We start from the raw sequence: 225,522 nt of genomic DNA, 5'->3' as shown, positions 1-225,522 counted from the left end.
GCCTCGAACACGCAGGCGATGCTGACGGTGCGGGCCGAGGCAAAGGACCAGCCAGCGCTCGATGCGCTGCTGGCCGAGGTAGATGCGCACCTGTCGGCAAGCGGTGTAACGCGACGCTAACCGCGAAAATTGCACCACCCTGGCGAAGGCCGGGGCCCAATTGGAAAGGTGGATATAACGGCGCGCTGTCTTCCGTTAGCAACCTCCCCCAATTGGGCCCCGGCCTCCCCGGGGTGGTGCAGGTCGAGAGGGCGCTCGCAGACTTAGACGAGCATCTCGCGCAGAGCAGTGCAGTGCCCCCCTCCCCCGTCATTCCCGCGGAGGCGGGAACCCAGACTGGCTGGCCCCGCAAGAGAATCGCAACCGTCCGGAGGATATGGATCCCCGCCCTCGCGGCGACGACGACGTGGCGAGTGGCGGCAGTATCCGGACGACAGCCACACATGATTGACTCACCACCACCCTCGCCTACGTTCCCGCCACCACCCCAAGGAGTCCCCCCGTGGAGCGCCCAGTCGACGAATTCCGCTCCAGCACGCGCCGCTGGCTGCTCGGCAGCTTTGCCGGTTGGGGCACACTCCTCACCTGTCTCGCCGGCGTGGGCTTCGTCATCATCGGCGTCCGCTGGCTCAAGAACCGCAGCGCCAGCTACGAAATCACCGACCAGCGCCTCATCATCAAGCGCGGCATCCTGTTCAAGACGATCGACGAGATCGAGCTCTACCGGATCAAGGACGTCCGCCTCGGCTACTCCCTGCTCAACCAGATGACCGACATCGGCACGATCATCCTCACCTCCAGCGACCGCACCACCAGCGGCGGCGAGTTCACGCTCCGCGATATCCCGATGGCACGCGACCGTCGCGAAGGCCTGCGCAAGCTGGTCGACCGCGCCCGTCAGCGCCGCGGCGTCCGCGAACTCGACGTGGATGACGCATACGCGCTGGATTAAGCGCGCTTTTGTCCCCACATGGCGGGCATGGCGCCCCCCTACCCCAAGCCCAAACCCCAACCGCAAATGATCCGGGTCGTCGACCTCGAGACCACCGGCTCGGCCCCGCCCGCGCACGGCGTCTGCGAAATCGGCTGGCAGGACGTCGCGCTCGGCGAGGATGGTCGCTGGGAGATCTACGGCGAAGGCGGCAGTCTGCTCGTCAATCCAGGCCGGCTGATCCCGCCGGTGACTCAGGCGATCCACCACATCCTCGACGAGCATGTCGCCGACGCACCGTACTGGCATGACTGTGCGCGACAGGTGCTCGATCCGTGGCCGCGTCGCTTGGCGCTCGCCGCGCACCGCGCCGATTTCGAGCAGAAATTCTGCACCCCGGCCCTGACCCGCGACGCCGAGTGGATCTGCACGTGGAAATGCGCGCTGCGGCTCTGGCCCGACTCGCCGAGCTTTTCGAACCAGGTGCTGCGCTATTGGCGCAAACCGCACGGCATGGAGCACGAGCGCGGCCTGCCCGCACACCGCGCGTTCCCCGACGCCTACGTCACCGCTTTCCACCTCCGCGACATGCTGAACGAGGCGAGCCTTGCGCAGCTGCTCGAATGGTCGCGTGATCCGGGGCTCATCCCCCGTGTCCGCTACGGCCCCGATCGCGGCAAGGAATGGTCCGAGCTCGATCACGAGACGCTGATGGCGTTCATGACCGATCGCGATCCCGACATCCGCTTCACCGCCAACCACGAGATGGACCGGCGCAGCGGCGGCGGTCGCGTGGGCAAGGCCAGCGCGCAGGACCTGCTGCTCTAGATCAATATGCTTAGGCTCGCGGACGCGTCAGTATCGCTGGCGTAACGACCTCCGCCCGCCTACACCCCAGCCCCTATGGTTCGCGTACGCTTGAAATTACCGTCGTCGGAGGGGCGGGTCGCACGGTGGCTGGTCGCGTTCATGACGCTCGGCTTCATCGCGCTGGCCGCCGCGGCGATCGCGATCGGTTGGATCACCGTCCGAAACCGCACCTATACCGCCGAGATCCTCCATACGCAGGACGTCCGCCAGGCGGTCGCGACCGTCCAGATCCTTATGGAGCAGTCGGAAACCGCACGGCGCGGTTATGTGCTCGTGGGCACACCGCTGTTCGCCACCGCCTATGCGCGAACCGCGGGCAACCTCGTGCCGTCGATCCGCAAGCTGCGCCACCTGACGCGTGACAACCCCAACCAGATCGCGCGCCTCGCGCTGATCGAGCCGCGCTTCGTCCAGTTGCGCGCGCTCCGGACGCAGTCGATGACCTTGGTCGCCTCGGGTCGGATCGCCGAGGCGCGGCGTCGGTTCGCGGTCGATGCCAGCGTGCCGTTGATGCGCGGCATCCGCTACCGCACCCAGGCGATGGCCGCCGACGAAGTCCGCCTGCTCGCGATCCGCACCGAACGGCAGCAACGCACCAGCGCACTGTTCCTCTCGGTCGCCGGGCTCGCCGCGGCGCTGCTGCTGATCGTCGCGATCCTCGCGGTCCTGCTGATCCGCCGCTACACCGCCGACCTCGCCACCTCGCGCGACAGCCTGCGCACCCTCAACGAGACGTTGGAAGAGCAGGTCACGGAACGCACCGCCGACCTCAGCCGCGCGAACGAGGAAATCCAGCGCTTCGCCTATATCGTCAGCCACGATCTGCGCTCGCCGCTGGTCAACGTGATGGGCTTCACCGCCGAACTCGCGACCGCCGCGGGGCCGCTCGCCGAACTCGTCGACCGTGCCGAAGCCGAGGCACCGCACATCCTGACGGAAGACGCGCGGCTTGCCGCGCGCGAGGACCTGCCCGAGGCGATCGGCTTCATCCGCACCTCGACGCAGAAGATGGATCGGCTGATCAACGCCATCCTGAAACTCGCGCGCGAGGGTCGCCGGACGATCGCCCCCGAGCATATCGACCCGGCGCAACTGGTCGACACGATCGTCGGCGCGATGCAGCACATCGTCGACGATCGCGGCGCAGTGGTGCGCGTCGAGCGGCCGATGCCGGCCATCGTCACCGATCGCCTCGCGCTCGAGCAGATCCTGTCGAACCTGATCGAGAACGCGACCAAATATTTGAAGCCCGGCCGCCCCGGCGAGATCGTCGTGAAGGGCCATACCGAACGCGGCCGCGTCATCCTGTCGGTGGTCGACAATGGCCGCGGCATCGATCCACGCGATCACCAGCGCGTGTTCGACTTGTTCCGCCGCTCGGGCGCGCAGGACCAGCCGGGCGAAGGCATCGGACTCGCGCATGTCCGCGCACTCGCCTATCGTCTGGGCGGCACGATCGACGTACAGTCGACGCTCGGCGACGGCGCGACCTTCCGGCTCAACCTGCCGACCCACATGACTATCCAGGACGCAGCATGAACGATCACAAGACCGTCGGTATCGTGATGATCGAGGATGACGAGGGTCATGCCCGCCTCATCGAGAAGAACATCCGCCGCGCCGGAATCCTGAACGATATCCGTCACTTCACCGACGGCACCACCGCGCTCGACTTCCTGTTCAACGCCGCCGATGGCCCCGCGAAAAGCGGCCCGGCGATGATCCTGCTCGACTTGAACCTGCCCGACATGAGCGGCACCGACATCCTCGCGCGAATCAAGGCCGAGGGCAGCCCGCTCAAGCGCACGCCGGTCGTCGTGCTCACCACCACCGACGACAAGGTCGAGATCGAGCGCTGCTACGATCTCGGCTGCAACGTCTACATCACCAAGCCCGTCAACTATGAGAGTTTCGCGCAGGCGATCCGCCAACTCGGGCTGTTCCTGTCGGTGATCCAGGTCCCCGAAGCCGAGTGAGCGAAACGCGCGTCCTCTACATCGACGACGACGCCGGGATCCGGCGGCTGGCGGCGCGTGCGCTCGAACGCCGCGGCTACCGGATGACGGTCGCCGAAACCGGGGCGGAAGGCGTCGTGAAGGCGGCTGCCCAGCGCTTCGACCTGATCGCGGTCGACCATTACATGCCCGGAATGGACGGCCTCGAAACATTGGAAGCGCTCCGCCGCCTGCCCGACCCGCCCCCCGTGGTGTACGTCACCGGCTCCGAGGAAGGCCGCATCGCGGTCGCCGCGCTGAAGGCGGGTGCCGCCGATTACGTCGTGAAGACCGTCGGCGACGATTTCTTCGACCTGCTCGCCGCGTCGTTCGAGCAGGTCCGCGCCCGCGCCCTGCTGGAACAGGAAAAGGCCGCCGCCGAGGCAGATCTCCGCGCCAGCAATGCGCGGCTCGAGGCGCTACTCGGCGAGGTTAACCACCGCGTCGCCAACTCGCTGCAACTCGTCTCGGCGATGGTCCGACTCCAGGCGACCGCGCTGACCGACCCGTCCGCGCGCGAGGCATTGGAAGATACGCAGCGCCGCATCCAGGCGATCGCACAGGTCCACCGCCGGCTCTACACCAGCAACGACGTCGAGAGCGTCGACATGCAGGAATATCTCGGCGCGCTGGTCGACGAACTCGCCGAGACCTGGTCGACCGAAGCGCTCCCCCGCGCCTTGAGCCTCGCCGCCGAACCGATCCGCCTACCCACCGACCGCGCGGTGTCTCTCGGCGTGATCGTCACCGAACTCGTCACCAACGCGTGCAAATATGCCTACCCCACCGGCGGCGGCGAAGTCCGCGTCGCGCTGCGCCGGATCGACGACGACATCTTCCTGCTCGCGGTGGAGGACGATGGTTGCGGCATCCCCGAAGACGCTATCCCGCGCGGCACCGGGCTCGGCACGAAGCTGATCCGCGCGATGGCGCAGAGCCTCCAGTCGATCGTCGAATACGACCCGACCCACACCGGCGTCCGCGCCACCCTCCGCGCGGCGGTGCGCTAAATCGATCCTCCCCCTTGCTGGGAGGATTTCAAAGCGCGCGCACCGCCGCCAGGATCATCCGCCCCGTCAACCGCGCGGTCTGGTCTTCCGACAAACGCGGTCGCGACAACGTACGATGACCCAGCCCGAACATGAACGCGAGGATCAGCTCCTCCGCACCCTCCAGTTCGTTCTCCTGCAACTCCGGGTTGGCGACGCAGGCGAGTTCGCGGATCATCCGCCGAAAATCGCGGCACAGGTCGGCGATCGTCTCGGCGACATCGGCGTTGCGGTGCGCCTCGGCCATGATCTCGAACGACAGCGCCTCGTCGCCTTTCGACAGCGCGCGGCGTGCGAGTTCGACGAACCCCTCCTCGATCGACAATCCCTCGGACTTCACCGAGTCGTTCATCGTCTGCAACTCGGCCATCTTGGCCGCCGCGTCTTCCATCACGATGGCCTGGATCACGGCATTCTTGCCGGTGAACAGGCGATAGATCTGACCGACGGAAACGCCCGCGGCCACCGCCAGTTCGGACATCGGAGTCTGGTGAAACCCTTGAGTCGCAAACAGATGACGGGCTGCGGCGACGATACGCTCCCGACTTCCCTTTTCATGCTGCACTGCACTCAAAATCATATTCCCGACGCGTTTTTTGGTTGACCGGCCGCTCGCACAATCCTAGCGGGCAAGCAAGCGGAATGAACGTTCATTCCGCATGAACTCATCTGCACGGACGTCGGGATGCTCAACATGCAGCGATTGAACCTCAAGGGATCTGTGGCACTGGCCGCACTTGTCCTGCTGTCGGCTTGCGGCAAGGAGCAGGCACCACCGCCGCCGCCGACACCGACCGTCGGCGTCGTGACCGTCGGCGAGGAATCGGTCGTGCTCACTTCCGAGCTTCCCGGTCGTATCGCCGCGGCCGAGACGTCCGAAGTGCGTCCGCAGGTCAGCGGCGTGGTTCGCGATCGCCTGTTCACCGAGGGCGCGATGGTCAGCAAGGGCCAGGTGCTCTACGCGATCGAGGACGCCCCCTACCGCGCGGCGCTCGCCAGTGCGCAGGGCCAGCTCGGCGCCGCCCAGTCGCAGATCAACGCGACCCGTCTCCAGGCGCAGCGCTACGGCCAGCTCGTGCAGCTGAACGCGGTCAGCAAGCAGGAGGCGGACAACGCAACCGCTTCCGCACAGCAGGCTCGCGCCAATGTTGCAGCGCAGCAAGCAGCGGTCCAGTCGGCCCGCGTCAACCTCGGCTTCACGCGCATCAAGGCACCGATTTCTGGCCGCATCGGGCGGTCGCTGGTGACCGTAGGCGCGCTGGTCCAGACCGGCCAGACCGATCCGCTCGCGACGATCCAGCGCACCAACACGGTGTATGTCGACGTCGTCCAGTCGGCGGCGCAGCTGCTCGACCTCAAGCAGGCGATGGCGACCGGCGGCGTGACGCGCGGTGACGGCAGCGCGCGCGTTCAGCTGATCCTTCCGAACGGCAGCACCTATCCGATCGAGGGTCGCCTGCAATTCTCCGAGGTCACGGTCGACCAGACCACCGGTGCGGTGACGCTGCGCGCGACCTTCCCCAATCCCAACGGCCTGTTGTTGCCGGGCATGTACGTCCGCGCGAAGCTGGTCGAGGGCACGCGCGCGCAGGCGATCATGGCGCCGACCGCGGGCATCACGCGCGATCCGCGCGGCGGTGCGACCGCGCTGGTCGTCAACGCGCAGAACAAGGTCGAGCAGCGTACTGTCACCACCGACCGGGTGATCGGCGACAAGTGGATCGTCACCAGCGGCCTGAAGCCCGGCGACAAGCTGATCGTCGAGGGCCTGCTCAACCTGCGCCCCGGCTCGACCGTCAAGCCCGCTGCCCCGCAGCAGGTCGCCAAGCCCGCGGGCGGTTCGCCTGGAGGCGGCGACCCCGCTGCCGGCAACAATTCCGCGCAGGCCAATTCCGCCGCGCAGGGGAAGTAACCGCCCATGTCACGCTATTTCATCGATCGACCCATCTTCGCATGGGTCATCGCCATCATCCTGATGCTGGCCGGTATCCTCGCGATCCGGTCGCTGCCGATCGCCCAGTTCCCTGAGATCGCCGCCCCCAAGGTAACGGTCGCGACGTCCTATCCGGGCGCCGACGCACAGACGCTCGAGAACACGACGACGCAGATCATCGAGCAGCAGATGAAGGGGATCGACAACCTTCGCTACTTCGCCTCGACGTCCGACGGCTCGGGCAACCTCGCGATCACGCTCACCTTCGAGCAGGGCACCGACCCCGACATCGCGCAGGTCCAGGTGCAGAACAAGCTGCAACAGGCGACGCCGCTTCTGCCGCAGGAAGTGCAGCAGGCCGGTCTTCGCGTCACCAAGGCGACCGCCAACTTCCTGCTCGTGATCGCCGCGTATTCGGAGAATGGCGCGCACGACCAGGTCGATCTCGGCGACATGATCGCCTCGAAGCTTCAGGATCCGCTCAGCCGCATCAAGGGCGTCGGCGACACGCAGGTGTTCGGCGCGCAATATTCGATGCGCATCTGGGTCGATCCCTTCAAGATGTCGAACCTCGGCGTCACCGTCACCGACATCACGTCGGCACTGACCGCGCAGAACGCGCAGGTCTCGGCCGGCCAGGTCGGCAGTCTCCCGGCGGTGAAGGGCCAGTCGCTCAACGCCACCGTGACCGCGCAGACGCGTCTCCAGACGCCGGAACAGTTCCGGGCGATCATCGTCCGCTCGGCGACCAGCGGCGCGACCGTGCGCCTGTCGGACGTCGCGCGCGTCGAGATGGGCTCCGAGAACTACAGCTTCCAGGCCCGCTATAACGGCAAGCAGGCCGCAGGCTTCGGCGTGAAGCTGGCGCCGGGCGCCAACGCGCTCGATACCGTCAAGCTGGTAAAAGCCGAGGTCGCGCGGATCTCGAAGCAGTTCCCGCCCGACGTCAAGGTCGCCTTCCCGATCGACAATTCGACGTTCGTGCGGCTGTCGGTCGAGCAGGTCATCCACACGCTGATCGAGGCGATCGTCCTGGTCTTCCTCGTGATGTTCCTGTTCCTCCAGAATTTCCGCGCCACGCTGATCCCGACGATCGCGGTCCCGGTCGTGCTGCTCGGCTCGCTCGCCGTGCTCCAGGTCGCGGGGTTCACGATCAACACGCTGACCTTGTTCGGCATGGTGCTGGCGATCGGCCTGCTCGTCGATGACGCGATCGTCGTCGTCGAGAACGTCGAGCGCCTGATCCAGGAGGAAGGGCTCAGCCCGAAGGAAGCCGCCAAGAAGTCGATGGACGAGATCAGCGGCGCGCTGGTCGGCATTGGTCTCGTTCTGTCTGCCGTGTTCCTGCCTATGGCGTTCTTCAGCGGCTCGACCGGCGTGATCTTCCGCCAGTTCTCCATCACCATCGTGTCGTCGATGGCGCTGTCGGTGCTGGTCGCGTTGATCCTGACGCCCGCGCTCTGCGCGACGATCCTGAAGCCTGCCAAGGAAGGTCATAGCGAGAAGAAGGGCTTCTTCGGCTGGTTCAACCGCACCTTCGACAAGGGCGTTGGCAAGTACGGCAACGGCCTGCGCCGCGTCGAGAAGGGCTGGGTCCGCACGATGCTGGTCTATGCCGTGATCGTCGTTGCGATGGCCTTCATCTTCATCCGCCTGCCGTCGGGCTTCCTCCCCGAGGAAGATCAGGGCGTGATGTTCGCACAGGTCTCGATGCCGTCGGGTACGCCGATGGAAGAGACCGCACGGACGATGGACAAGGTCCGCGATCACTTCCTGATCGACGAGAAGGCCAACACCTCGGGTATCTTCACGATCAGCGGCTTCGGCTTTGTCGGCCAGGGCCAGAATGTCGGCATCGCCTTCATCCAGCTGAAGCCGTGGGAAGATCGCAAGGGCGCGGAGAACACCGTGGCCGCGGTCGCTGCACGCGCCAACCAGGCGCTGGCCGGGGTCCGTGCCGGCATGGTGATCGGCTTCGTGCCGCCGGCCGTGCAGGAACTCGGCAACGCCAACGGCTTCGACTTCATGCTGAAGGACAATGCCGGCGTCGGTCACGAGAAGCTGCTCGAGGCGCGCAACATGCTGCTCGGCATGGCCAGCCAGGACAAGCGCCTGATGCAGGTCCGTCCGAACGGCCTGGAGGATGCGCCACAGCTGAAACTGAACGTCGACCAGGCACAGGCAGGGGCACTCGGTCTCAGCCAGGCGGACATCAACACCACCGTCAGCACCGCGTTCGGTGGCGCCTACATCAACGACTTCATCGACCGCGGTCGCGTGAAGAAGGTGTTCGTGCAGGCCGACGCACCGTTCCGCACGACGCCTGCCGATCTCGGCAACTTCTACGTCCGCGGCACGACCAGCAATGCGATGGCGCCGTTCTCGTCCTTCTCGACGACGAGCTGGAGCTACGGTCCGTCACGACTCGAACGCTATAACGGCGTGGCCTCGTTCGAGATCATGGGCTCGCCGGCGCCGGGCGTCAGCAGCGGCACCGCGATCAAGGCGATGGAGGAGATGGCGGCCAAGCTGCCCCCCGGCATCGGCTATGAGTGGACCGGCCTCAGCTACGAGGAAAACCTGTCGGGCGGCCAGTCGACCACGGTCTACGCATTGTCGCTGCTGATCGTGTTCCTCTGCCTCGCGGCACTGTACGAGAGCTGGTCGATCCCGATCGCCGTCCTGCTGGTGGTGCCGCTCGGCGTCCTCGGCGCGGTCGGCGCGGCGATGATCTTCGGGCTGAACAACGACATCTACCTTCAGGTCGGGCTGATCACGACGATCGGCGTGGCGGCGAAGAACGCGATCCTGATCGTGGAGTTCGCCGAGGAGAAGATGGGCGACGGGATGAGCGCGGCCGATGCCGCGGTCGAGGCGGCGAAGCTTCGCCTTCGCCCGATCTTGATGACATCGTTCGCCTTCATCTTCGGCGTGTTGCCGCTCGCTCTGTCGACCGGCGCCGGCGCCGGTGGCCAGAACGCGATCGGCTGGGCGGTGGTCGGCGGCATGCTGTCCGCGACCGTCCTCGCGATCTTCTTCGTGCCGCTGTTCTTCCTGCTCGTGAAGCGCGTCTTCAAGCAGGACAAGGCCGGCGCGGGGAACGCCCACGATCACAATCATCATGACGACGATAACCGTGACGGCGGCCATGACGACAATCGTCATCCGCCCCACGACCAGCGGCCGCAGGAGGCCTGATCCAGATGTTCTCGCCCAAAATCTCCAGCCGCACCGCGCTGACGTTCGCCGCCGGGCTCACGCTCGCCGGGTGCAACCTCGCCCCGAAATACGTCCGGCCCGAATTGTCGGTGCCGGCGGCGACGCCCACGGGTCCTGCCTACGCGGCGACCGATGCGGCGGGCGCGATCATGCCTGCGGACACCTCGTGGGAGACCTTCTTCACCGACGACCGCCTGCGCCGGGTGATCCGTACCGCATTGGAGAACAACCGAGACCTCCGCGTCTCGGTCGCCAATGTCGCGCAGGCCCGGGCGCAATACCGCGTCCAGCGCGCGGACCTGTTCCCGACGATCGCCGCTAGCGGTAGTGCCACGTATTCGAAGTCGCCGTTCGGTTCCGTCAGCGGTGGTACGACGAGTACGGGGACTGGCACAGGTACGGGGACTGGCGCCGGAACGGTGACCACGGGTAGCGGCCGTACCGACATCTACTCGGCGAACGTCGGCATCTCGTCTTGGGAGATCGACCTGTTCGGGCGCGTCCGCAATCTCACGCAGTCGCAGCAGGAACAGTATTTCGCCGCGGAGGAAAACCGCAACGCAGCACAGGTTTCGCTGGTCGCGGAGATCGCGACTCAGTGGCTGACGATGGCCGCCGACCAGGATCGGCTGAAAATCGCGCGCGATACGGAAAAGGCGTACGGCCAGACCGTCAAGCTGACGCAGGACCGTTTCCGGATCGGCATCGCGTCCGAGCTCGAAGTGCGCCAGGCCAGTACCAGCTACGATCAGGCCCGCTCGGACATCGCCGAAGCGACCACGTTGATCGCGCAGGACCAGAACGCGCTGAATCTTCTGGCAGGCACGACACTGCCCGCGGACATGCTGCCGGCGCGGCTCGAAGAGACCAGCCCGACGCTCGAGAACCTGCCCTCGAACCTGCCGTCGGAGGTGCTGTTGCGCCGTCCCGATATCGCCTCGGCCGAGCATCAGCTGATTGCCGCCAATGCCAATATCGGCGCGGCGCGCGCCGCGTTCTTCCCGAACATCTCGCTGACGGCCGCGTTCGGGACGATTAGCCTCGGCCTGTCGAACCTGTTCGGCAGCGGTTCGCAAAACTGGTCGGTGGCGCCTTCGGTCAGCCAGACGCTGTTCGATTTCGGCAAGAACAAGGGCAATCTGCGCTATGCCCAGGCGACGCGCGATGCCGCCGTCGCGACCTACGAGAAGAGCATCCAGACCGGCTTCCGCGAAGTCGCCGATGCCCTGGCGCGGCGTGGGACCATCGGCGCCCAGCTACAGGCGCAGACCTCGCTTCGCGACAATGCGGCGGGTGCGTTCAAGCTGTCGGACCTGCGTTTCCGCGCGGGCATCGACACGTTCCTCAACACGCTCGATTCGCAACGCTCGCTCTATACCGCGCAACAGAGCCTGCTCGCCGCCCGTCTGACGCGCGACAGCAACTCGGTCGAACTCTACCGCGCGTTGGGAGGCGGCGTCACGACGGCTTCGACCGCGGACTCGCGCCCGAAAAACTGACTCCGCAGTCCCTCCCCCGCCGGGGGGAGGTAGCTCGCGCTTGCCAGTCGGAGAGGGGGGAAGGCGGAACCGCTGTTCCGCGTCCCCCCCGCTACAACCTTCCCACGCGGGGGGATTGCAACAGCCTAGTTCGCCGGCTCAGACAACGGCGCAAACCGCGCGACCTGGCGCCCGACGAGGCGCAGCTGCTCGATGACGGCGGGATCGTTCGCGCCCCCCTCGTCGTCGAACTTCGTCACCTGCGTATTGATCGCCGCGGCAAATGGCGTCGGCCACCCGCGCAATGCATGAACGATCGACCGCAGCGCGGCGATCGTGCTTCCCGTCGCCTGCCAGCCGTAAGCCGTGGCAATCAGCCCGACCGGCATGTCCGCCAGATACGGCCGTTCGGGATCGCGCGCGGTTTCCTCCAACAGGTCCAGCGCGTTCTTCACCGCGCCGGAAATGCTGCCGTGATAGCCGGGGCTCGCGATGATCACCGCCGACGCCTCGCGCACCGCCGCGACGAACGCCTGTTCGTCGGGCGTCCGCGTCGTTGCCTTCGGATCGTACAGCGGCAGCCGCGCCATGTCCGCGCCACCGAACATCTGCGTGCGATAGCCCTGCTTCTCGACCGCATCGAGTGCGATTCGCAGCGCGCGTTCGGTCGACGAGACGCCGCCGATCGTGCCGCCGATGCCGACCACCAGCGGCAGAACGGCGGGAATAGTTTCGGAAGCAGTCACGATATCACCCTGTTCGAACGTCATCGCCCTGCTCTTCCCCGTTTCGCCGCGCGATGACAACAGGGCTTCGACCGGTTCTCGCCCCGCGGGCACTGCAAGTGCTGTCGCTAAGCCCCCGTACACGTTAGGCATGCGCATAGACTTGCCCGAGCTGTCATAGAACGATAACACACTAAAAGTCCGCCCGTTGGCCGACCTGGAACGATCCGATGCGCCCCGATCCCTTTGACCCCGACCGTTCCAGCTCCAGCGGCGATCGCGAGCCCTATGCCTATGAACGCGAGCGGCTGATCACCGAGCGCGAACGCCTGCGTCAGAAATACGAAGCCGAGCGGGACGGCGCAGACCGGGAACCCTATGATCGCGACTTCGGCGCGGCCTACGCCACCCCCAGCGCGCCGAGGCGAAAGCGCCCGATCGGCCGATGGATCCTGCGCGGCTTCGGCATCGGCATCGTCCTGCTGGTGATCGCGATCATCTGGCTGGCGATTACCGCGCCGCTGTCGAAATCGCTCCAGCCGCCGACGCCGCCCTCGATCACGCTCACCGCCGACGACGGTACACCGATCGCGCGGCGCGGTGCGATCATCGGCAAGTCGGTCGATGCCTCGAAGCTCCCGCCGCACGTCACGCAGGCGTTCCTCGCGATCGAGGACCGGCGCTTCTATTCGCACTGGGGCGTCGATCCCCGCGGCATCGCGCGTGCGGCCTGGGCGAACATGGGCTCGGGCGGCGTGCGCCAGGGCGGCAGCACGATCACGCAACAGCTCGCGAAGAACGCCTTCCTCGATTCGGACCGCACCGCGACGCGCAAAATCCGCGAGGCGATGATCGCCTTCTGGCTCGAGGCATGGCTGTCGAAGAACGAGATCCTCTCGCGCTATCTCTCGAACGTCTATTTCGGCGACAACACCTACGGGATCAGCGCGGCCGCGAAGCATTATTTCGGTCGGACCCCCGACAAGCTCAACGTCGGCCAGGCGGCGATGCTCGCCGGGCTGGTCAAGGCACCCTCACGCCTCGCCCCTACGTCGAACCTCGAAGGCGCCCGCAAGCGCGAAGCCGTCGTCGTCGGCGCGATGGTCGACGCGGGCTTCCTCACCAAGGCGGAGGGCGACGCGGTCCAGCCGCAGCGCGTGCTCGGCAGCCGCCCGTCGCAGCTTCCCAACGGCACCTATTTCGCCGACTGGATCCTCCCCGAAGCGCGCGACCAGGCCGGCGAGATCAAGACGGAAGCGACCGTGCAGACGACGCTCGATCCGCGGTTACAGCGCGCGGCGGAGCGCACCGTAGCCCGCGCGGGTCTGCGGCAGGCGCAGGTCGCGCTGGTAGCGATGCGTCCCGATGGTCGCGTCGTCGCGATGATCGGCGGCAAGGATTACCGCAAGAGCCCGTTCAACCGCGCGACGCAGGCGCGGCGCCAGCCCGGTTCGACCTTCAAGCTGTTCGTCTACCTCGCCGCGATGCGCCAGGGCCTCACCCCCGACTCGACGATCGAGGACCGCCCGGTGACGATCGGCGACTGGACGCCGAAGAACAGCGACGGCCGCTATCAGGGCACGATCACGCTGCGCCAGGCGTTCGCGCGCTCGTCCAACGTCGCCGCCGCCCGGCTGACGCAACAGGTCGGCGTCAAGGCGGTGATCAAGGCCGCCCGCGATCTCGGCATCTCGACGCCGATCCCCAGCGAGGCGACGATCGGCCTTGGCACCTCGACCGTGTCGCTGCTCGAACTGACCGCCGCCTATGCCGCGATCGCGCGCGAGCAATACCCGGTCCAGCCGCGCGGCCTCGCCGACGTCCGCGAGAAGGGCTGGTACCAGTCGCTCACAGGTGGCGCGACCGAGATGCCGAGCAAGATCCACGACGAAATGCTCGACCTGCTGGCGGCCTCGATCCGCACCGGTACCGGCCGCGGCGCGAACCTGACGGTCGACGCGTTCGGCAAGACCGGCACGACGTCGGACAACAAGGACGCGCTGTTCGTCGGCTTCGCGCGCGATCTGGTGGTCGGCGTGTGGGTCGGCAACGACGACAATTCGTCGAACCCCGGCCTGTCGGGCGGCGGTATCCCCGCACGGATCTGGCGCGACTTCATGCAGAGCGCGCTGGGGATCGCACCGATCGCGGCGCCGGCTCCGGCGGTTGAGGAAGTCGATCCGGATGCCCTGCCGGCGGACGAGCAGGACAATTCGGTGCTGCCCCTCGGCGGCGAGATCGAGGGCCTCGGCTTCAACCTGAAGATGGGCGAGGACGGCACTATCTCCGTCGGCCCCTCCCGCCGCGACCGCCAGGAAGGCCCGCCCCCCCGCGACGATCGCCGACCGCCGGAGGAAGAACAAGGGCCCGACGAAGGGCAGTAGTTTGCTGATCGACGCCATCCGTAACTCAGCACCACCTCAGCGTTAGGCACCACCCCGGCTATCAGGCACCACCCCGGCGGAGGCCGGGGCCCAATTGGAAAGGTCGCGGTAACGACGCGCAGCCCTTCGCCACCTGCCGCCCCCAATGGGGCCCGGCCTTCGCCGGGGTGGAAGAGCAGCTTTGATCTTCACCTGAGCCGACGCCCCCCGTTGACGCCACCACCGCATCGCAGCATGTCTCACCGATGCGCTTCTTCTCCGACAACGCCGCGACGATCCACCCACAGGTCATGACCGCGATCGCCGCCGCCGACACGCTCGACACCGCCTATGCCGGCGACGCGTGGAGCCAGCAGCTCGACGGCCGCCTCTCCGCGCTGTTCGAAACCGACGTCGCAGTCCTCTGGGTCCCCACCGGCACCGCCGCCAACTGCCTCGCGCTGGCCGCACTCTGCCCCCCGCACGGCGGCATCGTCTGTCACCGCGATGCGCACATCCAGAACGACGAGGGCGGCGCGCCCGAATTCTACACGCACGGCGCCAAGCTGTTCCTCGCCGACGGCGACGGCGCCAAGATGACGCCGGACACGATCCGCGCCGTGATCGACGCGATCCCCGACGACGTCCACCGCGTCCAGCCGCACGCGATCTCGATCACCAACGCCACAGAATATGGCCGCGTCTACCAGCCACACGAGGTCGCGGAGATCGGCGCGCTAGCGAAGGAGCGCGGGCTCGGCTTCCACATGGACGGCGCGCGGTTCGCCAACGCGATGGCACGCGTCGGCTGCTCGCCCGCCGAGATGACGTGGCGCGCGGGCGTGGACGCGCTGAGCTTCGGCTTCGTCAAGAACGGCGCGATGAGCGCGGAGGCGCTGGTCTTCTTTAAACCCGACCTCGCCGCCGTCACGCAATATCGCCGCAAGCGCGCAGGCCTGCTGCTGTCGAAGGGGCGGTATCTCGCCGCGCAGATCCTCGCGATGCTCGACGACGACCTCTGGCTCTCCAACGCCAAGGCCGCCAACGACGGCGCGACGAAGCTCGCCGCCGCTGCCGGTGACCGCCTCGTCCACCCGGTCGAGGCGAACGAAGTGTTCCTCCGCGCCACGCCGGAAGAAGCCGCAGCCTTGAGAGCGAAGGGCTTCGACTTCTACGACTGGGCCGCCGGCGAGATCCGCCTCGTCACCGCATGGGACAGCCCGGCGGACGCGGTTGGCCTGCTCGCCGATGCGATCCGGGAGTTATGACCCCCGGCCCCACCGACCCACCACAGTCGACCCGCGCTGCGGTCCTGATCCCGTTCGGCACCGTCACGGTGATCTGGGGCTCGACCTGGCTCGTCATCCGCGACCAGATCGCGGTCGTGCCACCAAGCTGGTCGATCAGCTACCGCTTCCTCGTCGCCGGCATCGCAATGGCGATCTACGCAGGCATCAAGCGCGAGAGCTTCAAATTCGACGCCCGCGGCTACGGTTTCGCGGCGATCATCGGCATCGCGCTGTTCACGCTAAACTTCAACTTCGTCTACCGCGCAGAGCATTACGTCACCTCCGGGCTCGTCGCGGTGGTGTTCGCGCTCCTGCTCGTCCCCAACGCGATCTTCGGCCGCATCTTCCTCAAGCAACGCCTCGGACGACAGCTCATGGTCGGTTGCGCGGTCGCGATGGCCGGCGTCGCGTTGCTGTTCGTCAACGAGGCGCGGGTCGATCCGCACGGGCCGCGCTCGGCGACGATCGGCATCGTCCTGACGCTGTGCGGCGTGATGGCCGCGTCGGTCGCCAACGTCATCCAGGGCAGCGCGTTCGCCAAACGCTATCCGATGGCGCCGACGCTGGCGATCGCGATGCTGATCGGCGCATGCCTAGATGCCGCGTTCGCGTGGATCACGACCGGGCCGCCGGTGTTCGAGCCGCGCTTCGGCTATGTCGCGGGCATCCTCTATCTCGGCGTGTTCGCGTCCGCGCTCGCCTTCCCGCTCTATTTCAACGTCATCCGCGCGATCGGCCCGGCCAAGGCGGCCTATTCGGGCGTCATCGTGCCGGTCATCGCGATGCTGCTATCGACGATCTTCGAGCGCTATCACTGGTCGACCTTGGCCGTCGCCGGCGCAATATTGTCAGGAATCGGCCTCGTCATCGCGCTCAGCGCACGCAGACCGGCGCGGTAGTCGGGCCAGACGGGCGTCCAGCCGAGTACCCGCTTGGCCTTCCCGTTAGCCACCCGCCGGTTCTCGTTGTAAAACCCGCGCCCCATCGCCGAGAGCTCCTCGAGCGTTACGAACGGCGGCGTGGGCATCCCGAGCAGCATCGCCGCGAACGCCACCACGTCGTTCTGCGACGCAGGCACGTCGTCCGCGAGATTATACCCCCCCGCCGGCGCGTCGAACCCGGCGATGACGCCCGAGACGATGTCGTCGACATGCGCGCGGCTGAATACCTGGCCGGGCTGCTCGATCCGATGCGCCTTGCCCTGCCGCACCCGGTCGAGCGGCGAGCGGCCGGGGCCATAGATTCCCGGCAACCGAAACGTCCGCGCACCGATGGCCAGCCAGTCCGCATCCGCCGCCGCCCGGGCGCTCCTCCTGCCACCACCAATCGGCGCCGTCTCGTCCACCCACGCGCCCTGCGCATCGCCGTACACGCCCGTCGACGACAGATACCCGATCCAAGCACGCGTCCGCAGCAACAGCGAACCATAGCGACCGAGCACGGGGTCTGCCTCATGCTCGGGCGGCACCGACGACAGGATATGCGTCGCCGCCGCGATCTCCGCCGTCACCGCGTCCACGTCGTCGAACCGGAGCGTACCACCCCGCCCGTCCCTCGTCGTGCCGACGACATGCCAGCCATCCGCCGCGAGCCGCTCGGCAAGCCGCGACGCGGTGTAGCCGAGACCAAAGACCAGCAGCCGGCTCATGGCGCCACCGCCGCGCCAGCCATCGGCCCCTTGTACAGCGTCCCGAAATAATCGCCGGCATTCCACACCGGCCGCTGCGCCCCGTCGGCGATCTCGCGCGCGATCCGGTAGTTCGCATCGACGAACCGCACGCCCTGATCCCACAGGATCGGCTGCGTCAGGTCGTCCGACGGCTTGTGATAATTATTCGCCATGAAATACGCGACCGCCGCCTTGCCCGGCCCCTTCTGACCAGGCCACAGGAACACCGACGGGATCCCCTTCTGGACGAAGCGGAAATGATCCGAGCGGACGAAGATGCCTTCCTCCGGCATCGGGTCGGGCGACAGGCCGACGCCGATCGCCGCGACCGCCTTCTGCACGATCGGGCCGATCGTCGAACGCTCGGCACCGAACACCACCATGTCCTCGAACTTGTAGGTCAGGATCGGCATGTCGAGGTTCACGTCCGCGACGATCGAGCTCAGCGGCACGGTCGGGTGATTGGTGAAGTAATCGCTGCCGACCAGCCCCTTCTCCTCGCCGGTGACGGCCAGGAACATGATGGTGCGCTTGGGCGCCTGCCCACTGGCCGTGAAGCGCCTGGCCTCCTCGATCAGGCTGGCGATGCCGATCGCGTTGTCGAGCGCACCGTTGTTGAGCGCGTCGCCCTTCACCGGCTTGGTGATGCCGATGTGATCGAGATGCGCGGAGAGCACGACGACCTCCTTGCCGACCACCGGATCGCTGCCCGGGATCACGCCGACGACGTTGCTGCTCGCGGCGGGCACGAAGCTCGTCTTGGTCGCGACGGTCAGCGTACCGACCAGCGGCACCGCCTTGAACTTCGCGTTGTCGCCGTTCGCCTGCTTGACGACCTTGCTCCAAGGCGTCTTCGAGCCAGCGAACAGCTTAGTCGCGCCGACCATGCTGACCGTCCCGAGCGACGGCGCGCGCGGCGCATCGACCTTCCCCGTGCCGTCGGGGTTCGCCCACGTCATCCGCGGCGTCGCGTAAAACTCCGCCATCTTACCGAACGTCCGCACCTTGGCCGAGCGCGGGCTCTCCAGCGTGATCACGCCGACCGCGCCCTTGGCCTGCGCGATCGCCGCCTTGGTCCCGCCCGACCCGAAGAACGCGCGCTCCTCGCCACCGAACCGCGCGGGCGAGCCGCCGAAATAGGCGACGATCTTGCCGCGCACGTCGACGCCCTGGTAATCGTCCTGGCCATATTGCGGCGCGTCGATCCCGTAACCGACGAACACGACGGGCGCCGAAACGCTCGTCTCCGCCTTCGCGCCGTTCGCGGCGGGCACATAATCCTCTCCGAAAACGAGCGGCTGCGCAGGCCCACGGCCGGTCCAGACGAAATCGCCCTTGCTCGCCGCCTTGTACGACACGAGCGGCACGGTCTGGAGATACCCGCCCTGATCGCCACCCGGCCGCAGACCCGCGGCATAGAATTGCGCGGCGACATATTGCGCAGCGATGTCGAACTCGGGGCTGCCGGCCTCGCGACCCTTCATCGCATCCGACGCGAGAAACAGCACATGCGCCTTCATCGACGCCTGATCCGCCGGCAGCGGCGCGGCGAGCTTGGCGTTCAACTCGGCAGTATTCGGGGCGGTCACCGGAGCCGGCACGGGAGCAGCTTGGGGCGCAGTCTGAGCAAGGGCAGAGGTAGAAAGCGCGAGCACCGCGAGCGCGCCGATAGGACGATACATCCGGAAATCCTTGCAAAGGGAACGTGTTGCAGCGGCGTAGCATCCACCGTCACCCGCGCAAGCTTTGGCTGGCGATAGGCGGCCACGGCCCTATATTCGCAAACATATGCTCGATATCCAGAACAGTCTCGCCCATCCGCTCGTCATTCGCCGCGAGGACTATACCCCGCCCGAGTGGCTGGTCCCCGAGACGAAACTGGCGTTCGACCTCGATCCGTCGACCACCCGCGTAACGGCTACATTGTCGGTGACGCGCAACGGCGATCACGCCGCACCGCTGCGGCTCGACGGCGCGGGCCAGAAGCCGCTCTCGGTCACGGTCGACGGCGTGACGATCAACGACTGGCGGATCGACGGCGAACAGTTCGTCATCCCGCTCACCGGCACCGCGCACGTCGTCGAGACGCAGGTCGAGATCGCCCCCGATCGCAACACGCAGTTGATGGGACTCTACGCCTCGGGCGGCAATCTCTGCACCCAGTGCGAGGCCGAAGGCTTCCGTCGCATCACCTATTTCCCCGACCGCCCCGACGTGCTCAGCGTCTATTCGGTCCAGATGACCGCCGACAGGAAGCACTTCCCCGTGCTGCTCGCGAACGGCGATCCCGTCGCGCAGGGCGATCTCGACGACGGCCGCCACTGGGCGACCTGGCACGATCCGTTCCCCAAGCCGTCGTACCTGTTCGCACTGGTCGCCGGCGACCTCGCGGTGAACCGCAGCAGCTTCACGACGATGTCCGGCCGCGAGGTGTCGCTCGGCATCTGGGTGCGCGAGGCCGACCTGCCCAAGACCGACCACGCGTTGAAGGCGCTCGAGCTCGCGATGGCGTGGGACGAGACGACCTATGGCCGCGAGTATGACCTCGACGTGTTCAACATCGTTGCGGTCGACGATTTCAACTTCGGCGCGATGGAGAACAAGGGCCTCAACATCTTCAACTCGCGCTACATCCTCGCCGACCCGGATACCGCGACCGACTACGACTATGACGCGATCGCTGCGGTCGTCGCGCACGAATATTTCCACAACTGGTCGGGCAACCGGATCACCTGCCGCGACTGGTTCCAGCTGTCGCTGAAGGAAGGCTTCACGGTCTATCGCGACCAGGGCTTCTCCGCCGACCAGGGTTCGCGCGCGGTCAAGCGGATCGAGGACGTCCGCGGCCTGCGCGCGTCGCAGTTCCCCGAAGATTCGGGCCCGCTCGCGCACCCCGTGCGCCCTGAATCCTACCAGGAGATCTCCAACTTCTACACCGCGACCATCTACAACAAGGGCGCCGAACTGATCCGGATGATGGCCGCGATCCTCGGCCCGCAGGGCTTCCGCGCCGGCACCGACCTGTATTTCGACCGGTACGACGGGACGGCGGCGACCTGCGAGGATTTCGTCACCTCTATGGAGGAGGGCGGCAACGTCGACCTCACCCAGTTCCGCCTCTGGTATTCGCAGGCGGGCACCCCGCGCGTCTCGGCGAGCCTCTCGCACGACGGAGACCGCGCGACGCTGCGGCTCGCACAGCAGGTACCCGCGACGCCCGGCCAGCCGGTTAAGTCGCCAATGGTCCTGCCGTTGCGTGTGAAGCTGTTCGGTGCCGAATCGGGTGCGCCGCTGACCGACGAGCGCCTCGTCCTGTTCGACGACACGCTCGACACGATCGAATTCGAAGGCCTCGCCGAGCGCCCGGTGCTGTCGATCAACCGCGGCTTCTCCGCCCCCGTGGTGGTCGAGAGCGACCGCACCGCCGCCGATCTCGCCTTCCTCAGTGCGCACGATGACGATCCGTTCGCGCGCTACGAGGCAATGCAGCAGTTGATGCTCGATACGCTGGTCGCCTCGGCCGGCGGGCATGCGGATCACGAGGGCGTCATCGCCGCGGTCGCGAACACGCTCGCCAATACCGATCTCGATCTGGCCTTCGTCGCCGAGGCGGTGTTGCTGCCGTCGGAGAGCTTCATCGGCGACCAGATGGCCGTCGTCGATCCCGACGCGATCTTCCGCGCACGCGCAGCGCTGCGCCGCGATCTCGGCACGCGGCTGGAGGCGCAATGGCGGCAGGCGTATGCGCGGGGTGAGGGTCAGCCCTACGCCTATACGCCGGAGGGCAAGGGCCTGCGTCGCCTGCGAACCGTCGCACTCGGCTATATAGCGGCGAGCGGCGCGGCGGATGCGGCGGACCTCGCCTTCGCGCAGTTCGATTCGGCCGACAACATGACCGACCGGATGGGTGCGCTGACGACGCTGGTCAGCAGCGAGTCCGAGATCCGCACCACCGCGCTCGACATCTTCTACAGTCAATATTGCGACAACCCGCTGGTGCTCGACAAGTGGTTCCAGGCGCAAGCGCAGTCGTCGCGCGACTATACCGGCGCGATCGTCGCGGGGCTGGCCGAGCATGCCGACTTCACGCTGACCAACCCCAACCGCGCGCGATCGCTGATCGGCGCATTCGGCGCGAACCAGCGTGCGTTCAATACCGCCGATGGGAGTGGGTATCGGTTCCTAGCGGATCAGCTCATCGCGCTCGACCGGTTGAACCCACAGACCGCGGCGAAACTCCTGCCGCCGCTCGGCCGCTGGCGCCGATTCGATGCGGCGCGCGCCGGGTTGATGCGCGCGGAACTGGAGCGGATCGTGCGGACGTCGGGGCTGTCGAAGGACCTGTTCGAACAGGCGTCCAAGAGTCTAGAAGGCTGAACCTGATCCTCCCCTGCAAGGGGAGGTGGCAGCGCATTGCGCTGACGGAGGGGTGACGCGCCGTCGATGGAGTGTCACCCCTCCGTCGCTTCGCGCCACCTCCCCTTGCAGGGGAGGATCATGGACAATGCTCTACCTCCGACTAGCAAAGAACTCGCGCAGGATCCCCGCAGCCTCGGTCTCCGCAATTCCCGCATAAACCTCAGGCCGATGATGACACGTCGGCTGCCCGAAAAACCGCGGTCCATGCTCCACCGCACCGCCCTTAACATCCGCCGCCCCATAATAGAGCCGCGCGATCCGGGCATGCGCGATCGCCCCAGCACACATCGCGCATGGCTCCAGCGTCACCCAGAGATCGCACCCCTCGAGCCGGTCGCTGCCCAGAACCAAAGCAGCAGCGCGAATCGCCTGGATCTCTGCATGCGCAGTCGGATCGCACAACGACCGCGGCGCATTGGCCCCCGTCGCGATAATCACGCCGTCCCTAACGACAACGGCGCCAACCGGGACTTCCCCAGCCAGCGCCGCATCGCGTGCCGCGTCGAGCGCGCGGCGCATGGGTTCGGGGACGGGAAACATGGCCTCAGGCCCTGCCCCGCCGCCCGCCCCGCGTAAAGATCAGTTCGGTGCCTGGCTGTTCGCCGGCTTCTCGACGTTGATCGTCGGCACCGCGACGGTCTTGTTCTCCGTACCGAGCGTGACCTTGGCGACGTCGGCCTGAAACTTCGGCGCCTGGACCACCCCGGGGCGAGTCTGATCGATGTTGATGATCCCGAAATACATCAGGCCGACCACGACGAGCACCGCGATCGCGACGAGTGACAAGAGCGTACGCATGAGACATCCCCTTTTATTGAACAGTTCGATAGCGTAACAACGTCGCCGAGCGCTGCCGGTTGCACAACGCGTTTTACGTGAATCGGTTGACGAAAGCCGGCGTGCCAGCTATCCGCGCGCCTTTCCGGGGTTCCTCCCGACACTTGAATAGGTAATCACATGTCGCGCATTTGCGAACTGACCGGCAAGGGCCGGATGGTCGGGAACAACGTCTCCCACGCCAACAACAAGACCAAGCGCACGTTCCTGCCGAACCTGCAGAACGTCACGCTTCTCTCCGATTCGCTCGAGAAGGGCGTCAAGCTGCGCGTCTCGACGCATGGCCTGCGCACCGTCGAGCATAACGGTGGCCTCGACAACTGGCTGGTGAAGACCTCGGACGACAAGCTGTCGCTCCGCGTTCGCCGCCTCAAGCGCGAAGTCGTCAAGAAGATCGCATCGTCGGCAGTCGCCGCCTAACAGCGACGATTGAGGTCCCCGCTGCATAGCGGCGGGCAAGACGATCACCGCGGCCCGCCCTGCACCACGCAGGGCGGGCCGTCGGCGTTTGTGGGCTAGCGATCCAGCATGAACTTCAGCAGCAGAGTCCGCTGGAGAAACATCTGGTTGTCGTCCGACACGATCCACACGATCGTCGCGCCGTTCTCGACCGTCGTGTCGATCCCTTCGAAATTATCGTGGATCAGCGGCGCATCGATCGTCGCGATCAGACGGCCGCGCGCGATTCGCCCCGCCGCCACGTCCCGTGCCGCGACCCGCGATATCCGCGCCGAGAACGTGAACGGCAGTCGGAAACCACGATCGAGCACGAGCAGGTCGCCATTCGGCAACGCGGTGACGTCCGACGGGTCATATCGCCCGAACGGCTCATACGCGAATCGCTCAGGCACCCCCGCTCCGGCCGGATCGCCCGCGAAGATCAGCGCCTCCCGCGTATGCAGCCGCTCGCCTTCCGACCCGGACCAGTCTTGCCGACGGACATGTGCCTCCTCGCTGATGACGACGAAACGCCCATCGGGCAGCTGCGCCATCGATTCGGGACCGCCGTTCGACGGCCATTTCCGCATCGCCTCCGGCATCACCCGCGCCTCGTACCGCGCAAATCCCGCAGCATAGCGCCAGATCGAATTACCATTCTCGAAGCCGACCCAGATTTTCCCCGTAACCGGATCGATCGCCATCGATTCGCTGTCGCGGTCGCGCTTTTCCCAGCCGATGCCAGGCCCCGCAGGCAGGTTCTCGAACGCGACCCGGTGCGGGAGCCAGTCGGCCCCCATGTCGAACTGGACGATATTGCCGCCGTCGCTCAGCATCGTGAAGCGATTGCCGTTCGCCGCCGGCGCAACGTCGAGCGACGAGAATCCCCCAAACGCCGGATCGCGACTGTCGAGCGCCACCCCGCCAAGATAGGTGAGCCCGCCGACCCGCACATGCCGCGGTCTGGTGCGATCGAGCATCACGCGCGTCGCGGTCAACTGCGCACGCTTGCCGAGCAGGTCGAGCCGCGCTTCGCCCGACCAGGTCGGCACGATCGCGCAGACGCTCACGACGACGAACAGGACAGAGATCAAGCGCCGCATCGCATCCCTCATAGGGTGTCCGGCGATCCGCGGAAGCATGAACAGCGGATAACGGAGGCATTCAGGCTTAGCTCAATGCGAATCACCCATAAGCGTCTCATCGAGGATAGAAGCACGGCCCTCGCCGCCGCCGAAATCCCCAACGGGAGACGCACGATGTTCAAGACTTTTACACTCGCCGCCAGTGCCCTCGCATTGGGTGCGACCGCCCTCGTGCCCGCCGCCGCCGATGCGCAGCGCTGGGGCTCGCGCTACGAGCGTGGCTACGATGGCTACCAGGGTGGCGGCTACCGCGATGGTGGCTACGACCGTGGCTATCGCGGCGACTACCGCGAGTATCGCGGCAACGACCGCCGCTACAACGCGCGCAGCCGTCGCGGCTGCGACAACACCGGCGGCACGATCATCGGCGCGCTCGCCGGCGGTCTGCTCGGCCACACCATCGCCGGTCGTGGTGACCGGACGCTAGGCGCAGTCCTCGGTGCAGCCGGTGGCGGCCTCGCCGGCAATGCAATCGATAAGTCGGATAATCCGGGGTACTGCCGGCGGTAAGCCCGGCAAAGCCCGGGCCGGTGCTAGCGAAAGCGAGCAACCGCCGGCACGGACGGCGGGCAGGCTCAGCCTGACCCGACCGACGACGGCTTTGCCGACGTCCCGCCCGTTCGAGCCCAACCAGTTTCCCAGTTCCCTCGCGTAGCGTATCGAGGGCGAGGGCCGGCTTCCCATACGGGAGCCGGCCCTTTGTTCGTCTATCGTTTTCCTGCGAACGCAGGGATCCAGGGTTACTCAGCCCAGACCGCGCAACTCTGGCCTCCTGCATTCGCAGAAGAACAAGACATTACGCAATCCGCTCAGGCACTTCCGCCGCATCCTCGGCAATCGCCGCAGCCGGCGCCACCGCCTCCCAGGGAAACACGAACCAGTCCTTCGTCACAGCCCGGTCGATCGTCCGCGCACAATACTCGATCCGCTCGGCCGAACTGACGTTGTCGATCAGCATCGCAAACCGCACCGCCCCCTCGACCGCACCTGCCGCCGCCAGCGCGCCGCGCAGATGCGTGATCGTCCGCCCCGAATCATTGATGTCGTCGAGAAACAACAGCCGCTCACCCTCGCGCGTGCGCGCGGCAAGCTTGACCAGCGGTTCGTCGGCAAAGTCCTTCACCTGGCTCGAATAATCGACCGACAGCGTCGGCAATCCGATCGCATGGCTGAGGAACACCGCCGGCACGAGCCCACCGCGACCGATCCCGATGATATAATCGGGTTTCCACGCGGTATCCTCGACCAGCTTGGCGGCGAGGATGTGGATTGCAGCGACGAACTCGTGCTGCGGGATGGGGGTAAAGATCGGCATTGGCAGCATGCTAGCGGGTCAAGGCGAAGACTTCACCCAAAACCCGCCCGCCTTGCGCCACTTGTGTAACGCCCACTCCTTGTTTCCCCGCAAAGGCGGGGACCCAGTCTGGGCTCCCGCCGTCAGGGCCCCTTCAAAGTATTACTTTGAAGGGAGACCCTTCGCGGGAGAACAAAAATCGGGAGTTGTCTAAGCAGCTCAGATCGTGTCCAACGCCTGCTCGAAATCGGCGATCAGATCGTCCGGATCCTCCACCCCGATCGAGATCCGGACGAGGTTGTCCGTGATCCCCAGCGCCTGCTTGCGCGCATCCGGCACCGACAGATGCGTCATCCCCGCAGGATGGCTAGCCAGTGTCTCGGTCCCACCCAGCGACACCGCCAGCTTGGCGATCTTCAGCGCATCGAGGAACGCGAAGCTCTCGCGCTCGCCGCCCTTGAGATACAGCGAGAAGGTCGAACCGCCGCCCGTGCAATGGCGACGATAGATGTCCGCTTGCCGCTCCATACCCGGCTCGTCCTCGAGGAAGCCCAGATACGCGACCCGCTCCACCTTCGGATGGTGACGGAGAAAAGCGCAGACCTTCGCCGCGTTCTCTCCTGCACGGCTCATCCGCAGTTCGAGAGTCTCCAGCGATCGCAACAGCATCCACGCGGTGTTCGGATCGGTGATCGTCCCGATCGTGTTCCGCATCGTCCGGATCGTGTTGATGTGCTCCTTCGACCCCAGCACGCCGCCCGCGACCAGATCCGAATGCCCGCCGACATACTTGGTCAGCGAGTACACGACGATATCCGCACCATGCTTGAGCGGCTGGAACCACAGCGGTCCGAGGAAGGTGTTGTCGATCGCGATCGGCGGCTTCTCACCCTTGAAGATCGCGTCACGGCTGGCCGCGACCGCCTCGACGTCGACCAGCGCGTTGGTCGGGTTCGCCGGGCTTTCGAGATAGATAAGCGCGACGTTACCGGTCGCCGCCTCGGTCATCACCGCGTCGATCTCCTCGCGCGTCGCACCAGCCGGGAAGTCGAGCCACTTGACCCCGAACTTGCCGAGCACGCGCCCGATCAGCGTCTCGGTCGCCGCGTACAACGGCCCCGAATGGACGATCGTGTCGCCCGGCTTGACCATCGCCAGGAACAGCGTGGCGATCGCCGACATGCCCGACGAGAAGGCGAGCGCGTCCTCCGCCTCTTCCCAGACGCCAAGACGATCCTCGAGGATTTCCTGGTTCGGCCCGTTGAAGCGCGAATAGACGAGCCCCTCGGCACCGCCCGGACGCTTGCCGGTAACGCCTTCGAAGTGACGCTTGCCCGCCGCCGCATTGGGAAACACGAACGTCGAGGTGAGGAAGATCGGCGGCTTCAGCGAGCCTTCCGACAGCGCGGGGTCGTAGCCGTGGCCCATCATCAGCGTCGACGGCTTCAGTTTCCGCCCGCCGATCTTCTCGATCTCGGGCTTCGGCGCGACGCGTGCCGCTACGCCGGTCAGGTCCGCTTCGGTTTCGGCGGGGACGGCGCCGGCGTTTTCGGGGGTATCGGACATCAATATGCTCCTGCGTGGCCCGTCTTATGCGAGCCGATGTGCGGAGCCTAAACGACCGGCGCAGGCTTTGGGAACCGTTACGGCCTTCCGTTACAGCCCGATTATGCTGATCTGGCGCCCATAGGAGGGCTCGCCGCGATGGGTCGCGCGCCGATAGCTGAAGAAGCGATCGTCATCGGTGTACGTGTCGAGCCCGAGCGCCTCGATCCGGCCGATCCCGGCGACCGCGAGACGGCTGACGACATAGGCCTCCAGGTCGAACTGGTAATGATCGCCCCTGTTCTCGACGGCGCGACCGTCCGCGAAGAAGCGCTCGTTCTCCGGATCCGCCTCGCAGAACCGGCGGATGAAGCCGTCGTCGACCTCATAGCTGGCGCGCGCGATGCACGGCCCGACCGCGGCGACGATCCGGTCGCGGTGCGCACCGATCGCCTCCATCGCGAGGATCGTCGCATCGGTGACGCCGCCGAGCGCGCCTTTCCAGCCGGCATGGGCTGCCGCAACGACGCCGGCGTGCGCGTCGGCGAACAAGACGGGCGCGCAGTCCGCGGTGAGGATGCCGAGCGCGAGGCCGGGCCGGTCAGTGACCAGCGCATCGGCATGCGGACGGATCGCGTCGTCGAACGGCTCGATCACGGTGACCGCGTCGGCGGAATGGACTTGATAGAGACCGACGAGTCTCGCACCGGGCAGCACCGCCTCGGTAGCGCGACGGCGGTTCTCGGCGATGTGGGCGGGATCATCATGGGAGCCGATGCCGACGTTGAGGCTGGCATACGCCCCGGTCGAGACACCGCCACGCCGGCCGAGAAAGCCATGCGGGATGTCGCCAAGCGCCTTCGCGCGGATGAGGTCGATGGTCATAGCGACCGCCCCTCAGATAGCTCCACCCCGGCGAAGGCCGGGGCCCAATTGGGGGACGTTGCTGACAGGGGACTGCGCATCGTTACTGCAACCTTTCCAATTGGGCCCCGGCCTCCGCCGGGGTGGTACCGTTCCGCGCGATGCTGGTAGCGCCGACGATCACAGCACAAGCCGCATGATCCGGTCATCATCAGGCTGCTCCCCGACCATGAACACATACCGCCCGATCTCGACGAAGCCGTATCGCTGATAGAACCGATGCGCCCGGTGGTTGTCCACATACACGCTAAGGATAACTTCCGTCCGGCCATCGGCCCGTGCGACATCGATCACCCAGTCCATCAACGCCGGGCCGACACCCGCACCATGCTGGTCGCTGCGCACGTAAAGCTGGTGAAGTTCGATCGCCGTCGCCTGCCAGTCGCCGGGAAACGCCACCGGGCCGATCTTCGCAAACCCGACGATCTCACCCGCCTCGTCCACCGCGACCCGCACCGTGAAGGCAGGGTCGGACAGTTGCGCCGGAAGCCCGTTCTCGCCAAACGTCTGCTCCAGGAACGCGGCGAGGTCTTCAGGCCGGTACAGCGTACCGAACGTATCGGTGAAAGACTGCTTCGCCATCGAACCGAGTTCTGCACCGTCGGCGGGCACCGCATTGCGATAGGCGATCATGCGAATGCCGCCGGTGTCGGCCAGTTCGGCGCGGTGATCGCCAGCGCTTTGAAGAGCGTACCCATATCGTCCATCAACCTCCTCCGATCCGCCGCCAGTGCTTCCGCCCGCGCAGGCGACGCCTTGGCGAGCGCCGACGTCCGCGAATCGATCCCGAGCGCGCCGAGCAGGTCGCGCTGCGTCACCGGCCCCCATGCGACCGCGCCCTCCGTTTGGGCGGCCGCAGCGAGCGTGGTGAAGTCGACATGCGCGGTCAGGTCGTGCTCGCCGGGCGCCTCGAACGGATTGGCGAACGCATGCCCGCGCACCGCCTGCAACGTGTCGCCGAGCGCCGGCCCCTCATAGCCATAGTCGATCGCGATCAGCGCACCGCCCTGCGCGGCGATCCGCTTGGCGAGACCACGGATGATGGTCACGGCGGCAGGCGAGGTTTCCAGGATCGAGCCTGCGGGCGCGTCGCGGAACGGCTCGGGGATGACGGCATCCGGGAGCGGCTTCCCGGCGATCGGCAGGAACAGCAGGTCCTGCGCCGCGACGAGCCGTTCATGCCACTGCTCGCGCTTCACCAACTGCCGGATCGGCAGCGCGTCGAAGAACTCGTTGGCGACGACGATCAGCGGGCGATCGGTGGGCAACGTGTCGACCGCGTCGTGCCACGTCGCAGCGGGCACGCGCTCGGCCTGCGCGGCACGCAGCGCGGGGCTGGTCTCGACGAAATGTACCGGCGGCTCCAGCCCGGCCTTCGCCATCGCCCGCGCGGCATCGGCGGCCAGCGTCCCGCGACCCGGCCCGAGCTCGACCCACGCCACCTCGGGCCGCCCAGCGCGGTCCCAAAGATCAGCACACCACAAACCGACAAGCTCGCCGAACATCTGGCTGATCTCGGGCGCAGTGGTGAAGTCGCCCGCCGCCCCCAACGGGTCGCGCGTCGCATAATAATGCGCGTTCGCCGCCGCCATATACTGCGCAACGGGAATCGGACCCGCGAGCGCAATCGCTCGGGCGAGACGTTCCGGGAGGGCGGTGTCTATCCCCCTTCCGCTTGCGGGAGGGGTTAGGGGAGGGGCTGGATTATCGTTGGCCATGACATTTGCGGCCATGCCCTCCCCCAACCCCTCCCGCAAGCGGGAGGGGCGTTAAGCGACGCTCGCCGTCCCCGCGATCGACTCGACCCGCACGCGCCGCTTGGCCGACGTCGCCACCAGATACGCGCCACCGACGATCATCGGCACGCACAGCCACTGCCCCATGTGCAGCCCGGTATGCTCGGCAAACGCCCGCAGCTGCGAATCCGGCTCGCGGAAGAACTCGACGGTAAACCGCGCGATCCCGTACCCCAGCACGAACAACCCGACGAGCTTGCCCGGGTCATACCGCGCCTTGGTCTTCCAGAACGCGAACCACAGCAGCGCGAACAGGACGATACCCTCCAGCCCCGCCTCGTACAGCTGGCTCGGGTGCCGCGCCGGCTCGACCATCCCGAACGGCACCGTGCGCTCGAAGATGATCCCCCACGCAACATCGGTCGGCTTGCCCCACAGTTCGCCATTCACGAAGTTCGCCAGCCGCCCGAAGAACAGTCCGAAGGGCACGCAGCACGCGATATAATCGTGCACGCGCAACCAGTTGAGCTGGTGCTTCCGCGCGAACAGGATCAGCCCGATCGACGTGCCGATGACGCCGCCATGAAACGACATGCCGCCATCCCAGAGCCGGAAGATACGCAGCGGATGCAGGAACATCTCCGGCGCGTAGAAGATCACATAGCCGAGCCGCCCGCCGAGGATGATGCCGAGCGTCGCGTAGAACACCAGGTCGTCGGCATGCCGCCGCGCCATCGGTGCGCCGGGCTGGGCGAGCAGCTTCAGCAGATACCACCAGCCGAGCAGGATCCCGCCGATATAGGCAAGGCTGTACCAACGCAGCGTAAAGAAGCCGATCGAGAAGACGTCGGGGTGGAGCCCCAGATCCTCGAAGCGGATGTGACTGCCGACGGCAGCTGAAATGGTCGACAGGATCAAAGGCTTTTCCCCACGCGTTCGCCCCTGCATAAAGACCGATAACGATAAGACCAAGTAGGAGAGCGATATGCGGACCGAGCTCGATACAGCTATGGATTCGACGATGGCCGCGCTGACCGCGCCCGACGGCATGCTCGCGCTCGGATCGGTCGAGCGGTTCGGGGTCACGCTGCCGACGATCGCCGCCGCCCCGCCCGCGCTCAGCTATTATTTCGCGCACTACGCCAACGAGCACCGCGACGCCGTCTTCCTCGTCTCGGGCGCCGAACGGCTGACCTTCGGCGAGGTCTACGCCGCCGCCGAGCGCACCGCCCGCGCCCTGATCGGCAGGTACGGGATCACCAAAGGCGACCGAGTCGGCATCGCGATGCGCAATTCGCCGTCTTGGATTGTGCTGTACATGGGCATCATCATGGCCGGCGGCGTCGCGACCCTGCTCAACGGCTGGTGGCAGTCGGAGGAACTGGAGACCGCGATCGGCGAGGTCGATTGCGCACTCGTGTTCGCCGATCCGCCACGGGTAAGGCGCTTGGCCCAGATCGCGGGCCTACGCACGCCAGTGGTCGAGATCGACGATTCGCGACCGCTAGCCGAAGCGCTCGAAGCCGTGTTCGCAAAGGACGATCACACCGCCGACCTCCCGCTGCTCGGGCCCGAGGACCACGCGACGATCCTGTTCACGTCGGGCTCGACCGGCCAGTCGAAGGGCGCGCTCTCCGAGCATCGCGCAATCGTGCAGGGCATCTTCAATTATCTCGGCCAGGCGATGATGATGGTCGGCATCGCCACCGCGCAAGGCAATCCACCGGTCGGCCAGCCGGTTACGCTGCTGACGATCCCGCTGTTCCACATCACCGGGGAGGTACCCGTGTTCCTCCAAAGCTTCGCGATGGGGCGCAAACTCGTGCTGATGCCGAAATGGGATGCAGGCGAGGCGATGCGGCTGATCGAGGCGGAGCGCGTCACCTATTTCGTCGGCGTGCCCTTGATGAGCTTCGAGATCCTCAACCACCCCGACCGCGCGAAGTACGACCTGTCGACCGTCACCGATTTCGCCGCGGGCGGTGCACCCCGCCCGGTCGATCACGTCCGCCGCATCGACGAGGAAATGGGCGGAAGCGCGCCGCTGATCGGTTACGGCCTGACCGAGACCAACGCGGTCGGCACCGGCAACTGGCGCGGCAACTACCTCGCCAAGCCCAATTCCGCGGGACGCCCCAGCGCACCGTTGGTCGACCTCGCGATCCTCGACGATGCCGGACACCCGGTCGACCAGGGCCAGCGCGGCGAGGTCTGCATCCGCACGATCTGCAACTTCAAGGAATACTGGAACCGCCCCGACGCCACTGCCGGAGCGTTCACGTCGGACGGCTATTTCCGGACCGGCGACATCGGTTACCTCGACGAGGACGGCTACCTGTTCATCGTCGATCGCAAGAAGGACATCATCATCCGCGGCGGCGAGAACATCTCGTGCCAGGAGGTAGAGGCGGCGTTGTACGAGCATTCAGCGGTCGCGGAAGCCGCCGTGTTCGGCCTCGCAGACGAGCGCTTCGGCGAGGTCCCCGGTGCGGTGGTAGTGCCACAGGACGGCGAGACGCTGACCCCGGACGACCTGACCGCATTCCTCCACCAGCACATCGCCGCGTTCAAGATACCGCAGCGAATCTGGATTTCGGAAGAGCCGCTGCCGAGACTGGGGACGGAGAAGATCGACAAGGTGACGCTGAAAGCCACTTACCGAGCGCTAGCCTAAATTCCCTCGCCCCTACGGGGAGAGGGAGGGAGGAGCCACTTGGCGACGGAAGGGAGAGGGGCAGTGAGACTCCCGGCAAAGTCCCGGAGACCCACTCCCCCTCATCCGACGCTTCGCGCCACCTTCTCCCCGTGGGGGAGAAGGATTAGAGCCACCTCATGATTAGCAGGCGTGAGATTTTAGTCGGCGGCGGCGCGGGGATCGGGCTCGTCGTCGCCTGGGGTCTCTGGCCACGAACCTACGCCCCAAACCTCGTCGCCAACCCCGGCGAAACGCCATTCGGCGCGTGGCTCAAGATCGGCACCGACGGCCACGTCACCATCGCCGTCCCGCAAGTCGAACACGGCCAGGGCGTCTACACCACCCTCCCCCAGATCGTCGCGGACGAGCTCGGCGCGGACTGGCGCACGATCGGCGTCGAGCCCGCCCCCCTCAACCCGCTCTACGCCAACCCAATCGGCACGCACGACCTGTTCGAAAGCCTGTTCGACCGCCTCCCGCAAGGCACCCCGCAACCACCGATGCTCACCGGCGGATCCAGCTCGATCCGGATGTTCGAGCAAGCCTGCCGAGAGGCCGGCGCAGGCGCCCGCGCGCTGCTCTGCATGGCGGCGGCCAAGCGCTGGGACGCCGACTGGACCCAGGTCAACGTCGACGCCGGCTTCTGCACCTACCAAACCAAGCGCATCCGCTTCGCCGAACTCGCCGAGGAGGCCGCGAAGTTTACCCTCCCCGATCCCCTACCGCTCGGCATCCAGGGCGCCGGCAAGTTGGTCGGCAAATCCGTCCCCCGCCTCGACACCCCGTCGAAAGTCGACGGCTCGGCCAATTTCGCGGGCGACGTCCGCCTCGCCGACATGGTCCACGCCGCAATCCGCCAAGGCCCGGTCGGCAGTCGCCTGACTAGGGTCGACCGCGCCGCCGCCGATCGCATCCGCGGCGTGCTGTCGGTGGTCGAGAACCCGCGCTGGGTCGCGGCCGTCGCGACGACAGGGTGGGCCGCACAAAAGGCGCTCGACGCCCTCGCCCCGCGATTCGAGAACGACGCCCCCCTCCCCGATACCAAGTCGATCGACGCAACACTCGACGCCGCGCTAGCCCGTCCCGGCAAGCAGATGGCCTCGGCAGGCGACGTTGCCGCGACCTTCCAGGGCGCCAAGCTCCTCACCGCCGCCTACCGCGCAAGCCTGGGCCTGCACGCAGCGATCGAGACCCGCAGCGCGACCGCCTCCTTCTCGAACGGCCGCCTCGAACTCTGGCTGGCAACGCAAGCGCCGGGGCTCGCACGATCGGCAGCGGCACGCGCGGCGGACCTCAGCGAGGATGCCGTCGTCGTCCATCCGATGCTGATCGGCGGATCGTTCGGCGCCGCGCTCGAACACGATGTCGCCGAACAAGCGGCGGTGCTCGCGGTCAAACTCCGCCGCCCAGTCAGCCTCGTCTGGTCGCGCGGCGAGGATTCGCTTCACGATCACTACCGCCCACCCGCCGTCGCGAAAATGGCCGCGCGGCTCGCCCCCAACGGCGCGATCATGGGCTGGTCGGCCAACATCGCAGCCCCCTCCACCGGCGCCGAGATGGCACGCCGGATGATGCCGGGCCTCGCAACCGAAGCGGCGCTGATCGGCGTCAAAGGCGACCGCTATGCCGTCGCGGGCGCGGCGCCGGTCTATCGCATCCCCGCCTATACGGTCGAGCACCACCCCGCCGAGATCGGCATCCCGACCGGCTACCTCCGCGGTGGCGCGCATGGCTACACCGCGTTCTTCACCGAATGCTTCCTCGACGAACTCGCGCGCACCGCGCAGTCCGAACCGATGTCGTTCCGCATCGCCATGCTTGGCGGCGAACCGCGACTCGCGCGCTGTCTGTCGACCGCAGCGGCGCTCGGCGGCTGGGACGGCGGCGTCGCCGGCAGCGGCCAGGGCATCGCAGCCTACGCGTTCCGCGGCAGCTACATCGCCGTCATGGCAGAGGCGCACATCGGGGCGGACCAGCGCCCGGTGGTCGACCGCCTCGTCGCCGCGGTCGATTGCGGTGCGCAGATCAACCCCGACATCGTTCGCCAACAGATCGAGGGCGGGCTGATCTTCGGCATGGCCGCCGCACTCGGCGCATCGACCGGTTTCACCCGCGGCCTCGCCGACGCACGCGGGTTCGACACGATCGGCCTGCCCCGCCTCGCCGACACGCCCGATATCACGGTAGAGGTCATCCGTAGCGACGAAGCCCCCGGCGGCGTCGGCGAACTCGGCGTCCCCGCGGTCGCGCCCGCGATCGCCAACGCACTCTATGCGTCAACGGGCTTCCGCATCCGCAATTTGCCTTTAAGACCAGCGCCATGACCCTGCCCCCCGATCATCCCCCGATTCCGAAACCCAAGATCGGCGTGTTGCTGATGAACCTCGGCACGCCCGATGGCCCCGATGCGAAATCGGTGAAGCGCTATCTCGGCGAGTTCCTGTCCGATTCGCGCGTCGTCGAGATCCCGCAGATCGCGTGGCAGCCGATCCTGCGCGGCATCATCCTCAACACGCGCCCGAAAAAGTCCGCGCACGCCTATTCGCAGGTCTGGCGCGAGGATGGCTCGCCGCTGGCCGCGATCACGCGGTTGCAGGCGACAGCGCTGAAGGACGCATTCGGGCCAAAAGTGCTGGTCGACTGGGCGATGCGCTACGGCAATCCGTCGATCTCGGACCGGCTGACCGCGATGAAGGCAGCGGGCTGCGAACGCATCCTGCTCGCGCCGCTCTACCCGCAATATTGCGCAGCAACGACCGCGACCGCGAACGACAAGGCGTTCAAGCATCTAGCGGGGCTTCGGTGGCAGCCGGCAATCCGCACGCTCCCGCCTTACTATGACGACATGCTCTATGTCGACGCGCTAAAGGACTCGCTCGAAGAGGGGCTCTCCGCGCTTGATTTCACGCCCGACGCGATCGTGGCCAGCTTCCACGGGATGCCGAAGCGCACCTTGCAGCAGGGCGATCCGTATCACTGCCACTGCCAGAAGACCGCGCGGTTGCTCGGCGAGCGGATGGGGCGCGAGCTGACGATCGCGTTCCAGTCGCGGTTCGGGCCGCAGAAGTGGCTGGGGCCGGCGACCGACGAGACGCTCGTCGCGCTCGCCAAGGCGGGCAAGACCAAGGTCGCGATCTTCGCGCCGGGCTTTTCCGCCGATTGCCTGGAGACGCTGGAGGAACTGTCGATCCGCGGGCGCGAGAGCTTCGAAGAGGCTGGCGGGACGCACTTCGCTTACCTCCCCTGCCTCAACGACAGCCCGGTCGGCGTGGAAATGTTGCGCAGCATTTTGGCGGGCGAGCTTGAAGGATGGGTGCGGGCTGGCTAGCCTTCGGCAAAACACTGAGGAGAGAGACTGATGGCACGCGTCGCAATTGTAACCGGTGGTACGCGCGGAATCGGCGAAGCGATCAGTCTCGCATTGCAGGACATGGGCCTGACCGTCGCAGCGACCTATGCCGGCAACGACGACCGCGCGCGCGAGTTCACCGAGCGCACCGGGATCAAGGCGTACAAGTGGGACGTCGCCGACTATGACGCGTGTCAGGCCGGCTGCGCGCAGGTCGCCGCCGATCTGGGCGATGTCGATATCGTCGTGAACAACGCCGGCATCACCCGCGACGGCACGATCCTGAAGATGACGTACCAGGATTGGAAAGAGGTGATGGACACCAACCTTGGCGGGTGTTTCAACATGGCCAAGGCGGTGTTCCCAGGCATGCGCACGCGCAAATGGGGGCGGATCGTCAACATCGGCTCGATCAACGGTCAGGCCGGTCAGTATGGCCAGGTGAACTATGCTGCGGCCAAGTCCGGCATCCACGGCTTCACGAAAGCCCTGGCGCAGGAAGGCGCGCGTGCGGGCGTGACGGTCAACGCAATCGCGCCTGGGTATATCGATACGGACATGGTGGCGGCAGTGCCGGCCGACGTGCTGGAGAAGATCGTCGCGAAGATCCCGGTCGGGCGCCTTGGCCAAGCTACCGAGATCGCCCGCGGGGTCGCGTTCTTGTGTTCGGAGGAGGGCGGGTTCGTTACTGGGTCTACACTGAGCATCAATGGTGGGCAGCACATGTACTGACGGACGCAGGCAGCGCAAAGCGCAGCCGATGCCCGCGAGCAAAAGCGAAGCGGGCAGCGCCCGGCACGGCCGGCGGGTCGGCTAGCCGAACCCGTCCGACGGCGGCTTTGCCGGCGGCGCTGAGTGACTGTCTACCGGATTACAGAGGACGGTCTTGCTTGACCCTGGGCCTCCGCCTTCGCGGGGGAACTAGGAAGGGTAGCGCTGCCTAGACCGAACCCCACAGCGTCCGCAGCCAACAAGGAAGCCACCGCAAACGCCTGGCGACCTACTCCCTCTCCCCTTCGGGGAGAGGGTCGGGGTGAGGGGCAGTTCCAAATGCTGTCGCCCGTGGCGCCCCTCACCCAACTCTCTCCCCGAAGGGGAGAGGGCTAGCCCCCGTTCAACCTACGCACCCGCCAAAATCACCCGTCGCTAGCACGCTCGATATCCGCACCAACCGCGCTCAGCTTCTCCTCCAACCGCTCATACCCACGATCCAGGTGATAAACCCGCCCAACCGACGTCTCGCCATCCGCCGCAAGCCCGGCCAAAATCAAGCTCATCGAAGCCCGGAGATCGGTCGCCATCACCTGCGCCCCGACCAGCTTGTCCACCCCACGAACCACTGCAGTACGTCCGCGCACCTGGATATCCGCCCCCATCCGCGCCAGTTCCGGCACGTGCATGTAGCGGTTCTCGAAGATCGTCTCGGTCAGCACGCTGGCGCCGTCCGCCTTGCACAACATCGCCATGAACTGCGCCTGCATGTCGGTCGCGAAACCCGGATAAGGCGCGGTCGACAGCGTCAGCGGCTTCAGCACGCCGTCCGACGCGACCCGCACGCCGTCCTTGGTCGGCGTCACCGACACGCCCGCCTCGACCAGCGCATCGATCGTCGCGCCCATGTCCGGGATCGCCACGCCGACCAGCTCCAGGTCGCCGCCGGTGATCGCCGCCGCGCACGCATAGCTGCCCGCCTCGATCCGGTCGGGCATCACCGCATAGGTCGCGCCGTGCAGCCGATCGCGACCTTCGATCGTCAGCGTCTCGGTGCCGATCCCATCGATCGACGCACCCATAGCGACAAGGCAGTTGCACAGGTCGACGATCTCGGGCTCGCGCGCGGCGTTCTCGATCACGCTCGTCCCCTTGGCGAGCACCGCCGCCATCACGACATTCTCGGTCGCGCCCACAGACACGATCGGGAAGCGGAAGCGTCCGCCCGGCAGGCGCCCGCCCGGCGCGATCGCCTTCACATAGCCCGCCGCCATCTCCAGCTCGGCGCCGATCGCCTCCAGAGCACGCAGGTGAAGATCGATCGGGCGATTGCCGATGGCACAGCCCCCAGGCAGCGACACCGTCGCCTCGCCGCCACGCCCGAGCAGCGGCCCGAGCACCAGGATCGACGCGCGCATCTTGCGTACGATGTCGTACGGCGCTTCGGTCGAGGTGAGGTTCCCCGCACGGATCGTCATCACCCGGCCGAAATCTTCCGGCCGCGTCCCCTGGATCGCGGTCGACGCGCCAAGCTGGTTGAGCAGGTGACCAAAGCCGTCGACGTCCGCCAGCCGCGGCAGGTTGCGCAGCGTCAGCGGCTCTTCGGTCAGCAACGCACACGGCATCAGCGTGAGCGCGGCGTTCTTCGCCCCGGAGATGGGCAAGCGCCCGGACAGGCGATTGCCGCCGCGAATGAGAATACGGTCCATCCCGGGTGTCTATCGCGGCTGGCGTTCTGCGCAAGGGCCGCGCATCGATCGGGCGACAGGCGGACGCTGCCCCAGGGCCAAGTCCCGCGCTGGGACCTGCCCCGCGCCCTCCGCGGCGCTAACGCCCCGCGCTTGATCGACTTTAATGCGCGGAAATCCTAGCTTTGCTCTGTGGTTCTCGAACATTGGGGACCATTACAGAGTGCCGGACAGCTGCTTCGCCGACCGCGTCGGCGATCTCATCGACCTGTCGATGAACGAGAAGGCTGCGTTAGCGCGGTTGGAGGAGCGCCCGCGGGACTTGCGTCGCGGTGCCGTCCTCGTGCGCGAGAATGATCCGCAGGCCGAACTCTTCATCCTGCAACGCGGCATGGCGATGAGCTATGTGCTGCTTGACGACGGCAGCCGCCAGATTCTGCGCTTTCTTTATGCCGGCGACATGCTGGCGGTCTCGGCGCTCGTCTATCGCGATTCGCCCGAGACGGTGGTCGCGCTGACCGATTGCACGGTCTGTTCGTTCGATCGCTCGGCGATGACCGGGCTCGTCATTGATCACCCGCGGCTATCGGCGCTCATCATGGTGATGAACCAGATGGAGAAGGTCGCGCTCACCGACCGCCTCGCCGCACTCGGTCGCACCTCGGCCAAGGCGCGGATCGCCGCGCTGCTGATTGAGATGCGCAACCGGTTGCGGATGCGCGACCGCGCGATGGGCAACAGCTTTACGCTCGGCCTGACACAGGAGGAGATCGGCGACGCTACCGGACTCACCGCGGTCCACGTCAACCGCATGCTGCGACAACTCGAGGAAGACGGCCTGATCCGCCGCGAAATGGGCCGGGTCACGCTGCTCAAAGAGGTGCAACTGGCGCAGGCGGCGAACTATATCGACCGGTTCGAAGGGCTCGACCTGCGCTGGTTGCCACCCGCGCGGTAAACTCTTCCTTCAATCCTCCCCCTGGCGGGGGAGAATTAGCTCAAACCGGCAGTCTCAGGCCTTCTCCAGCGTGCACTGCAACGGATGCTGGTTCTGCTTGGCGAAATCCATCACCTGCGACACCTTGGTCTCCGCGACCTCGTAGCTGAACGTCCCGCAGACCCCGACGCCCTTCTGGTGGACGTGCAGCATCACGCGAGTCGCGGCTTCCATGTCCATCCGGAAGAAGCGCTGGAGGCACAGTACGACGAACTCCATCGGCGTATAGTCGTCGTTGAGCATCAGCACGCGGTACGGCGTCGGCTGTTTGGTCTTCGCGCGCGTCTTGGTCGCGATACCGGCGCCGGTGCCACCCCCGGTGCCATCATGGCCGTCCTCGCCATTATCGTCGCGGCGCTCGGCCATCTGCTCGCCCGTCCGCTGGGGAGTCGTCATTTCAGGGGTCAAAAGCATGCTGCCAAAATATGGCATGTCGGGGGGCAAGGGCAAGGGGGCGCCGGCACACGTCGCGCGAAAACCGCAAACGCAAAAGGGGCGACCGTCGCACGACGGCCGCCCCTCTCGTAACGCACTGCCCGAAGGCCGCGCGCCGTCGACTTACGCCGAGATCTTCATCTTGTCGGTCGCGACCGCAACGCGGTTCGAGATCGGCTGCGCGAACTCGCCGAACATCTTGAGCATCCGCTCGGTCGAGCGCGAGCCCTCGGCGATCATCGTATCGAACGCGGTGCGCGCATAATCGCCCTGGAGCTTCATGAACTCGGTCGGCGACTTGGCGGCGGCGAGCGTCTTGGCGGCTTCGGTCGCGCTCTCGAACGAGGTCTTGGCGTACTCGGCAGCTTCCTGGCCGAGCGCTTCGACGTTCTTCGCGGCGATCTTCGACGACTCGACGAGCGCCTCGATGTTGCCCTTGCCGAAAGCGACGAAATCTTCCGCCATCTTGGCCGACTTCTCCATCGCGCCCTTGGCCTGCTCGGTGAACTCGGCAGTGTTCGAGCCGCTGAAGAGGGCCTTGGTCTTCTCGGTGATGCTCTGGATCGTATCCATCATGGCGTCCTTTGTTTCGCTAGCTGGGATCCCCAATGGCACGGCGGCCTGAATCGGGGCGGGAATGTCCGTGTGCGGCGATACAAAAGCTGCCGCGAGAGGTTGAGGTGCCGGCGTCTTGGCGATCGGCTCGAATGCCGGTTTCGCCGGCTTGGCGACGGTCCGAGGAGCCTTCGCGATGGCGGCAGGCTTCGAACCGGCTTTAGCCGTCCGTTTCACGATATCCACCATCCACGCACCTCTCTTCGGAGTTATGTCGCGGTCTTCATACACGAATTTTCGCAGCGCACAATTTAATTGTGCAGCGCACCATGACGTTTACGTAAGGTAGCGCTATCGGCTCTTCACATACTCGCCGGGCGCCTCGCCAAGCGCCTTCAGAGCCCCCTCGCCCGGCAGCCGCGCACCGTCCGCGGCCACCGTCTCGGCACCAAGCGCGCGCAACCATTCGACCCAATCCGGCCACCAACTGCCCTTCGTCTCCGTCGCACCGGCAACGAAGTCGCCGAGAGTCGTGTGCGCCCCCGAATTGGTCCAGTATTGATACTTCCCCGCAGCCGGCGGATTGACCACGCCCGCGATATGCCCCGACCCCGCCAGCACGAACTTCAGCGGCCCGGCAAATAATTGCGTGAGTTTCCAGACGCTTTCGGCCGGCGCGATATGATCCTCGCGCCCCGCCTGGACATAGCTCGGCGTCGAGACCTTGGTCAGATCGATCGGCGTACCGTCCACCGTCATCGTGCCCGTCACCAGCAAATTGTCGCGGTACAGGTCGGTCAGATAGCTCAGATGCCATTTCGCAGGCAGGTTGGTCGTATCGCCGTTCCAGTGGAGCAGGTCGAACGGCACGTAATCCTGCCCCAGCAGGTAATTCTGCGTGACGTAGTTCCAGATCAGGTCGCGCCCGCGTAACAGGTTGAAGGTCGTCGCCATGTAGCGCCCGTCGAGGAACCCCTCGGGCGACAACGACGCGACCATCTTCAACTGCTCGTCGTCGATGAAATGCTGCAGCTCGCCAGCCTGCGCGAAATCGACCTGCGCGGTGAAGAACGTCGCGCTAGCCACCTTCGCGGCCTCGCCACGCGCGGCCAGCAACGCCAGCGTAGCGGCCAGCGTCGTCCCCGCCACGCAATAGCCGATCGTATGCACAGCCGGCACGTCGAGCGCGGCGCGAACCGTATCGATCGCCTCGACCTGCGCACCGACATAGTCGTCCCAAACCACGTCCTTCATGCTCGAATCGGCCGACTTCCACGACACCATGAACACGGTGATGCCCTGCTCGACCGCCCAGCGGATGAAGCTCTTTTCCGGCGTCAGGTCGAGGATGTAGAACCGGTTGATCCACGGCGGAAAGATGACGAGCGGCGCCGCCAGCACGCTCTCGGTGGTCGGGCTATACTGGATCAGCTCGTAGAGCGGCGTGCGTTTCACCACCTTGCCCGGCGTCATCGCCAGGTTGCGCCCGAGTTCGAATGCGCCGTCCGGCGTATGCGTCACCTGCCCGCGGGCAAGATCCGCCATCATGTTCTGCAGGCCTTTGAGCAGATTCTCGCCGCGCGTCTCGATCGTCTTCTCGATCACCTGCGGGTTGGTCAGCGCGAAATTGGTCGGGCTCATCGCATCGACGAACCCCTTGGTCGCGAACCGCAACTGCTCCTTCTGCTTCGGGTCGAGCCCGTCGACCGCCTCGACACCGCGCAGCATGTGGTCGCCGATCAGCTCATAACTCTGCCGGATCAGGTCGAACACCGGCTCGCGCCATTGCGGCGCCTTGAAGCGCTTGTCGGTGACGGGGGCGGAGTCGGGCGCCTTGGCCGGATCGAGAAACCGCTGCCACAACGTAAGGCTCTCGGCCCAGAAATCGCGCGCACGCTCCAGCGTCGCGGGGTCGGTGAAGCCGGGAATGGCCGGGATTCCCTCGGGCTTGGCCTGCATCGCCGCGAGCCCCTGCTCCATCATCATCTGCTGCGCACGCCCCATCACCCACGTCCAATGCTGGAGATCGGGGAGGGTCGGCGTCGAGGCGTCGGGAGGAGTATCGGCCATGGCATCCTCTGCTTTTTCGGGAGCTTAACGCAGACGCCGGCTCGGCGGAAGCATGGTCACATCGACGATTGTTGGTCGCAGGAAACTCCACGATCCTCCCCCGCCAGGGGGAGGTGGCTGGCCCTTGCCAGACGGAGGGGGAGGACACGGAGCCGAGGTTGCGCCTGCCTCCCCCTCCGTCACCTTCGGTGCCACCTCCCCCTTGCGGGGGAGGATTGACTGAATACCCCAGCTTTCGCCCCCGCGACGAATGAGGCGGATGACGCCCCCGCTCACCTGCGGTACAGCACCCGCTCCTCCAGCTAGAGGCTGATCATGTCCGAAGACTTCTACCGCATCAAACGCTTGCCCCCCTATGTCATCGCCGAAGTGAACGCGATGCGGGCGGCGGCGCGCGCGGGCGGGGAGGACATCATCGATCTCGGCATGGGCAATCCCGACCTGCCGCCCCCCGAGCACGTCATCGAGAAGCTCGTCGAAGTCGCGCGCAAACCCAGCGCGCACGGCTATTCGCAGTCGAAGGGCATCCCCGGGCTCCGGAAAGCCCAGGCGAATTACTACGGCCGCCGCTTCGGTGTCGACGTCGATCCCGAGACCGAGGTCGTCGTGACGATGGGCTCAAAGGAGGGCCTCGCGAGTCTGGCCACCGCGATCACCGCGCCCGGCGACGTCGTGCTCGCGCCCAACCCGTCCTATCCGATCCACACCTTCGGCTTCATCATCGCCGGCGCGACGATCCGCGCGGTGCCGACGACGCCGGACGAGGCGTATTTCGAGAGCCTCGAGCGGGCGATGGCGTTCACCGTGCCCGCGCCGTCGGTGCTGGTGATGGGCTATCCGTCGAACCCGACCGCCGAGGTCGTCGACCTCGCCTTCTACGAGCGCGTCGTCGCCTTCGCGAAGAAGCACAAGCTGTGGGTGATCTCCGACCTCGCCTATTCGGAGCTGTATTTCGACGGCAAGCCGACCCCCTCGATCCTCCAGGTGCCGGGCGCGAAGGACGTCGCGATCGAGTTCACCTCGCTCAGCAAGACCTATTCGATGGCCGGTTGGCGGATGGGCTTCGGGGTCGGCAACAAGACGCTGATCGCGGCGATGACGCGCGTGAAGTCGTACCTCGACTACGGCGCGTTCACGCCGATCCAGGCCGCAGCGTGCGCCGCGCTCAACGGCCCGCAGGACATCGTCGAGCGCAACCGCCAGCTCTACCACAAGCGCCGCGACGTGCTGGTCGAGAGCTTCGGCCGCGCTGGGTGGGACATCCCGAGCCCCCGCGCGAGCATGTTCGCCTGGGCCCCGCTCCCGCCCGCGCTCGCGCACTTAGGTAGCCTTGAGTTCACCAAACAATTGCTGACTCACGCGCACGTCGCGGTGGCTCCAGGGGTGGGCTACGGCGAAAACGGCGAGGGCTATGTGAGGATCGCGATGGTCGAGAACGAACAGCGGCTCCGCCAGGCGGCGCGCAACGTGAAGAAATATCTCCAGTCGATGGGCGTCAACACGCCCGCGCGTGGCGCCGGCTAACCCGCCAGCGTGGATATCAATCCGTTATATTCGGTGGCCGGCGTGCTCGTCGGCCTCATCGTCGGGCTGACGGGTGTCGGCGGCGGATCGCTGATGACACCGCTGCTGGTGCTCGTCTTCGGCTTCCACCCCGCCACCGCGGTCGGCACCGACCTGCTCTACGCGTCGGCGACCAAGACGGTCGGGACGACGGTGCATGGCTGGCGCGGCACGGTCGACTGGCAGGTCGTCCGCCGGCTCGCCACCGGCAGCGTCCCCGCGGCGATCGCCACGCTGCTCGTGCTCAACCACCTCGGCGAGAAATCGTCCGACACCGGCCACGCGATCACCGTCGTGCTCGGCGTCACGCTGATACTGTCGGCGGTCGCGACGTTCTTCCGCGGCAGGATCGTCGCGTGGCTGACCCCGCGCATCGGCACTGTAGGCGGTGAACGCCAGGCGATGCTGACGATTCTGCTCGGCGCAGTTCTCGGCGTGCTCGTCTCGCTGACCTCGGTCGGCGCCGGCGCGCTGGGCATGACCGCGCTGTTGATCCTGTACCCCACCCTCCCGATCAACCGGCTGGTCGGCTCGGACATCGCCCATGCCGTGCCGCTGACGCTGCTCGGCGGGATCGGCCACTGGATTCTCGGCTCGGTCGACGTCGACCTGCTCGTGTCGCTGCTGATCGGCTCGATTCCCGGCATCATCGTCGGCAGCCTGATCGCGACGCGCGTCTCCGACCGCGTGCTGGTCCCCGTCCTCGCGACCGTGCTGGCACTGGTCGGCGTGAAGCTGATCTTCTGACATGAGGCCGGGGTTCACCTTCTCGACCAGGTTCCGCGTGCGCTATGCCGAGATCGACGGCCAGCGTATCGTCTTCAACTCGCGCTATCTCGAATATGCCGACGTCGCGGTCACCGAGTTCTGGGAATGGACCGGGATCGCGGAGGCTCTGCCGGACGTCTGGCCGACCACCGAATTCAACGTCCGCCGGACCGAGATCGACTACCTCAAGCCGTTCCGCCTCGGTGACACGATCGAGGCCTTCGTCCGGATCGAGAAGCTCGGTACGACGAGCCTGACGAAGCGGTTCGAGCTCGCGCATGCAGAGACGGGGGAATTGCACACGGTGATCACGATGGTCAGCGTGCACGTCTATCTCGAAACAGGCCGCCCGGTCGCGCTGCCGGATGCGATCCGCACGGTGCTGGAAGCGCTACCGACACGCTGACGCAACAGTCCCCCCCTCCCTGGAAGGGAGGGGTAGGGGGTGGGTCGGCTCATTGGCGAACGCCGGCACTAGCCCCGAGCCGACCCACCCCCAGCCCCTCCCTTCCAGGGAGGGGAGCAGAAGGGGGATTACTCCGCCGCCTCAGCCTCCACCCCATCCCCCGCAACCTCCCCAGGCAGCGCCCAGATAAGATCCCCCTTCCCCAGCACCCGCCCATCATGCGACCGCACCGACACCGGTTGCAACGGCCGCCGATCGCGCTCGTCGACCAGGATCGGGAACGCCGGCACGCACGTCTCCCACCGCTCGCCCCACTGCCGCAGCGCGATCATCGTCGGCAGCAGCGCGAAACCCTTGTCGGTCAGGCCGTAGGCGATCTTCCGCCGGTCCTCCGGAATAGGCTGCCGCTCCAGAATCCCATGCTCGACCAGCCGCGCCAGCCGGTTCGCCAGGATATTGCGCGCGATCCCCAGTTCCGACTGGAACTCCTCGAAATGATGCAGGCCATTGAACGACGCGCGCAGGATCAGGAACGACCAGCGCTCGCCCATCGCCTCCAGCGCGGCAGGCAGGCTGCATTCGAGCAGGGGTTCGCGCAATTTTCCCACGGCGTCTTCCTTATTGGACAGCAACGGTACCGCATAAAAGGCCGAAGCGAAATGCCGGAGCGGAATGGCGGTCAGTTTTCAGTTGCAACTGAAAACGTATCCAGATAAGTAGCAATTAGAAACCTTTTAGGAGTCGACCGATGTCTCGCATCACTCGCGCCCTTCTGACCGCCGTACCCGCTCTGGCGACGGGGTTCGCCGCGCTGGTCGCGACACCGGCATCGGCCCAGACCCCGATCAATTATTATGTTGCCGTCCCCGCCGCGGCGCCCGCCTCGACGCGGCTGATCACCAACGGCACGCCGTGGCGCTGGGAGAATGCGGCGTTCGTCGCCAGCAAGGCGCCACAACGCGACGTTATCCTCTGTGCCGCGGTCGCCAAGCGCGCCGGGCCGCTCGCCAGTTTCACGGTCGCGGGCAAGGCCTATGACGCCGAAGCGCTCGCCGCGTGCAACAACCACGCGAGATAACAAGGATTTTGTTGCAAAAGGGCGCAGCCCGGCCCCATCTACGGTCCGTGCTGCGCCAATATGAACTGGTCGATCGCGTCCTCGACTACGATCCCGACGCCGACGAGGCGATGCTGAACCGCGCCTATGTCTTCTCGATGCAGGCGCATGGGTCGCAGAAGCGCGCGAGCGGCGATCCGTATTTCAGCCACCCGATCGAGGTGGCCGGGATCCTGACCGACCTCCATCTCGATGCCGAGACGATCGCCACCGCGATCCTCCACGACACGATCGAGGATACGGTCGCCACGCCCGAGGAGATCGAGCGGCTGTTCGGCGCCTCCGTCGCGCGGCTGGTCGATGGCGTGACAAAGCTCAGCAAGATCGAGGCGCAGACCGAGAACGAACGCGCCGCGGAGAACCTACGCAAATTCCTCCTCGCGATGTCCGACGACATCCGCGTACTGCTGGTGAAGCTCGCCGACCGTCTGCACAACATGCGGACGCTGCATCACATCGCCAAGCCCGAGAAGCGCCGTCGCATCGCCAAGGAGACGATGGACATCTACGCGCCGCTCGCCGAGCGGATCGGCATGTACGAGTTCATGCGCGAGATGCAGTCGCTCGCGTTCGAACAGCTCGAGCCCGAAGCGTCCGAATCGATCAACCGCCGCCTCGAACAGCTCAAGCAGGGCGACGGCGATCGCATCGCAAAGATCGCCTCCGGCCTGAAGCTGGTGCTGTCGCGCGCCGGCGTCGATGCGGAGATCTCGGGACGCGAAAAACACCCCTATTCGATCTTCCGCAAAATGTCCGAACGCCACATCAGCTTCGAACAACTCTCCGATGTAATGGCCTTCCGCGCGATCGTCCCGACCGAGGAGGATTGCTACCGGGTGCTCGGGATCATCCACCAGCGCTGGCCGATGGTGCCGGGCCGGTTCAAGGACTACATTTCGACGCCCAAGCGCAACGGCTATCGCTCGCTGCACACCTCGGTGATCCACGCCGACAGCGCGCGGATCGAGATCCAGATCCGCACCGCCGACATGCACGCCCAGGCCGAGTTCGGGCTGGCGGCGCACTGGGCCTACAAGCAGCAGATCAACGGCAGCGACCGGCAGGTCAGCTGGATCCGCGACCTCGTCGAGATCCTCGATACCGCCGAGAGCCCGGAAGAGCTGCTCGAACACACGCGTATGGCGATGTACACCGATCGCATCTTCGCGTTCACGCCGAAGGGCGAGCTGATCCAGTTGCCCAAGGGCGCGACCTCGATCGACTTCGCCTACGCGGTGCACACCGATCTCGGCGATCAGGCGGTCGGCGCGAAGGTCAACGGCCGCGTCGTGCCGCTGTCGACGGTGATCGAGAACGGTGACCAGGTCCAAATCCTGCGCTCGAAGGGCCAGTCGCCGCAGCCGCAATGGCTCAACGTCGCGACCACCGGCAAGGCGCTGGCCGCGATCCGCCGCCACCTCCGCCAGAAGGAGCGCGTCGAGCAGGTCGCACTTGGCCAGACCCTGTACGAGGATATCGTCACCCGCCTGCCCGCGCAGATCGGCGCCGATGCACTGAGCCACGCGCTGAAGCGCCTGAAGCTGCCCGATGATTCGTCGCTGATGGTCGCGATCGCGCGGCGGACGCTGTCCGATGCCGCGGTGATGGAGGCGCTGATGCCGGGCTCGGCGGGCGCGGACGTGACGCATGCGCTCGCGCCGCAATCAAGCGCGATCTCGATCAAGGGGCTGACCCCCGGTGTCGCCTATGACCTTGCGACGTGCTGTCATCCGGTACCGGGCGACCGGATCGTCGGGTTGCGTCGGCCGGATGCGGGGATCGAGGTTCACGCGATCGACTGCCGCGTGCTGGGCGAACTCGCCGAGCGCTCCGAGAACGAGACCGACTGGGTCGACGTCGCCTGGGGCGACGAGACCGAAGGCGCCGTTGCGCGGATATCGGTGATGGTGAAGAACGAGCCGGGCTCGCTCGGCATCGTCTCGTCGATCATCGGCGGGCACAAGGCGAACATCATCAACCTGCGGCTCGATACGCGCGACAAGAGCTTCCACACCAACGAGATCGACGTCGAGGTGCACGACGTGCAGCAGCTGATGCGGCTGATGGCGGGCTTGCGCGCGGCGGATGCGGTTCACACCGTGGAGCGGGTGTAGAAACATCCGACGATGACGGCGGGCGCGACGGACGCTAGACGGGGCAGATGAACCGTCCGTCCCTTTCGATCGTCGTCCCCTGCTATAACGAGGCGGCGTGCCTCGACATTCTGCACGCGCGTATTTCCGGCGCGGCGAAGGTCGCGGTCGGCGACGATTACGAGATCGTCCTGATCAACGACGGCTCGCGCGACGACAGCTGGCCGGTGATGCAGCGCCTCGCCGCCGCCGACCCGCGGCTGGTCGCGATCAACCTTTCGCGCAACCACGGGCACCAGCTCGCGCTGACCGCCGGCCTAGACCTTTGCGCGGGCGAGCAGATCCTGATCATCGATGCCGATCTCCAGGACCCGCCCGAACTGCTGTCCGACATGCGCGCGGCGATGGCGGCAAGCCAGGCCGACGTGGTGTACGCGGTGCGCCGCCAGCGCGCGGGCGAAACCGTCTTCAAGAAAGCCACCGCCGCCGCCTTCTACCGGCTGCTGACCCGGATGACCGAAACGCCGATCCCGCTCGACACCGGCGACTTCCGCCTGATGAGCCGGCGTGCGCTCGACGCGTTCCTGTCGCTCCCCGAGCAGGCGCGCTTCATCCGCGGCATGGTCGCCTGGATCGGCTTCAAGCAGGTCCCGTTCCCCTACGATCGCGCCGAGCGGCTCGCGGGCGAAACGAGCTACCCTCTGGCGAAGATGATCCGCCTCGCGTTCGACGCCGTCACCGGCTTCTCGACCGCGCCGTTGCGCTTCGCCAGCCACGCCGGGCTCGCGCTGACCGGCGTGTCGCTGCTCCTGTTCGTCTACATCGCGATCGGCTGGCTCTCGGGCAGCGCGGTGCAGGGCTGGACCTCGACGATGCTGGTCACCGTGTTCCTGGGTGCGGTACAGATGTTCGTGCTGGGGATGATCGGCGAATATCTGGGGCGGCTGTATGTCGAGTCGAAACGACGGCCGCTATATATCGTCGCGGACGTCGCGGGCCCGATCCAGGGGAAAGCGACGCTAGGGTTCCGCGCGGAGCCGGTGGACGTAGTACGGTTGCCTGACACGTCCCTACCAATCCGCGTAGACTGACGAACACCGCCTACCCCGATCCTCACACCACCCCGGCGAAGGCCGGGGCCCAATTGGAAAGGTCGCAGTAACGGAGCGCGGACCTCAGTTGGCCACGTCCCCCAATTGGGCCCCGGCCTTCGCCGGGGTGGTGCTTCCCTAAGAAATTCAGCGCGGGTGTCCTTCACCCCCGCCGCACCGAATTTGCTGCCAATCCTCCCCTGCAAGGGGAGGTGGCAGCGCATAGCGCTGACGGAGGGGTGACGCGCTCTCGATAGGGAGACACCCCTCCGTCGCTACGCGACACCTCCCCTGCCAGGGGAGGATCGAGGCAGCCCTACCGCGGCACCGCCAGCGTCACGATAGAAACCCCCGGCGTCATCGGCACGCGCCCGACCAGATGGCGCTCCAGCCGAAAGATCTTCTCGAACAGCGCATTCACCAGCTTCGGCGGCGGCGAATCGTCGCTGTCGTCGCGCCCGGTCATCCGCCCGGCGATCCGCGCCGCCGCCGCCAGCGGGAACAGCAGCGAATTGAAATAGCCCAGCTTCTCCGGCTTCAGCCCGGCGGTCTCGATCGCTGCCTGCAACGTCGCCTTCGAATAGCGCCGATGGTGGTGGTTCACCACGTCGTGCGCGCTCCACAGCCACGCATGCGCCGGCACCGCGATCAGGATCTTGCCACCCGGCGCAAGGCAATCCGCCATCGCCTTCAACGCCGCGACATCGTCCTCGATATGCTCGACCACATCCAGCACCGCGATCAGGTCATAGTGCGCGCGGGGGACGCCCGGGAGTTCGGGCAACGGCGCAGCGCCCACCGGCTTGCCCAGCCGCTCGCTGGCGATCTCGCGCGCCGCCGGATCGATCTCGATCGCGTCGATCTCGCCGAACTCTGCCAGCATCGGCAGGTTATGCCCGGTGCCGCAACCGATCTCGAGGATCTTCGCATCCTTCGGCAATGCGCCGTAGCGGGTCAGGTAATCCGCCAGGATGTCGCGGCGGGCGCGGTACCACCAGTGGGTGGAGTCGTGCGCGGCCATCCGGTCGTAGACGATGCGGTCCATTAAGTGTCGGCCCTGCGGTTGAAATTCATGTCAGTTGAAAACCCAGAAACGGTTGAGCACGAACGTCACGATCGCGGCAAGGAAGACGGCCGGTATCAGCGGGATCCACGGATGCAGGTGCAGCAGCGCCGTACCGATCCAGGTGATGACCGCATTGAGCGCGAGCCCCGAGCCCTGGACGATGACGAACTTCACGTGGCGCCCCGCGCCGGGCTCCTTTGCGTGCCCCTTGAAGCTCCAGCGGCTGTGGAGGAAGAACCCGACCACGACCGCGACGGCAAACGCGAACGGCACCGCCGCCACCGCCTGGCGTGGCGGGAACACGTACGCGGTCAGCGGCAGGTAGACGAGCGAGTACACGACGCTGGAAATCCCGCCGGCGATCCCGAAGCGCACGAGCTGGCCGAGCACGCCGCTCGCCCGCATCTGCTCCATTTGTCGCCAAATCGCCTGCATGCCCGCCTTGTTCTTTACCAACACCGCGATAGAGCGACGCTTGAGATATGCCCGCGCATCTAGAGTGCGTGCGGGCTGGAGGAAAGCGTTTTGGATCAGGCACCAACTCAGCGGCGGACGCTGCTCGACGCACTCGATCGGCATTGGATCGCGCTGACGCTCGTTGCCTGGGTTGCGGTGGCGGCGTGGTCGATCTTCGATCGCTGGGGCCAGATCCGCTGGCTGTCGCTCGGCGACACCGACGACAACATGCGCCTGATGCAGGTCCGCGCGCTGCTCGACGGGCAGGGCTGGTACGATCTGCGCAACTACAGGCTGAACCCGCCGGTCGGCTTCGACATCCACTGGAGCCGTATCGTCGACCTGCCGATCGCAGCACTGATCCTGTTCTTCCGCCTCTTCACCACCAACAGCTGGGCCGAGCGGCTCGCCTGCGGCATCGCACCGCTGCTGCCGTTATCGATCGCGATGCTGGGTATCGGCGCGACCGTGCGGCGTTTGATCAGCCCGTATGCGTGGCCGTTGGCGATCGTCTTCCTCGTCGGTGCCGTCGGCACGATGTTGATGTTCATGCCCGAGCGGATCGATCATCACGGCTGGCAGCTGGCGATGTTGAGCCTCACGGTCGCGGGGCTGTGCGATACGAACGGCCGTCGCGGTGGCGCGATGGTCGGTATCGCGAGCGCGGTGTCGCTGTCGATCGGGCTCGAACTCCTGCCCTATGCGGCAATGGCAGGGGCTATCATCGCACTGCGCTGGGTGTGGGACCGGTCGGAAGCCGAGCGCCTGTCGATCTACGCGTTGACGCTCGGCGGCGGCAGCACGCTCGGGTTCGCGCTGTTCGCGTCGAACGCCAACCAGGCGATGCGCTGCGATGCGCTGACGCCCGTGTGGTTGAGCGTGATGATCGCGGCGGGGATGCTGCTGTTCCTGCTCGCACGGTTCGGGCCGGCATCGCGCGGCACCCGGCTGGCGCTGGCGGTGGCCGCGGGGGCTGTGATCGTCGCCGGCTTTGTACTGGTGTTCCCGCAATGCCTGGGCCGACCAGAGGGTATCTCGCCCGAGCTGCAACGCAACTGGTTGGACAACGTCCGCGAGGCCAAGCCGATCTACAAGCACAGTTTCCGCGTCGGGTTCTCGATGGCGACGTTGCCGATCATCGGTCTGATCGGCGCGATCTTCGCGGCATGGCAGGCACGACGCGATCGAACGGCCATAGGCTGGGCGGCGGTCGCGCTGTTCACCGCGTTCGCCTGCGCGATGCTGTTGTGGCAGGTCCGCGCGGGGCCGGCGGCACAGCTGCTCGCGGTTCCGGGCGCGACGGCGCTCGGCTGGCTGATCCTGCCGCGCTTGCTTGGCAATCGGTCGATCGCGGTGCGCGTGCTGGGCACGGCCGGCGCGTTCCTGATCGTGTCCGGACTGTTCGCCGGCATGGTGATCAAATACCTGCCGATCGACCGGCCGAAGCCGTATGAGAAGCGCGTCAACATGGCGACGGGCGATTGCCTGCGCACGACCGTGCTGCTCGCGCTGAACAAATACCCCGCGCAAACGATCTTTACCTTCGTCGACATGGGCCCGCGACTGATCACGATCACGCATCACGACGCGATCGCGGGTCCGTATCACCGCAACGGCGATGCGATCCTCGATGTCCAGCATGCGTTCGGGCGGTCTGCGGAAGAGGCCCATGCGATCATCAAGCGCCATGGCGCGACGATGCTGCTGCTATGCCCGAACGCGGCGGAATCGACCAACTACAAGGCGCGTAGCCCGAAGGGGTTCTATGCCGAGTTGGCGAAGAACGAGGTGCCGGCGTGGCTGACCCCGCTGCCGCTGCCGGCGAAGTCGCCGCTGCGATTGTTCAAGGTGGACTGAACCGCACGGCCGTCATCCTCGCGAAGGCGGGGCCCCATTCTGGCTGTCTGCGAGCTCTGTCGGTGAAATCACAGGATATGGGTCCCCGGCTTCGCGGGGGATGACGGCTAGAGTTACGGGGTTAGCGCAGCACCACAGACAAGCCGTCGAGCACGAACTGCACCGCCAGCGCGGCGAGCAGCACGCCAAGCAACCGGGTGATCACCGCCTCGATCTTCGCGCCGAGGATCCGCATGATCGGTCCCGCCGCGAGCAGCGCGACCAGCGTCAGCAGCAGGATCGTCACCATTGCAGCCAGCACCACGGCCGAGCGCTCGATCCCGCTGTTGCGGCTCATCAACAGCATCACCGACGCGATCGAGCCGGGGCCCGCGATCATCGGCATCGCCATCGGGAAGATCGAGACATCCTCGACCTCGGGATCGCTCGCCACCTTGGCGGCGCGATCCTCGCGGCGCTCGGTGCGCTTCTCGAACACCATCTCGAGCGCGATCAGGAACAGCATGATGCCGCCGGCAATACGGAAGCTCGCCAGGCTGATCCCCAACCCCTTCAGCAATGCCTCGCCGAACAGCGCGAACACGAACAGGATCGCCGCGGCGACGCCGACCGCACGCATCGCCATCGCGCGCTTCTGCACGGTCGATGCGCCAGCCGACAGGCCGGCATAGATCGGCGCGCAGCCCGGCGGATCGATGACCACGAAGAAAGTGATCAGCGACGAGATGTACAGTTCGATCACAGCGCGGCCTCGTCGATAGCAATGCCTTCGCGACGGCCCGCCGAGACCAGCGTGTTGCGGAGCAGGCACGCGATCGTCATCGGCCCGACGCCGCCTGGCACCGGCGTGATCGCACCCGCGACCTCGACCGCGCCGGCGAAATCGACGTCGCCGACGAGGCCGGCATCGGTGCGGTTGATGCCCACGTCGATGACGGTCGCGCCCGGCTTCAGCCAGTCGCCCTTGATCATCTCCGGGATACCGACCGCCGCGACGACGATATCGGCGCGGCGGATATGCGCGGGGACGTCCTGCGTGCGGCTATGCACGACGGTGACGGTGCAGCTCTCGCGGAGCAGCAGTTGCGCCATCGGCTTCCCGACGATGTTCGAGCGACCGACGACGACCGCCTCGAGCCCGCTGAGGGTCGGCAGCACGCTTTTCAACAGCATGACGCAGCCGAGCGGCGTGCACGGTACGAACCCGGGCAAGCCCGTCGCGAGGCGGCCTGCGTTGATCGGGTGGAAGCCGTCGACGTCCTTGTCCGGGTCGATCGCGGCAATGACCGCCTGCTCGTCGATGTGCTTCGGCAGGGGCAACTGGACCAGAATGCCGTCGATCGTCGCATCGGCGTTGAGCGTCGCGACCAGCGCGAGCAGATCCTCGGCCGGCACGTCGGCGGGCAGCCGGTGCTCGATGCTCTCCATCCCGGCTTCGCGCGTCGCCTTGCCCTTCGAGCGGACATAGACGTTGGAGGCGGGATCCTCGCCGACCAGCACCACGGCGAGGCCGGGCGCGCGGCCCGCCTCGGCCCGAAAGGCGGTGACGCCGTTTGCGATACGGGCCCGGAGGCCGGCGGCGAAGGCCTTGCCGTCAATGATGGTCGCGCTCATGCCCGCGGCCCATAGAGCGCGGAGGCGATTTCCGCCAGCGTAGCGGTGTCGCCCGCGATGTGCAGGCGCTTCAGGCGGGCGGTATCGCCTGAGATGATCGAGACGGCACGCTTGGGTACGCCGAAGGTCTTGGCGACGAGCGCGACGAGCCCGGCGTTCGCGGCGCCATCGACGGGCGCCGCCGCCAGCCTCGCCGCGAAATGCTCCGCGGTTCCGGCCGCCAGCGCATCGCGACCGCCACGCGGGGTCACCCGGACGGCGATCGCCAGGCCGTCATCGACCGCGCGCCAGGCTGCCGGCCCGATCAATAGGCTGCGACGAGGTAGTTCTGCGCGATGTTCGGGATGACGATGTTGGTCAGGATGTAGAGGATCAACAGCACGACCAGCGGTGACAGATCGAGCGCACCGAAATCGGGCAGGATGCGGCGGATCGGGCGATACAGCGGCTCGGTGATCTTCTGCAGCGCGTTCCAGACCGTGCGGACGAAATCGCTGTGCGTGTTGATGACGTTGAACGCTATCAGCCACGACAGGATCGCCTGGATGACTATGACCCACCAGACGAGGTTGAGCAGCAACTGGACGATCTGAAGAAGGGCGATCAAGGCAAGGGTCTCCGCTGGTGTGGTCCGGATATAAGGGGGCGGGGGGAGAACGAGAAGGCCTGTGGTGTTGAGAGGGTGTCAGCCCGATCACGCGGTGACTTGAGCCTTTACGCACTAGCCTTAATCCTCCTCCGCCAGGGGGGGTGGCGCCGCAGGTGACGGAGGGGGAGGACACGCAACGCCGGTCATCCCCTACCTCCCCCTCCGCCAGGCTGACGCCTGCCACCTCCCCCTTGCGGGGGAGGATTGTGGGATTGGGCCCCTACCGCGAGCGCCCGTTGGCGCTCACCAGCGTACCCGCGCCCTGCTTGGTGAAGATCTCCAGCAGCATCGCGTGGGGCACGCGGCCGTCGATGATGACTGCGGCATCGACGCCTGATTCTACCGCCGCGACGCAGGTGTCGAGCTTCGGGATCATGCCACCGGTCACGGTGCCGTCGGCGCGCAGTTCGGCGATCCGCGCGGGATCGAGGTCGGTGAGCAGCTCTCCCTCCTTGTCTAGCACGCCGACGATATCGGTCAGCAGGAAGAAGCGCGCCGCCCCCATAGCAGCGGCGATCGCGCCCGCCATCGTGTCCGCGTTGATGTTGTAGGTGTGGCCGTCGGCGCCGATGCCGATCGGTGCAATCACCGGGATGATGTCGGCGGCGATCAGCGTGTCGAGGATCGTCCGGTCAACCGCGATCGGCTCACCGACGAAGCCCAGGTCGACATGCCGCTCGATCCCCTGGAGTTTGTCCGGCTCGCGGCCATGGCCAACTTTCTGCGCGAGGACGAGGCCGGCGTCCTTGCCCGAGATGCCGACTGCGCGACCGCCGGCCTGGCCGATCCAGCCGACGATTTCCTTGTTGATCGAGCCCGCCAGGACCATCTCGGCGATCTGCGCGGTCTCCGCATCGGTGACCCGCAGGCCATCGACGAAACGCGATTCGACGCCGAGGCGCTTGAGCATTGCGCCAATCTGCGGCCCGCCGCCGTGGACGACGACCGGGTTGATGCCGACCGCCTTGAGCAGCACCATGTCTTCGGCGAAATCGCGCTGGAGCTCCGGGTCGCCCATCGCGTGGCCGCCGTATTTCACGACGAACGTCTTGCCGGCGTAACGCTGCAGATACGGCAGCGCCTCGGTGAGCGTTTCCGCCTTGGCGAGCAGGGCGGGATCGGGCGTGTGATCGGTCATGCCGATCCCTTAGCCAGTTGGGGGGGGTAGTGAAAGACGCGGACGTCGCTCCTGCCCCCTTGTTTCCCCGCGAAGGCGGGGACCCAGACTGGGCTCCCGCCTTCGCGGGAGAACAACGAGGTCAGACGCGGTCCAGCCGCCGCCCGAGCTTCACGAAGAACGTGATCATGAAGGGCACCAGCACGATCGACAGCACGACCTTGGTCAGCATCTGCCCTTCCATCAATGCGACGATCGGCCGTTCGCCGAGGAACGAGATGGTGATGAACAGGATCGTGTCGATGATCTGCGAGATGATGCTCGCGATCATGCCGCGCAGCCACACCAGCTTGCCATCTCCGCTGCCGACCTGCCCCGACAGCTTTGAGAAGATTAGCACGTTGAGCGTCTGCGAGATCCCGTACGAGATCAGCCCCGCGATCATCATTCGCGAGCTCTGCCCGACCACGACCGGGAACGCGTCGACCGCGGGTGGGTACATCCCCGGATCATGCGGCAAGGCCAGCACCAAGTGGATCAGCGCCGCAGACACCAGTAGCGGGATGAAGCCGAGGCGTACCAGGAACGTCGCGGTCTTCTGGCCGTGCAGTTCGGCGATCGCACTGCTCAGCACCACCAGCAGCAGGAAGCCGAAGATCCCCGCCTCGACCGCGAGCGGGCCGAGCGCGACCTGTTTCACCCCCAGCACGCCGGCGATGCACACCATGCCGCCGTACAGGACCGAAAAAACGAAGAGCGAACGCGGGAACGCGGCTGGGGAACTGGGGGGCAACTTATCCATCCCCGGGGACGCTAGCGAAAACCGCCGCGCCGTCAAATGACTAGCAACCCTGATCCGACCAGCGATGGGATATGACTAGCGATGGGCGCGGCGGCGTGTCATGTCGGTCGCTTGCGTGGCCGGGGGGCCGCGTGTGTGATCCGAGAAAAGCGCAGGGCGTCCATGGAAAGACTATTCATCGGCCTTGCAGGCATCGCCGTCATCCTCGGCATTGCCGTGCTGCTGTCGGCCGACCGCCGTGCGATCCGCCTGCGCATCGTCGGTGCGGCCTTCGCGCTCCAGGTCGGGATCGCCGTCCTCGTACTGTATTCCAGCATCGGCAAGGTCGTGTTGGGCGGCATGTCCGGCGGCGTCGCCAACCTGCTCGGCTATTCGCAAAGGGGCACCGAGTTCCTGTTCGGCAAGATGGCAACCCCCGAGATCGGCGGACAGAGCTTCGCGATCGCCGCGCTGCCCGTCATCATCTTCTTCGCCAGCCTCGTCTCGATCCTCTATTACCTCGGCATCATGCAGTTCGTGGTGCGCTGGGTCGGCGGCGGGATCGAGAAGGTCATCGGCGTCTCGAAGGTCGAATCGCTGTGCGCGGCGGCGAACATCTTCGTCGGCCAGAGCGAATCGCCGCTCGTCATCCGGCCGTATCTGGCCGGCCTCACCCCTGCGCAATTGTTCACCGTGATGACCAGCGGCATGGCTGGCGTCGCGGGCACGATCCTCGCCGCCTACGCGTCAATGGGGATCCGGATCGATTATCTGCTGGCGGCGAGCTTCATGGCGGCGCCGGGCGGTATCCTGATGGCGAAGATCATCATGCCCGACCGCGTGATGCCACCCGAGGGCGAACTGGCGCTCGGCGACCAGCCGGGTGAATCTGGCGCGGGCGAACCCATGCCGCAGGCGACGCACGACGAGGAAAAGCCCGCCAACCTGATCATGGCCGCAGCCCAAGGTGCGCAGACCGGCGTGCGCCTGGCCGTCGCGGTCGGCGCGATGGTGCTGGCGTTCGTGGCGCTGGTAGCGCTGGCGAACGGGCTGCTCGGCGGGCTCGGCAACATGATCGGCCTGCCGGGGCTGAGCTTCCAAGGGCTGCTCGGTTATGTCTTCGCACCAATCATGTTCTTGCTGAACGTGCCGTGGAGCGAAGCGGGGATCGCCGGCGGCCTGTTCGGCCAGAAGATCGTGCTGAACGAGTTCGTCGCGTACATCTCGCTCGGTACGCAACAGGGACTCAGCGCGCGGACGATCGCGGTGATCACCTTCTCGCTGTGCGGGTTTGCGAACTTCTCGTCGATCGCGATCCAGATGGCGGTGACCGGCAGCCTCGCGCCGAACCAGCGTCCGATGATCGCCAAGCTTGGCCTGCGCGCGCTCGCCGCGGGGAGTCTCGCAAACCTGATGTCGGCTGCGCTAGCGGGCCTCTTGATCGGCTGAATCACACCGTCATCCCGACGAAAGTCAGGATGACGGAGGGCGCAAAACGCAATCGGGCCCGCCACCTTTCGGCGACGGGCCCGACGAAACTGCCTCGCGGGGGAATCGAGGCAGCTATCTCGCGGAATCGCCGATTACGGCAGCATCACCGTGTCGATGACGTGGATCACGCCGTTCGACTGCATGACGTTGGCGATCGTGATCCGGCCCTTGTGGCCCTTGCCATCCATGATGCCCCAGCCGCTGCCGACCTTCTTGAACATCAGCGGTTCGCCCTGCACGGTGGTGTAGGTCGCGGTACCGCCGTTCGCCTTCGCCTTGGCGGCGATGTCGGCGGCGGTGATCGTGCCAGGGACGACATGATAGGTCAGGACGCTGGCGAGCTGCGCCTTGTTCTCGGGCTTGAGCAGCGTGTCGACGGTGCCGGCCGGCAGCTTCTTGAACGCGGCATTGGTCGGCGCGAACACGGTGAACGGACCCGGGCCCGACAGCGTCTCAACGAGACCGGCGGCCTTGACCGCGGCGACCAGCGTCGTGTGATCCTTCGAATTGACGGCGTTCTCGACGATCGTCTTGGTCGGATACATCGCGGCGCCGCCGACCATCGGGTTGGTCTGCGCTGCGACGATGGCGCTGCCGCTGACGGCAACGGCGGCGGCGACGATCGCGGTACGAATGAAGTGGTTCATGGCTTCTCTCCTGCGTGCGGAGCCGGTGTGCGGCGCCACTGCGGGGAGATACGGGCGCGCCGGGAGAAGGACGCAGCCGGTGTTCAGATCGTCGCGAGAAGCCCCGCCCAGGCCGCGATCTCATCGTCATGCCGCCGCGTGACGACCAGGTCGCTCGCGGTCGCCGTGTCGAGATCGACCTCGATCGTGCCCGTCCATTCGAACGTCGCGTTGCCCGACAGCGTCACCATCGCCGTCTCGCTCGCCTCGGCACGGACCAGCCCGCCCTTGTTGAAGACGGTGGTCGGCGTGTCGTACGCGATCCGCCCGGTCAGGCACGCGGCATAGGTCGACGCCGCCATCGCGCTGCCGCAACTGTCGGTCAGCCCGACCCCGCGCTCGAACGTCCGTACGAACAGGTCGCGGCCACGCACCTCGACGAAGCTGACGTTCGCGCGATTGGGTAGCCAGTCGGGTGCCGCTTCGCATGCTTCGCCGATGCGGACGAGTTCGGCTTCGTCGATGGCATCCACAAACGTCACGAGATGCGGGTTCGGCATCGCCACCGCGGTAAAGGCGCGGTCCGTCGGCAAGGGCGCGATCGGCGTATCGACGATGCGATCGATCCCGACATGCATAGGCCAAGCCTCGACGTCCAAAGAGGCGGGGCCAGCAATCTCGCGCACGGTGAACACGCCCTCGCCGATATCCACGTCGCGCTTCACGGCCGCGTCGCTCGTCTTCAGCAGCGCCATAGCAGTCTCGGAGCCCGTCGCCGAGAACCCAGCACGCGCGACGCAGCGCAGGCCGTTGAGGCACGTCTCCGACTCGCTACCGTCCGAATTGAACATCCGCATCCCGAACGCGTGGGTCTCGTCGCCGGCCGTCAGCAGCAGGAGCCCGTCGCCCCCCACCGGCCCATCGCGATCCGCCAGCGCGCGCGCGACGGCAGCCCAAGCTACATCGCCAAGCGTCGACGCGCGCGCGTCGATCAGCGGAAAGTCGTTACCGGAGCCGTGGCATTTGATGAGGTCGAAGTGCATGCCTGCCATTTAGTGCGAGGTTGCCGGCAAAGCGAGTGCGGCCCGGGTCGGGATGCAGCCCGATTTGGAAACTCGGGTCTTTTCACCCACGACACCGCTCGCCGGATCGGCGACCTCCCGATCCTCCTGCGCAAGGGGGAGGATCGTCACGTCGCTACCCCCATATCGTCCACGAAGTTCAGGGGACGCCCGCCTGACCGATCCCAAAATGCGCCGCCAACCGATCAAGCGCGAGCGTCAGCACGACTCGCCCCGCCCGCGCCGGCCACTGCAACGCCTTCTCCGCCACGGGCAACCCCTCCCCCGCGCAAACCACGCGCCAAAGAATATCCGCCAGCCCCGGCCCCGCTGTCGCCAGCGCCGCATCGAACCGGCGCTTCGCCGCGATCTGCGCCGACGTCGGATCGAGCCCGTCGTCACCACCGCCATCGACTCGCTCGACCCAGCGCATCGTCACGCTCGGCGCAATCGACGCGCGTTCATAATCCGCGCGCAACCGCTCCCCCGCCTCGAACTGCCTCACGTCGATCAACGCGCGCGACCGCAACCACCCGAGCGGCGACTCGGCGAGGTTCACGGTAACCGTCCGACCGCGACGCACGCCGGCCGGCTGTGGAACACCTTCCGAATCGATCGACCGCTCTACCAGTTCGCGCATCCGCCATCTCCCGTTACGCTTGGCGGTTGCCATATCCGCGTGCTTGTAGGACAGCAGAATAACCTATCTGGTTTGGAGCCGTTCGATGATCACCGCCATTCGCGAAGTCCGGCGTGCCAAGGGATTGACGCTGGAGGACGTCGCCCGACGTTGCGCTCCACCGACGACCGCACAGACGATCGGGCGTCTCGAGACCGGCACGCGCACCGTGTCGATCGGCTGGCTCAACCGGATCGCCGCAGCGCTGGGCGTCGAGGCGAGCGATCTCGTGACATTACCGGACCGAACCGACCTGCCCGTCGCCGCGATCCTCGACAGCCGCGGCGCCCACGCCCCGCGTCGACGCACGACGGCACCACCACCCCAGGCCGCGCCGGGCCAGATCGCGATCACCGTCGCGAACGGCACAGGCGACTACCGCGCGGGCGACGTGATCTGGGCAACCATGCTGGCCCCCGACGATTTCGCAACCGCACTCAACCGCGACATCCTCGTCCCGCAACCGGCAGGGCGATTCGCATTCGGACGGCTCACTGGATGCGAGGGCGGCGTTACCCTCCTGCCGCCGGGTGCAGGCACGCAGGCGCTGACCATCGCGGATCCAGCATGGATCGCGGTGACCAAGCGGCTCGTTCGCGAACTGTAGGGATTGTGGGCGATGACCGGCTCGAACCGCCGACGTTCTCGGTGTAAACGAGACGCTCTACCAACTGAGCTAATCGCCCCCTCTCGGGTGGACGTGCGATGCCAAAGCCCGGCCGCCGGGGCAAGCTAAAAGGGTAGGCGATCACGGAATCCGCAGGTCGGCGCCCCTGGTAGCCACGATATACCCGCGCATCGCTTCGCTTGCGCGATCGGAGAGCACCATGAATGCGCGACGTCGGTCGAGCAGGTCGGGGCGGCGTTCGAACAACCCCGTGTCGGTCATTCGCGCGATCCACCGCAGCGCAGTGGTGGGCGCGACCGCCGCGGCGATACACAGGCTCGACACCGACACGCGTCCCCGCTCCAATTCGGCGGCATAGAGATCGAGCAGCATGTCCCAGCCGGGATCCTCGAACAGCATCGCCCCGAAGAACTGATCGCGCAATCGCCGCGCGCGGATTGCCCGACGGACATCCGCCGCACTCGGCTCGGTCAGGGCGGGCGGCGCGCCGTAGCGGCTGGTTCGATCGCCGACGATCGGCGCGGCGGGTACGTCGCTCTCGATCTCCGCCCGCGTCAACCGGGCGAGCGCCTCGGCGATACGCGCAACCTCGGTATTGAGCCGCTCGAGCCGCGTGCCGTCGGTCTCTCGGTGGACATCGAACACGCCCGTGGGAATGCGTGCAGCTTCGGCGGCCACCACGATCGCCGCGACGCAATCGCCGACCGTGGGATCGACCAGCAACCGTGTGCTGCCGCCCAGCGTAGCCGCGGCAACGACATCGATCTCGTCGACGCCAAGGGCGACTACCAGCCCCGCCCGCAATTTAGCCGCCTGCTCGACGATTTCGGGCAGGCGTTCGGCGAGCATCGCGGGATCGACTCCGCCGGCCTCGACCGCGATCACGTGCGGCGTCGCGTGATCGTCGAACCCCGCCCGCCAATCGCGCCGGCCGACGATCCGGCCCTGCAGCGCAGTCAGGGCAACGGTAAGCCGGTCCGGTGCACCCGGCGCGGCGATGAGGATCGTATCGATCCCCGTGTCGTAATTCGCCGCGCTAGGCGGGCCGTCCGGTCGGTTCATCGAGGTCTCCGCGATCATGCGGAGACTAACCTGCGTCAGGGCAGGAGTTACACCCGAACTGGATCGAGTTCCGTTGCAGTTGGGAACCTTCTGCGCAAACTCAGTCGAGCGCCTTGACGATATCCTCGACCATCTTCTTCGCGTCGGCCAGCAGCATCATCGTATTGTCGCGGTAGAACAGTTCGTTATCGACGCCGGCATAGCCGACGCCGCCCATCGAACGCTTGATGAACAGCACCGTCTTGGCCTTTTCGACGTCGAGCACGGGCATGCCGTAGATCGGCGAGGACTTGTCGGTCTTGGCGGCGGGGTTGGTGACGTCGTTGGCACCGATCACGAACGCGACGTCGGTCTGTGCGAACTCGCTGTTGATGTCTTCCAGCTCGAACACGTCGTCATACGGCACGTTAGCCTCCGCCAGCAGCACGTTCATGTGCCCCGGCATGCGGCCCGCGACGGGATGGATCGCGTATTTCACGCGCACCCCCTCGGCCTTCAGCTTGTCGCCCATTTCGCGAAGCACGTGCTGCGCCTGCGCGACCGCCATGCCGTAGCCGGGGACGATGATGACCTGTTCGGCCTGGCTCATCAGGAACGCGGCATCCTCTGCCGAGCCGCGCTTCCACGGTCGATCGCTCGCGACCGCGCCGCCACCGGTGTCCGCGACCGCGCCGAAGCCGCCCGCGATCACGCTGATGAAGCTGCGATTCATCGCGCGGCACATGATGTAGCTCAGGATCGCGCCCGAGCTGCCGACCAGCGCGCCGGTGATGATCATCGCGCTGTTGTGCAGCGTGAAGCCCATCGCGGCGGCTGCCCAGCCCGAATAGGAATTGAGCATGCTGACCACCACCGGCATGTCCGCGCCGCCAATCGGGACGATCAGCAGGAAGCCGATGACGAAGCTCAGGACCGTGATGGTCCAGAAGATCCACGGCGCCTGGTCGGTGACGAAATACGCGATCAGGCCGAGGATGGCGGCGAGCAGCGCGAGGTTGATGACGTGCCGGCCGGGCAGCATGATGGGCTTGCCGCCCATGTTGCCGTTGAGCTTCAGGAACGCGATGACCGAGCCCGAGAAGGTGATCGCACCGATCGCGACGCCGAGGCCGAGTTCGATCCGGCTTACCGGGTGGATGACGGCGAAGGGCTGGCCGATCAGCGGGATGACGAGGTCGGATATTCCGAACGCCTGCGGGTTGAGGTACGCCGCGACCCCCACCAGCACCGCGGCGAGGCCGACAAGACTGTGGAATGCGGCGACGAGCTGGGGCATCGCCGTCATTGCGATGCGGCGTGCGGTGACTAGGCCGATCGCTGCGCCGACACCGATCGCAGCGAGGATTTCGAAGACTGTGGTCCAATCGACCATGAGGTCGTGCGGATTACCGGGGGGCCATGCTTCCGAGCGCATCGGCACATGCGTCACCAGCGTCGTCACGACCGCGATCGTCATGCCGATGATACCGAAGCGATTGCCGCGCTGGCTCGATGCGGGGCTCGACAGCCCGCGCAGAGCGAGGATGAAGCACACCCCCGCGACGAGATAGGCGAGCGATGCCCAGGGGCTAACCGTCATTTCATGCATCGCGTTCGTCCCCACTTACCCACTTCGTCATGCCAGCGAAGGCTGGCATCTTCTGGTTGCTCGCGCGGCACCGCAATCGCACGAGGTCCCAGCGTTCGCCGAGATGACGGCCGCTACTTCGCGACCGGCCGTTCCTTCTTCTTGTACATCGCCAGCATCCGCGCGGTGACCGCGAAGCCTCCGAAGATGTTGATGCTCGCCAGGACCACGGCGAGCAACCCGAGCGCCTTGGCCACGCCCGACCCGGCGCCGATGCCAGCGGCGGCCGCGGCAATCAGCGCGCCGACGATGATCACCGAGGAGATCGCATTGGTCACCGCCATCAACGGCGTGTGCAGCGCAGGTGTCACCGCCCACACCACGAAATACCCGACGAAACACGCCAGCACGAAAATCGACAGGATCGCGATAAAGTCCATGCTATTCCTCCTGTGCGGCGAGCCGCTCGACGGCAAGCGCCACGATACCTCGAACCATCGCGTCGCAATCGTGGAAAATCTCCACCGCTGGAATACGCAGGACCGCGACATTACGTATCTGGAACCAGCGATCGCGCGCGGCATCGCGTGCTGGCCGATCGCCAAAGTCATGCGCTTGCCCATCGACTTCAACGATCAGCCGCGCGGCATCGCAGTAGAAGTCCGCAACGTACGGACCCGAAGGATGCTGTTTTCGAAATTTGAAACCAGCGGGTCGCTCCCGCAACGCAAGCCACAATGCGATCTCGGGCGGAGACATCGTCGCGCGAAGCTGCTTCGCCAGGGCTCCAGTCGCCCCCGTCCCCTGCAACATCTTTAGATCCTCCCCTTGCAGGGGAGGTGGCAGGCGCTTGCCTGACGGAGGGGTGTCGCCCGTAGTGATACTGCACACCATAACGAGCGGCGATACCCCTCCGTCGCGCGAAGGCGCGCCACCTCCCCTTGCAGGGGAGGATCAATTATCACGACAACAGCCTTGGGTTCACGATCTTGCCACCCTGGGTCAGTCGGATCGCGTCGCCGATCTCCGCGTCGAGCACGGGTCGCCCTGCCTCCTTGTCCCAGAAGGCATTGAGAAAGTTGAACAGGTTGCGCGAGAACAAGGCGCTGGCGTCTGCCGCCAACCGAGACGGCACGTTACGGTGGCCGACGATCTTCACGCCGTTCACCACAACCACTTCACCCGCGACCGAGCCCTCGACGTTGCCGCCCTGTTCGACCGCGAGATCGACGATCACCGAGCCCGGCTTCATGCTCGCGACCTGCGCTGCCGAAATCAGCCGCGGTGCGGCCCGCCCCGGGATGAGCGCGGTGGTGATGACGATATCCTGCTTGGCGATATGCCCCGAGACAAGCTCGGCCTGTGCCGCCTGGTACTCGGGCGACATCTCGCCGGCGTACCCGCCCGTCCCCTCGCCTTCGATCCCCGCGACGTTCTCGACGAATATCGGTTTCGCGCCCAACGACTGGATCTGCTCGCGGGTCGCGGCGCGCACATCGGTCGCCGACACCTGAGCGCCGAGCCGTCGCGCCGTCGCGATCGCCTGCAAGCCCGCCACGCCGACGCCCATCACGAACGCCTTCGCTGCCGAGATCGTCCCCGCCGCGGTCATCATCATCGGAAACGCGCGACCATATTCGGCCGCCGCATCGAGCACTGCCTTGTACCCCGACAAATTCGACTGCGACGACAGGATGTCCATCGACTGCGCCCGCGTGATGCGCGGCATGAATTCCATCGCCAGCGCTTCGTATCCCGCCGCGGCATACGCCTCGACTCGCGCACGCTCTGCAAAGGGATTGAGGCTGGCGACGATCCACGCCCCCGACGCCGCGCCGCCCAGCGAAGCAGGATCAGGTCCCTGCACGCCGAGCACGATATCCGCCCCCGCCAACGTCGCCGCACGGTCGCCCACGGACGCGCCCGCATCCGAATACGCGGTATCGGCGATCGAAGCGGTATCCCCCGCCCCCGCTTCCACGCCGAGGGTCGCACCCAGCGCGATGAACTTCTTCACCGTTTCCGGCGTCGCGGCTACCCGCCGCTCGCCGTCCGCTTGCTCTTTCAGGACGGCGATCTTCATGGCGTTACGAAATCAGCCAGATGACGAGCGCAACGACCAGCGCGCACCCGACCGCACCCCATTTCATCATCCCCGTCACGCTCGAATAGGTCGCGACGTGCGCCTTCATGTCTCCGTTGCCGGCCATGGTTCGTGCCCCAATCCTGTCAGTGCCATCCTCTATGGCCAAGACCTTATCGCGCGCATCCGAGATCGCCAAGCAGGACATTTAAGTCGGCCTTTACTTGCGCTAGCTATTGCACGTGCCGGAACGGGACAGGATTCGCCATGACGCGCAATGGCCAGCGCCTAGTATTGCTGATCGACGACGAGCCCGTGCAACGGCGGCTGGTGGCGGCGCTTGCCGCGCGCGGCGGCTGGCGCGCAGTGTTCGCGACCGACGCGGAGATGGCGATCGCCACGCTCGGCACGCAGGACGGCATGCAGCTCGACGCGATCCTGCTCGATCACTCGGCCCCCGATGACGACGCGACCGCGCTGATCGCCGAGTTGCGTGAACGTCGCCCTGCGCTGCCGATCCTGATGCTCGCGGCCAACGGCTCGGTCGCAAACGCGGTCGCCGCGATGCGCGCCGGTGCCACCGATTTCCTGGTCAAGCCGCTCGCTTCAGACCGCGTGCTCGCCGCGCTCGAGGCTGCGGTCGCCGGCACCGCCGCAGGGGAACTTCGTCCCCTTACGGAGAAAATTCCGGCGCTGCTGGCGTTCGACGAGATCGTTGGCTCCTCCCCCGATTTCCGCGCCGCGCTTGCGATCGCGGCAAAGGCGGCGCGTGCTCGCGTGGCTGTATTGGTGGAGGGCGAGAGCGGGGTCGGCAAGGCGGTCGTCGCCGAGGCGATCCACGCAGCCTCACCGCGCGCCAAGAAGCCGATGATCACCGTCAATTGCGCGGCAATGCCCGCCAATCTGATAGAATCGGAGCTGTTCGGGCACGAGAAGGGTGCATTTACCGGTGCGTTCGAGCGCAAGGTCGGCCGGTTCCACGACGCCGATGGCGGCACGCTGTTCCTCGACGAGATCGGCGAGATGCCGTTGGAGGCACAGGCCAAGCTGCTGCATCTGCTTCATACCGGCGAAGTCCAGCCGATCGGTGCGCGCCATGCGCGCGACGTCGACGTCCGGGTGATCGCCGCGACCAACCAGCGACTGCTCGACGAGGTCGAAGCGGGGCGGTTTCGCGAGGACCTGTACTATCGTCTGAACGCGGTTCAGGTGACGATCCCACCGCTGCGCGAGCGCACCGGCGACATCCCGGCGCTCGCCCGCCACCTGCTCTCGCGGATCGCCGAGCAACCCGGCCTACGGCCACTCGGGATCACCGATGCTGCGCTGAAGCTGCTCGTCCACTACGACTGGCCCGGCAACGTTCGCCAGTTGCAGAACGCACTCTTCCGCGCCGCCGTGCTGTGTGAGGGTGCCGCGCTCACCGAAGAGGATTTTCCACAGATCGCCGCGCTCGGCAATCGCCAACGCGGACCGGCAACCGTGGCCGCGGGCGGCGGTGGCGTCACGCTGTTCCGCCCCGACGGAAACCTTCGCGCACTGGAGGAGATCGAGGCCGACGTTATTCGCCTCGCGATCGGCCACTATCGCGGCCGCATGACCGAGGTCGCCCGCCGTCTCGGCATCGGCCGCTCCACACTGTACCGCAAGCTCAGCGACCTCGGGATCGACAACGCCGCGTAAGCGGGAAGCGTGATCATCGCCGCGCCGTCATAAAGTATTCGGCGCGAACTTCGGCAGCCGGATTTGTAGGGTTTACCTTTTGGACCGTGCGGACCGAACCGGAGACGGGGCGCTAGCTGATTTTGGACACATCCTCATCTTTGAGAGCGGCTTCGTACAACGGTTGCGACGTCGGTGGGCGCGGCAGGCTATATTACCACAACACACCCTTTTCTGGCTGCAACGGCTCGGGCGCGGGATCGCCGATTGCCTGGAGCAGGTCGATCTCGATCGTCCGGCACATCGCGTTCAGCGGCACGTCGTGGATCGTGTCCGCGAACGGATCGACCAGATCGTCGCCGATCTGCAGCACGGCGAGGAACATCAGTCCGGCGATAGTCGAACCGACCGGCGTCGCATAGCCGAGCGTCTCGACCAGACCGATAGGCAGCAGCACGCAGAAAAGCCGCGTGAACAGGCTCGGGAAGAAGCGGTACTGGTTGGGCAACGGCGTGTTCTTGATCCGCTCCATGCCGCCCTGCGCGTTGGCGATGTCGACCAGGATCGCCTCGAACTGCGTCTGCTGGATGGTGTCGATCCAGCCATTGCGGCGCGCGATGTCGATCCGGCGGCCGGTGCCATCGAGCAGACCGTTGGCGATATTGGTCCGTTCGAGCGCGAACGACGCCTCCTCCTTCGACAGGAAGCGCAGCACTTCAGGGGGTGCGGGCTGTTTGCGCAACTGACAGCGCAGGGCGTTCACATACGCGATCTGGCGGAGCACGATGGTCCGCTTCATGTCGTGGCCCTCGGGCTCGGGCAGCATGTTGCGCGCCATACGCGCGAGGTTGCGCGACGCGTTGATCATCAGGCCCCACAAGCCGCGGCTTTCCCACCAGCGCTGATACGCCGAATTGTCGCGGAAGCCGAGGAACAGCGCGAGCGCGGTACCGAACAGCGTCAGGGGCAGCGCGGGCGCGTGGAACGGCAGGACGTAATATGTGATCGTGACGATCACGTCCCAGACGAAAAGGCCGAGCAGCGGACGCCAGACCTCGCTCAGGATTTGGCTGAAGCGCGGTGTTGCAGTGACGATCAAACGAAAAGCTCCCTAGTTCACGCGGCTTTAATGCGCGAAGAGGCGTTTCGCTGCAATGCAGCGACGATCAGCCGCCCCGCTTAGCCGCCAACGAGCGACTGATCGCGCAGACCGCGCCATATCTTCACCGCCTGCACCGTCTCGGCGACGTCGTGGACGCGGAGGACCTGAACGCCGGCCTCAGCACCCTTCAGTGCCAGCGCGAGCGAACCAGCAAGGCGTCGGTCGACAGGTGCTTCGTTCGAGAGCGCGCCGATGAGGCGCTTGCGGCTGGCGCCGAGCATGATCGGGCAGCCGAGACCGTGGAAGATCGCAAGGCCGTTTAGGAGCGCGAGGTTCTCGGCGAGCGTCTTGCCAAAACCGATGCCGGGATCGACCATGATCCGCGTGGCGTCGACGCCGCCTGCGATGACCGCCGCGATGCGCGTTTCGAGCCAGTCGAACACGTCGGTCAGGACGTTGCCGTAACCGCCTTGACCATGACCGCCTTTTTTCGGGTCGGGCGAATGCATCAGGACGACCGGGCAGCCGCTTTTTGCGACGACATCGAGCGCACGGTCGTCCCAGAGGAGCGCGGCGACGTCGTTGACGATGTGCGCGCCAGCGGCGAGGGTCGCTTCCATGACGCCGGCCTTGCGCGTGTCGACCGAGACGATCGCACCGGCACGGACGAGGCGTTCGACGACGGGGACGAGGCGCTCGATCTCGTCGCCTTCCCAGACCGCGGGGGCGCCGGGGCGGGTCGACTCGCCGCCGACGTCGATCATCGCCGCACCGGCGGCGGCCATGTCGATCCCGGCGGCCGCGGCGGCAGCGGGGTCGTCGACATGCTTACCTCCGTCGGAGAAGCTGTCGGGGGTGACGTTGAGGATGCCGGCGACGATCGGCTGGTCGAAACGGAGCGTGCGTTCGCCGAGTTGAAGGGGCGCGCGGGGGCTGGTGATGGCGGCGTGGAGGTGCGCGGCGCGCTCGCCCAGCGTGGCGACGTCGGCGACGGGGATCGTCCGGCGGGGGCGGCCTTCGATCACTTCGTAGGCGGCGAACCACTGCAGGCCGCCCGCCAGGCGCGCGACGCTGTTGTCTGCGTGGCCGATCGGGGTGTCGACGAACTGGACGGGGCGGAGGTGGATGATCGGTCTCCTGCTTTCCTCCGTGGAATAGAGGGGGCGGCTGGTTGGTTTACGTATTGCCCGCCAAGCAGCCAACCCACCCCCAGCCCCTCCCTTTCAGGGAGGGGGGCAAGAAGGTCAGACCGTGGTTGCGAGCAGATACGTCTGGCGGAGGTCGTCGATCGGCTTCAGGCCCTTGTCGCTTTCGTAGTGCCAGAAGCTCCAGCCGTTGCAGGCGGGGGCGTTCTGGAGCGTCGAGCCGAGCTTGTGGATCGAGCCGATCGTGCCGCAGTCGCTGAGCAGCGAGCCATCCGCGCGGATGGTCGCACGCCACCGCCGCTTCGAGTCGGTCAGCACCGCGCCGGGGGCGAGGTACGCGTTCTCGACCAGCACGCCGAACGCGACCTTGGGCTGCGTGCGGGGGCTCATCATCGTGGCGAGCGCGGATTCGTCGAGCGGCAGTGCGGCCTCGATCCGCTCCTGCGCGGCCTCGATATAATCGCCTTCGCGGTCGATGCCGATCCAGCTGCGACCGAGGCGCTTGGCGACCGCGCCGGTCGTGCCGGTGCCGAAGAACGGATCGAGTACCACGTCGCCGGGCTTCGTGCAGGCGAGCAGGATGCGGTAGAGCAGCGCCTCGGGCTTCTGCGTCGGATGCACCTTCGTGCCGTTCTTCTTGAGCCGCTCGGCGCCGCCGCAGGTCGGGAATTCCCAGTCGCTGCGCATCTGGAGCTCGTCGTTGAGCGTCTTCATCGCGCGGTAGTTGAAGTGGTATTTCGCCTTCTCGCCCTTCGATGCCCAGATCAGCGTCTCGTGCGCGTTGGTGAAGCGGGTGCCGCGGAAGTTCGGCATCGGGTTGGTCTTGCGCCAGACGATGTCGTTGAGGATCCAGTAGCCGAGATCCTGCACCGCCGCGCCGACGCGGAAGATGTTGTGGTAGCTGCCGATGACCCAGAGCGCGCCGTCGTCCTTGAGGATCCGGCGTGCTTCCTTGAGCCAGGCGCGGGTGAAGCGGTCGTAGGCGGCGAAGGTGTCGAACTTGTCCCAGTCGTCGGTGACCGCGTCGACGTGGCTGCCGTCGGGGCGATAGAGTTCACCGCCGAGCTGGAGGTTGTAGGGCGGGTCGGCGAAGATCATGTCGATCGAGTTCGACGGGAGCGCCTTCATGTGCTCGATGCAGTCGCCACGCAGGATCTGGTCGAGCGGGAGCACCGGCTGGACCGCCGGCTCCGCTGTCTTCTTCGCACGCGGCCGTGCGATCGTGTCGATCAAACCCATGTTTTCCGCCCCTTGTCGGCGCCCATAGCTGCGGAATTGTCCGACTCCGTCAAGCAAACATTCGTTAACGGCGTTTTCGCGGGATTCCGCCGGTGCGACCAAACGAGTCGGCTTCGTCCAGATGTTGAGTCGTGGGAGACTCGCGGCTCAAGCCCTTGGGGTGTGGCGCGAAAGACTCAGCTCGTCGTTTCCTGTGCGAAAAGTCCCTCTCGTGCCAGATAGGCGGCGGCGACGGGGGCGAAACTGCGGCGGTGAATCGGCGTCGGGCCGTGATCGCGGAGCGCCTTCATGTGATGCGCGCAGCCGTAACCCTTGTTCGAATGCCAGTTATATTCGGGATGGACGTCGGCGGCGGCGATCATGATGAGGTCGCGCGTGTGCTTGGCGACGATCGAGGCGGCGGCGATCGACATCGATTTCGCGTCGCCGCCGACGAGCGGCGTGGCGGGGTAGGTCCAGCGGGGCAAGCGGTTGCCGTCGACCAGGACGTGGCCGGGGGCTTGGCCGAGTTCGATCGCCAGCGCGTCGACCGCGAGCGTCATCGCCTTCATCGTCGCCCAGTAGATGTTGAGCGTATCGATTTCCTCGGGCTCGACGATGCCGATGCCGACGATCGCGCAGCCTTTCAGGCGTGCGCAGAGTCGTTCGCGTTCGGAGGCGGAGAGCTTTTTCGAATCGTCGATGCCGCGGGGGACGCCTTTTGCGGGGAGGATGACGGCGGCGGCCACGACTGGTCCGGCAAGGGGACCGCGGCCCGCTTCGTCGACACCGGCGACGGGGCCGATGCAAAGCTTTTCGTGTTTCATGCCGGGCATTATCGGGTTCTCAACTGGTCGAACGGGCTGACACCCAGTGCGTGCCCCATCGGGCCATGCCCTGCGCCGAGCCCCGGGGGGCTGGCAAGCGCGGCGCGGACGAACGCGATGGCACGCTCGATTGCGGCGTCGAGCGGCAGGCCCTGGGCGAGGCCGGTCGCGATGCCGCTGGCGAGCGTGCAGCCGGTGCCGTGCGCGTGGCGGGTTTCGATGCGGGGGTTGGTCCACAGGGTTTCGCCCGCGTCGGTGACGAGGCGGTCGGTGATGTGGAGGCCTTCGCCGTGGCCGCCCTTTATGAGGACGGCTGGGCCTAGGGCACGGAGTGCCGCTTCCCCGCCGAGGGCTGCGAGTTCGGGAAGGTTGGGGGTTACGAGCGTGGCGATCCGCATGAGGCGGGTGAAGGCGGCAATGGTGTCGCTGTTTGCGAGGACGGAGCCGCTAGTGGCGATCATTACCGGGTCGAAGATGATGGGGAGGCGCACTTGGTAAGGGCGCACTGCCCTTCCTTGTTCTCCCGCGAAGGCGGGAGTCCAGTCTGGGCTCCCGCCTTCGCGGGAGAACAAGGAGGTCAGGTAGTCGGCAACCGCATTGGCGGTTTCGGCTGAGCCGATCATGCCGATCTTTACGGCGTCGATGCCGATGTCCGAGACGACCGAACCTATCTGCGCGAGGACGATGTCGGTCGGGACCGGGTGGACCGCCTGCACGCCGAGCGTGTTCTGCGCGGTCACCGCGGTGACGGCGGTCATCGGGTGGCCGCCGAGCATGGTGACGGTCTTGATATCCGCCTGGATTCCGGCGCCGCCGCCGGAATCCGAACCGGCTATTATGAGGATTCTGGCGGTCATCAGATGGCTGCGAAAAAAGTGAAGTATAAAAAGTGTAGACGCTCGCACGGTTTCGTTCGGGAGCCGTTTTGGGTGGCTGAGCGGGGTTTGGCGCGGTTGGCGGTCATAGAAATCGTTATGCCATAATCGCAGGTCTGTAGGACAGTGGCGCTTGCATGTGCCCGGCATCGCGCGCCAACCGCACCACCCCGGCGGAGGCCGGGGCCCAGTGGGGGGACATTGCTAACTGAGGGTTGCGATCCGTTACCTGGACCTTTCCAACTGGGCCCCGGCCTTCGCCGGGGGTGGTAGAAGGGACTGGATCCAACATCCGTTCGAACACGTACGAGCCCGCATTCGGGCGGCACTACGCCCTTCCTTGTTCTACCGCGAAGGCGGGAGCCCAGTCTGGATCCCCGCCTTCGCGGGGAAACACGTCGTACCTGAGCGGAAGGATCGTCGCGGAAGAGTTAGAGTGGCGCCTACTCTAACCGCGCTAGTGCCGCCGCCCACCCGCCGGCTTTTGCGGTGGCGCCTCGCCGAGCCTCGTCGGGCGGTCGAGCAATTCGCCGCCGCAATTCGGACACCGCTCGTCGAGCGCGTCGGCGCATTCCGCGCAGAAGGTGCATTCGAACGAGCAGATGAACGCGCCCGGTGCATCGGCGGGAAGGTCGGTGGCGCAGCGTTCGCAGGCGGGGCGCATTTCGAGCATCAGGCGGCGGCCTTCCGTACCGCGTCGCAGATGCGGTCGACGACGCGCTCGACCTGGCCGGGGTCGTCGCCTTCGGCCATGACGCGGATCACGGGTTCGGTGCCGGACGGGCGGATCACGAGGCGCCCCTTGCCGGCGAGTTCGGCATCGGCCTGCGCGATCACTGCCTTCACCGACTCGTCGTCGAGCGGCTTGCCGCCAGCGAACCGGACGTTCTTGAGCAACTGCGGCAGGGGTTCGAACCGGTGGAGCACTTCGCCTGCGGGGGCGCCCGAGCGCTTTACCTCCGCGAGGATCTGGAGCGCGGCGACCAGGCCGTCGCCGGTCGTCGCATAGTCCGACAGGATGATGTGGCCCGACTGTTCGCCACCGACATTATAGCCGCTGGAGCGCATCTTCTCGAGCACGTGGCGATCGCCGACCTGCGTGCGGACCAGCCCGAGGCCTTGTGCCGCAAGATGGCGTTCGAGGCCGAGGTTCGACATCACCGTCGCCACCAGACCACCGCCGGCGAGCCGCCCCTGGCGTGCCCAGCTTGCCGCGATCGTCGCCATCAGCTGGTCGCCATCGACGATCGTGCCGGTCTCGTCGACCACGATCAGGCGGTCCGCGTCGCCGTCGAGCGCGATGCCGATGTCCGCGCCGCTCGCGACCACCGTCTCGGCGAGCGTCTGCGGCGCGGTCGAGCCGACGCCGTCGTTGATGTTGGTGCCGTTGGGTGTGACGCCGATCGCGACGACGTCCGCGCCGAGTTCCCACAACGCCGAGGGCGCGACCTTGTACGCGGCGCCGTTCGCGCAATCGATGACGATCCGCATGCCGTCGAGGCGAAGGTTCTCGGGAAAGGTGGACTTGGCGAAATGGATGTAGCGGCCCTGCGCATCGTCGATCCGGCGCGCGCGGCCGATCTGGTCCGAGGGTACGAGCGGCACGTCGCCATCAATAAGTGTTTCGATGGCGGCTTCGGCTTCGTCGGACAGCTTGTAGCCGTCGGGTCCGAACAGCTTGATGCCATTGTCGGCGTAGGGGTTATGGCTGGCGGAGATCATCACGCCGATATCCGCGCGCATCGACTGGGTGAGCATCGCGACCGCGGGCGTCGGCATCGGACCGACCATCACGACGTCCATGCCGACGCTGGTGAAGCCTGCGACCAGCGCGGATTCTAGCATGTAGCCAGACAGGCGCGTATCCTTGCCGATCACGACACGGTGGCGGTGATTGCCGCGCTGGAAATACGCGCCAGCCGCCATGCCAACCTTCATCGCCATCGCCGCGGTCATCGGCGAGACGTTGGTGGCGCCACGAATGCCGTCGGTGCCGAAATATTTTCTTGCCATCGCGCGTGCTTTCCGTCCCGTATCGGTGTCCGATCCGTTTGATAGCGCGGTACATCACGAAGGGCGAGCATGTCGCAGACTACACGGATCCTAGCCGCCCTGATCGGCGGCATCGCGATCGGCATCGCCGCGGCGGCGTGGTCGCCGGCGAACGCGATCGCGGCGACGGCGGTGACGCAGCCGATTGGCTCTGCATGGCTGCACGGGTTGCAGATGGTGATCGTGCCGCTGGTCGTCGGGCTGCTCGTGACCGGGATCGGCGCGACCACCGAGGCCGCGCGCGCCGGGCGGATCACCGTACGCGCAATGGTGATGATCGTCGTCATCCTGTGGAGCACGACGATCATGTCCGCGCTGGTCACGCCGCTGATTCTCGACGCGTTCCCGCTGCCTGCCGGACTCGCCACTGCACTGCGCGCCGCATTGACCGGCGCCGCGCCGGTCGGGCCGGTGCCGGGGATCGGCGCGTTCTTCGACACGATCGTGCCGACCAATATCGTCGCCGCAGCCTCCAGCGATTCGTTCCTGCCACTCACCGTCTTCGCGCTGACGTTCGCGTTTGCCGTGACGAAGCTGCCCGACGATCGTCGCCGCGTGCTGACCGGCTTCTTCCAGGCGGTCGTCGACGCGCTGTTGATCATCATCAAATGGGTGCTGAAGCTGGCGCCGATCGGCATCTTCGCGCTCGCCTACGGGGTCGGTGCGCGCACGGGTACGGCGGCGTTCGGCGCGCTCCTGCACTATATCGTCTGCGTCTCGGCGATCGGGTTCATCGTCCTGCTGTCCGCCTATCCGATTGGGATGATCGGCGGCCGGGTCGGTTTCGGCCGGTTCGCGCGTGCGGTCGCGCCGGCGCAGGCGGTGGCGATCAGCACGCAGTCGTCGCTCGCCTCGCTGCCGGCGATGTTGAAGGCCTCGACCGACCTCGGTGCGTCGCCCGCCACCGCCGGGATCGTCCTGCCGCTGTCGGTCGCGGTGTTCCGCGCGACCAGCCCGGCGATGAACCTGGCCGTCGCGCTGTACGTCGCGCACTGGCTGGGGCTGCCGATCGGGCCGGGGCAGATGGCGGCGGGCGTGGCGACCGCGGCGATCACGACGATGGGATCGATCTCGCTACCGGGCACGATCAGCTTCGTCGCGTCGGTCGCGCCGGTGGCGCTGGCGATGGGCATCCCGCTCGAGGTGCTGGGTCTGCTCATCGCGGTCGAGACCATACCCGACCTGTTTAGGACCGTCGGCAACGTGACGATGGACACCGCCGTTACCATCTCCGTCGCAGCGCGGTCCGATCACGGGAACGGCGCTCAGGAGATTCCGCATGAAGTATCGCACGCTCGGCCCTGATTTCGAGGTTTCCGCGCTGGGTCTCGGCTGCATGCCGATGGCCGGCATCGGCAAGGGCATGTACGGTGAGGCGAACGCCGACGAGAGCATCGCCACGATCCACCGCGCGATCGAGCTTGGCGTGACGCTGTTCGATACCGCCGAGATCTATGGTCCGCTGGTCAACGAGGAACTGCTCGGCAAGGCGATCCGGGGCAAACGCGATGGCGTCGTGATCGCGACGAAGTTCGGGTTTCGCTATGACGAGAACGGGATGACGGGGGTCGATTCTACGCCGGCCAATGTGCGGCGGGCTTGCGAGGGATCGCTGAAGCGGCTGGGCGTCGAGACGATCGATTTGCTGTACCAGCACCGCGTCGATCCGGGGGTGCCGATCGAGGATACGGTCGGGGCGATGGGCGACCTCGTGCGCGAGGGCAAGGTGCGGCATCTCGGGCTGTCGGAGGCTGGGCTCGACACGATCCGGCGAGCTGCGGCGACGCATCCGATCGCGGCGTTGCAGAGTGAGTATTCACTTTGGGAGCGCGATGTCGAGGACGCGATCCTGCCGTTGTGCCGCGAGCTGGGGATTGGGTTCGTGCCGTATTCGCCGCTGGGGCGCGGGTTCCTGACGGGGCAGATTACCGCGCGGTCCGATCTTCCCGAGGGCGATTATCGGCGGAATGACCCGCGTTATTCGGAAGAGAACTTTGCCACGAACATGGCGATGGTCGCGGTGGTGAAGTCGATTGCCGATGCGCATGGGGCTTCGCCGGCGCAGGTCGCGCTCGCGTGGTTGCTGGCGCAGGGGGATGACATCGTGCCGATCCCGGGGTCGAAGCGTCGGGTTACGCTGGAGGATAGCATGAAGGCGGCGGATGTTGCGCTGACCGCGGACGATCTGGCGAAGCTGGATGCAGCGGCGCCTCGAGGCGGGACGGCTGGGCCGCGGTATGGCGAGAAGGCGATGTCGATGACGCGGATCTGACGGCCTCCCCTCCCGCTTGCGGGAGGGGTCGGGGGAGGGGCGTGCCTCGCGGGCCGGACGCCAGTACGTACGTCGCGCCCTCCCCTAACCCCTCCCGCAAGCGGGAGGGGAATTTGGCGTTACTGAACGCCGTGCATCCACTTCTTGATCAGCGGCGAGATCAGCAGCAGCACGACGCCGATCCCGGCGGACACGAGCCCGATGGTCCAGAACACGCCGGCATAGGTATCCAGACTCACCTTCAGATTGGTCACCTGCCCGCCGACCGTCTCGACGCTCGCGACCTGTGCGACGACGCCGGCGACATATTGCGCGACCGAGATCGACAGGAACCACACGCCCATCATCAGCCCGACGACGCGTGCGATCGACAGCTTGGTGATCATGCTGAGGCCGACCGGCGAGATGCAGAGCTCGGCGAACGAGTGGATGAAATACAGCCCGGCGAGCCACCAGATCGCGACCTTGAACGAAGGCCCGACCATGCTTGCGCCCCAGACGAGGAACAAGAAGCCGACGCCGACGCCGATCAGCGCGATGCCGAACTTGACGGGAATCGACGGCTCCAGGCCCTTGGCGGCGAGCTTGGTCCACAGGATCGACATCACCGGCGCCAAGGCGACGATGAAGAACGCGTTGAAGAACTGCGTCTGGCCGGCCGAGATGCTGAACAGCCCGAACACGCTGAGGTCGGTGTTGCGATCCGCGAACAGGGTCAGCGAGGAGCCGGCCTGCTCGAACAGCGTCCAGAACACGACGTTGAACACGATCAGCACCATGGCGGCGAGCATCATCTGGAACTCGCGACGCTCGCCGTTGACGAACGACCAGATCAGGATGCCCGGCACCGCGATCAGGAACGTGCCGAACAGCAATTTGCCCATCAGCGACAGCGAGACGATATAGCCGACGATCCCCGACCCCGGCACCGGTGGCTCGGCGTTCATCAAATTGACGAACAGCAGGTAGAAAATCGGGATGCCGAGCAACGCTGCAGCATAGATGCCGAGCGCGCGATCGGGACCGGTGCGGACCGGGGGCTCGCCATAGCCGTCGAGCTTGCCGCCGTCGAACTGGATCAGCGTCCACGAGGCGAGCATGCCGATCGCGGCGAGGCCGAAGCCCGCCCACCAGCCGACCGCGACCGCGAGGAACGGACAGAGCAGCTGCGAGAACAGCGAGCCGAGGTTGATCCCCATGTAGAAGATCGTGAAACCGGCATCGCGGCGCTTATCGCCCTGTGCGTAGAGCTCGCCGACCATCGTCGAGATGTTGGGCTTGAAGAAGCCGTTGCCTACCGAGATCATGCAGAGCGCGAGCAGCATGATCGTGACGTAGAAGCTGCTGCGTTCGGCGCCCGATTCGAAGCCGCCCTTCTCCACCGTGCGTGCGGTCGAGCCGTCGGGGGCGAGCAGCGAGACGGTGCCGTCGTCGTTACCCTTGATCTTCAGCTTGTTCGCGCCGTCGACGAGATAGCGGACTTCGCTATCGGCCTGGTCAACGACTTCGATCGCATAGCGCTGGTTGGCGATCGTCGCGTACGGCTTGGCGGTCTCGCCGCCGAAGCAGAGCAGCAGATAGCCGAGCGCCATGATGATCGCGCCGAACTTCACCGCGCGCTTCGAGCCGAGATATTGGTCCGCGAGATAGCCGCCGACCAGCGGCGTCAGATACACCAGCGCGGTGTAGCCGCCGTAGAGCCCGGTAGCCTCGCGGTCGCCGAACACGAAATGCTTGGTAAGGTACAGCGTGAGCAGCGCGCGCATGCCGTAATAGCCGAACCGCTCCCACGCTTCGGTGGTGAACAGCCGCGCGAGCTGGCGGGGATGCCCGAACCAGGTTTCGCCGGACGCCGGGTTGATATGGGTGATGTCCGGCTCTCGCAGCGTATCCGCGGTCGGGGTGTCCACCATTCTTACGCTCCCTGATACTCGTCTTGGCCGCCGTCGAACGCGGGGCCGTTATGGCGCGCAACCTAACGGCAAAGCTCGGCCTGTAAATATCACACATCATGGCTTATCTGCCGGGGCATGCTCAACGACCGCTCCACGCCGCTCTCGCTGCTCGCCACCCGCCGCTCGGGAAAGCCGCGCGATTTGATCGCGCCCGGCCCCGATTCCTACCAGCTGGCGACGATCCTCGAGATCGCGGCTCGGACGCCCGACCACGGCAAGCTCGCGCCGTGGCGGTTCGTCGTCGTGGGTGACGAACACCGCGCGGCGCTGTCGACGCTGATCACGGACGCGTATCTGGCGGAACGGCCTTCGGCGTCGCGAACCGAACTCGAGTCGCTTGACCAGTTCGCGCATCAGGCGCCGACGCTAGTGGTCGTGCTGTCGTCGCCGAAGGAGAGCAAGATTCCGGTGTGGGAGCAGGAGCTTTCGGCGGGGGCTGCGTGCATGAACCTGCTTCACGCGGTGCATGCGGAGGGATTTGCGGGCGGCTGGCTGACGGGATGGCCGGCCTATTCGGACTTGGTGCGCGACGCGTTCGGGACGGCGGCCGAGCGGATCGCGGGGTTCATGTTCATCGGCACGCCGTCGCGCGCGCTCGACGAACGGCCTCGCCCGGATATGGCACGGCTGGTATCGCATTGGGGCTCGTGAGGCTCGACTTTGGAGCTAATTGCTGTATTAGAACAGCATGACAGCGCTCAGCAGCGACGACAGCCCCGTATATATCCGCCTCCGCAGCACGATCGCCGCCGGGATTCTTCGTGGCGACTACCGTGCGGGCGACCAATTGCCGTCGGTACGCGCGTTCGCGGCCGAGCAGGGCGCAAATCCGCTGACCGTCGCCAAGGCGTATCAGAGCTTTCAGGACGACGGCTATGTCGAGGTGCGGCGCGGCGTCGGGATGTTCGTGATGCCGGGGGCCGCGGAAGCGCTGCGGGTGGCCGAGCGCGAGAATTTCGTGACGACGCAGTGGCCGCGGATTCTGGGGCATATCGATCTGCTGGGGTTGGATGCGCATGATCTGCTGGAGCGCGAGCGGGCTTAAGTCGCTGCGAGCAATTTCCTTCGCCCCTCTGCCCCTTGCGTTTGTCCTCACCCTCTCTCGTTCGTACTCCCCCTCCCCCGTTCGTCCTGAGTAGTCATTGAGTAGTGGCGAAGCCGCGTATCGAGAGGACGTATCGAAGGACAGGTTGGCGCGTGGAACCCATGCTTCGATACGCGCACTCGATACGCTCCTGACGGAGCTACTCGGTCGCTACTCAGCACGAACGGGCATGGGGGTGTGGGGGTGTGGGGGTGTGAGAAACGGGCTTCAGACTTGGGGCCTGAAACCGAAGTCCGCGGTTCAGAACCAACGCCCGCGCTTCAGAACAATCCCAGCGCCGCGACGTCCTCGACGCTCAGGTCTATTCCGAACAACAGGCTCATGCGGATGCGGTACACGCGCGGGTCGGTGATCTCGCCGACCGTCGTATCCGTCCCCGAGCGCCGGCGATAGTTCCGCCCGATCAGCGAGGCGAAGCCGTTCGGGAGGACGATGCTGGCGATGGGCGTATGCGTGAAGCGGCTCGACGGCGCGGTCGAGGTCCAGTGGTTCGACAGCGCGAGATCGGCGTCGAACACTTGCGCCAGCGTGAAGCTGTATTGCGGCTGGAACCCCTCGCCCGATCCGCGGCCGTCCGTCGTCATCGGATCGCCGTTACGGAGCAGCATCCAGCCTTGCTCGGTCGCCTCGAGGCGGAAGCGTGCGCCGTCGGGGGCGGTCGCCTCGGCGCCATCGGCGAGCGGGAGGACGGGCGTGTAGCTGCCGCCGAAGCCGGTGTCGGCGATCCAGTCCTGGCTGTCGATCGTGACCAGCGCGAAGGTGTGGGTCTGCGGTGGCGGCACGTCGGTCGTCGCGTACCAGACGCGGGCGAGCAGCGGGCGGGCGGTGAAGCCGAGTTCCGCGAGAGCGTCGAGGAAGAGGCGGTTATGTTCGAAGCAATAGCCGCCGCGGCGGGCGGTGACGAGCTTGACGAAGACCGATGTGCTGTCGATCGCGATGCCGCGGCCCAGGACGACGTCGAGATCCTCGAACGGGATGGCGAGGCGGTGCGCGTGTTGCAGGCGGCCGAGGCCGATCGAGTCGAGCGTGGGCCGCGCGGGCATGGCGATGCGGTGGAGATAGGCGTCGAGGTCGAACATCGGTCGGGCTTTCAGAGATTTCTGCCCTCCCTTACCTTTCGTTGCGCAGGGACGTCGAGTGCTGGGCCGCTAGAGGGAGCACCCCCTCCCCCGTTCGCCCTGAGCGAAGTCGAAGCGCCTGCGAGTTGGGCATGCCCTTCGACTACGCTCAGGGCGAACGGGAAAAGGGGCGCCATCCCTGCTTGCTCCGTCACCCCGGGCTTGTTCCGGGGTCCACCGTTCTGCGTTCTCAATGCTCTCGGATCTGCGGAACGGTGGATGCCGGAACGAGCCCGGCATGACGGCGTGGTTTGACGCTGTCGCGACCGAGAGGCGCTGGACATCGATCCTCCCCCGCAAGGGGGAGGTGGCTGGCGCTTGCCAGACGGAGGGGGCGGTAAGGGTTTACCGTCGTCGCGCGTCCTCCCCCTCCGTCACCTTCGGTGCCACCTCCCCCTTGCGGGGGAGGATCGCTAGGGGCCGCCCGGGTGCCACTCCGCGACAGCCTGTACCGCCTTCCCACTAGCTACCACCCCGGCGGAGGCCGGGGCCCAATTGGAACGTCGGATGTAACTGGGCACCGCGCAGATCACGACCGTCCCCCAATTGGGCCCCGGCCTCCGCCGGGGTGGATGCCGACGCCGGGAAAGTGCGCGTGTGCGGACGGTAAGAGCGTCAGTCAGCCTTCGCTCGGACGACGAACGCTCTTCAGGCCTCGCTTATGCCGCGAACAGGTCCGCTTCGATCGAGTACAGCACCGCCGAACTCGCATTCGCCGCTGCGTTGAGGCCCATTGCCTCGGGGACGATCTGGTCGAGGTAGAAGCGCACCGCTGCGGTCTTCATCCGGCCGAAGTCGTCGGTGCCGGCAACGCCGCCCTGCCGCTCCATCAGCCAGCCGCAAGTCGCGACCGACAACATGGTGAGGAAGGGATAGCTCGCCGCCAGCTTGTCGTCGGCGTCCGCGGTGGCGAGCTTGCGTCCGATCGCTTCGCAGGCGTCGACCAGGGCGAGCAGGCGCTCGTCCTTCGCTTCCGCGCGGATGTCGGCGATCAGCGCGGCGAACGCGCCGCCGTTATCCAACCCCAGCTTGCGCCCGACCAGGTCCGCCGCCTGGATGCCGTTGGTGCCCTCGTAGATCGGCGTGATGCGGGCATCGCGGAAATACTGCGCGGCGCCGGTTTCCTCGACATAGCCCATGCCACCGTGGACCTGGATGCCGAGCGACGCGACCTCGTTGCCGAGATCGGTGCCGTGCGCCTTGGCGAGCGGCGTGACGAGTTCGAGCCGGTTGCGCGCGGCGCGGTCGCCGAGGTTGGCGCGGTCGACCTGCCCTGCCGCGTAGTAGACAAGCGCGCGCGCCGCCTGGGTCTGCGCCTTCATCCGCATGAGCATGCGGCGGACGTCGGGATGCTCGACGATCTTGACCGAGTCCTTGCTCGGCGAGCCGGCGCGAGCGGACTGCACGCGGTCAAGCGCGTAGGCGACGGCGCCCTGCGTCGCCCCCTCGGCGACCTGGACGCCCTGGAGGCCAACGTTCAACCGCGCATTGTTCATCATCGTGAACATCGCGCGGATGCCGCCCAACTCCGCGCCGATCAGCTCGCCGATGCAGTCGTCGTTGTCGCCGAAGCTCAGCACGCAGGTGGGCGACGCGTGGAGGCCCATCTTGTGCTCGATCGAGACGACGCGGACGTCGTTGAAGTCGCCCGGCGTGCCGTCGTCCTGAAGGCGGAATTTGGGGACGAGGAACAGCGAGATGCCCTTCGTGCCCGCGGGAGCGCCGGGGGTGCGTGCGAGGACGAGATGGACGATGTTCGGCGCCATGTCGTGATCGCCGAACGAGATGTAGATCTTGGTGCCCTTGATCGACCACTTGCCGTCGCCGAGCGGCGTGGCGGTCGCGCGGAGAGCGCCGACGTCGGAGCCGGCCTGCGGCTCGGTGAGGTTCATCGTGCCGGTCCATTCGCCGGTCGCGAGATGGGGGAGGTAGAGCGCCTGCTGCTCAGGGGACCCGTGATGCTGGAGCGCCTCGATCGCGCCGACGGTCAGCGTCGGGCAGAGCGCGAAGCCCATGTTGGCCGAGCCGAGCGTGTCGAGCACCGCGGTCTGGATCGCGAACGGCAGGCCCTGCCCGCCCCATTCCTCCTCGACGCCGATTCCGCCCCAGCCGCCCTCGACGTAATCCTTGTACGCCTGCGCGAAGCCGTCGGGCATGACGACGCCGTCGGGGGTCCATTTTGCGCCGACGGTGTCGCCGGTGCGGTTGAGCGGGGCCCATTCGCCGGCCGCCAACTGGCCGACGCCTTCGAGGACCGCGTCGACGACGTCGTCGCTGGCGGCGGCATAGCGTTCGGTCTGGGCGATCTCGCCGATCCGGACGACATGGTCGAGCACGAAACGCTGTTCGGTGGTTGCTGGAGTGAAGGCCATCGCATCCTCTTATCGCTACGGTTTGGACCCGCTATACGCCTGTGGAATGACCCGTCCACACCCTCGGATTTTACCCTACGGCACGGCCGCGATCGCCGAAGCCGCCGCGCTGATTCGGGACGGGGGGATCGTCGCGGTGCCGACCGAGACGGTGTATGGGCTGGCGGCGGACGCTACGAATGCGGAGGCGGTGGCGCGGATTTATGCGGCCAAGGGGCGGCCGAGTTTCAATCCGCTGATCGTGCATGTGGCGGATCTGGCGGCGGCGGAGTTGATCGCGGTGTTCGATGCGGATGCGTTGGCGCTGGCGGCGGCGTTCTGGCCGGGGCCGCTGACGTTGGTGCTGCCGGTAAGGGGGGATTCGGGGATCGCTTCGTTGGTGACGGCGGGGTTGGCTACGATCGCCGTGCGGGTGCCGCGGCATCGGGCCATGCAGGGGTTGATCGCGGCGTCGAGGCGGCCTTTGGCGGCGCCGTCGGCCAATGCGAGTGGGGGGATCAGTCCGACCAGCGCTGCGCATGTTGCGGGGAGTCTGGGGGGGAACGTGCCGTTGATCCTCGACGATGGGGCTACCGAGGCGGGGTTGGAGTCGACCATCGTGGCGGGGCGGACGGTGCTTCGGCCGGGGCCGGTTACGGCGGAGGCTATCCGGCAGTACTTAGAGCACCCCCCCGGCGGAGGCCGGGGCCCAATTGGAACGTCGGATGTAACCGGGCACGACCTGCGTCATGACCGTCCCCCAATTGGGCCCCGGCCTTCGCCGGGGGGGATTGGGAGTGGGGTGACGGCACCCGGGCAGCTAGAGAGCCATTATGCGCCGAGCAAGCCGCTCCGGTTGAATGCGACCGAGGCAGGTTCAGACGAGTGGCTAATCGGGTTTGGTGATATGGCTGGCGACGTGTCGCTTTCAGCATCTGGCAACTTGCTCGAGGCAGCCGCGAAACTGTTCGACCTGCTGCATGCAGCGGACGCAAACGATCGTTCAAAGATCGCCATCGCGCCGATCCCATTCGACGGCATCGGCGAAGCGATCAACGACCGTCTTCGCCGTGCTGCGCATCGTTAGAATAAGAGTGGTTCACGCGAAGGCGCAAAGGCGCGAAGAGATTTTGAATCTTTCGATAGGCCGGAACGGGCATATCAGCTTTCATCATCTTTGCGCCTTCGCGCCTTCGCGTGAACCCATTCTGTCTTACGCGTTCACCGCCGCCTTCGACCGCCCCGCGAAGCTCTTGCGCAGCTTCTGCAGCTTCGGCGGGATCACCGCCATGCAATACGGGTTCGAGCGGCCCGAGGTTTCCCAGTAATCCTGGTGATAGCCCTCGGCCTCGTACCACGTGTCCATCGGCTCGATGGTGGTGACGATCGGCTTCGGCGAGTCGGCCTGCGCGCGAGCCAACGCCGCTTCCATCTCGGCCTTCTGCCCGTCGTCCGCGGGGAACATCGCCGAACGGTACTGAGGCCCCACATCATTGCCCTGACGGTTCAGCGTCGTCGCATCGTGCGTCGCGAAGAAGATATCGAGCAGGTCGCCGAGCTTCAGCTGCTCCGGGTCGAAGCCGATGCGGATCGCCTCGGCATGGCCGGTGTCGCCGCCGCAAACCTGCTTGTAGGTCGGGTTGGGCACGTGCCCGCCGATATAGCCGCTCTCGGCGCTCTCGACGCCGATCACATCCTTGAACACAGCCTCGGTGCACCAGAAGCAGCCGCCGGCCAGCGTCACATAATCCGTCATAACGATCTCCTTTCTCCTAATGTAGGAAGTCGCTACCGCTCAACAAAGAGGAGCTACACATGATCGACGGCCCTAAGTTCGACGGCAAGGTTATGGTCACCGGGGGCGCCGGGTATATCGGCAGCCACGCCGTGCTGGCGCTGCTCGACGCGGGATATGCGGTCGTCGTGCTCGACAATCTGGTCACCGGGTTCGACTGGGCGGTCGCCGCCCGCGCCGCGCTGGTCGAGGCGAACGTCGCGGACGATGCGAAGGTCCGCGCGGCGATCCGCGAGCATAATGTGCAGGCGATCATGCATTTCGCGGGCTCGGTCGTGGTCCCCGAGTCGCTCAGCGATCCACTCAAATATTACCGCAACAACACTGCCGCCAGCCGTGCGCTGATCGAGAGCGCGGTCGTCGAGGGCGTCCCGCACTTCATCTTCTCCTCCACCGCCGCGACCTATGGCACGCCCGAGAAGGTGCCCGTCGCGGAAGGCGATCCGACCGTGCCGATCAACCCCTACGGCATGTCGAAGCTGATGACCGAGGCGATGCTGCGCGACGTCGCCGCGGCGCACCCGATGAACTATGCCGCGCTGCGCTACTTCAACGTCGCCGGCGCCGATCCGCAGGGGCGTAGCGGCCAGTCGACGGTCGGCGCGACCCACCTGATCAAGATCGCGGTCGAGGCCGCGACCGGCAAGCGCGACGCGGTAGGCGTCTACGGCACCGACTTCGATACGCCCGATGGCACCGGCGTGCGCGATTACATCCACGTCACCGACCTTGCCGCCGCGCATGTTGCGGCGCTCGAAGTGCTGGTTGCCGAACCCGCCAAGAGTCACACGCTCAACGCGGGCTATGGCAAGGGCTTCTCGGTGCTCGAGGTGCTCGATGCGGTCGACAAGGTTACCAACCGGACGATCGAGCGTCGCCTGGAAGGACGTCGTGCAGGCGATCCGGCGATGCTGATCTCGGACAATCGCGCGATCCTCGAGACGCTCGACTGGACGCCGCGGCATGCCGATCTCGACGGGATCGTCCGCGATGCGCTGGCGTGGGAACGCGCGCTCGCCGAGAAGGGGCGGTGAGACTCCGCTCGCTGCTGTTCGTGCCGGGCGACCGACCCGAGCGGATGGTCAAGGCGCTCGGGCTGGGGGCGGATGCGCTGATCCTCGACCTGGAGGATTCGGTCGCGCCGGGCGCGAAGGACGCGGCTCGCGCGCATGTCGCCGCGTTTCTTGCCGAGCCTCGGACGGTGCCGCTGTTCGTGCGGATCAACCCGCTCGACTCAGGGATGGCGGACGACGATCTCGCGGCGGTGCTACCGGGCAAGCCCGATGGCATCATGCTGCCCAAGGCAGAGGGCGGCGCATCGCTGGCCGCGCTCGATGCCAGGCTGAGCGGCGACATCGTAATCCTGCCGATTGCGACCGAGACACCCGCGGCTATGTTCGTGCTCGGCAGCTATGGTGGCGTGACGCAGCGGCTCGCCGGGCTGACCTGGGGCGCGGAGGACCTGCCCGTCGCGATCGGCGCGGCGACGTCGCGCGAGGTGGATGGATCGTACACTGCGCCGTACCAGCTCGCTCGGTCGCTGACTCTGTTCGGCGCGCATGCCGCGGGCGTAGCGGCGATCGAGACGGTTTATCCCGATTTCAGGGATCTGGACGGGCTGGCCGCCTATGCTGCGCGGGGGCGGCGCGACGGCTTTACGGGGATGATGGCGATCCACCCGAGCCAGGTTGCAGTGATCAACGCGGCCTTCACACCGTCTCCCGAAGAGCGCGCCAAGGCACAGGCGATCGTCGACCTGTTCGCCGCCAATCCGGGTGCGGGTGCGCTGCAGTTGGACGGCAGGATGGTCGATGCGCCGCATCTGAAGGCGGCGAAGGCGCTGCTAGCGCTCGCCGCCGATTGATTCGCGTACGCGGGCGGTCGCCAGCCACCAGGCGAGCGCCCAGAGCGTGCCGAAGCTCCACCCGGCCAGCACGTCGCTGGGCCAGTGGACGCCGAGATACACGCGGCTGGAGCCGATCGCGCCGACCAGCAGGATCGCGACCACCAGCAGATAGCGCCGGGTCGCGCGGTTCTCCGTCACCTGCGAGGCGAGGCCGGCGAGCGTCAGATAGATGATCGCGCTGTTCGCCGAATGCCCGCTCGGGAAGCTCATGTTGGTGACGGTGACGAGGTGCTCGACGATGTCGGGGCGCGGGCGGTTGACCTGCGCCTTGACGAAATCGACGATCAGCCCGCCGGTGATGCTCGCGGCCAGCGTCGCCAGCGCGGTCAGCCATAGCCGCTGGACGATCAGCAGCCCGGCAACCGCCACGACGACGATCGTGAGCACGACGCCGCCGCCGAGCGCGGTGACGTCGATCGCGACGTTCGGCAGCCAGGACGGCCCGTGCCAGGCGCGCAGGCCGAGGATGATCGCGCGATCGAACGCGAACGGCCAATGATCTACCGCGAGACCGACCAGCAGGATGAAGATGATGCCGACGGCCGCGACCGATGCGCCCGCGAGAATCGCCGGGACATGCCGCCGCCTGCTCGGCGCAACGCCCGAGGCATCGATGGTGGGTCCGCCGGGGCTCGAACCCGGGACCTCTCGATTAAAAGTCGCTTGCTCTACCAACTGAGCTACGGACCCCCGCCATCGTGGACCGCGCACCTAATCGCGTGGCCGCTTTCGGTCAACCGATTGCGCCAATTGCCGGATCGTTCGTCCGGTCAGCGGATCGCGCCATTGCGGGATTAACCCTGCGAGGGGGCCGAGGACGAAGCTGCGGGTGCGAAACGCGGCGTGCGGAACGGTGAGCCCGCGTGACGACCAGGCGCCGCCGGACCAGAGGATGATGTCGAGATCGAGCACGCGGCTGCCCCAGCGGCGTCCGGGGCGACGACCGAACGCGCGCTCGATGTGTTTGAGGCGGACGAGCAGCGCGGCGGGGTCCTCCTGCGTTTCGATCAGCGCGACGGCGTTGGCGTAGCGGCGGTTCGAGGGGCCGAGCGGCGCGCTAGCTACGGTCCGCGACCGTGCGACGACAGTGCCGAGGGTTTCCAAAGCGGCGGCGATCTCGTGTTCGGGGCTCCCGTGACGGCCGCGGCGGTTGGAGCCGAGCGCGATCGCGTAGGTGGTTGTGGCCTGCGCGATCGTCAGGTGCGGGGTTGCAGGCGACATTTGGTCCGCCTAGCGCAATCCCATGGATTCCACACCTTACACCAACGAGCTTCCCGAAACCCTCGAAGAGACCGGCGAAGTCGACGTCACGACCGTCTTCGCGCCCGTCTCCGCGCTGCCCGAGACCGAGCCGCCGCATGACTGCCCGCTCTGCCCCCGCCTCGTCGGGGTGCGCGAGCAGTTGCGGACCGAGTTCCCGACCTGGTGGAACGCGCCCGTCCCTGCGTTCGGCGATCCGGCGGCGTGGCTCGGCATCATCGGCCTCGCGCCGGGGAAGCATGGCGCGAACCGCACAGGCCGCGCGTTCACCGGCGATTATGCGGGGCAGTTCCTGTACGAGATGCTCGGGCGGTTCGGGCTGGCCACCGGGACGTATGGCGCGAAGGCCGAGGACGGGCTGGCGCTGGACGGCGCGATCATCCTCAACGCGGTGAAGTGCCTGCCGCCCGAGAACAAGCCGACGCCGGAGGAAATCCGCACCTGTCGGCCGTTCCTCGAGACGCAGGCGGATGCGGTGCCGACCGCGCGGGTGTTCGTGGCACTGGGGCATATCGCGCATCAGTCGGCGGTGAAGATGCTGGGTGGGCGGTTGCCGAAGGCGCGCTTTGCGCATGGCGCGGAGCATGTGATGCCCGATGGCCGCGTGCTGATCGATAGCTTCCATTGCTCGCGGTACAACGTGAATACGGGGGTGCTGACGGCGGAGATGTTCGACGCGGTGTTCAAGCGGGCGCTGGAGTTGCGCGGGGTGGTCTGAGCGGCGGTCTGTGCTCCCCTCCCTGGAAGGGAGGGGTTGGGGGTGGGTCGGTGTCCGGATCGCGGATCGGTTGTGGCTCGAGCAGGCCGCCCCCCCCTGACCCTCCCTTTCAGGGAGGGGAGCTGGACGGTTACTCGATCACCCAGGCCTCGCCGGCTTCTGGCGTGCGGAAGCGGTTTGCGGCGATGTGTTCGCGGATCAGCGCTGCGCGGAGGTGGTCGGGGGGGTCGTTGATACCCTCGGACGTCAGCTCGAACGTGCCCCAATGGACGCCGATCGCATAGGCCGCGCCGAGCTGTTCGAACGCCGTCACCGCCTGATCCGGGCCGATGTGGTTGTCGGTCTCGTGCCCTGCGAAATGATAGGCGCCGATCGGCAGGATCGCGAGGCGGACCGGGCCGGCTGCGCGCGCTTCGGTCGCCCAGCGCATGTCGCCCGGCCCGGTGTCGCCCGCGAAATAGAGGTTCCCGCCGGGCAGCGTTACGGTGAAGCCCGCCCATAACGTCTTGTCGCGGTCGCCGGGGTCGTATTCGCTCCAGTGGTGCGCGCGCTCGACGATCACGTCGATGCCGGGACGCAGCGTCACCCGCCCGCCCCAGTCGCGCGCGACCGAATGCACGCCGCTGCGGGCGAGGATCTGGTCGTTGCCGAGGCCGGTGACGATGAGCGGTTTGTCGCGGTGCCAGAGCCGTCGCATCGCGGTCATGTCGAGGTGGTCGCGATGGTCGTGACTTAAGAGGATCAGGTCGATCTTCGGCAGGTCCGCGATGCGCACGCCGGGCTTGCGGACTCGCTTCACGCCGACGAACTGGACCGGGGACGAGCGTTCGAGCCACATGGGATCGGTCAGGATGTTGAGCCCCTGGGTTTGCACCAGCACGGTCGAATGGCCGATCCAGGTGACGCGCATCGTCTGGCCCTCGACCCGGGCCGGGGGCCGCGTCGGGGTTACGGGGACTTCTGGCCAGCTCCGATAGGGGGGCTTTACCAGATTGCGGAGCAGCGCGACCGGGCCCTGCTTCTGTTCGCCGGTGCTGCCCTGCACGCCGTCGGGGTTGAAGAAGCGCGTTCCGTTGAAGTGATCGCTCGGCGGCATGGTCTTCAAGGACGGCGTCGCGCAGCCGGCGAGGAGCGCGAAAGCGAGCAGTATCGAGCGGGTGCGGATCATGGTGCGCTGACGAATATGTCACCCGATCATCAGGGTCCAGTCACGCGCAGAGGACCAGAGCGGATAGCATGGACGATGATTTCGAGGTGCGCGGGTTGCACGAGCAGCTGTCGGAAGAGCGCGCGGCCGGCGGTGAGGCGTTCGACCAGCGGATCGCGCTGTTCACCGCGATCCTGGCGACGCTGGCGGCGGTGACGAGCTTTCTCGGCGGGCATACGCAGAACGAGGCGTTGCTCCACAAGAATGAGGCGGTGCTGATCAAGGCGCAGGCGTCGGATGCGTGGGGCTATTACCAGGCAGAGGACCTGAAGCGGCATATCGCGCAGATGGAGGTCGACCTCGCCCCGCCCGGGTTCGGTGCGACGCAGATGGCGACGCACCGGGCGGATATCGCGCGGTACAAGGCGCGGGGGACGGCACTGAAGCGGGAGGCGGAGACGCTCGATCGGCGCTCGGCGGCGGCGGATGGAGAGTCGGACGAGGCGCTGCGGCCGCATACGAAGTTGGCGCTGGCGGTGACCGCGATCCAGGTGGCGATCGCGCTGGCGTCGATTACGGCGCTGACCGGGCGGCGGTGGCTGCTTTGGGTTGCGGGGGCGGCTGCGGTGGTGGGGGCGTTGTTGGCTGGGTTGGCTTGGTTCTGAACTGATCCCCCCCCGCCAGGGGGAGGTGGCACCGCAGGTGACGGTGGGGGAGGAACGCGCAACAGCAGTTACCCTTTCCTCCCCCTCCGTCTGGCAAGCGCCAGCCACCTCCCCCTGGCGGGGGAGGATTGAATTGTTAGATGTCCTGGACCAAGCGGCCATACAGGTCCGGGCGGCGGTCGCGGAAGAAGCCGAACGCGGCGCGGTGGCGCTTGACGATGTCGAGGTCGATCGTCGCGGTGATCACGCCTTCGTCGTCGCGGCCTAGCTCCGCCAGGATGTCGCCGCGCTCGTCGGCGATGAAGCTGGTGCCGTAGAAGGTCTGGCCGTGCTCGACACCGACGCGGTTGGCGGCGACGATCGGGACGACGTTCGAGACCGCGTGGCCGACCATGGCGCGGCGCCACAGGCGGGCGGTGTCGAGCGAGGTGTCGTGCGGCTCGCTGCCAATCGCGGTCGGGTAGAACAGGATTTCCGCGCCCATCAGCATCATCGCGCGCGCCGTCTCCGGGTACCATTGGTCCCAGCAGACGCCGACGCCGAGCGTTGTCCGCCCGGCCTCCGACGCGTGGGGCCAAACCTTGAAGCCGGTGTTGCCGGGGCGGAAATAGAACTTCTCCTCGTAGCCCGGGCCGTCGGGGATGTGGCTCTTGCGGTAGACGCCCTGGATGTTGCCGTCGGGGCCGATCATCGCGAGGCTGTTGTAGTGATGCGGGCCATCCGCCTCGAAGAAGCTGGTCGGGATCGTGACCCTGAGCGCTTCGGCGAGCGCCTGCATCGCGAGCACCGCCTTGTGCTCGCCGACCGGGGCGGCGTTGGCGAAGAGGCCCTCGTCCTCGACGCGGCAGAAATACTCGCCTTCGAACAGCTCCGGGGGCAGGATCACCTGCGCGCCCTTCGCGGCAGCCTCGTGGACGAGGCGCGACACGTTGGCGATGTTGCGGTCGATGTTGGGCGTGAAGCCCAGCTGCAGCGCGGCGACGGTGATCTCGGTCATGGCGGCGCATATAAGAGAGCGGTTCGGGTTGTGCGAGCCTTTGGTGATCCGGTTTCCCCGCGGAGGCGGGGGTCCAGGGTTACGGGCGTTGTCCTGCGAGATCCTGGGCCCCCGCCTTCGCGGGGGAACGCGAGGGGGCGATTGACACTCCCCTGCCCTGTCCGACATGCGGCGGGGATGATCGATCATACGCTCCCGCCAAGCTGGCAGGCACTCGCTGCCGAGTTCGAGGCGCCGTACATGCGGGCGCTGGGTGCCTTTCTGGAGAGCGAGCGGGCGGCGGGGGCTCGGGTGTTTCCGGAGGATGCGGACCGATTTCGCGCGTTGGAGCTGACGCCGCTCGATGAGGTGCGGGTCGTGATCCTGGGGCAGGACCCGTACCACGGCGAGGGGCAGGCACACGGGCTCAGCTTCTCGGTACGGGAGGGGGTGCGGACGCCGCCTAGCCTGGTGAATATCTACAAGGAGCTGGAGGCGGATCTCGGGATCCAGCGCGCGTCTCATGGCATGCTCGATCATTGGGCGGCGCAGGGCGTGCTGTTGCTCAACGCGGTGCTGAGTGTCCGGATGGGCGAGGCTGCGTCGCACCAGAAGCGGGGGTGGGAGCGGTTTACCGATGCCGTCATCGCGGCGGTGAACGCGCAGGACAAACCGGTCGTCTTCCTGCTGTGGGGGGCGTATGCGCAGAAGAAGGCGGCTTTCGTCGACGACGTGAGCAAGGGCGGGCGGCATCTGGTGATCCAGTCGGCGCATCCTTCGCCGCTGGCCGCACGGACCGGGTTCTTCGGATCGCGACCGTTCAGCCGGGCCAACGCCTTTCTCGAAACCAACGCGCGCCCTCCGATCGACTGGGCGCTGCCGGAGACCGACCGATGAGTGACGAATATGTCTATGACGAAGCGACCGGCGAGTGGGTTGCGGGCGGTGCGGCGACCGCGGTGGCGGCGGACGACGGCGCGGTCGTGGTGCGGGATTCGGTCGGCAACGTGCTGGCGGACGGCGACCAGGTGACGTTGATCAAGGACCTGACCGTGAAGGGCGCGGGGCAGACCTTGAAGCGGGGCACGCTGATCAAGTCGATCCGGCTGACCGGCGACGCGCAGGAGATCGACTGCCGGTACGAGGGGATCAAGGGGCTGGTGCTGCGCGCGGAGTTCGTGCGGAAGCGGTAAGGATCGGCCGATCCGGGAGCAGTCCGGGGGCCGTCCGAGGGCGGTGCCCGTCCGGCGGCGAGCCGGTGAAAGTTCACGAAGTTCACACTACGTCCCTATCGAAACGTTCTTATCGGAACGTTCTTGTCGGACGGGGCCTCTGCGGAAGAGGCTTGGTCGGAGGAAGGCGCCTGCGATCGGGCCTTGGCCGCCTGCGCCTCGTTCGCGAGGTGCGCATTCCAGCGGGCCGTCATCGCCGCGTCGTGGATAGCGGCGTCGTGCGCCTCCTCCAGCGCGATGCGGGCGGTATCGGCGCGCTCCTGCGCCATGCTCGCCACGCGATCGGACACGAGATCGGTTGCGTACAGCGGCGGGTGAATCGGCCGGGGTGCCCCCGCCTGCTCGGCATCCGCATCGTCCTCGACTCGATTGATCATCTTGGCCAGCGCGATCGCGGCGCCATCGGGATGACGCTGATACCGCATGTCGTCGAGCCACGCGCCGTAGCGTAGCGGATCGCGGTAGCGCAGCAGGAACATCGTCAGCCGCTCGTCGTAATGGCGGCGCTCGCCGATCTGCTCGCCCTTGTAGAAGACGGGCCGCGACACGCCGTTGATCGCGCGCGAGAATGCGCCGTCGGAGAGCCGGCGGATCGCATAGTCGAGCGCGAAGTCCCATGCCTGGCGGAAGCTTTGCGCGTCGACGCGGCGGCGTAGCGCGTAGGCGGACCGAACGGACATGCCGACGCGCTTGCTGGCCTCGTCGACGCACCCGCATTCGCCGAGTGCCTCGATGAACCCGCCCTGGCGCTCGGGCGACCAGCCGTCGTGGCGGGCGCGGGTGTCGACCGGTTCGAATGGGGGCGGCTCGAACGGTGGCGGCACGAACGGGGGCGGCTCGGGCGCGTGATCTTCGGGCGATTTGGATGCGGGGCCACCGCGCTGGCGCTTCTGGGTCATTCGCAAGGTGGATCAGGGCGCGCGCGTGTAGGACAGCGTGTGGCAGCCGTGCTGGACGTTTTGCGGGAAGGGTGTGGCGTTGGGGCACCCATCCGGATTGCACGCTGCTTGCTTTGACGTTGGACAATAAACTGTCCATCTTCAACTTATGCAGACTGTCACCTACTCCGAAGCGCGCGAGAACCTGAAGTCCGTGCTCGACAAGGTTGTCGCCGACCGCGCGCCCGTGATGATCACGCGCCAGCGCGGCGAGAATGTCGTGCTGATCTCGGCGAGCGAATGGGCGGGGATGGAGGAGACGCTGCATTTGTTGGCGTCGCCAGCGAATGCGAAGCGGTTGTTGGACGGGATTGCACGGTTTGATGCTGGCGAAGGCGAAGAGCACGCGCTCATTCAGCCTTGAAGGTCACGTTCGATCAGGAAGGCTGGTCCGAGTATCTTGTCTGGCAACAGGCGGACGCCAAGGTTCTGCAACGGATCAACGTCCTTATCGAGGAATGCAGGCGACACCCGTTCACCGGTACTGGCAGACCTGAACCGCTGTGGCAAAACCTCGCGGGCTGGTGGTCGCGCAGGATCACGGGCGAGCACCGACTGGTGTACCGCGTTCGTGGATCGGGTGAGGTGCAAGCGCTTGAGGTCTTGTCGTGCCGGTATCATTATTGATGTGCTTGTCGCGTACTCGGCAACGGCATAGGATCGAAACATGGCAAAGATCAGCGTATCTCTTCCTTACGAGCTGATGGCTTGGGCCGAGCAGCAAGTCGCCGAAGGTCGCTATGATAGTCTTGACGCCTATGTCGCTGATCTTGTTGCGCGCGACATCGATGATGCTGGGAAACTAGCGGCGTCGCATGCTGCGATCGAGGAAGGTCTTGCTTCGGAACCGACTGACGACTCGATGGCGGACGTGACTGCGCGCCGAGATCGCGACGACGATACGCTTGGTGTCCTGCGCCGGTCCTGGGCTCAGGGTATCGGCAGTGGCCCTCCCGTCGACGGCAATTTCAATGCCGCAGATATAGCACGCCGCGGTGGCCGGTCTGGTGAGGCGGTTCGCAAGCACGGATGAAGATCCGTCGCCTCCCGCAGGCGATACGCGATGTCGACGACATATGGCTGTATATCGCACGGCACGATCCCGATGCGGCAACGCGACTGGTCGAACGACTTGTGTCGAGTGTGGCTCGGTTAGCGGACTATTCCGAAAGTGGTCCGGCTCGGCCTGAGATCGGGGCTGGCGCTAGAAGCGTCACGGTTGGCAACTATCTCGTGCTGTATCGCGTAGAGCGCGACAGCGTGGATATCGTGCGGGTCGTGCATGGCGCTCAAGATTCGCTCGGACTACTCCCATAATAGCCCACATCTACTCAGCATCCCTGATTCAAAACACAACGTATTCGATCGAAATTATTTAATTTGGATTTTCCAACTACACTGCTCGCCGATGCGAATCATGGGTTTTATTAGCCGGATCTCTGCATAATGCATAACATAGGTATGCATACGGCCCCGTAAACACTACCGCGTCGAATAACGCGAGATCGTATCAATTTAATAGCTGATTCAATAGCTTACGAGCACGTGTTCGCAGACGAAGATCAACTTTTCTTTCACTACTAGTTTGCCGTTTCCTTCCAACTGACATGATCTAAGTTGATGGATATTTGTATACGTATAAGGTTAATGTCCTTAACACTTACATATGGTGTAATATCGAATGGGCGCTGGCCATAACGAAGAAAAATTCAAAGCCGCGATTTTACTGCGTAGCGAGTCGAAAATTTGGGCGGAAGCAAAGTCCGAGTGGGAGTTGCATCTTGTCTATGATGACCCATCCGAAAGAGCCTGCGAATGCGGCCATCAGCCTATCATTCAGATATGCGTCATCAGAAATAAGGACAACAGTAACGAGGCCGAAGTAGGTAACGTATGCGTTCATCGTTTTATGAAACTTGCTTCCCAGCGAGTTTTATCAGTTCTAAAAAGAGTCCGATGGGATTTAAAAAAATCTTTGAATCCTGCAGCCCTTGATCTTTTTGCACGTAGAGGCGTCATTTCGACCGAAGAGAAAGAGGATTATCTCGATTATTGGCGAAAACGTACAAATCTAACTGACGAACAAAAAGATCAAAAGAACGACATTAACATGCGTGTCATCAAATACGCGGACGAAGAAGCTGCTCGACTAATCGCCAATTTCGCCAAGCATGGTTTGAAGCCGCGGTTATAATCGCAGCTTCCCCGCCCTCCATTTACTCTGCAGGCAGATATATTTCGCTGCCCTTCTCGCGGAATTTCTCGCTCATGTCGGCCATGCCTTTTTCGGCGTCGGCGTAAGTGCCCTTAGCGAAGATAGCTCGGTTGGTTTGATCGGCGTCGGCGGCTAGGAATGTGTCCGCCGGCGCGTTCTGCTTGGCCGCGAAGTCCCTCACCTCCTGGGTGATCTTCATCGAGCAGAACTTCGGGCCGCACATCGAGCAGAAGTGGGCGGTCTTGGCGCCTTCTGCGGGCAGGGTCTGGTCGTGGTATTGCTCGGCGGTGTCGGGGTCGAGGGAGAGGTTGAACTGGTCTCTCCAGCGGAACTCGAAGCGGGCGCGGGACAGGGCGTCGTCGCGCATCTGGGCGGCGGGGTGGCCTTTGGCGAGGTCGGCGGCGTGGGCGGCTAGTTTGTAGGTTACTACGCCGACCTTCACGTCGTCGCGGTCGGGGAGGCCTAGATGCTCCTTGGGGGTGACGTAGCAGAGCATCGCGGTGCCGTACCAGCCGATCATCGCGGCGCCGATACCACTCGTAATGTGGTCGTAGCCTGGGGCTATGTCCGTGGTGAGTGGCCCTAGCGTGTAGAAGGGGGCTTCGCCGCAGACTTCGAGTTGCTTGTCCATGTTCTCCTTGATCTTGTGCATCGGCACGTGGCCGGGGCCTTCGATCATGACCTGGACGTCGCTCTTCCACGCGCGGTGGGTGAGTTCGCCTAGCGTGTAGAGTTCGCTGAACTGCGCTTCGTCGTTGGCGTCGGCGATGCTGCCGGGGCGCAGGCCGTCGCCTAGGCTGTAGGCGATGTCGTACGCCTTCATGATCTCGGTGATCTCGTCGAAGCGCTCGTAGAGGAAGCTCTCCTTGTGGTGGCTGAGGCACCATTTCGCCATGATCGAGCCGCCGCGCGAGACGATGCCGGTGACGCGTTTCGCGGTCATCGGGATGTAGGCGAGGCGCACGCCGGCGTGGATCGTGAAGTAATCGACGCCCTGCTCGGCCTGCTCGATGAGGGTGTCGCGGAAGATCTCCCAGGTAAGGTCCTCGGCGACGCCGCCGACCTTTTCGAGCGCCTGGTAGATGGGGACGGTGCCGATCGGGACGGGCGAGTTGCGGAGGATCCATTCGCGGGTGTCGTGGATGTTGCGGCCGGTGCTGAGGTCCATCACCGTGTCGGCGCCCCAGCGGATCGACCAGACGAGCTTGTCGACTTCGGCGGCGACGTTGGAGGCGACCGCGGAGTTGCCGATGTTGGCGTTGATCTTGACGAGGAAGTTGCGGCCGATCGCCATCGGTTCGGATTCGGGGTGGTTGACGTTGTTGGGGATGATCGCGCGGCCGCGGGCGATCTCGTCGCGGACGAATTCGGGGGTTACGAAGTCGGGGATGCTCGCGCCGAAGGATTCGCCGTCTCGTTTGTAGTCTATCAGCATCGCGCGGCCGAGGTTTTCGCGGGTGGCGACGTATTCCATTTCTGGGGTGATGATACCTCGGCGGGCGTAGTGCATCTGGCTGACGTTGGCGCCGGCGCGCGCGCGGAGGGGGCGCTTGATGGTGGCGGGGAACTGGGGGACGCCGCCGGAGCGGTCGTGGCCGAGTTGGCCGTTGTCTTCGGGGCGGAGTTCGCGGGCTTCGTAGGATTCGACGTCGCCTCGGGCTTCGATCCAGGCTCGGCGGAGTTGAGGGAGGCCGGCGTTGATGTCGATTGTCGCGCGGGGGTCGGTGTAGGGGCCGCTGGTGTCGTAGACGCGTAACGGGGGTTCGGAGCAGCTTGGGTCGAGGACGATTTCGCGCATGGCTACGCGGACGTCGGGGCTGGTCGGGACCGCGACGTGGATTTTGCGCGAGCCTCGGATCGGGCCGGTGGTGACGCCGATGTCTGCGGTCTTGGATTGCGTATCGATGGCCATGCGCTTGCTCCTACGGGTCTCGGAGCAAGGATTGCGGTTCTGTGGCGACCGCTCCCTCCCTCCGCCGGTATCAACCGGATCAGGTTCAGCGGGTCGAAGGCTCCTGCCTTCCTCTCAAGCGCGGATACAGCGCTCCCCCGGGGTGGGGCGAGCATAGGGGGGTTGGGGTGGGGTGCAATGGGGAATTTAGGGGGCTTGGGTGCCGGGTGTACGAGGGAAGTGCGCCGGGGATTAGGTTGGGCATCCTGCCGATCGAAAGTTCACCACCCCGGCGGAGGCCGGGGCCCAGTTGGGGGACGGCGGTAACGATCGGCGGTCCTCCATTATATCCACCTTTCCAACTGGGCCCCGGCCTTCGCCGGGGTGGTGCTTTTTGAGCGGGGTCGTGATGCTCATGGGGAGCACGTTTTCCGAAACGAGAAAGGCCGCTGCCCGGTTTGGGGCAGCGGCCTTTCATCTAACTCCGCGCGCCGTCAGTCGTAGCAAAGCTACGCCTTGTGGCGTGCTTTGCTACGCTGGCCGGGCTTGGGCGAGTCTTGCGCCGGGTCGGCGCAAGCCGCCCTGCGCTTAGAACCGGAAGCTCACCGTGCCGCGCAGCGAGTGCCAGCGGAACTGGTCGTCGCTGCGGCGGAAGGCCGTGCCGGCGGTGTTGGGCGCCAGGACGAACGGGTTGTTCGCGAGCAGGACCGGGCTGCCCGTGATCGCGCTGCCGGCCGTGACCAGGACGCGGGCGTCGTCGTCCTTGTACTGGTGATAGGTGTATTCCATGCCGATCGAGATGTTCTTGGTCAGCTTCTGCTCGATGCCGCCGCCGCCGACATAGCCCCACTTCTTGTCCGAACCGGTGGCTGCGAACGCGTTGGCGGTGTTGGTGGTGAAGAACAGGTTGTCGATCTTGGCGTAGCCAGCGCCGCCGGTGGCGTAGAACAACGTGTTGCGCGCGGCGAGACCGGCGCGGAGGCGGGCCGAGCCTTCCCACTTCAGCTTGCGCGCCATCGTGTAGCTGGCGGGCGTGGTCGAGAAGGCGGCGACGCTGTCGGTGATCTCGGACTTGCCGAATTCGCCGACGATGCCGACCACGAACGGGCCGCTCTGCACGTCGAAGCCCGCGCGGCCGTAATACGACCAGCCGTCATCGTCGTTGCGGCAGCCATAGGCGGGCACCGCGGTGCGGGCGGAACCGTTGCAGAAGCCCGGCGAGAAGGCGTTGGCGCCGGTGATGGTGTTGACGTTGTCGCTGAAATTGCCGTCGTTGTTGCGATCGAACAGGATCGACGAGCCGACGTCGTTGCCCTGGACGTCATAGCCGCCGGCTGCGCCGATATAGACGCCCGAGAACGGCTTGGCGTCGGTGGTCATGTCCTGCGCGGCGGCCGGAACAGCGAAAATGCCCGCGGTCGCGAGACCGGCGAGCATGGTAAGCTTCGTGAAGTTGGTCATGGTCGTTCCCCAAACGAGGGCCGCGGCGCTCCCATTGCTCGCCGCGACCCAAGGTTTCTGTTTCAGGCAGTGGTCGCGATCACGCGTTGGCGCCGCTCGTCCGCAGTGAATCGAGGCGGTTGTTGGTCCCGTTGGGGAAGAAGCCGCCGCCGATCTTCGCGGTGTTGGTCAGGTAGACGATGTTGTGCACCTGAGCGACCGAGCGACTGTAGGCCAGGCCGTTGGCGTCGGTAGGCACGATGTTGGAAACCGTCGCGTCCGACGTCGTGATGCCCTGATCGTCGTCGCCGATCACGCCGGTCGTCGTGTTGGTGACGGTACCGTCGAGGCTGTCGCGTGCGTCGCTGATCTGGTTGGCGGCAGTGATGAGCGCCGGCGTGCCGTTCGGCGTCTGCAGACCCTTGCGGTACAGGATCGTGCGGATCAGCCCTGCGTGATACGCCTCTGCCGCGAGGATGCCGGCGGCCGCCTCGAGATAGGTCTTGTTGGCGATCAGCGGTGCTGCGCCCTTGTAGGCCGACACACCGACGTCCTCGAAGATGTACGCGCCGAGCAGGAAGCTGTTGTCGTCGGCATAGGGGTTGAACACACCCGTTGCGCCGATGACGCCAGCCGCGCGGGCGGCTGCGGTGAACGCACCCGGAGCGGCAGCCGTGCCGACCGAGATGTCGATCGCAGGCTGGGCAACAGCGGCGCTGCCGAGGGCCGAGCGCAGGAACGCGACGTGTGCGACTTCGTCGATCGCGATTTCACGCGCGTATTCACGGACGACGGTGTCCTGGAACGGCACCTGTGCACCGCCGGTGACCGCACCCTGCGTACCGATGCCGGTCAGCATGTTGGCGTTGAGGCCGACACCGAATGCCGCGAACGCGTAGAACTGCGCTTCGAGATATTCGAGGTTCAGTGCGACGTTGAGCACGTCGGCGTCGTTGAGTGCCGCGACCGGCGCCGGTCCCGGCGTCGGGGTCGGTGCGAGATCGGAATCGTCGCTGCCGCAGGCCGAGAGCAGCGTGGCGCCGCCGATGGCGAGTGCGGAACCACCGGCGAAGCGCAGGAAGTTACGACGTTCGTTGCGACGACTGGCGATCGCGTCGAATAATTCCAGCTTGGTATTGAGATCGGTCATTGGGTTAATCCCCTGAATAGCGAAGAGAGCGTTGGGCGGGTCTGATGGCGATCAGACTGCCGCGGTGCTCGTCTTGATGTTGCCGTTCATGCCGTTCGGGTAGAACCCGCCTGCCGACGCGGCACCGCTGTTGAGATAGACGATGTTCAGCACCTGGCTGGCCGAGCGGCTGTAGGCGACGCCGTTGCTGTCGAGCGGAACGATGTTCGACACGGTCACGGCTGCCTGCGTGGTCGCGAGGTTGATCGGCGTCGCGCTGTACGACGAGATACCCTGATCGATGTCGTTGGTGCCGAAGATCGTCGTGTTGGCGCCACCGCCGTCGAGGCTGTCGCGGGCCTTCGAGATCGCGTCGGCCGAGGTGCGCAGCGACGGCGTCGCGATGCCCTTGCCGTACAGCGTCGTGCGGACGATCGCGGCGTGATACGCCTCGACCGCGAGCAGGCCGGCAGCGGCTTCGAGATAGGCCTTGCTGGTGAGCAACGGAGCGGCGCCCTTGTACGCGGTCACGCCGACGTCCTCGAAGATGAACGCGCCGAGCAGGAACGCTTCGTCCGAGGCATAGGGATCGAACGCAGTGCCGGCGGGGACCAGACCGGCAGCCTGTGCGGCGACCGAGAACGCGCTGGTCGGCGAGACGCTGACGTCGATCACCGGCTGCGCGACGGCGGCTGCTGTGCCGAGCGCGGTGCGGAGGAACTTGACGTGTGCGATCTCGTCCTGCGCGATCTCACGCGCATACTGGCGTACGATCGGATCGGTGAAGTTGACCTGGCGGCCACCGCGGACCGCACCCTGCGTGCCGATGCCGGTGAGCAAGCTGTTGTCGAGACCGGTGCCGTAGGCGGCGTAGGAATAGAACTGCGCCTCGAGATATTCGAGGTTGAGCGCGAAGTTCAGGACGTCCGCATCGGTGATCGTCTGCGCCGACGCCGACGTGGAGAACGACAATGCGGTTGCACCGGCTGCGGTGATCGCAGCGGCGCCCAGCGCGGTCTTGAAGAATTCACGTCGCTCGCTACGCCGTTCCACTCGCGCATCGAGGGCTTCGATAAGGTGCACGCTCTCGGTCATATCAGGGTCCTCCCCCTTGTTGTTGCAGACGTCGGAGTTTTGAAACAATCGAACAGTCTGGACCGATATTAGCCAGACCCTTTCAAAAAGGTCCAGCCCCTAACGCGCTCTATTGCGGGCAAAAATAATGCCGTCCACGCCGAGAAACGTGCGTCACAGGATTATGGACGCACGCTTCAAGGGCGTTGGATGAAATAAATTTCAGGGGGTGTCGCAGACCGTATCATTCGGGTCCGCGAGCGGCATGTTCGCCTGCGAATTGCGGTTTTGTGGCGGAAAGGGATGCCGACCTCACGATCCTCCCCCGCAACAGGGAGGGGGCGCCAAAGGCGACGGAGAGGGCGGGCACGGAACCGAGGTGGCTCTTGCCTCCCCCTCCGTCTGGCAAGTGCCAGCCACCTCCCCCTGGCGGGGGAGGATCGCTGGGTTCGGCGCCTGGCCAGAAGCACCGAAACATCCAGTTTCAAAAGATTCGGCGGCCGGACGCACAACGCCGGAACGCCGCGCCGTCGCAGATCAGCCAGATCAGGCAGATCAGAAGGTGTAGGTCAGTCCGACAGCGCCGACCCACTGATCCGCCGAGCCGACGTCGGCGACGATCGGGCTGTTCTTGTACTTGCCGAGCATGCGGCCATAGACCACGCCCGCGCCGACGCCGAAGCCGTGACGCAAGTCGCCCGACAGGCTCTGAACGACGAACGCCGACGCGTTGATCTGACGGAAGCCGCTGTCGTTGACGTCGTACGTGCGCAGGCCGCTGGCGAGCGTGCCGATCGGCGTCACCGCCGCATAGGTGCGGCCAAAGCCCTTGCCGGCGTAATCCGCCGACGCGCCGATCGCGACGAGCGTGCGGACCGACAGCGGCGTCGTATAGTTCACCTGCGGGGTGATGACGTAGCTGTCATAGGTGCCCGACACGTCGTGGACATAGGCGACGCGCGCGGTGAGCGTGTCGTAATCGCTGGTGATGACGCCGGTCTTGCCGATGCCGAGGAACCCGCCGACTTCATAGGCCGTGTCGATCTTGCCGAGCGCGCGGACCTGGCGGTTGTCGACCTTGCCGGTACGATCGGTACGGATCGCGCCGATCACGCCGACTTCGTAGTTGATGCCGACCTCGCCCGTGTTCGGGATCAAGTTGACGTACAGCTGCGTGCCGCGGGTGAAGAAGTCATGCCCGCGAAAGGTGCCGACGATTGCGCCGGCAGGCGTGAAGGAATTGCTGTCCGCGCCCTGATAGTCGGGCAAAGTCGCGACGCCGACGGCAACCGTGATGCGGTTGTTGTCGGCGGGGTTGGTGATCGGCGGCGAAGGATTGGGGTCCGTCTGAGCGAGCGCCGGCGTGGCGACCGCGAGGACCGCGATTGCGGCAGACGTGAAGAGGGTGAATGCGCGCAAGGAAATGCTCCGGACAAAAAGGTTCCAGCGCAAAACGCCGGACAGTCGTTTTCGGTCCGTTACGACCCGTCAGAAGATGTAACGCATTTTCACCTGTTGCATTTCGGCATCACCGGCAACCATGAACCGTGCCGCCGAAAAGCGCGGCGGGCCGAAGCGGACCGCGGCATTGCGCGAGAAACCATAGCCTTCGCGCGGGATCCCGGCGATCGTGTCGAGCTTCGCGTTGCTGTTCTCGTCGTGGATGACGGCGAGCGCATAGCCGCGCTGCGGCAGGCCGGGGAAGCTGGTGGTGTGGATGCTTGCCGGGATCGAGCGGGTCAGCGCGTTGGCGTCGTCGACGCAGGCCGGGAAATTGTCGGGATCGGCGGTGAGGCAGATCCGGATCATCCCCTTAGACGAGCGCAGATTGTCGACCTCGACGTCAAGCCGCGTGACGGGGGCCGCTGCTGCCAGCATCGCCCACGCCGTCGCCGCCGCGATTACGAGCGGCAGCCTTGGCGTGCGCCCTGGCAAAGTCGCCGAGCCCCTTGTCGGTGCCGCAGAGCCGATCCCAAAAGCGGAAATATAGGCCATAATTGCACCCGTATTGTTCGTGATGGCGCTGATGATGACTCGCCGTGATCAGCCAGCCGCCCAGTGCGCCCCGCCACATGAACCGCGGGAAAACCTCCCACCCCATGTGATTGGTCACCCCCATAACGGTCATGATCGTCAGTACCAGACCCAGCGCGCCGACATTGATCGGAATTAGGAATACCAGTAGCGGAATTATCACAGCGCCCGTGATCGCCTCGATCGGGTGAAACGCCATCGCCGCCCATGCCGTCGGGGGTCGGCTGGCGTGATGCACCGCGTGCGCGAGCTTGAAGGGCTTGGGCCAATGCATCCAGCGATGCGTCCAGTAGAACCAGGTGTCGTGCGCGAACAGGAACGCGAGCACCGACACCGGCACATACCAGAGCGGATACGCATGCACGTCGGTGTAGATTTGCGTCCAGCCGCGGTTCTGCCAGCCCCAGGCGACGATCCCCGCGGGCACGCCGTAGATCGCGGCGGAGGCGATGCTCCACCAGATCTCGCGCCGCATCTGCGCGTCGAGCCCGCGGTATAGGCCGGGATGGCGTGCGCGCGTCGCGGCGGCGAACGCGCCGGAAACGATGAGATAGCGGATTCCGACGATCGCGGTCATCGCGATCGCGGAGAGGAGGATGGCGAGCCACATGAGGCGCTTATAGGCGGTTTTGCAGCAAGACGTAATGGGTGGCGCCGCCGAAATGGGCACGCTAGCCTGATGCATGGCGCGGGCGAGCAAGCTGAAAGTGTACCGGACGGCGGCGGGGTTCCACGACGCCTATGTCGCGGCGCCGAGCCAGAAGGCGGCGCTGGCGGCGTGGGGCAGCGACCATGACCTGTTCGCGCGCGGTATCGCCGAACTGGTGACCGATCCCGCGCTTGCCGCCGAACCGCTGGCGTCCCCCGGCGTGGTGATCAAGCGATCGCGCGGGACCACGGCCGAACAGATCGCGGCCCTGCCGGCGCGTGCCGTGTCGGCGAAGGGGACGGGGGAACCTGGATCCGATGCATCGGACGAGGACCATTATGAAACGCGGCGCTCGCGGGCCGAGGCAGCGCCCGCTCCCCCGAAGCCTAAGCCGAGGCCCAAACCGAAGCCGAAACCAAGCCGGGGCGCGCTGGATACTGTCGAGGAAGCACGCGAGGCGTGCGAGGCGGAGTTTCGTCGTGCGTTACGGGACCTCGCCGCGCGCGAGGCTGCGCTGGTCCGCGAGAGACGCGCGCTCGAACGATCGCGGGACCTGGCGATGGAGAAGGCGCAGGCGGCGGTCGACGCCGAAAAGCGGCGCTATGACGACGCGCTGGCGGACTGGAAGGGCTGACGCACGGGTTCACCCGTCGCTGGGTGGCATATCCTCCACGGCGATGCCGGCTTGGGGGGCCGTTTCTCCATCGTCCCGACACATCCCCCGACGGATCTCCAGGCAGATCCCATGCGATTGCAATAGCCTCTATGCAGTGCGACGAAACCTGATAGCCTCCCCTCCAGAGCAGGACGACCTGCCAATTCGGAGAGAGATGCATGGCAAACCAAGACGCCGCGCGCGGGGATACCGGCACGAATACCACCATGAATGCCGGCCGGGACCATAGGAGCCTGATCTATGTCATCGCCGGCAGCATTCTGGCGCTGGGGCTGGTGCTGATGGCATTCTACGACCGGGCCGGCGATTCGATGCCGATCGCCGCAGCCCAGAAGCCGGTCGTCACCGCGCAGAAATAGCGACGGGCGCGGCTCGGTCGAGGAACGGTATCGCGGCGCCCCCTCCCCCACGCTCCGATCCTACCTCGACGCCGGCAACGCAGGTTGTCTTCGCAGGCGATTGGGTCGCAAAGGTTGTTTTCGAGGCTCTCGCTTTGCGCTAGTCGGAGGCATGGCATCGACGATCTCCTGCGACGTTGCGATCGTTGGCGCGGGTTTGGCCGGCGGGATGATCGCGCTGGCCCTCAAGGCCAGGCACCCGGCGCTCGACGTGCGGCTGATCGATTCCGCGCAGACGGTCGGCGGCAATCATCTCTGGTCGTTCTTCGGGAGCGACGTGGCGCAAGAGGATCGCTGGATCGTCGCGCCGCTCGTGGTGCATGCGTGGCGCGGGTACGATGTGCGCTTCCCGGCGCACGAGCGGACGATCGACGCGACCTATTATTCGATCGAGAGCAGCAAGCTGGACCGCCAGGTTCGCCGCATACTCCCGGCGGAGGCGCTGATGCTGGGGCGGAAGGTTTCGGGGGCGAGCGCGACTGCGGTGGTGCTCGCGGACGGCGACCGGATCGAGGCGACCGGCGTGATCGACGCGCGCGGGCCGGGCGACCTGTCGCTGCTCGATCTCGCATGGCAGAAGTTTCTCGGGCGCGAGCTGGCGCTGAGCGTGCCGCACGAGAGCCCACGGCCGATGGTGATGGACGCCACCATTCCGCAGATCGACGGGTATCGGTTCGTCTACTGCCTGCCGTTCAGTGCGGACCGGATGTTCGTCGAGGACACTTACTATAGCGACACGCCGGATCTCGATATCCCGGTGCTGGGCGCGCGGATCGACGACTATGTCGCGAACCGTGGCTGGTCGGTCGAGAATGTCGTTCGCGAAGAGTCCGGCGTGCTGCCGGTAGCGATGGGGGGCGATTTCGAGGCGTATTGGCGGTCGGGTGGCGCGCGCGTGGCCAAGGCCGGGATGCGCGCGGGGATGTTCCATCCGACCACCGGCTATTCGCTGCCCGATGCGGTGCGGACTGCGGCGATGCTGGCGAACCTCGGCGATTTCTCCGGAGCGATGCTGCACGATGCGACGCATGCGATGGCGCGGGCGACGTGGAAAAGTCGCGGTTTCTACCGGATGCTCGACACGATGTTGTTCCGCGCCGCCGAACCGGAGGAACGCTACCGCATCCTCGAGCGCTTCTACCGCCTCTCCCCATCGCTTATCGGCCGTTTCTATGCCGGCCGCTCGACGCTTTCCGACAAGGCGCGCGTTCTGACCGGCAAGCCCCCCGTCCCCATCGTGCGCGCCGTCCGCGCCATCGCAGGCAGTATGTCATCATGAAGACCGCAATAGTCATCGGCGCAGGTTTCGGCGGGCTGGCGCTCGCGATCCGGCTGCAATCCGCGGGCGTGCAGACGACGATCGTCGAGAGCCGCGACAAGCCGGGTGGCCGCGGATATTTCTGGGAGCGTGATGGGTTCACGTTCGATGCGGGGCCGACGGTGATCACCGATCCGGATTGCCTGCGCGAGCTGTGGGCGCTGACCGGGCGCGACATGAGCGAGGACGTGACGCTCGATCCGGTGCTGCCGTTCTACCGGCTGAACTGGCCCGACGGGACCAATTTCGACTACACCAACGACGACGTACAGATGCGCGCCGAGATCGAGAAGCTGCATCCCGGCGACTGGGCGGGGTATGAGAAGTTCCTGCAATATTCGGCGGGTGTGTTCCACGAGGGCTATGAGAAGCTTGGCCATGTCGCGTTCCTCGACTTCGGGTCGATGATCAAGGCGGCGCCGGCGCTGGCGAAATACCAGGCGTGGCGGTCGGTCTATTCGATCGTGTCGAGCTTCGTGAAGTCGGAGAAGCTCCGCGAGGCACTGTCGTTCCATACGCTGCTGGTCGGCGGCAACCCGATGACGACGAGCGCGATCTATGCGCTGATCCACAAGCTGGAGCGTGACGGCGGGGTGTGGTTCGCACGCGGCGGGACCAATCGGCTGGTGGCGGCGCTGGTCACACAGTTCGAGCGACTGGGCGGCGTGTTGCGGCTCGACGATCCGGTGACGTCGATCGAGACTCTCGGCGATCGCGCGACCGGCGTGACCTGCGCGAGCGGCTGGTCGGGTCAGGCGGATGCGATCGCGGCGAACAGCGATATCATGCACACCTATCGCGAACTGCTGGCGACGTCGCGCAGTGCCAAGCGGAAGACGGGGTCGCTCGAGCGGAAGAAGTACTCGCCGTCGCTGTTCGTGGTGCATTTCGGAATCAAGGGCACGTGGCCGGGCATCCCGCACCACATGATCCTGTTCGGGCCGCGCTATAAGGGGCTGCTCGAGGACATCTACGACCACGGCGTGCTGTCGGAAGATTTCTCGCTGTACCTGCATCATCCGACCGTGACCGATCCTTCGCTGGCGCCGGAGGGGCATTCGACCTTCTATGCACTGGCGCCGGTACCGCATCTGGGGAAATTCCCGGTCGACTGGGACGAGATCGCGCCGATCCTGGAGAAGCGCATCCTCGACGAGATCGGGCGGCGGTTGATCCCGGATATTCACGAGCGGATCGTGACGAAGTTCTCGTACGCGCCGAAGGATTTCGCGCAGGATCTGAATGCGCATCTGGGGTCGGCGTTCTCGCTGGAACCGGTGTTGACGCAGAGTGCGTATTTCCGGGTTCACAACCGCGACGAGCATATTCCGAACCTGTACTTCGTGGGGGCTGGGACTCATCCGGGTGCGGGCATTCCGGGGGTTGTCGGGAGTGCGAAGGCTACCGCTCGGTTGATGTTGGAAGGCGAGAAGTAAGGTTTGTTCACGCGGAGGCGCGGAGACGCGGAGGTGTTGCGCTTGTCGTGTAGCGACCGTGTCTTCAACGATCTGCGCGACTTGCGTGAAGACAGCGCGAGCGCTGTCCCGAACGTGACACCTCCGCGCCTCCGCGTCTCCGCGTGAACCCATTCTTCTCTTGCGGCACCCCGCGCGCTTCCCCTAGCGAGGCGGGATGAAGAGACTTGCTGTGTATTGCGGGTCGGCTACGCCGGCTGATCCCATCTATATCGAAGGCGCTCGGGCGCTCGGACGCGCCTTTGCCGAGCGGGGGATCGGCCTTGTTTATGGCGGCGGGCGGACCGGGCTGATGGGCGCGATCGCGGATGGTGCGCTGGAGGGCGGCGGCGAGGTTATCGGCGTCATTCCACAGGCGCTGGTCGATGCGGAGGTCGCGCATCGCGGGCTGACCGAGTTGCACGTCGTCAGCGGGATGCATCAGCGCAAGCAGATGTTTACCGATCTCTCCGACGGGTTCGTGACGATTCCGGGCGGCACGGGGACGATGGACGAGTTGTGGGAGGCGCTGAGTTGGGCGCAGCTTGGGTATCATGCGGATCCGGTCGGGTTGCTGAATACGGCTGGGTATTACGATCACCTGATCGCGTTCTGGGAGAAGATGGGCGAGGTTGGGTTTTTGCGGCCGCAGCACCGGGATCTGCTGATCGTGGCGGATACGCTGGACGTGCTGCTTGACCGGATGGCCGAGCATGTGCCGACGCAGCCGATCGTGCGGATGAACGCGTCGGATTTGTGAGGTTCGGATCGCACCCCGACACCCTGCTCCACCCCGGCGGAGGCCGGGGCCCAATTGAGGGCCGTGAATTGGTTTGCGTTGCGCGCCGTTACCTCGACTTTTCCAATTGGGCCCCGGCCTTCGCCGGGGTGGTCCTTGGCGGGGTGGCACATGTAACGGTGGTGGCGTGCGAGGTGATGTCGTGAGCCACCCCCTGCCCTCGCGCGATGCGATCGTCGCGACCGCGCATGAATCGATCTCGCGGGGGTCGAAGAGTTTTGCGGCGGCCAGCCTGTTGTTCGACAAGCCTACGCGCGAGCGGGCCTGGTTGTTGTATGCGTGGTGTCGGCGGTGCGACGATATCGCCGATGGCCAGGATCATGGGCACGGGATGACCGTGGTCGACGACGCCCCGGCTCGGCTGGTGCAGTTGTCCGCCATGACCGAGCAGGCGCTGGCGGGCGAGGTCGTCGGCGAGCCTGCGTTCGACGCGCTGCGGATATTCGCGGCCGAAACCCGGCTGCCCAAGCGGTTCGCGCGTGATCTGGTAGCCGGCTTCGCGCTGGACGCGGAAGACTGGCGGCCGCGGTCGGAGAACGACCTCTACAAATATTGCTACCACGTCGCCGGCGTCGTCGGGTGCATGATGGCGATCGCGATGGGCGTCGATCCCGAGGACGAGGATACGCTCGACCGCGCATGTGACCTGGGGATGGCGTTCCAGCTTGCCAATATCGCGCGCGATATCGAGGAGGACGACCGGGTCGGGCGCTGCTACCTGCCCGTCGAATGGCTGGTCGAGATGGACTTCCCGCCGGGCCAGCACATGAAGCCGCCGTTCCGATCGCGACTTGCCGTATTGTCGCGGCGGATGGCCGACCGCGCCGCCGCATTCGAGGCAAGCGCGCGCGAGGGGACGCCGGCGCTGTCGTTCCGCTCGGCCTGGGCGGTGCTGGCGGCGGCGGAGATCTACGGCGCGATCGGGCGGACCGTGGCGGCGCGCGGCGAGCATGCATGGGATCACCGCGTGACGACATCGGGCCTGCAGAAGCTGGGGTTCATCGCGAAAGCGGCACGGCAGGCAGCGTCCCGCAAGACATCGTATCCGCGGACCGAGCGGGACAGCCGACTTTGGACTCGGCCCAAACCCTAAAACGCGGGCGATGCCCGTATTGTCGCGTCCCGCGCCTGCCGCGGAGGATGTTCGACCCAAGAAGAGTCCTGATCTTAACCGCCTGACGAGAAGAACTGGGAACAAATGTTACCGTTTGTTTACCATGTCTGTCGAAGACGACGCGATTTGTACAATTGTGACAGCCTTATCATAGATTTAGGTTGCAAATGATTCTAATCACACACATAAGTTAAGCGAGCCGAGTGGGTTCTCATCGCGACCCCCCGCGACGAGCCCAACTCCAGCCCTTCATACCCTGACCATCCGGGATTCGATGGCTGCGGAAGTCGACACAGATCGATCCGTTGCGATCCGCTAAGGCTTCGTCCTTGCTTCGGGCGCTCTACTTCCTCTTCGAACGGCTCCCGCTGCTGCGGATGGGAGACTCGTGCCTTCCATCCGCGGTGACTTTCGAGGTGTTCATGTACAAGTCGACCCTTTGGGCGGCCGCGCTTGCGGCTGTGAGCCCTGCTGCCTTGCTGATTTCGACGCAATCGGCGCAGGCGCAGGTTCCCGTGGGAGCCGGTGGACAGCTCCAGCAGATCCCGCCCGTACCCCTGAACGAGACGCCCGCGCCCGACTTCGGTTTCGAGCGCAAGACGCCGGTCGTCGTTCCCGCCGCGGGTGGGCCGAAGACGCTCGTCCGCTCGCTGCGCGTGACCGGGGCGACGCTGTTCCCCGAGGCCGATCTGATCGCCGCGTCCGAGTTCACGCCCAACAGCGAGCTCGACCTGTCGGAGTTGAAGACGCTCGCCGCGCGGATCACCGCCTATTACACGAGCCGCGGCTATTTCGTCGCGAACGCCTATCTTCCCGAGCAGGACGTGCAGAGCGGCGCGGTCACGATCGCGGTGATCGAGGGACGCTTCGGCGCGATCGGGCTGAAGAACGAGTCGCGGCTGTCGGACCGTGTCGCGAACGGCATCCTGACAGGGCTCGACGTCGGCGATCCGGTCGCGGTCGCGCCGCTCGAACGTCGCCTGCTGATGCTGTCGGACCTGCCCGGCGTGCGCGTGTCGTCGACGCTGAGCCCCGGCACCGCGGTCGGCACGTCGGACCTGCTGGTCGCGATCACCCCCGGCCAGAGCATCACCGGCAGCGTCGAGGCCGACAATGCCGGCAACCGCTACACCGGCGCCTACCGCGTCGGCGGCGTGGTCAATTGGAACAACCCGACGGGCTCGGGCGACGTGCTGAGCTTGCGCGCGCTGACCTCGTTCTCGGGGCTCGCCTATGGCCGCGCATCGTACCAGGCACCGATCGGCCAGGTCACGCTGGGCGTCGCGTTCGCGCATCTCGAATACTCGCTGGGCAAGGAATTCGACAGCCTCGACGGCAGCGGCAACGCCGACGTCGCGAGCGTCTATGCGAGCTATCCGCTGATCCGCTCGCGCGACAACAACCTGTACGTGACGCTCGGCGGCGACGTGAAGTGGTTCGAGGACAAGATCGGCATCGTCGACGTCACCACGTACCGCCGCGCGCAGGTCGTCACCGCGGGACTTAGCGGCGACGAGCACGACACGCTGCTCGGCGGCGGCTGGAGCGCGTATTCGCTCAGCTATTCGGTCGGCAATCTCGATATCCGCGGCGCCTATGAGCGTTCGGTCGACGCGCTGACCGCACGCACCGACGGCAGCTACGGGAAGGTCCAGTTCAGCTTCGCGCGGTTGCAGACGATCGCCGGGCCGCTGTCGTTCTTCGCTTCGGCTCGCGGGCAGATCGCATTCAGCAACCTCGACATCTCCGAGAAGATGGAGCTGGGCGGCGCCTATGCGGTGCGCGCCTATCCCGAGGGCGAGGCTTACGGCGACCAGGGCTATGTCGCCACCGCCGAGGCGCGGCTGGCCTTGCCGCAGGTCGTGCCGGGTACGCTCCAGCTGTTCGGGTTCGTCGACGTCGGCGAGGTCGATTACGTCAAGCACCCGTATTTCGACGGATCGAACCACGCGAAGCGCAGCGCGTACGGCGCCGGGCTGAGCTGGGCGGGACCGTACGGGATCGCCGCCAAGGCGACCTATGCGCGCAAACTCGGCGACGAGGATGCGACGTCCGCCCCCGACAAGTCGGGCCGCGCCTGGTTCCAGCTCTCCAAGACCTTCTGAGCGCGCCGCCAAACGCTGCTGGCACCCCCAAATTCAGCGGCCATGCGCCGCCACCAAGGATACCGCACATGAACCCCATCCCTTCGTCGATCAGAAATACCAGCCGCCCCGCCCCCACCGTCACGCGTACGCGGCGTGGCGGGCTGTTCGGCACGACCGGCCTCGCGCGGTTCGCCTGGCTGATCGGGATCAGCCTCGCGGGCACGATCGCGACGCGCCCGGTCGAGGCGCAGACGCTGCCGACCGGTAGCGAAGTGGTGGCGGGCCAGGCGAGCATCGCGACCGGCACCAAGTCGCTCACCGTGACGCAGACCAGCGACCGCGCGGCGATCAACTGGCAGTCCTTCTCGATCGGCAAGGGCAAGAGCGTCGTCTTCGAGCAGCCCAGCAGCAGCTCGGTCGCGCTGAACCGCGTGCTCGGGTCGGACCCCTCGGTGATCCTCGGCAATCTGTCGGCGAACGGGAAGGTGTTCCTGGTCAATGCGAACGGCATCCTGTTCGGCCAGACCGCGAACGTGAACGTCGGCGGGCTGGTAGCCTCGACGCTCAACATTTCCGACGCCGATTTCCTCGCGGGCAAGACCAGTTTTGCGGGCACGAGCGGCGCGAGCGTGCAGAACGACGGGACGATCACCGCGAAGAACGGCTATGTCGCGCTGCTCGGCGCGAACGTCGGTAACGGCGGCACGATCAAGGCGCATTTCGGTACGGTCGTGCTGGCGGGCGGCGAGGCGATCACGCTCGACGTCGCGGGCGACGGGCTACTCAACGTCGCGGTCGACAAGGGCGCGGTCGGCGCGCTGGTCCGCAACGGCGGGCTGATCCGGGCCGACGGCGGCAAGGTCGTGATGACCGCGCAAGGCGCCGGCGACCTGCTCCACACCGCGGTCAACAACACCGGCATCGTCGAGGCGCGCACGTTGCAGAACCGCGGCGGCACGATCCTGCTGCTCGGCGACATGAAGACCGGCACGGTCAGCGTCAGCGGCGAACTCGACGCAAGCGCGCCGGTCGGCGGCAATGGCGGCTTCATCGAGACGTCGGCCGCGACCGTCAACGTCGCGGACAGCGCCAAGGTGTCGACCTTCGCGCTCGGTGGCATGACCGGCATGTGGCTTATCGATCCGCAGGATTACGTGATCGGCGCAGGCGGCAACATCTCGGGCGCGACGCTGTCGGCACAGCTCGTCACGACCAGCATCACGATCAGCACGCTCCCCGCGGCAGGCGACACGACCACCGGCAACGGCGACATCTTCGTCAACGACGCGGTCGCGTGGACTGCCTCGGGCGTGCCGACGACGCTGACGATGAACGCGTTTCGCGACGTCAACATCAACGCGCCGATCACCGCGACCAACGGCAACATCGTCGCCTGCTGTGGCCGGGACGTGAACGTCAACGCGGACCTGACCACGACCAATGGCAGCATCCTGCTCAACGCCGGCCGCAACGTGCAGGTGTTCCACGCGATCACCACGACCGACGGCAACATCGCCTTGTGCGCGGGCCATGACGTGATGATCGACGCCGCGGTGACGCTGACCCGCGGCACGACGATCCCGGCGCAGAGCCTGGGCCTGCCGGTCGGCCTGACGCTGATCGCGGGGTCGGACGGCACCGGGCCGGGCGTCAACGGCGGCACGATCGTGTTCTCCGCGCTGTCGCCGCCGACCACGGTCACCGCGGCGCCGGTATCGATCAACTACAACCCCGTCTCGTACGCGACCCCCACCGACTTCTCGACCGAGTTCGTCCTGACCGAGGGCGCGGCAATCACCCAGCGGATGCTGCTGTTCCCGACCGCGCAGAAGGTTGCGGACGGCACCAATGCGGCGGTGCTGAGCGGGTTCAATACCAACGGCACCTCGGGCACGCCGACCGGCGTATCGCTGGTCGCCGGCCCGAATGCGACCGCGACGTTCGACAGCACCGGCGAAGGCACAGGCATCGGCGTGAGCTTCACGGGCTATACACTGACCGGCGCGAACGCGGATCGGTATGCGCTGGCGAGTTCGTGCTGCGTAGCCGGGTTCCGGACGACGGGGACGATTACGGCTGCTCCGGCACCAGCGCCTGCTCCGGCACCTGCGCCCGCTCCTGCACCCGCGCCCGCTCCAGCACCGGCGCCTGCTCCAGCACCGGCGCCTGCTCCAGCACCGGCGCCTGCGCCAGCACCAGCACCTGCGCCCGCTCCGGCACCAGCGCCTGCTCCGGCACCTGCGCCCGCTCCAGCACCTGCGCCTGCTCCAGCACCGGCGCCTGCTCCAGCACCGGCGCCAACGCCAACGCCAACGCCAACACCGACACCGACGCCAACGCCAACACCGACGCCAACGCCGACACCGACGCCGACGCCCGTTCCGGACCTGCCCAACGCGACGCGGCCGTTCCTGGAGGTGCCACCGGTGCCAGTGCGTGTGCCGACGCCGCCGACGATCGAGGTGGTGCATGGTGGCGTGACGTATCCCACCCCCGAACGGCCTGGCACCGTGATCGTCGAAACACCCGAATCGCCGCCGGTCGTGCAACCGGTCGTCGATCGCCCGTTCGTGCAGCCGACGCCGCCCAATACGCCCGCCGTGCCGAACTATCCGCGCAAGCAGGCGCGTCATTGAGATGATCGGCAGGCCGGGGCGCCGCGTCTTGGCGCGGCCCCGCCGGTTTGCGCGCTGGCAGGCGGTGCTCGCCTGGGTGATCGTGGCGAACGGCATCGCGGTGCCCGGCATTGCGGCACCAGTTGGCGCGGCGCCGGTTGGGGCAGCACCAGTTGGGGCAGCGGCGCCCGCGCCGGTGTCGATCGCTGCCGCCGTAGCGCCGGACGATGCCGGCCGGTTCGGCGACGGCGCGACGTCCGACGACGTGCGCGACACGGTCCACTGGGTGTCGGCCTCGCATGACAACCACGCGTTGCCGTTCGTCGTGATCGACAAGGTGAACGCGGTCGTGCTCGCGTTCGACGGCCGCGGCAATCTGCGCGGGCGGGCACCGGCATTGCTCGGGATGGCGCGCGGGGATGCCACCGTGCCGGGCATCGGCCAGCGCAAGCTCGCGACGATCACCCCGGCCGAGCGCACCACGCCGGCGGGACGTTTCGAGGCGTCGCTGGGCCGCGATTTCGAGCAGGATATCCTGTGGATCGACTATGACGCGGCGTTGTCGCTGCACCGCGTGATCAAGGGTCGCCGCGTGGACGACCGCGCCGGACGGCTCGCGTCGCCGACACCGAGCGACAACCGGATCTCGTACGGCTGCGTGAACGTGCCCCCCGGATTCTACGACGGCGTGGTGAAGCCGCTGTTCACCGGGACCGTCGGGATCGTCTACATCCTGCCCGAGACCAAGCCGCTGCGGAGCGTGTTCGCGATCCCGACCAAAGTCACCGGCTGACCCAGGCTGATCCTCCCCCGCCAGGGGGAGGTGGCACCGAAGGTGACGGAGGGGGCGGAACGCGCAACCGATGTTGCCCTTACCTCCCCCTCCGTCCGGCAAGTGCCCGCCACCTCCCCCTGGCGGGGGAGGCTCAGACTTTGCGTCACTGGCACCAGGGCCGTTCGCGATACCATTTCGTCAGGACGTATTTCACGCCCTGCTCGACGGGCATGCCCTGGTGGAGCGACACCGGATTCGGCGCGCCATATTCGTCCATGTTGTTCCAGACCACCAGATTGCCTGCTTTCGGCGCGATCATCACGCCTGCGGTCGGGTAATTCGTCCGGCCGCCGGCCTCGGGTTCGTTGAGGAAGGTCATCGCCGACCAGGTCCGCTGGCCACCCATCGCCATCTGGTCCAGCCAATAGGGCTGCCCGGTATCGAAGAAGTCGTGATGCGGCTTGAACTCCTGCCCCACCGCATAGCGTTGCCCCTGCAGCGCCTCGCCGTAGCGCGGCTCCAGCCCGGTCAGCAGGTCGAGCTTGGTCTCGACCGCGGTGACCGGCGCCGGGCCAGGATAGAGATAACATGTCTCGCTGGTGCGATGCGACGACACCGGGGCATCGCCCACGACCGGCGACGGCACGCGATTGGCCTCGATGAGCGCGATCAACGCAGCACACTCGTCGAGCGTCAGGAAATCGCGGACGATGTAGAGTTCCATGCCATTCGCCGGCATCCGGACCGCACCGGGATAGCACAGGAGCCGATCGCGGACCCGTGCCGCCGCATCCGCCCTGCCTAGCGCCTCGATGTGGCCGTCGCGACGATCGTTCGATGAAGCGCCCGAAACGGTGCCCGGGACATCAAGATTCGCCATAAAGTCCGCACTGCTCACGAGAATCACGATGTAGATTACTGCATTAAATTATAATGCAGATTAAGATTCTTACAACGCGCATCCTTCTGCGATATCTGACGTTTATCTTGTACGACCAACATAGGTTAGGCCGGTTGCGCGACTACATCGCGAACCGCAGCCCTCATGGATGCGCATAAGTCGCACCTACCGAAGAGTTCGGGAACATCCCCCGCTCCGCTGCCGGCGTGAGCCCTGGGTGACGCGATTGAACGACATCGGCGGAGACTTACCATGAACCCGAGACATCTCGTGGGCGCGGGACTGCGGTCCGGCGTGCGCGCACCCTTGGCGGACAGACCGCGCTCGACCGCCGCGTTCCAGCGTGGCGCCACCTGCGCGATGGCAACGGCGATCACCGCAGAAGCGCAGGACCAGCGTGTCTCGCAGCGGATCAAGGACCGGCAGACCGAGCGCTATCGGTAGGCGCTCGCGGGTCGCGCCCTGACCGTCAGGCGCACCGACCGATGCTTTCCACTTCTGCTCTTGCTCGTCCTCGCGCCTCGCGGGGCCAGGATAGTCATGTTCAAAAACATTCTCGCCGGCGCTGCTGCGTCACTGCTCGCGCTGGTTCCCCAGCCCGCCGCTGCCCAGCGTCTCATCCTGCCGGGCGCGCTCTTGCTGGCCGGTTACCGCGCGACTTGCGGGCCGGTGGATACGATGATCAAGCCGATCGACGACATCGCCGCCGCGTATAAAGGCCGCATCATCCTGCACCCCCGCGTGCTCGACCTGCCGCGCGCACAGCAACTTTTCTGGTACACGCACGAATGCGCTCACCAGATCTTTGGTCCAGGCGAAGCCGCTGCGGATTGCTGGGCCGTCGGGCAGGGCAAGCTACAGGGCTGGCTGACGCGCGACGAACTGGGCAGGCTTGGCGCGTCGATGCGCGATTTTCCGGGCGATGCGACACACGACGACGGGCGAGTACGGATGGCGAAGATGGAGCAATGTTTCGCAGCGTGACGCGGTGAGCGCCGTCGCTGTCGGCAGCCCTCAGCCCTGTGGCCGGGACTTGCCGGCCTTGGCCATCTGCTGTCCCTGCGCACGACAGTTCGCGCCGATCATCGGATAGGGGACGTCGGTGTTCTGTGCCAGCTGGTCGGGCAGCGCCGCGCGGCACTGCGCCATAGTTTCGTAGCGTGCGGGAATGACGCGAGCCTCGGTGCAATTCACATTGCCGTCGCCGCAACCCATGATGGCCATGACGTAGAACAGCGGTTCCATTTCACTCTCCGGTTGCGGCACACCGTTGCGGCGCGACGTGTCGATAAAAGCGACGAAGTGGCAGGAATGTTCCCCCAACTGCTTTCGCCGGGACTTGACCGCGCCTACATCGCATCGATCCATGCCCCCTGATACGTACACCTCCACCCGCGCGGACCAGCCCCTGCTGCCGACGCTCCGCCGCTTCCTGCCATTCCTGTGGCCGGCGGGGCAGCCGAAGCTCAAGGCGCGGATCGTCGTCGCGATGCTGCTCGTGATCGCGTCGAAGCTGATCCAGGTTTTCGGCGCGGCGTTCACGCTGAAATACGCGGTCGACCGGATGGCGGGGAACGACCGCACCGCGCTGACTTTGGTCGTGCTGCTGGTAGTCGGATACGCGGCGTCGCGGTTCGGGACGACGCTGTTCGACAATCTGCGCAATGCGGTGTTCGAGCGCGTCGGGCAGGATGCGTCGCGGCGGCTGGCGGCGCAGGTGTTTCGCCATCTGCATGCGCTGAGCCTCGATTTCCATCTGTCGCGCCGCACGGGCGCGGTCACCAAGGTGGTCGAGCGGGGGACCAAGAGCATCGATACGATGCTGTATTTCCTGCTGTTCAACATCGCGCCCACCGTGTTCGAGCTCGTGCTGGTGCTCGGGCTGTTCTGGACCAAGTTCGGCTGGCCGCTGGTCGTCGCGACCGTGGTGATGGTGGTCGGCTATATCCTCTTCACGCGGATGGTGACCGACTGGCGCAATGCCTTGCGCGCGCGGATGAACGACCTCGATACCGGCGCGGTCGCGCATGCGGTGGATTCGCTGCTGAACTTCGAGACGGTGAAGTATTTCGGCGCGGAGGAGCGCGAGGCGCGGCGCTACGATAGCGCGATCACGGCGTATTCCGAGGCGGCGGTGAAGAGCGAGAACTCGCTCGCGTGGCTCAACCTCGGCCAGGCGCTGATCACCAATGTGATGCTGGCGGGCGGCATGGGTTTCGTCGTGTGGCGATGGAGCCGCGGCGAGGCGTCGGCGGGCGACGTGGTGTTCGTGTCGACGCTGCTGGCGCAGCTGTTCCGGCCGCTCGACCTGTTGGGGATGGTGTATCGCACGATCCGGCAGGGTGCGCTCGACATGGCGGCGATGTTCGACCTGATCGATACGCCCGCGACCGTGGTGGATGCGCCGGGTGCGCCTCCGCTGGCGGTGAGCGCGGGGCATGTCCGGTTCGAGGGGGTGTCGTTCGGGTATGATGCCGGGCGGCCAATCCTGCGCGATCTCGAGCTGGACGTGCCGGCGGGATCGACGTTGGCCGTCGTGGGGCCGTCGGGGGCGGGCAAGTCGACGCTCGCGCGGTTGCTGTACCGGTTTTATGACCTGACGGGCGGGCGGATTACCGTGGACGGGCAGGATATTTCGGAGGTGCGGCAGGCGTCTTTGCGCGCCGCGATCGGGATCGTGCCGCAGGATACGGTGCTGTTCAACGACACGATCGGGTACAATATCGCCTATGGCCGCGAGGGGGCCGAGATGCCTGAGGTCGAGGTTGCCGCCAAGGGCGCGGCGATTGCCGGGTTCATCGAGCGGCAGCCGCTTGGGTATGAGACGCGGGTCGGCGAGCGCGGGCTGAAGCTGTCGGGCGGCGAGAAACAGCGCGTGGCGATTGCGAGGACGCTGCTGAAGAACCCGCCGATCTTGATTTTGGACGAGGCGACTTCGGCGCTGGATAGCCGGACCGAGGCTGAGATCCTTGATACGCTCGAGGCGATCGAGCGCGGGCGCACGACGATCGTGATCGCGCATCGACTGTCCACCGTGGTGCACGCGGACCAGATCGTCGTGCTGGAGGCGGGGCAGATCGTCGAGAAGGGTACGCATGCGGACTTGCTGCGGCAGGGCGGCGTGTATGCGGAGATGTGGAACCGGCAGGCGCAGGAGCGGGCTGGGGATGACGATGGGGCGCTGGCGGCGGAGTAACGGCGTCGGGGTAGTCGTGAGGAATGCTCGCCACGCCCTTCGTAACGTCAGATACTTGCGGTCTTTGGCGCATAAATACCCCCGTAAATACCCCCGTAAATACTGGGGCGGCCGCGTTTCACCGGTAGCTTACCCCTCCTTGTTCTCCCGCGAAGGCGGGAGCCCAGTCTGGGTCCCCGCCTTCGCGGGGAAACACGGAAGTGAAGAGTGTGAGTCCACCCAAAACACCACCCCGGCGGAGGCCGGGGCCCAATTGGGGGACGTTACTAACGGATGACAGCGCGTCGTCATTGCCGCCTTTCCACTTGGGCCCCGGCCTCCGCCGGGGTGGGTGGTTTGGGTGCCGGGTGGAGCGTTAAAGACGAGCAGCGTATCGTACGCCGCCCCTTCTATTCCCTCGCGAACGCGGGCCGCCAGGAATCACGGGCAATGCCGCTGCTGGGTCCTGTTCCCCCGCTTTCGCGGGGGAACAGAAGAGAGCGGGGACTAGGGGCGCTCGCTACGCTGGGATCGCCGGATCCAGTTCCCGCAACCGTGCCTTGATCGCTGCCGAATATTGGTAGATGTGCGTCAAATCCGACAGCAAATGTCGCGTTTCGTCCTTGCCCGCGAACATCCCGAGATACTTGGTGGTGATGCCGTTGAAGTGCATCCGCGCGACCGTCTTGCGATTGTTGTCGTCGAGCAGGATGGCGCAATAGGACTTCGCGTCGCGCACGATCACGCGCTTCGGGTCGACCAGGCGCGAGGCGATCGCCTGGATGATGTGGAAGCCGGAAATCTCCTCCTGCGTGGTGACGATGCCATCGCCGTCGGAGGGGTCGTCGGACGCCCCCGGCGGCAGGTCCTCGACCGGGCTCGACGCCTTCAGCGCGGACGACAGCCGCTCGTTGACGAAATCGCGGATCAGTGCGGCAATCGCCGGGGCGAGAAGCGTGGCGATCGGACCGATCGCGGATCATGCATTGCGGCGGCGGTGAACGGACCCTAGGTCCGGGGCGATGGCACTCGACCCCCTTCCCGATCTTCAGCGCATCTTTGGTTTTCCCGATTTCCGCGGGGTGCAGCGCGATGTCGTCGATCGGGTGCTCGCGGGGCAGCGGACGCTGGCGGTCATGCCGACGGGTGCGGGGAAGTCGCTGTGCTATCAGTTGCCGGCGACGATGCTGGAGGGGACGTGCGTGGTCGTCTCGCCGCTGATCGCGCTTATGCATGACCAGTTGCGGGCGGCGACTGCCGTTGGGATCAAGGCGGCGACGTTGACGTCGGTCGATACCAATCGCGAGGAGACTATCGCTCGGTTTCGGGCGGGCGATCTGGACCTGCTGTACGTCGCGCCGGAGCGGGCTTCGAACGAGAGTTTTCGCAACCTGCTGAGCCAGGCCAAGCTGTCGCTCTTTGCGATCGACGAGGCGCATTGCGTCAGCGAGTGGGGGCATGATTTCCGGCCGGACTACCGGTTGCTGCGGCCTCTGCTCGACAGTTTTCCGGATGTGCCGCGCCTCGCGCTGACCGCGACCGCCGACGCGCATACGCGCGCGGATATCCTGGAGCAGCTGGGGATCTCGCAGGAGGGGCTGATCGTGTCGGGGTTCGATCGGCCGAACATCCGCTATGCGATTTCGGGGCGCGACAACGTCAACCGACAGATCGCCGACATCCTCGAGAAGATCCCGGGGCCGGGCATTGTGTACGCGCAGACCCGCGCGGCGACCGAGAAGCTGGCGGAGGCGCTGGGGCGGAGCGGGCGGCCGACGCGGGCGTATCATGCCGGGCTCGATCCGCAGGTGCGCGCGAAGAACCAGGCGGATTTCGTTGCGAGCGAGGATATGGTGATCTGCGCCACGGTCGCGTTCGGGATGGGGATCGACAAGCCCGATGTGCGGTTCGTCGCGCATGCCGGGCTGCCGAAATCGATCGAGGCTTACTATCAGGAAACCGGGCGCGCGGGACGTGATGGCGACCCGGCGATCGCGCATCTGTTCTGGGGTGCGGAGGATTTCGCGCGTGCCCGGCAGCGGATCGGCGAGGTCGAGCCCGAGCGGCAGGCGGGTGAGCGGCAGCGGCTGACCGCGATGGGCGGTCTGGTCGAGACGGCCGGATGTCGGCGGCGGATCCTGCTCAAGCATTTCGGCGAGGAGCGGCTCGAGGATTGCGGGAATTGCGACAATTGCCTCGGTAACGTCGATGCGGTGGATGCGACCGAGACGGCGCGGAAATTCCTGTCGGCGGTGTTCCGCACCGGGCAGATGTTCGGGGTCGGGTATATCGAGGGCATCCTGACGGGGGTGTCGTCGGAGCGGAGCCTGATGAACGGGCATGAGGCGCTGTCGGTGTACGGGATCGTCGATGGCGACGAGGTGGCGTTGCTGAAGCCTGTATCGCGCGCGCTGATGCTGAAGGATGCGCTGCGCACCAATCCGCATGGGGGGCTGGAGTTCGGGCCGGCGGCGAAGGCTATCCTGAAGGGCGAGGCGGCGGTGTCGATCGTCGTGCCGCCGAAGCGCGAGCGGCGGCGCAAGGGCGCGGTGGGCGCCACGCCGAACCCGGTCGACGATCCGCTGTTCGAGGCGTTGCGCGTGCGGCGGCGCGATCTGGCGAAGGACGCGGGCGTTCCGCCGTATGTGATCTTCCACGACTCGGTGTTGCGTGACATTGCGCGGCAGCGACCATCGTCACGGGCCGAGCTTAGCCTATTATCAGGCATTGGCGCGCGGAAACTCGACGCCTATGGGGATGCCTTCCTCCAGGTGATCCGCGAGTCCGCATGATACGGCATATAAACGAAAGTATTTCGGTCGCGCCGCAGATCGCGGTCGAGCAGGTCGCGGAGATCGCTGCGGCTGGGTTCAAGACCATCGTCAACAATCGGCCGGACGACGAGGATGCGGGGCAGCCTTCGGGTGACGCGATCCGCGCGGCGGCGGAAGCGGCTGGGCTGAAGTACGTCGCGATCCCGGTGACGCATGCGGGGTTCTCGCATCCGCAGATCGACGCGATGACGCAAGCGTTGACGGATTCGGACGGGCCTGTGCTGGCGTATTGCCGGTCGGGGACACGGAGCTGCAATTTGTGGGCGCTGGCGGCGGCGAAGGCGGGGCGGAATCCCAACCTGCTGCTCGCGCAGGCCGAGGACGCCGGGTACGACCTGCGTGGTATCCGACCGATGCTGGACGCGCTCGCAGGGCCGCGATGACACCTGCGATCGTCGGCGGCATCGTGGCCGTCGTTGTGCTGCTGCTCGGCGGGGTCGTGTGGGTCGTCGTGCGGATGCGGCGGGTCGTGAAGATCGAGACTCCGGAAGAGGCGGCGGATGCGGCACAGGCGCAGCTTCGCGGGTTTGCGGTGGCGGGTGCTGTCGTGGGTGCGGATGGTCAAGGTGCGCTGGCGATTGCGGATGACGGGCGCGTTGCTGCGGTGAAGCGGATCGGGAAGCGGCTGGCTGTGCGCGAGGTATCCTGGCGGACGGTGCGGGCTACGCAGGAGGGGATCCTGGTGGAGACCGGGGATAAGGCGCTGGGGGCGGTGATGTTGGCGCAGGTCGACGTGCTGGATATCCGGCGGTTGGCGCCGAAGAGCGTGCGGGTTTAGGCGCGGGTGTTTCGGTCGCCGTCGCGGCTTTAGCTTCCCACTACGCGGCCTCTCCATCACCCCGCGCCCCCCCGTTCGTCCCGAGTAGCTGCTGAGCTTGTCGAAGCGGCGTATGGAAGGATGGGTTGGTGCATGGGACCTGTGCTTCGATACGCGCCCTCGATACGCTCCTGACGGAGCTACTCGGTCGCTACTCGGCACGAACGGGTTGGGGTGAAAGCGATTTTTCCCGGATGACAATCGCTCAGTGGACATTCCGCGCCGGCCGAGGCCGGGGTTTAATTGGCGAGGTTGAGGTAACAAGGGACCGCCCGTCGTCATCGACGTCCCCCAATTGGGCCCCGGCCTTCGCCGGGGTGGTGCTGGCGCTTAGGACATTAGGGGCGAACAGAGTCGGGAGTGACACTCTTCTGCTCCCCTTCCGCTTGCGGGAGGGGTCGGGGGAGGGGTTAGCCTCATGGGCCGGACGCCGGTACGTACGTCGGCCCCTCCCCTAACCCCTCCCGCAAGCGGGAGGGGGATTTAACCGTCGTCGCTTTGCTTGGCTCTGGGCTCCCGCCTTAGCGGGAGAACAGAGGAGGTGTGCTCACCTCTCCTTGAACTCGATCGAAGTACCACTTCGATCGACATAAAAAATGGCCCGGTGTGTTGCCACACCGAGCCAAGGTTGTCCGCAGGAGGAACGTCGTGGGTGCGGGCTCGTGCGGCCCGCTACCGAACTGGTCAATCGTAGGCGCGTTCGCCGTGCTCGCCGAGATCGAGGCCTTCGCGCTCGACTTCCTCGGAGACCCGCAAGCCGGTCAGCGCCTTGGCGATGAAGATCGCGATGACGGTGCCGACAGCCGCCCAGACGATCGTGGTTGCAACAGCAGCGACCTGGACGAAGAGCTGGTGGCCCATGTCGAAATCGGGCTTGCCGGGGCCGCCGAACGCCGGGGCGTAGACGATGCCGGTGCCGATCGCGCCGATCATGCCGCCGATGCCGTGGATGCCGAACGCGTCGAGCGCATCGTCATAGCCGAGCTTCGGCTTGAGGAAGGTCACCGCGTAATAGCAGACCACCGAGGCGACCGCGCCAAGGATGATCGCGCCGAACGGGCCCGAGTTGCCCGCCGCAGGCGTGACCGCGACGAGGCCGGCGATGATGCCCGAGCAGAAGCCCAAAGCCGACCCCTTGTGCCCGTTGACGCGCTCGACCAGCATCCAGGCGAGGCCCGCCGAGGCAGTGGCGACGAAGGTGTTGATCATCGCGAGCCCGGCCGAGCCGTTCGCCTCGAGTGCCGAGCCGGCGTTGAAGCCGAACCAGCCGACCCAGAGCAGCCCGGTGCCGATTCCCGTCATCGTCAGCGAGTGCGGCGCCATGCGATCGGTGGGGTAACCGAGTCGCTTGCCGAGGATCAACGCGGCCACCAGCGCCGAGACACCGGCGTTGATGTGGACCACGGTGCCGCCGGCGAAATCGAGCGCACCCATCTTGAAGAACTTGCCGCCCGATGCCCACACCATGTGCGCGACCGGGAAATACACGATCGTCAGCCAGACCGCGGCGAAGACCATCACGGCCGAGAACTTCATCCGCTCGACGACCGAGCCGAGCACGAGCGCGACGGTGATCGCGGCGAACGTCATCTGGAAGCAGATGAAGACATATTCGGGGATCGCGACGCCGGCGGTGAAGGTGGCCGCGGTCGAGTCGGGCGTGATGCCGCGGAGCAGCGCCTTGCCGAAGCCCGAGATATACTCGCCGCCGCCGTCGCCGAACGCCATCGTGTAACCGTACATGACCCACAACAGCATCGCGAGACACGCGACTGCGCCGATCTGGGTCATCGTCGACAGCATGTTCTTGGCGCGGGTGAGACCGCCGTAGAACAGCGCGAGGCCAGGGACGATCATCATCAACACCAGCAGCGTCGACGTCATCATCCAGGCGGTGTCGCCCTTGTTCACGGTAGCAACGACGGGCGCGACCACCGGTGCGGCTGCGGCCTGTGCCCAGGCGGGTGCGGCGGCGATCATCGTCGCGCCGAACCCTAGAGCCGCGACGGCGACCTTCTTCAAATCATGCTTCATCTCGTCCCCCCTCAGAGCGCTGAATCGTCAGTTTCGCCGGTGCGGATCCGCACTGCCTGGCCGACGTCGAGCACGAAGATCTTGCCGTCGCCGATCGCGCCGGTGTTCGCCGATGCCTGGATCGCCTCGACCACGCGGTCGGACAGGCTGGCGGCGCAGACCACCTCGATCTTGATCTTCGGCACCATGTTGGTGCTGTACTCGGCCCCCCGATAGATCTCGGTCTGGCCCTTCTGACGGCCGAACCCCTTGACCTCGGTGACCGTCATGCCCGCCACACCGATCGTGGTGAGCGCTTCGCGCACCTCGTCGAGCTTGAACGGCTTGATGATGGCAATGACGAGTTTCATCGCGCCCCCTTCCCCAGTTGTATGAGGGGAGCCTCGCAATGTGCGTGCCAGTTGCGGTGCGGAGGGGTGAGGTGTGCTCGGAGAGCGGATAGCGAAGGTTTTGGGGTTAAAACTTGTGCAGTGCGGTGCGGGTGCCTGTTTTATGGGCAACCGCTACACCTTCGTCATTCCCGCGGGGGGCGGGAACCCATATTGGCTGTCTTTGGAGATAATCGCGGAGGTTCGCCAATATGGGTCCCCGCTTTCGCGGGGATGACGGTAGTGGTGAGGGTCGAACTCAGTGGCGGAAGTGGCGCATGCCGGTGAAGATCATCGCGAGGCCGGCTTCGTCCGCTGCCGCGATGACGTCGGCGTCGCGGATCGAGCCGCCGGGCTGGATCACCGCCGTCGCACCGGCTTCCACCGCTGCCAGCAGACCGTCGGCGAACGGGAAGAACGCATCCGACGCGACTGCCGAGCCGATCGTGCGCGGGGTCGACCAGCCGGCCTTCTCTGCCGCGTCCTTCGCCTTCCATGCGGCGATGCGCGCGGATTCGAGGCGGTTCATCTGGCCGGCGCCGATGCCCGCGGTGCTGCCGTCCTTGGCGTAGACGATCGCGTTGGACTTGGTGTGCTTGGCGACGGTCCAGGCGAAGCGGCAATCGAGGAGTTCCTGCTCGGTCGGCTGGCGCTTGGTGACGACTTTCAACTCGCCCGGCGTGCCGTTGTCGCGGCCCTGGACGAGCCAGCCGCCGGCGATCGACTTCGCCGTCAAGCCGAGGCGGGCAGGATCGGGGAGGTCGCCGGTGAGGAGCAGGCGGAGGTTTTTCTTGGCGGCGAACAGCGCGATCGCCTCTTCGTCGGCGTCGGGGGCGACGACGACTTCGGTGAAGATGCCGGTTATCTGGCGTGCGGTCTCGGCGTCGAGCGTGCGGTTTACGGCGATGATGCCGCCGAACGCCGACACCGTGTCGCAGGCGAACGCCGCGGCATAGGCTTCGGCGAGCGTGGCGCCGGTGGCGACACCGCAGGGGTTGGCGTGCTTGACGATCACGACCGAGGGGGCGGCGTCGCGGAATTCTGCGATCAGTTCGAGCGCGGCGTCGGCGTCGTTGAGGTTGTTGTAGCTGAGCGCCTTGCCCTGAAGCTGGCGGGCCTGGCCGATGCCGCGAACATCGCCCGTTGCCGTGTAGAAGGCGGCGGACTGGTGCGGGTTCTCGCCGTAGCGAAGCGTGTCGCCGCGCTTGAGTGTGATCGGCAGCGTGGCGGGGAATTCCTCGGCCTGATCTACCGTGCCGAACCAGGTGGCGATCGCCGAGTCATAGGCGGCGGTGGTGGCGAAGGCCTTGGCGGCGAGTTTCTTGCGGTCGTCGAGCGTGGTGGTGCCGCCGGAGACGAGCGCATAGTCGGCGGGATCGGTCACGATCGCGACATAGGCGTGGTTCTTGGCCGCCGAGCGCACCATGCTGGGGCCGCCGATGTCGATGTTCTCGATGATGGTGTCGCGGTCGGCGCCCTTCGCGACGGTGGCCTCGAAAGGGTAGAGGTTGACGATGACGAGATCGATCGCGCCGATCTTGTGCTCGGCCATCGAGGCGGCGTGGCCGGCGTCGTCGCGGACTGCGAGCAGGCCGCCGTGGACCATCGGGTGGAGCGTCTTGACGCGGCCGTCCATCATTTCGGGGAAGCCGGTGAGTTCGCTGACGTCGCGGACTTCGAGGCCGGCGGCGCGGAGGGCGGTGGCGGTGCCGCCGGTGGAGACGAGTTCTACGCCGTTTGCGGCCAGCGCCTTGCCGAGATCGACGATCCCGGTCTTGTCGGAAACGGACAGGAGCGCGCGCTTGATCGGGATGCTGGTCATGGGAGTCTTTCGTGTTCCGGGGGCACCGTGCGGCGGTGCCTTAGCGTTGGTTGACGTTGGGGAACAGGGGGCGGCGAAACAGGGGGACGCTTCCCCCCTCCCTGGAAGGGAGGGGTTGGGGGTGGGTCGGGTTCCGCGAATTCAAACCGCTGGGGCTCAAGCCGGCCTACCCACCCCCGGCCCCTCCCTTTCAGGGAGGGGGGAAGACCTCAGGCCTTTTTCAGTGCCCAGCTCACGCTTGCACCGCCTGCTGCGGCTTCGCCGGTGATCATCAGCTGCTGCGTCGCGACCGGGCGGCCGTCGGCGTCGATCCAGACGCTGTCCTCGACCACCAGCGCGCCGCCGCGGCAGCGGAATTGCCAGAGCGGGCCGCCAGGGAGGCGGAGGATCGCGCCGAGGCCGTCGGCGGTGGGGGAGACCTGGACGCCTTCGCCGAGGTGGAAGCGGATCGCGAACAGCGACAATCCGGTGCGGCGTTTGCGGCCCTGCGGCAACAGCGCGTCCTCGCCGCGGAGTTCGCGGCCGTCGCCGGTGAGCATCAGCTGGCGGCGGTGGAGGAATCCCCAGCGGCGGACATAGCCGTCGTGGCTCGCCTCGATCCGGCTGGCGGCGTCCGATTCCTGGCGGCTGAGCTCGACTTCGCCGACGCCGCGGCCGAGCGTGCCGTCGGCGAGGATCGCGGTCGAGTTGCTGTCGGCGATCGTCAGCGTGGAGTGGGCGGCCGTCGAGCGCAGGCCCTCGACCATTGCGGGCGGGAGTTGCGCGATGCCCGCGCGTGCGCCGCCGCAGTTGACGACGATCCGCGCCGGGCCGTCGGAGAATTCGAACGCCAGCGTCGAGGCGCAGCCGCCTTCGACGAGGCGCGCGATCGGGGGTGGGGCGGCGTCGACGATCAGCACCGCGGTGCCGGCGGCGAGGCGTTGATAGCCCCAGTCGCGCGCCTGGCGGAGCGGGCGCGTGCGGACGCCGCTGGCTTCGATGACCGCGGCGACCTGCGTTTCGCTGGCGGGACCGCCGCCCTGCCAGCTCGACAGGCCGCGATCGGCGTGCGCGACCCCGAGCAACGCCGCGACCATCCGGGTGAGCGTGACCGCGACCGTCTCGGGGAGTTCGGCGCTGCGCGCGGCGTAGCTTTCCTGGAGGAGCGTGAGCAGCTGGATCGAGTCGAGCAGCATCGCCGGGCTGCGCGAGACCGAGCCACCGTCGTCGAACAGGCCGGTGCCGAGCGCGCGGAGTAGGCCGGCTTCGCCGAACGCCTGCCTTGGTTCTCCGCCGGGGATGAGGAGGCCAGCGGCGACGACTCCGCACCACGCGGCGATGCGCGGGGCACCGGCCGGCGCCTTGTCGGCGGTGCGGTCGAGGTGGAGTGCGCCCTTTGCGAGCGCGTTGAGCACCTTCGAGCGGTAGATCTGATCGGAGGACGACAGGATCAGCGGCGCGTGCGCGGTCCAGGCGAGGATGCGGCGGCCCCACATGTCGGGGCGCCATGCGATCCCGCCTTGCGTGTCGGCGTGCGCTGTCAGCCAGAGCCCCATCAAGTATTCGGCGATCGGGGCGCCGCGCGCGCGGGTCGCGACGGTCGAGAGATCGCGCAGCCACGCGAAACTGTGGAGATATTCGGCGAAGGGTTTGGGAAGCGGTTTCGAAAGGTCGAGCGTCTCGATATCGCGCGCTTCGCCGCGGAACGAGAGGACACCCTCCAGCAGCATCGTGCCGCGCGGGATGTCACCGAGGATGGGATCGTCGGGGACCGCGATCAGCTTCAGCGGATACCGCCCCTTTAGGCGCAGCGTGTGGAGCGGGGTGCGCCAGGTCAGCCGGTGGAAGCGCTCGGCCAGGCGATCGGCGAGCGACAGCCCCTTGTCGCCGCCGAGCCGGATCAGGCGACGGCCTTCGTCGATCCCGTCGGGGGCGGGATCGGTCACGGGATCACGCGGTTCGTTCACCCCCGCAACGCGGCGATGTTGGCGGCGTATTGCGACGGGCCGCCGCGGAAGACCGAGGTGCCGGCGACCAGCGCGTCGGCGCCGGCCTCGATGCAGCGCTTGGCCCACTCGGCATCGACGCCGCCATCGACTTCGAGATCGATCGCGCGGCCGCTCTTTTCGATCATCGTGCGGATCGCCGAGATCTTCTTGAGCTGGCTTGGGATGAAGCTCTGGCCGCCGAAGCCCGGGTTGACGCTCATCACGAGGACGAGATCGACCATGTCCATGAGGTAGTCGAGCATCTTCGCCGGGGTGCCGGGGCAGATCACGACGCCGGCGCGCTTGCCGAGGCTCTTGATGTGCTGGAGCGAGCGGTGGATGAGCGGGCCGGCTTCGTAATGCACAGTGATGCAGTCGGCGCCGGCCTCCGCGAACGCGTCGAGATACGCGTCGACGGGGGAGATCATCAAATGGACGTCGAACGGCTTGGTGGTGACGCCGCGGACCGACTTCATGACCGCGGGGCCGAACGAGATGTTGGGGACGAAATGGCCGTCCATCACGTCGATGTGGATCCAGTCGGCGCCGGCCGCGTCAATGGCGCGGACTTCCTCGCCGAGTTTGGAGAAGTCGGCGGAGAGGATCGAGGGGGCGATGCGGACGGGTTGCATGGTTTTGTCCTAGCGCGGGATTTGGTTGGTGCGAAGGCCTTGGTTTTCGCCCCTCCCTGGAAGGGAGGGGTTGGGGTGGGTCGGGTTCCGCGGGGTCGAACCGTTGCGGCTCGAGCGGGCCTACCCACCCCCGGCCCCTCCCTTCCAGGGAGGGGGGAAGAATTTAGGCGCGCTTCAACCGCGCGATGAAGAAGCCGTCGCAGCCGCCCTGGTCTGCCAGCATGCCGGGGAGCGTGCGGATGGTGCCCGCCTCCGTGGGCGTGATACCGGCGGGAGGTTCGGACTGGTCTACCGGGGCGATCGTGTAGTCGCTGCGGGCGGACAGGAACGCGTCGAGTTGCGCTTCGCCTTCCGACGGTTCGAGCGAGCAGGTGGCGTACACGAGCGTGCCGCCGGGTTTTACCCAGTCCGCCGCCCTCGCGAAGATCCGCGCCTGCAATGCCGCGGTTTCGGCGATGATCGAGGGGCGGACGCGGTGGAGGACGTCGGGGTGGCGGCGGAAGATGCCCGTGGCGCTGCACGGCGCGTCGATCAGGATCGCGTCGGCGGGCTCGCTCGGCGCCCATTCGAGGATGTCGGCGTTGACGACCTCGGCCTTCAGGTGCGTGCGGTAGAGGTTCTCGCGCAGGCGCTTGATGCGGCTTTGCGAATTGTCGACCGAGGTGACGGTCCAGCCGGCGCTCGCGAGCTGCAGCGTCTTGCCGCCGGGGGCTGCGCAGAGATCGAGGACGTGGCCCTCCCCCTTGCCGAGCAACCGCGCGGGGAGCGAGGCGGCGATGTCCTGCACCCACCACGCGCCGTCGCCGAAGCCTGCCATGTCGGGGACCGAGTCGTGGTCGCCCAACCGCAGATGCCCGGGCATGAAACTCTCGCCGCCGAGTTTCTCGCGCCAGCCTTCGGTTTCGGACGGGTCGGCGATCGTCAGGTCGAGCGGCGGCACCTGCGCGATCGCGCGGCCGGCGGCGTCGACCATCTCCTCGCCCCATGCGGCTTCCCAGCGCAGTTCGACGGGGGCCGGCAGCGTCGGCACTTCGGGGAGCAGCATGTTGGCGCGGAACAGCGTGCCGAACACGCCGTGGACGAGTTTGCGCGGGCCGCCGTCGACCAGCGGCAACACGGTCGAGATCGCGGCGTGCGAGGGGGTGCCGAGGATCAGCACTTGGACCAGCGCGATCCGCAGCGCCATCCGCGCCTTCGCATCGTCGGGCAGGTTGGTCTTGGTGACCGAATCGATCATCGCGTCGAGATCGGGGAGGCGACGGAGCGTCTCTGCGGCGATCGCGTGGGCGAGGCCGCGATCGGGGCCGTGGATCGCGCGGGTTGCGGCCGGCAATGCGGATTCGAGCGACTCGCCGCGACGCAGGACGGCGTCGAGCAGGCGGAGTGCGGCGCGGCGAGTGGGAACGCCGAGGGGTTCGGGGGCGTGGGTGTAGTCGGGCATAAAGGTCCTTCGCGTTCGGTTTGCTGCGCGGCTTGTGGCAAAGCGGCGCGACAGGGCCCATGTGGCGGTTACGACGCCAACACGCAAATCCGGAGAGCCGCGATGGGCCAGCGCCCCGATCATCTGAAGCCGCCAGAATATCTTGCGAAGAACACGCCGGTGCCGAAGCCCGAGGCGATCGTGCCGGACAAGGACCCCGAGCCGCGCGATCCTACGCGCTATGGCGATTGGGAGCTTAAGGGCATGGCGATCGATTTCTGAGGCGCTTACCGCACCCAATACCTACCGCCACCCCGGCGAAGGCTGGGGCCCAATTGGAGAGGTGGTCGTAACGTAGCGCTGCCCTTCGTTAGCGACGTTGCCCAATTGGGCCCCGGCCTTCGCCGGGGTGGTGCATCGCTCAGGGCGAGAGCGCGAAATCTGCGGCAGCGGTCCTGACGCAGGCGGAACGAATGCGCGCCCGGCGCGTCGCCGTTTCGATGAGGGGATTCTTTCGCAAACGCTGGGTGAAAATCACCGGCATCGTCGTCGCGAGCGTGCTCGTGCTGGGGCTGGTGGGGCTAGCTGCGTTCCCGTGGGGATCGCTGAAAGGCGTGATCGAGCGGCAGCTTACCGCGCGGTTCGGGCGGCCGGTGACGATCGGCGGGATCGAGCGGGTCGATGCGTTCGGGTTCAATCCGACGATCCGGATCACGAACGTGCGGATCCCGCAGGCCGACTGGGCGGGCAAGGGCGATTTCGTCGACCTGCGCGAGGCGGAGGCGACGTTCTCTGGCATGGGCCTGCTGAAAGGCGCGTTCGGGCCGCGCGACGTGAAGGCGCGCGGGCTGCATCTGGTGCTGGTGCGCGACAAGCATGGCCGGACCAACTGGGAGCGGCCGGGCAAGCCCAAGGGCGGCGGCAGTTCGACCGATCTCGACGGGCTGACGATCAGCGACAGCGTGATCGAGTATCGCGACGACAAGCAGGACCGCTTCGTCACCGCGCGGTTCGTGTCGGACCCGGTGCACGGCATTCGCGCGAACGGGTCGGGCACGATCCGCGGGGCGGCGGTGCGGATCGCGGTCGCGGGGCCTTCGGTGGAGAAGTTCCAGGGCAAGCCCTGGCCGTTCACCGCGTCGATCGATGGCGATGCTCTTTCGATTGCCGCCAAGGGGCTGATGGATCGGCCGCTCGATACCGACGCGATGAGCCTCGACGTGACGGCGCGCGCGTCCGATCTGAAGCTGATCGATGCGGTGATCGAGGCGGGGCTGTTCCGCACGCAGCCGGTGTCGTTCAGCGCGCATGTCCGCCACGATCAGCCGAAATGGACCGTTACGCAATTGAAGGGCGTGGTCGGGCGCTCCGATTTCGCGGGCCACGTGACCGTCGACAAGCAGGCGGGGCGCAGCAAGGTCGATGGCGACATCGTCTCGCGGCAGTTCGATTTCGGCGATCTGGCGTCGGACGAGGGCAAGGCCGAGGGCGCCGCGCTGGAGCGCGCGATCGGGCCGCGGCTGGTGCCGAACACGCGGATCGATATCGGCAAGATCGATACGACCGACGCGCGGATGGGGTTTCGGATCGGGCGGATCGTGAGCGCGAAGGGTGCGTCGCCGATCCTGTCCGCGAAGGGCGTGCTGGCGATTGATCACCAATATCTGACGCTGAGCGAGCTGGTCGCGCGGCTGTCGCATGGCAACGTCACGGGCAAGGTGACGGTCGACCAGCGCGGCGACCGGAAGGTGCCGACGGTCGATATCGACCTACGGTTGCGCGGCAGCAGCGTGCAGGCGCTGGCGGGCGGCGGTGGCGATTTCAGCGGGAACGTGAGCGCGCGCGTGCGGCTGAAGGGGCCGGGCGAGACGATTCGTGCGGCTGTCGGGCGGTCGAACGGGACGATTGGGTTCGTCGCGCGGGATGGGCAGTTGCCGCAGGGGATTGCCGCTGCGTTAGGCTTCGATGCGGCGCGCGCGCTGCTGGCTAAGGATGGCGAGCGGGCGGGGCTGCGGTGCGTGGTGCTGAAGCTGGACGTGACGCGGGGCCGCGGGCGGGTCGATCCGATGATCGTCGATACTACCGCTAGCCAGTTGCGCGGAACCGGGAGCGTGGTGTTTCCGGGGGAGACGCTGAACATCCGGCTGACCGGCACGCCGAAGCAGCATGCGCTGCTGCGGTTGCCAGGGTCGGCGTACATGACCGGGACGATCGAGCGGCCCAACGTGACGATCCCGCCCGAGGTGAAGTCAGTGGGGAATATCTTCAAGGCGATCGGGCGGGCGATTACCGGGAAGCAGGGGCCGACGGCGAGCGATGCGGATTGCTCGGGGTTGGCGGCGCGGGTGTTGCGGTAGTGTGACTGCAGTCACCCCGGGCTCGTTCCCTTCGTTCAAATACCACCCCGGCGGAGGCCGGGGCCCAATTGGGCGACCGAGGTAACAGCGGGTAGCCCTGCATTACATCGACCTTGCCAATTGGGCCCCGGCCTTCGCCGGGGTGGTAGTGATCACCGCGCGGTCGAGCGCGGTAACGGGAGTTCAGCCAGCCTCGCCCTTCAATGGACGCGCGAGGAGGTCGCCGATGACGTCGCTGACGGGGGCGCCTTCCAAGAGGCGGCAGACGGCTTCGGTGATTGGCATGTCGACCCCGGCGTCGCGCGCGGCTTCGCGGAGCACGGGGGCGGTGAAGGCGCCTTCCGCGACGGTGCGGCGGTCGGCGAGCAACGTTGCGGCGGAGTCGCCTCTCCCCAGACCGACGCCGAGCGAGAAGTTGCGCGAGCTGGTCGAGGAGCAGGTGAGGACGAGGTCGCCCAGCCCCGAGAGCCCGGCGAGCGTTTCCGCGCGGGCGCCGCGGGCGAGGCCGAAGCGGGTCATCTCGGCGAATCCTCGCGCGATAAGGGCAGCGCGCGCGTTCTGGCCGAGCCCTGCCCCCTCGACCACGCCGCAGCCGATCGCGAGGACGTTCTTCACTGCGCCGCCGATCTCTGCGCCGGCGACGTCGGTCGAGGCGTAGGTGCGGAAGTGGCGGGCCGCCAACCGCGCGGCGAGACGTTCGCCGAGGTCGGCATCCTCGCAGGCGAGCGTCACGGCGGTGGGGAGGCCGGCGGCCACTTCGTGCGCGAAGGTGGGCCCGGAGAGGACGGCGATCGGTGCGTTCGGGTGGACGGCGCGGGCGACTTCGCCGACGAGCCGCTTGCTGCCGGCTTCGATACCCTTGGCGCAGAGGACGAGCGGGATGCGCCCGACCGGGGCGGCGGCGAGCACGCTGCCGACGTGCTGCGCGGGGGCGACGACGAGAATCGTGTCCATGTCGGCGAGCGCGGCTAGGTCACCGGTGGCGCGGATCGTCGGGGAGAGCGCGACGCCGGCGAGGAACAGGGTGTTCTCGTGAGCAGCGTTGATCGACTCGACGACCGCGGTTTCGCGCGCCCAGAGGACGACGTCCCGGCCTTCGTGCGCTGCAACCTGTGCGAGTGCAGTGCCCCAGGCACCCCCGCCGATGACGCCGATCTTCATGCCTTCACTCCTGCGCCACGCACGGCTTCGGCGTTCGGATCGAGCGGCCAGCGCGGGCGGGCGGCGACGTCGAGCGGGTCGGTGAGGCCGGCGGCGAAACGCTCGGCACCCGCCCAGCCGATCATCGCCGCGTTGTCGGTGCAGAGCCAGAGTGGCGGCGCGACGAAGCGCAGGCCGTGGGCGCTGGCGAGCGCCTGCAACGCCGAGCGGACCGCGGTGTTCGCGGCGACTCCGCCCGCGACGACCAGCGCGGTGGCGCCGTGCGAGGTGCGGAGTGCCTTGGTCGTGCGGTCGATCAGGCAGTCGACGACTGCGGCCTGGAACGAGGCGGCGAGGTCCTCGGGCGAATATTGGCCGACGACGCGGGCGACCGCGCTTTTCAGGCCCGCGAACGAGAAATGCGGTTCGGCCGAGCCTTTCAGCGGTCGCGGCAAGGGAACGGCCTTGGGGTTGCCAAGTGCGGCGGCGCGCTCGACTGCGGGGCCCCCGGGGAAGCCGAGACCGAGCAGCTTGGCGGTCTTGTCGAAGGCCTCGCCTGCGGCGTCGTCGATCGTCGTCGCCAACCGCCGGTACGCGCCGACGCCCTCGACCAGCAGCAACTGGCAATGGCCACCGGATACGAGCAGCAGCAGATACGGAAATTCGAGATCCGGGTCGGACAGGCGCGGCGAGAGCGCGTGGCCTTCGAGGTGGTTGACCGCGATCAGGGGCTTGCCGGCCGCGTGGGCGAGCGCCTTGCCCGTCACCAGCCCGACCATGACGCCGCCGATCAGCCCCGGCCCGGCGGTCGCGGCGATCGCATCAACATCCGCCAGCTTGAGCCCGGCGTCGGCCAACGCCGCGACGATCAGCGGCTCCAGTGCCTCGACATGCGCGCGCGCGGCAATTTCGGGGACGACGCCGCCGAACGGGGCGTGCGCGGCTTCCTGGCCCAGCAGCCGGTGCGCGAGGACCTGACGGTCGCCGGTGACGAGCGCGGCGGCGGTTTCGTCGCAGGAGGATTCGATGCCGAGGATGATCATCGCTTACCCCTATCGCGCCGCGCCAAGCTTGTCGAAGCCGCGCGGTTTCTGCATGGCGCGGTGATGACTCGTTTTCGGCTCGGTACGCGCGGTTCGCCGCTCGCTCTCACCCAGGCGGGCATGGTGCGCGATGCACTGTGCGCGGCGCATGGCTGGTCGCCCGAGATGGTCGAGATCGTCGTGATCCGCACCACCGGCGACCGCGTGCAGGATCGCGCGCTCGCCGAGATCGGCGGCAAGGCGCTGTGGACCAAGGAACTCGATCGCGCGCTGCATGACGGCGATATCGACTGCGCGGTGCATTCGATGAAGGACGTCGAGACGATCAGGCCCGGCACGTTGAGGATCGCGGCGATGCTGCCACGTGCCGATGTACGCGACCGGCTGATCGGCGCGGAGACGCTCGCCGACCTGCGCCCGCATGCGGTGGTCGGCACCAGTTCGCCGCGGCGGCGTGCGCAGATGCTGCGACTGCGGCCCGATCTGGAGATCGTGCTGATCCGCGGCAACGTCGATACGCGGCTCGGCCGGGTGGCGAGCGGCGAGATGGATGCGACGCTGCTTGCCGCCGCCGGGCTCGACCGGCTCGGGCGCGACGACGGCCATGCGATCCCGACCGACGTGATGTTGCCCGCGCCTGCCCAGGGTGCGGTCGGGGTCGAGGTGCTCGCCGGGAGTGCCGCGGGCGAGATCGTCGCGGCGATCGACCACCGCGATACGAGCCTGTGCGTGCTGACCGAGCGGGCGCTGCTCGCGCGGCTGGGGGCGGATTGCCATTCGCCGGTCGCGGCCCTGGCGTCGCTCGCGGGCGAGACGCTGACGTTGCGCGCCGAGCTGATCGCCGAGGATGGCGCGTGCGATGTCGACGGATCGATCGAGGGTACGATCGACGACGATCTCGGGACGGCGCTCGCGGAGGACCTGCTGGCGCGCGCGCCGGCCAGCGTCCGACGCCTGTTCGCGGCATGACGGCGCCCTCTCTGGTCGTGCTGCGACCGGAACCCGGCAACACGCGCACCGCCGCCGCGCTGCGGGCGCTCGGGCTCGACGTGCGACAGGTTCCGCTGTTCGCGGTCGTGCCGGTCTATTGGACGCCGCCGAACCCGATCGGGTTCGACGGGGTGTTGCTGACCAGCGCGAATGCGGTGCGGCACGGTGGCAGCGGGCTCGACGCGATGAAGCGGCTGCCGGTCGTCGCGGTCGGTGCGGCGACGGCGATGGCGGCGCGCGACGCCGGGTTCGCGGTGGCGGTCACGGGCGATGCGGACGCGCAGGCGGTCATCGCGGAGGCGCGCGATCGCGGCTTTGCGCGGCTGCTGCATCTTGCCGGGCGCGAGCGCACGGCGATCGACGATAGTGTGGAAACCGTGACCGTCTATGCCAGCGAGGCGGTGCCGCTGGCCTCCGACGTGGCGCGGTCGTTCGAGGATAGCGCCGTGCTGGTCCATTCCGCGCGCGCCGCCGCACGGCTGGCGGCGCTGGTCGAGGCGAGCGGTGCGGATCGCGCGCGGATCGACGTGATCGCGATCAGTCGCGCGGTCGGCGATGCGGCCGGGCCGGGCTGGAAGGACGTGAAAATCGCGCCGCAACCGACCGATTCCGCCGTCGTCGCGCTCGCCGCTGCACATGCGAACACGCGCGCGATTGACCATCGTGCGCATGCCGGGGATAAGCACGCCATGAGCGACTACGTGCCGACCGACCGCCCACGGGCACGCGGACCCAAAACGGGCGTCATCGTGGCGCTGATCGGCCTCGCCTTCATCGCCGGGCTCGGCCTGATGGGCTATGCGGTCCGGACGCTGCCGTGGTTCGCCAGCCTCTATCCGACCAACGCCGCATCGACCGCGGCAGGACAGAAGCTCGCGGCGGGCAATGCCGGCTATATCCCGTCGCAACCGCTCGGTCCCGACGGCCAGCCCCAGGCGCCCGCACCGGTCGATACCGCGGTGCTGGCGACGCGCGAGGCGACGCTGGCGGCGCAGCTGACCGCACTCGAAGCGCGCACGGCGGCGATCACCACGGATGCCGCCGCGGCCAGCGGACAGGCGACGCGTGCGGAGGGCCTGATGGTGGCGTTCGCCGCGCGGCGTGCGCTCGATCGCGGCGTCGGGCTCGGCTATCTCGAGGAGCAGTTGCGGCTCCGCTTCGGCCAGGCGCAGCCACGCGCGACGACGCTGCTGATCCAGGCGTCGCACCAGCCGGTGACGCTGGAGGATCTGCGCCAGGGCCTCGATACGATCGCGCCCGACATCACCGCGTCGACCGGCGACGGCTGGCTCGACACGATCCAGCACCAGATCGATTCGCTGGTCGTCCTGCGCAAGGCGGGCACGCCGTCGCCGATGCCGACCGATCGCCTCGCCCGCGCACGCCGCCTGCTCGAAGCGGGGCAGGTCGAGGCGGCACGTGCCGAAGTGGCGCGGCTGCCGGGGGCGGCACAGGCGGGCAACTGGATGGAGGCCGCGCGCCGCTACGTGATCGCGCGCCAGGCGCTCGACGTGATCGAGAACACTGCGCTGATCGGCCAGGCAGGCCAGCCGCAGCCGGCACCGGTGGTGATCCCGACGCCCGTTCCCGAGGTTGCCGTACCCGAGACGTCCGACACCAGCGGCGTTTGAGGTTCGCAGGTCGCCGTCCCACGGCGCAGGGCGGTCCACAACGCAACGTCAACATCGGCCGCGGCTATTGGCGATGTGCGCGGTGCGGACCTGTGTGCGTTCGATCGGTGCGAGTCCGACGAGCCGCGCTTGTCGAGCATCAGCGGCCCGTCTTTCAGCCCTCGCATGATGTCAGGCGGGCGTATAAAAAGGGAAGGAAAGCGGCCTAACGTTGGCCCTGTGCTAACGCACCAAAATTGCGATTGCTGGCGCGAGCAGAGCATAAACCGCAACGACTGCCCTCGTACTATTGGGATATCCCCTGCGAGCTAGAAACCAGCCGAACAACAATGGTATAGTCAAAAGCCCGAGCATCAGGGGGCCGCTTATATGGCGGGCTACAGGGCGAACTCGGTGATCATCATTGGGTGTTGTAGTATCAGGCACGCCACCTTCTAAGCATTAAGCTACGATGTCCGCAATTGGGCGAAAGCGGAATGGCCGCTTTGGGAAGGAAAGCGTACAGGCGGCTTTCGGGAGCAGCAAGTAGGAAAACCGCCGCACAAATGCCATAATGGCTCATGGCTGTGACCCTTCTCCCGCTTCCCAATGGCACGTCATCGTTGGAGTTCGCACCGGTTGATATGCAGTTGGTGCGAGGAGCAATCTCCTACTTGTTCGGCGAAGCGATCCCGGAATTGCATGGCTCCTATTCCCGAATAGTGTTCGGCGGTGAGACCTTCCTGTTCGAACAGGAATGGGATGCACCGTGTCTAATCGCATCGACGGTGGCAGGCAGTTTGCTGCTTGTGCAGATCGAACGACAGCTTTCGGAAACGGCGTCGTAGCTCATCTCCGGTAAGGTATGGGCGTGTGTTGCCGTTCGCTGCGACCGGCCCGTGAACGTCTGGAATGGAAGGTTAGCTGCCGTTTCTGCGGCTTACCACATATCCCGTCCCAGCGAGCATTCCCCAGATCACGATCGCGGGAAGGATCATAATGAGACCCGCCTCCCACCAAGCAAAACTGGTAGGCGGCGCTGGAGGCGTTGTTGCCATCAATATCGTCAAAATCCAGACGGGGGTAAGCAAAAACAACGCTAAAAATATCATTCTCAGAGAGGCGTTCTGAACACGTCCAAGCCAGCAACCGCCGATTGGAGGAAGAACTATTAAAGTTCCCCAAGTTAGTGCGGTTATCATCGACTGGAATGCCATAAGCCTTTCTAACCCCGAAGAGGAATGACCGCAATTGGGCGATAGCGTAATGGCCGAGATGGGCAGGAAAGCGGACGAACAGCCTATCGGTGTTTACTGCTCTCGCAGCGCTGATAGAAGCCGATCATGGACTTGTCTGGGGTTGGTCTTCCGCGTGCGGCGATGTCCTCGGCGTCGCTGAGGTGGTCGATTACGATCATGTGCTCGCTGTGGTCGCCTTGTATCTCGAAGTGTAACTCAACGCTGCCCCGACCCGCATTCGACCTCTCGATAAACAAATGTGCAGAAGATGGCGTCAACCGCTCGGCGAAGACTACGCGATCGGTCCTGCCACCCCATTCAATATTGTTTTCACGGATATAAATGGAGTTTCCAGACTTACATGATCCAAGTGCATCAGCATAGGTTCCTTGAAGCTCCACAGGAACGGTCGAAGTCATCGCTGAAAGCGCAAAAAGAATTATATGAATCATGGCGGCACCCCGAAACACAGAGTCTGTAGTATGTCACAGCGATCGTCCGTCTGCTATTGGGCGAAAGCGGACAACGCGCTTCGTCGCGCTCTTTAAGGCTTGAAAGGTTTCCCATACGGTCGATGAGCGGACCTACTACTTTTTATGAATTCAACGGACCCTGAATGTCCGAAATGGGAAGGAAAGCGGACGTCAAACGTCGCCTGCCAGCCACGCGAAGAGCACATAGCCGCCAAAGAGGACGATCAGGATTATTCCCGCGATTACAGGGCCGAGGAATGTCCGGCTGCGGTCGATTGGAGCTGTCATGCCTGATGCTAGGCTCATCTGGCGAATGTCCACAAGTGGGCGCAACCAGCCGCTCTCCTTATCCGGAAACCCGCTCGATCAGTGCCATTGCCGCCTGTGGCGCGCGGACCTTGGCGCCGTTGATGAAGAACACGAACGTCTCGCGCAGGTGGTTAGCGGGGGCGGCGTCCTCGACATAGGGCAAACCATCGGGCCGCCCCCCCGCCGCCCAGGTCTTAGCCTTGGCGGCCCAGTCGTCGAGCGCGGTCGGGGCGTAGCCGGCGACGAAACGCTCCTCCGCATCCTCCAGCCGTGCATAGACGAAGTCGCCGGTGACGTCGGCGATCGCGGGATATTCGGCGGACTGCGCGAACACGATCGCGACGCCGGCATCGCGGCACATCGCGACGAATTCGGGCACCGCGAAACTCTCGTGGCGGACCTGGATCGCATGGCGCAGCGCGAGGCCGTCCTGCCTGGCGGGCAACAGTTTCAGGAACGCGGCGAAGTCGTCGGCGTCGAATTTCTTGGTCGCCATGAACTGCCACAGGATCGGCCCGAGCCGGTCGCCGAGTTCGACGATCCCCTGCCCGGTGAACTTCGCGATCGATTCCCCCGCCTCGGCCAACACCTTGCGGTTGGTGCAATAGCGCGACGCCTTGAGCGAGAACACGAAGCCGTCGGGCACCGCCTTCGCCCAGGACGCGAACGTCGCGGGCTTCTGGCTGCCGTAATAGGTGCCGTTGATCTCGATCGCGGTGACGTGCTCGGCGGCATAGTCGAGCTCGCGCTTCTGCGGCCATTTCTCCGGGTAGAAGGTCCCGCGCCACGGCTCGTAGGTCCAGCCGCCAATACCGATTCTGATCGTCATGACGGCGAGTGTAGCGCGGAGCGGGGCGGCTTGGCGATGCTTCAGGCGATTTCGAGGATCGCGGTCTTCACCTGTGCCGAACTCGGGCCGGCCATGATCGTGAACAGGCCCGGCTCGACGACCTCGCGCATGTCGACGTCCCACAACGCGAAGGCGTCGGGGCCGAGGGTGAAGCGCAACGTCCGCCGCTCGCCGGGTGCGAGCGTCACGCGTTCGAACCCCTTCAGCTCCATCACCGGCCGTGCGACCGACGAAACCTGGTCGCGCACGTACACCTGGACGACCTCGTCGCCGGCACGTTGCCCGATATTGGCGACGTCGACCTCGACCCCGACGCTACCGGCGATGCCGATCTTCGCCGCCGACAGCCGCGGGGCGCCGACCTCGAAGCGTGTGTAGCTGAGCCCGTGGCCGAACGGGAACAGCGGCGCCGTGTCCGCGAACAGATAGCCGCGCTGCGTCGACGGCTTGCGGTTGTAATAGAGCGGCACCTGCCCGACTTCGCGGACCACGGTCACGGGCAGCTTGGCGCCCGGATTGATCCGCCCGAACAGCGCCTCGGCCATCGCCGTGCCGCCCTCCTGTCCCGGATACCAGCATTCGAGCACCGCGTTCGCCTTCGCGATCACGGTGGGCCAGCTCGGCGGACGCCCGTTGATCGCCGCGATCACGATCGGCTTGCCGAGCGCATGCAGCGCGTCGAACAGCGCATTCTGCTCGCCGAGCAGGTCCAGCGTGGTGCGGTCGCCGAGATGGTTGGCGGAAAACCCCTCGCGGCTGGTCTGCTCGGTATCGCCGATCGCGAGGATGATCGTATCGACACCGCGTGCGACCTCGACCGCCTCGGCGATCAGTGCACGATTCTTGACCGGATCGCCGAGCAGCACCTCGTCCTGCGAGCGATCCTCGCTCTGGGTTATGAACACGCCCTGCGCATGGACGATGGTCGCCGCGTTCCCGACGAGCGCGCGCACGCCGTCGAGCAGCGACACCGACTGGCGCGGCGGCGCGGAATAGCCGCCGAGCCGGGCGATCGCTGCATTGGGCCCGATCACCGCGATCTTGCCCTTGGGCGCGAGCGGCAGCGTGCCGTCGTTGGTGAGCAGGCACATCGACTTGCGGGCTGCGTCCAGCGCGACGCCCCGCGCCTCGGCATTACCCGTCAGGCGAGCCGCCGCGCGGGGATCGACAGCGCCCTGCTCGAACAGGCCGGCGCGAAACTTCAACGCCAGCATCCGCGCGCACGCCGCGTCGACCTGCGCGATCGGCACCGTCCCCGCGCGCACCTGCGCGGGGAGCGTGCGGTAAGCCAGTCCGTCGGGCAGCGCGCTGTCGACGCCGGCGGCCAGCGCCAGCTTCGCCGCTCCGTTCAGATCGCGCGCGACGTGGTGGATCGTGTCGAGCTCCTCGATCGCGCCGTAATCGCTGACGATCGCGCCCGAAAATCCCCATTCGCCGCGCAGCACGTCGCCGAGCAGCCAGTGGTTCGCGTGGCTCGGCACGCCATCGATCTCATTATACGACGGCATCACCGCGCCGATTCCGGTCCGCGTCACGACGCTACGGAACGGCGGGAAGAAGCTCTCGCGCAGTTCGCGCTCGCCGATCGGGGCGGGACCGATATTATTGCCCGCCTGGGGCTGGCCGTGCCCGGTCATGTGTTTCAGCGTCGCGAAGACCTTGCCGGGCGCCAATGTCGTGCTGTCGCCCTGCAGACCCTCGACCGCGGCGACCCCCATCTCGCCGCACAGATAGGGATCCTCGCCGAACGTCTCCTCAATCCGTCCCCAGCGCGGATCGCGGGCGATGTCGACGACCGGCGACAGCGAGAGGTGGCTGCCATGCGCGCGCACCTCGCGTCCGATGATCGTCTGTGCGCGGCGCATCAGGTCGCGGTCGAACGCACCCGCCATGCCGATCGCCTGCGGGAACATCGTCGCGTCGGGCGCCATGTAGCCGTGCAGCGATTCCTCGTGGAAGATCACCGGAATGCCGAGCCGCGTGCCGCGCGCCCAGCGCTGGACCGCGTTGACGAACGCGATCGTCGAGGCGGTTCCGCGCCACGCAGCCCCAGTGCCCCCCGCCGTCACCGCGACCGACGGCCCGCCGCGCTTGTCGGACGGTCGCGTGACCTGCCCGAACCCCGCAGGATACGCCGCGGTCGCACGCGCCGGATCGAAATCGAGCCCGCCCGGAGTCATCACGTCCGCCTTGGTCGCCCATAGCGAAATGGTCTGGCCAACCTTTTCCTCCAGCGTCATCCGCGCCATCAGATCGCGCACCCGGAGGTCGACCGGTGCGCGTGCATCACGGTAGATCGGCGACGTCGTCGCGGCGTACGCGACGCCTGGGACGAGCCCTGCGACGGAGACCGAGCCAAGCAGACCGAATAGGTCGCGTCGTGTCGGCATCATCGTCGGCGCGATCGCTGCTGTCTTCGTATCGGCCAAGATTATCTCCTAATATGAAACGCGGCATTGCTGTCGAAGCCGTCGTCGTGATAGCGATAACATGGCTGATCATCCGCGATCCTGTCAATGTGGCGCGGAACGGCGGGAGAGGATTATGACGGTATTCGGCCGATGGATCGGTAAGTTCGCGCTTCTTTTCGGCGCGGTAATTGGTTTGACCGGACCCGCACGGGCTGAGGACGGCTATCATCTTTGGCTGCGCTATGGCGCCCCGGTGACGACAAGTCCGCATGGTGCCCCGACGATCGAACGCCGCGGCGATACGCCGACGCTCCGCGTGGCGGCGGAGGAACTGCGACGCGGCGTTGGCCTGTTCGCCGCATCCACGCCCGCCGCCACGCCCACCGCCACGCCCACCATCGTGCTGGCCATCGCCAACGATCGCGACGTCGCGGCACTCCGCCTCCCGCTGGCCGCACTCGGGGACGAGGGATACCATGTCGGTCAGGTCACGCTCGGCAAACGCCGGGTCCTCCTGGTCACCGCCAACACCGATCGCGGCATTCTCTACGGCAGCTTCGCCTTGCTGCGTCACCTCCAGACCGGCGGCGGCCTCGACCGGATCGACCTTACATCGGCGCCACGCGTGAAACTGCGCGTGCTGAATCACTGGGACAATCTGGATGGCGTCGTCGAGCGTGGTTACGCCGGCGCGTCGCTGTGGGACTGGTGGACGCTCCCCGATTTTCGCGACCCGCGCTACACCGACTACGCGCGCGCCAACGCGTCGATCGGGATCAACGGCACCGTCCTGAACAACGTCAACGCGAAGGCCGAGAGCCTGACCGCGCCGTATATCGCCAAGGCCGCGGCGCTCGCCGACGTGTTCCGGCCCTACGGGATCAAGGTATACCTGTCGGCGCGCTTCTCGGCGCCGATCGAACTCGGTGGCCTCAAGACCGCCGACCCGCTCGACCCGCAGGTCGCGGCGTGGTGGAAGGCGAAGACCGACGAGATCTATCGCAACATCCCCGATTTCGGTGGTTTCCTGGTCAAGGCGAACAGCGAGGGCCAGCCGGGACCGCGCGACTATCACCGGAGCCATGCCGACGGTGCCAACATGCTCGCCGCGGCGGTCGCCCCGCATGGCGGGATCGTGATGTGGCGCGCGTTCGTCTATGCCGAGACCGACCCCGACGATCGCGCGAAACAGGCGTATACCGAGTTCAAGCCGCTCGACGGCACGTTCGCGCCGAACGTCATCGTCCAGGTCAAGAACGGCGCGATCGATTTCCAGCCGCGCGAACCGTTCCACCCGCTGTTCGGTGCGATGCCCAAGACGCCGCTGATGATCGAATTCCAGATCACCAAGGAATATCTCGGCTTCGCGACGCACCTCGCCTATCTCGGGCCGCTGTTCGCCGAGACCCTGGCGAGCGAGACGATGCAGACGCCGGGCGAGACCGTGGCGAAGGTCGTCGACGGGTCGGTCGAGGGTCATACGCTGACCGGGATGGCGGGGGTCGCCAATATCGGCCGCGACCGCGACTGGGCGGGCTCCACGTTCAACCAAGCGAACTGGTACGCGTTCGGGCGGATGGCCTGGGATCCGACGCTCGGCGCCGCGCCGGTTGCGCGCGAATGGGCGGCGATGACGTTTGCGCCCTCCCCTAGGATCGTCGATCCGGTGGTCGCCATGATGATGGGATCGCGCGAGGCGGTGGTCGACTATATGACGCCGCTCGGCCTGGCGCACGTCATGGCGACGGGGCATCACTACGGTCCGGGTCCGTGGATCGCCGACCTCAAGCGCCCCGAATGGAACCCGGTCTACTATCACCGCGCCGACAAGGCCGGGATCGGTTTCGACCGGACCAAGACGGGCAGCGACGCGATCGCGCAATACGCCCCTGCCCTCGCCCGCAGGCTCGCCGATCCGGCGACGACGCCGGATCGCGAGCTGCTGTGGTTCCACCATGTGCCGTGGACGTACCGGACGAACTCGGGTCGATCGGTGTGGGCGGAGATGGTCCATGATTACGATTCGGGCGTGGGCTACGTGTCCGGCATGCGTCGGCAATGGGACGGCGTGAAGAGCGAGGTCGATGCCGAACGTTGGGCGAAGACCGCGACGTATCTTGCGGTCCAGGAGCGCGAGGCGCGCTGGTGGCGCGATGCGAGCCTTGCCTATTGGATGTCGGTCAATGGCCTGCCGCTGCCCGCAGGAGCGGCGGCACCCGCGCATGACCTGGCATGGTACAAGGCACAGCGCTTTCCGTACGCGCCCGGCAACCCGCAATAGCCCGCCGCAACGGCCCCGATGGCAACGTGCTGACACTAGCGAAGAGGACGAGGACGCGATGATGAGACGGTGGCCGTTGGCGCTGGTGTTGAGTGCTTTGATCGTGACGGGCGCAGACGCGCGGGAGCCGGCGTCAGCGTCGGCACGGGGGGCGGCGTCGGCACGGGACACGCATTGGATCGCGACCTGGGGATCGTCGCAGATGATCGCCGAGGGCGACAATGCGCTTCCCGCCGACCGGGCGGGTGCCATCACGCTGCGCCAGATCGTGCGGGTATCGGCCGCGGGCGAACGGGTGCGGATCAGGCTCTCCAACGCGTTCGGCACGCGCCCGCTCGCGATCGGTGGCGCACAGCTCGCCCGGCCGGTCGTCCCCGGTACGCCGCGGACCGAAGGCGGCGCCCGGCTGACATTTTCGGGGCAAGGCGATGCCGTGATCCTCGCCGGCGCGGAAATCTACAGCGACCCTGTACCGTTCCACGTCGCGGCCGGTGCCGATCTCGCGATCAGCCTGTATTTGCCGGAGGCCGCCGGCCCGCAGACCGGCCACCCCGGCTCCAGGGCGACGAGTTTCACGCTGGCCGGCAACGCGGTGACGGACGAGACGCTGGCGGGTGCGACACCGACGACGCACTGGTATGCGCTCGCGGATGTCGAGGTCGCCCGGGCGCCGGCTGCGGGTACGGTCGTAGCGATCGGCGATTCGATCACCGACGGCTATGGCGTGAAGCCCGAACACAATGCCCGCTGGCCCGACGTGCTGGCCGAGCGGCTGCGTGGAACCGCGGCAACCCGCGCGATCGGCGTCGTCAACGCGGGGATCGGCGGGAATCGCGTCCTGCTCGATGGCCTCGGCCCCAATCTGCTCGCGCGCTTCGATCGCGACGTGATCGCGCGCAGCGGCGTGCGCTGGGCGATCGTGCTGGAGGGGGTCAACGATCTCGGCGTCCTGACCCGCGACGCGCCTGCCACGCCCGCACAACATGCCGCGCTGGTCGCACAGCTCAAGGTCGGCTTCGCGCAACTGGTCGCGCGGGCGCATGCTCACGGCATCACGGTGATCGGCGGCACGGTCATGCCGTTCGGGGGCAACACCTATTACCATCCCGATGCCGCCAACGAGGCCGATCGCCAGGCGGTGAACGCGTTCATCCGCACGTCCGGCCTGTTCGACGCGGTGATCGATTTCGACCGGTCGATGCGCGATCCGGCACATCCCGACCGGCTGTCCCCCGCCTATGATTCGGGCGATCACCTGCACCCGTCGGAAGCCGGGTATCGCGCGATGGGCGGACTCGTGCCGCTCGCCCTCTTTCGATAGCGGGGTTCTAGATCCCGGTCGCGTACAGCGCGTGGTGCGTGAGGATGAACAGCGTGCGGCGATCCGCGCCGCCGATCAGGAGCTGCAGCGGGCGCTCGGGGACGTCGATGCGACGCGATAGCGTGCCGTCGGCGGCGTAGACGAAGACCTGCCCGTTGGCGACGTAAAGGTTGCCCGTGGCATCGCGCGCGACGCTCTCGCCGCCACGATCGGCGACGATCTTGAGGTCGGTGAGCCGGCCCTGGTCGCCGACGAGGCCGCTATAGGTCCGGTTCTCCGACGCGTTGGTCAGGACGATCCGCTCGCCGGGACGACCGCCGACGAGTCCGTAGCTGTCGAGCGTGTCGGACCAGCGCCAGCCGCGGTGATCGTCGGGCCCCTGGTTCCAGACGCGGAACGCCGGGAGGACGAGCGATCCGTCGGGCGAGACGTATTCCTGCGGCTTGGCCTCGCCCATCTTGGTGGTGAAGAAGTCCGCCATCGTCGGATAGGTGTAGGTCGCCGGGTCGATCCGGTCGGCGAACTCGCCATTCGCCCAGACGTTGACGGGCAGCAGCGTCGCGGCGCCGCGGTGCGGGCTGGCCGGGGTCGGCGCGATCACCTTGACGTCGTCGGGCCGCGCCGGATCGATGCTGTAGACGGTGCCGTCGCGCCCCGCCGACGACTGAACGAGCAGGCCGCCCGAGCGATCGACCGCGAGGTTCACCGCGTCGAGCGGCGCCTCCGCGACGATCGACAGCCCCTCGGCCTTGGTCCAACCGTGAATCCGCTGGAATTGCCGATCGATGAAGTACAGCTTCCCCTTCGCATCGACCGCGCCGCCCGCAATCGAATAGAAGCCCTCGGCGAGTTTCTCGACGCCCGGCGTCACCGGGATCGCCGGCTGAGTGGCCGCGGTTGCGGGAGCGGCCGGCACGTCCAGTTTGGCGAACTCGCGCTCGCGCACCTCCTGCTGGCGGGTCATGTCCTTGATCGCGTTCTCGAACGGGAACTTGCTCGCGCGCAGATAGGTGCCGCAGCCCTTAGTGTCGCAGCTCGCAAAACCGCTTTCGCCGTTCACATGGACGTTGCGGAAACGAATATCGCCGGAGTTGTAGAGCTTTACCGCCGCATCCATCGGCTTGATCGTGCGCGTCACGCGGTAGCCATGGTAGTTGGCGAACAGGATGTTGCGCGAGTTGCGGATCTCCGTCGAGATGGCATCGACGCCGTCGCGCACCTCCTGCTCGGTCTGCGGCGCTAGGAACTCCCAGTTCTCGACGTTGTCGAGGACGATCTCCGTGCGGTAATGATGCTCCGCCGACAGTTCGTAGACGTGGCCGGGGGTCTTGGTGTCCGAGACTTTGAAGCCGGCCGAGGCCAGCGTGTTCGGCGACCAGATCGCCGCGAAGGTGCCGCCGCCGCCGTCGGTCACCCAGATGCTGGGGTGCTGCCCGTCGAAGCGCGCGCGGGGATCGCCGAAGCCGATCGGGCTGCCCTTGGTCAACACGGTGCCGCCGCCGCCCTGGATCTTGACGTCGTTGACCATCGACGCCTCGCCAGCCTTCCACAGAAGCGCGGTCGCACGCGGGTTCACGCCGCCGGTCCACAGACCGAGCCCCGAGACGATCGCGTTGCCGCCCTTCGCGCTTTCGAGCAGCGCCTTCGGACCGCCAACGCCCATATAGGCGGGCGTCTCGTCGGGCAGGTAGAGATGCGTGAGGCTCGGATGCAGCGCAATCAGGACGCTGTCGGGGCGCAGCTTGATAGTGTCGGTGACGCGGTAGCGGCCGACCGGGAGATACAGCACGCGGTGCGTATCGATCGCGCGCTGCAACGCGGCGGTGTCGTCGGTGGTGTCGTCGCCCTTCACGCCGAGATCGTGGACGTTCGCCCAGTCGCGGACCGGCGGCATCGCGCGGATCGCCGGCGTACGGCGTGTCGGCAAGCGCGATAGCGGGGCCATCGTCACGTCGGTCGCATACTCGCCGATCGCGCCGAGGCCCGCCAGCTTCAGCCCGTAGGAGAAGTCGGTGACGCGGTAGCTTGGACCCGTGCCCGCCACGGTCTTCCCGCTGTCGCGGAAGCGGGCGAAGGTCGGCGTGTTCGACGCCACCGCATTGTCGAAGCCGATCTGCGTGAAGACGCTGTTCTCCGCCGACACGATCACGCCCGCCTGCGACACGTTCTCGAACCGGACGTCCTTGCCCCAGAGCGAATCGGAATAGCCGCGGTCGATCTCGATCCCGACCGGGGTGTCGCGGATCGCGACGTTGACGAGCGTCAGGTCGACCTCATGCTCGCGAATCGCGGCGTCGCGCTGGCCCTGGAATTCGGAGTCGATCAGCGTGAACTGCCACGCGGGCGAGGTCTTTTCCGACATGATGCCGTAGCGACCGCCGAAGAAGCGCAAATCCTCGAACTCGTTGCCCGCCTGGTAGACGCCGGCGAGGCCCGAGCCGATGTGGAAATCGACGTGGCGCAGATAGCCGTGCTGCGCGACGCGGAAGCGGACCGCGACCGCGCCGGCATTGCCGTCGCCGATCCGGAAATCGACGTTCGACAGCGCGGAATAGAAGGTGCTGGAGGTCGCGTCGAAGATCGCGGGGTCGAAGGGCACGCTGGTGCGCGGCGGCACCGGCGCCTTGCCGACGCGGTACTGGTCCTCGCCGGTGAAGCTGACCATCGCCGCCACGCCCGACGCGTAGCCCGCGCTGTTGTCGCCGAGCACGATCTCCGGACGAGTCGGGCCGATGCCGAATATGCGGACGGCGGAGCGGACGAAGATCGTGCGGCTGATCCGGTAGCGGCCGGAGGGAAGGAACACGATTCCGCCATTGCCGCCCGCGGCGGCCGCGTCGATCGCCTGCTGGAGCGCGCCGCTGTCGTCGGCGCGACCGTCGCCGACGCCCTTGACGGTGATCGCACGCGGATCGTCGGGCTGGGTGAGATAGACCGAGACGGACTTGGCGGGGGCGGGTTTCGCGAGCGCCGGCGCGGCGATCAGGAGCGCCGTTCCGCAGAGCAGCCATTTCGCAACCATCGTCCGTCTCCCGTTATCAGGACAGCAGTCCTACCGTTCGTAGGGGTGCGCTTCATCTGCGACGAAGGTCGTATTTTCGAGCGGGCCTTCTGACCCTCCCCCCGCAAGGGGGAGGTGGCTGGCGCTTGCCAGACGGAGGGGGGAGGAAAAGGGAAACCGATGTTCCGTGTCCTCCCCCTCCGTCGCCTACGGCGCCACCTCCCCCTGGCGGGGGAGGATCAAGAGGGGGGCGTTAGATCGCGAGCGTCTGTGCGACGATCGCTGCCTGGGTGCGGTTGCGGACGTTCAGCTTGCGCATCAGGGCGGTCATGTGGACCTTCACCGTGGCCTCCGCGATGCCGAGGTCGAATGCGATCTGTTTGTTGAGAAGGCCGGAATGGACGCCACGGAGCACCCTGATCTGGGTCGGCGTCAACGCTGCGCAGGTCGCCAGCTTCGGTGTCGCCGCCGCTTTTGCCGCCGCGGATTGCCCGATATCGTGGCCGGTCCGTTCCATGGTCATCCTCCCTGAGCTTCCGCCGATATCGCGATGGTTCGGCATCGCAACCTGGTCTGTGCCGTTGATCCAGCGATCCGCTTATACGGATTCGGTTGGACAGGTTTCGAGTATGGGCCGCAGGATTGTACGCAATCAAGCCTTTTCTGTTGTCAGACCGAAAAGACCTGTCGTACAGATATTGCGACATTCCGGCAGGCGAAGGCGCCGCCGATCGACAGGAGGGGCGTGATGGCACGAGCACCGGACGAGCGCGCGCGACCGCTGGCGACCTGCCCGTGATCGGCCCCGACATGCGGCTGGTGATCGCCGCGCTGACCGGGATCCTGCTTGCGGTGCTGATGATCGTCCGCGGTCGGCTCCATCCCTTTATCGGCCTGTTATGCGGTGCGTTCACCGTCGGCCTGCTCGCCGGCCTGCCGCTGCCCGACGTGGCAAAGGCGGTGCAGAAGGGCGTCGGCGACATCATCGGCGGCACCGGGCTGGTCGTCGCGCTCGGCCTGTCGCTGGGCGCGATGCTGCATCTGTCGGGCGCCGCGGCGTCGCTCGCCAAGGGTGCGCTGCGGATGACGGGCGTACAGGCTGCGCCCTGGGCGACGCTGGGCATCGCGATCGTCGTCGGGCTGCCGTTGTTCTTCGAGACCGGGCTGGTCCTGCTGCTGCCGATCGTCGTCGCGGCGGCCGAGGAGATGGCCGGCAAGGACGGGGCCGCGCGTGACGCCGCCAAGCTCAGGCTCATCATGCCGGCGCTGGCCGGGCTCGGCGTGGTCCATGCGCTGGTGCCGCCGCATCCCGGACCATTGCTCGCGGTCGAGGCGTTGGGCGCCAATCTCGGCAAGACGATGCTGTACGGCATCGCCATCGCAATCCCGACCGCAATCATCTCCGGGCCGCTGCTCGCGAAGTTCACGACGCGCGGCGTGCGGCTGGAGGCACCGGTGCTGCACGATCCGGGACTGGGCATCGTCCCGCCGCCGCGCATCCTCTCGCTGCTGATCGTGCTGCTGCCGGTGCTGATGATCGCGACCGGCGAGCTGGGCCAGATGATCGCGGGGATGAAAGGCGCGGCCTGGCTGGTCGCCGCGAGCAATCCGGTGGTCGCGCTGTTGCTGACCAACCTGATCGCGCTGCCACTGCTGTTCGGCCGGCGGCTGCGCGATGCCGCGATCCAGAACGCGGTGTGGCACGAGACGATGGGGGCGGCGGGTGCGATCCTGCTCGCGATCGGCGCGGGCGGTGCGTTGAAGCAGGTGCTGGTGACCGCCGGCCTGTCCGATCTGCTGGCGCGCACGGTGCTGATGTATTCGATCTCGCCGCTGTTGCTCGGCTGGCTGGTCGCGGTCGGCATCCGCCTCGCCGCCGGATCGGCGACGGTCGCGACGATCACCGCGGTCGGGATCATGCCGGGGGTCGTCGCGAGTTCGGGCGTGTCACCGGAACTGGTCGTGCTCGCGATCGGCGCGGGATCGGTATTCTTCAGCCACGTCAACGATCCGGGGTTCTGGCTGGTAAAAAGCTATGTCGGCACCAGCACCGCGGACACGTTCCGGACGTGGTCGATGCTGGAAACGTCGATCTCGGTGGTCGGCCTCGCCCTGGTGATGGCGCTGAGCCATGTCGTCTGACGATGCCGAAGACGCCCGCGAGAAGCCCGTCGTGAACGGCGGCGTACGACTGGCGGACCGCGCCTATACCGGGATCGTCGAGATCATCCTCGACGAGCAGCTCGCGGTCGGCGACCGTCTTCCCGCGGAGGACAAGCTGGCGGCGATGTTCGGCATGTCCCGTACGATCGTCCGCGAGGCGCTGGCGCGGCTCGCGTCGGACGGGATCACGCAGGCGCGGCGGGGCGCTGGATCCTATGTCAAACGGCGCCCGTCGGATCGGCTCGGATCGCATATGCCGATGGCCGACATCGCGGCGACGCTCGGCACGTACGAAGTGCGCTTCGTGCTGGAAGCCGAAGCGGCGCGCTTGGCGGCGCAGCGCCGCTCGCATCACCAGATGGACGCGATCGAGCGAGCGCTGGAGGCGTTGCGGACGGCGTTGCTGTCGAATGCGCCGGCGCATGACGAGGACTGGATGCTGCACCGCGCGATCGCCGAGGCGACCGCCAACGCGGCCTTCTTGCCGGTGTTCGATCACCTCCGCGACGCGGTGATGCGGATCCTGCGGGCGGGCGTGGACATTTCGCGATCGCGCGCGCCCGATGTGATCAAGGCGATGATGGACGAGCATGACGCGATCGTCGAGGCGATCCGCGCACAGGACGCGGACGGCGCGGCGCTGGCGATGCGCTGGCATTTGTCGCAGGGGCGCAAGCGGCTGATGCCCTTAGGGCGATGTCGCGATGTCGCGATTTCGCGATGTCAGGTGCGCTTGCGGCGATAAGCGCATCGTCCGAGCAAGTCGTTGGCGAGGGCCAGCAACCGGGCAGCATAGGCAACGTCGGGCCTGCGACCATGGTCGTAGATGTTCCCGGACACCGGATATCGTAAGGAGATGGGGGAACGACACGTCGCCTAGCCGGATTCGGCGCGCGCCACGTGCAACTAGGGGATGGACGGATGCACAAGGCCACGCGCGATCGGCGATTTGTCGTAGCTTCATTTGTTAACGCTACCAGCCTTGCCGCACTGGCAACGGCGCTGTTGTGCGTGCCGGCGGTCGGCCAGACGATCGCCCCGGATACTGCCGCTACGGACGCGCCCGTCGCGACGGAGGCGCAGGTCGCCACTCCAGCGCCGCCGACCACGTTGCCGACCGACGACCGTGCCGCACCTGCCGCGACCACCGCGAACGACATCGTCGTCACCGGCACGCGCATCACGTCGAGCGGCTTCAACGCGCCGACGCCGACGACCGTGATCGGCGAGGAGCAGATCCTCAAGAACGCGCAACCCAACATCTTCGCGACGGTGGTGCAATTGCCGTCGCTGCAGGGCTCGACCGGGGCCACCACGGGCACGTTCAGCACGTCGAGCGGATCGCAGGGGCTGAGCTCGTTCTCGCTGCGCGGCCTCGGCACGATCCGGACGCTGACCTTGCTCGATGGCCAGCGCGTCGTCGGTGCTAACGTTACCGGCGTGACCGACATCAGCCAGTTCCCGCAATTGCTGATAAAGCGCGTCGACATCGTTACCGGCGGCGCGTCCGCCTCCTACGGCTCGGACGCGGTCGGCGGCGTGATCAACTTCATCACCGACACCAAGTTCACCGGGTTCAAGGCGAACGTGCAGAGCGGCGTGACGACCTATGGCGACGACGGCCAGGTGCTGTTCCAGGCAGCGGTCGGCAAGAGCTTCGCCAATGACAAGCTGCACGTCATCGTCAGCGGCGAATATGCCAAGGAACAGGGCGTCGGGCCGGGCAATTTCGGCGAAGACCTGGCCGGCGGCCGCGACTGGTACCGCGCGACGACGCTGGTCAATACCGGCATCACGAGCAACGGGTCGCCGCAATATCTGGTCCGCGATCACGGCCAGGCGTATCAATATACCAAATACGGCCTGATCAGCGCAGGTCCACTCCAGGGGACCGCGTTCGACGCCAACGGCCAGCCCTTCCAGTTCCAGTACGGATCGAACGGCGTGCCGGCGAAGGACAAGGGCGGCAACGTCACCGGCTGCTATGTCGGCTTCTGCGTCGGCGGCGACCAGTCGGGGCATGTCGGATCGGGCACGTCGCTGCAATCCGCGATCCAGCGCCTCAACGGCTATACCCGCATCAGCTACGACGTCGCGCCCGACATGGAGGTCTACATGACCGCCAACGTCGCGCAGGTGAAGTCGCACAACCAGCCTAATCCCGGCTCCGCCAAGACCGGGCTGACCGTGCAGTGCGCGAACCCGTATCTGCCCGCGTCGATCTCCGCGGCATGCGCGGCGAACGGCATCACCAGCTTCCAATACGGGCTGAGCAACGCGATCCTGCCGAACATCCAGGTCAACACCGACCGCCGGCAATATCGCTTCGTCGGCGGGCTGAAGGGCAAGGCCGAGGTGCTCGGCACCAACTGGACCTACGACGCGTCGTACGAGCACGGCACCAACATCACCGACATCCATGTCGACAACATCAGCCTGAAGGGGCGCTACGACCAGGCGGTCAACGCGGTCCGCGTGAACGGCCAGATCGTCTGCGCCGACGCCGCGGCGCGCGCCGCCGGGTGCCAGCCGATCAACATCTTCGGCGGCGCGACGCCGTCGGCCGCCGCGCTCGCCTATGTCACGCCCGCCGCGGGGCCGTTCCAGCATACCAAGCAGACGCAGGACGCCTTCGCCGGCAGCATCTCGGGCGAGCCGATCAATTTGTGGGCAGGGCCGCTCGCGGTTGCAGCGGGCATCGAATACCGCCGCGAATTCTACCGCGTGAACGCCGATCCCTACGGCGCGGGGGTATCGGAGATCAGCCCCAATTCCGAGCTGTACCCCGCGGATTCAAGCCTGAACGCCACCGACGGCAGCAACTGGTATGCCGGCAACTACAAGAACGGCACGGGCAAGTACAACGTCCTGGAAAGCTTCCTGGAGCTGAACCTGCCGATCCTCAACTCCGACACGCTGGGTCGGGCGAACGTGAACGCCGCGGGCCGGGCGACGCGCTACTCGACGTCGGGTGTCGTCTATGCCTGGAAGGTCGGTGGCACCTGGGATACGCCACTCGACGGGCTCCGCTTCCGCGCCGTGACCTCGCGCGACGTTCGCGCGCCCAACCTGTCCGAGCTGTTCGCGGCACCGGTGACCACCACCGTCCCGAACTTCACCGATCCGCGCAAGACCACCGAGAACCCCAACGGTCGCCAGGTGCTGATCATCCAGAACACGATCGGCAACGCTGCGCTCAGGCCCGAGATCGCGCGCAACACCGAACTCGGCATCGTCTATGCGCGGCCGAAATGGCTGCCCGGCCTCAGCCTGTCGTTCGATTATTACAAGATCACGCTGAAGGACGTCATTTCGAGCCTGTCTGCACAGCAGGTCGTCAACCTTTGCCTGGTCGACAAGATCCCCGATACCTGCGGCGCGTTCGACCTCGACAGCAATTCCAAATACGTCAACGTCCAGTCGTTCAACCTGGCGTCGATCAAGACCGACGGGTTCGACATCGAGGCGAGCTATCAGTGGCGCAAGCCGCTCGGGATCGAGGGCAACCTCAGCGTCCGCGGGCTGGCCACGCACGTGATCAAGTACGTCACCGACCCGGGCCTGCCCGGCACGATCCCGGTGGATACCGCGGGCGCGAACACCGGCGCGACGCCGAACTGGAAATGGCTCGTCACCGAGAGCTACGACAATGACGCGTTCAGCCTCACTTTGCAGCAGCGCTGGTTCAGCGACGGCGTGTACGGGAACCAGTATGTCGTGTGCTCCGCGGGCAACTGCCCCGTCTCGACCAGCAACAACCCGACGATCGACAACAACACGATGAAGGGCGCGTTCTACTTCGATGTCGGCGGCGCGGTGAACGTGACCAAGCAGGTCAGCATGTTCTTCAAGGTCGACAATCTGTTCGACCGCGATCCGGAGCCGTCGCCGCAGACCAACACCGGGCTCGACGTGAACCCGGCGCTGTACGACACGCTGGGGCGCTTCTACCGGATCGGCGTCCGCGCCCGGTTCTGAAAGCGTCGTTCCCGGTAGCGGTTCCTGCCGGGGACGAGCCGTCCCTCAGCTCTGCCATCCCGCGCGTAGCGGCAGGCGCAGGACCCGGTCGTTCGCGGTCATGTACAACGCCCGCCCCCGCTCGCCGAACGCGCAGTTGGCGATCGGCGCGCCGGTCGTGACCAACGCGAGCGGCTCCGCATCGGGTGTCATGAACATCATGCCGCCCGGGACCGAGCATACCAGGGTCCCGTCGCGCGCGACCTTCATGCCGTCGGGCAACCCCGCCCCGCCCCGCGCCTTCATCGCCTCGGCATCGAGCAGCACCCGGGCATTGCGCACGCCGTTGGCATCGAGATCGTAGACCATGATCCGCGGTGCGGTTTCGTCCGATACCGACACGTAGAGCCGCGTTTCGTCAGGCGACAGCGCGATCCCGTTCGGTCGCGTGAGGCTCCCCTCCAGCAGTTCGACCACGCCATCCGGCCGAAGCCGATAGACGCCGTTCACCGCCAGTTCCTGCAGTGGCGAGGTATCGCCTTCGGTCAGGCCGTACGGCGGATCGGTAAAATACAGCGTACCGTCCCGTGCGACATGCATGTCGTTCGGGCTGTTGAACCGCTTTCCCTGATAGCGGTCGACCACCGTCTCGCGCCGCCGCGTTGCCAGATCCACGCGATCGATCGACCGACCGCCACTGTTGGCAATCAGCAGCTGGCCCGTTCGATCGAGCGTCAGTCCGTTCGCACCCGGCTCCCGGATGAGCTTCGGATCGGTCCCGCCCGCACCCGACGGATCGAGGAACGGCGCCGCGACACCGCCCTTGCGCCATCGCCGCACGATGTTCGCGGGCGGATCGGAGAACAGCAGATACTGGCCAGCCTCGACCCATACCGGTCCCTCCGCCCAGCGTATGCCCGTCGCGATCGTCTCGACCTGCGTGCCGGGGGCGACCATCCGGTCGAACTTCGCCGACATCCGCTCGATGCGCGGTTCGGCGGCGGCAGGCGCAGCGGCGGCGGCAGGTGCAGCGGCCGCGCCCGGCCTTCCCGCGTGCGCCGATGTCGCGACCAGCGCGACGGCTCCGATCAGGACGCCACGACGATCGGGCCGGAATGCCCAATCCAGCGTCCCATCAAACACTGGTGGCACGTCAGGCATGCGGAAACTCCTTTTGGATCGAACGGACGGGCATTTGTTTGGCGCTGTTTTCGGCCGCACCGCAACTCTCGACTTGGCACGCGCGGCACGAGGCCGGTCGAGACGACGAAGAGGCGGTGGCGCGGGCCTATGCTGTCGGACGTGCAAATCGAATGATGACCGTCGTGCCGTTGGGCGCATCGGCGAACGCAACCGTCGCATCGAGCCGAGCCGCCGCCGATCTCACGATCGCAAGACCCAGGCCACTACCCTCGGAACTACCGGGCGTTTCCAACCGGACGAACCGGTCGAACACCATTTCGCGGTGTTCGGGCGCGATGCCGGGGCCGTCGTCGGCGATCGTGACCGTCGTCGCCGCCTCGGTCGCCGCGAGCATGATCGAGACGGTGCCGCCGCGCCGGTTGTAGCGGATGCCGTTGTCGACGAGGTTGGAGAGAATTTCGAAGATCAGCGTGCGGTGACCCGGCACGACCGGGCCGGCGGTCTCCTCGCCTTCCAGCGTCAGGTCGATCCCCGCCTCGATCGCGCGGTTGATCTGGCGGGTGATGACCGCAGCGGCGACTTCGCGGAGATCGACCGCCTCGAGCGGTGCGGAGACGCCGGCTTCCTCGGCGCGGGCCAGGGCGAGCAATTGCGTCACGAGCCGTTCGAGGCGGACGACCGCATCGGCGATCTCGTCGAGCGCATCGCGCCGTTCGGCGTCCGAGCCGCGGCGGGCGAGTGCGACCTGGACCTTCAGGACGGAAAGCGGCGTGCGCATCTGGTGCGATGCGTCGGCGGTGAAGCGGCGGACGCCGACGGTGGCGGTGTCGAGCTGCCCCAGCAGACGATCGAACGCACCGGCGAGCGGGCGGAGTTCGCTCGGCAGCGGGCCGGTATCGAGCGGCGAGAAATCGGGACGGGCGCGTTCGTCGCGCGCTTCGACGGCACCGCGCAGGCGGGCGAGCGGGCGGAGGCTCCAGCCTAACGCTGGGCGGAGCAGCAGTGCGGCGGCACCGACCAGCACGCATTCGCCGATCAGCAGCGCGAGCATGAGCCGGCGGGTGAGCGCACCACGGTTGTCGAGTGTCTCGGCGATCTGAACGATGACGGGCTTGTCGATCCGGGGGAGCGAGCGGCGGACTTCGGCGATGCGGATCTGCTGGCCGCGATAACGCGCGAACCGATAGCGGGGGACGTCGATCGCGAGTGTCGCGGGATCGGGCGCTGGCAAGTCCGCGTAGCCGGTGAGCAGGTCCGGGCCGACGGCTACGCGGTAATAGACGTTGTCGCGTTCGGTGTTCTCCAGCATCCCGAACGCGGCGGAGGGCAGGTCGAGCGTCACCTCGCCGCGTTCGACCTGCACGGTTTCGGCGATCGCGCCCAGCGCACCGCCGAGCACGCGATCGTTGGTGCGGCGGACGACGTCGGCGATCAGCGTCGCACCGACCACGCCGATCAGGATCGCCGCCGCCAGCAACGGGCCAAGCACCGCGACCAGCAGGCGGGTGCGCAGTGCTGGGGTACGTGTTTCAGCTGGCATCGAGCAGATAGCCGACGCCACGAACCGTGCGGATGCCGGGGCCGTCGGGCGCGAGCTTGGTCCTCAGGCGGGTGACGTGGACCTCTATCGCGTTGTCCCCGACCGGCTCGTCGAACCCGAACACCTCGCCGATCAGCAACGCGCGGGGGACAACGCGGCCAGCGCGCGTCGCCAACGCCTCCAGCACCGCGCGCTCACGCCTACGCAGGTCGAGCGCACGGCCGGCTATGTCCGCGTCGCCGGTCGAGCGGTTGATCGTCAGCGTACCGACGCTGAGCACCGGCAGCGGGTCGCCCCCGCGCCGCCGCCCCAGCGCCCGAACGCGCGCCTCCAGCTCTTCGGGATCGAACGGCTTCCGGAGATAATCGTCAGCGCCCAGATCGAGCCCGCGCACCCGATCGTCGAGCGCATCGCGTGCGGTCAGCATCAACACCGGCACGCGCTCGCCGCGACGACGCAGCGTTTCGAGCACCGAGAAGCCGTCGATACCGGGCAGCCCGACGTCGAGGATCACCAGCGCGTACGGCTCGCCGGCGACCACCGACAGCGCGTCCTCGCCGGTCGCGACGTGATCGACCGCGTTGCCGCCCGCGCGCAGCAACGCCGCGATGCTGCGCGCGAGGGCCGCGTCGTCCTCGATCAGCAGGATGCGCATGCAAAACCATGAAAGGTTGGTGACAGGTTCGCTTCGTACTCCACGGGTGCAGTCTATCCGAACACAGAGACGGAAGGCGAGGAGAGTGATGATGGCCCGAATTTTAGTGAAGATCGCACTGCTGGCTACGAGTTTCACCGCGACCGCCGTCGTGGCGCAGCGTCCGGCCAACTATCCGCGCTCCTACGACCAGCTGATCTCCGACGCGCGCGCCGAGCGTCAGGTGCGGATCTACGGCAATGCGGACCGCGCCGAATTGCTGCCGGTCGTCGCTGCATTTCGGAAGCGGTATCCGGGGATCACCGTGCTGTATGCGGACATCGGCTCGACCGAGATGTATCGACGCTTCGTCACCGAGACGCGCGCGAAGAAAATGTCCGCCGACCTCGTCTGGTCGTCGGCGATGGACCTTCAGGTCAAGCTGATCAACGACGGCTTCGCCCAAGGCTATGCGAGCCCCGAAAAGCCCGCGCTGCCGCCCGTGTCGGTGTGGAAGAACATGGGCTTCGGCGTCACCGCGGAGCCGATCGGGATCGTCTATAACAAGCGCCTCGTGCCCGCCGGACAGGTGCCGCGCACGCATGCCGCGCTGGAGAACTGGCTGCGCAAGAACGTCCGCGCGCTCAACGGGCGCGTCACGACGTTCGATCCGGCGCGCTCCAACGTCGGCTATCTGTATCTCTCGGAAGACCTCGCGATCACGCGCGATACGCGGTCGCTGCTGGAGGCGATCGCGGCGACCAGGCCCGTGCTGTCGCGCACCAGCGAGCCGATGCTGCGCGGCGTCGCCGAGGGGCGGCAGGCGATCGCGTACAACGTCATCGGCTCCTACGCGCTGGAGCGCGCGCGGACCGATCCCCGCATCGGCGTCGCGTTCCTCCAGGACTATACGATCGTCACCTCGCGGATCGCGTTCATCGCGCGCGAGGCCGCGCACCCCGCGGCGGCGAAGCTGTTCCTCGATTTCCTGCTGTCGCGCGAGGGCCAGTCGCTGCTCGCGAAACGCAGCCTGTGGCCGGTCCGCACCGACGTTGCCGCCCGCCGTCTTCCCCCCGCACAGGCGCGACCGATCCGCGTGGGGCCACAACTTCTCGTCAACCTCGACCGCGTCAAGCGCCAGCGTTTCCTGCGCGACTGGACCGCGATTCTCGCCACCGGAGCCCAACAATGACTCTCTTCCGTACCGGGTGCGCTGCACTCGCGCTGATCGCCGCGACGCCCGCGCTGGCCCAGGCTCCGAGCGATGCCGACCTCGCCGCACTGGTGCGTGCGCAGGCCGCCGAGATCGCCGCACTGAAGTCGCGTCTCGACCGGCTGGAGAACAACGCTGCCGTCGCGCAGGCGTCCGCGCCCGCAGCGCCATTGCAGCCGGCACCGCAGGCAGTCGCGCAGAACACCGAACCGCGCCGCACGGTACCGTTCGCGCCGCAGCTCGCGCCTCCGGGCCCCGCCGACCGCAGCGTCGCGCAGGCGGTCGCCGCACGCGACAATCCGTCGGGCGTGACCACCGAATGGGGCGCCGGGCTGCCCGTCTTCCACTCGGCGGACGGGGTCTACACGTTCAAGCCGCGCGGCCGTATCCTGACCGACGTCAGCTCCAGCTTCGGCTCGAAATACGATGGCCGCAACATCACGACGACCGGCATGCGCGCACTCCGCCTCGGCCTCGAGGGCGGTGTCGGCACGCATTTCTTCTACCAGTTCGAGAGCGATTTTTCCGAGAACGAGGTCGACGTCGTCACCGCGTTCGTCGGCTGGCGCAACAAGATCAAGCCGGGCCTCGACTACGACGTCCGCGCCGGTCACCTGTTCAACGATCGCGGCTTCGAAGGCTCGACCGGCTCGGATTCGACGCCGTTCCTGGAGCGCACCACGGTCGCCACCGCGATCATCCCGCAGCGCGGCTTTTACGGCATCGGCGTGATGCCGCGCATCTTCTGGAAGACCGGCCATGCCTCGGTGACGATCACCGGCGACCGGATCGACGGCACGCAGACCGTCGGCGACAGCCGCACGGTGCTCGGCCGCGCGCATTGGAACCCGATCAAGTCCGATACCGGCGTGCTCCACATCGGCGCGTGGGGCTTCGACGAGTCGCTCTCCTCGGTCGCCGGCACGCTGACCCGCAACACGGTGATCGGCGGCCGCTTCAACGGCGCGCTGCGCGTGTCGACCGGGCCGCTGATCGGCGGCACCGGCACGACCGGCTACGGCGTCGAGCTTGGCGGCTATCGCGGGCCGTTGTGGGTGATGGGCGAAGCGGGCCGCCGCAACGCGCGGCTCGACGGCGGTCGTCCCGATTTCGTCAGCAAGGCGTGGAGCGTCTCGGGCGGGCTGTTCCTGACCGGCGACCTGCCGCCGTACAACCCGCGGCTCGGCAGCTTCGGCCAGCCCAAGGTGCTGAAGCCCACGTTCGACGGCGGGGTCGGCGCGATCGAGCTGACCGCGCGCTACGAAAGCCTCGATTTCGACAATCTGCTGACCGGCGGCGACGGCTGGGCGGCGACGGTAGGCGTCAACTGGTACCTCAACTCCTTCACCCGCTTCCAGGTGAACGCGATCCAGTGGAACACCGACAACCGCGCCGGTGACTATGTCGGCAACGACAGTGGGCAGACCGTCAGCGCCCGCGTCGGGGTTACGTTCTGATGCTGACGCGTCCAAAAGCACTCCGTCACCCCGGACTGGTTCGGCGATTGTCCCGTGAAGTTACGTGTGCGGCCGCATTCGAACGACAGCCCGCACTTCCTTGTTCTCCCGCGAAGGCGGGAGCCCAGACTGGGTCCCCCCTTCGCGGGGAAACAAGCTACCCTTACGTCGGGGGCATACGCATCGTCTGGTTCGGCGGTGCACCGCTCCGCAAACCAAGATCTCCCGATTATGCGGCACCATGGATGCCGGAACGAGCCCGGCATGACGGAAGACATAGCGAGCCCGTCGACTCGAACCGACCATCGATCGGATTGGGTTTCGGCACCGACGACCCCCACCCCCCTATTCACGCCCTTTCCTAGGACGATGCGATGAACCTTGCCCTGCTCGGCTTCCTGATGGTCGCCACGTTCATGACGTTGATCATGACCAAGAAGATGACGCCGCTGGTCGCGCTCATCGTGATTCCGTCGATTTTCGGCGTGTTCGCGGGTGAGGCCGCGGGTCTCGGCCCGATGATGATCGACGGCATCAAGAACCTCGCGCCGACCGGCGTCATGCTGCTGTTCGCGATCCTGTTCTTCTCGACGATGACCGACACCGGGCTCTTCGATCCGCTGGTCGGACGGCTGATCCGGATGGTCCACGGCGATCCGATGCGAATCCTGATCGGATCGGTCGTGCTGTGCGCACTCGTCAGCCTCGATGGCGACGGCTCGACCACCTACATCATCACGATCGCCGCGCTGCTGCCGCTCTACAAGCGCTTCAACATGAACCGGTTGTACCTCGTCTGCCTGTTGATGACGACGAGCGGGATCATGAACCTGACGCCGTGGGGCGGCCCGACGGCGCGCGCGGCGAGTGCGCTGAAGCTTGATCCCGCGACGCTGTTCCTGCCGCTGATCCCCGGCATGATCGCAGGGCTCGCGTTCCTGATCGGTCTCGCCGTGTATTTCGGCCGCAAGGAGCGCGTTCGGATGGGTGAAGCGGGGATCACCGCGGACACCGAGTTCACCGGCATGGCCGTCTCGCAATATCCCGAGGCACGCCGTCCCAAGCTGATCTGGTTCAACGCCGCGCTTGTCATCACGCTGCTGACGTTGCTGGTATGGGGTATTCTCCCGCTGTCGGTGCTGATGATGCTGGCGTTCGCGATCGCGATGATCGTCAACTATCCCGGCGTCGCCGACCAGAAGGAGCGCATCTCCGCGCATGCCGGCAACGTGCTCGCAGTGGTGTCGCTGATCTTCGCGGCGGGTATCTTTACCGGCATTCTCGGTGGCACCGGCATGGTCGAGGCGATGAGCAAGGCGGTGGTCGGCGTGATTCCGCCCGCGCTCGGGCCGTACATGGCGCCGATCACCGCGGTGCTGAGCATGCCGTTCACCTTCTTCATCTCGAACGACGCGTTCTATTTCGGAATGCTGCCGATCCTCGCCGAGGCCGGCGCGCATTACGGCGTCGCACCCGAGGCGATCGCCCGCGCGTCGCTGATGGGCCAGCCGGTCCACCTGCTCAGCCCGCTGGTGCCGTCGACCTACCTGCTGGTCAGCTTGGTCGGGATCGACCTCGCCGATCACCAGCGCTTCACGCTCGTGCCCGCGATCGCCGTCTGCGTCGTGATGACGATCGTCGGCATGATTGCGCTCGCCTTCCCGTTCGTCGCCTGAGGTGAGCATCCCCGCAACCCGCCGCTACCGGAGATTTCGCATGGTCCGACCGCGTACACCGTTGATGCTGCTCCCCGCGATGGGCTGCGACGGGCAACTCTGGGCCCGGCAGATCGTCGACCTCGCCGCCGTCGCACAGGTCGAGTTCGGCGACCTGTCGCAGGACGACACGCTGTCCGAAATGGCCGCGCGCGTGCTCGCCAGCGCACCGCCGCGGTTCGCGGTCGCGGGCGTCAGCCTCGGCGGCTACGTCGCGATGGAGATGGTGCGGCAAGCCCCCGACCGTATCGAGCGGATCGCATTGTTCGGTACGCGCGCGTCGATGGAGGTGCGACCGCGCACCGTCGTTGGCCAGGGCCTGCTCGCGACCGCGCCGCACGCCGACCCGCGTCTGACCGCGATCGTCGCCGGGCCCGCACAGGCGATGGCGGAACGCGTCGGCCAGACCGTCTTCGAACGCCAGCAACGCGCGCTGCTCGCACGGCCCGACATCAGCGAGGCGATCGCCGCGATCCACGTCCCGACGCTTATAGCCGTGGGCGATCGCGACCTGATCTGCACGCCCGACGACGCGCGCGCACTGAGTGCGCGGATCGAGGGCTCGCGGTTTCACATGCTGCGCTCCTGCGGTCATCTCGCGCCGATGGAGCGTCCCGGCGAAGTCACCGCGCTGCTGCGTCAGTGGCTCAAGACCGGCTGACCCGGCCGGTCTCATAGTGCGGTGGCGGCGAGTGCTTTCAGGTCGATCGTGGTGTCGCGCAACAGCTGCGGATCGATCCGTAGCCGTCCCGTGACGAGCAGGCGGCCCTAGACGTAATCGCGTACCCGGTTCACGCAATCGAGCGCGATCACGCGACCAGCCTCGAGGTAGACCACCGAGAAGCTGCGCTCGGCCGGATCGCCGCGGACGACGAGGTCGTCATACCCGGCGGACAGTCCCACGGTCTGGAGCTTCAGGTCGTATTGGTTCGACCAGAACCACGGCACCGCCTCGTAAGCTTCGGGCGCGCCGGTCAGCGCCTTGCCGACGATCATCGCCTGGTCGTTGGCGTTCTGCACCGATTCCAGGCGGATGACCCGGCCATCGGCGAACGCGTTCGCATGCGCCGCGCAGTCGCCGATCGCGAATATGTCGGGCACTGTCGTGCGGCACTGCGCGTCGACCAGCACGCCGCCCATAGCGCCTGTCGCGCCTGCCTCGATCAATGGGGCGATGGCGGGCACGATGCCGATGCCGACGATGACCATTTCGCATGGCAGGATGGCGCCGTCGTCGAGACGGACGCCACACGCCGCCCCGTCGCGTTCCTCTATGCAGGACACTGCGACGCCGGTTCGCAAGTCGACGCCGTGTGCGCGGTGTTCGGCCTCGTAGAACCGTGACAGGGGTTCGCCGGCGACCCGTGCGAGCACGCGGTCCTGCGCCTCCAGCACCGTGACGTGCTTGCCGAGCTTGGCGAGTACCGCGGCGGCTTCCAGCCCGATGTACCCGCCGCCGATCACCACCACGCGCCGTACGGCGGGCAGCTCGGCGATCATGCGGTCGACGTCGGCGCGGGTACGGACGCCGTGGACGCCGGCCAGGTCGTGCCCGTGGCAGGCGAGACGTCGCGGCGCACCGCCGGTCGCCCAGACCAAAGTACCATAGCCGATCTCGGTGCCGTCGGCGGTGACAACGCAGTGGGATTCTGCATCGACACGAACCACCGCGTGGCCAAGCATCAGGACGATATCGCGTTCCGCCCAGAAGCCCGCGGGGCGCAACAGGATCCGCTCGAATGCCTTGTCGCCCGCCAGATAGTCTTTCGACAGGGGCGGACGTTCATAGGGCGGCGAGGCTTCGTCGCCGAGCAGCGTGATCGTGCCGGCAAAGCCGCGCTGGCGCAGGACGATCGCGGCCTGGGCACCGGCATGGCCCGCACCGACGATCAGGACATCGGCGTGGGCACGCCGACGCCCCGTATCGCTCACCGATGCGGCCTGTTCGGAGATGCTAGTCCTTCCATGCCCAGTAAAGCTGCGCCGGCGGGACGTTCCACCACTCCATGTCGTGATCGATCGACTGGAAATGCGGGGTCAGGAAGTCCTTCACCTTGGGCGAGAACTGATAGACCAGGAACGCGCCGCCGGTCCGCAACACCGCATGCGTCGCCGCCGCGATCGCCGGACCGACGCCGGCCGGCAGGGTGGAGAACGGCAGGCCGGACAACACGTAATCCGCCTTTTCGAAGCCGTGATCGGCGACGATCTTCTCGACCTCGTCCGCCGACCCCAGCACCGCGAAGAAGCGCGGATCGGTGATCGTGTGGCGGAGATACTGGATGAATTCGGGATTGGTATCGATCACCACGAGCTTGGCGTCGGGCGCCATGCGGTCGAGGATCGGGCGACAGAAGGTGCCGACGCCCGGGCCGTATTCGACGAACAGCTTGCAGTTCGCCCAGTCGACCGGACCGAGCATCTTGCGGATCAGCTTGTCGGACGACGGCACGATCGAACCGACCATGACCGGATGTTTCAGGAACCCTGAAAAGAACATCTGCCACGGGGACGGCACGCCGGCGGGTCGGCTGCGTGCACGCCGGGTGGCGGTGGTCGAACTGGGCATCGTGTTCCTTACGATCAGGGGTCCCGCGCGGTGGCGGGGCTTTACCCCTCCCGTCGCACGAATTCCGAACGCGTTTCAAGGGCTGCGGGTTGCATGTGGCGACGAACCGACGCGGAAGTCGTGTTCCGCCAAGTGGTTCCGACGACTTTGCCAAGCATCCGGCTTCGCCTAAGCATTCGCCATGCAGAATGATCGAACAGGACAGGTCGCCGTCGTTTTCGTGTCGTTCCGTAACGATGCGGACATGGTCGGTTACGCCGAAGCCGCCGCGGCGATGGACGCGCTTGCCGCCGCGCAGCCAGGCTATCGCGGCGTCGACAGCGCGCGCGAGGCGGGCGGCATGGGGGTCACCGTGAGCTATTGGGCGGACGACGCCGCGGCGATCGCGTGGCGCAACCAGCCCGAGCACGCCGCGATTCGCGAGCGCGGGCGAGCGCTCTGGTACGAAAGCTATTCGGTGTCCGTCGCGCGTATCGAGCGCTCTTACGACTGGGTACGGCCATGATCAGCCCGGGGATCGGCCCGGGGATCGGCGGAGGGGTCGGCGGGGGGATCGGCGGGGCGACCGAAGGCCCGAAGGTCGACCGCCGCTTCGCGCTGATGTTCCTCGTGATGCTGACGATCGCCGCGGGCAATACCGCGCTGCAATCCGTGCTGCCGGCGCTCGGGCGGTCGCTCGGGGTCGCCGACAGTGCGGTCGCGGCGGCGTTTTCGGTGTCGGCGTTGCTGTGGGTGATCGCCGCACCGTTCTGGGCGAATCGGTCGGATCGGCATGGCCGGCGTGCGATGATCCTGCTCGGCGTCGGCGGGTTCAGCGTGTCGCTGGCCTTGTGCGGCGTGTTCCTGCTGGCCGGGATCAACGCGTGGATCGGCGGCACGACCGCGTTCCTGTGCTTCATCGGCGGGCGGCTGATCTACGGGACGTTCGGCGCGGCCGCACCGCCGGCGGTGCAGGCGCTCGTTGCCGGCGAGACGACTCGGGAGGAGCGGACCAAGGCACTGACATTGCTCGCCTCGGCATTCGGGCTCGGTACGATATTGGGGCCGGCGATCGCGCCGTACCTGATCCTCGGCTCGATCGGCGGAGTCGAGATCGGGCTCGCGGGCCCGGCCTTCCTGTTCGCGGTGTTCGGCGTGGCGGTCTGGATCACGGTGCGGCGGATGCTGCCCGACGACAAGATCGTCGCGCCGCACGAGACGCACGGTGCGAGTTCGGCCTACCCCTCGATCGGCGGCGCGCCGACCGGCGCCTCGGTCGCCGCCGCGACCGGATCGCATGTCGAGCATGTCGGCTACACCGATCCCCGCATCCGCGCCTGGATGATCGCCAGGCTGGTGATGGGGCATGCGCAGGCCATGACCGGGCAGGCGATCGGCTTCCTCGTGATCGACCGACTCCACCTCGCCCCCGCACTCGCGCTGGAGCCGACCGGCATCGTCCTGATGATGGGCGCCGGCGCCGCGCTGCTCGCGCAATGGGGCATCATCCCGCGCCTCAACATGACTCCGCGACAGCTCGTGCTGACCGGGCTCGTGCTGGCTGCCGTCGGCACCGCGCTGACCGGGATCGCAACCTCGCTCTATACGATCGCCACGGCCTATGCGCTGGCGAGCCTCGGCTTCGGCTTCACGCGACCGGGGTTCACCGCAGGCTCGTCGCTAGCTGTCGGCGCAAACGCGCAAGGCTCGGTCGCGGGGGCGGCGTGCGTGGTGATGATCGCCTATGCCTGGGTAGCGCTGAAGGATGCAAAGGAAGGTTAGAGTGGGTCAGGCGCAGATCGAGGCGGAACGCTCGGGTTCGATAGCGTCATCAGTCTGAAACCCCACAACCTGCCTGTAGCCGGAACGCCCAGGCGTGGACGTTCCGATGGGCATCACGCGCGCTCAAAAGCGGACATCCGTTCTCACATCACCGTTCGGACTCAGCGAGTTTCGGATACAAAAATCAAAGAATCTTTTGTCAGGAGCGAGGGCTGTCAGCAAACTGTAAGCGAACTTCAACATAAATAATGGGGTGATTTTGACAAGTTTTCATACTGAAGGCAACGGACATGGTCGGCCATACAAGTTGGGATAGCTTGGTAAAGCAAGTCAGGATCAAAAATCTTACCGTGTTACTTGTTGCGTTTTCATGTTTAACGCCGCCCGCAGCCGGCGGACAGACCTACCTCGTACGACGCGTAGATGAGGGTAGTGGCAAGGGTTATTCGGACATCCATGCGTCACGTGCTGCCATATCCGGTGAGAAGATCAGGATATGGTTCGCTACACTGACCAATCCAGATTGTTCATCGGCGGGTACGGTCACGGCGCAGATCGTAACCCCACCTCATCACGGGCATGCCGACATCTCAACCGAAAAAGTTTATCCCAACTTTATTGCGCCGAACCCCCGCGTGATCTGCGACACACATAAAGTCGATGGCGTTCAGGCTTTTTATACATCCGATGCAGGATTTCATGGACATGACAAAATCGTTTTGCAAAGCGCGACGTCCGAAGGACGCGTACGACGCGTACTCATAGACGTTGACGTTCGCTAATCGCTTTTTGCTGCCAACTCGATTGCCGCTAAGCCATCGAACACTATGGTGTGCAGATGCGTAGTGCTCGCCACTGTCCGTTTGCAATTGCAGGCCTGCTTGATTCTTGGCTCGCTGAGTCGGTAAAGGGAAGAACAGTATCGGCACGATATCTTCTCGTTTTCCGATCGTCGTAGTAGAAGGCGGTATCGCGCTAAATCGGCTATCGACATCGGCGTTCCCGTAAGCGGACGGTCCGCTTTCCTTCCCATTCCGACCATCCAACTTGCGCCCATAGACGGCCGCTCAGGTTTGCGGTCCGGGAGCACGGAAACAGTCATTCGGTCAGCGCGACCAGTACCGCACCTCGGTCATACGAAAATTCTGCCTTCAAAAATGCCGTACCGTTGGTAGGCCGTTGCGGCAGCCGCCGGCTACGCGGCATCGAAGGACTGTGAACTTGGTCGATTTGAAATCGCGTTTCGGCTGCATTCTCGTCTGTTTGAGCGTCGCCGCCTGCTCGACGCCACGTCTAACCCACGTCACGGCGATCGCGCCCGCCTCCGTGTATGTCGCGATGGGGAGTTCCTACGCCGCCGGGCCCGGCATCACGACGTCGGCAGATCAGCCAAAGAACCGGTGCGCGCGATCAAACGACAACTATGCGCATATCCTGGCGAGGAAGCTGAATTTGCAGCTTATCGATGTGAGTTGCAGTGGCGCCACGACCGAACATGTGCTTGGCCCATGGAAAGAACTCCCATCCCAGATCGAAGCGCTGACGACCGACACCAGGCTGGTGACGGTAACGATCGGCGGCAATGATGTCGGATATTTTGGGATGCTATGGTCCGCCTCCTGCACGTCGGCCCCGGTGCCCGTCGCAGCGCGCGGTTTCAAATGCCCCATTCCCCCAGCAGGGGCCGATGCCTGGAGCAAGGTCGACGCCGGTATGCGACGCATCGCCGCCGAAGTTCATCGGCGCTCGCCTGCTGCGCGACTGGTCTTCGTGGATAACCTCTCGGTCCTTCCCGCCAGGGGGGCGTGTGCCAACGCTTCCATGAGCCCGGACAGCGCTCGGGCCATCACCGCGGTCGCGCAGCGGCTTGCCCGGCTCACCGCACGCGTTGCAGTAGAAACTAAATCCGACGTAATCGAGGCATCAGCGATATCCGCCCACCACGACGCGTGCAGCCGCGATCCATGGATGACGGGTTTCCCGACCGATACGTCCGCACCGGGCTTCGTACCCTATCATCCCAACGAAAACGGCATGATCGCTATCGCCGAGGCGCTGATGCAGCACCTTGCCCCCAGACCCGGCCATTCCTGAAACAGCGTCGTTTTGGGAAAGGCCGCCGCGTCGCGCATGTCGGCTAGCTGATCCGGCATCGCCAAAGCGGACCGTTCGCCTTCCTTCGCATCGGACGCTGTCTCGGGGCCAGCGGCTCATGGAGATTGGCCAATCTAACAAGGCCACCTCACCTTTCCTCCCAATCGCCAAGACCCGAGCGACGTCTCTCCTTCCCGCGGTTGGGCGAGGGAGAGACGCCGGTGGTGGCGATGGAGTGAGGGTCAGTCCTCCGTCCTTGCCGGAAAGGCGAAGCCGAGCGGTTGGATGGCGGTGGCGTCCTGCTTGAGACGCGCCGCCATCTGCTCGTATTCGCGTTCCGTTTCCGGGGTTACGCTGGCGCGCGACTCCTTCAGCGCGCCTTCGAAGTCGGCCATCGTCACGTCGGTTGAGTCGATCGAACGGCGTAGTGCCACCAAGCCGGCGCGGCGGACGACGTCCTCCAGGTCCGCGCCGGTGAAGCGATCGGTGCGGTCTGCGAGACGGTCGAGATCGACGTCGCTGGCCAGCGGCATCTTCTCGGTCTGGATGCCCAGAATGCGGCGGCGGCCGGCCTTGTCGGGGACGCCGACATAGACGAGCTCGTCGAACCGGCCCGGCCGCAGCAACGCCGGGTCGATCAGGTTCGGCCGGTTGGTCGCGCCGATCACGACGACCGACTGCAACTCCTCCAGCCCGTCCATCTCGGCCAGGATCGTGTTGACGACGCGCTCGGTCACCTGCGGCTCGCCCGCGCCAGAGCCACGCGCGGGCACCAGCGAATCGAGTTCGTCGATGAAGATCACGCATGGCGCGACCTGACGTGCACGCTGGAACAGGCGGGCGATCTGCTGTTCGCTTTCGCCGTACCATTTGCTGAGCAGGTCGGACGATTTGGTGGCGATGAAGTTCGCCTCCGCCTCGCGCGCGACCGCCTTGGCGAGCAACGTCTTCCCGGTGCCGGGGGGGCCGTAGAGCAGGAAGCCCTTGGCCGGGCGGATGCCGAGTCGGCGGAACGCATCGGGGTTCTTGAGCGGGAGTTCGACACCCTCCTTCAACCGCATCTGTGCATCGTCGAGCCCCCCGACATCGGCCCAGCGTACGGTCGGCGCCTGCACCATGACTTCGCGCATCGCCGATGGCTGGACGCGCTTGAGCGCCCCGAGGAAATCCTCGCGCGTGACCGACAGTTCGTCGAGCACTTCGGGCGGGATCGTCCGCTCCTCGAGGTTGAGCTTCGGCATGATCCGGCGGACAGCCTCGATCGCCGCCTCGCGGGTCAGCGCGGCGAGATCGGCGCCAACGAAGCCGTAGGTGGTGCGCGACAGCTCATCCAGATCGACACGGTCGCCAAGCGGCATGCCGCGCGTGTGGATGCCGAGGATTTCGCGACGGCCACGCTCGTCGGGCACGCCGACGACGATTTCACGGTCGAACCGACCCGGACGACGCAGCGCCTCGTCGATCGCCTCGGGCCGGTTGGTCGCCGCGATCACGACGAGGTTGGCGCGCGATTCAAGGCCGTCCATCAGCGTCAGCAACTGCGCGACGAGACGCTTTTCCGCCTCGCCCGACACCTGGCCACGCTTTGGAGCGATCGAATCGATCTCGTCGATGAATACGATCGACGGCGCTGCCTTGGCCGCTTCCTCGAACACTTCGCGGAGGCGCGACTCGGACTCACCGTATGCAGAGCCCATGATCTCGGGACCGTTGATCAGGAAGAACTGTGCGTCGGACTCGTTGGCGACGGCGCGAGCGAGGCGCGTCTTGCCGGTGCCGGGAGGACCGTGCAGCAACACGCCCTTGGGCGGATCGACGCCCAGACGCTGGAACAGTTCGGGATAGCGGAGCGGCAGTTCGACCATCTCGCGCAACTGGTCGATCGTCTGCGCCATGCCGCCGATATCGTCATAGGTGACGTCGGCACGGCGTGCGGCCTGCGGCTCCTCATATTCGGAGCGGAGTTCGATCTCGGTATTCTCGTCGATGTGCACCACGCCCTTTGGGCTGGCGGCGATCACCGCGAGGCGGATCTCTTGGAGCGCATAGGCCGGCGCGTTCATGAACTGCTGGACGTTGGGCGGCATGTTGCCGACGCGCTGATGCCCCGCGGTCGCGACGATATCGCCCTGGCAGATCGGCCGGCCAAGGAAGGTGCGCTTGAGCGCGTTGGTCGAACCCTGAAGGCGAAGGTTCTGCTGGGCCGGCGCAAACACGACGCGCGTCGCCGGCTTCGACTCGGCTTTGCGCACTTCGACGTAATCGCCCGAGCCGACGCCGGCGTTTGCACGCTGGAGACCATCGAGCCGGAGAATATCGAGGCCCTCGTCCTCCGGATACGGGCCGACCGCACGCGCCGGCGTATTCTGCTTGCCGAGGATCTCGATGACGTCGCCTTCGCCGATACCGAGCGTCGCCATCAATGCGCGCGGCACATGCGCCAGACCGCGGCCGCTGTCTTCGGGACGCGCGTTGGCGACCTGAATTTTCCGCGTGGGGATTTCGCTATCGGCCATGTCGACTCCATTCGATCTCGTAGCGTCCGAGATAGGAGACCGGTTCCAGCCTTGTCAGGGGTTGAAAACACAAAAAAAGGGCCGGCCAATGAAGGCCAGCCCATGAAAGTTTTTAGGAGAGGATGCCTGAAAGGCGAGGTCTTTTTGCGTCGAGACGGTTCATGTTGCAAGTGCGAAGGGATCAGCTACGATTGCGCTAACTGCAATCGTATGACTGAATGCGTCCAGCGGTCATTGTCACACTCGTCGAGTCGAAAGAGGGATCATGCGCAGGCTGCCGCCACTGGGGGCTATCGAGGCGTTCGTGCAGGTCGCGCGGCTGGGGTCGATCAAGGCCGCCGCCGAGGATCTGGCGCTGTCGGCGCCTGCGCTCAGCCGGCGCGTGCAGAGCCTGGAGCGGTTCATCGCCAAGCCGCTGTTTGCGCGGCGGCATCAGGCGATGGTGCTGAATGCGGATGGCGAACGGTTGCTGGCGCAGATCGCACCGGTGCTCGATTCGCTGTCGGACGCAGTCGAATCGTTGACCAGCACGACCGAGGTTCTGCGGCTGCGGCTCGGGATCCTGCCGCTCTATGCGTCGCAGAAGCTGTTCCCCAAGCTGGGCGAGTTGCGCACGTCGCATCCCGAGCTGCATCTCGATATCGATACCGCGGCGCATCTGGTGTCGCGGCTCGGGGATGGGCTCGACGCGGTGATCGCCTTGTCGCGCGAGATCGATCCGACGTTCTACGCGCGGCGGCTCGATCGCAATTCGGTCTACGTGATCGGGGCAAGGAGCTTGCTGGAGCGCGCGGACCCGGTCACGCGCCCCGAACAGCTTTCGACGCTGACGGCGCTGGTGCACCGCGACATGACGGATACGTTCACGGCATGGCGGACGGCGGCAGGGCTCGACGATATCGAGCCGCTGGCGATCGACCATTTCGATTCGGGGGCGCTGATGCTGGAGGCCGCCGCGCAAGGGCTCGGCGTCGCGTTCATGCATGCGAGCCACTTCGAGGATGCAAACGATCCGCGACTCGTTCGACTGTTCGATATCGAGGTGGAGAGCCCGTACAGCTACTGGTTCGTCTGCCGCCCGCGGGCGCTGCAGACCAAGCCGGTGAAGCTGTTCCACGACTGGCTGATACGGACGGTGGCGGAGGTCTGACCGCTACTCCCCTCCCGCTGACGGGAGGGGTCGGGGGAGGGGCGTGCCTCACTGACCGGACGCCAGTACGTACGTCGCGCCCTCCCCTAGCCCCTCCCGCAAGCGGGAGGGGAATTCAGGTTATGCAGCGCGTGCCTTGACGATCTTGCCCGGCGAACGCGGGGGCTCGCCCTTCGGCAGTGCGTCGATCAGGTCCATGCCGTCGGTGACTTCGCCCCAGACGGTGTACTGCTTGTCGAGGAAGCGCGCGTCGTCGAACACGATGAAGAACTGCGAGTTCGCCGTGTCGGGCTGGTTCGTGCGTGCCATCGAACACACGCCGCGGACATGCGGCTCGGCCGAGAATTCCGCCTTGAGGTTGGGCTTGCTCGAGCCGCCGGTGCCGTCGCCGCGACCACCGTCACCGCCCTGCGCCATGAAGCCCGGGATCACGCGGTGGAAGGGTACGCCGTCGTAAAAGCCTTCGTTCGCCAGTTCGGCAATGCGCTCGACATGCTTGGGGGCAAGATCGGGGCGGAACTTAATCGTGACGTCGCCGCCGTCGAGGGTCAGCGTGAGCGTTTCGGGGGTGTCAGCCATTCATGTTCTCCTGAATTGATGCGCGGCAGATAGGGAGCCGCACTCCGACTGGCAAATGCACGCGCGCCGCGTTAGGGCCCAACCGCGCATCTTTTAAGGGAGGCAGCCATGAGCGAACTCGAGCTTCCCGAGGTCGAAACCGACACCCAGCCCGAAAACCAGCTCGATCGCGACGACCATCTGCGGCCGGAATTCGTGCGGGCCGTGCTCGATGCGGTCGAGGACGGCGATGACGAGGGCGCGCGCGCGCTGGTCGAGCCGCTGCACCCGGCCGATATCGCCGATCTGTTCGAACTGACCCCGCAGGAGGATCGCGCGGCGCTGGCGCGGGCGGTCACCGACCTGCTGGGCGGCGACGTGTTCGCCGAGATGAACGATTACGTCCGCGAGGATCTGATCGATGCGCTTGAGCCGCACCAGGTCGCCGATCTCGCCTCCGAGCTCGATACCGACGATGCCGTCGCGATCATCGAGGACATGGACGAGGACGAGCAGCGCGCGGTGTTGCGCGCGCTCGATCCCGACGATCGCGCGGCGATCGAGGAGGCGCTGAGCTACGCCGAGGAATCCGCCGGCCGCCTGATGCAGCGCGAGCTGATCGCCGTACCCGAGCATTGGACCGTCGGCGACGCGATCGATTACCTCCGCGGGCACGAAGAGCTGACGACCGATTTCTGGGAGATCTTCGTCGTCGACCCCGCGCACAAGCCGATCGGCACGTGCCAGCTGTCGTGGATGCTGCGCACGCCGCGCGGGATCGCGATCGCCGATGTGATGAAGCGCGAGCAGACGCTGATCCCGGTCGACATGGACCAGGAAGAAGTCGCGCTGCGCTTCCAGAAATACGCGCTGATCTCGGCGGCGGTGGTCGATCATGGCGGCCGGCTGGTCGGGATGATCACGGTCGACGACATCGTCCACATCATCTCCGAAGAGGCGGGCGAGGATACGCTGCGGCTGGCAGGCGCCGGCGACGGCGACATCAACGAGCCGATCCGGCTGACGGTACGCACGCGGTTCACCTGGCTGGTGGTCAATCTCGGCACCGCGATGGTCGCATCGTCGGTCGTCGGGCTGTTCCAGGGGACGATCGCGAGCTTCGCGCTGCTCGCGGTGCTTATGCCGATCGTCTCGGGGATGGGCGGCAATGCCGGCACGCAGACATTGGCGGTGGTGGTGCGCGCGCTGGCGACCAACCAGCTGACGAGTTCGAACACCGCGCGGATGATCGGGCGCGAGTTCCGCATCGCCGCCGCCAATGGCGTGATGCTCGGCGCGCTGATCGGATGCGGGACGTATGTCATTTTCCGCAACACCGACCTGTCGCTGGTGATCGCCGCGGCGATGCTGGTGAATAATATCACGGCGGGGCTCAGCGGCGTGCTGGTGCCGGTGACGCTCGACAAGTTCCGGATCGATCCGGCGGTGTCGTCCGCGGTGTTCGTGACGACGATGACCGACACGATGGGGTTCTTCTCGTTCCTCGGGCTGGCGAGTCTTTGGGGTCTGCACGGTTGATCGGCAGCGTTTAGCGCCCATTTTCAACGCCATGCCGCTTCACCTCACCAAAGTCGCGTTCGGCGCGGAAAGCGTCGATCACCTCGCCGAGCGGCTCCGGCTGCGTGGCGAGGAGGGGCCAGTGTTTCTTACGACGCGCTATCTGCCCAAGCGGCATGAGGAGGTCGCCGGTCAGGGTTCGATGTTCTGGATCCTGAAGCACCAGCTGATCGCCCGCTCGCCGATCCTCGGGTTTGGCGAAGCTGAAGAGGGTCGCGTCGCGATCCACATCGATCCGAAGCTGGTGCTGGTTCAAGCGCGGCCTAGGCGCGCGCACCAGGGGTGGCGGTATCTTGAGGGTGCGGATGCGCCGCTGGATCTGGGTGGCGATGCGACCGGGTTGGACGTGATGCCGCCGGCTTTGATGACGAAACTGGCGGAGCTGGCGCTCATTTAAGGGGTGGGGCCCAGACCTCGTCGGGGTTCATCCCCCCCGCCGATAAACTCTATCGTCATCCCCGCGCAGGCGGGGATCCATATCCTCAGAGGATAACGATCTCAGTGTGAGGTCAGCCGGTATGGGTTCCCGCCTCCGCGGGAATGACGATACAGGTTCGGAAGGTATGAGGGCCGATACGGATAGGGTAACTGGCTCGATACAGATGCGGATTTGGCCCGGGAGAGGTCGGTGTGGCAGCAGCACACCATCCCCTTCTACGGAGCAGAGACTTCCGCCGCCGGCTTTCCGCACACTACCGGTCCTCCGGCCGCCGCGTCGACCCGGCATTTCGCGTTGCCGGTGATCGTGACCGTACCAAGGCCGCTGTTGGTCACCTGCGCCGTGTAGCGCGCCGCGGCCTTGGTCTCCCCTACCCCATCGAGGTGCACGGTCAGGTCGTTGACCGCCAACTCCGACGCATCGATCGCGCCGGGCCCGCTCGTCACGAGGCGCGCCCGCGCCGCATGGCCGGCGAGCGTCATCTGGCCGGTACCGATCACCGTCGCGTTCAACTGATCCGTATCGGCCGCGGCGACCGACAAGCTCCCGTTGCCACTGACCGTCACGTCGACGCGCATCCCGCGCATCCTGGCGATCGTCAGCCGGCCGCCGGCCGCGACGCTGGCGGAGGTCAGCCCGGGCGTGGAGAGCGTCACGACGATCGGCCCTGCCCCGCCGCCACGCGGCTGTTCGCCCCAGCCGCCCGTCCCCTTGCGTACCGACAGCGTGGTGCCATCGACGCGCACGGTCACGTCCTCGCCTCCGCGCGGCCCGACGATGGTGGCGCGCGGCGAACCGATCGTGACGCGGACCTCGAACGGCCCCTCGACCCGCACGCGGTCGAAGCTGCCGACCGAGACCGTCCTGCTGGCCGCCGGCGACTGGGCGAATCCCGGGGAGGACAGGAGTAGCGGCACGGCGAGCAGATATCTCATGGCCGCAACTGTCGCTGGCTGGATGCCGCCCTGCAAGTCGGATGGCGGGTCAACGCGCGCAACGAACGCTGCCAGAGCCCGACTTCGAGATCGTGCAGCGCGCATTGGGCCCGAGATCGACGTCGCCGGATCCCGACAGATCGACCTTGGCGGGGCCATCGACGACCGCGCGGACGCTGCCCGACCCTGAAAGGTCGATCGTGGCCGATCGTGCATGGAGTTTGGCGCCGTTAACGGTGCCCGAACCGGCGATATCGACCGTCAGTGCCTGCGCCGCGCCGCTCGCGCGCACCGTTCCCGAACCTGGAATCGAGAATTTGACGTCAGCGACCTCGATTGCGGCGATGTCGAGATTGCCCGATCCCGCAATGCCGCCCTCGAACCCGCCACCATCGACCCGATCGACCGCCATGTTGCCCGATCCCGAGATGCTCGCGTCGGTCAGCCGTGGCAGGGTGACGTACACCTTGACCTTTGCGCCCTTGCTCCAGCCGAAGCTGGCGCCGTCCTTGCGCCCGATCGCCAGCGTATCGCCGTCGCGCTCGATGCGCAGCCGGTCGAGCTGCTCGCTCGCTCCCTCGGCGCGGACCGAAAAGCCGGTGCCGACGCGAACGTCGACATCGTCCGAGCCGCGAAGGTCGATGCCATTGAAACCGGCAACCTGGAAGGTCCGGGTAGTCCCAGACCCCGCCGCCGCAGCGCCTGAATTCTCGCTGTCGCCGTTCCAGCCGAACGAACATGCTGCGAGAGGAATGATCAGCCCGAGCGCAAGAAAGTTCATCGCATCCTCCTTATGTGTATTGTTGTAGCAATACACCTGATCCCCGGCGCGAGGAAGCGAAATCGCGTGCGTGACGATGGTAGGACATTCCCGCTCCGCCACCGGGGCGGCGCGGCGGCGCGCTACTTACGTTTGCACGGATAGGCGTCGCGCAGGGCATCGCGGACGACGAACGAGGGCGCGCCGGTGCCGGTCTTTTTCGCTCGCGCGCGGAGATACCTCCGCACCGTCGCGACGACCTCGATGTTCGAGGCGCGGGCCGGCAACGGGCATATGCCGCCCGATAGCGACAGGGCGTCGAATTCGCCGAGAATGTAGCCGGTGCAGAAATTGGCGGTCGGATCGCTGTCCTTGCCCTGGCAATATTCCAGCATCTGCTGGGTCGTGAGCGAACTCACGACTACCGGTCGATCGGCGGATGGATCGGCAGCGGCGAGTGCAAGCATCAGCAAGATCATGACGTTTCCTTCGCGCCGGGCGGTCTAGCTGGCGGCGGCAGCGCTGACATAGGGCAGCAGGCGCACGCGGGGGAAGACGTCGTCGAGCGTCTTGGTGTCGGGAAGGATGTAAACCACCCCGCCCTTCCTCTGGAACAGCGGGCTGAGTTTGCCGGTGTAGAATTTGGTGCCGACGTTGATGCAGCCGAAACTGATGCGGTTGTCGTCCGGAGTCGGCGACAGCAGGCGCTCGACGCGGTGTTCGCTCTTGTGCGTGGTGATCACCGCGTGCAGCGCGACCGAGTTCGCATAATCGACCCAGAGCACACGCTGGCGACCGAATGCGCGCCCGAACTTCGCGACGAAGCGCCCCGCCGGGGTCGTCCGCTCGGCCGGGCCGATGTCCGCCAAGTCCTTCGCACCGACGCCCGGCGACGAATCGTCACCGATGCCGATGCCGAGCAGGACGGGTGCCTGGCCGACGAACTCCCCCTTCGCGTTGAAGAGCAGCAACGACGCCGCCTGCTTGTCGATGACGGCATAGGGCAGGTTGCCATTATCGTGCTCCACCGCGACCCACGCGATCAGGCGGCTCGCCGGCTCCGATTGCGGGGGCAGCAACAGAGGAGCCTCGACACGCTTCGCGGCTTTCGCATGCGAGCGTGTCGAAACCTTAACCTTGCGCGCGCTCGCCGCCTTGTGCGCACTGGCACCGTTCGGCGTCGCCGCCGACGATGCCTGCGGAGCGATCAGCGCCAGCGCCAGGCCGGCGACCATACTCGTACGGCGGACGAGACTAGACAGCCCCGAGACCTTGATCATCATGTGCTACGGGGCCGTCCGTCGATGTCGGGTGCGTGCGCGAGGATGCGTTAGCCGCGCGGCTTGCGCTGACGCTGCTGCGCCTGTTGCTGGACCTGCTGGTCGATACCGTCGACGCGGCCGGTAAGCTGGTCGAGACGCTGGCCGTTCTGCTGAGCCTGGCCGGCAGCGGCCTGAGCCTGAGCAAGTGCCTGACCCGACGTGCCTTCGACGGTACGCAGGCGACCGTCCATGCCGTCGATCCGCGTGTTGACCACGGCGATCTGCTCGCGGACGAAACCCTTCGTGGCGCAACCGCTCAGCCCGACGCCGGCGATGAGGATCAAAGCGACGGTGGGAGATTTCGGGAAACTTGAACGCATAAACTTACCCTTTCCAAACATGGATGGCGTCAGTCAGCGGAGAGTCGCCGGAATGACAATCGATATCCGGCGAGACGTTGGCTCCGTCCGGCGAGACGTTCACCGCATAGGACGTGACTTGTCCTAGGTTGGAGTCTGCGACTGAATTTTGAGTGTAACGATCCTGCCGGTCGCTTTCTTGATCTATGGCAAGCGTACATTCAGATTTGCCAATTAAACGGCACCGATAGCAAGATATACTTCAGGTACTTGCACCACTCCGGCGAAGGCCGGGGCCCAGTTGGGAAACGTCGCAAACTAAGGCGGCGCTCCGTTACTCCAGCCTTTTCAATTGGGCCCCGGCCGTCGCCGGGGTGGTAGGGTGTTCTGCAATCTTCCCCCTTGCCGGGGAGGATCGAAAGGCAGCTCATCCCGAAACGAAAAAGGGCGGCCCCGCAGGACCGCCCTTTCGTCTCGGCAAAGCAACCAGGCGTTACGCCGGTACCTTGTCCTTGTTGTAGATTGCGGCCGCGGCGCGGAGGATGTCGAGGATCTTCTCCTGCGCCTTGGGCTCGTCGAGCTCTTCCATCGCCGCCAGTTCGCGTGCGAGACGGCTGGTCGCGCCTTCGAAGATCTGGCGCTCGGAATAGCTCTGCTCGGGCTGGTCGTCGGCACGGAACAGGTCGCGGACCACTTCGGCGATCGACACGAGGTCGCCCGAGTTGATCTTCGCTTCATATTCCTGCGCGCGACGCGACCACATGGTGCGCTTGACCTTGGGCTTGCCCTTGAGCGTGTCCATCGCCTCGCGCATCGTCTTGTCGGACGACAGCTTGCGCATGCCGACGCTTTCGGCCTTGTTGGTCGGCACGCGGAGCGTCATGCGCTCCTTCTCGAACCGGAGGACGTAGAGTTCCAGTGTCATGCCGGCGATTTCCGAGCGCTGGAGCTCGATCACACGGCCGACCCCGTGCTTGGGATAAACGACGAAATCACCGACATCGAAGGACAGTGCCTTGGCAGCCATTTGGGGCCTTTCCGGATCAGGCCTCCACGCGACGCCTCGACGAAGGACTCGTCGCTGCTGCATCGGGGGAGGGATAGGTCTACACGTCAGGCGGATGACGTGAATCATCGCGCCCGTCGCGGACCCATCTAGCAGCTTTGCAACAAAATTACCAGCCGAACGTGGCAGGCGGCTTGCCCTTTCCAGGATTCGCCGCCTCTTATCAGTCGCCTGCGCCGGGCTCGGGCGAGAAATACTTGTCGAACTTGCCCTCGACGCCCTTCATGGCGTCGGCATCCGGCGGCGTCTGGTTGTCGTTGCGCGTGACGTTGGGCCATTGCGCCGAGAAGGTCGTGTTGAGCTCGAGCCACTGCTCCAGCCCGCTCTCGGTGTCGGGCAGGATCGCCTCGGCGGGACATTCGGGCTCGCACACGCCGCAGTCGATGCACTCGCTGGGATTGATCACCAGCATGTTCTCGCCCTCGTAGAAGCAGTCGACCGGGCACACTTCCACGCAGTCCATGTACTTGCAGCGGATGCAGGCATCGGTGACGACGTAGGTCATTGCAGAACTCCTGGGCCGGATTCCTTTCCGGCGACGAACGCGCCAGCGACTATGCGCGCCTGCCCGTCGCGTCAATCATAGCAAGCCTTCTGCGAGACGTTATCAGGCTTTGTCGCTCTCGTATCCTCCTCCGCAAGGTGGACGGATCGAGTTTATTCCGAGGCGGGGTCGCGGACCGTGCCGGCAGGCGTCTTGCCGGCGATCAAATCCTGATAGCATGCCTGTGCCTCGGGCGCCGGCCCCCGTCGCGCCGGCAACGCCTCGACCCGGATCACCCGAACCTGATCGGCCACTGCAAACGTCAGCACATTCCCGATCCGCACCGGGCAGTGCGCGCGATCGATCGGGCGACCGTCGATGCGGAGATGCCCCTTTTCGGCGATCGCCTGCGCGGCGCTGCGTGTTTTCGCGAGCCGCACGAACCACAGGAACCGATCGATCCGCATCGCGCCTTCAACCATGGCGGACCAGTGCGGCGAGCCCGGCAAACGCGTTCTGTCGCGACGGATCGATCGGTGCTGCCGCAACGGGGCGAGCGGGCGGGCGACCACGCCACACCCAGCGCAGCGTGTCCCCCGCCAACGCCTTGAACCCGAGTTCGGCCATCAACCGCTCCAGCGACGCCGGGTCGACGCCGATCGAAGTCGCCAGCGCAGGGTCTGGCGCGAACGGCGTGCGCCCCTGCCGCGAATCGTGGGCGGCACGGGCGATACGCTCGATCAGGTCGATCCGGACCGCCTGGAGTCCGAGGGGGCGGAACCCTGCCTCCAGAACCGCGCCCTCGCTGCCACGCGCCAGTACCGTTGCCCCATCTCGCGGGGCGGCGATCGTCGCGCCGCGAGCAGCCGCCAGGATGCGCCGCCAACGCGCGGACTCGGGCTTGAGCAACCGCGCATCGAACAAGTCGAGCGCGCCTACCGTGATGCCGATCTTGCGCAGCCGCTTGCGCTCCTCGGGATCGATGGCGTCGAGCGCCAGCCGCATCGGCAAGCGCGGCAGGATCCCGCCGGCGTCTTCGATCGCGCTCGCGACCGCGCGCAACGCCGGCGTCGCATTCGGATCACGGCTCAATTCGGCGAGGTGGACCAGCACGGCGATCCGCCGCTTCAGCATCCCCGCAAGCCACAGCGACAGCCGCGCCTCGATCCGATCGCGTGCGGGTTTGTCGAGGCAGTCGAGCGAGCGATCGAGGATCAGCTTCGGCCGGGCGAACGACGGCCCCGCGCCAAGCTTGGCGACCGGGTGACCCGCCCAGATGACCTGCGCCGCATCGTCGAGCGCGATATCGGCGTCCGGCGCATCGACCAGCGACTGCCCACGCCGCGACCGCTCGCCAGTCAGCCGCTTTTCCGCCGCCGCGAGCAGCAGCCGCTTGTCGCTGGCCCGCGCATCCGCCGCCACGGTGAAGCGGAACCCGTCGAGGCGGCCGATCGGATGATCCTCGACCATTACCTCGCCCTCGGGCCCGATCACCACCGGCAGCGCGCCCGCATCCGCGCCGATCTGGCGCATCAGCGCGGTCGTGCGCTTGTCGACGAACCTCTGCGTCAGGCTGGCGTGGAGCGCATCCGAAAGGCGTTCCTCGAGTGCGGCGGTACGCGCGGCCCAGAGCGTCGGCTCGGCAAGCCAGTCGGCGCGCTGCGCAATATACGCCCAGATCCGCGTCGCGGCGATCCGCCCGGCGATCACCGGCACGTCGCCCGCCACGGTATCGAGCCGCGCGATCTCGTCCGCGAACCATTGGTGCGGAATATGCCCACGGCCTTCGCTCAGATGCCCGAACAGCCGCGACACGAAGCGCGCATGCGGATCGAGGCCGACTTTGCGGAAATCAGGTACGCCGCACGCCGCCCACAACCGCGCGACGATCGCCGGGTGCCGTGCGCGTTCGCGGACCCAGCCTTCCTCCGCGAGCCGCTTCAATACACCGAGATCGAGGGCTTGCGGCGCGGCACGGAGCACGCCCGCGGGCGGCCGCGCTTCGAGGCTGGCCACCAGCGCGTCGATGCTCGCGAAATCGGGCTCGCCCTGTCGCCAGTACAGGTTCTCGAGACGCGGAAACCGGTGCTCCTCGATCGCCAGCACTTCCTCGGGCAGGAACGCACCGGGGCCGTCGTCCGATAGCGCGCCGAACGTGCCATCACGCTGATGCCGCCCCGCACGCCCCGCGATCTGTGCCATCTCGGCCACCGTGAGGCGACGCTGGCGCTTGCCGTCGAACTTGTTGAGGCTCGCGAACGCGACATGTGCGACGTCCATGTTGAGCCCCATCCCGATCGCGTCGGTCGCGACCAGATAATCGACCTCGCCCGCCTGGAACATCGCCACCTGTGCGTTGCGGGTTCGGGGAGACAGGGCCCCCATCACCACCGCCGCACCGCCGCGCAGACGCCGCAGCATCTCGGCGACCGCGTAGACCTCCTCCGCCGAGAACGCGACGATCGCCGAGCGCTTGGGCAAGCGGCTGATCTTCTTCGCGCCGGCATAGGTCAGCGTCGAGAAGCGCGGCCGATTGACGATCTCCGCGCCGGGGACGAGCTTCTTGATCATCGGCCGCAGCGCCTCGGAGCCGAGGATCATCGTTTCCTCGCGACCGCGAGCGCGGAGCAGACGATCCGTGAAGACGTGGCCGCGCTCCGGGTCCGCGCCCAACTGCGCTTCGTCGATGCCGACGAAGGCGACGTCGCGATCGGGCATCGACTCGGCGGTACACAGGAACCAGCGAGCGTCGGGCGGCACGATCTTCTCTTCGCCGGTGACCAACGCGACGCGGTTCGCGCCCTTGATCGCGACGACACGGTCATAGACCTCGCGCGCGAGCAGGCGCAGCGGGAAGCCGATCATGCCGCTCGAATGCGCGCACATCCGCTCGATCGCGAGGTGCGTCTTGCCCGTGTTGGTCGGGCCGAGAACCGCGGTCACGCCAGCGGAGACATCGTCGCTCATGACCGACAACATCGGGGGTAAAGCGGGCGTGCGCAATGACCTGGGTGGAATTGCTGGGTCGTTCGCTCGATCGTCTAACCTGGGAGGGAGCCGGTACGTATCTACGTCCACCCCCACTCCGGCAACGACTGGGACCCAGTTGGGGAGCAGGCTTAACGGTGGTCCGTGCTCCATCACCTTGGCCTACCCGATTGGGCCCCGGCCTTCGCCGGGGTGGTAGACGAGGTTCGGACGTCCGCCCCGGCCTAGGCACGCTCCGCCGCCGCCAAGTCTCGCAATCGCCCGGGTTAATTTGACTTTAGCATGTCCCCGCCACAACCCGACGCTCGCGCCGGAGACGAGGTGGCGCACGACAATCAGAACGCGATTTCGGGGCGGGCACGCGTGTATTTGCAGAACGATCAGGCACTGGGACTGGCCGGCGGCGGGGCACGCGGGTTCGGTCGTGCGCTCGATCGGCAACCGGTTATCGCGGCAAACTCTGCGCCGTCGCGGATCGACTGGGTGCCCGATCTCGGCGCGCGCATCGGCAGTCGCGACTGGTGGCGCGGGCTCGCGACCTGCACCGCACTGTGCGCGGCGACCGTGATGCTGGCGCCGGGGTTCAAGCCGCTGGTCGGTGCGGTGCCGTCGCCGCTCGCCGGTGCGGAATGGGAGGAAACCCGCGCGCAGGGCATCGCGCCACTTGCCCAGGGCGCGACTACCGGGCGGCGGATGGCGGCGAACGACCTCGTCGCGCCGCTCGCGAACGTGCCCGAACGCCCGACGCTCGAATTGTCCGCGACGCTCGGCCAGGGGGATGCGTTCGACCGGGCGCTGATGCGCGCGGGCGTGGGCCGGAACGATGCCGAGGCCGCCGCGGCGCTAGTCGCGCGGTCGGTCGATCCGAAAACCATCCCCGCCGGTACGCGCATCGCGCTGACGCTGGGGCGGCGGCCGGATCGCACCGTCGCACGACCGCTGGAGCAGCTCGATTTCCGCGCGCGGTTCGACCTGGCGCTGTCGTTGACGCGTGGTGCAGGCGGGCTGGCCGTGAACCGCAAGCCGATCGCGGTCGATTCGACGCCGTTGCGGATACAGGGCCTGGTTGGCTCCAGCCTGTACCGCTCCACGCGCGCCGCCGGCGTGCCCGCAAAGGCGGTGGAGTCGTTCATCAAGGCGATCTCGACCCGGCTTTCGATCGGGCGCGACGTGACCGCAGCGGACAGTTTCGACGTGATCGTCGAGCGCGAACGCGCCGCGACCGGCGAGACCCGGATCGGCGACCTGCTGTTCGCCGGCATCGACCAGGGACGCCGCAAGGTACAGCTCGTCCGGTTCGCGCCCGACGCCTCGAACGTCGATGCCGATGACCAGGCCGATGATAATGGGGGCCGTGGCGGCTGGTTCGATGCGAACGGCCAGACCGAGCGCCGCGCCGTGTCGGGCATGCCGGTCACCGGTCGGATCACGTCGAACTACGGGATGCGCTTCCACCCGCTGCTCGGCTTCACGCGGATGCACAAGGGCCTCGACATCGGTGCACCCTACGGATCGCCGATCCACGCGATGACCGACGGCATCGTCGCCTTTGCCGGACGAACCGGCGGCTATGGCAATTTCGTCAAGCTGGTGCACGGCGGCGGGATGGCGAGCGGCTACGGCCATATGAGCCGGATCGCGGTATCGTCCGGCACGCGCGTGCAGGCGGGCCAGGTGATCGGCTATGTCGGCTCGACCGGCATGTCGACCGGCCCGCATCTGCATTGGGAAGTGTGGAAGAACGGCGCCGCGATCAACCCGCGCTCGGTTTCGTTCGCGAGCGTCGCGATACTCTCGGGCGCCAAGCTGCGTGCGTTCAAGGCGAAGGTCGCGCAGTTGCTGGCGGTCCGCGTCGGCGGCTAATGCGGGCACGGCGCAAGCCGTTGCTATGGCGCGCGAAAGCTGGCCGAGCCGCGAGTGAAGTATAGGAAGTGCAGACGCTGGGAACGGTTCTGCACTTCTGTGCCGACCGCCAATTACGCACCGCAAACTGCCTGGGGCCGGTGCGGCGGCGATGCTAGAGGCGAAGGTACGGAACCGCATGGGGTCGATGTGAACGACCGGTCCGCTGTAGGACAGCATCTTCGCGGCGCGCGTCATGCCGATGCCGTCACGCCGCCGTTCATCGGCAAGGGTCAGGCCGTTCCTGGACATGAGGGCGACACAGATCGGTACGGATACGACATGAAGTTCGGATTTCGGGTTCTCACAGCGCTGGCGATCGCATGGGGCAGCCCCGCCTGTGCGGACATGACGGCGCGGTACGTCATGGACGACGGCACGCCGCTAATGACGATCGAGATCGCCGCCAACGGCGATATGCGCACGCGTTTCAGTGACCCGTCCAGCTATTTTCTGACGCGGGAGGGCCGCGACTATCTGGTCAAGACCGGTCCCGCCGGGCCAATCGTCATGCGCAGCGAAGACATCGCCACGGTCATGCTCGAACAGGCAGCCCGCGAAACCTGGCGACCGCCGAAGGACAAGAATGCGAACGCGCCCCTCATAGCCCGTGCGAAGGTCCGTATTCGAGGCCGGCAGGGCGTCGCCTATGCCTCAGACCGCGACCCCAGCCCCGACGCGCCGACCGTGGTGATCAGCGAAGATCCGACGCTCGCGCCGCTCGCGAGCGCCATCCGCAAGCAGTTCCTGCAATCCCTCGCGACGATGAGCAGCATGTTCGGCGACGCCAGTCCGTCGCGCGGGATCGCGCCGGTGTTGAGCAAGGGAGCGCCGCTGGCGTTTCTCGGCCTGGAGCTCGACACGGTCAGCCGTGACCCGGTGCCCGCGTCGCGGTTCGCGCTGCCCGCACCGCCCATTACGCTCGACGCGGTACGGCGTGACTTCAACGCAGCGCCCTAGACGAGGCGACCCGTCGTCGAGGTGCGCGTGAACGCGAACCTATCCGATCGATCGATCGTTCGGGCCCGATACCTCCAACGCGAGATGGCCGATGCGTCTGATAGCGATCGAAGAGCATATACTCCCCGGCGCGGTGCGCGATGCATGGAGTGCCGCGCCGCCCCCGCATGATCCGGTGTCCGCCTTTGCCGATGGCGGCGAGGCCGGAACCCGTCTTGCCGACCTCGGCGAAGGCCGGTTGGCGCTGATGGACGAACAGGGCGTCGACGTGCAGGTGCTGTCGCTGACCACGCCCGGTCTCCACAACCTCGCGCCCGATACTGCCGTCGAGATGGCGCAGCGCGTGAACGACCTGATCGCCGAGACGTGCGTTCGCCATCCCAGCCGCTTCCAGGGTTTCGCCGCCTTGCCTACCCCGCATGCCGACGCGGCCCCACGCGAGCTGGAACGCGCGGTCCGGGACCTGGGGCTGAAGGGCGCATTGCTCTGCGGCCGGACACGCGAGCGTCATCTCGACCATCCCGACATGCGACCGATGCTGGCGAAAGCGGCGGAACTGGGCGTGCCGCTCTTCATCCATCCGCAAGTCCCCTTGGCCGCGGTCCGCGACGCGAATTACTCGGGGATCAGCGAAAAGGCCGATCTCGCGCTCGCGGCCTTCGGCCTCGGCTGGCATTACGAGGCGGGGCTGCAATGGATCCGGCTGGCCGCGGCGGGGGTGTTCGACGAACTGCCCGATCTGCAGATCATCCTCGGCCATTGGGGCGAGGTGGTGCTGTTCTATCTCGAGCGGACCTCCGCGGTCTTCGAACGCGCGCTCGATCTGCGACGCCCGCTCGCGGACTATGCGCGCAACAATTTGTACGTGACCGGCAGCGGCATGTGGAGCGAAGCGTATCTGCTGCGCTGCCTCGACATCGTCGGCCCCGAGCGCCTGCTGTTTTCGACCGATTTTCCCTACCAGTACCGCGAGGGTGGCGCGCCGCGGCGCTTCCTCGACGAGGTAGCGCTCGACGATGCCGCTCGGATCGGCTTCGCGCACGGCAATTGGGATCGGCTGACCGGCGCTCGCGGATAACAACGGGCGCCGGTTTTTCCGCTACTTCCCCTGCGCGCGCCAACGCTGGATGGTGCGGCCGATGATCTGGTCCTCGCCGCCGACGTCGCGCCAGAGTTCGGAGAACAGCGGATCGTCGGAAGCCGGACGTTTCGATTCCTCGAGTCCGTCGAAGCTGACGCGGATCGGGATCGTCACGCCTTCGCCGCAGATGATGCACTCGCGGTTGCGCAGCGCGGGGATCGAATCGAGGAAGCCGCGCGCGCCCTCGGGCATGGCGGCGCGGACGAACGCCTGGTCGCGATCGTTGTTGAGGCGCATCGCGATGATCGTGCCGCACTGCGACAGCACGCCCTCCGCGAGATCCGACGGGCGCTGCGTGATGAGGCCGAGCGACACGCCGTATTTGCGACCTTCCTTGGCGATCCGGCCGAGAATGCGCCCGACCGAACTGGTCGCGTCCTGCCCCGCCGGGATGTAGCGATGCGCCTCCTCGCAGACGAGCAGGATCGGCCGCTGCGGTTCGTTGCGCGACCAGATCGCGAAGTCGAACGTCATCCGCGCGAGCACCGCGACCACCACCGAAGTGATGTCCGACGGCACGCCCGAGACATCGATGATCGAGATCGGCCGGTTGTCGCCGGGCAGGCGGAAGATGCGCGCGAGGAAGCTCGCCATGGTATCGGCGACGAGCATCCCGGAGAACATGAACCCATAGCGCGGATCGGCCTTGATCTCGTCGATCTTCGCCTTGAGCCGCAGATAGGGCGCGGTGTCGCCGGCGCGGTCCATCTTGCCCATCTCGGCGCTGATGATCGCGGTCAGGTCGCTCAGCAGATACGGGATCGGCGCATCGACGGTGAGCTTGGCGATCTCCTGGCCGAGACGGCTCTTGGCCTTGGCGGCGAGCAGGCACTTGGCGAGGATGTCGGCGTCGAACTGGCGCGCCGAACCGCTGCTGGTGAGGAACACCTCGCAATGCTCCTCGAAGTTCATCAGCCAATACGGCATCTGCAGGTTCGAGACGTCGTAGATCGCACCGTTCGACTTGAACGCGGCGGCATATTCGCCGTGCGGATCGATCATCACGATATGACCCTGCGGCGCGAGTTCGCAGATCCGGTGGAGGATCAGCGCGGCGCTGGTCGACTTGCCCGTACCGGTCGAGCCGACCAGGGCGAAGTGCTTGCCGAGCATCGCATCGATATACAGCGCGGCGCGGATATCCTCGGTCGGGTAGACCGTTCCCACCTCGATATTGGCGCGATCCTCGGCCGCGTAGATCTGTTTCAGGTCGGCGGTGGTGATCGGGAACACCTCGCAACCCGGCATCGGGTAGCGCGTCACGCCGCGACGGAATTTGTAGAGCTTGCCCGTCAGCCGCTCCTCGTCGCCTTCGCCGAGATAGTCGATGTCCGCGGCGACGCAGGTCCCTGCGGCATCCTCGAGCTTCAGGGAGCGGATATTGGCGACCAGCCAGGTCGCACCGACACGCATCTTGATCTGGCTGCCGACCTGTCCCGCCGCGGCGACGACGGGATCGGCATCGTCGAACAACACGCTGATCGACGCACGATCGAGCAGCACCCGGCTGCTGGACCCGGCGATCGCGAAGACGACGCCGATCGGTACTGGCACGGCGTCGGCAATCGCGCCGCCCGCCTGCAGGCCTGCTTGCATAGGTGCCTCCCGCAGGAACGCGTCATGTCCCGACAAGTCGCTCATTCTGGCACGGTCTCCGGTCATTAGAGACCGGCAGTGACACCCAAGGTGTAAATTTCTGGTGAGGACGGCGTTAATGATCCGGCGTGTCAGCGTTGGCGACTAGACCCGGCGCGCGATCCAGCCGGCGGCCCAGCCGAGGAATACCGACAGGGCGACCGCCACCAGCCCGTACGCGACGGAGGAACGATCGGCGGCGCGCGCGACGAACCGCTCGAAACCGGACTTGCGGATGTCGATGTCGCGCACTGCCGCCGCCAGCACGCGGCCGTCGCGGATCAGGAACGTCTCCGCGGTGAAGCGACCGACGGGCACGCGCGCCGGGATCGAGACGCGTGCGCGGTAGAGCACGCCATCGGTGATCTCGACCGCGCGCGGCGCCTCGTAATACAGGCCGGCGTTGCGCTTCAGGTCGACCAGCCCTTTCTGGAAGCGGTCCTGCGTGTCGGCAGGGGCGCTGGAGGCGGGCGACAATTGCAGGCTGTCGAGCCCGAGTTCGTAGATCGCGCGCGTCCGGTCGTCGACGAGCCGGTCGATCGGCTTGGACGAGGCGATCGCGTAGAAGCTGGGGGCGGACCGGTAGCGCAGCCGCGACGCGTTGACCCAGATGCCCGCGATCTTCTCCTTCTCGCGCATCAGGATCGACTGGGTCGGGCCCTTGACGACCACCACGACGTCGGTCGGATGCTCGTCGCTCGGCAGGCGGCCGCCGGGATAGAGGATCGCACCGAAAAGGAGGAGTTCGGCACCGGTGAAGCTGTACGCGATCTCGATATTGCGTTGCGACACGTCGGGGACGAGCACGGGTTTCGCCTGCGCCATCAGCAGCGGCGCGAGCAGGACGAGCCAGCCGATCTTCACGACTCCGCGCTCACGACAGCGTGACCGAGAAGATCTCTTCCGGACGCCAGACCAGCCCGAGCAGGATCCGCACGCCGATCAGCAGCACCATGGTCGCCAGCGCCAGCCGCAGATATTCGGGGCGGAACTTGGTCGCGAACCGTGCACCGATCTGCGCGCCGACCACCGATCCCAGCAAGAGCAGGCCGGCGAGGACGATGTCGACCGCCTTGGTCGTGGTCGCGTGGACCATCGTCGCGACCGCGGTCACGAACAGCGTCTGGAACAGCGACGTGCCGACCACCACCGACGTCGCCATGCCGAGCAGGTAGATCATCGCGGGCACGAGGATGAAGCCGCCGCCGATGCCGAGCAGGATCGTCAGGATGCCGGTGAAGAAGCCGAGCAGCAGCGGCGCGAGTGGCGAGATGTAAAGGCCCGAGGCGTAGAACCGCGTGCGGAGCGGCAGCGCGGCGACGAGCGGATGGTGGCGGCGCTTTCGCGCCTTGGGCGGGCGGCCGGTGCGCGCGCGGCGGATCGTGCCAACCGATTCGCTCGCCATCATGCTGCCGATCGAGCCGAGCATGATCACGTAGACGATCGCGATCACCGTATCGATCTGGCCGCTCTGCTGGAGCAGCCGGAACAGCCACGCACCGAAGAACGAGCCGAGGATGCCGCCCGCGACGAGCACCCCGCCCATCTTAGTATCGACGCCCTTGCGCCGGAAATGCGCGAACACGCCCGACACGCTCGCGCCGGTCACCTGGCTGGCCGACGAGGCGGCGGCGACGGTCGGCGGGATGCCGTAGACGATCAGCAGCGGCGTCGTCAGGAAACCGCCGCCGACGCCGAACATGCCCGACAACAGCCCGACCCCCCCGCCGAGCAGGATGATGACGAGCGCGTTGACCGACAGGTTGGCGACGGGGAGATACAGATCCACGGTCGCAGCGTTACACCGGTTTGCGCGCGCGGTGCTAGGCTGGACCTGTCAGAAGTCGCTGCCGATCGACAAGGCGGGACCGGAGCCCGGCCGCGCCGCGCCGGCGATACGTTCGCGCCAGTCGAGCGTCAGACGGAGGGTCTTGCGTGCGACGGGCAGCGCCGCGACGATCGACGGCCCGACATCGAAGCGCTCGGCGTCGCGTTGCGCGCTGCCCCACGCACCGAGACCGATGTCGACGCTAGCCCCGGCCAGCTTCCCCAGCGGGTGCGTCAGTCGCGCGGAGGCATCGACGAACCCCTCGATCCCGTCGCGCGCGATACCCCCCGCCTGCCCGTACGCTTCCAGGCGAATGCCGTGCGTGACATCCGTCGGGCCGTAGCCGGCGATCACCCCCAATGTCGGTCCGCCACGTCCGCCGTCGAGCGCGAACCGCTGTTCGGCGACGAGGCGGACCGGCCAGCGGGTGGGTTGCCATTCGACGCCGAGCGCTACCTCGCGTCCGGCGCCTTCGAGGGGCGTGGCGACCCGCGCGACCAGTGCGACTTTGCGACGGCTGCCGAGCGCATAGGCCAGTCGCAAACCGCCTTGCGAGGCGCCAAGTTGTCCGCCCGATACCGTACCGGCAGGACCGCCCCGCGCAAGCAACCAGGCGCTTCCCGTCAGGCGCCCCGGTCCGCGAGCAAGGTACGGCGGCGCGACGGGCGACGGGATGGCGGGAATCACGAGGGTCGCGGCTTTCGGAGTGTCGGGACTACCGACGGCGGTCGGCGGCCGCGGTGGCTGCACCGGGGCAGGCAGTAGCGACGTCAGCGGGTGCGGGCTCCGGCCAGGCACCGGCGCGACGACCTGCGGGCGACGGCCTGCGATCGAAAGCGAGGCCCGCGCTCGCTTGAACCCCGCTGCCGCGACGTGAGGCACCAGCGCCTCGAGAACGCGCGGGATCACCTCCGACGTCGGTAGCGAGGAGACCTCCGGCAGCAACATGGCAACCCGGATCATCACCCACCCTCCCAGGGACACCGCCAGGAACCGCAGCGGCCGCCCCGCGGTCATCCCGCCATGGTCGCAAGGCCGGGACCGGTCGTGGCGACGACCGGATCGATTGACACGTCTGGAAACTCGTGACGGGTCTTGTCCCAGACCGGCGCGGCGCCGCGCAGCATGCCGATGTAGACGACCAGCGCGCGTGGCGCCGCGATCAGCGATACCAGGTTGCCGACGAAGAACCGGGGCAAAGCCCAGAGCGCCTCGCGTACGCCGTAACTGCGCCCCGTGAACACCATCCGCACGGCCATGCGCCACACCAGCAGCACGGCATTGGCGACGAGCAACCACAATGCGACCGGATACGCACCGTTCGCATAGGAGGACGCCGACGCCGCCCCGCCGTGCATCGACAGCGACGCTATCCAGGCAGGCACCGCGAGATACCCGGTCGCAAGGAGCACGACCGCCAGCGGGGCGCGCCGATCGCGCATCCGCATCCAGTGATCGGCGAGCGCATGGCCGCGCGCCCAACCGGTACGGTCCCACCCGGCCAGCGCGATACCGGTCATCCAGCGGGTCTTCTGACGAACCGATTCCGCAAGCGTACCCGGAAAATACGCACGGACCGCGACGACCCCGCCTGTACCTGTCCCGCCGGCAACGTCGTCCACCAAGCGCGCGAACAGCCCGCGAGCGCCAAGCTCGGCGAGCCTCAGGCCAAGCTCGTAGTCCTCGGTCAGGCTGGTCGCATCGAACGGATCGCCGCCGCGCGCGTCTGCGACCTTGGCGAGCATGCCCGGGGCGATCGCACATCCGGTGCCGGCCAGGGGCATCGCCGCGCCGATCAACGTGCGGACGACGATCTGCTTGGCATGCGACTCGGCGAACTCGTCGGCATAATGACCCGAGACGAGGCGCGCGCGGCGGTGGACGAGTGGCAGGACGGGAAGCTGGATGACGTCGTAGCGATCGATCAGGCTGTCGAACACGCGGAGTTCCTGCGCGTGGACGACGTCTTCCGCGTCGTGGATCACCACTGCCCGCGTCCGACGACCCGCGTCCACCTGCAGGCGGCGGTGGTCGCGGCACAGCGCATGCCACAGCGTATTGAGGCAATCCGCCTTCGTCGTCGGCCCGTCGCGCACCCCGATCACCATCCGGATCCGGGCATCGCGCTCGGCGACCGCCGCGACCGCGTCGATCGTCCCGCGATCATTGGGATAGACGCCCACATAGATGCGGTAGTCGTCATGCTCGTAGCGATCGAGCGCGGTCGACAACATGGTCCCGATCACCGCGACTTCGTCCCAGGCGGCGACGAATACCGCGATTCGGCCAAGTCCGCCGGGCGGCGGCAAGGTCGCAACCGTCAGGCGAGGCCGACCGCCCCCCCGAATGCGGTGCACGATGAAGATCAGGTCGATCAGCAGATCGTCGATCCCGCCGACGAACAGGCCCAAGCCTGCAAACAGCAGCATCTCGCGCGCGAACGCGTCGATGATCCACAGCGACTCGCCCAAGCGGCACCCCCGTGAAAAGGGTACCGGATATTGCCGCAATTTCGGACGAGGTCGGGTCGAAAACGGATGTTTGGCGAAATTATGACGCGGGCGGCCCGAGGCAGAACAAACGCGAGACACGCGCGTTATGCCTGCGATCCCTTTCCCCCCTTTCGGGATCGGCGCCGCTCATGCCCGGCCCGGCCGCATCGCTGCGCAAGCAGAGGATGCGGCCAAAACCGTGTTCGACAGATCGACTTCTTCGGCACGCTGACTCGACTGGGTGCCGCCGTTAAGCCGAATTACGGGCGGTCGCGTCCGCCGCCACCGGTATTGCTGCCACCGCCGCTGCCGCCGCCCGCAGCACCGACCGTGCCGATATTGCCGAACAGATCCTGGAAGAAGCCACGCTCGCGACCAAGCGTCGGCGTCTTCTTGCCGTACGGCGTGATCGAAGCGACCTGATCGAGCCCGCCGCGACGGATCGCGGTGACGGTGCCCTTCTGGTCGAAGCTGATCTGCAACGTGATCTGCGCGTTCGGGCGCGGATTGCGGAACGCGAGGTTGCGACTGTCGCGCGCGAGATAATACCAGTCGCCCTGGTCGAACTGGCCGGCGAGCGTCGGCTTGCCGAGCGTCGCGAGCACCGACTGGCGGTTGTCGACGCCCGGCTGGACCGAATTGACGAGGTCGGTATCGACGACATAGCCCTGGTGCGAGCGCAACTGGGTGCAGCCCCCGCTGGCCAATGCGGCGACCGCAAGCGCTGCGGCGAGACCCGTACGGGCGGAAAACACGCTCATATAAACTCCCAACCGGGGCACGCGAAAACACGTGACGGGTCCCATGCGATTGCATCGGCCGCCGATCGCCTCGATATGCGAGGATGCGCGGGCAAACAAGCCGAAGCGCGGCTTCGTGGCGAGGACGATAGATTTTGAGCTGGTTGGGAAGACTGCTCGGCGAGAAGCCCGACGAGGCGCTGCCGCTGTACAACGCCGTCGTCGGCCGGGCCCGCGCGGAACACTGGTACCGGGAGGGCGCGGTGCCGGACACGGTCGACGGCCGCTTCGACATGATCGCGACGTTGCTGGCGATCGTCATGCTGCGGCTCGAGACGGAGCCCGCTGGCGGCGAACCCGCCGCGCGGCTGGCGGAACGGTTCGTCGACGACATGGACGGGCAGCTGCGGGAAATCGGGATTGGGGACATCATCGTCGGCAAGCATATCGGCAAGATGATGAGCATGCTTGGCGGGCGGCTCGGTGCCTACCGCGACGGGCTGGCGGCGGGCGATATCGCGCCGGCGCTGGTGCGCAACCTGTACCGGGGCGCGGCGCCCGCCGATGGCGCGCTGGCGCATGTCCGCGAGTCGGTGATGGCGTTTCATACCGGGCTGGCGGCGACGCCCCTACCGAATCTGTTATCTGGAGAATTGCCGTGAAGCCCGAGTTCAGCCGCCCCGAACGCCTCGACACGATCGGCGAGCGCGAGCGGATCGTCGAGATCGTCGCGACCGAGGACGAGCGCGCGGCGTTGGCGAAGCGGTTCGCGCTGCTCTCGATCACGCGACTCGACGCGCGATTGGGGATCAAGCGCACCGACAGCGGCATCGTCGTGAAGGGCCGCGTGACGGGCGCGGCGGTGCAGGCGTGTTCGGTGACCGACGAACCGCTCGATACGAAGATCGACGAGCCGGTCGCGCTGCTGTTCGTCGATCAGTTGGTTTCGGAGGGCGACGAGGTCGAACTGTCGGACGACGCGCTGGACACGGTTGCGATCGAGGGGGGGACGATCGATCTTGGCGAAGCCGCGGCGGATACGCTGGCGCTGGCGATCGATCCGTTTCCGCGCGGGCCGAATGCGGCGGCGGCGCTGGCGGCGGCGGGGGTGATCAGCGAGGACGAGTTCCGGCCGGCGAATGCGTTTTCGGATTTGAAGGCGAGGATGGCGGGGAAGAGCTGAGCTGCGCTATCACGGACTTATTGAAGGCTAGCCCAAGCACGTGAACCACCCCGGCGAAGGCCGGGGCCCAATTGGAAAGGTGGTCGTAACGGCGGTCCACCCTACGTCACTGCCCGTCCCCAATTGGGCCCCGGCCTTCGCCGGGGTGGTGCGCGTGGCGGGCTGGGTTCGTATGGGTTGAGGCGCGGGGTGCGTGGGTAGGCGGTGCGGTACGCTGCGGGTGAACGCTTCCCCTTGTTCTCCCGCGAAGGCGAGAGCCCAGTCTGGGTCCCCGCCTTCGCGGGGAAACAAGGCTTTAGTCCGCGTCGGGGCCCAGGGTCGGATCGAGATCGCGGGGGCGGATGAAGCGGGTGAGGCGAGCGGTGCCTGCCGCAAAATCCCCCCACTCCCCCTCGAACTGAAGCTCCGCAACACTCGCCGTCGGATACTTGTCCTCGACCGCGTCGCGCAGCGGATCGGCCCCATCCGCGACCAGCAGCAGGACGAGATCCTCCAACCCAGGATTGTGCCCGACCAGCAGTGCGCTCTCAGCTTCGGCCGGAAATCCGTGCACCACGTCGAGCAACGTCGCTGCCGACGCCAGGTACACTCGCCGGTCCAGCGCCGGCGCGATCGTCCGGCCATAGCCCGATTCGATCTGCTCCAAGGTCTCCGACACGCGCACTGCCGGCGAAGCGATCGCATGATCGAACACGAGACCCAGCGACCGCATGTGCCGACCGACCATCGCCGCGGCGCGCTTGCCCTTGGCGTTGAGCGGGCGGTCGAAATCGCGCGCGACCGGATCGTCCCAGCCGGACTTGGCGTGGCGCAACAGCGTCAACGTCTTCATGGCAATCCTCGAGCGGGTTCGCGGCTCTCATGCCCTACCGCCGCGCCAGAAGAAAGTGGATTGGAGGAAAGCCGGCTTGCGACTCGGGCCACCGCTTCCTCGAGCGTGACGCGGGCGATCGGCACGCCCGGCGGGAACGCGCTGAGCAACCGCGACGGCATCGCGGCGGAGAGCATCACGAACACGCCGGAGTCGTCCGCGCGACGGATGAGGCGACCAAATGCCTGTGCGAGCCGCGCGCGGACCAGCCGGTCGTCATACGCCGAGCCGCCGCCCGCGAGCCGGCGCGCGGCGTGCAGAACGGAGGGTTTCGCCCAGGGTACGCCCTCCATCACGACAAGCCGAAGCGATTCGCCGGGCACGTCGACGCCGTCGCGGAGCGCGTCGGTACCGAGCAGCGACGCGCCCGGATCGTCGCGGAAGATGTCGACCAACGTGCCGGTGTCGATCGGATCGACGTGCTGCGCGTGGAGCGGCAGGCCTTCGCGCGCGAGTCGATCGGCGATGCGGCCATGCACGCCGCGCAGGCGCCGGATCGCGGTGAACAGCCCAAGCGTGCCCCCGCGGCTGGCGACGATCAGTTGCGCATAGGCATTGGCGAGCGCGCCGATATCGCCGCGCTTCACGTCGGTGACGATCAGGACTTCGGCTTGGCGGGTGTAGTCGAACGGGCTCTTCGCCTCGAACCGTGCGGCGGGGCGCAGCAGATGCGGCGCACCGGTGCGGGCTTCGGCCACCTCCCAATCGCCGCCGCCGGTCAGCGTTGCCGACGTGACGAGCGCACCGTGCGCAGGCTTCAGGACGATCTCGGCGAACGGACGGGTCGGGTCGAGCCAGTGACGGTGGAGGCCGATATCGAACTCGCGGCCTTCGATCCGGTCGACCGCGAGCCAGTCGACGAAATCGCCATCGACCGGTCCGCCGACGCGCGCGAGCAGCGACAGCCACGACGCCACCGTCTCCGCGCGCCAGCCAATCGAGGCGATCGCGCCTTCGACTCGGGCTCGGGCGGGCGCATCCATCCAGTCGGGCGCTTCGGCAAGCACCGCTTCGAGGCGACGGCCGAGCGTGACGAGTGGGCGGACCAGTCCATCAAGCGCGGCAGCGGCGGGCGCGGCGGCCTCGATCAGCGTTGCGTCGGGTTCGGCGAGTTCGGTTTCGAGGCCGTATCCCGCGTCGCCCGGCTGTTCGCCCCGCGCGTAGGTGAGGCCACGGACGGCGGCGAGCAGCGTCTCGATCGGCCCGAACGGTGCGCCTTCGCCGAGGCGTTGCAGCCAGCCGTCGGACGCCAGCGCCCCTGCCGCAGTGACCGCATCGCTGATCGCCCGCGCGCCCTGTTCGTCGTAGCTGGCGAGATCGGACAGGCGTGCGGCGAGCCCCCGCCGGCGCCCGCGACCGCTCGATTCGGGGCCGAGGATCCAGCGGCGCAGTTCGATCGTCTCGGCGCCGGTCAGCGCGGTCGCGAACATCGAATCGGCGGCGTCGAAGATGTGATGCCCCTCGTCGAACACGTACCGCGTCGGCCGCGTCGCCAGTTCGCGGCCCCGTGCGGCGTTGACCATCACCAGCGCGTGGTTGGCGATGACGATGTCGGCGTCGGACGAGGCGCGGGCGGCGCGCTCGATGAAGCATTTCCGGTAATGCGGGCAGCCGGCATACACGCACTCACCGCGCCGGTCGGTCAGCGCGGTCGAGCCGTTGCGGCGGAACAGCGTCGGCAGCCAGCCGGGCAGATCGCCGCCGACCATGTCGCCATCCGCGCTATACGCAGCCCAGCGCGCGACGAGGTGTGCGAGGATCGCCGCGCGCCCCGCGAACCCGCCTTGCAGCGCGTCCTCCAGATTGAGCAGGCAGAGATAATTCTCGCGACCTTTGCGCGTAACGACCTTCGCCTTGCGGATCGCGGCGTCGGGATAGAGCCGCGCGGTTTCCTGGCCGAGCTGGCGTTGCAGCGTCTTGGTGTAGGTCGAGATCCACACCGCGCCGCCGGCCTTTTCCGCCCATAGCGAGGCTGGGGCGAGGTAGCCGAGCGTCTTGCCGATCCCGGTGCCCGCTTCGGCGAGGACGAGATTGGGCGTGTCGCGCATCGCGCGGGGGGCGAAGGCGGCGGTAGCGGCACCGGCATAGGCGCGCTGGCCGGGGCGTTCCTCCGCGCCGTGGCCGGTGAGGTCGACGAGTCGCGCCTCGGCGTCGCCGGGCTCGATCGTGACGGTGCGGGGAGCGGGTCGCGGTGCGTGCTCCTCCCATTCGGGGAGCGACGAGAACAGCCAGCGTTCGTTGACTGCCGGCTTCTTCAGCCGCTCGGCGACGACCGGCGCCCAGGGCCAGCGCAGGCGGAACAGCGATTGCGCCGCGGTCCAGGCACCCTCGCGCTCGGGCCAGTCGGTATCGGTGAGTGCCAGCATCGCGTCCGCCGCGCGGAGGAGGAACGGCGCGACCTCCGCGTCCTCGGTCGGCACGTCGAGGCCGGTGACCCGCGCGATCCCCTTCGGCGTCGGCACCGCGAACTGCGCCGGGCGAAGGAAGGCGTAGAGTTCGAGCAGGTCGAGCCCCGACAGATCGGGATAGCCGAGCCGCTGCCCGACCAGCGGCGCGTTGAGCATGATGACCGGCGTATCGGCGGCGATCCGGATCGCCTCGCCTCGCCCTATAGGACGCGCGCCGTCCGCATTCGCAATCCAGATGCCGGCGTGGCTGGCGTGGAGGGCAGGATAGCGAAGCACGCCGCGACTTTGCTGCAATGAGAACGAAAGGGCAACCTCTCGCTGCTTGTTCTCCCGCGAAGGCGGGAGCCCAGTCTGGATCCCCGCCTTCGCGGGGAAACACGCTGTCGTCGGTTTGAGCCTGAAGTGCTGCCCCCCCTCGCGGTTGTGCAAACTCTCCACCAACAAATTCACCCATATCGGCCGTTACGCAACCGGCACGGTTCACGTGCGTTGCACACGTATCGATACCGGACTTTACCTACATCAACAGGGACGATCATCATGCGGAAGTTTCTCATGGCGCTGAGCGCGCTGTCGCTCGCAATTCCGGCGGCTGCCGTGATTCCCACGGGCAAGGCCGAGGCGCGCTCGAAGCGTGAGTATCGCGGGCATGACCGTCGTTACCGCGCCAAGCGTTGCCGCCATTCGAGCGGCACGACCGGCCTGGTAGCAGGCGGCGTCGGCGGCGCGGTGCTCGGTAATGCGGTGGGCGGCGGGCTGCTCGGCACGCTGGCGGGCGGCGCGGCGGGTGCGCTCGGTGGGCGTGCGGTCGACCGGACGATCACCGCGAAGGATCGTTGCCGCTGAGTCGCGAGCGGCGGTGGGGGTGACGGACACGAATGCACGCGCTAGTCGCGCTGCATCATGACCGACGAACTCCGCACCGCCGCCCTCGAGTCCAAAGCCTGGCCGTACGAGGAGGCACGCAAACTCCTCAAGCGCTATCCGAACGGCAAGTCGGGCGATCCGGTGCTGTTCGAGACAGGCTACGGACCGTCGGGCCTGCCGCATATCGGCACGTTCAACGAAGTGTTGCGCACCACGATGGTGCGCAACGCCTTCCACGCGCTGAGCGATACGCCGACGCGGCTGATCGCCTTCTCGGACGATATGGACGGCCTCCGGAAAGTGCCGGACAATGTCCCCAACGGCGACATGCTGCGTGAACATCTTGGCAAGCCGCTGACGCAGATCCCAGATCCGTTCGGCACGCATTCGAGCTTTGCCGCGCATAACAACGCGATCCTGCGCGAATTTCTCGATCGCTACGGCTTCGACTACGAGTTCGCGTCGTCGACCGAATATTATACCGGCGGTCGCTTCGACGAGGCGCTGAAGGGCGTGCTTCGCCACTTCCAGGGCATTCAGGACGTGATGCTCCCGACTCTGCGGGCCGAGCGCCGCGCGACCTATTCGCCGGTGCTGCCGATCTCGCCGACCAGCGGGATCGTGTTGCAGGTCCCTATCGAAGTGATCGATGCCGACGCGGGCCTGATCGCGTTCGAGGATGACGGTCAGCGGATCGAGCAGAGCGTGCTTGGCGGCAAGGCCAAGCTGCAGTGGAAGGTCGACTGGGCAATGCGCTGGGTCGCGCTCGGCGTCGATTACGAGATGGCGGGGAAGGATCTGATCGATTCGGTCACGCAGTCGTCGAAGATCGCGCGCGTGCTCGGCGGCCGGCCGCCCGAAGGCTTCAACTACGAGATGTTCCTCGACGAGAATGGCGAGAAGATCTCGAAGTCGAAGGGCAATGGGCTGAGCCTCGAGCAGTGGCTCACCTACGGCCCCGAGGAATCGCTGGCGTTCTACGCGTATCGCGAGCCGAAGAAGGCGAAGTCGTTGCACATGGGCGTGATTCCGCGCGCTGTGGACGAATACTGGCAGTTCCGCGGCAATTATGCGGGCCAGGACCTGAAGCAGAAGCTCGGCAATCCGGTGCATCACATTCATGACGGCAAGCTGCCGACCGGCGAGTTGCCGGTGACGTTCGGGCTGCTGCTCAACCTCGTCGGGGTGATGGGCGATGCGAGCAAGGAGCAGGTCTGGGGGTATCTGGCCAATTATGTGCCCGATGCGTCGGCGGAGAAGTATCCCGAGCTCGACCGGCTGATCGGCTATGCGCTGGCGTATAGCCGCGATTTCGTCGCGCCGACGTTGAAGCGCCGTGCGCCCGAGGGTGTCGAGGTGGCAGCGCTGGAGCGGCTGGATGCGGAGCTCGCCACGCTGCCGGCTGAGGCGAGCGCGGAGGATATCCAGAACATCGTCTACGAGATCGGCAAGACCGGTGGGTTCGAGAATCTCCGCGACTGGTTCAAGGCGCTGTACGAGACGCTGCTGGGCTCGGAGCAGGGCCCGCGGATGGGGAGCTTCATTGCGCTGTACGGGGTGGCGAACTCGCGGAAACTGATCGCGGAGGCGTTGGCGCGCTGAGGCGCGAGCTCGCAAAGTCGCACCATCCCGGCATGAGAAGTACCACCCCGGCGGAGGCCGGGGCCCAGTTGGGGGACGTTCATAACTGGACGCAGAGCGCGGTTACCACGACCTTTCCAACTGGGCCCCGGCCTTCGCCGGGGTGGTGGTTTCAGGTTGGCCGAGCGCCCGTATCGCCTCGACAGTTTAACGAGAACATAATAGCAACACACCCGCCTCCTCCCGATTCGGAAACCGGCATGTTCCATCGACCGCTCGCCCGCCATCGCCTGTTCTTCGCGATCCGCCCGCCGCTTCCGCTAGCGCGTCAGATCACCGCCGCCGCGTCGTGGTTCGAGACCGACCGGGACAAGCTGCGCCCCGAGCATCTCCACGTTACGATCGATATCCTCGACGACCAGGACCGGGTCTCGACGGCGTTGGAGCGCAACCTGAAGGCGATCGGCGATGCGGTCGAAGCCGCCCCGTTTATGCTCCGGTTCGATACCGTGGTCGGCAGCGATCGCTCGATCGCGCTGCGTCCGCACGGCGAGAACGACTCGTTCGCTGCGTTGTACCAGCGGATCGCGGTGGCGCGCGAGGCGGCGGGGTTGCGCGCCCGCGATGGGTATCGGTCAAGCCCGCACATGACGCTGGGGTACCGCGACGGCGCACCGTTCACGCAAGGTATCGCGCCGATCGGCTGGACCGTGGATGCGTTCGTGCTGGTCCACAGCCATGTTGGGCGAAATCGGCACGACGTGATCGGACGCTGGGTGTTGAGCGGCGACGACGATCGGCAACTGCCCCTGTTCTGAGCCTTCGAATTTGCCGCATCCGCGCGAACCGGTAGGACCCACGCGGCGATCGGTTGGTTCTTCCCTCGTGACCGGGCACCAAGGAGCAAAGATGCGGCTGTTCTTCGACAAGGCCCAGCGGACCCATGCGCCCGCACGCGAACTCCACAACGGCGCGTTCACCGCCTATGCGGAGACGCCTGCCCGCATCGATGCGATCCTGCGCGCGCTGGGACCGGTCGAGGCACCGGAGGACCGCGGCGAAGCGCCGATCCTCGCCGTCCATTCCGCGCCCTATGTCGCGTTCCTGAAGGACGCCGCGCGACTGTGGCGCGAAGCGGGGCGAGAGGGCGACGCGATCCCCTACACCTTCCCGATCCGCGGCCGCCGTCCGCTCGACCTCACCCGGATCGACGCGCTGATCGGCGCGCACAGCTTCGACGCGACCACGCCGATCACGCCCGAGGCCTGGGCCGCCTCCTATGGCAGCGCGCAGTCCGCACTCGCCGCGACGCATGCCGTGCTCGCCGGCGACCGCGCTGCGTTCGCGCTGTGCCGCCCGCCCGGCCATCACGCGGGCGCGGATTATTGCGGCGGATACTGCCACCTCAACACCGCCGCGATCGCCGCGCAGGCCGCACGCGATGCCGGCGTCGCACGCGTCGCGATCCTCGACATCGACTATCATCACGGCAACGGTACGCAGGACATCTTCTACGCACGCGGCGACGTGTTCTACGCCTCGGTCCACGCCGATCCCAAGACCGACTACCCGTTCTATTGGGGCCATGCCGACGAAACCGGCGAAGGCGAAGGGATCGGCACCACGCTGAACCTCCCCCTCCCCCACGGCACACTGATCGATGCCTTCCGCGCCGCGCAAACCACTGCGCTCGACGCGATCGCCGCGTTCGACCCAGGCCTGCTGGTGGTGAGCTTCGGCGCGGACACGTGGGAGGGCGACCCGATCTCGCATTTCGCGCTGACCACGCCCGAATATGCGGTCCTCGCGCGCGACATCGCCGCGCGTGGCTGGCCGACCGTCGTCGTCATGGAAGGCGGCTACGCGGTCGACGCGCTGGGCCACAATGTCGCGAGCTTCCTCGATGGGTTCTGAAGCCCCTATCGCAATCGGCACGCCTGCGTACCGTCGGCTGACGCTGGCGATGCTGTTCGCGGGGTTCTCGACCTTCTCGCTGCTCTATTCGGTGCAGCCGTTGCTGCCGCTGTTCGCCGCGCAGTTCGGGCTGACCGCGGAGGGCGCGTCGCTGGCGGTGTCGCTGGCGACGGGGCCGCTCGCGATCGGCATATTGTTCGCAGGGTTCGTCTCGGACCGGGTCGGACGGCGGCCGCTGATGATCGCGGCGATGTTCGCGGCCGGCGCGCTGACGTTGGCGGCGGCGATCGTGCCGGGGTGGAGCGGGTTGCTCGTGCTGCGGTTCCTGACCGGCGTCGCGCTCGCAGGCGTGCCCGCGGTGGCGATGGCCTATGTCGCCGAAGAGGTCGATGCGGGATCGGTCGGCGCGGCGATGGGGCTGTATATCGCCGGCAGTGCGCTCGGCGGGATGGCGGGGCGACTGGTCGTCAGCATCGTCGCCGATATCGAAGGCTGGCGCTGGGCGCTCGCCGCGGTCGGCGTCGCGGGGCTGGCGATGGCGGAGGCGTTCCGCCGGCTCGCGCCGCTCTCGCGCAATTTCACGCCCAGCGTCGGACGGCCGGGTGCGCTGCTGCGGAGTGCCGGATCGCTGTTCACCGACCGCGCGATGCCGCTGCTGTATCTCGAGGCGTTTCTGCTGATGGGCGTGTTCGTCACCGTCTACAACTATGCGGGCTTCCGGTTGATGAGCCCGCCCTACGGCCTCAGCCAGGCGGCGGTCGGCGCAGTATTCCTGTTGTATGTTCTCGGGTCGGTCAGTTCGGCGAAGTTCGGGACGCTGGCAGGGCGACTCGGGCGGCGAAAGGTGTTCTGGATACCGGTCGTGCTGCTGATCGCCGGAGTCGCGCTGACCGCGATGACGCCGCTGGTGCTGGTGATCGCGGGGATCGCGGTGGTGACGATCGGCTTCTTCGGTGCGCATTCGATCGCGAGCGCCTGGGTGGGACGGCGTGCGCAGGGCTCGCGCGGGCAGGCGGCGGCGTTCTACCTGTTCTTCTATTATATGGGGTCGAGCGTGCTGGGATCGGCGGGCGGGTTCGCGTGGACGCATGCCGGTTGGCCGGGGGTGACGGCGTTCTGCCTGTTGCTGGGCGTGGCGGCGCTGGTGATCGGGCTCGTACTACGTACCGTGCCGCCGCTCGTGGTGGAGCCACCGGCGCCACAGCGGATGCCGGATCCTTGATGGATAGATTCTCCCCTCCCTGGAAGGGAGGGGTTGGGGGTGGGTTGGCCAGTTTGAGCCACCAGCACGGGAATTCGCGGAACCCGACCCACCCCCGCCCCTCCCTTCCAGGGAGGGGAGAAGAAGTCCGGCTTCGCTCAGACCCCGGAGCGGGCGGGTCGATCCTCTACCGCGACGCCACGTCGGTCGCATCGACCGGCGGCATACCCACCATCGCTTTCGCGACCGCCTCGACACGCTCCATGACGCGCAGGACATTGCCGCCGGACAGCTTGGCCAGATCGCCATCGCTCCACCCCCGCCGCGCCAGTTCGGCAAACAGTAGCGGATAGCCGTCGACCCCCTTCAGCCCGATCGGCCCGGTCCCCTGGATCCCGTCGAAATCGCCGCCGATCCCGACATGATCGTGACCGGCGATCGTCGCGATGTGTTCGACATGATCGGCGACCGTCGCGGCGGTGACCTGCGGCTCCGGGTGCGCGGCGTCCCACGCCACCAGCGGCGCAGGCGATTTGGCGCCGTAGACGTTCGCCGGAACGCCGACCGACTTCGCATAGGCCGAGCGTGCGATGTCCCAGGCGCGCCATGCGCTCGACAGGAACGACGGGTAGAAGTTCACCATCACCACGCCGCCGTTCGCGCCGATCGCGCGGAGCAGGTCGTCGGGGATATTCCGCGGCGCATCGGCGATCGCCCGTGCGCTGGAGTGCGACGCTATCACCGGCGCCCTGGTGACGGCGAGCGCGGCGGCCATCGTCGCGTCGGACACGTGCGACACGTCGACGATCATCCCGATCCGGTTCATCTCGGCGACCACCTGTCGCCCGAAATCGCTGAGCCCGTTCGCGCGCGGTGCGTCGGTCGCGCTGTCCGCCCAGTTCAGGCTCTTGCCGTGCGTGAGCGTCATATAGGCGACGCCGAGCGCGCGGTACTGGCGCAGCACCGACAGTCGCCCGTCGATCTGGTGCCCGCCCTCGACGCCGATCAGCGAGGCGATCCGCCCGGCCTTCTCGATCCGACGGATGTCCGCTGCCGTGGTGGCGAGTTCGAACGTCGCCGGGTTTGCCGCGACGAAGCGGCGGACGATGTCGATCTCCTCCAGCGTCATCTCGACCGCGCGGGGCGCATCGGCGGGAATGTAGACCGACCAGAACTGCCCGCCGACATGGCCTTTGCGCAGCCGCGGAATGTCGGTCTGGAACGGGTTCGGCAGCCGCGCTGTATCGAGAGAAAGATCGACCGATTCGACTTTCGCGTCGTGCAGTTCGCGGATTTCCCAGGCGAGATCATTGTGTCCGTCGATCACCGGGTTGCGCTCCAGCACGCGCTCGACCCGGCGCGACAGGGCAGCATCGGGACTCGCCTGCGCGGCCAGCAGCAGGAATGCGGCGATCATGTCTTGGTCCCCCGTGGCGTCCGCTCCATCCTGAAGGAGGTGTTCGCACGGAACAAGCCGGGTAAGGCGCTCGCCGAACGCAGACGGAGGGGTGGAATTGGACACGGGAACGGCCGAACCGGCGCGAAGGACGGATAGCCGGCTCTCCACCGCGATCGCGATCGCGCGGCTGATCGGGATCATGGGGATCGTCTACGTCCATGCCTGGACCGGGCGCACCGCGGAGGAATTGGCGGCGGTCGCGTTCAGTTGGCAGGCGGTGTTGCGAACGATGCTGAGCGAAGTGTTCGGACGCAGCGCGGTGCCGCTGCTCGGGATGATCTCCGGCTGGCTGGTCGTGTCGACGGCGACGCGTCGAGACTATGGTCCGTTCCTGATCGGCAAGGCGCGGACGATCCTGCTGCCGATGGTGCTGTGGAATGCGATCGCGATCGTGCTGGTCGGGGCGGCGGCGACGTTCGGCGACCTGAAGGCACCGACGCCGTCGAGCATTGGCTGGACGCTGAACGAACTCGTGCCGCTGGCGCATGCGAACGACATCGACGTGCAGATGCCGTTCCTGCGCGACCTGTTCGTCTGCATGATGATCGCGCCCGGTCTGGTACGCGCATCGACTGCCTGGCTGGCGCTGGTCGCGCTGGTGGCGGTCGCGTGGAGCGTGTCCGGCGTGCACGTCCCGCTGTTGCTGCGACCGCAGATCCTGTTGTTCTTTACCGCGGGGATCGCCGCGCGGCGGTTTGGCGTCGCGGAGCGGGTGGCGGGGTGGTCGGTCATCCTGTGTGCGCTGCCGTTCGTGGTGCTGATCGCGCCGCGACTCTGGACTGCGTTGCTGGGGAACGTATTCTTCGACGCGCATCCGCATGCGATGGCGGCGTTCGACCTTGTGTTTCGACTGGCGTCGGCGGTGCTGTTCTGGCGGATCGCGTGGGGCTTGGCGGGAAGCCGCATCGCGGATCGGTTGCGCGGGATCGAGCGCTACGGGTTTCTCGCATTCTGCGATCACCTGGTACTGCTCTGGCTGTTCGGGCCGGTGATCGGGCTGGCGACCGGTGCGTTGGGGGCGAGGCCGTACCCAGCATATCTGCTGGTGCAGCCGTTGCTGGTGCTCGGGGTCACGATCGTTCTGGGGCGGGGGCTGATGGCGGTTTCGCCGGCAGTGGCGCGGGTGCTCAGTGGCGGGCGGCTGGGCTCAATCCCCGCGTGAAGGCGGCCCGAGCTGGTTCACCCATTCCTGGTTGTGGACCACGGTCGAGCGGACCGGGCGGCCGGCGGCGTCGAGCCAGGGGCGGTAGCGAAAGCGCAGTTCGATCAGGCGGCAGGTGGTCGCGTCGAGCATCGCATTGCCGCTGGAGCGCGTGACCATGCAGTGCGTGACGCTGCCGCCGGTCTCGACGGTGTAGCGCACGCCGACGATCCCGCCCGCACCGATCACCGCCTCGGCGTTGGGAAAGTCCTTGTTCTTGAAGCGGCCCTTGATGAGGCGGGGCGGGGTTTCGGCGCCACCGTCGCCGTCGCCATTCCCGGAACGACCGCTGCCGGTGCCGTTTCCCTCGCCGCCTGCGCCCGTGCCGGGTCCGGGGACGGGCGCGGCGCCCGTCGTGGCGTCGTTGCCGGGGCCTGGTCTCAGTGTGGCGACAACCGGGGGCGGTGGAACGATCGGGGGGACGATCGGCTTGGGGGCGACGAGTTCGGTCGCCTTCGAGCGCAGGTTGGCGGGGGACGCCGCGCCTTCGGGACGGTGGCTTTTCGCGGGGCGGGGAACGATCTTTTCGGGCGGCGGCGGTGGAGGGGCTTTCGGGCTGACCGCGAACGTCTTCAGCGCGTCTGGGAGAGCGGTGGGAATGCTGACACCGAGCCCGATGATAAGCGCGTAGCCGATGACGGCGCAGAGTAGCGCGGCGCTCGCAGCAGATATCAGGCGGTGGCGCGGGTTCGAGTGGACGCCGTACATGCTGGGTAATTGGGGAGGCGTGTGGTGGGCGGCAACGGGGTGGGTGGCGGTGAGGGGAGGTCCGAGCTTCCGAGGTTTGCCGGTAGCACCTCAATCGGGCTTACACGAAATACCGCCAGGGGCGTCGACTGCCAAACTCAACCACCACCCCGGCGAAGGCCGGGGCCCAGTTGGAAAGGTCGCAGTAACAAAGCGCTATTGTTCATGGGCAACGTTGCCCAACTGGGCCCCGGCCTTCGCCGGGGTAGTGCTCGCTTGGGTGCGATAGACCTCAGTTTGTCGGCGTATCGGTTCGGCGTCGGCAGACCTGTGCGTTCGGCAGACGCTAGAACGGGCGGTGCGACCGAAGTCACACCGCCCGTTCGTGGCGCGCGACGCGGGAGTAAATCCCGCGTCGTCGGTCGGCGCTGAGGCGCCGCCGGCCGGGCTTGCTGTTGCGCGAGGCTTCGCCCGCGCAGCGGCTTTCGCCTACAGCTTCGCCGTCAATTCCGGCACGATCTTGAACAGATCGCCGACCAGGCCGATGTCCGCGACCTGGAAGATCGGCGCGTCCTCGTCCTTGTTGATCGCGATGATGACCTTCGAGTCCTTCATCCCCGCAAGATGCTGGATGGCGCCCGAGATGCCGACCGCGACATAGACTTCCGGCGCGACGATCTTGCCGGTCTGGCCGACCTGATAGTCGTTCGGCGCATAGCCTGCGTCGACCGCTGCGCGCGAGGCGCCGACGCCAGCGCCCAGCTTGTCCGCCAGCGGATCGATCATCGCGTGGAACTGGTCGCTCGAGGCAAGCGCACGACCGCCCGAGACGATGATCTTCGCACTCGTGAGTTCGGGACGCTCGTTCTTGGCGATCTCCGAGCCGGCGAAGGTCGACAGACCCTTGTCGCCGGTCGATGCGACCGCTTCGATCTCGCCCGAGCCACCGTCGGTCGCAGCCTTGGCGAATGCCGTGCCACGGACCGTAATGACCTTCTTCGCGTCGGTCGACTGCACAGTCGCGATCGCATTGCCGGCGTAGATCGGCCGCGTGAATGTGTCGTCGCTCTCGACCGACAGGATGTCGCTGATCTGCATGACGTCGAGCAACGCTGCCACGCGAGGGGCGATGTTCTTGCCGTGCGTGGTCGACGGCGCGACGAACGCATCGTGGCTGGCCATCAGCTCGACGATCAACGGCGCGACGTTCTCGGCGAGCGCATGCGCGAACGCCGCGTCGTCGGCGACGTGCACCTTGCCGACACCGGCGATCTTGGCGGCTTCGGCAGCGACGCCGTCGACGCCTTGGCCGACGACCAGCAGATGGACTTCACCGAGCTGCGATGCGGCAGTCACCGCCGACAGCGTGGCATCCTTGACGGCCTGACCGTCATGTTCGACCCAGACGAGCGTCTTCACTTGGCGACTCCCATTTCCTTGAGCTTGCCGACCAGTGCGTCGACATCGGCGACCTTGATCCCGGCCGAGCGCTTGGCGGGCTCGACGACCTTCAGCGTGGTCAGGCGCGGCGTCACGTCGACCCCGAAATCGGCCGGCGTCTTTTGCGCCATCGGCTTCGACTTCGCCTTCATGATATTCGGCAGCGAGGCATAGCGCGGCTCGTTGAGACGAAGATCGGTGGTGATGATCGCGGGCAGCTTCAGCGTGTCCGTCTCCGCGCCGCCATCGACTTCGCGCGTCACGTTGACCGAACCGTCGGCGATCTCGACCTTCGACGCGAACGTGCCCTGGCCCCAGTTCAGGAGGCCAGCGAGCATCTGCCCGGTCTGGTTGTTGTCGTCGTCGATCGCCTGCTTGCCGAGGATGACGAGGTCGGGCTTTTCCTCCTCGACGATCTTGGCGAGGATCTTGGCGACGCCCAGCGGCTCGACCTTGGTCTCGCTGACGACGAGGATCGCGCGGTCTGCACCCATCGCGAGCGCGGTCCGCAGCGTTTCCTGGCTCTTCTGCTCGCCGATCGAGACGACGACGATCTCGGTAACGCCCTTGTCCTTGAGGCGGATGGCTTCCTCGACCGCGATCTCGTCGAACGGGTTCATGCTCATCTTGACGTTCGCCAGATCGACGCCCGTTCCGTCCGCCTTCACGCGAGGCTTCACGTTGTAGTCAAGCACGCGCTTGACCGGCACCAGCACCTTCATCGGGGTTCCTTCCAAGGTGAATCTATTCGTTTCGCCCGCTGGTTACCCGGCGGCGTTGGCCGGACAGATGGCGGTTTCGCGTCGTTTTCGCAAGTCCGGTATGGAAACATCGCTATGCCGTAGCGTCACGGCGAGATGCCGATCGGACCACCTGCCGAACAGTGTGCACCATCAACGAAAAAGGGCCCGGACGTTTCCGTCCGAGCCCCTCTTTTCGCAGAATCAGTATGCGCAGTCGACAGCGGTTAGGCCGCGACCTTCTGCACCTCTGCGACGATCTTCTTGGCGGCATCGCCAAGGTCGTTCGCCGGGACGATCGCGAGGCCGGAGTTCGCGAGGATCTCCTTGCCCTTCTCGACATTCGTGCCCTCGAGGCGGACGACGAGCGGCACCGACAGGTTCACTTCCTTCGCCGCGGCGACGATGCCGTCGGCGATGATGTCGCACTTCATGATGCCGCCGAAGATGTTGACCAGGATGCCCTTCACGTTCGGATCCGCGAGGATGATCTTGAACGCCGCCGTCACCTTCTCCTTGTTGGCGCCGCCGCCGACGTCGAGGAAGTTGGCCGGGAACATGCCGTTGAGCTTGATGATGTCCATCGTCGCCATCGCCAGGCCCGCGCCGTTGACCATGCAGCCGATGTCGCCATCGAGCTTGATGTAGGCGAGGTCGTACTTCGACGCCTCGAGCTCGGCGGGATCTTCCTCGGTCTCGTCGCGCAGTTCGAGCAGGTCCTTGTGGCGGAACAGCGCGTTGCCGTCGAATGCGACCTTCGCGTCGAGCACCATCAGCTTGCCGTCGTTGGTGACGGCGAGCGGGTTGATCTCGATCTGCTCGGCATCGGTGCCCATGAACGCGTCATACAGCTTCGACGCGGTGTTCGCGGCCTGCTTGGCGAGATCGCCGGTCAGCTTCAGCGCAGCAGCGACGGCGCGACCGTGATGCGGCATGAAGCCGGTCGCCTGGTCGATGTCGATCGACTGGATCTTCTCGGGCGTGTCGTGCGCGACCGCCTCGATGTCCATGCCGCCTTCGGTCGAGACGACCATCATCACCCGGCCGGTGGTGCGGTTGAGCGTCAGCGCGAGGTAGAATTCCTTGTCGATGTCGACGCCGTCGGTGACGTACAGGCGGTTGACCTGCTTGCCCGCGTCACCCGTCTGGATCGTGACGAGCGTGTTGCCGAGCATGTCGGTTGCCGCCGCGCGAACCTCGTCCTCGGTCTTGGCGAGGCGGACGCCGCCCTTGGCGTCGGGGCCGAGCTCGACGAACTTTCCCTTGCCGCGGCCGCCGGCGTGGATCTGCGCCTTGACGACATAGAGCGGTCCGGGAAGCTTCTTCGAGGCCTCGACGGCCTCCTCGACGGTCAGCGCCGCGAAACCGGCGGGGACGGGGACGCCGAACTTGGCCAGCAGTTCCTTGGCCTGGTATTCATGGATGTTCATCGGGAAGGCTCCACGCAATTTTTAGGAAACTCGGGAATTGGTTGGGCGTAAAGCACAGGGCGCGCGGCAAATCCACCCTTAAGGCATATGCACTTGCGTCTCGTTCGCAATAACGTGGTTTGAGCACGGAATAATCTTGGTTTCCGCTAGGACAATTCGCCTTTTGCCGTGACGCTTTACCGCCCCTATATGAGGCCCATGGCGATCTGGCTCGGCATCCTTCTGTTCCTCGGCACCGTGATCGGCATGGAGGCGTTCGCCTATGCCGCGCACCGCTGGGTGATGCATGGCTTCGGCTGGTTCCTGCACGAGAGCCACCACCGTGCACGGCACGGCAACTGGGAACTGAACGACCTGTACGCGGCGATCTTCGCGGTGCCGTCGTTCGTGTTGCTGCTGGGCGGCGTGCAGCTCGGCTGGTGGCCGGGGTTCGCCTGGATCGGCGCGGGAATTGCCGCCTATGGCGCGATCTATTTCGGGTTCCACGACGTGATCGTGCACCAGCGGATCCCGACGCGGTATCTGCCCAAGTCGAAATACATGAAGCGGATCGTCCAGGCGCACCGCTTGCATCATGTCGTCGAGACCAAGGAGGGCAATGTGAGCTTCGGCTTCCTCGTCGCGCCCAGGCCCGAGGAACTGAAGGCCGAACTCAAGCGGCGCTCGCGTGCCGGCATCCGTGCCCCGGTCCAGCCGCGTTCGGCCTAATCCCAAGCTGCCGAATCGTAAGGCGTTTGGAGAATAGTAACCACTTGGGGAGCAGTGTTCCGGACATGACACAGCCCGTCCCCATCCCCCCTGCCGAACCGAAAGGCGAGGAGCTCCGTCAGGCGCTGCGCAAGGCCGTCAAGATGCGTGCGCACCTGCGCGATCGGGGCCAGACGCGATTCGAGATCGAAGTGACCGACCTTTCGCTGTCCGGGTTTCGCGCGGAGACGAGCTTTACCTTGTGGCCCGGGACGGTCGTGTGGTTGACGCTGCCCGGCCTGGCCGCGCTCGAGGCGGTGGTCGCATGGCGCGACAAGTTCAAATATGGCTGTGCGTTCGCGAAACCGCTGCATCCGGCGGTGTTCGAGCATATCGTGGCGCTAAGCCAGCGATAGGCGCGGCAACGCCCGTGCCGATGCGCACGCGTAGCGATGCGCCATCGCAGGCTCGGCCGGTGGGTCGCCCAAGCGAACCCATCCGACGGCGGCTTTGCCGACGGTAACGCGCGTGCATATTTCCTGCGAGCGCAGGAACCCAGGATTACTCAGTCCCGCGCTTGATTACCCTGGACTCCTGCGTTCGCAGGAGAACGGTAGTGGCACGTCGGCAAAGCCCCCGGCGGGCGCTGCCTGCTAGGCGAGCATCGGCGCGGACGTTGCCGCGCCTGCGTCCGTCAGTCGAACAAGCTCGACACGCTCGTCTCGTCCGCGATCCGCTTGATCGCCTCGCCCAGCAGCGGTGCGATCTGCAGATGGCGGATCTTGCCGTGCGCACCCTTGATGACCTCGTGGTTGCCGATCGAATCGGTGATTACCAGCTCGCGCAGTTCCGAGCCCTCGACTCGGGCGACGGCTCCACCCGACAATACGCCGTGCGTGACATAGGCGACGACGTCCTCGGCGCCCGCTTCCTTCAGTGCCGCCGCCGCGTTGCACAGCGTCCCCGCCGAATCGACGATATCGTCGACCAGAATGCAGAAGCGCCCCTCGACTTCGCCGATGATGTTCATCACCTCCGACTCGCCCGCGCGCTCGCGGCGCTTGTCGACGATCGCGAGCGGGGCGTTGTCGAGTCGCTTGGCGAGCACGCGTGCACGCACCACGCCGCCGACGTCCGGCGACACGACCATCAAATTCTTGCCCTTGAACCGCGCGAGGATATCCGCCGACATCACCGGCGCCGCATAAAGATTGTCGGTGGGGATATCGAAGAAGCCCTGGATCTGCCCGGCGTGCAGGTCGACCGACAACACGCGGTTCGCGCCCGCGACGGTTATAAGGTTGGCGACCAGCTTGGCCGAGATCGGCGTACGCGGGCCCGGCTTCCGGTCCTGTCGCGCATAGCCCATATACGGGATCACCGCAGTGATGCGCCGCGCCGACGCACGCTTCAGCGCGTCGATCATGATGAGCAATTCCATGAGGTTGTCGTTGGCGGGATAGCCGGTCGACTGGATCACGAACACGTCCTCGCCGCGGACGTTCTCGTTGATCTCGACGAAGACCTCCTCGTCGGCGAAGCGGCGCACGCTGACGTCGGTCAGCGGGATCTCCAGATAGGCGGAGATTTCCTGCGCCAGCGGCAGGTTCGAATTGCCGGTCATCAGTTTCATAGTATCGCCTTTTCCCGCGGACCGTGCTCCCTTAGGATGACGAACGGCATCGGGAAAGAGTGGCGGGGAAAGCGGCGCAATGGCGGACCGATTCGCATTCACACCGATTGCCGACGATTATATCGCGGTCGCCCGCGGGAGTTTCCTGCGCAGCCTTAAGCGGCGACGCTTCATCGTACGGATGGTCATCATCCTGCTGATCGGCGCGGCGGCCGGCGCGGCGATCGGCTTGCTCGATACCGGATCGGTCCGGACCGGTGACGTTCTCTTTGGCGTCTGCATCGCGCTGATCTGGCTCGCGGTCATTCTGGCCATCGCATTCGTGTTCATCCCGCGCCGTGCGAGACGGTTGTTTCGCCAGCAGCGCGCGCTCGACAGAGAGTTTAGTTTCGCCTGGACCGACGAGCGGGTCGTGTTCCGGTCGGATACGAGCATGAGCGATATGCCATGGTCGGACTATCATGACTGGTTCGAGACCAAGGCCATCTTCGCGTTCGGGCTGAACGAGCAACTCTTCCACTTCGCACCGAAGAGGGCGATGTCCGCCGCGGCGATCGACGACCTCCGGCGAACGGCGCAGGTCGTTCGACCGACCTGATACGGCTGCGTACGTTGCCGTGGGTCGCGTTCGCTTATAGGTCGCAACGATGACCGTGATCACCCGTTTCGCCCCCTCGCCCACCGGCCGACTGCACGTCGGCAACATCCGCACCGCGCTCCACAACTGGATGTTCGCGCGCGCGAATGGCGGGAAATTCGTGCTGCGGATCGACGATACCGATCCCGAGCGCAGCGAAGAGCGGTTCGTCGATGCGATCCGCGCCGATCTCGACTGGCTCGGGATGACGCCCGACGCGGAGGAGCGGCAGTCGGCGCGGTTCGCCTTGTACGAGGCGCGGTTCGCGGCGCTGGTCGCGAGCGGGCACGTGTATCCCGCGTACGAGACCACGCAGGAGCTCGACCTGAAGCGCAAGATCCAGGCCGGGCGCGGGTTGCCGCCGATCTACGACCGCGCGGCGCTGGCGCTGGACGACGACGCGCGGGCGAAGCTCGAGGCGGACGGCGTGAAGCCGCATTGGCGGTTCAAGCTCGATCACGACTCGGCGATCGCGTGGGACGACCTGATCCGCGGCACGGCGCATTTCGAGGCGAAGACGATGAGCGATCCGGTGATCCGGCGCGCGGACGGATCGTGGCTGTATATGCTGCCGTCGGCGATCGACGATGCCGAGATGGGCGTGACTCATGTCGTGCGCGGCGAGGATCACGTGTCGAACACCGCGCTCCAGTTGCAGATGTTCTCAGCACTCGGCGTCACGCCGCCGCGGTTCGCGCACGAGGCGTTGCTGACGGGGGCGGAGGGCAAGCTGTCGAAGCGGCTCGGCTCGCTCGGCGTCGATCATTTCCGCGAGGTCGGGATCGAGCCGCAGGCAGTGCGTGCGCTGCTGGCGCGAATCGGGACGAGCGATCCGGTCGAGCCGATCGCCGATGCCGCACCGCTGATCGCAGGGTTCGACTTTGCGCGGTTCGGGCGGGCGCCGGCGCGGTTCGACGAGGCGGAACTGGCGGCGTTGAACGCGCGGATCCTGCATGCGCTGCCGTATGAGGCGGTGGCCGCGCGGTTGCCGGACGGCATGGACGTGGCGGCGTGGGAGGCGGTGCGGCCGAACCTGATGACGCTGGCCGATGCGGCGGATTGGTGGGGCGTGATCGAGGGGCCGGTTGCCGTCGAGGGCGAGATCGACGCGGCGTATCTCGATCAGGCACTGGTGGCGGCTGGAGAGATCGACTGGTCGAGCGATCCCTGGCACGCGCTGACGGCTCGGTTGAAGGCGGAGACGGGGCGCAAGGGGAAGGCGCTGTTCCTGCCGTTGCGACGGGCGCTGACGGGGCGTGATCATGGTCCCGACATGGCGGCGTTGCTGCCGTTGATCGGGCGCGAGCGGGCTTTGGAACGACTCGCGGCGCGTTGATCTGGCGTTCCTGAACGGCGGTCGAGCTTCCAAGAAGCTTGTCCTCCCGCGAAGGCGGGAGTCCAGACTGGGCTCCCGCCTTCGCGGGAGGACAAGGAAGGGCGGCGGCGGCGGAATTGGTCGCAGCAGACTGTCCCTGCCGGCGGTCGAAAAAAGCACCACCCTTCCCTTTCACCACCACCCCGGCGAAGGCCGGGGCCCAATTGGGGGACGTCGCGAACGGGCGCCGCGCTCCATTATTCCAACCTTTCCAATTGGGCCCCGGCCTTCGCCGGGGTGGTGCCCGCGGGCGAGTGGTGGGGCGCCAGCGCAGTACGGTAAGTTGGTCGAGCCCGTTGGTGCCGACCGGCAAACATCGCCCGAGAACGACAACATGAAGTCAGCATACCTCGCCCCCCCAAACCCCTTGCCTCCGAAATGTAATGATGTACCATCCCACTTGGCGGTACCTATCTCGCCGCCATCCTCGAGGAGAAGCGAAGGAGACGGTAATGTACGCGGATCGACTGAACCGGACGGGCGGATTCAATCCCGGAAGCCTCGGCGTCGCGCTGGCCATCAACGCCGTGGTGATCGGAGCCTTGTTCTTTGCGGCGCCGCACGTGCTGCCGTTCGTGCCCGACAAGCCACTCGTCACCTATGTGCCGTATACTCCGCCCCCGCCGCCCGAGCCGGTGCCACCCGCAGATCCGTTGGTCCGCCAGCAACCGCGCCCCGCCCCGCGTCCCGATGCGCCGACCCCGTTGGTGCCGACCATCACCGATAACGGCTTCACGGTCGCCCCCGATCCGCTCCCGTACACGCCGCCGATCGGCGTCGAAGGCAGCGGAACGGGCACCGTCGCGGTCGATCCGCCGAAACTGCCGCCCCTGTTCGTCCAGCCGGGCATCGACCCACGCTACGCCGCGGATTTCCAGCCGAGCTATCCGTCCGAGGAACGCCGCGCCGAACGCGAGGGCAGAGTCGTCGTGCGCGTGCTGGTCGGCGTCGACGGTCGCGTGAAGCAGGTCGAGCGGGTCAGCGCGACCACCGACGCGTTCTACCGCGCGACGTTGGATCGTGCGCTGGCGAAGTGGCGGTTCAAGCCCGCGACTCGCGACGGCGTTCCGGTCGAGGCGTGGCGATCGATGGCGCTGACGTTCGTGCTCCAGAACTAAGGCCCCGCAAACCAAAGCTGGGGCGTGCGGGGCTGGCCTAGCCGGCTCCGCCCCCCTATCTTGGCGCGCATGGGCTTTTTCAGTCGCTTCACGCCGATCGTCGCCTATCGCGACCTGCGGCTCTTCCTCAGCCAGCGTCGGCCGTACGAGCTCATTTTTCTCGTCGCCGCGCTCGGTGTCACCAGCTTCCTGATCTACGCGTTCATGAAGGACTCGTACGTCGAGAAGGAATACCGGCCGAAGATCATCTACGTCGAGCAATGGCCCGCGGATCGCACCGATGCGCAGATCGTCGCGCAGCAGAAGATCGACGCGCCGATCAAGGCCAAGGCCGTCGCCGAGCAGAAAGCGCGCGAGGATGCGCAACGCGCGTCGTTCAAGCGGCTGGACGACAAGCTGAAGGCCATGGGGATCTGACCCAGGCGACGGATGCTCGGTGGATGGGCACCGCGTTGGCGCTGGCCGAGCGCGGTCGCGGACGGACCGCGCCCAATCCCAGTGTTGGTTGCGTGATCGTCAACAAGGGCCGAGTCGTCGGGCGTGGCTGGACGCAGGCGGGCGGACGTCCGCATGCCGAGGCGATGGCGCTGGCCGAGGCCGGCGTGAAGGCGCGGGAGGCTACGGCCTACGTCACGCTGGAACCGTGCGCGCATCGATCACCGCGCGGGCCGGCGTGTAGCGACTTGCTGATCGAAGCGGGCGTCGGGCGGGTCGTTGCCGCTCTCGAGGATCTTGATGCGCGAACCGCGGGCCAGGGGTTTGCCCGGCTGGAGGCCGCTGGCATCACCGTGACGCGGGGTGTTCGCGCGACCGAATCCCGACGTTCGATGGCCGGCTTCCTTACCCGGCAAGCACGTGGCCGCCCTCACGTCACGCTGAAGCTCGCGACATCGCTCGACGGCTGCATCGCGATGCCGGACGGCTCGAGCCGCTGGATCACCGGCCCGCAGGCCCGCGCCCATGCGCATCTCGAACGGAGTCGGCATGAGGCCATTCTCGTCGGGCGGGGGACGTATGACGCCGACACCCCGCGACTCGACGTGCGGTTGCTGGGTCTGGAAGCGCGGGGCCCTAAGCGCGTGCTGTTGTCGACGACACTCGCCGCCACCCCCTCCCCCCGCCATCCCAGCGAAAGCGGGAATATTCCGGTGGGCGACCACGACCGAGCCTCACCGGGAGACCCCGGCATTCGCCGGGTTGACGGGATTGCCGCGGACGACGGGCATGCCGGTTGGACCGTGATCCCCTCCCCATCTGCCATCGCCACCCTCCCCAATGTCGACCACATCCTGATCGAAGGCGGCGCGGCCGTAGCGTCGGCCTTCCTCGCGGCCGATCTCGTCGACCGCCTCCTTCTCTACCGCGCACCGATCCTGATCGGCGGCGGCCAACACGCACTCCGCGACATCGGCCTCGCCGACCTGGCCGCGGCGCATGATCGCTGGGCGATCGTCGATGCGCGGCAACTTGGCAGCGACCGGCTCGAGGTCTACGAGCGCGAACGAAACGAGGGATAATGTTTACCGGAATCGTCACCGACATCGGCACCGTCACATCCGTGGAATCGCCCGGCGATACGCGCGTGATCGTCAGTACCGTCTATGATACCGCCACCATCGATCTCGGCGCGTCGATCTCGTGTTCGGGCGTATGCCTCACCGTCGTCGACAAGGGGCCGAACTGGTTCGCCGTCGACGTGTCGGGTGAGACGATCAGCCGCACCGCCAAGGACCAGTGGACCGCGGGACGGACATATAACCTCGAACGTGCGATGAAGCTCGGCGACGAACTTGGCGGGCATATCGTTACCGGCCATGTCGACGGGCTCGGCACTGTCGTCGCGCTGGCGGAGGAAGGCGGCTCGCACCGCGTCACGATCCGCGCCGGCGCCGACATCGCGCCGTTCATCGCGCCCAAGGGTTCGGTGACGGTCGACGGCGTCTCGCTGACCGTCAACAGCGTCCGCGACATCGACGGAGAGGTCGAATTCGGCCTCAACATCATTCCGCATACCTGGGGCGTCACCACGCTCGGGACGATCCACGTGGAACAGTCGGTCAATATCGAGATCGACGTCCTCGCCCGCTATCTCCAACGCATGGAGCATTACCGTGTCAAAGCCAGCTGAACGTACCGCCGAACTGGGGCGCCTGAAGCACGGCTATCTGTCGAGCCCCGAAGAGATCATCGACGAGGCGCGCAACGGCCGGATGTTCATCCTGGTCGACGACGAGGATCGCGAGAACGAGGGCGACCTCGTCATCCCCGCGCAGATGGCGACGCCGGAGAAGATCAACTTCATGGCCAAGTTCGGTCGCGGCCTGATTTGCCTGGCACTGTCCAAGGACCGCACCGAGGAACTCGGGCTCGAACTGATGAGCCGCAACAACGGCACCCGGCACGAGACCGCGTTCACCGTCTCGATCGAGGCGCTCGAAGGCGTCACGACGGGCATTTCGGCGGCCGATCGCGCGCGGACGATCGCGGTGGCGATCGATGCGACCAAGCAGAAGGCGGACATCGTCACCCCCGGCCACGTCTTCCCGTTGGTCGCGCGCGAGGGCGGCGTTCTCGTACGCGCCGGCCATACCGAGGCGGCGGTCGACGTTGCGCGGCTGGCGGGGCTCAATCCCTCGGGCGTGATCTGCGAGATCATGAACGAGGACGGCACGATGGCGCGGATGGACGACCTCGTCACCTTCGCACAGTTCCACAACGTCAAGATCGGCACGATCCGCGACCTGATCGCCTATCGCCGCCGCTATGATCACCTCGTCGAGAAGCGCGCCGAGGCCAAGTTCACCTCCGAATGGGGTGGCGACTGGAGCGCGCTGACGTTCTGGAACAAGGCGACCGGCACCGAGCAGGTCGCGCTCGTGAAGGGCAAGATCGACCCCGCCAAGCCGACGCTCGTCCGCATGCACGCGCTGTCGCCGTTCGCGGACATCTTCGGCGAGTCGGGCGATCGCGGTCGTATCCTCGCGCGCTCGATGCAGATGATCGCGGACGAAGGCGCCGGCGTGATCGTCGTCATCAACCGCCCGCGCAGCAACACCTTCACCTCCGCGGTGATGAAGAAGGCGGGCGCAGAGATCACTCCGGACATGGAGGAACTGCGCGACTACGGCGTCGGCGCGATGATCCTGACCGAACTCGGCGTCCACGACATGGTGCTGATCACCAACACGCATCACACGCTGGTCGGCCTCGACGGCTACGGCTTGTCGATCGTCGGCGAGCGCCCGATCGCGTCCCTGAACACGAAAAAGAGCAACTGATGGCGCATCTCCTCATCGTCGAAGCCCGGTTCTACGATCACCTGAACGACCTGCTGGTCGAAGGCGCGAAGGCCGCGATCGAAGCCGCCGGCCACACGCACGAGACGATCACCGTGCCAGGCGCTCTCGAAGTGCCGGGCGCGATCGCGCTGGCGGCCGAGAGCGAGACGTTCGACGCCTATGTCGCGCTTGGCGTCGTGATCCGCGGCGAGACCTATCATTTCGAGATCGTCGCGAGCGAGAGCGCACGCGGGATCATGCAGCTGACGATGGACGGCCTGCCGATCGGCAACGGCATCCTGACCACCGAGAACGAGGCGCAGGCGCTGACGCGCGCAAAGCCCACCGAAGGCGACAAGGGCGGTGGCGCGGCCAACGCGGCGCTGGCGATGCTGGCGCTGAAGGACCGCTTCGTCGCGTGACTGCACCGGTGCTCCTGACGGAGCGCCTGTTACTCCGGCCCTTGGGACCGGAGGATGCCGAAGCCTGGTACGCGTTCCACGCCGATCCCGTCACGATGCGTCATCCCGGCGGCGTGCAGTCGCGCAGCGTCGCCTCGCGTGGTCTGTGCGCGATGGCAGGCGCGTGGAGCATTCGCGGCTTCTCGATGTTCGCGGTGACATTACGCGATACCGGCGAATGGATCGGCCGCGTCGGTCCGTGGCAGCCCGAAGACTGGCCGGGGACGGAGATCGGCTGGGGACTGGCGGGCGCAGAGAGCAAGCCATGGGTGACGTAATCAACATGCGCCTCGTCCGGAAGCAGCGCGCGCGAGACGAGGCATCGGTGCGGGCGGATCGGAACCGCAGGCTGTTCGGGCGGACGGCGGCGGAGAAGGCGGCGGACGCGGCTGCGAAGGCTCGGATAGAAAGGACGCTGGACGGCGCGCGGCTCGATTTCACCTCCGACACGGTCGACGAATAACCTTACCCTTTCGACGGCCACTACGTGTTCCTTCCCTTGCGAGCACCGGACCGAACCAACGCCCAACCTACAATCCTCCCCCGCCAGGGGGAGGTGGCAGGCGTCGGCCTGACGGAGGGGGAGGTAAGGGTAACCGCTGTTCCGTGTCCGCCCCCTCCGTCGCCTACGGCGCCACCTCCCCCTGGCGGGGGAGGATCGATTGGGTCTGAACGGCGAAAATCGGAGAGCTTTGGCGGAACCGGGGGCACATCGGCCCTCGATCCCCCCGCCGCGCCGCCCCTCGACAGCTACGGTGTTTGTGCCCTTGAGCAAGCACGTGTCGGCAGTTGCGCGGCACGATGCCCTGCCTCGTTCTCTCGCGAAGGCGGGAGCCCAGACTGGAGCCCCGCCTTCGCAGGGGAAACAGACCTTCGGGAACCGCGCCAATCGTCCTCGACGGCCTTACAGGAACGTCGCGACCGCTGCACCGTTATGCCTGCGTAACAAGGGGGCGGTAATGATCTCGGATGCGAATGCGACGTGGCTCGCCAAGCTCGGCTTTGCCGCGCGTGGCGTTGTGTACATCCTCGTCGGCTGGTTCGCGGTCGACGCGGCGCTGCACGGCGGCGAGGTTGCCGACAACCAGGGCGCGATCGGGTCGATGGCGGGCGGACCGCTCGGCCCGGTGCTGCTGGCGATCGTGGCCGCCGGGTTGCTCGGCTATGCGATCTGGCGACTGACCGAGGCCGCGGCTAACCCGGAGCAGATCACCCGCGATGCCAAGGGCAGCCTCAGGCGGATTGGCCATGTCGTCAGCGGTATCGCGCATCTGATCCTCGCCTGGACCGCGACTCGGCTCGCGCTCGATCTGGGCAAGGGCAAGATCGCCGTCTCGCCCGGCGACGAGAGCGCGCGCGACTGGACCGCGTTGCTGCTCGACCAGCCGGCCGGACGCGTACTGGTCGGCGCGGTCGCGGTCGGCGTGCTGGTCGCCGCGGTCCAGCAGGCGCAGAAGGCGTGGCGCGGCGACTTCATCCACGACCTGCGCGGCGACGCCCCCGCGCCGGGCTATGTCTGCACGATGGGCCGGATCGGCTACGGAGCACGGGCGCTCGTGTTCCTGATCGTCGCCGGATTGTTCGCGCTGGCCGCCTGGACCGCGCATGCCAGCGACGCGGGTGGCGTGGCCGAGGCGCTGGAACGGCTGCAGGCGCAACCGGGCGGCAAGTGGCTGCTCGCGCTGACCGGGATCGGGCTGGCGCTGTTCGGGGCCTATAGCCTGGTCGAGGCACGTTTCCGGCGGATCCATGTCGACCTGCCGGGGACCGATTGACGGCGAGCGACAGCATATCGTTAAGATGCCGATGATAGCGGACGGCGGCATGTACACGATCAGCTTCGACGCGCCGACCAAGACGCTCACGATCGTTACCGAGGGGTTCTGGTCGGTCGCGACGACCGCGGCCTTCTCCGCCGAACTGCTCGCGCGCGGCACGGCGGCGCGGCTGTATCACGGTCCGTTCGTGGTGCTCGCCGACTTGCGCAAGGCCGCGATCCAGCCGTTGACGGTGATCGATGCGCTGGAAGCGATGATGCCCAAGGCGTTGAAGGTGACGTCGGCGCCGATTGCGGCGGTCGTCGCGTCGCATCTGGCGAAGCTCCAGACCGAACGCTATCTGAAGGCCGAGAACTGCCGGACGTTCCTCGACATCGACGAGGCGAAGGCGTGGCTTGCGGGAGACCGCCACGCCTGACGGCGTCAGTCCTGCGCGGCCGTCTCCGGTGGGGCCGTTTCGAGCAACGCCGCCTCGACCTCTTCGATCGTGATGCCGAACGCGCCGGCAAGCCCCGCCACCGACGCGCCGCGATCGGCGAGCGTACGGATCCGCGCGGTGTCGACGATCGTCTTGTAGCTGCGCGTGTCGCGGTCGGTCTTCGATTCCTCGCCGCTGCGGGCAAGCGCGCCCGAGCGGCGGCGTTTGGAGATCTTCAGCGCCTCGACGTCGTTGGTCGGCGGTGCATCGAGGCGCGCCTTGATCCGCTGATCCTCCTCGATCCGCCGGCTATCGCGGGCGCGTTCGCGGTCCTGGGACTGGAGATCGCGTTGCGCCGCGCGCGATTCGGACCGCTGTTCGGACGCGGCCAGCCGCTCCTTCGCGCGCTGCTCGCGGCCATTGGCACGCTCTTCCGCCCGCTTTGCGGCACGGTCGGCGGTGCCGGGCGTGAGCGGCCCCGTTCCCCTGCCGCCGCTCGGCCAGCCGTCGGTCATTAGATATCCTGTCGTCACCGGTGCGCCGTACGACGCGGAGGCGCGCTGCTAGGCGAACGCGGGGCGGGTGACCAGAGTCAGCCCTTCGTGATCCTCCCCCGCCAGGGGGAGGTGTCGCCGAAGGTGACGGAGGGGGAGGACGCGGAACCACCGTTAGCGCGTGCCTCCCCCTCCGTCAGGCTGGCGCCTGCCACCCCCCCTTGCGGGGGAGGATTAAGTTCAGGCGTTCACGGTCTCGAGCGCGGGATAGTCGATATAGCCCTCGGGGCCCTGACTGTACCACGTCTTCGCATCGTCCTTCGCGAGCGGTGCGCCGGTGCGCAGGCGCTCGGGCAGGTCCGGGTTCGCGATGAACGTGCGACCGAAGGTGATCGCGTCGGCATTGCCCGAATCGAGCTCGGCCTGCGCCTCCTCGACCGTCGTGTAGTCCGAGTTGACGATCAGCACGCCCTTGAAGACTTTCCGGATCGCCGGGCTGAGCTTCGGC

Annotated in this window: 214 protein-coding genes, 2 tRNA genes and 1 riboswitch (2 of these 217 cut by a window edge); of the genes, 108 read left to right on the top strand and 108 right to left on the bottom strand. The window is 66.6% G+C overall.

Annotated features, from left to right (window positions below; genetic code table 11):
• The 6 genes from pgmG to BM244_RS07735 form a co-directional block, all read left to right on the top strand.
• Positions 1–120 carry the end of a phosphoglucomutase/phosphomannomutase PgmG gene (pgmG, locus tag BM244_RS07760; RefSeq protein ID WP_093398398.1) on the top strand. Its footprint begins 1,248 nt before the window's first position, so only the last 120 of its 1,368 coding nucleotides appear in the window; its start codon lies beyond the left edge, outside the window; it ends in the stop codon at positions 118–120.
• Between the two features lie 382 nt (positions 121–502).
• On the top strand, positions 503–952 hold the full coding sequence (locus BM244_RS07755; RefSeq protein WP_093398397.1) for a PH domain-containing protein: 450 nt from the start codon (positions 503–505) through the stop codon (positions 950–952).
• A 66-nt stretch (positions 953–1,018) separates the two neighbouring features.
• The gene (locus tag BM244_RS07750; protein ID WP_254784341.1) at positions 1,019–1,759 is read left to right on the top strand and encodes an exonuclease domain-containing protein; all 741 of its coding nucleotides are present in this window, start codon (positions 1,019–1,021) and stop codon (positions 1,757–1,759) included.
• 90 nt (positions 1,760–1,849) lie between these two features.
• The gene (locus tag BM244_RS07745) at positions 1,850–3,340 is read left to right on the top strand and encodes a sensor histidine kinase (protein ID WP_368086060.1); all 1,491 of its coding nucleotides are present in this window, start codon (positions 1,850–1,852) and stop codon (positions 3,338–3,340) included.
• Positions 3,337–3,777, top strand: a complete 441-nt coding sequence (locus tag BM244_RS07740; RefSeq protein ID WP_056053360.1) for a response regulator — start codon at positions 3,337–3,339, stop codon at positions 3,775–3,777. The genes BM244_RS07745 and BM244_RS07740 overlap by 4 nt, the downstream gene beginning before the upstream one ends.
• Positions 3,774–4,805: a sensor histidine kinase gene (locus BM244_RS07735; RefSeq protein WP_093398395.1), complete on the top strand. Its 1,032-nt coding sequence runs from the start codon at positions 3,774–3,776 to the stop codon at positions 4,803–4,805. Before BM244_RS07740 ends, BM244_RS07735 begins: the two co-directional genes overlap by 4 nt.
• Before the next feature lie 28 nt (positions 4,806–4,833).
• Here the strand turns inward: BM244_RS07735 and BM244_RS07730 are convergent, their stop codons facing one another.
• On the bottom strand, positions 4,834–5,424 hold the full coding sequence (locus BM244_RS07730) for a TetR/AcrR family transcriptional regulator (protein WP_368086059.1): 591 nt from the start codon (positions 5,422–5,424) through the stop codon (positions 4,834–4,836).
• A gap of 114 nt (positions 5,425–5,538) precedes the next feature.
• Here BM244_RS07730 and BM244_RS07725 point away from each other — a divergent pair, with 114 nt between their 5' ends.
• The 3 genes from BM244_RS07725 to BM244_RS07715 are packed head-to-tail and all read left to right on the top strand — an operon-like array spanning position 5,539 to position 11,495.
• On the top strand, positions 5,539–6,756 hold the full coding sequence (locus BM244_RS07725) for an efflux RND transporter periplasmic adaptor subunit (RefSeq protein WP_093399028.1): 1,218 nt from the start codon (positions 5,539–5,541) through the stop codon (positions 6,754–6,756).
• A 6-nt stretch (positions 6,757–6,762) separates the two neighbouring features.
• Positions 6,763–9,975, top strand: coding sequence for an efflux RND transporter permease subunit (locus BM244_RS07720; RefSeq protein WP_093398394.1), 3,213 nt, complete (start codon positions 6,763–6,765; stop codon positions 9,973–9,975).
• Positions 9,976–9,980: 5 nt separating this feature from the next.
• Complete coding sequence (locus BM244_RS07715; protein ID WP_093398393.1) at positions 9,981–11,495, top strand: efflux transporter outer membrane subunit; 1,515 nt, start codon at positions 9,981–9,983, stop codon at positions 11,493–11,495.
• A 125-nt stretch (positions 11,496–11,620) separates the two neighbouring features.
• On the opposite strand, the gene BM244_RS07710 is transcribed toward BM244_RS07715, so the two are convergent.
• On the bottom strand, positions 11,621–12,244 hold the full coding sequence (locus tag BM244_RS07710) for an NADPH-dependent FMN reductase (RefSeq protein ID WP_093398392.1): 624 nt from the start codon (positions 12,242–12,244) through the stop codon (positions 11,621–11,623).
• A gap of 185 nt (positions 12,245–12,429) precedes the next feature.
• Between BM244_RS07710 and BM244_RS07705 the strand changes: the two genes are divergently transcribed.
• From BM244_RS07705 to BM244_RS07695, 3 genes are all read left to right on the top strand, one after another.
• Complete coding sequence (locus BM244_RS07705) at positions 12,430–14,583, top strand: transglycosylase domain-containing protein (protein WP_093398391.1); 2,154 nt, start codon at positions 12,430–12,432, stop codon at positions 14,581–14,583.
• A 245-nt stretch (positions 14,584–14,828) separates the two neighbouring features.
• Positions 14,829–15,830: a threonine aldolase family protein gene (locus BM244_RS07700; RefSeq protein WP_093398390.1), complete on the top strand. Its 1,002-nt coding sequence runs from the start codon at positions 14,829–14,831 to the stop codon at positions 15,828–15,830.
• On the top strand, positions 15,827–16,750 hold the full coding sequence (locus BM244_RS07695; protein ID WP_093398389.1) for a DMT family transporter: 924 nt from the start codon (positions 15,827–15,829) through the stop codon (positions 16,748–16,750). The genes BM244_RS07700 and BM244_RS07695 overlap by 4 nt, the downstream gene beginning before the upstream one ends.
• On the opposite strand, the gene BM244_RS07690 is transcribed toward BM244_RS07695, so the two are convergent.
• Together BM244_RS07690 and BM244_RS07685 are read right to left on the bottom strand one after the other, a co-directional pair.
• The gene (locus tag BM244_RS07690; RefSeq protein WP_093398388.1) at positions 16,663–17,499 is read right to left on the bottom strand and encodes a Rossmann-fold NAD(P)-binding domain-containing protein; all 837 of its coding nucleotides are present in this window, start codon (positions 17,497–17,499) and stop codon (positions 16,663–16,665) included. The two genes, BM244_RS07695 and BM244_RS07690, sit on opposite strands and share 88 nt — an antisense overlap.
• The gene (locus tag BM244_RS07685) at positions 17,496–19,202 is read right to left on the bottom strand and encodes a M28 family metallopeptidase (protein WP_093398387.1); all 1,707 of its coding nucleotides are present in this window, start codon (positions 19,200–19,202) and stop codon (positions 17,496–17,498) included. Before BM244_RS07685 ends, BM244_RS07690 begins: the two co-directional genes overlap by 4 nt.
• 106 nt (positions 19,203–19,308) lie before the next feature.
• On the opposite strand from BM244_RS07685, the gene pepN reads away from it, so the two are divergent.
• Positions 19,309–21,897 carry an aminopeptidase N gene (gene pepN / locus BM244_RS07680; protein WP_093398386.1) on the top strand — a complete coding sequence of 863 codons (2,589 nt, stop codon included), beginning with the start codon at positions 19,309–19,311 and terminating at the stop codon, positions 21,895–21,897.
• A gap of 132 nt (positions 21,898–22,029) precedes the next feature.
• Here pepN and BM244_RS07675 read toward each other — a convergent pair whose 3' ends face one another.
• Positions 22,030–22,479 (bottom strand): nucleoside deaminase, encoded by a 450-nt coding sequence (locus BM244_RS07675; RefSeq protein WP_254784340.1) that lies wholly within the window; start codon positions 22,477–22,479, stop codon positions 22,030–22,032.
• Positions 22,480–22,518: 39 nt separating this feature from the next.
• Positions 22,519–22,737: a hypothetical protein gene (locus tag BM244_RS07670; protein WP_093398384.1), complete on the bottom strand. Its 219-nt coding sequence runs from the start codon at positions 22,735–22,737 to the stop codon at positions 22,519–22,521.
• Between the two features lie 159 nt (positions 22,738–22,896).
• Between BM244_RS07670 and rpmB the strand changes: the two genes are divergently transcribed.
• Positions 22,897–23,196, top strand: coding sequence for a 50S ribosomal protein L28 (rpmB, locus tag BM244_RS07665; protein WP_093398383.1), 300 nt, complete (start codon positions 22,897–22,899; stop codon positions 23,194–23,196).
• A 95-nt stretch (positions 23,197–23,291) separates the two neighbouring features.
• Here the strand turns inward: rpmB and BM244_RS07660 are convergent, their stop codons facing one another.
• Positions 23,292–24,317, bottom strand: coding sequence for an esterase-like activity of phytase family protein (locus BM244_RS07660; protein ID WP_175518126.1), 1,026 nt, complete (start codon positions 24,315–24,317; stop codon positions 23,292–23,294).
• A 156-nt stretch (positions 24,318–24,473) separates the two neighbouring features.
• Here BM244_RS07660 and BM244_RS07655 point away from each other — a divergent pair, with 156 nt between their 5' ends.
• On the top strand, positions 24,474–24,869 hold the full coding sequence (locus BM244_RS07655) for a glycine zipper 2TM domain-containing protein (RefSeq protein WP_093399026.1): 396 nt from the start codon (positions 24,474–24,476) through the stop codon (positions 24,867–24,869).
• Positions 24,870–25,155: 286 nt separating this feature from the next.
• On the opposite strand, the gene BM244_RS07650 is transcribed toward BM244_RS07655, so the two are convergent.
• The 6 genes from BM244_RS07650 to lgt all read right to left on the bottom strand — a co-directional run bounded on the left by BM244_RS07650 (position 25,156) and on the right by lgt (position 30,806).
• Complete coding sequence (locus BM244_RS07650; protein WP_093398382.1) at positions 25,156–25,674, bottom strand: phosphoribosyltransferase; 519 nt, start codon at positions 25,672–25,674, stop codon at positions 25,156–25,158.
• 198 nt (positions 25,675–25,872) lie between these two features.
• The gene (locus tag BM244_RS07645; RefSeq protein WP_093398381.1) at positions 25,873–27,219 is read right to left on the bottom strand and encodes a cystathionine gamma-synthase family protein; all 1,347 of its coding nucleotides are present in this window, start codon (positions 27,217–27,219) and stop codon (positions 25,873–25,875) included.
• Between the two features lie 90 nt (positions 27,220–27,309).
• The gene (pgeF, locus tag BM244_RS07640) at positions 27,310–28,083 is read right to left on the bottom strand and encodes a peptidoglycan editing factor PgeF (RefSeq protein WP_093398380.1); all 774 of its coding nucleotides are present in this window, start codon (positions 28,081–28,083) and stop codon (positions 27,310–27,312) included.
• A 159-nt stretch (positions 28,084–28,242) separates the two neighbouring features.
• Positions 28,243–28,755, bottom strand: a complete 513-nt coding sequence (locus BM244_RS07635; protein ID WP_093398379.1) for a GNAT family N-acetyltransferase — start codon at positions 28,753–28,755, stop codon at positions 28,243–28,245.
• Positions 28,752–29,714 carry a class I SAM-dependent methyltransferase gene (locus BM244_RS07630; RefSeq protein WP_254784339.1) on the bottom strand — a complete coding sequence of 321 codons (963 nt, stop codon included), beginning with the start codon at positions 29,712–29,714 and terminating at the stop codon, positions 28,752–28,754. The genes BM244_RS07635 and BM244_RS07630 overlap by 4 nt, the downstream gene beginning before the upstream one ends.
• 177 nt (positions 29,715–29,891) lie before the next feature.
• A complete protein-coding gene (gene lgt / locus BM244_RS07625) occupies positions 29,892–30,806 on the bottom strand; it encodes a prolipoprotein diacylglyceryl transferase (RefSeq protein WP_093398378.1) in 915 nt (304 codons plus the stop codon).
• A gap of 37 nt (positions 30,807–30,843) precedes the next feature.
• Here lgt and BM244_RS07620 point away from each other — a divergent pair, with 37 nt between their 5' ends.
• From BM244_RS07620 to phbB, 4 genes are all read left to right on the top strand, one after another.
• On the top strand, positions 30,844–32,532 hold the full coding sequence (locus BM244_RS07620; RefSeq protein ID WP_175518125.1) for a class I adenylate-forming enzyme family protein: 1,689 nt from the start codon (positions 30,844–30,846) through the stop codon (positions 32,530–32,532).
• A 158-nt stretch (positions 32,533–32,690) separates the two neighbouring features.
• Complete coding sequence (locus BM244_RS07615) at positions 32,691–34,877, top strand: xanthine dehydrogenase family protein molybdopterin-binding subunit (RefSeq protein ID WP_093398377.1); 2,187 nt, start codon at positions 32,691–32,693, stop codon at positions 34,875–34,877.
• A complete protein-coding gene (gene hemH, locus BM244_RS07610) occupies positions 34,874–35,881 on the top strand; it encodes a ferrochelatase (protein WP_093398376.1) in 1,008 nt (335 codons plus the stop codon). Before BM244_RS07615 ends, hemH begins: the two co-directional genes overlap by 4 nt.
• Before the next feature lie 30 nt (positions 35,882–35,911).
• Entirely contained in the window at positions 35,912–36,634 is a 723-nt protein-coding gene (gene phbB / locus BM244_RS07605; protein ID WP_056066403.1) for an acetoacetyl-CoA reductase, read from the top strand.
• A gap of 404 nt (positions 36,635–37,038) precedes the next feature.
• On the opposite strand, the gene murA is transcribed toward phbB, so the two are convergent.
• Positions 37,039–38,322 (bottom strand): UDP-N-acetylglucosamine 1-carboxyvinyltransferase, encoded by a 1,284-nt coding sequence (gene murA / locus BM244_RS07600; protein ID WP_093398375.1) that lies wholly within the window; start codon positions 38,320–38,322, stop codon positions 37,039–37,041.
• Positions 38,323–38,575: 253 nt separating this feature from the next.
• Here murA and BM244_RS07595 point away from each other — a divergent pair, with 253 nt between their 5' ends.
• On the top strand, positions 38,576–39,259 hold the full coding sequence (locus BM244_RS07595; protein ID WP_254784395.1) for a Crp/Fnr family transcriptional regulator: 684 nt from the start codon (positions 38,576–38,578) through the stop codon (positions 39,257–39,259).
• A gap of 54 nt (positions 39,260–39,313) precedes the next feature.
• Here BM244_RS07595 and clpS read toward each other — a convergent pair whose 3' ends face one another.
• From clpS to phaC, 3 genes are all read right to left on the bottom strand, one after another.
• Complete coding sequence (clpS, locus tag BM244_RS07590) at positions 39,314–39,664, bottom strand: ATP-dependent Clp protease adapter ClpS (RefSeq protein ID WP_056066412.1); 351 nt, start codon at positions 39,662–39,664, stop codon at positions 39,314–39,316.
• Positions 39,665–39,856: 192 nt separating this feature from the next.
• Positions 39,857–40,306, bottom strand: coding sequence for a phasin family protein (locus BM244_RS07585; protein WP_254784338.1), 450 nt, complete (start codon positions 40,304–40,306; stop codon positions 39,857–39,859).
• Positions 40,307–40,639: 333 nt separating this feature from the next.
• Positions 40,640–42,358, bottom strand: coding sequence for a PHA/PHB synthase family protein (phaC, locus tag BM244_RS07580; RefSeq protein WP_093398372.1), 1,719 nt, complete (start codon positions 42,356–42,358; stop codon positions 40,640–40,642).
• A gap of 315 nt (positions 42,359–42,673) precedes the next feature.
• On the opposite strand from phaC, the gene BM244_RS07575 reads away from it, so the two are divergent.
• The 3 genes from BM244_RS07575 to BM244_RS07565 are packed head-to-tail and all read left to right on the top strand — an operon-like array spanning position 42,674 to position 45,095.
• Positions 42,674–43,882 carry an LL-diaminopimelate aminotransferase gene (locus tag BM244_RS07575; RefSeq protein ID WP_093398371.1) on the top strand — a complete coding sequence of 403 codons (1,209 nt, stop codon included), beginning with the start codon at positions 42,674–42,676 and terminating at the stop codon, positions 43,880–43,882.
• Positions 43,883–43,891: 9 nt separating this feature from the next.
• A complete protein-coding gene (locus BM244_RS07570; RefSeq protein ID WP_056053440.1) occupies positions 43,892–44,668 on the top strand; it encodes a sulfite exporter TauE/SafE family protein in 777 nt (258 codons plus the stop codon).
• A gap of 1 nt (position 44,669) precedes the next feature.
• Complete coding sequence (locus tag BM244_RS07565) at positions 44,670–45,095, top strand: acyl-CoA thioesterase (protein ID WP_093398370.1); 426 nt, start codon at positions 44,670–44,672, stop codon at positions 45,093–45,095.
• Positions 45,096–45,223: 128 nt separating this feature from the next.
• On the opposite strand, the gene BM244_RS07560 is transcribed toward BM244_RS07565, so the two are convergent.
• Positions 45,224–45,646 (bottom strand): winged helix-turn-helix transcriptional regulator, encoded by a 423-nt coding sequence (locus tag BM244_RS07560; RefSeq protein ID WP_093399023.1) that lies wholly within the window; start codon positions 45,644–45,646, stop codon positions 45,224–45,226.
• Positions 45,647–45,843: 197 nt separating this feature from the next.
• Between BM244_RS07560 and BM244_RS07555 the strand changes: the two genes are divergently transcribed.
• The 3 genes from BM244_RS07555 to BM244_RS07545 are packed head-to-tail and all read left to right on the top strand — an operon-like array spanning position 45,844 to position 49,396.
• The gene (locus tag BM244_RS07555; protein ID WP_093398369.1) at positions 45,844–46,173 is read left to right on the top strand and encodes a CC_3452 family protein; all 330 of its coding nucleotides are present in this window, start codon (positions 45,844–45,846) and stop codon (positions 46,171–46,173) included.
• Positions 46,174–46,220: 47 nt separating this feature from the next.
• On the top strand, positions 46,221–48,326 hold the full coding sequence (locus BM244_RS07550) for a RelA/SpoT family protein (RefSeq protein WP_093398368.1): 2,106 nt from the start codon (positions 46,221–46,223) through the stop codon (positions 48,324–48,326).
• A gap of 47 nt (positions 48,327–48,373) precedes the next feature.
• On the top strand, positions 48,374–49,396 hold the full coding sequence (locus BM244_RS07545; protein ID WP_093398367.1) for a glycosyltransferase family 2 protein: 1,023 nt from the start codon (positions 48,374–48,376) through the stop codon (positions 49,394–49,396).
• Positions 49,397–49,712: 316 nt separating this feature from the next.
• Here BM244_RS07545 and BM244_RS07540 read toward each other — a convergent pair whose 3' ends face one another.
• The gene (locus tag BM244_RS07540) at positions 49,713–50,441 is read right to left on the bottom strand and encodes a class I SAM-dependent methyltransferase (protein ID WP_093398366.1); all 729 of its coding nucleotides are present in this window, start codon (positions 50,439–50,441) and stop codon (positions 49,713–49,715) included.
• 30 nt (positions 50,442–50,471) lie between these two features.
• Positions 50,472–50,876 (bottom strand): GtrA family protein, encoded by a 405-nt coding sequence (locus BM244_RS07535; RefSeq protein ID WP_254784337.1) that lies wholly within the window; start codon positions 50,874–50,876, stop codon positions 50,472–50,474.
• Between the two features lie 111 nt (positions 50,877–50,987).
• On the opposite strand from BM244_RS07535, the gene BM244_RS07530 reads away from it, so the two are divergent.
• A complete protein-coding gene (locus BM244_RS07530) occupies positions 50,988–52,775 on the top strand; it encodes an AcrB/AcrD/AcrF family protein (protein ID WP_254784336.1) in 1,788 nt (595 codons plus the stop codon).
• Positions 52,776–52,896: 121 nt separating this feature from the next.
• Here BM244_RS07530 and BM244_RS07525 read toward each other — a convergent pair whose 3' ends face one another.
• The 6 genes from BM244_RS07525 to BM244_RS07500 form a co-directional block, all read right to left on the bottom strand.
• Positions 52,897–53,517, bottom strand: coding sequence for a MarC family protein (locus tag BM244_RS07525; RefSeq protein WP_093398365.1), 621 nt, complete (start codon positions 53,515–53,517; stop codon positions 52,897–52,899).
• Positions 53,514–54,389 (bottom strand): bifunctional methylenetetrahydrofolate dehydrogenase/methenyltetrahydrofolate cyclohydrolase FolD, encoded by an 876-nt coding sequence (folD, locus tag BM244_RS07520; protein ID WP_093398364.1) that lies wholly within the window; start codon positions 54,387–54,389, stop codon positions 53,514–53,516. The genes BM244_RS07525 and folD overlap by 4 nt, the downstream gene beginning before the upstream one ends.
• On the bottom strand, positions 54,386–54,697 hold the full coding sequence (locus tag BM244_RS07515; RefSeq protein WP_093398363.1) for a DUF167 domain-containing protein: 312 nt from the start codon (positions 54,695–54,697) through the stop codon (positions 54,386–54,388). The genes folD and BM244_RS07515 overlap by 4 nt, the downstream gene beginning before the upstream one ends.
• Entirely contained in the window at positions 54,694–54,996 is a 303-nt protein-coding gene (locus BM244_RS07510) for a YggT family protein (RefSeq protein WP_093398362.1), read from the bottom strand. Before BM244_RS07510 ends, BM244_RS07515 begins: the two co-directional genes overlap by 4 nt.
• Before the next feature lie 262 nt (positions 54,997–55,258).
• Positions 55,259–56,176 (bottom strand): acetylglutamate kinase, encoded by a 918-nt coding sequence (gene argB, locus BM244_RS07505; RefSeq protein WP_056053472.1) that lies wholly within the window; start codon positions 56,174–56,176, stop codon positions 55,259–55,261.
• Positions 56,177–56,297: 121 nt separating this feature from the next.
• Positions 56,298–56,957 (bottom strand): queuosine precursor transporter, encoded by a 660-nt coding sequence (locus tag BM244_RS07500; RefSeq protein ID WP_093398361.1) that lies wholly within the window; start codon positions 56,955–56,957, stop codon positions 56,298–56,300.
• Positions 56,958–57,119: 162 nt separating this feature from the next.
• Here BM244_RS07500 and BM244_RS07495 point away from each other — a divergent pair, with 162 nt between their 5' ends.
• Positions 57,120–58,385, top strand: a complete 1,266-nt coding sequence (locus tag BM244_RS07495) for a NupC/NupG family nucleoside CNT transporter (RefSeq protein ID WP_093398360.1) — start codon at positions 57,120–57,122, stop codon at positions 58,383–58,385.
• Between the two features lie 134 nt (positions 58,386–58,519).
• Here the strand turns inward: BM244_RS07495 and BM244_RS07490 are convergent, their stop codons facing one another.
• From BM244_RS07490 to BM244_RS07480, 3 genes are all read right to left on the bottom strand, one after another.
• Positions 58,520–59,074 (bottom strand): fasciclin domain-containing protein, encoded by a 555-nt coding sequence (locus tag BM244_RS07490; RefSeq protein WP_093398359.1) that lies wholly within the window; start codon positions 59,072–59,074, stop codon positions 58,520–58,522.
• 83 nt (positions 59,075–59,157) lie between these two features.
• Positions 59,158–60,096: a diaminopimelate epimerase gene (dapF, locus tag BM244_RS07485; RefSeq protein ID WP_093399021.1), complete on the bottom strand. Its 939-nt coding sequence runs from the start codon at positions 60,094–60,096 to the stop codon at positions 59,158–59,160.
• A gap of 178 nt (positions 60,097–60,274) precedes the next feature.
• Complete coding sequence (locus tag BM244_RS07480; RefSeq protein ID WP_093398358.1) at positions 60,275–60,754, bottom strand: DUF6456 domain-containing protein; 480 nt, start codon at positions 60,752–60,754, stop codon at positions 60,275–60,277.
• A gap of 85 nt (positions 60,755–60,839) precedes the next feature.
• Here BM244_RS07480 and BM244_RS07475 point away from each other — a divergent pair, with 85 nt between their 5' ends.
• Positions 60,840–61,400, top strand: coding sequence for a helix-turn-helix domain-containing protein (locus tag BM244_RS07475; RefSeq protein WP_093398357.1), 561 nt, complete (start codon positions 60,840–60,842; stop codon positions 61,398–61,400).
• A 6-nt stretch (positions 61,401–61,406) separates the two neighbouring features.
• Here the strand turns inward: BM244_RS07475 and BM244_RS07470 are convergent.
• The 7 genes from BM244_RS07470 to BM244_RS07440 all read right to left on the bottom strand — a co-directional run bounded on the left by BM244_RS07470 (position 61,407) and on the right by BM244_RS07440 (position 66,260).
• Positions 61,407–61,479 (bottom strand) — tRNA-Val (locus BM244_RS07470).
• Between the two features lie 62 nt (positions 61,480–61,541).
• Positions 61,542–62,483: a hypothetical protein gene (locus BM244_RS07465; RefSeq protein ID WP_139226881.1), complete on the bottom strand. Its 942-nt coding sequence runs from the start codon at positions 62,481–62,483 to the stop codon at positions 61,542–61,544.
• Between the two features lie 100 nt (positions 62,484–62,583).
• Positions 62,584–64,071, bottom strand: a complete 1,488-nt coding sequence (locus BM244_RS07460) for an NAD(P)(+) transhydrogenase (Re/Si-specific) subunit beta (RefSeq protein ID WP_093399020.1) — start codon at positions 64,069–64,071, stop codon at positions 62,584–62,586.
• Between the two features lie 113 nt (positions 64,072–64,184).
• On the bottom strand, positions 64,185–64,490 hold the full coding sequence (locus BM244_RS07455) for an NAD(P) transhydrogenase subunit alpha part 2 (RefSeq protein WP_093398355.1): 306 nt from the start codon (positions 64,488–64,490) through the stop codon (positions 64,185–64,187).
• A gap of 1 nt (position 64,491) precedes the next feature.
• The gene (locus BM244_RS07450) at positions 64,492–64,863 is read right to left on the bottom strand and encodes an endonuclease domain-containing protein (RefSeq protein WP_093398354.1); all 372 of its coding nucleotides are present in this window, start codon (positions 64,861–64,863) and stop codon (positions 64,492–64,494) included.
• Positions 64,864–65,011: 148 nt separating this feature from the next.
• The gene (locus BM244_RS07445; protein WP_093398353.1) at positions 65,012–66,133 is read right to left on the bottom strand and encodes an NAD(P) transhydrogenase subunit alpha; all 1,122 of its coding nucleotides are present in this window, start codon (positions 66,131–66,133) and stop codon (positions 65,012–65,014) included.
• Between the two features lie 4 nt (positions 66,134–66,137).
• Positions 66,138–66,260: an aa3-type cytochrome c oxidase subunit IV gene (locus BM244_RS07440; RefSeq protein ID WP_082441508.1), complete on the bottom strand. Its 123-nt coding sequence runs from the start codon at positions 66,258–66,260 to the stop codon at positions 66,138–66,140.
• Positions 66,261–66,400: 140 nt separating this feature from the next.
• On the opposite strand from BM244_RS07440, the gene BM244_RS07435 reads away from it, so the two are divergent.
• Positions 66,401–67,816: a sigma-54-dependent transcriptional regulator gene (locus tag BM244_RS07435; protein ID WP_093398352.1), complete on the top strand. Its 1,416-nt coding sequence runs from the start codon at positions 66,401–66,403 to the stop codon at positions 67,814–67,816.
• A gap of 193 nt (positions 67,817–68,009) precedes the next feature.
• Here the strand turns inward: BM244_RS07435 and BM244_RS07430 are convergent, their stop codons facing one another.
• The 7 genes from BM244_RS07430 to glmM all read right to left on the bottom strand — a co-directional run bounded on the left by BM244_RS07430 (position 68,010) and on the right by glmM (position 74,975).
• Entirely contained in the window at positions 68,010–68,894 is an 885-nt protein-coding gene (locus BM244_RS07430) for a bestrophin family protein (RefSeq protein ID WP_093398351.1), read from the bottom strand.
• Between the two features lie 80 nt (positions 68,895–68,974).
• Positions 68,975–70,024 (bottom strand): dihydropteroate synthase, encoded by a 1,050-nt coding sequence (folP, locus tag BM244_RS07425; protein WP_093399019.1) that lies wholly within the window; start codon positions 70,022–70,024, stop codon positions 68,975–68,977.
• A 117-nt stretch (positions 70,025–70,141) separates the two neighbouring features.
• Positions 70,142–71,281, bottom strand: coding sequence for a site-specific DNA-methyltransferase (locus BM244_RS07420; RefSeq protein WP_093398350.1), 1,140 nt, complete (start codon positions 71,279–71,281; stop codon positions 70,142–70,144).
• 176 nt (positions 71,282–71,457) lie between these two features.
• A complete protein-coding gene (locus BM244_RS07415) occupies positions 71,458–72,096 on the bottom strand; it encodes a ribonuclease HII (RefSeq protein ID WP_093398349.1) in 639 nt (212 codons plus the stop codon).
• A complete protein-coding gene (locus BM244_RS07410) occupies positions 72,096–72,947 on the bottom strand; it encodes a bifunctional hydroxymethylpyrimidine kinase/phosphomethylpyrimidine kinase (RefSeq protein WP_093399018.1) in 852 nt (283 codons plus the stop codon). Before BM244_RS07410 ends, BM244_RS07415 begins: the two co-directional genes overlap by 1 nt.
• A 472-nt stretch (positions 72,948–73,419) precedes the next feature.
• Positions 73,420–73,635 carry a DUF1272 domain-containing protein gene (locus BM244_RS07405; RefSeq protein WP_093398348.1) on the bottom strand — a complete coding sequence of 72 codons (216 nt, stop codon included), beginning with the start codon at positions 73,633–73,635 and terminating at the stop codon, positions 73,420–73,422.
• Positions 73,635–74,975 carry a phosphoglucosamine mutase gene (gene glmM, locus BM244_RS07400; protein WP_093398347.1) on the bottom strand — a complete coding sequence of 447 codons (1,341 nt, stop codon included), beginning with the start codon at positions 74,973–74,975 and terminating at the stop codon, positions 73,635–73,637. Before glmM ends, BM244_RS07405 begins: the two co-directional genes overlap by 1 nt.
• A 69-nt stretch (positions 74,976–75,044) precedes the next feature.
• On the opposite strand from glmM, the gene BM244_RS07395 reads away from it, so the two are divergent.
• Both BM244_RS07395 and BM244_RS07390 read left to right on the top strand, forming a co-directional pair.
• The gene (locus tag BM244_RS07395) at positions 75,045–76,319 is read left to right on the top strand and encodes a dicarboxylate/amino acid:cation symporter (protein ID WP_093398346.1); all 1,275 of its coding nucleotides are present in this window, start codon (positions 75,045–75,047) and stop codon (positions 76,317–76,319) included.
• Positions 76,294–77,286, top strand: a complete 993-nt coding sequence (locus tag BM244_RS07390; RefSeq protein WP_093398345.1) for an aldo/keto reductase — start codon at positions 76,294–76,296, stop codon at positions 77,284–77,286. The genes BM244_RS07395 and BM244_RS07390 overlap by 26 nt, the downstream gene beginning before the upstream one ends.
• A gap of 119 nt (positions 77,287–77,405) precedes the next feature.
• Here the strand turns inward: BM244_RS07390 and BM244_RS07385 are convergent, their stop codons facing one another.
• Positions 77,406–79,199, bottom strand: coding sequence for a peptide MFS transporter (locus BM244_RS07385; RefSeq protein ID WP_093398344.1), 1,794 nt, complete (start codon positions 79,197–79,199; stop codon positions 77,406–77,408).
• A gap of 117 nt (positions 79,200–79,316) precedes the next feature.
• Here BM244_RS07385 and BM244_RS07380 point away from each other — a divergent pair, with 117 nt between their 5' ends.
• Together BM244_RS07380 and BM244_RS07375 are read left to right on the top strand one after the other, a co-directional pair.
• Positions 79,317–79,892 (top strand): nitroreductase family protein, encoded by a 576-nt coding sequence (locus BM244_RS07380; RefSeq protein ID WP_093398343.1) that lies wholly within the window; start codon positions 79,317–79,319, stop codon positions 79,890–79,892.
• A gap of 37 nt (positions 79,893–79,929) precedes the next feature.
• Positions 79,930–80,286: a GntR family transcriptional regulator gene (locus BM244_RS07375; RefSeq protein WP_056053547.1), complete on the top strand. Its 357-nt coding sequence runs from the start codon at positions 79,930–79,932 to the stop codon at positions 80,284–80,286.
• A gap of 320 nt (positions 80,287–80,606) precedes the next feature.
• Here BM244_RS07375 and BM244_RS07370 read toward each other — a convergent pair whose 3' ends face one another.
• Both BM244_RS07370 and BM244_RS07365 read right to left on the bottom strand, forming a co-directional pair.
• Positions 80,607–81,425: an arylamine N-acetyltransferase family protein gene (locus BM244_RS07370; protein ID WP_093398342.1), complete on the bottom strand. Its 819-nt coding sequence runs from the start codon at positions 81,423–81,425 to the stop codon at positions 80,607–80,609.
• 698 nt (positions 81,426–82,123) lie between these two features.
• The gene (locus BM244_RS07365) at positions 82,124–83,836 is read right to left on the bottom strand and encodes an acyl-CoA dehydrogenase family protein (RefSeq protein ID WP_093398341.1); all 1,713 of its coding nucleotides are present in this window, start codon (positions 83,834–83,836) and stop codon (positions 82,124–82,126) included.
• A gap of 46 nt (positions 83,837–83,882) precedes the next feature.
• On the opposite strand from BM244_RS07365, the gene BM244_RS07360 reads away from it, so the two are divergent.
• Positions 83,883–84,902 (top strand): L-threonylcarbamoyladenylate synthase, encoded by a 1,020-nt coding sequence (locus tag BM244_RS07360; protein ID WP_093398340.1) that lies wholly within the window; start codon positions 83,883–83,885, stop codon positions 84,900–84,902.
• Positions 84,903–85,028: 126 nt separating this feature from the next.
• Here BM244_RS07360 and msrA read toward each other — a convergent pair whose 3' ends face one another.
• On the bottom strand, positions 85,029–85,571 hold the full coding sequence (msrA, locus tag BM244_RS07355; protein WP_093398339.1) for a peptide-methionine (S)-S-oxide reductase MsrA: 543 nt from the start codon (positions 85,569–85,571) through the stop codon (positions 85,029–85,031).
• 59 nt (positions 85,572–85,630) lie between these two features.
• Here msrA and galE point away from each other — a divergent pair, with 59 nt between their 5' ends.
• Positions 85,631–86,644, top strand: a complete 1,014-nt coding sequence (galE, locus tag BM244_RS07350; protein WP_093398338.1) for a UDP-glucose 4-epimerase GalE — start codon at positions 85,631–85,633, stop codon at positions 86,642–86,644.
• Complete coding sequence (locus BM244_RS07345; RefSeq protein ID WP_093398337.1) at positions 86,641–87,474, top strand: HpcH/HpaI aldolase/citrate lyase family protein; 834 nt, start codon at positions 86,641–86,643, stop codon at positions 87,472–87,474. Before galE ends, BM244_RS07345 begins: the two co-directional genes overlap by 4 nt.
• On the opposite strand, the gene BM244_RS07340 is transcribed toward BM244_RS07345, so the two are convergent.
• The 3 genes from BM244_RS07340 to folK form a co-directional block, all read right to left on the bottom strand.
• On the bottom strand, positions 87,454–87,903 hold the full coding sequence (locus tag BM244_RS07340; RefSeq protein WP_175518123.1) for a phosphatase PAP2 family protein: 450 nt from the start codon (positions 87,901–87,903) through the stop codon (positions 87,454–87,456). The genes BM244_RS07345 and BM244_RS07340 overlap by 21 nt on opposite strands.
• Positions 87,904–88,130: 227 nt before the next feature.
• A tRNA-Lys gene (locus BM244_RS07335) sits at positions 88,131–88,206 on the bottom strand.
• A gap of 21 nt (positions 88,207–88,227) precedes the next feature.
• Complete coding sequence (gene folK, locus BM244_RS07330) at positions 88,228–88,737, bottom strand: 2-amino-4-hydroxy-6-hydroxymethyldihydropteridine diphosphokinase (protein ID WP_093398335.1); 510 nt, start codon at positions 88,735–88,737, stop codon at positions 88,228–88,230.
• Positions 88,738–88,759: 22 nt separating this feature from the next.
• On the opposite strand from folK, the gene BM244_RS07325 reads away from it, so the two are divergent.
• On the top strand, positions 88,760–89,494 hold the full coding sequence (locus BM244_RS07325; protein WP_093398334.1) for a uracil-DNA glycosylase: 735 nt from the start codon (positions 88,760–88,762) through the stop codon (positions 89,492–89,494).
• A 130-nt stretch (positions 89,495–89,624) separates the two neighbouring features.
• Here BM244_RS07325 and BM244_RS07320 read toward each other — a convergent pair whose 3' ends face one another.
• Complete coding sequence (locus BM244_RS07320) at positions 89,625–90,662, bottom strand: MBL fold metallo-hydrolase (RefSeq protein ID WP_093398333.1); 1,038 nt, start codon at positions 90,660–90,662, stop codon at positions 89,625–89,627.
• Positions 90,663–90,730: 68 nt separating this feature from the next.
• On the opposite strand from BM244_RS07320, the gene BM244_RS07315 reads away from it, so the two are divergent.
• The gene (locus tag BM244_RS07315; protein WP_093398332.1) at positions 90,731–91,306 is read left to right on the top strand and encodes a DUF4337 domain-containing protein; all 576 of its coding nucleotides are present in this window, start codon (positions 90,731–90,733) and stop codon (positions 91,304–91,306) included.
• Positions 91,307–91,442: 136 nt separating this feature from the next.
• Here the strand turns inward: BM244_RS07315 and aguB are convergent, their stop codons facing one another.
• Positions 91,443–92,303, bottom strand: coding sequence for an N-carbamoylputrescine amidase (aguB, locus tag BM244_RS07310; RefSeq protein ID WP_093398331.1), 861 nt, complete (start codon positions 92,301–92,303; stop codon positions 91,443–91,445).
• A gap of 177 nt (positions 92,304–92,480) precedes the next feature.
• Here aguB and ung point away from each other — a divergent pair, with 177 nt between their 5' ends.
• A complete protein-coding gene (gene ung, locus BM244_RS07305; protein WP_093398330.1) occupies positions 92,481–93,179 on the top strand; it encodes a uracil-DNA glycosylase in 699 nt (232 codons plus the stop codon).
• Positions 93,176–93,475 carry an alkylphosphonate utilization protein gene (locus BM244_RS07300; protein ID WP_093398329.1) on the top strand — a complete coding sequence of 100 codons (300 nt, stop codon included), beginning with the start codon at positions 93,176–93,178 and terminating at the stop codon, positions 93,473–93,475. Before ung ends, BM244_RS07300 begins: the two co-directional genes overlap by 4 nt.
• A gap of 95 nt (positions 93,476–93,570) precedes the next feature.
• Here the strand turns inward: BM244_RS07300 and BM244_RS07295 are convergent, their stop codons facing one another.
• Positions 93,571–94,413 carry a hypothetical protein gene (locus BM244_RS07295; protein WP_093398328.1) on the bottom strand — a complete coding sequence of 281 codons (843 nt, stop codon included), beginning with the start codon at positions 94,411–94,413 and terminating at the stop codon, positions 93,571–93,573.
• A gap of 148 nt (positions 94,414–94,561) precedes the next feature.
• Here BM244_RS07295 and BM244_RS07290 point away from each other — a divergent pair, with 148 nt between their 5' ends.
• The 5 genes from BM244_RS07290 to BM244_RS22590 all read left to right on the top strand — a co-directional run bounded on the left by BM244_RS07290 (position 94,562) and on the right by BM244_RS22590 (position 96,646).
• Positions 94,562–94,816, top strand: a complete 255-nt coding sequence (locus BM244_RS07290; RefSeq protein ID WP_093398327.1) for a type II toxin-antitoxin system Phd/YefM family antitoxin — start codon at positions 94,562–94,564, stop codon at positions 94,814–94,816.
• Positions 94,813–95,079 carry a Txe/YoeB family addiction module toxin gene (locus tag BM244_RS07285; protein ID WP_093398326.1) on the top strand — a complete coding sequence of 89 codons (267 nt, stop codon included), beginning with the start codon at positions 94,813–94,815 and terminating at the stop codon, positions 95,077–95,079. The genes BM244_RS07290 and BM244_RS07285 overlap by 4 nt, the downstream gene beginning before the upstream one ends.
• Before the next feature lie 40 nt (positions 95,080–95,119).
• Entirely contained in the window at positions 95,120–95,485 is a 366-nt protein-coding gene (locus BM244_RS23040) for a ribbon-helix-helix domain-containing protein (RefSeq protein ID WP_175518122.1), read from the top strand.
• Complete coding sequence (locus tag BM244_RS07275) at positions 95,482–95,769, top strand: type II toxin-antitoxin system RelE/ParE family toxin (protein WP_093398325.1); 288 nt, start codon at positions 95,482–95,484, stop codon at positions 95,767–95,769. Before BM244_RS23040 ends, BM244_RS07275 begins: the two co-directional genes overlap by 4 nt.
• A 364-nt stretch (positions 95,770–96,133) precedes the next feature.
• The gene (locus tag BM244_RS22590; protein ID WP_139226880.1) at positions 96,134–96,646 is read left to right on the top strand and encodes a hypothetical protein; all 513 of its coding nucleotides are present in this window, start codon (positions 96,134–96,136) and stop codon (positions 96,644–96,646) included.
• A 22-nt stretch (positions 96,647–96,668) separates the two neighbouring features.
• Here the strand turns inward: BM244_RS22590 and thiC are convergent, their stop codons facing one another.
• From thiC to BM244_RS07240, 7 genes are all read right to left on the bottom strand, one after another.
• Positions 96,669–98,579, bottom strand: a complete 1,911-nt coding sequence (thiC, locus tag BM244_RS07270; RefSeq protein ID WP_093398324.1) for a phosphomethylpyrimidine synthase ThiC — start codon at positions 98,577–98,579, stop codon at positions 96,669–96,671.
• 39 nt (positions 98,580–98,618) lie between these two features.
• Positions 98,619–98,729: riboswitch (TPP riboswitch) on the bottom strand.
• Positions 98,730–99,146: 417 nt separating this feature from the next.
• The gene (locus BM244_RS07265) at positions 99,147–100,019 is read right to left on the bottom strand and encodes an outer membrane protein (protein ID WP_254784335.1); all 873 of its coding nucleotides are present in this window, start codon (positions 100,017–100,019) and stop codon (positions 99,147–99,149) included.
• Between the two features lie 79 nt (positions 100,020–100,098).
• Positions 100,099–101,148 (bottom strand): ferritin-like domain-containing protein, encoded by a 1,050-nt coding sequence (locus tag BM244_RS07260; RefSeq protein WP_093398323.1) that lies wholly within the window; start codon positions 101,146–101,148, stop codon positions 100,099–100,101.
• A 51-nt stretch (positions 101,149–101,199) separates the two neighbouring features.
• On the bottom strand, positions 101,200–102,222 hold the full coding sequence (locus tag BM244_RS07255; RefSeq protein ID WP_093399016.1) for a ferritin-like domain-containing protein: 1,023 nt from the start codon (positions 102,220–102,222) through the stop codon (positions 101,200–101,202).
• Between the two features lie 534 nt (positions 102,223–102,756).
• The gene (locus BM244_RS07250; protein WP_175518121.1) at positions 102,757–103,620 is read right to left on the bottom strand and encodes a MipA/OmpV family protein; all 864 of its coding nucleotides are present in this window, start codon (positions 103,618–103,620) and stop codon (positions 102,757–102,759) included.
• A gap of 69 nt (positions 103,621–103,689) precedes the next feature.
• Entirely contained in the window at positions 103,690–104,079 is a 390-nt protein-coding gene (locus BM244_RS07245; RefSeq protein ID WP_093398321.1) for a DUF2141 domain-containing protein, read from the bottom strand.
• Positions 104,045–104,845 carry a sterol desaturase family protein gene (locus BM244_RS07240; RefSeq protein ID WP_093398320.1) on the bottom strand — a complete coding sequence of 267 codons (801 nt, stop codon included), beginning with the start codon at positions 104,843–104,845 and terminating at the stop codon, positions 104,045–104,047. Before BM244_RS07240 ends, BM244_RS07245 begins: the two co-directional genes overlap by 35 nt.
• A gap of 73 nt (positions 104,846–104,918) precedes the next feature.
• Here BM244_RS07240 and BM244_RS07235 point away from each other — a divergent pair, with 73 nt between their 5' ends.
• The 9 genes from BM244_RS07235 to BM244_RS07190 all read left to right on the top strand — a co-directional run bounded on the left by BM244_RS07235 (position 104,919) and on the right by BM244_RS07190 (position 116,138).
• On the top strand, positions 104,919–105,518 hold the full coding sequence (locus BM244_RS07235) for a hypothetical protein (protein ID WP_093398319.1): 600 nt from the start codon (positions 104,919–104,921) through the stop codon (positions 105,516–105,518).
• A gap of 200 nt (positions 105,519–105,718) precedes the next feature.
• Entirely contained in the window at positions 105,719–105,919 is a 201-nt protein-coding gene (locus BM244_RS07230) for a hypothetical protein (RefSeq protein ID WP_093398318.1), read from the top strand.
• A gap of 151 nt (positions 105,920–106,070) precedes the next feature.
• Positions 106,071–107,237: a lycopene beta-cyclase CrtY gene (crtY, locus tag BM244_RS07225; protein WP_093398317.1), complete on the top strand. Its 1,167-nt coding sequence runs from the start codon at positions 106,071–106,073 to the stop codon at positions 107,235–107,237.
• Positions 107,234–108,712, top strand: coding sequence for a phytoene desaturase (locus tag BM244_RS07220; protein ID WP_093398316.1), 1,479 nt, complete (start codon positions 107,234–107,236; stop codon positions 108,710–108,712). Before crtY ends, BM244_RS07220 begins: the two co-directional genes overlap by 4 nt.
• 196 nt (positions 108,713–108,908) lie before the next feature.
• Positions 108,909–109,490 (top strand): LOG family protein, encoded by a 582-nt coding sequence (locus tag BM244_RS07215; protein ID WP_093398315.1) that lies wholly within the window; start codon positions 108,909–108,911, stop codon positions 109,488–109,490.
• 181 nt (positions 109,491–109,671) lie between these two features.
• Entirely contained in the window at positions 109,672–110,622 is a 951-nt protein-coding gene (locus BM244_RS07205; protein WP_093398313.1) for a phytoene/squalene synthase family protein, read from the top strand.
• A gap of 443 nt (positions 110,623–111,065) precedes the next feature.
• The gene (locus tag BM244_RS07200; RefSeq protein ID WP_093399015.1) at positions 111,066–112,748 is read left to right on the top strand and encodes a ShlB/FhaC/HecB family hemolysin secretion/activation protein; all 1,683 of its coding nucleotides are present in this window, start codon (positions 111,066–111,068) and stop codon (positions 112,746–112,748) included.
• A gap of 68 nt (positions 112,749–112,816) precedes the next feature.
• The gene (locus BM244_RS07195; protein ID WP_093398312.1) at positions 112,817–115,366 is read left to right on the top strand and encodes a two-partner secretion domain-containing protein; all 2,550 of its coding nucleotides are present in this window, start codon (positions 112,817–112,819) and stop codon (positions 115,364–115,366) included.
• Positions 115,367–115,394: 28 nt separating this feature from the next.
• On the top strand, positions 115,395–116,138 hold the full coding sequence (locus tag BM244_RS07190; protein WP_254784334.1) for a L,D-transpeptidase: 744 nt from the start codon (positions 115,395–115,397) through the stop codon (positions 116,136–116,138).
• A 145-nt stretch (positions 116,139–116,283) separates the two neighbouring features.
• Here the strand turns inward: BM244_RS07190 and BM244_RS07185 are convergent, their stop codons facing one another.
• Positions 116,284–117,000: a prolyl hydroxylase family protein gene (locus tag BM244_RS07185; protein WP_093398311.1), complete on the bottom strand. Its 717-nt coding sequence runs from the start codon at positions 116,998–117,000 to the stop codon at positions 116,284–116,286.
• Positions 117,001–117,273: 273 nt separating this feature from the next.
• Here BM244_RS07185 and BM244_RS07180 point away from each other — a divergent pair, with 273 nt between their 5' ends.
• On the top strand, positions 117,274–117,465 hold the full coding sequence (locus BM244_RS07180) for a hypothetical protein (RefSeq protein WP_093398310.1): 192 nt from the start codon (positions 117,274–117,276) through the stop codon (positions 117,463–117,465).
• 96 nt (positions 117,466–117,561) lie between these two features.
• On the top strand, positions 117,562–118,005 hold the full coding sequence (locus BM244_RS07175) for a hypothetical protein (protein WP_093398309.1): 444 nt from the start codon (positions 117,562–117,564) through the stop codon (positions 118,003–118,005).
• A gap of 30 nt (positions 118,006–118,035) precedes the next feature.
• Here the strand turns inward: BM244_RS07175 and BM244_RS07170 are convergent, their stop codons facing one another.
• A complete protein-coding gene (locus BM244_RS07170) occupies positions 118,036–118,266 on the bottom strand; it encodes a hypothetical protein (RefSeq protein ID WP_093398308.1) in 231 nt (76 codons plus the stop codon).
• A gap of 121 nt (positions 118,267–118,387) precedes the next feature.
• Between BM244_RS07170 and BM244_RS07165 the strand changes: the two genes are divergently transcribed.
• Positions 118,388–120,217, top strand: a complete 1,830-nt coding sequence (locus tag BM244_RS07165; RefSeq protein ID WP_093398307.1) for an ABCB family ABC transporter ATP-binding protein/permease — start codon at positions 118,388–118,390, stop codon at positions 120,215–120,217.
• 499 nt (positions 120,218–120,716) lie between these two features.
• Here BM244_RS07165 and BM244_RS07160 read toward each other — a convergent pair whose 3' ends face one another.
• Positions 120,717–120,941, bottom strand: a complete 225-nt coding sequence (locus tag BM244_RS07160; protein WP_093398306.1) for a hypothetical protein — start codon at positions 120,939–120,941, stop codon at positions 120,717–120,719.
• Positions 120,942–120,981: 40 nt separating this feature from the next.
• Between BM244_RS07160 and BM244_RS07155 the strand changes: the two genes are divergently transcribed.
• Genes BM244_RS07155 through BM244_RS23030 form a run of 4 tightly spaced genes read left to right on the top strand, consistent with a single transcriptional unit; the run spans position 120,982 to position 123,808 of the window.
• Positions 120,982–121,197: a hypothetical protein gene (locus BM244_RS07155; RefSeq protein WP_175518120.1), complete on the top strand. Its 216-nt coding sequence runs from the start codon at positions 120,982–120,984 to the stop codon at positions 121,195–121,197.
• A gap of 21 nt (positions 121,198–121,218) precedes the next feature.
• Complete coding sequence (recQ, locus tag BM244_RS07150; protein WP_093398304.1) at positions 121,219–122,988, top strand: DNA helicase RecQ; 1,770 nt, start codon at positions 121,219–121,221, stop codon at positions 122,986–122,988.
• Positions 122,985–123,413 carry a protein tyrosine phosphatase family protein gene (locus tag BM244_RS07145; protein ID WP_093398303.1) on the top strand — a complete coding sequence of 143 codons (429 nt, stop codon included), beginning with the start codon at positions 122,985–122,987 and terminating at the stop codon, positions 123,411–123,413. The genes recQ and BM244_RS07145 overlap by 4 nt, the downstream gene beginning before the upstream one ends.
• A complete protein-coding gene (locus BM244_RS23030; protein ID WP_093398302.1) occupies positions 123,410–123,808 on the top strand; it encodes a hypothetical protein in 399 nt (132 codons plus the stop codon). The genes BM244_RS07145 and BM244_RS23030 overlap by 4 nt, the downstream gene beginning before the upstream one ends.
• Positions 123,809–124,531: 723 nt before the next feature.
• On the opposite strand, the gene BM244_RS07135 is transcribed toward BM244_RS23030, so the two are convergent.
• The 6 genes from BM244_RS07135 to BM244_RS07110 all read right to left on the bottom strand — a co-directional run bounded on the left by BM244_RS07135 (position 124,532) and on the right by BM244_RS07110 (position 132,111).
• Positions 124,532–125,881 carry an ammonium transporter gene (locus BM244_RS07135; RefSeq protein WP_093398301.1) on the bottom strand — a complete coding sequence of 450 codons (1,350 nt, stop codon included), beginning with the start codon at positions 125,879–125,881 and terminating at the stop codon, positions 124,532–124,534.
• Between the two features lie 11 nt (positions 125,882–125,892).
• Positions 125,893–126,231: a P-II family nitrogen regulator gene (locus BM244_RS07130; protein WP_056053652.1), complete on the bottom strand. Its 339-nt coding sequence runs from the start codon at positions 126,229–126,231 to the stop codon at positions 125,893–125,895.
• A 277-nt stretch (positions 126,232–126,508) separates the two neighbouring features.
• On the bottom strand, positions 126,509–128,071 hold the full coding sequence (purH, locus tag BM244_RS07125; protein ID WP_093398300.1) for a bifunctional phosphoribosylaminoimidazolecarboxamide formyltransferase/IMP cyclohydrolase: 1,563 nt from the start codon (positions 128,069–128,071) through the stop codon (positions 126,509–126,511).
• Between the two features lie 209 nt (positions 128,072–128,280).
• A complete protein-coding gene (locus BM244_RS07120) occupies positions 128,281–129,996 on the bottom strand; it encodes a heparinase II/III family protein (RefSeq protein WP_254784333.1) in 1,716 nt (571 codons plus the stop codon).
• Between the two features lie 17 nt (positions 129,997–130,013).
• The gene (gene rpe / locus BM244_RS07115; RefSeq protein ID WP_093398299.1) at positions 130,014–130,670 is read right to left on the bottom strand and encodes a ribulose-phosphate 3-epimerase; all 657 of its coding nucleotides are present in this window, start codon (positions 130,668–130,670) and stop codon (positions 130,014–130,016) included.
• Positions 130,671–130,833: 163 nt separating this feature from the next.
• A complete protein-coding gene (locus BM244_RS07110; protein ID WP_093398298.1) occupies positions 130,834–132,111 on the bottom strand; it encodes an RsmB/NOP family class I SAM-dependent RNA methyltransferase in 1,278 nt (425 codons plus the stop codon).
• A 102-nt stretch (positions 132,112–132,213) separates the two neighbouring features.
• Here BM244_RS07110 and BM244_RS07105 point away from each other — a divergent pair, with 102 nt between their 5' ends.
• On the top strand, positions 132,214–132,372 hold the full coding sequence (locus BM244_RS07105; protein ID WP_082441494.1) for a DUF1674 domain-containing protein: 159 nt from the start codon (positions 132,214–132,216) through the stop codon (positions 132,370–132,372).
• Between the two features lie 218 nt (positions 132,373–132,590).
• Positions 132,591–134,447 carry an AsmA family protein gene (locus BM244_RS07100; protein WP_093399012.1) on the top strand — a complete coding sequence of 619 codons (1,857 nt, stop codon included), beginning with the start codon at positions 132,591–132,593 and terminating at the stop codon, positions 134,445–134,447.
• 183 nt (positions 134,448–134,630) lie between these two features.
• Here BM244_RS07100 and BM244_RS07095 read toward each other — a convergent pair whose 3' ends face one another.
• Together BM244_RS07095 and tsaD are read right to left on the bottom strand one after the other, a co-directional pair.
• On the bottom strand, positions 134,631–135,608 hold the full coding sequence (locus BM244_RS07095) for an NAD(P)H-dependent glycerol-3-phosphate dehydrogenase (protein WP_093398297.1): 978 nt from the start codon (positions 135,606–135,608) through the stop codon (positions 134,631–134,633).
• Complete coding sequence (tsaD, locus tag BM244_RS07090) at positions 135,605–136,630, bottom strand: tRNA (adenosine(37)-N6)-threonylcarbamoyltransferase complex transferase subunit TsaD (protein ID WP_093398296.1); 1,026 nt, start codon at positions 136,628–136,630, stop codon at positions 135,605–135,607. The genes BM244_RS07095 and tsaD overlap by 4 nt, the downstream gene beginning before the upstream one ends.
• A gap of 63 nt (positions 136,631–136,693) precedes the next feature.
• On the opposite strand from tsaD, the gene hemC reads away from it, so the two are divergent.
• The 3 genes from hemC (at position 136,694) to BM244_RS07075 (ending at position 140,078) form a co-directional block, all read left to right on the top strand.
• A complete protein-coding gene (hemC, locus tag BM244_RS07085; protein WP_093398295.1) occupies positions 136,694–137,599 on the top strand; it encodes a hydroxymethylbilane synthase in 906 nt (301 codons plus the stop codon).
• A complete protein-coding gene (locus tag BM244_RS23495) occupies positions 137,596–139,251 on the top strand; it encodes a uroporphyrinogen-III synthase (RefSeq protein WP_254784332.1) in 1,656 nt (551 codons plus the stop codon). Before hemC ends, BM244_RS23495 begins: the two co-directional genes overlap by 4 nt.
• 560 nt (positions 139,252–139,811) lie before the next feature.
• Positions 139,812–140,078 carry a hypothetical protein gene (locus BM244_RS07075; protein WP_139226878.1) on the top strand — a complete coding sequence of 89 codons (267 nt, stop codon included), beginning with the start codon at positions 139,812–139,814 and terminating at the stop codon, positions 140,076–140,078.
• Between the two features lie 452 nt (positions 140,079–140,530).
• Here the strand turns inward: BM244_RS07075 and BM244_RS22580 are convergent, their stop codons facing one another.
• The 3 genes from BM244_RS22580 to BM244_RS07060 form a co-directional block, all read right to left on the bottom strand.
• Positions 140,531–140,920 (bottom strand): hypothetical protein, encoded by a 390-nt coding sequence (locus BM244_RS22580; RefSeq protein ID WP_139226877.1) that lies wholly within the window; start codon positions 140,918–140,920, stop codon positions 140,531–140,533.
• 367 nt (positions 140,921–141,287) lie between these two features.
• Positions 141,288–142,079 carry a DUF72 domain-containing protein gene (locus BM244_RS07065; protein WP_093398292.1) on the bottom strand — a complete coding sequence of 264 codons (792 nt, stop codon included), beginning with the start codon at positions 142,077–142,079 and terminating at the stop codon, positions 141,288–141,290.
• Between the two features lie 41 nt (positions 142,080–142,120).
• Positions 142,121–144,490, bottom strand: a complete 2,370-nt coding sequence (locus BM244_RS07060) for a glycoside hydrolase family 3 N-terminal domain-containing protein (RefSeq protein ID WP_093399011.1) — start codon at positions 144,488–144,490, stop codon at positions 142,121–142,123.
• A gap of 154 nt (positions 144,491–144,644) precedes the next feature.
• On the opposite strand from BM244_RS07060, the gene BM244_RS07055 reads away from it, so the two are divergent.
• Complete coding sequence (locus BM244_RS07055; protein WP_093398291.1) at positions 144,645–146,792, top strand: alpha-glucuronidase family glycosyl hydrolase; 2,148 nt, start codon at positions 144,645–144,647, stop codon at positions 146,790–146,792.
• Between the two features lie 61 nt (positions 146,793–146,853).
• On the top strand, positions 146,854–148,113 hold the full coding sequence (locus tag BM244_RS07050; protein WP_093399010.1) for an SGNH/GDSL hydrolase family protein: 1,260 nt from the start codon (positions 146,854–146,856) through the stop codon (positions 148,111–148,113).
• Between the two features lie 7 nt (positions 148,114–148,120).
• On the opposite strand, the gene BM244_RS07045 is transcribed toward BM244_RS07050, so the two are convergent.
• Complete coding sequence (locus BM244_RS07045; RefSeq protein WP_093398290.1) at positions 148,121–151,135, bottom strand: glycosyl hydrolase family 28-related protein; 3,015 nt, start codon at positions 151,133–151,135, stop codon at positions 148,121–148,123.
• A gap of 232 nt (positions 151,136–151,367) precedes the next feature.
• The gene (locus tag BM244_RS07040; RefSeq protein WP_254784331.1) at positions 151,368–151,631 is read right to left on the bottom strand and encodes a helix-turn-helix domain-containing protein; all 264 of its coding nucleotides are present in this window, start codon (positions 151,629–151,631) and stop codon (positions 151,368–151,370) included.
• A gap of 293 nt (positions 151,632–151,924) precedes the next feature.
• Between BM244_RS07040 and BM244_RS07035 the strand changes: the two genes are divergently transcribed.
• The 3 genes from BM244_RS07035 (at position 151,925) to BM244_RS07025 (ending at position 157,255) form a co-directional block, all read left to right on the top strand.
• Positions 151,925–153,256 (top strand): GntP family permease, encoded by a 1,332-nt coding sequence (locus tag BM244_RS07035; protein WP_093399008.1) that lies wholly within the window; start codon positions 151,925–151,927, stop codon positions 153,254–153,256.
• The gene (locus tag BM244_RS07030) at positions 153,246–154,022 is read left to right on the top strand and encodes a FadR/GntR family transcriptional regulator (protein ID WP_217649102.1); all 777 of its coding nucleotides are present in this window, start codon (positions 153,246–153,248) and stop codon (positions 154,020–154,022) included. Before BM244_RS07035 ends, BM244_RS07030 begins: the two co-directional genes overlap by 11 nt.
• Before the next feature lie 176 nt (positions 154,023–154,198).
• On the top strand, positions 154,199–157,255 hold the full coding sequence (locus BM244_RS07025) for a TonB-dependent receptor plug domain-containing protein (protein WP_093398289.1): 3,057 nt from the start codon (positions 154,199–154,201) through the stop codon (positions 157,253–157,255).
• A 45-nt stretch (positions 157,256–157,300) separates the two neighbouring features.
• On the opposite strand, the gene BM244_RS07020 is transcribed toward BM244_RS07025, so the two are convergent.
• From BM244_RS07020 to BM244_RS07010, 3 genes are all read right to left on the bottom strand, one after another.
• Positions 157,301–158,395 (bottom strand): SMP-30/gluconolactonase/LRE family protein, encoded by a 1,095-nt coding sequence (locus tag BM244_RS07020; protein ID WP_093398288.1) that lies wholly within the window; start codon positions 158,393–158,395, stop codon positions 157,301–157,303.
• A gap of 127 nt (positions 158,396–158,522) precedes the next feature.
• Positions 158,523–159,917, bottom strand: a complete 1,395-nt coding sequence (locus BM244_RS07015; RefSeq protein WP_093398287.1) for a sensor histidine kinase — start codon at positions 159,915–159,917, stop codon at positions 158,523–158,525.
• A complete protein-coding gene (locus BM244_RS07010; RefSeq protein WP_175518119.1) occupies positions 159,907–160,572 on the bottom strand; it encodes a response regulator transcription factor in 666 nt (221 codons plus the stop codon). Before BM244_RS07010 ends, BM244_RS07015 begins: the two co-directional genes overlap by 11 nt.
• Before the next feature lie 91 nt (positions 160,573–160,663).
• Between BM244_RS07010 and BM244_RS07005 the strand changes: the two genes are divergently transcribed.
• The 4 genes from BM244_RS07005 (at position 160,664) to BM244_RS06990 (ending at position 165,597) form a co-directional block, all read left to right on the top strand.
• Positions 160,664–161,743 carry an ABC transporter substrate-binding protein gene (locus BM244_RS07005; RefSeq protein WP_093399005.1) on the top strand — a complete coding sequence of 360 codons (1,080 nt, stop codon included), beginning with the start codon at positions 160,664–160,666 and terminating at the stop codon, positions 161,741–161,743.
• Positions 161,740–163,221 (top strand): OprO/OprP family phosphate-selective porin, encoded by a 1,482-nt coding sequence (locus BM244_RS07000; RefSeq protein WP_093398286.1) that lies wholly within the window; start codon positions 161,740–161,742, stop codon positions 163,219–163,221. Before BM244_RS07005 ends, BM244_RS07000 begins: the two co-directional genes overlap by 4 nt.
• Positions 163,222–163,595: 374 nt before the next feature.
• Entirely contained in the window at positions 163,596–164,897 is a 1,302-nt protein-coding gene (locus tag BM244_RS06995; protein WP_093398285.1) for a CitMHS family transporter, read from the top strand.
• Positions 164,898–164,937: 40 nt separating this feature from the next.
• Positions 164,938–165,597, top strand: a complete 660-nt coding sequence (locus BM244_RS06990; RefSeq protein ID WP_093398284.1) for an alpha/beta fold hydrolase — start codon at positions 164,938–164,940, stop codon at positions 165,595–165,597.
• Positions 165,598–165,704: 107 nt separating this feature from the next.
• Here the strand turns inward: BM244_RS06990 and BM244_RS06985 are convergent, their stop codons facing one another.
• Positions 165,705–166,868, bottom strand: coding sequence for an NAD(P)/FAD-dependent oxidoreductase (locus BM244_RS06985; protein ID WP_093398283.1), 1,164 nt, complete (start codon positions 166,866–166,868; stop codon positions 165,705–165,707).
• Positions 166,869–166,890: 22 nt separating this feature from the next.
• Entirely contained in the window at positions 166,891–167,505 is a 615-nt protein-coding gene (locus tag BM244_RS06980; protein ID WP_093398282.1) for a class I SAM-dependent methyltransferase, read from the bottom strand.
• 181 nt (positions 167,506–167,686) lie between these two features.
• Between BM244_RS06980 and BM244_RS06975 the strand changes: the two genes are divergently transcribed.
• The 4 genes from BM244_RS06975 (at position 167,687) to BM244_RS06965 (ending at position 171,360) form a co-directional block, all read left to right on the top strand.
• Positions 167,687–168,010 carry an antibiotic biosynthesis monooxygenase gene (locus BM244_RS06975; RefSeq protein ID WP_093398281.1) on the top strand — a complete coding sequence of 108 codons (324 nt, stop codon included), beginning with the start codon at positions 167,687–167,689 and terminating at the stop codon, positions 168,008–168,010.
• A gap of 95 nt (positions 168,011–168,105) precedes the next feature.
• Complete coding sequence (locus BM244_RS06970) at positions 168,106–169,266, top strand: MFS transporter (protein ID WP_254784394.1); 1,161 nt, start codon at positions 168,106–168,108, stop codon at positions 169,264–169,266.
• A gap of 290 nt (positions 169,267–169,556) precedes the next feature.
• Positions 169,557–170,048, top strand: a complete 492-nt coding sequence (locus BM244_RS22575) for a hypothetical protein (protein ID WP_139226876.1) — start codon at positions 169,557–169,559, stop codon at positions 170,046–170,048.
• 439 nt (positions 170,049–170,487) lie between these two features.
• Entirely contained in the window at positions 170,488–171,360 is an 873-nt protein-coding gene (locus BM244_RS06965; RefSeq protein WP_093398279.1) for an SGNH/GDSL hydrolase family protein, read from the top strand.
• Between the two features lie 242 nt (positions 171,361–171,602).
• On the opposite strand, the gene BM244_RS06960 is transcribed toward BM244_RS06965, so the two are convergent.
• The gene (locus BM244_RS06960; RefSeq protein ID WP_093398278.1) at positions 171,603–173,876 is read right to left on the bottom strand and encodes a CDC48 family AAA ATPase; all 2,274 of its coding nucleotides are present in this window, start codon (positions 173,874–173,876) and stop codon (positions 171,603–171,605) included.
• A gap of 265 nt (positions 173,877–174,141) precedes the next feature.
• Between BM244_RS06960 and BM244_RS06955 the strand changes: the two genes are divergently transcribed.
• A complete protein-coding gene (locus BM244_RS06955) occupies positions 174,142–175,026 on the top strand; it encodes a LysR substrate-binding domain-containing protein (protein ID WP_093398277.1) in 885 nt (294 codons plus the stop codon).
• Positions 175,027–175,146: 120 nt separating this feature from the next.
• Here the strand turns inward: BM244_RS06955 and BM244_RS06950 are convergent, their stop codons facing one another.
• Positions 175,147–175,605, bottom strand: coding sequence for a peptidylprolyl isomerase (locus BM244_RS06950; RefSeq protein WP_093398276.1), 459 nt, complete (start codon positions 175,603–175,605; stop codon positions 175,147–175,149).
• Positions 175,606–175,713: 108 nt separating this feature from the next.
• On the opposite strand from BM244_RS06950, the gene mgtE reads away from it, so the two are divergent.
• Both mgtE and BM244_RS06940 read left to right on the top strand, forming a co-directional pair.
• Positions 175,714–177,123 (top strand): magnesium transporter, encoded by a 1,410-nt coding sequence (mgtE, locus tag BM244_RS06945; protein WP_093398275.1) that lies wholly within the window; start codon positions 175,714–175,716, stop codon positions 177,121–177,123.
• Positions 177,124–177,154: 31 nt separating this feature from the next.
• Positions 177,155–177,559, top strand: a complete 405-nt coding sequence (locus BM244_RS06940; RefSeq protein ID WP_093398274.1) for a DUF1489 family protein — start codon at positions 177,155–177,157, stop codon at positions 177,557–177,559.
• Between the two features lie 257 nt (positions 177,560–177,816).
• Here BM244_RS06940 and BM244_RS06935 read toward each other — a convergent pair whose 3' ends face one another.
• From BM244_RS06935 to BM244_RS06895, 9 genes are all read right to left on the bottom strand, one after another.
• Positions 177,817–178,536: a GIN domain-containing protein gene (locus BM244_RS06935; protein WP_175518118.1), complete on the bottom strand. Its 720-nt coding sequence runs from the start codon at positions 178,534–178,536 to the stop codon at positions 177,817–177,819.
• A 49-nt stretch (positions 178,537–178,585) separates the two neighbouring features.
• A complete protein-coding gene (locus tag BM244_RS06930; RefSeq protein WP_093398272.1) occupies positions 178,586–179,317 on the bottom strand; it encodes a head GIN domain-containing protein in 732 nt (243 codons plus the stop codon).
• Positions 179,318–179,439: 122 nt separating this feature from the next.
• Positions 179,440–179,775: a Rap1a/Tai family immunity protein gene (locus BM244_RS06925; RefSeq protein WP_093398271.1), complete on the bottom strand. Its 336-nt coding sequence runs from the start codon at positions 179,773–179,775 to the stop codon at positions 179,440–179,442.
• A gap of 24 nt (positions 179,776–179,799) precedes the next feature.
• A complete protein-coding gene (locus tag BM244_RS06920) occupies positions 179,800–180,579 on the bottom strand; it encodes a hypothetical protein (protein WP_254784330.1) in 780 nt (259 codons plus the stop codon).
• A 47-nt stretch (positions 180,580–180,626) separates the two neighbouring features.
• Positions 180,627–180,938: a hypothetical protein gene (locus tag BM244_RS06915; protein ID WP_093398270.1), complete on the bottom strand. Its 312-nt coding sequence runs from the start codon at positions 180,936–180,938 to the stop codon at positions 180,627–180,629.
• A 472-nt stretch (positions 180,939–181,410) separates the two neighbouring features.
• A complete protein-coding gene (locus tag BM244_RS06910; RefSeq protein WP_056053923.1) occupies positions 181,411–181,944 on the bottom strand; it encodes a CarD family transcriptional regulator in 534 nt (177 codons plus the stop codon).
• Between the two features lie 202 nt (positions 181,945–182,146).
• Positions 182,147–182,488 carry a ferredoxin FdxA gene (gene fdxA / locus BM244_RS06905; RefSeq protein WP_031393648.1) on the bottom strand — a complete coding sequence of 114 codons (342 nt, stop codon included), beginning with the start codon at positions 182,486–182,488 and terminating at the stop codon, positions 182,147–182,149.
• Between the two features lie 152 nt (positions 182,489–182,640).
• The gene (locus tag BM244_RS06900; protein WP_093399003.1) at positions 182,641–182,934 is read right to left on the bottom strand and encodes an RNA-binding S4 domain-containing protein; all 294 of its coding nucleotides are present in this window, start codon (positions 182,932–182,934) and stop codon (positions 182,641–182,643) included.
• A gap of 7 nt (positions 182,935–182,941) precedes the next feature.
• Positions 182,942–185,434: a helicase-related protein gene (locus BM244_RS06895; RefSeq protein WP_093399002.1), complete on the bottom strand. Its 2,493-nt coding sequence runs from the start codon at positions 185,432–185,434 to the stop codon at positions 182,942–182,944.
• 342 nt (positions 185,435–185,776) lie between these two features.
• Between BM244_RS06895 and BM244_RS06890 the strand changes: the two genes are divergently transcribed.
• The 3 genes from BM244_RS06890 to BM244_RS06880 all read left to right on the top strand — a co-directional run bounded on the left by BM244_RS06890 (position 185,777) and on the right by BM244_RS06880 (position 189,395).
• Positions 185,777–187,318: a M23 family metallopeptidase gene (locus tag BM244_RS06890; RefSeq protein ID WP_368086058.1), complete on the top strand. Its 1,542-nt coding sequence runs from the start codon at positions 185,777–185,779 to the stop codon at positions 187,316–187,318.
• A 189-nt stretch (positions 187,319–187,507) separates the two neighbouring features.
• Positions 187,508–188,317: a hypothetical protein gene (locus tag BM244_RS06885; protein WP_093398269.1), complete on the top strand. Its 810-nt coding sequence runs from the start codon at positions 187,508–187,510 to the stop codon at positions 188,315–188,317.
• A 91-nt stretch (positions 188,318–188,408) separates the two neighbouring features.
• Entirely contained in the window at positions 188,409–189,395 is a 987-nt protein-coding gene (locus tag BM244_RS06880; protein WP_093398268.1) for an amidohydrolase family protein, read from the top strand.
• Positions 189,396–189,416: 21 nt separating this feature from the next.
• On the opposite strand, the gene BM244_RS06875 is transcribed toward BM244_RS06880, so the two are convergent.
• The 6 genes from BM244_RS06875 to BM244_RS06850 all read right to left on the bottom strand — a co-directional run bounded on the left by BM244_RS06875 (position 189,417) and on the right by BM244_RS06850 (position 196,174).
• Positions 189,417–191,054, bottom strand: coding sequence for an ATP-binding protein (locus BM244_RS06875; RefSeq protein ID WP_254784329.1), 1,638 nt, complete (start codon positions 191,052–191,054; stop codon positions 189,417–189,419).
• A gap of 144 nt (positions 191,055–191,198) precedes the next feature.
• Positions 191,199–191,918: a TIGR02186 family protein gene (locus tag BM244_RS06870; RefSeq protein ID WP_093399000.1), complete on the bottom strand. Its 720-nt coding sequence runs from the start codon at positions 191,916–191,918 to the stop codon at positions 191,199–191,201.
• 49 nt (positions 191,919–191,967) lie between these two features.
• Positions 191,968–192,882, bottom strand: a complete 915-nt coding sequence (locus tag BM244_RS06865) for a sulfite exporter TauE/SafE family protein (RefSeq protein WP_093398266.1) — start codon at positions 192,880–192,882, stop codon at positions 191,968–191,970.
• Positions 192,883–192,930: 48 nt separating this feature from the next.
• Positions 192,931–193,884, bottom strand: coding sequence for a hypothetical protein (locus tag BM244_RS06860; RefSeq protein ID WP_254784328.1), 954 nt, complete (start codon positions 193,882–193,884; stop codon positions 192,931–192,933).
• A 50-nt stretch (positions 193,885–193,934) separates the two neighbouring features.
• A complete protein-coding gene (locus BM244_RS06855) occupies positions 193,935–195,392 on the bottom strand; it encodes a glycosyl transferase family protein (RefSeq protein WP_093398264.1) in 1,458 nt (485 codons plus the stop codon).
• Between the two features lie 281 nt (positions 195,393–195,673).
• Entirely contained in the window at positions 195,674–196,174 is a 501-nt protein-coding gene (locus tag BM244_RS06850; RefSeq protein ID WP_093398263.1) for an outer membrane protein assembly factor BamE, read from the bottom strand.
• Between the two features lie 134 nt (positions 196,175–196,308).
• Between BM244_RS06850 and BM244_RS06845 the strand changes: the two genes are divergently transcribed.
• Entirely contained in the window at positions 196,309–196,815 is a 507-nt protein-coding gene (locus BM244_RS06845; protein WP_254784327.1) for a ubiquinol-cytochrome C chaperone family protein, read from the top strand.
• A complete protein-coding gene (locus BM244_RS06840; RefSeq protein ID WP_093398262.1) occupies positions 196,812–197,336 on the top strand; it encodes a YceD family protein in 525 nt (174 codons plus the stop codon). The genes BM244_RS06845 and BM244_RS06840 overlap by 4 nt, the downstream gene beginning before the upstream one ends.
• Positions 197,337–197,631: 295 nt before the next feature.
• Here the strand turns inward: BM244_RS06840 and BM244_RS06835 are convergent, their stop codons facing one another.
• Together BM244_RS06835 and BM244_RS06830 are read right to left on the bottom strand one after the other, a co-directional pair.
• Positions 197,632–198,168 (bottom strand): SixA phosphatase family protein, encoded by a 537-nt coding sequence (locus BM244_RS06835; RefSeq protein ID WP_093398261.1) that lies wholly within the window; start codon positions 198,166–198,168, stop codon positions 197,632–197,634.
• Entirely contained in the window at positions 198,165–200,891 is a 2,727-nt protein-coding gene (locus BM244_RS06830; RefSeq protein ID WP_093398260.1) for an ATP-dependent DNA helicase, read from the bottom strand. The genes BM244_RS06835 and BM244_RS06830 overlap by 4 nt, the downstream gene beginning before the upstream one ends.
• 264 nt (positions 200,892–201,155) lie before the next feature.
• Between BM244_RS06830 and BM244_RS06825 the strand changes: the two genes are divergently transcribed.
• From BM244_RS06825 to BM244_RS06805, 5 genes are all read left to right on the top strand, one after another.
• Positions 201,156–201,461, top strand: coding sequence for a hypothetical protein (locus BM244_RS06825; protein WP_056053958.1), 306 nt, complete (start codon positions 201,156–201,158; stop codon positions 201,459–201,461).
• 57 nt (positions 201,462–201,518) lie between these two features.
• Entirely contained in the window at positions 201,519–203,084 is a 1,566-nt protein-coding gene (locus BM244_RS06820) for a lysine--tRNA ligase (protein WP_093398259.1), read from the top strand.
• A 239-nt stretch (positions 203,085–203,323) separates the two neighbouring features.
• Positions 203,324–203,881: a 2'-5' RNA ligase family protein gene (locus BM244_RS06815; RefSeq protein WP_093398258.1), complete on the top strand. Its 558-nt coding sequence runs from the start codon at positions 203,324–203,326 to the stop codon at positions 203,879–203,881.
• Positions 203,882–203,972: 91 nt separating this feature from the next.
• Positions 203,973–204,977, top strand: a complete 1,005-nt coding sequence (locus BM244_RS06810) for a histone deacetylase family protein (RefSeq protein ID WP_093398257.1) — start codon at positions 203,973–203,975, stop codon at positions 204,975–204,977.
• Complete coding sequence (locus tag BM244_RS06805; protein WP_093398256.1) at positions 204,967–206,199, top strand: MFS transporter; 1,233 nt, start codon at positions 204,967–204,969, stop codon at positions 206,197–206,199. Before BM244_RS06810 ends, BM244_RS06805 begins: the two co-directional genes overlap by 11 nt.
• 166 nt (positions 206,200–206,365) lie before the next feature.
• Here the strand turns inward: BM244_RS06805 and BM244_RS06800 are convergent, their stop codons facing one another.
• Positions 206,366–207,595, bottom strand: coding sequence for a dipeptidase (locus tag BM244_RS06800; protein ID WP_093398255.1), 1,230 nt, complete (start codon positions 207,593–207,595; stop codon positions 206,366–206,368).
• A 97-nt stretch (positions 207,596–207,692) separates the two neighbouring features.
• On the opposite strand from BM244_RS06800, the gene BM244_RS06795 reads away from it, so the two are divergent.
• A complete protein-coding gene (locus BM244_RS06795) occupies positions 207,693–208,799 on the top strand; it encodes an acyltransferase family protein (protein WP_093398998.1) in 1,107 nt (368 codons plus the stop codon).
• On the opposite strand, the gene BM244_RS06790 is transcribed toward BM244_RS06795, so the two are convergent.
• From BM244_RS06790 to sucC, 4 genes are all read right to left on the bottom strand, one after another.
• Complete coding sequence (locus tag BM244_RS06790) at positions 208,785–209,546, bottom strand: energy transducer TonB (RefSeq protein WP_093398254.1); 762 nt, start codon at positions 209,544–209,546, stop codon at positions 208,785–208,787. The genes BM244_RS06795 and BM244_RS06790 overlap by 15 nt on opposite strands.
• A 468-nt stretch (positions 209,547–210,014) precedes the next feature.
• Positions 210,015–210,944 (bottom strand): electron transfer flavoprotein subunit alpha/FixB family protein, encoded by a 930-nt coding sequence (locus BM244_RS06785; RefSeq protein ID WP_093398253.1) that lies wholly within the window; start codon positions 210,942–210,944, stop codon positions 210,015–210,017.
• Positions 210,941–211,687: an electron transfer flavoprotein subunit beta/FixA family protein gene (locus tag BM244_RS06780; RefSeq protein ID WP_056064107.1), complete on the bottom strand. Its 747-nt coding sequence runs from the start codon at positions 211,685–211,687 to the stop codon at positions 210,941–210,943. Before BM244_RS06780 ends, BM244_RS06785 begins: the two co-directional genes overlap by 4 nt.
• A gap of 245 nt (positions 211,688–211,932) precedes the next feature.
• Complete coding sequence (gene sucC / locus BM244_RS06775) at positions 211,933–213,135, bottom strand: ADP-forming succinate--CoA ligase subunit beta (RefSeq protein WP_056053980.1); 1,203 nt, start codon at positions 213,133–213,135, stop codon at positions 211,933–211,935.
• A gap of 198 nt (positions 213,136–213,333) precedes the next feature.
• Between sucC and BM244_RS06770 the strand changes: the two genes are divergently transcribed.
• Positions 213,334–213,843 (top strand): sterol desaturase family protein, encoded by a 510-nt coding sequence (locus BM244_RS06770; protein ID WP_093398252.1) that lies wholly within the window; start codon positions 213,334–213,336, stop codon positions 213,841–213,843.
• Between the two features lie 65 nt (positions 213,844–213,908).
• Positions 213,909–214,238, top strand: a complete 330-nt coding sequence (locus BM244_RS06765; protein ID WP_056487867.1) for a PilZ domain-containing protein — start codon at positions 213,909–213,911, stop codon at positions 214,236–214,238.
• Between the two features lie 278 nt (positions 214,239–214,516).
• On the opposite strand, the gene BM244_RS06760 is transcribed toward BM244_RS06765, so the two are convergent.
• The gene (locus BM244_RS06760; RefSeq protein ID WP_093398251.1) at positions 214,517–215,455 is read right to left on the bottom strand and encodes a ribose-phosphate pyrophosphokinase; all 939 of its coding nucleotides are present in this window, start codon (positions 215,453–215,455) and stop codon (positions 214,517–214,519) included.
• A 79-nt stretch (positions 215,456–215,534) separates the two neighbouring features.
• On the opposite strand from BM244_RS06760, the gene BM244_RS06755 reads away from it, so the two are divergent.
• From BM244_RS06755 to BM244_RS06700, 12 genes are all read left to right on the top strand, one after another.
• On the top strand, positions 215,535–216,053 hold the full coding sequence (locus BM244_RS06755) for a YcxB family protein (RefSeq protein ID WP_093398250.1): 519 nt from the start codon (positions 215,535–215,537) through the stop codon (positions 216,051–216,053).
• A gap of 49 nt (positions 216,054–216,102) precedes the next feature.
• Positions 216,103–217,428 (top strand): glutamate--tRNA ligase, encoded by a 1,326-nt coding sequence (gene gltX, locus BM244_RS06750; protein WP_093398249.1) that lies wholly within the window; start codon positions 216,103–216,105, stop codon positions 217,426–217,428.
• 491 nt (positions 217,429–217,919) lie between these two features.
• A complete protein-coding gene (locus tag BM244_RS06745) occupies positions 217,920–218,585 on the top strand; it encodes a TonB family protein (RefSeq protein WP_093398248.1) in 666 nt (221 codons plus the stop codon).
• Between the two features lie 69 nt (positions 218,586–218,654).
• The gene (locus BM244_RS06740; protein ID WP_093398247.1) at positions 218,655–219,002 is read left to right on the top strand and encodes a hypothetical protein; all 348 of its coding nucleotides are present in this window, start codon (positions 218,655–218,657) and stop codon (positions 219,000–219,002) included.
• Positions 218,999–220,102, top strand: a complete 1,104-nt coding sequence (ribD, locus tag BM244_RS06735) for a bifunctional diaminohydroxyphosphoribosylaminopyrimidine deaminase/5-amino-6-(5-phosphoribosylamino)uracil reductase RibD (RefSeq protein ID WP_368086066.1) — start codon at positions 218,999–219,001, stop codon at positions 220,100–220,102. The genes BM244_RS06740 and ribD overlap by 4 nt, the downstream gene beginning before the upstream one ends.
• Positions 220,102–220,713: a riboflavin synthase gene (locus BM244_RS06730; protein WP_093398245.1), complete on the top strand. Its 612-nt coding sequence runs from the start codon at positions 220,102–220,104 to the stop codon at positions 220,711–220,713. The genes ribD and BM244_RS06730 overlap by 1 nt, the downstream gene beginning before the upstream one ends.
• Positions 220,697–221,863: a 3,4-dihydroxy-2-butanone-4-phosphate synthase gene (gene ribB / locus BM244_RS06725; RefSeq protein WP_093398244.1), complete on the top strand. Its 1,167-nt coding sequence runs from the start codon at positions 220,697–220,699 to the stop codon at positions 221,861–221,863. Before BM244_RS06730 ends, ribB begins: the two co-directional genes overlap by 17 nt.
• Positions 221,863–222,285 carry a 6,7-dimethyl-8-ribityllumazine synthase gene (gene ribH, locus BM244_RS06720; protein ID WP_093398243.1) on the top strand — a complete coding sequence of 141 codons (423 nt, stop codon included), beginning with the start codon at positions 221,863–221,865 and terminating at the stop codon, positions 222,283–222,285. The genes ribB and ribH overlap by 1 nt, the downstream gene beginning before the upstream one ends.
• Positions 222,282–222,602, top strand: a complete 321-nt coding sequence (locus tag BM244_RS06715; RefSeq protein ID WP_093398242.1) for a GNAT family N-acetyltransferase — start codon at positions 222,282–222,284, stop codon at positions 222,600–222,602. Before ribH ends, BM244_RS06715 begins: the two co-directional genes overlap by 4 nt.
• Complete coding sequence (locus BM244_RS06710; RefSeq protein ID WP_093398241.1) at positions 222,590–222,787, top strand: DUF4169 family protein; 198 nt, start codon at positions 222,590–222,592, stop codon at positions 222,785–222,787. Before BM244_RS06715 ends, BM244_RS06710 begins: the two co-directional genes overlap by 13 nt.
• Positions 222,788–223,283: 496 nt before the next feature.
• The gene (locus BM244_RS06705; protein ID WP_093398240.1) at positions 223,284–224,099 is read left to right on the top strand and encodes a DUF1206 domain-containing protein; all 816 of its coding nucleotides are present in this window, start codon (positions 223,284–223,286) and stop codon (positions 224,097–224,099) included.
• 25 nt (positions 224,100–224,124) lie between these two features.
• A complete protein-coding gene (locus BM244_RS06700; RefSeq protein ID WP_093398239.1) occupies positions 224,125–224,520 on the top strand; it encodes a hypothetical protein in 396 nt (131 codons plus the stop codon).
• A gap of 5 nt (positions 224,521–224,525) precedes the next feature.
• Here the strand turns inward: BM244_RS06700 and BM244_RS06695 are convergent, their stop codons facing one another.
• Both BM244_RS06695 and BM244_RS06690 read right to left on the bottom strand, forming a co-directional pair.
• Complete coding sequence (locus BM244_RS06695) at positions 224,526–225,035, bottom strand: hypothetical protein (RefSeq protein WP_254784326.1); 510 nt, start codon at positions 225,033–225,035, stop codon at positions 224,526–224,528.
• Positions 225,036–225,254: 219 nt separating this feature from the next.
• On the bottom strand, positions 225,255–225,522 hold the 3' portion of the coding sequence (locus tag BM244_RS06690; RefSeq protein WP_093398238.1) for an alkene reductase. Its footprint extends 821 nt past the window's final position; only the last 268 of its 1,089 coding nucleotides appear in the window; its start codon lies beyond the right edge, outside the window — the gene reads right to left on this strand; it ends in the stop codon at positions 225,255–225,257.

The sequence above is a fragment of the Sphingomonas sp. OK281 genome (assembly GCF_900115295.1).
Taxonomy (GTDB): Bacteria; Pseudomonadota; Alphaproteobacteria; order Sphingomonadales; family Sphingomonadaceae; genus Sphingomonas.
This window is presented reverse-complemented; position numbering and strand designations above follow the sequence as displayed.

Excerpts from the sequence above, each read along its gene's own strand:
- BM244_RS07750 (WP_254784341.1), top strand. The coding sequence starts at position 1,019 with ATGATCCGGGTCGTCGACCTCGAGACCACCGGCTCGGCCCCGCCCGCG.
- BM244_RS07740 (WP_056053360.1), top strand. The coding sequence starts at position 3,337 with ATGAACGATCACAAGACCGTCGGTATCGTGATGATCGAGGATGACGAG.
- BM244_RS07730 (WP_368086059.1), bottom strand. The coding sequence starts at position 5,424 with ATGATTTTGAGTGCAGTGCAGCATGAAAAGGGAAGTCGGGAGCGTATC.
- BM244_RS07725 (WP_093399028.1), top strand. The coding sequence starts at position 5,539 with ATGCAGCGATTGAACCTCAAGGGATCTGTGGCACTGGCCGCACTTGTC.
- BM244_RS07720 (WP_093398394.1), top strand. The coding sequence starts at position 6,763 with ATGTCACGCTATTTCATCGATCGACCCATCTTCGCATGGGTCATCGCC.
- BM244_RS07715 (WP_093398393.1), top strand. The coding sequence starts at position 9,981 with ATGTTCTCGCCCAAAATCTCCAGCCGCACCGCGCTGACGTTCGCCGCC.
- BM244_RS07710 (WP_093398392.1), bottom strand. The coding sequence starts at position 12,244 with ATGACGTTCGAACAGGGTGATATCGTGACTGCTTCCGAAACTATTCCC.
- BM244_RS07705 (WP_093398391.1), top strand. The coding sequence starts at position 12,430 with ATGCGCCCCGATCCCTTTGACCCCGACCGTTCCAGCTCCAGCGGCGAT.
- BM244_RS07700 (WP_093398390.1), top strand. The coding sequence starts at position 14,829 with ATGCGCTTCTTCTCCGACAACGCCGCGACGATCCACCCACAGGTCATG.
- BM244_RS07695 (WP_093398389.1), top strand. The coding sequence starts at position 15,827 with ATGACCCCCGGCCCCACCGACCCACCACAGTCGACCCGCGCTGCGGTC.
- BM244_RS07690 (WP_093398388.1), bottom strand. The coding sequence starts at position 17,499 with ATGAGCCGGCTGCTGGTCTTTGGTCTCGGCTACACCGCGTCGCGGCTT.
- BM244_RS07685 (WP_093398387.1), bottom strand. The coding sequence starts at position 19,202 with ATGTATCGTCCTATCGGCGCGCTCGCGGTGCTCGCGCTTTCTACCTCT.
- pepN (WP_093398386.1), top strand. The coding sequence starts at position 19,309 with ATGCTCGATATCCAGAACAGTCTCGCCCATCCGCTCGTCATTCGCCGC.
- BM244_RS07675 (WP_254784340.1), bottom strand. The coding sequence starts at position 22,479 with ATGTTTCCCGTCCCCGAACCCATGCGCCGCGCGCTCGACGCGGCACGC.
- BM244_RS07670 (WP_093398384.1), bottom strand. The coding sequence starts at position 22,737 with ATGCGTACGCTCTTGTCACTCGTCGCGATCGCGGTGCTCGTCGTGGTC.
- rpmB (WP_093398383.1), top strand. The coding sequence starts at position 22,897 with ATGTCGCGCATTTGCGAACTGACCGGCAAGGGCCGGATGGTCGGGAAC.
- BM244_RS07660 (WP_175518126.1), bottom strand. The coding sequence starts at position 24,317 with ATGCGGCGCTTGATCTCTGTCCTGTTCGTCGTCGTGAGCGTCTGCGCG.
- BM244_RS07655 (WP_093399026.1), top strand. The coding sequence starts at position 24,474 with ATGTTCAAGACTTTTACACTCGCCGCCAGTGCCCTCGCATTGGGTGCG.
- BM244_RS07650 (WP_093398382.1), bottom strand. The coding sequence starts at position 25,674 with ATGCCGATCTTTACCCCCATCCCGCAGCACGAGTTCGTCGCTGCAATC.
- BM244_RS07645 (WP_093398381.1), bottom strand. The coding sequence starts at position 27,219 with ATGTCCGATACCCCCGAAAACGCCGGCGCCGTCCCCGCCGAAACCGAA.
- pgeF (WP_093398380.1), bottom strand. The coding sequence starts at position 28,083 with ATGACCATCGACCTCATCCGCGCGAAGGCGCTTGGCGACATCCCGCAT.
- BM244_RS07635 (WP_093398379.1), bottom strand. The coding sequence starts at position 28,755 with ATGATCGCCTATCGCAATGCGGTGCCCGCCGACGGTGCAGAACTCGGT.
- BM244_RS07630 (WP_254784339.1), bottom strand. The coding sequence starts at position 29,714 with ATGGCGGCGGCGAACGCGCATTATTATGCGACGCGCGACCCGTTGGGG.
- lgt (WP_093398378.1), bottom strand. The coding sequence starts at position 30,806 with ATGCAGGGGCGAACGCGTGGGGAAAAGCCTTTGATCCTGTCGACCATT.
- BM244_RS07620 (WP_175518125.1), top strand. The coding sequence starts at position 30,844 with ATGCGGACCGAGCTCGATACAGCTATGGATTCGACGATGGCCGCGCTG.
- BM244_RS07615 (WP_093398377.1), top strand. The coding sequence starts at position 32,691 with ATGATTAGCAGGCGTGAGATTTTAGTCGGCGGCGGCGCGGGGATCGGG.
- hemH (WP_093398376.1), top strand. The coding sequence starts at position 34,874 with ATGACCCTGCCCCCCGATCATCCCCCGATTCCGAAACCCAAGATCGGC.
- phbB (WP_056066403.1), top strand. The coding sequence starts at position 35,912 with ATGGCACGCGTCGCAATTGTAACCGGTGGTACGCGCGGAATCGGCGAA.
- murA (WP_093398375.1), bottom strand. The coding sequence starts at position 38,322 with ATGGACCGTATTCTCATTCGCGGCGGCAATCGCCTGTCCGGGCGCTTG.
- BM244_RS07595 (WP_254784395.1), top strand. The coding sequence starts at position 38,576 with ATGAACGAGAAGGCTGCGTTAGCGCGGTTGGAGGAGCGCCCGCGGGAC.
- clpS (WP_056066412.1), bottom strand. The coding sequence starts at position 39,664 with ATGGCCGAGCGCCGCGACGATAATGGCGAGGACGGCCATGATGGCACC.
- BM244_RS07585 (WP_254784338.1), bottom strand. The coding sequence starts at position 40,306 with ATGGATACGATCCAGAGCATCACCGAGAAGACCAAGGCCCTCTTCAGC.
- phaC (WP_093398372.1), bottom strand. The coding sequence starts at position 42,358 with ATGGCCGATACTCCTCCCGACGCCTCGACGCCGACCCTCCCCGATCTC.
- BM244_RS07575 (WP_093398371.1), top strand. The coding sequence starts at position 42,674 with ATGTCCGAAGACTTCTACCGCATCAAACGCTTGCCCCCCTATGTCATC.
- BM244_RS07565 (WP_093398370.1), top strand. The coding sequence starts at position 44,670 with ATGAGGCCGGGGTTCACCTTCTCGACCAGGTTCCGCGTGCGCTATGCC.
- BM244_RS07560 (WP_093399023.1), bottom strand. The coding sequence starts at position 45,646 with ATGGGCGAGCGCTGGTCGTTCCTGATCCTGCGCGCGTCGTTCAATGGC.
- BM244_RS07555 (WP_093398369.1), top strand. The coding sequence starts at position 45,844 with ATGTCTCGCATCACTCGCGCCCTTCTGACCGCCGTACCCGCTCTGGCG.
- BM244_RS07545 (WP_093398367.1), top strand. The coding sequence starts at position 48,374 with ATGAACCGTCCGTCCCTTTCGATCGTCGTCCCCTGCTATAACGAGGCG.
- BM244_RS07540 (WP_093398366.1), bottom strand. The coding sequence starts at position 50,441 with ATGGACCGCATCGTCTACGACCGGATGGCCGCGCACGACTCCACCCAC.
- BM244_RS07535 (WP_254784337.1), bottom strand. The coding sequence starts at position 50,876 with ATGGAGCAGATGCGGGCGAGCGGCGTGCTCGGCCAGCTCGTGCGCTTC.
- folD (WP_093398364.1), bottom strand. The coding sequence starts at position 54,389 with ATGAGCGCGACCATCATTGACGGCAAGGCCTTCGCCGCCGGCCTCCGG.
- argB (WP_056053472.1), bottom strand. The coding sequence starts at position 56,176 with ATGACCGATCACACGCCCGATCCCGCCCTGCTCGCCAAGGCGGAAACG.
- BM244_RS07500 (WP_093398361.1), bottom strand. The coding sequence starts at position 56,957 with ATGGATAAGTTGCCCCCCAGTTCCCCAGCCGCGTTCCCGCGTTCGCTC.
- BM244_RS07495 (WP_093398360.1), top strand. The coding sequence starts at position 57,120 with ATGGAAAGACTATTCATCGGCCTTGCAGGCATCGCCGTCATCCTCGGC.
- BM244_RS07490 (WP_093398359.1), bottom strand. The coding sequence starts at position 59,074 with ATGAACCACTTCATTCGTACCGCGATCGTCGCCGCCGCCGTTGCCGTC.
- dapF (WP_093399021.1), bottom strand. The coding sequence starts at position 60,096 with ATGCACTTCGACCTCATCAAATGCCACGGCTCCGGTAACGACTTTCCG.
- BM244_RS07480 (WP_093398358.1), bottom strand. The coding sequence starts at position 60,754 with ATGCGCGAACTGGTAGAGCGGTCGATCGATTCGGAAGGTGTTCCACAG.
- BM244_RS07475 (WP_093398357.1), top strand. The coding sequence starts at position 60,840 with ATGATCACCGCCATTCGCGAAGTCCGGCGTGCCAAGGGATTGACGCTG.
- BM244_RS07465 (WP_139226881.1), bottom strand. The coding sequence starts at position 62,483 with ATGAACCGACCGGACGGCCCGCCTAGCGCGGCGAATTACGACACGGGG.
- BM244_RS07460 (WP_093399020.1), bottom strand. The coding sequence starts at position 64,071 with ATGCATGAAATGACGGTTAGCCCCTGGGCATCGCTCGCCTATCTCGTC.
- BM244_RS07455 (WP_093398355.1), bottom strand. The coding sequence starts at position 64,490 with ATGGACTTTATCGCGATCCTGTCGATTTTCGTGCTGGCGTGTTTCGTC.
- BM244_RS07450 (WP_093398354.1), bottom strand. The coding sequence starts at position 64,863 with ATGTTGCAGGGGACGGGGGCGACTGGAGCCCTGGCGAAGCAGCTTCGC.
- BM244_RS07445 (WP_093398353.1), bottom strand. The coding sequence starts at position 66,133 with ATGAAGATCGCCGTCCTGAAAGAGCAAGCGGACGGCGAGCGGCGGGTA.
- BM244_RS07440 (WP_082441508.1), bottom strand. The coding sequence starts at position 66,260 with ATGGCCGGCAACGGAGACATGAAGGCGCACGTCGCGACCTATTCGAGC.
- BM244_RS07435 (WP_093398352.1), top strand. The coding sequence starts at position 66,401 with ATGACGCGCAATGGCCAGCGCCTAGTATTGCTGATCGACGACGAGCCC.
- BM244_RS07420 (WP_093398350.1), bottom strand. The coding sequence starts at position 71,281 with ATGGGTTTGATCGACACGATCGCACGGCCGCGTGCGAAGAAGACAGCG.
- BM244_RS07415 (WP_093398349.1), bottom strand. The coding sequence starts at position 72,096 with ATGCCCGGCATGAAACACGAAAAGCTTTGCATCGGCCCCGTCGCCGGT.
- BM244_RS07405 (WP_093398348.1), bottom strand. The coding sequence starts at position 73,635 with ATGCTCGAAATGCGCCCCGCCTGCGAACGCTGCGCCACCGACCTTCCC.
- glmM (WP_093398347.1), bottom strand. The coding sequence starts at position 74,975 with ATGGCAAGAAAATATTTCGGCACCGACGGCATTCGTGGCGCCACCAAC.
- BM244_RS07395 (WP_093398346.1), top strand. The coding sequence starts at position 75,045 with ATGTCGCAGACTACACGGATCCTAGCCGCCCTGATCGGCGGCATCGCG.
- BM244_RS07390 (WP_093398345.1), top strand. The coding sequence starts at position 76,294 with ATGAAGTATCGCACGCTCGGCCCTGATTTCGAGGTTTCCGCGCTGGGT.
- BM244_RS07385 (WP_093398344.1), bottom strand. The coding sequence starts at position 79,199 with ATGGTGGACACCCCGACCGCGGATACGCTGCGAGAGCCGGACATCACC.
- BM244_RS07380 (WP_093398343.1), top strand. The coding sequence starts at position 79,317 with ATGCTCAACGACCGCTCCACGCCGCTCTCGCTGCTCGCCACCCGCCGC.
- BM244_RS07375 (WP_056053547.1), top strand. The coding sequence starts at position 79,930 with ATGACAGCGCTCAGCAGCGACGACAGCCCCGTATATATCCGCCTCCGC.
- BM244_RS07370 (WP_093398342.1), bottom strand. The coding sequence starts at position 81,425 with ATGTTCGACCTCGACGCCTATCTCCACCGCATCGCCATGCCCGCGCGG.
- BM244_RS07365 (WP_093398341.1), bottom strand. The coding sequence starts at position 83,836 with ATGGCCTTCACTCCAGCAACCACCGAACAGCGTTTCGTGCTCGACCAT.
- BM244_RS07360 (WP_093398340.1), top strand. The coding sequence starts at position 83,883 with ATGACCCGTCCACACCCTCGGATTTTACCCTACGGCACGGCCGCGATC.
- msrA (WP_093398339.1), bottom strand. The coding sequence starts at position 85,571 with ATGACGGATTATGTGACGCTGGCCGGCGGCTGCTTCTGGTGCACCGAG.
- galE (WP_093398338.1), top strand. The coding sequence starts at position 85,631 with ATGATCGACGGCCCTAAGTTCGACGGCAAGGTTATGGTCACCGGGGGC.
- folK (WP_093398335.1), bottom strand. The coding sequence starts at position 88,737 with ATGTCGCCTGCAACCCCGCACCTGACGATCGCGCAGGCCACAACCACC.
- BM244_RS07325 (WP_093398334.1), top strand. The coding sequence starts at position 88,760 with ATGGATTCCACACCTTACACCAACGAGCTTCCCGAAACCCTCGAAGAG.
- BM244_RS07320 (WP_093398333.1), bottom strand. The coding sequence starts at position 90,662 with ATGATCCGCACCCGCTCGATACTGCTCGCTTTCGCGCTCCTCGCCGGC.
- BM244_RS07315 (WP_093398332.1), top strand. The coding sequence starts at position 90,731 with ATGGACGATGATTTCGAGGTGCGCGGGTTGCACGAGCAGCTGTCGGAA.
- aguB (WP_093398331.1), bottom strand. The coding sequence starts at position 92,303 with ATGACCGAGATCACCGTCGCCGCGCTGCAGCTGGGCTTCACGCCCAAC.
- ung (WP_093398330.1), top strand. The coding sequence starts at position 92,481 with ATGATCGATCATACGCTCCCGCCAAGCTGGCAGGCACTCGCTGCCGAG.
- BM244_RS07300 (WP_093398329.1), top strand. The coding sequence starts at position 93,176 with ATGAGTGACGAATATGTCTATGACGAAGCGACCGGCGAGTGGGTTGCG.
- BM244_RS07295 (WP_093398328.1), bottom strand. The coding sequence starts at position 94,413 with ATGACCCAGAAGCGCCAGCGCGGTGGCCCCGCATCCAAATCGCCCGAA.
- BM244_RS07290 (WP_093398327.1), top strand. The coding sequence starts at position 94,562 with ATGCAGACTGTCACCTACTCCGAAGCGCGCGAGAACCTGAAGTCCGTG.
- BM244_RS23040 (WP_175518122.1), top strand. The coding sequence starts at position 95,120 with ATGGCAAAGATCAGCGTATCTCTTCCTTACGAGCTGATGGCTTGGGCC.
- BM244_RS07275 (WP_093398325.1), top strand. The coding sequence starts at position 95,482 with ATGAAGATCCGTCGCCTCCCGCAGGCGATACGCGATGTCGACGACATA.
- BM244_RS22590 (WP_139226880.1), top strand. The coding sequence starts at position 96,134 with ATGGGCGCTGGCCATAACGAAGAAAAATTCAAAGCCGCGATTTTACTG.
- thiC (WP_093398324.1), bottom strand. The coding sequence starts at position 98,579 with ATGGCCATCGATACGCAATCCAAGACCGCAGACATCGGCGTCACCACC.
- BM244_RS07265 (WP_254784335.1), bottom strand. The coding sequence starts at position 100,019 with ATGACCAACTTCACGAAGCTTACCATGCTCGCCGGTCTCGCGACCGCG.
- BM244_RS07260 (WP_093398323.1), bottom strand. The coding sequence starts at position 101,148 with ATGACCGATCTCAATACCAAGCTGGAATTATTCGACGCGATCGCCAGT.
- BM244_RS07255 (WP_093399016.1), bottom strand. The coding sequence starts at position 102,222 with ATGACCGAGAGCGTGCACCTTATCGAAGCCCTCGATGCGCGAGTGGAA.
- BM244_RS07245 (WP_093398321.1), bottom strand. The coding sequence starts at position 104,079 with ATGCTGGCAGCAGCGGCCCCCGTCACGCGGCTTGACGTCGAGGTCGAC.
- BM244_RS07240 (WP_093398320.1), bottom strand. The coding sequence starts at position 104,845 with ATGTGGCTCGCCATCCTCCTCTCCGCGATCGCGATGACCGCGATCGTC.
- BM244_RS07235 (WP_093398319.1), top strand. The coding sequence starts at position 104,919 with ATGGCGCGGGCGAGCAAGCTGAAAGTGTACCGGACGGCGGCGGGGTTC.
- BM244_RS07230 (WP_093398318.1), top strand. The coding sequence starts at position 105,719 with ATGGCAAACCAAGACGCCGCGCGCGGGGATACCGGCACGAATACCACC.
- crtY (WP_093398317.1), top strand. The coding sequence starts at position 106,071 with ATGGCATCGACGATCTCCTGCGACGTTGCGATCGTTGGCGCGGGTTTG.
- BM244_RS07220 (WP_093398316.1), top strand. The coding sequence starts at position 107,234 with ATGAAGACCGCAATAGTCATCGGCGCAGGTTTCGGCGGGCTGGCGCTC.
- BM244_RS07215 (WP_093398315.1), top strand. The coding sequence starts at position 108,909 with ATGAAGAGACTTGCTGTGTATTGCGGGTCGGCTACGCCGGCTGATCCC.
- BM244_RS07200 (WP_093399015.1), top strand. The coding sequence starts at position 111,066 with ATGTACAAGTCGACCCTTTGGGCGGCCGCGCTTGCGGCTGTGAGCCCT.
- BM244_RS07195 (WP_093398312.1), top strand. The coding sequence starts at position 112,817 with ATGAACCCCATCCCTTCGTCGATCAGAAATACCAGCCGCCCCGCCCCC.
- BM244_RS07185 (WP_093398311.1), bottom strand. The coding sequence starts at position 117,000 with ATGGCGAATCTTGATGTCCCGGGCACCGTTTCGGGCGCTTCATCGAAC.
- BM244_RS07180 (WP_093398310.1), top strand. The coding sequence starts at position 117,274 with ATGAACCCGAGACATCTCGTGGGCGCGGGACTGCGGTCCGGCGTGCGC.
- BM244_RS07175 (WP_093398309.1), top strand. The coding sequence starts at position 117,562 with ATGTTCAAAAACATTCTCGCCGGCGCTGCTGCGTCACTGCTCGCGCTG.
- BM244_RS07170 (WP_093398308.1), bottom strand. The coding sequence starts at position 118,266 with ATGGAACCGCTGTTCTACGTCATGGCCATCATGGGTTGCGGCGACGGC.
- BM244_RS07165 (WP_093398307.1), top strand. The coding sequence starts at position 118,388 with ATGCCCCCTGATACGTACACCTCCACCCGCGCGGACCAGCCCCTGCTG.
- BM244_RS07155 (WP_175518120.1), top strand. The coding sequence starts at position 120,982 with ATGTGGAAGCCGGAAATCTCCTCCTGCGTGGTGACGATGCCATCGCCG.
- recQ (WP_093398304.1), top strand. The coding sequence starts at position 121,219 with ATGGCACTCGACCCCCTTCCCGATCTTCAGCGCATCTTTGGTTTTCCC.
- BM244_RS07145 (WP_093398303.1), top strand. The coding sequence starts at position 122,985 with ATGATACGGCATATAAACGAAAGTATTTCGGTCGCGCCGCAGATCGCG.
- BM244_RS23030 (WP_093398302.1), top strand. The coding sequence starts at position 123,410 with ATGACACCTGCGATCGTCGGCGGCATCGTGGCCGTCGTTGTGCTGCTG.
- BM244_RS07135 (WP_093398301.1), bottom strand. The coding sequence starts at position 125,881 with ATGAAGCATGATTTGAAGAAGGTCGCCGTCGCGGCTCTAGGGTTCGGC.
- BM244_RS07130 (WP_056053652.1), bottom strand. The coding sequence starts at position 126,231 with ATGAAACTCGTCATTGCCATCATCAAGCCGTTCAAGCTCGACGAGGTG.
- purH (WP_093398300.1), bottom strand. The coding sequence starts at position 128,071 with ATGACCAGCATCCCGATCAAGCGCGCGCTCCTGTCCGTTTCCGACAAG.
- rpe (WP_093398299.1), bottom strand. The coding sequence starts at position 130,670 with ATGCAACCCGTCCGCATCGCCCCCTCGATCCTCTCCGCCGACTTCTCC.
- BM244_RS07110 (WP_093398298.1), bottom strand. The coding sequence starts at position 132,111 with ATGCCCGACTACACCCACGCCCCCGAACCCCTCGGCGTTCCCACTCGC.
- BM244_RS07105 (WP_082441494.1), top strand. The coding sequence starts at position 132,214 with ATGGGCCAGCGCCCCGATCATCTGAAGCCGCCAGAATATCTTGCGAAG.
- BM244_RS07100 (WP_093399012.1), top strand. The coding sequence starts at position 132,591 with ATGAGGGGATTCTTTCGCAAACGCTGGGTGAAAATCACCGGCATCGTC.
- BM244_RS07095 (WP_093398297.1), bottom strand. The coding sequence starts at position 135,608 with ATGAAGATCGGCGTCATCGGCGGGGGTGCCTGGGGCACTGCACTCGCA.
- tsaD (WP_093398296.1), bottom strand. The coding sequence starts at position 136,630 with ATGATCATCCTCGGCATCGAATCCTCCTGCGACGAAACCGCCGCCGCG.
- hemC (WP_093398295.1), top strand. The coding sequence starts at position 136,694 with ATGACTCGTTTTCGGCTCGGTACGCGCGGTTCGCCGCTCGCTCTCACC.
- BM244_RS23495 (WP_254784332.1), top strand. The coding sequence starts at position 137,596 with ATGACGGCGCCCTCTCTGGTCGTGCTGCGACCGGAACCCGGCAACACG.
- BM244_RS07075 (WP_139226878.1), top strand. The coding sequence starts at position 139,812 with ATGGCTGTGACCCTTCTCCCGCTTCCCAATGGCACGTCATCGTTGGAG.
- BM244_RS22580 (WP_139226877.1), bottom strand. The coding sequence starts at position 140,920 with ATGATTCATATAATTCTTTTTGCGCTTTCAGCGATGACTTCGACCGTT.
- BM244_RS07065 (WP_093398292.1), bottom strand. The coding sequence starts at position 142,079 with ATGACGATCAGAATCGGTATTGGCGGCTGGACCTACGAGCCGTGGCGC.
- BM244_RS07060 (WP_093399011.1), bottom strand. The coding sequence starts at position 144,490 with ATGCCGACACGACGCGACCTATTCGGTCTGCTTGGCTCGGTCTCCGTC.
- BM244_RS07055 (WP_093398291.1), top strand. The coding sequence starts at position 144,645 with ATGACGGTATTCGGCCGATGGATCGGTAAGTTCGCGCTTCTTTTCGGC.
- BM244_RS07050 (WP_093399010.1), top strand. The coding sequence starts at position 146,854 with ATGAGACGGTGGCCGTTGGCGCTGGTGTTGAGTGCTTTGATCGTGACG.
- BM244_RS07045 (WP_093398290.1), bottom strand. The coding sequence starts at position 151,135 with ATGGTTGCGAAATGGCTGCTCTGCGGAACGGCGCTCCTGATCGCCGCG.
- BM244_RS07040 (WP_254784331.1), bottom strand. The coding sequence starts at position 151,631 with ATGGAACGGACCGGCCACGATATCGGGCAATCCGCGGCGGCAAAAGCG.
- BM244_RS07035 (WP_093399008.1), top strand. The coding sequence starts at position 151,925 with ATGCGGCTGGTGATCGCCGCGCTGACCGGGATCCTGCTTGCGGTGCTG.
- BM244_RS07030 (WP_217649102.1), top strand. The coding sequence starts at position 153,246 with ATGTCGTCTGACGATGCCGAAGACGCCCGCGAGAAGCCCGTCGTGAAC.
- BM244_RS07025 (WP_093398289.1), top strand. The coding sequence starts at position 154,199 with ATGCACAAGGCCACGCGCGATCGGCGATTTGTCGTAGCTTCATTTGTT.
- BM244_RS07020 (WP_093398288.1), bottom strand. The coding sequence starts at position 158,395 with ATGCCTGACGTGCCACCAGTGTTTGATGGGACGCTGGATTGGGCATTC.
- BM244_RS07015 (WP_093398287.1), bottom strand. The coding sequence starts at position 159,917 with ATGCCAGCTGAAACACGTACCCCAGCACTGCGCACCCGCCTGCTGGTC.
- BM244_RS07010 (WP_175518119.1), bottom strand. The coding sequence starts at position 160,572 with ATGCGCATCCTGCTGATCGAGGACGACGCGGCCCTCGCGCGCAGCATC.
- BM244_RS07005 (WP_093399005.1), top strand. The coding sequence starts at position 160,664 with ATGGCCCGAATTTTAGTGAAGATCGCACTGCTGGCTACGAGTTTCACC.
- BM244_RS07000 (WP_093398286.1), top strand. The coding sequence starts at position 161,740 with ATGACTCTCTTCCGTACCGGGTGCGCTGCACTCGCGCTGATCGCCGCG.
- BM244_RS06995 (WP_093398285.1), top strand. The coding sequence starts at position 163,596 with ATGAACCTTGCCCTGCTCGGCTTCCTGATGGTCGCCACGTTCATGACG.
- BM244_RS06990 (WP_093398284.1), top strand. The coding sequence starts at position 164,938 with ATGGTCCGACCGCGTACACCGTTGATGCTGCTCCCCGCGATGGGCTGC.
- BM244_RS06980 (WP_093398282.1), bottom strand. The coding sequence starts at position 167,505 with ATGCCCAGTTCGACCACCGCCACCCGGCGTGCACGCAGCCGACCCGCC.
- BM244_RS06975 (WP_093398281.1), top strand. The coding sequence starts at position 167,687 with ATGCAGAATGATCGAACAGGACAGGTCGCCGTCGTTTTCGTGTCGTTC.
- BM244_RS06970 (WP_254784394.1), top strand. The coding sequence starts at position 168,106 with ATGTTCCTCGTGATGCTGACGATCGCCGCGGGCAATACCGCGCTGCAA.
- BM244_RS22575 (WP_139226876.1), top strand. The coding sequence starts at position 169,557 with ATGGTCGGCCATACAAGTTGGGATAGCTTGGTAAAGCAAGTCAGGATC.
- BM244_RS06960 (WP_093398278.1), bottom strand. The coding sequence starts at position 173,876 with ATGGCCGATAGCGAAATCCCCACGCGGAAAATTCAGGTCGCCAACGCG.
- BM244_RS06955 (WP_093398277.1), top strand. The coding sequence starts at position 174,142 with ATGCGCAGGCTGCCGCCACTGGGGGCTATCGAGGCGTTCGTGCAGGTC.
- BM244_RS06950 (WP_093398276.1), bottom strand. The coding sequence starts at position 175,605 with ATGGCTGACACCCCCGAAACGCTCACGCTGACCCTCGACGGCGGCGAC.
- mgtE (WP_093398275.1), top strand. The coding sequence starts at position 175,714 with ATGAGCGAACTCGAGCTTCCCGAGGTCGAAACCGACACCCAGCCCGAA.
- BM244_RS06940 (WP_093398274.1), top strand. The coding sequence starts at position 177,155 with ATGCCGCTTCACCTCACCAAAGTCGCGTTCGGCGCGGAAAGCGTCGAT.
- BM244_RS06935 (WP_175518118.1), bottom strand. The coding sequence starts at position 178,536 with ATGAGATATCTGCTCGCCGTGCCGCTACTCCTGTCCTCCCCGGGATTC.
- BM244_RS06930 (WP_093398272.1), bottom strand. The coding sequence starts at position 179,317 with ATGAACTTTCTTGCGCTCGGGCTGATCATTCCTCTCGCAGCATGTTCG.
- BM244_RS06925 (WP_093398271.1), bottom strand. The coding sequence starts at position 179,775 with ATGATCTTGCTGATGCTTGCACTCGCCGCTGCCGATCCATCCGCCGAT.
- BM244_RS06920 (WP_254784330.1), bottom strand. The coding sequence starts at position 180,579 with ATGATGATCAAGGTCTCGGGGCTGTCTAGTCTCGTCCGCCGTACGAGT.
- BM244_RS06915 (WP_093398270.1), bottom strand. The coding sequence starts at position 180,938 with ATGCGTTCAAGTTTCCCGAAATCTCCCACCGTCGCTTTGATCCTCATC.
- BM244_RS06910 (WP_056053923.1), bottom strand. The coding sequence starts at position 181,944 with ATGGCTGCCAAGGCACTGTCCTTCGATGTCGGTGATTTCGTCGTTTAT.
- fdxA (WP_031393648.1), bottom strand. The coding sequence starts at position 182,488 with ATGACCTACGTCGTCACCGATGCCTGCATCCGCTGCAAGTACATGGAC.
- BM244_RS06900 (WP_093399003.1), bottom strand. The coding sequence starts at position 182,934 with ATGCGGATCGATCGGTTCCTGTGGTTCGTGCGGCTCGCGAAAACACGC.
- BM244_RS06895 (WP_093399002.1), bottom strand. The coding sequence starts at position 185,434 with ATGAGCGACGATGTCTCCGCTGGCGTGACCGCGGTTCTCGGCCCGACC.
- BM244_RS06880 (WP_093398268.1), top strand. The coding sequence starts at position 188,409 with ATGCGTCTGATAGCGATCGAAGAGCATATACTCCCCGGCGCGGTGCGC.
- BM244_RS06875 (WP_254784329.1), bottom strand. The coding sequence starts at position 191,054 with ATGCAAGCAGGCCTGCAGGCGGGCGGCGCGATTGCCGACGCCGTGCCA.
- BM244_RS06870 (WP_093399000.1), bottom strand. The coding sequence starts at position 191,918 with ATGGCGCAGGCGAAACCCGTGCTCGTCCCCGACGTGTCGCAACGCAAT.
- BM244_RS06860 (WP_254784328.1), bottom strand. The coding sequence starts at position 193,884 with ATGATCCGGGTTGCCATGTTGCTGCCGGAGGTCTCCTCGCTACCGACG.
- BM244_RS06850 (WP_093398263.1), bottom strand. The coding sequence starts at position 196,174 with ATGAGCGTGTTTTCCGCCCGTACGGGTCTCGCCGCAGCGCTTGCGGTC.
- BM244_RS06835 (WP_093398261.1), bottom strand. The coding sequence starts at position 198,168 with ATGAAGACGTTGACGCTGTTGCGCCACGCCAAGTCCGGCTGGGACGAT.
- BM244_RS06825 (WP_056053958.1), top strand. The coding sequence starts at position 201,156 with ATGCGGAAGTTTCTCATGGCGCTGAGCGCGCTGTCGCTCGCAATTCCG.
- BM244_RS06820 (WP_093398259.1), top strand. The coding sequence starts at position 201,519 with ATGACCGACGAACTCCGCACCGCCGCCCTCGAGTCCAAAGCCTGGCCG.
- BM244_RS06815 (WP_093398258.1), top strand. The coding sequence starts at position 203,324 with ATGTTCCATCGACCGCTCGCCCGCCATCGCCTGTTCTTCGCGATCCGC.
- BM244_RS06810 (WP_093398257.1), top strand. The coding sequence starts at position 203,973 with ATGCGGCTGTTCTTCGACAAGGCCCAGCGGACCCATGCGCCCGCACGC.
- BM244_RS06805 (WP_093398256.1), top strand. The coding sequence starts at position 204,967 with ATGGGTTCTGAAGCCCCTATCGCAATCGGCACGCCTGCGTACCGTCGG.
- BM244_RS06800 (WP_093398255.1), bottom strand. The coding sequence starts at position 207,595 with ATGATCGCCGCATTCCTGCTGCTGGCCGCGCAGGCGAGTCCCGATGCT.
- BM244_RS06790 (WP_093398254.1), bottom strand. The coding sequence starts at position 209,546 with ATGTACGGCGTCCACTCGAACCCGCGCCACCGCCTGATATCTGCTGCG.
- BM244_RS06780 (WP_056064107.1), bottom strand. The coding sequence starts at position 211,687 with ATGAAGGTGCTGGTGCCGGTCAAGCGCGTGCTTGACTACAACGTGAAG.
- sucC (WP_056053980.1), bottom strand. The coding sequence starts at position 213,135 with ATGAACATCCATGAATACCAGGCCAAGGAACTGCTGGCCAAGTTCGGC.
- BM244_RS06770 (WP_093398252.1), top strand. The coding sequence starts at position 213,334 with ATGGCGATCTGGCTCGGCATCCTTCTGTTCCTCGGCACCGTGATCGGC.
- BM244_RS06765 (WP_056487867.1), top strand. The coding sequence starts at position 213,909 with ATGACACAGCCCGTCCCCATCCCCCCTGCCGAACCGAAAGGCGAGGAG.
- BM244_RS06760 (WP_093398251.1), bottom strand. The coding sequence starts at position 215,455 with ATGAAACTGATGACCGGCAATTCGAACCTGCCGCTGGCGCAGGAAATC.
- BM244_RS06755 (WP_093398250.1), top strand. The coding sequence starts at position 215,535 with ATGGCGGACCGATTCGCATTCACACCGATTGCCGACGATTATATCGCG.
- gltX (WP_093398249.1), top strand. The coding sequence starts at position 216,103 with ATGACCGTGATCACCCGTTTCGCCCCCTCGCCCACCGGCCGACTGCAC.
- BM244_RS06745 (WP_093398248.1), top strand. The coding sequence starts at position 217,920 with ATGTACGCGGATCGACTGAACCGGACGGGCGGATTCAATCCCGGAAGC.
- BM244_RS06740 (WP_093398247.1), top strand. The coding sequence starts at position 218,655 with ATGGGCTTTTTCAGTCGCTTCACGCCGATCGTCGCCTATCGCGACCTG.
- BM244_RS06730 (WP_093398245.1), top strand. The coding sequence starts at position 220,102 with ATGTTTACCGGAATCGTCACCGACATCGGCACCGTCACATCCGTGGAA.
- ribH (WP_093398243.1), top strand. The coding sequence starts at position 221,863 with ATGGCGCATCTCCTCATCGTCGAAGCCCGGTTCTACGATCACCTGAAC.
- BM244_RS06710 (WP_093398241.1), top strand. The coding sequence starts at position 222,590 with ATGGGTGACGTAATCAACATGCGCCTCGTCCGGAAGCAGCGCGCGCGA.
- BM244_RS06705 (WP_093398240.1), top strand. The coding sequence starts at position 223,284 with ATGATCTCGGATGCGAATGCGACGTGGCTCGCCAAGCTCGGCTTTGCC.
- BM244_RS06700 (WP_093398239.1), top strand. The coding sequence starts at position 224,125 with ATGCCGATGATAGCGGACGGCGGCATGTACACGATCAGCTTCGACGCG.
- BM244_RS06695 (WP_254784326.1), bottom strand. The coding sequence starts at position 225,035 with ATGACCGACGGCTGGCCGAGCGGCGGCAGGGGAACGGGGCCGCTCACG.